Source organism: Pseudomonas jessenii (assembly GCF_002236115.1).
Taxonomy (GTDB): domain Bacteria; phylum Pseudomonadota; class Gammaproteobacteria; order Pseudomonadales; family Pseudomonadaceae; genus Aquipseudomonas; species Aquipseudomonas jessenii.
The window spans coordinates 56,302-286,987 of sequence record NZ_NIWT01000007.1 but is presented as its reverse complement, the minus strand read 5'-3'; the positions used below and the strand labels follow the sequence as shown (position 1 = coordinate 286,987).

At 60.8% G+C, this 230,686-nt stretch carries 187 protein-coding genes, 4 tRNA genes and 2 pseudogenes (2 of these 193 running past the window's edge); 94 read left to right on the top strand and 99 right to left on the bottom strand.

Features of this window, described 5'->3' with window-relative positions; translation table 11 throughout:
* Positions 1–331, bottom strand: the 5' end (the start) of a protein-coding gene (locus tag PSJE_RS24165; RefSeq protein ID WP_090456762.1) for an SDR family oxidoreductase. Its footprint begins 446 nt before the window's first position; the window shows 331 of its 777 coding nt (coding positions 1–331); its start codon is at positions 329–331; its stop codon lies off the left edge, out of view.
* 278 nt (positions 332–609) lie between these two features.
* Between PSJE_RS24165 and PSJE_RS24160 the strand changes: the two genes are divergently transcribed.
* The 4 genes from PSJE_RS24160 to dmpG are packed head-to-tail and all read left to right on the top strand — an operon-like array spanning position 610 to position 4,200.
* Positions 610–1,437, top strand: coding sequence for an alpha/beta fold hydrolase (locus PSJE_RS24160; RefSeq protein WP_090456761.1), 828 nt, complete (start codon positions 610–612; stop codon positions 1,435–1,437).
* Positions 1,434–2,225 carry a fumarylacetoacetate hydrolase family protein gene (locus tag PSJE_RS24155; RefSeq protein WP_057714049.1) on the top strand — a complete coding sequence of 264 codons (792 nt, stop codon included), beginning with the start codon at positions 1,434–1,436 and terminating at the stop codon, positions 2,223–2,225. The genes PSJE_RS24160 and PSJE_RS24155 overlap by 4 nt, the downstream gene beginning before the upstream one ends.
* Positions 2,226–2,243: 18 nt before the next feature.
* A complete protein-coding gene (locus PSJE_RS24150) occupies positions 2,244–3,152 on the top strand; it encodes an acetaldehyde dehydrogenase (acetylating) (protein ID WP_090456759.1) in 909 nt (302 codons plus the stop codon).
* 13 nt (positions 3,153–3,165) lie between these two features.
* Positions 3,166–4,200: a 4-hydroxy-2-oxovalerate aldolase gene (dmpG, locus tag PSJE_RS24145; protein WP_057714051.1), complete on the top strand. Its 1,035-nt coding sequence runs from the start codon at positions 3,166–3,168 to the stop codon at positions 4,198–4,200.
* Positions 4,201–4,263: 63 nt separating this feature from the next.
* Here the strand turns inward: dmpG and PSJE_RS31380 are convergent, their stop codons facing one another.
* From PSJE_RS31380 to PSJE_RS24125, 4 genes are all read right to left on the bottom strand, one after another.
* On the bottom strand, positions 4,264–4,431 hold the full coding sequence (locus PSJE_RS31380) for a hypothetical protein (RefSeq protein WP_167362873.1): 168 nt from the start codon (positions 4,429–4,431) through the stop codon (positions 4,264–4,266).
* Positions 4,432–4,892: 461 nt separating this feature from the next.
* The gene (gene nudE, locus PSJE_RS24135) at positions 4,893–5,441 is read right to left on the bottom strand and encodes an ADP compounds hydrolase NudE (protein ID WP_057714052.1); all 549 of its coding nucleotides are present in this window, start codon (positions 5,439–5,441) and stop codon (positions 4,893–4,895) included.
* An 87-nt stretch (positions 5,442–5,528) separates the two neighbouring features.
* Positions 5,529–6,659 carry a helix-turn-helix transcriptional regulator gene (locus PSJE_RS24130; protein ID WP_057714053.1) on the bottom strand — a complete coding sequence of 377 codons (1,131 nt, stop codon included), beginning with the start codon at positions 6,657–6,659 and terminating at the stop codon, positions 5,529–5,531.
* Positions 6,660–6,795: 136 nt separating this feature from the next.
* Complete coding sequence (locus tag PSJE_RS24125; RefSeq protein WP_057714054.1) at positions 6,796–7,839, bottom strand: 3-ketosteroid-9-alpha-monooxygenase, oxygenase component; 1,044 nt, start codon at positions 7,837–7,839, stop codon at positions 6,796–6,798.
* A gap of 146 nt (positions 7,840–7,985) precedes the next feature.
* On the opposite strand from PSJE_RS24125, the gene PSJE_RS24120 reads away from it, so the two are divergent.
* From PSJE_RS24120 to PSJE_RS24105, 4 genes are all read left to right on the top strand, one after another.
* Positions 7,986–8,825 carry an SDR family NAD(P)-dependent oxidoreductase gene (locus PSJE_RS24120; RefSeq protein WP_090456755.1) on the top strand — a complete coding sequence of 280 codons (840 nt, stop codon included), beginning with the start codon at positions 7,986–7,988 and terminating at the stop codon, positions 8,823–8,825.
* The gene (locus PSJE_RS24115; protein WP_090456753.1) at positions 8,812–9,738 is read left to right on the top strand and encodes an alpha/beta hydrolase; all 927 of its coding nucleotides are present in this window, start codon (positions 8,812–8,814) and stop codon (positions 9,736–9,738) included. The genes PSJE_RS24120 and PSJE_RS24115 overlap by 14 nt, the downstream gene beginning before the upstream one ends.
* Positions 9,735–10,850: a 3,4-dihydroxy-2-butanone-4-phosphate synthase gene (locus tag PSJE_RS24110; protein ID WP_090456751.1), complete on the top strand. Its 1,116-nt coding sequence runs from the start codon at positions 9,735–9,737 to the stop codon at positions 10,848–10,850. Before PSJE_RS24115 ends, PSJE_RS24110 begins: the two co-directional genes overlap by 4 nt.
* 208 nt (positions 10,851–11,058) lie before the next feature.
* Positions 11,059–11,517 carry an REP-associated tyrosine transposase gene (locus tag PSJE_RS24105; RefSeq protein WP_057714058.1) on the top strand — a complete coding sequence of 153 codons (459 nt, stop codon included), beginning with the start codon at positions 11,059–11,061 and terminating at the stop codon, positions 11,515–11,517.
* 867 nt (positions 11,518–12,384) lie between these two features.
* Here PSJE_RS24105 and surE read toward each other — a convergent pair.
* The 3 genes from surE to PSJE_RS24090 all read right to left on the bottom strand — a co-directional run bounded on the left by surE (position 12,385) and on the right by PSJE_RS24090 (position 16,362).
* Positions 12,385–13,362 (bottom strand): 5'/3'-nucleotidase SurE, encoded by a 978-nt coding sequence (surE, locus tag PSJE_RS24100; protein ID WP_090456749.1) that lies wholly within the window; start codon positions 13,360–13,362, stop codon positions 12,385–12,387.
* A 79-nt stretch (positions 13,363–13,441) separates the two neighbouring features.
* Positions 13,442–14,821 carry a DUF1329 domain-containing protein gene (locus tag PSJE_RS24095; RefSeq protein ID WP_090456747.1) on the bottom strand — a complete coding sequence of 460 codons (1,380 nt, stop codon included), beginning with the start codon at positions 14,819–14,821 and terminating at the stop codon, positions 13,442–13,444.
* A 23-nt stretch (positions 14,822–14,844) separates the two neighbouring features.
* Positions 14,845–16,362: a DUF1302 domain-containing protein gene (locus PSJE_RS24090; RefSeq protein ID WP_306345028.1), complete on the bottom strand. Its 1,518-nt coding sequence runs from the start codon at positions 16,360–16,362 to the stop codon at positions 14,845–14,847.
* A gap of 326 nt (positions 16,363–16,688) precedes the next feature.
* Between PSJE_RS24090 and PSJE_RS24085 the strand changes: the two genes are divergently transcribed.
* Complete coding sequence (locus PSJE_RS24085) at positions 16,689–18,431, top strand: FAD-binding protein (protein WP_090456745.1); 1,743 nt, start codon at positions 16,689–16,691, stop codon at positions 18,429–18,431.
* Complete coding sequence (locus PSJE_RS24080; protein ID WP_090456743.1) at positions 18,428–19,306, top strand: SDR family NAD(P)-dependent oxidoreductase; 879 nt, start codon at positions 18,428–18,430, stop codon at positions 19,304–19,306. The genes PSJE_RS24085 and PSJE_RS24080 overlap by 4 nt, the downstream gene beginning before the upstream one ends.
* Positions 19,307–19,673: 367 nt before the next feature.
* Here the strand turns inward: PSJE_RS24080 and PSJE_RS24075 are convergent, their stop codons facing one another.
* The 7 genes from PSJE_RS24075 to PSJE_RS31375 all read right to left on the bottom strand — a co-directional run bounded on the left by PSJE_RS24075 (position 19,674) and on the right by PSJE_RS31375 (position 27,103).
* Entirely contained in the window at positions 19,674–21,254 is a 1,581-nt protein-coding gene (locus PSJE_RS24075; protein WP_090456741.1) for a FadD3 family acyl-CoA ligase, read from the bottom strand.
* 72 nt (positions 21,255–21,326) lie between these two features.
* Positions 21,327–22,073 carry an SDR family NAD(P)-dependent oxidoreductase gene (locus PSJE_RS24070; protein ID WP_090456739.1) on the bottom strand — a complete coding sequence of 249 codons (747 nt, stop codon included), beginning with the start codon at positions 22,071–22,073 and terminating at the stop codon, positions 21,327–21,329.
* A gap of 228 nt (positions 22,074–22,301) precedes the next feature.
* Positions 22,302–23,384, bottom strand: a complete 1,083-nt coding sequence (locus PSJE_RS24065; RefSeq protein ID WP_090456737.1) for a ferredoxin--NADP reductase — start codon at positions 23,382–23,384, stop codon at positions 22,302–22,304.
* A gap of 13 nt (positions 23,385–23,397) precedes the next feature.
* Positions 23,398–24,153: a glucose 1-dehydrogenase gene (locus tag PSJE_RS24060; RefSeq protein ID WP_090456735.1), complete on the bottom strand. Its 756-nt coding sequence runs from the start codon at positions 24,151–24,153 to the stop codon at positions 23,398–23,400.
* Positions 24,141–25,820 carry an FAD-binding protein gene (locus PSJE_RS24055; RefSeq protein WP_090456733.1) on the bottom strand — a complete coding sequence of 560 codons (1,680 nt, stop codon included), beginning with the start codon at positions 25,818–25,820 and terminating at the stop codon, positions 24,141–24,143. The genes PSJE_RS24060 and PSJE_RS24055 overlap by 13 nt, the downstream gene beginning before the upstream one ends.
* 9 nt (positions 25,821–25,829) lie before the next feature.
* On the bottom strand, positions 25,830–26,345 hold the full coding sequence (locus PSJE_RS24050) for a flavin reductase family protein (RefSeq protein ID WP_057714069.1): 516 nt from the start codon (positions 26,343–26,345) through the stop codon (positions 25,830–25,832).
* Positions 26,346–26,770: 425 nt separating this feature from the next.
* Positions 26,771–27,103, bottom strand: coding sequence for a hypothetical protein (locus tag PSJE_RS31375; protein WP_159439190.1), 333 nt, complete (start codon positions 27,101–27,103; stop codon positions 26,771–26,773).
* Between the two features lie 624 nt (positions 27,104–27,727).
* Here PSJE_RS31375 and PSJE_RS24040 point away from each other — a divergent pair.
* From PSJE_RS24040 to PSJE_RS23965, 16 genes are all read left to right on the top strand, one after another.
* Positions 27,728–28,912: an acyl-CoA dehydrogenase family protein gene (locus PSJE_RS24040; RefSeq protein ID WP_057714070.1), complete on the top strand. Its 1,185-nt coding sequence runs from the start codon at positions 27,728–27,730 to the stop codon at positions 28,910–28,912.
* A gap of 138 nt (positions 28,913–29,050) precedes the next feature.
* A complete protein-coding gene (locus tag PSJE_RS24035; protein WP_090456732.1) occupies positions 29,051–30,172 on the top strand; it encodes an LLM class flavin-dependent oxidoreductase in 1,122 nt (373 codons plus the stop codon).
* 697 nt (positions 30,173–30,869) lie between these two features.
* Positions 30,870–31,229 (top strand): DUF6124 family protein, encoded by a 360-nt coding sequence (locus tag PSJE_RS24025; protein WP_090456730.1) that lies wholly within the window; start codon positions 30,870–30,872, stop codon positions 31,227–31,229.
* Between the two features lie 96 nt (positions 31,230–31,325).
* Positions 31,326–31,631 carry an IS3 family transposase gene (locus tag PSJE_RS31745; RefSeq protein ID WP_008047186.1) on the top strand — a complete coding sequence of 102 codons (306 nt, stop codon included), beginning with the start codon at positions 31,326–31,328 and terminating at the stop codon, positions 31,629–31,631.
* Entirely contained in the window at positions 31,628–32,464 is an 837-nt protein-coding gene (locus PSJE_RS24020; RefSeq protein ID WP_235863926.1) for an IS3 family transposase, read from the top strand. Before PSJE_RS31745 ends, PSJE_RS24020 begins: the two co-directional genes overlap by 4 nt.
* Positions 32,465–32,728: 264 nt before the next feature.
* Entirely contained in the window at positions 32,729–33,625 is an 897-nt protein-coding gene (locus PSJE_RS24015; RefSeq protein ID WP_090456728.1) for a VOC family protein, read from the top strand.
* An 11-nt stretch (positions 33,626–33,636) separates the two neighbouring features.
* On the top strand, positions 33,637–34,518 hold the full coding sequence (locus tag PSJE_RS24010; protein WP_057714073.1) for a CoA transferase subunit A: 882 nt from the start codon (positions 33,637–33,639) through the stop codon (positions 34,516–34,518).
* A gap of 12 nt (positions 34,519–34,530) precedes the next feature.
* Positions 34,531–35,319, top strand: a complete 789-nt coding sequence (locus PSJE_RS24005; protein WP_090456726.1) for a CoA-transferase subunit beta — start codon at positions 34,531–34,533, stop codon at positions 35,317–35,319.
* Between the two features lie 23 nt (positions 35,320–35,342).
* Complete coding sequence (locus PSJE_RS24000) at positions 35,343–36,215, top strand: enoyl-CoA hydratase (protein WP_090456725.1); 873 nt, start codon at positions 35,343–35,345, stop codon at positions 36,213–36,215.
* Positions 36,216–36,217: 2 nt separating this feature from the next.
* Positions 36,218–37,285: an NAD(P)H-dependent flavin oxidoreductase gene (locus PSJE_RS23995; protein WP_090456723.1), complete on the top strand. Its 1,068-nt coding sequence runs from the start codon at positions 36,218–36,220 to the stop codon at positions 37,283–37,285.
* Positions 37,286–37,294: 9 nt separating this feature from the next.
* Positions 37,295–38,050: an enoyl-CoA hydratase family protein gene (locus PSJE_RS23990; RefSeq protein WP_090456721.1), complete on the top strand. Its 756-nt coding sequence runs from the start codon at positions 37,295–37,297 to the stop codon at positions 38,048–38,050.
* Between the two features lie 10 nt (positions 38,051–38,060).
* Entirely contained in the window at positions 38,061–39,227 is a 1,167-nt protein-coding gene (locus PSJE_RS23985) for an acyl-CoA dehydrogenase family protein (protein ID WP_057714078.1), read from the top strand.
* 10 nt (positions 39,228–39,237) lie between these two features.
* Positions 39,238–40,293, top strand: coding sequence for an acyl-CoA dehydrogenase family protein (locus PSJE_RS23980; protein WP_090456719.1), 1,056 nt, complete (start codon positions 39,238–39,240; stop codon positions 40,291–40,293).
* A 167-nt stretch (positions 40,294–40,460) separates the two neighbouring features.
* Complete coding sequence (locus tag PSJE_RS23975; RefSeq protein ID WP_090456717.1) at positions 40,461–41,609, top strand: acetyl-CoA C-acetyltransferase; 1,149 nt, start codon at positions 40,461–40,463, stop codon at positions 41,607–41,609.
* 150 nt (positions 41,610–41,759) lie between these two features.
* The gene (locus PSJE_RS23970; protein ID WP_090456715.1) at positions 41,760–42,635 is read left to right on the top strand and encodes an SDR family oxidoreductase; all 876 of its coding nucleotides are present in this window, start codon (positions 41,760–41,762) and stop codon (positions 42,633–42,635) included.
* A gap of 204 nt (positions 42,636–42,839) precedes the next feature.
* A complete protein-coding gene (locus PSJE_RS23965) occupies positions 42,840–43,349 on the top strand; it encodes a DUF1993 domain-containing protein (RefSeq protein ID WP_057714082.1) in 510 nt (169 codons plus the stop codon).
* Positions 43,350–43,538: 189 nt separating this feature from the next.
* Here PSJE_RS23965 and sstT read toward each other — a convergent pair whose 3' ends face one another.
* A complete protein-coding gene (sstT, locus tag PSJE_RS23960; protein WP_090456713.1) occupies positions 43,539–44,771 on the bottom strand; it encodes a serine/threonine transporter SstT in 1,233 nt (410 codons plus the stop codon).
* Positions 44,772–45,224: 453 nt separating this feature from the next.
* On the opposite strand from sstT, the gene PSJE_RS23955 reads away from it, so the two are divergent.
* Positions 45,225–46,379, top strand: a complete 1,155-nt coding sequence (locus PSJE_RS23955) for an MFS transporter (RefSeq protein WP_090456711.1) — start codon at positions 45,225–45,227, stop codon at positions 46,377–46,379.
* A gap of 5 nt (positions 46,380–46,384) precedes the next feature.
* Here the strand turns inward: PSJE_RS23955 and nhaR are convergent, their stop codons facing one another.
* Positions 46,385–47,284 carry a transcriptional activator NhaR gene (nhaR, locus tag PSJE_RS23950; RefSeq protein WP_057714085.1) on the bottom strand — a complete coding sequence of 300 codons (900 nt, stop codon included), beginning with the start codon at positions 47,282–47,284 and terminating at the stop codon, positions 46,385–46,387.
* Positions 47,285–47,419: 135 nt separating this feature from the next.
* Here nhaR and PSJE_RS23945 point away from each other — a divergent pair, with 135 nt between their 5' ends.
* Positions 47,420–47,662 (top strand): hypothetical protein, encoded by a 243-nt coding sequence (locus PSJE_RS23945; RefSeq protein WP_090456709.1) that lies wholly within the window; start codon positions 47,420–47,422, stop codon positions 47,660–47,662.
* Positions 47,663–47,691: 29 nt separating this feature from the next.
* Positions 47,692–48,441 (top strand): TerC family protein, encoded by a 750-nt coding sequence (locus tag PSJE_RS23940; protein ID WP_090456707.1) that lies wholly within the window; start codon positions 47,692–47,694, stop codon positions 48,439–48,441.
* A 78-nt stretch (positions 48,442–48,519) separates the two neighbouring features.
* Here PSJE_RS23940 and PSJE_RS31370 read toward each other — a convergent pair whose 3' ends face one another.
* A complete protein-coding gene (locus PSJE_RS31370) occupies positions 48,520–48,687 on the bottom strand; it encodes a hypothetical protein (RefSeq protein ID WP_167362872.1) in 168 nt (55 codons plus the stop codon).
* Positions 48,688–48,866: 179 nt separating this feature from the next.
* Between PSJE_RS31370 and PSJE_RS23935 the strand changes: the two genes are divergently transcribed.
* From PSJE_RS23935 to PSJE_RS23925, 3 genes are all read left to right on the top strand, one after another.
* Positions 48,867–49,595, top strand: a complete 729-nt coding sequence (locus PSJE_RS23935) for a peptidase C39 family protein (RefSeq protein WP_090456705.1) — start codon at positions 48,867–48,869, stop codon at positions 49,593–49,595.
* Positions 49,596–49,688: 93 nt separating this feature from the next.
* Entirely contained in the window at positions 49,689–49,895 is a 207-nt protein-coding gene (locus tag PSJE_RS23930) for a DUF6021 family protein (protein ID WP_015094297.1), read from the top strand.
* Between the two features lie 17 nt (positions 49,896–49,912).
* Positions 49,913–50,128 carry a hypothetical protein gene (locus PSJE_RS23925; RefSeq protein WP_090456703.1) on the top strand — a complete coding sequence of 72 codons (216 nt, stop codon included), beginning with the start codon at positions 49,913–49,915 and terminating at the stop codon, positions 50,126–50,128.
* A 58-nt stretch (positions 50,129–50,186) separates the two neighbouring features.
* Here PSJE_RS23925 and pbpG read toward each other — a convergent pair whose 3' ends face one another.
* A complete protein-coding gene (pbpG, locus tag PSJE_RS23920) occupies positions 50,187–51,125 on the bottom strand; it encodes a D-alanyl-D-alanine endopeptidase (RefSeq protein WP_057714091.1) in 939 nt (312 codons plus the stop codon).
* Positions 51,126–51,360: 235 nt separating this feature from the next.
* On the bottom strand, positions 51,361–52,215 hold the full coding sequence (gene folD / locus PSJE_RS23915) for a bifunctional methylenetetrahydrofolate dehydrogenase/methenyltetrahydrofolate cyclohydrolase FolD (protein WP_046043051.1): 855 nt from the start codon (positions 52,213–52,215) through the stop codon (positions 51,361–51,363).
* 274 nt (positions 52,216–52,489) lie between these two features.
* Between folD and PSJE_RS23910 the strand changes: the two genes are divergently transcribed.
* From PSJE_RS23910 to PSJE_RS23860, 11 genes are all read left to right on the top strand, one after another.
* Positions 52,490–52,566: transfer RNA gene (locus PSJE_RS23910), tRNA-Arg, on the top strand.
* 32 nt (positions 52,567–52,598) lie between these two features.
* Positions 52,599–52,674, top strand: a tRNA-His gene (locus PSJE_RS23905).
* Positions 52,675–52,730: 56 nt separating this feature from the next.
* Positions 52,731–52,815: transfer RNA gene (locus PSJE_RS23900), tRNA-Leu, on the top strand.
* Between the two features lie 77 nt (positions 52,816–52,892).
* Positions 52,893–52,968, top strand: a tRNA-His gene (locus PSJE_RS23895).
* 385 nt (positions 52,969–53,353) lie between these two features.
* A complete protein-coding gene (tig, locus tag PSJE_RS23890) occupies positions 53,354–54,664 on the top strand; it encodes a trigger factor (RefSeq protein ID WP_057714092.1) in 1,311 nt (436 codons plus the stop codon).
* A 93-nt stretch (positions 54,665–54,757) separates the two neighbouring features.
* Positions 54,758–55,393: an ATP-dependent Clp endopeptidase proteolytic subunit ClpP gene (gene clpP, locus PSJE_RS23885; RefSeq protein ID WP_090456702.1), complete on the top strand. Its 636-nt coding sequence runs from the start codon at positions 54,758–54,760 to the stop codon at positions 55,391–55,393.
* Between the two features lie 112 nt (positions 55,394–55,505).
* Positions 55,506–56,789 (top strand): ATP-dependent Clp protease ATP-binding subunit ClpX, encoded by a 1,284-nt coding sequence (gene clpX, locus PSJE_RS23880; protein WP_008048848.1) that lies wholly within the window; start codon positions 55,506–55,508, stop codon positions 56,787–56,789.
* A 250-nt stretch (positions 56,790–57,039) separates the two neighbouring features.
* Positions 57,040–59,436, top strand: coding sequence for an endopeptidase La (gene lon, locus PSJE_RS23875; protein WP_056722330.1), 2,397 nt, complete (start codon positions 57,040–57,042; stop codon positions 59,434–59,436).
* 149 nt (positions 59,437–59,585) lie between these two features.
* Positions 59,586–59,858: an HU family DNA-binding protein gene (locus tag PSJE_RS23870; protein WP_002552737.1), complete on the top strand. Its 273-nt coding sequence runs from the start codon at positions 59,586–59,588 to the stop codon at positions 59,856–59,858.
* Positions 59,859–60,093: 235 nt separating this feature from the next.
* A complete protein-coding gene (locus PSJE_RS23865) occupies positions 60,094–61,965 on the top strand; it encodes a SurA N-terminal domain-containing protein (protein ID WP_090456701.1) in 1,872 nt (623 codons plus the stop codon).
* A gap of 203 nt (positions 61,966–62,168) precedes the next feature.
* Positions 62,169–63,020, top strand: coding sequence for a DUF2242 domain-containing protein (locus PSJE_RS23860; protein WP_090456700.1), 852 nt, complete (start codon positions 62,169–62,171; stop codon positions 63,018–63,020).
* 343 nt (positions 63,021–63,363) lie between these two features.
* Here PSJE_RS23860 and PSJE_RS23855 read toward each other — a convergent pair whose 3' ends face one another.
* The 5 genes from PSJE_RS23855 to PSJE_RS23835 all read right to left on the bottom strand — a co-directional run bounded on the left by PSJE_RS23855 (position 63,364) and on the right by PSJE_RS23835 (position 70,152).
* Positions 63,364–64,404 carry an AraC family transcriptional regulator gene (locus PSJE_RS23855; RefSeq protein WP_057714096.1) on the bottom strand — a complete coding sequence of 347 codons (1,041 nt, stop codon included), beginning with the start codon at positions 64,402–64,404 and terminating at the stop codon, positions 63,364–63,366.
* Positions 64,405–64,406: 2 nt separating this feature from the next.
* Positions 64,407–65,537, bottom strand: a complete 1,131-nt coding sequence (locus tag PSJE_RS23850; protein ID WP_090456699.1) for a carbon-nitrogen hydrolase family protein — start codon at positions 65,535–65,537, stop codon at positions 64,407–64,409.
* Between the two features lie 201 nt (positions 65,538–65,738).
* Complete coding sequence (locus PSJE_RS23845) at positions 65,739–67,067, bottom strand: TolC family outer membrane protein (protein ID WP_090456698.1); 1,329 nt, start codon at positions 67,065–67,067, stop codon at positions 65,739–65,741.
* Between the two features lies 1 nt (position 67,068).
* Positions 67,069–68,409, bottom strand: a complete 1,341-nt coding sequence (locus tag PSJE_RS23840; RefSeq protein WP_090456697.1) for an HlyD family type I secretion periplasmic adaptor subunit — start codon at positions 68,407–68,409, stop codon at positions 67,069–67,071.
* A 6-nt stretch (positions 68,410–68,415) separates the two neighbouring features.
* Positions 68,416–70,152 carry a type I secretion system permease/ATPase gene (locus tag PSJE_RS23835; protein WP_090456696.1) on the bottom strand — a complete coding sequence of 579 codons (1,737 nt, stop codon included), beginning with the start codon at positions 70,150–70,152 and terminating at the stop codon, positions 68,416–68,418.
* A 679-nt stretch (positions 70,153–70,831) separates the two neighbouring features.
* Between PSJE_RS23835 and PSJE_RS23830 the strand changes: the two genes are divergently transcribed.
* A complete protein-coding gene (locus PSJE_RS23830) occupies positions 70,832–81,529 on the top strand; it encodes a peroxidase family protein (protein ID WP_093999537.1) in 10,698 nt (3,565 codons plus the stop codon).
* Between the two features lie 370 nt (positions 81,530–81,899).
* Here PSJE_RS23830 and PSJE_RS30855 read toward each other — a convergent pair whose 3' ends face one another.
* The 4 genes and pseudogenes from PSJE_RS30855 to PSJE_RS31740 form a co-directional block, all read right to left on the bottom strand.
* Complete coding sequence (locus PSJE_RS30855) at positions 81,900–82,256, bottom strand: hypothetical protein (RefSeq protein ID WP_139212737.1); 357 nt, start codon at positions 82,254–82,256, stop codon at positions 81,900–81,902.
* A 67-nt stretch (positions 82,257–82,323) separates the two neighbouring features.
* A complete protein-coding gene (locus PSJE_RS31365) occupies positions 82,324–82,461 on the bottom strand; it encodes a hypothetical protein (protein WP_169721039.1) in 138 nt (45 codons plus the stop codon).
* Positions 82,462–82,484: 23 nt separating this feature from the next.
* Positions 82,485–82,751, bottom strand: a pseudogene (locus tag PSJE_RS31360) (TolC family outer membrane protein); the annotation flags it as partial.
* A pseudogene (locus PSJE_RS31740) lies at positions 82,752–83,489 on the bottom strand (type I secretion system permease/ATPase); the annotation flags it as partial.
* Between the two features lie 674 nt (positions 83,490–84,163).
* Here PSJE_RS31740 and PSJE_RS23810 point away from each other — a divergent pair.
* The 4 genes from PSJE_RS23810 to PSJE_RS23795 all read left to right on the top strand — a co-directional run bounded on the left by PSJE_RS23810 (position 84,164) and on the right by PSJE_RS23795 (position 99,463).
* On the top strand, positions 84,164–95,404 hold the full coding sequence (locus PSJE_RS23810; protein WP_090456694.1) for a peroxidase family protein: 11,241 nt from the start codon (positions 84,164–84,166) through the stop codon (positions 95,402–95,404).
* Positions 95,405–95,603: 199 nt separating this feature from the next.
* Positions 95,604–96,185 carry a hypothetical protein gene (locus PSJE_RS23805; protein ID WP_090456693.1) on the top strand — a complete coding sequence of 194 codons (582 nt, stop codon included), beginning with the start codon at positions 95,604–95,606 and terminating at the stop codon, positions 96,183–96,185.
* Positions 96,186–96,339: 154 nt separating this feature from the next.
* Positions 96,340–98,379, top strand: a complete 2,040-nt coding sequence (locus PSJE_RS23800) for an oxidoreductase (protein WP_090456692.1) — start codon at positions 96,340–96,342, stop codon at positions 98,377–98,379.
* A gap of 157 nt (positions 98,380–98,536) precedes the next feature.
* Positions 98,537–99,463, top strand: a complete 927-nt coding sequence (locus tag PSJE_RS23795) for a 1-aminocyclopropane-1-carboxylate deaminase/D-cysteine desulfhydrase (protein ID WP_090456691.1) — start codon at positions 98,537–98,539, stop codon at positions 99,461–99,463.
* A 113-nt stretch (positions 99,464–99,576) separates the two neighbouring features.
* Here PSJE_RS23795 and PSJE_RS23790 read toward each other — a convergent pair whose 3' ends face one another.
* The 3 genes from PSJE_RS23790 to PSJE_RS23780 form a co-directional block, all read right to left on the bottom strand.
* Positions 99,577–100,146, bottom strand: a complete 570-nt coding sequence (locus PSJE_RS23790; RefSeq protein ID WP_090456690.1) for a cytochrome b — start codon at positions 100,144–100,146, stop codon at positions 99,577–99,579.
* Between the two features lie 240 nt (positions 100,147–100,386).
* A complete protein-coding gene (phnX, locus tag PSJE_RS23785; protein WP_090456689.1) occupies positions 100,387–101,214 on the bottom strand; it encodes a phosphonoacetaldehyde hydrolase in 828 nt (275 codons plus the stop codon).
* A gap of 154 nt (positions 101,215–101,368) precedes the next feature.
* Positions 101,369–102,478 (bottom strand): 2-aminoethylphosphonate--pyruvate transaminase, encoded by a 1,110-nt coding sequence (locus tag PSJE_RS23780; RefSeq protein ID WP_090456688.1) that lies wholly within the window; start codon positions 102,476–102,478, stop codon positions 101,369–101,371.
* Between the two features lie 109 nt (positions 102,479–102,587).
* Here PSJE_RS23780 and PSJE_RS23775 point away from each other — a divergent pair, with 109 nt between their 5' ends.
* Complete coding sequence (locus PSJE_RS23775; RefSeq protein ID WP_090456686.1) at positions 102,588–103,451, top strand: LysR substrate-binding domain-containing protein; 864 nt, start codon at positions 102,588–102,590, stop codon at positions 103,449–103,451.
* A 111-nt stretch (positions 103,452–103,562) separates the two neighbouring features.
* Here PSJE_RS23775 and PSJE_RS23770 read toward each other — a convergent pair whose 3' ends face one another.
* A complete protein-coding gene (locus PSJE_RS23770; RefSeq protein ID WP_090456685.1) occupies positions 103,563–104,435 on the bottom strand; it encodes a LysR family transcriptional regulator in 873 nt (290 codons plus the stop codon).
* Between the two features lie 268 nt (positions 104,436–104,703).
* Between PSJE_RS23770 and PSJE_RS23765 the strand changes: the two genes are divergently transcribed.
* Positions 104,704–106,029, top strand: a complete 1,326-nt coding sequence (locus tag PSJE_RS23765) for an MFS transporter (RefSeq protein ID WP_090456684.1) — start codon at positions 104,704–104,706, stop codon at positions 106,027–106,029.
* 70 nt (positions 106,030–106,099) lie between these two features.
* Positions 106,100–107,491 carry an FAD-dependent oxidoreductase gene (locus PSJE_RS23760; protein ID WP_090456682.1) on the top strand — a complete coding sequence of 464 codons (1,392 nt, stop codon included), beginning with the start codon at positions 106,100–106,102 and terminating at the stop codon, positions 107,489–107,491.
* A 3-nt stretch (positions 107,492–107,494) separates the two neighbouring features.
* Here PSJE_RS23760 and PSJE_RS23755 read toward each other — a convergent pair whose 3' ends face one another.
* Complete coding sequence (locus PSJE_RS23755; protein ID WP_090456680.1) at positions 107,495–108,916, bottom strand: type VI secretion system Vgr family protein; 1,422 nt, start codon at positions 108,914–108,916, stop codon at positions 107,495–107,497.
* 225 nt (positions 108,917–109,141) lie between these two features.
* Here PSJE_RS23755 and PSJE_RS23750 point away from each other — a divergent pair, with 225 nt between their 5' ends.
* Positions 109,142–109,846: a YebC/PmpR family DNA-binding transcriptional regulator gene (locus PSJE_RS23750; protein ID WP_056854673.1), complete on the top strand. Its 705-nt coding sequence runs from the start codon at positions 109,142–109,144 to the stop codon at positions 109,844–109,846.
* Positions 109,847–109,978: 132 nt separating this feature from the next.
* Here the strand turns inward: PSJE_RS23750 and PSJE_RS23745 are convergent, their stop codons facing one another.
* From PSJE_RS23745 to PSJE_RS23730, 4 genes are all read right to left on the bottom strand, one after another.
* Entirely contained in the window at positions 109,979–111,292 is a 1,314-nt protein-coding gene (locus PSJE_RS23745) for a leucine-rich repeat-containing protein kinase family protein (protein ID WP_090456679.1), read from the bottom strand.
* 125 nt (positions 111,293–111,417) lie between these two features.
* Positions 111,418–112,542: a cell division protein ZapE gene (gene zapE, locus PSJE_RS23740; protein ID WP_090456677.1), complete on the bottom strand. Its 1,125-nt coding sequence runs from the start codon at positions 112,540–112,542 to the stop codon at positions 111,418–111,420.
* A gap of 164 nt (positions 112,543–112,706) precedes the next feature.
* Entirely contained in the window at positions 112,707–113,459 is a 753-nt protein-coding gene (locus PSJE_RS23735; RefSeq protein ID WP_090456675.1) for an anti-sigma factor family protein, read from the bottom strand.
* Positions 113,456–113,962, bottom strand: a complete 507-nt coding sequence (locus PSJE_RS23730; RefSeq protein ID WP_090456673.1) for a sigma-70 family RNA polymerase sigma factor — start codon at positions 113,960–113,962, stop codon at positions 113,456–113,458. The genes PSJE_RS23735 and PSJE_RS23730 overlap by 4 nt, the downstream gene beginning before the upstream one ends.
* Before the next feature lie 158 nt (positions 113,963–114,120).
* Here PSJE_RS23730 and PSJE_RS23725 point away from each other — a divergent pair, with 158 nt between their 5' ends.
* From PSJE_RS23725 to PSJE_RS23715, 3 genes are all read left to right on the top strand, one after another.
* The gene (locus tag PSJE_RS23725) at positions 114,121–115,206 is read left to right on the top strand and encodes a catalase family peroxidase (RefSeq protein ID WP_090456672.1); all 1,086 of its coding nucleotides are present in this window, start codon (positions 114,121–114,123) and stop codon (positions 115,204–115,206) included.
* The gene (locus PSJE_RS23720; protein ID WP_090456670.1) at positions 115,203–115,748 is read left to right on the top strand and encodes a cytochrome b; all 546 of its coding nucleotides are present in this window, start codon (positions 115,203–115,205) and stop codon (positions 115,746–115,748) included. The genes PSJE_RS23725 and PSJE_RS23720 overlap by 4 nt, the downstream gene beginning before the upstream one ends.
* Before the next feature lie 179 nt (positions 115,749–115,927).
* Entirely contained in the window at positions 115,928–117,241 is a 1,314-nt protein-coding gene (locus PSJE_RS23715) for a hypothetical protein (protein ID WP_090456668.1), read from the top strand.
* A gap of 45 nt (positions 117,242–117,286) precedes the next feature.
* Here the strand turns inward: PSJE_RS23715 and PSJE_RS23710 are convergent, their stop codons facing one another.
* Together PSJE_RS23710 and PSJE_RS23705 are read right to left on the bottom strand one after the other, a co-directional pair.
* Complete coding sequence (locus PSJE_RS23710) at positions 117,287–118,438, bottom strand: M14 family metallopeptidase (protein WP_090456666.1); 1,152 nt, start codon at positions 118,436–118,438, stop codon at positions 117,287–117,289.
* Positions 118,439–118,924: 486 nt separating this feature from the next.
* Positions 118,925–119,266: a DUF6124 family protein gene (locus PSJE_RS23705; protein WP_090456664.1), complete on the bottom strand. Its 342-nt coding sequence runs from the start codon at positions 119,264–119,266 to the stop codon at positions 118,925–118,927.
* 129 nt (positions 119,267–119,395) lie between these two features.
* Here PSJE_RS23705 and PSJE_RS23700 point away from each other — a divergent pair, with 129 nt between their 5' ends.
* Positions 119,396–120,043: a LexA family protein gene (locus tag PSJE_RS23700; protein ID WP_090456662.1), complete on the top strand. Its 648-nt coding sequence runs from the start codon at positions 119,396–119,398 to the stop codon at positions 120,041–120,043.
* Positions 120,044–120,081: 38 nt separating this feature from the next.
* Here PSJE_RS23700 and PSJE_RS23695 read toward each other — a convergent pair whose 3' ends face one another.
* From PSJE_RS23695 to PSJE_RS23680, 4 genes are all read right to left on the bottom strand, one after another.
* A complete protein-coding gene (locus PSJE_RS23695; RefSeq protein WP_090456660.1) occupies positions 120,082–122,037 on the bottom strand; it encodes an acetyl/propionyl/methylcrotonyl-CoA carboxylase subunit alpha in 1,956 nt (651 codons plus the stop codon).
* On the bottom strand, positions 122,037–122,849 hold the full coding sequence (locus PSJE_RS23690) for a gamma-carboxygeranoyl-CoA hydratase (protein WP_090456658.1): 813 nt from the start codon (positions 122,847–122,849) through the stop codon (positions 122,037–122,039). Before PSJE_RS23690 ends, PSJE_RS23695 begins: the two co-directional genes overlap by 1 nt.
* 130 nt (positions 122,850–122,979) lie before the next feature.
* Positions 122,980–124,587: a carboxyl transferase domain-containing protein gene (locus PSJE_RS23685; RefSeq protein ID WP_090456656.1), complete on the bottom strand. Its 1,608-nt coding sequence runs from the start codon at positions 124,585–124,587 to the stop codon at positions 122,980–122,982.
* A gap of 12 nt (positions 124,588–124,599) precedes the next feature.
* On the bottom strand, positions 124,600–125,763 hold the full coding sequence (locus PSJE_RS23680; protein WP_007946948.1) for an isovaleryl-CoA dehydrogenase: 1,164 nt from the start codon (positions 125,761–125,763) through the stop codon (positions 124,600–124,602).
* A 247-nt stretch (positions 125,764–126,010) separates the two neighbouring features.
* On the opposite strand from PSJE_RS23680, the gene PSJE_RS23675 reads away from it, so the two are divergent.
* Positions 126,011–127,708, top strand: coding sequence for an AMP-binding protein (locus PSJE_RS23675; protein WP_090456654.1), 1,698 nt, complete (start codon positions 126,011–126,013; stop codon positions 127,706–127,708).
* Positions 127,709–128,390: 682 nt separating this feature from the next.
* Here PSJE_RS23675 and PSJE_RS23670 read toward each other — a convergent pair.
* From PSJE_RS23670 to PSJE_RS23660, 3 genes are all read right to left on the bottom strand, one after another.
* A complete protein-coding gene (locus PSJE_RS23670; RefSeq protein WP_090456652.1) occupies positions 128,391–129,290 on the bottom strand; it encodes a hydroxymethylglutaryl-CoA lyase in 900 nt (299 codons plus the stop codon).
* A 146-nt stretch (positions 129,291–129,436) separates the two neighbouring features.
* Positions 129,437–129,838, bottom strand: a complete 402-nt coding sequence (locus PSJE_RS23665; protein ID WP_057714129.1) for a MerR family transcriptional regulator — start codon at positions 129,836–129,838, stop codon at positions 129,437–129,439.
* 205 nt (positions 129,839–130,043) lie between these two features.
* Entirely contained in the window at positions 130,044–130,973 is a 930-nt protein-coding gene (locus PSJE_RS23660; RefSeq protein WP_090456650.1) for a LysR family transcriptional regulator, read from the bottom strand.
* 165 nt (positions 130,974–131,138) lie between these two features.
* Between PSJE_RS23660 and PSJE_RS23655 the strand changes: the two genes are divergently transcribed.
* Positions 131,139–132,368, top strand: coding sequence for an acyl-CoA dehydrogenase (locus tag PSJE_RS23655; RefSeq protein WP_057714131.1), 1,230 nt, complete (start codon positions 131,139–131,141; stop codon positions 132,366–132,368).
* Between the two features lie 195 nt (positions 132,369–132,563).
* On the opposite strand, the gene PSJE_RS23650 is transcribed toward PSJE_RS23655, so the two are convergent.
* Together PSJE_RS23650 and xthA are read right to left on the bottom strand one after the other, a co-directional pair.
* Complete coding sequence (locus tag PSJE_RS23650) at positions 132,564–133,904, bottom strand: phosphate ABC transporter substrate-binding/OmpA family protein (protein WP_090456648.1); 1,341 nt, start codon at positions 133,902–133,904, stop codon at positions 132,564–132,566.
* Positions 133,905–134,040: 136 nt separating this feature from the next.
* On the bottom strand, positions 134,041–134,853 hold the full coding sequence (xthA, locus tag PSJE_RS23645; RefSeq protein ID WP_057714133.1) for an exodeoxyribonuclease III: 813 nt from the start codon (positions 134,851–134,853) through the stop codon (positions 134,041–134,043).
* A gap of 257 nt (positions 134,854–135,110) precedes the next feature.
* Here xthA and PSJE_RS23635 point away from each other — a divergent pair, with 257 nt between their 5' ends.
* The 7 genes from PSJE_RS23635 (at position 135,111) to PSJE_RS23605 (ending at position 146,352) form a co-directional block, all read left to right on the top strand.
* Positions 135,111–135,761 (top strand): GNAT family N-acetyltransferase, encoded by a 651-nt coding sequence (locus PSJE_RS23635; RefSeq protein WP_090456646.1) that lies wholly within the window; start codon positions 135,111–135,113, stop codon positions 135,759–135,761.
* 65 nt (positions 135,762–135,826) lie between these two features.
* A complete protein-coding gene (locus tag PSJE_RS23630) occupies positions 135,827–137,554 on the top strand; it encodes an autotransporter assembly complex protein TamA (protein WP_090456644.1) in 1,728 nt (575 codons plus the stop codon).
* Positions 137,551–141,222, top strand: coding sequence for a translocation/assembly module TamB domain-containing protein (locus PSJE_RS23625; protein ID WP_090456642.1), 3,672 nt, complete (start codon positions 137,551–137,553; stop codon positions 141,220–141,222). The genes PSJE_RS23630 and PSJE_RS23625 overlap by 4 nt, the downstream gene beginning before the upstream one ends.
* 237 nt (positions 141,223–141,459) lie before the next feature.
* Positions 141,460–141,933: a MarR family winged helix-turn-helix transcriptional regulator gene (locus PSJE_RS23620; RefSeq protein WP_090456640.1), complete on the top strand. Its 474-nt coding sequence runs from the start codon at positions 141,460–141,462 to the stop codon at positions 141,931–141,933.
* Positions 141,930–143,399 (top strand): efflux transporter outer membrane subunit, encoded by a 1,470-nt coding sequence (locus PSJE_RS23615; RefSeq protein ID WP_090456638.1) that lies wholly within the window; start codon positions 141,930–141,932, stop codon positions 143,397–143,399. Before PSJE_RS23620 ends, PSJE_RS23615 begins: the two co-directional genes overlap by 4 nt.
* 15 nt (positions 143,400–143,414) lie before the next feature.
* Positions 143,415–144,617 (top strand): HlyD/EmrA/EmrK family protein, encoded by a 1,203-nt coding sequence (locus tag PSJE_RS23610; protein ID WP_090456637.1) that lies wholly within the window; start codon positions 143,415–143,417, stop codon positions 144,615–144,617.
* Positions 144,618–144,819: 202 nt separating this feature from the next.
* Complete coding sequence (locus PSJE_RS23605) at positions 144,820–146,352, top strand: DHA2 family efflux MFS transporter permease subunit (protein WP_090456635.1); 1,533 nt, start codon at positions 144,820–144,822, stop codon at positions 146,350–146,352.
* A 125-nt stretch (positions 146,353–146,477) separates the two neighbouring features.
* Here the strand turns inward: PSJE_RS23605 and lpxH are convergent, their stop codons facing one another.
* Positions 146,478–147,230, bottom strand: a complete 753-nt coding sequence (gene lpxH, locus PSJE_RS23600; protein ID WP_090456633.1) for a UDP-2,3-diacylglucosamine diphosphatase — start codon at positions 147,228–147,230, stop codon at positions 146,478–146,480.
* Complete coding sequence (locus PSJE_RS23595; RefSeq protein WP_008053603.1) at positions 147,227–147,730, bottom strand: peptidylprolyl isomerase; 504 nt, start codon at positions 147,728–147,730, stop codon at positions 147,227–147,229. The genes lpxH and PSJE_RS23595 overlap by 4 nt, the downstream gene beginning before the upstream one ends.
* 250 nt (positions 147,731–147,980) lie before the next feature.
* Here PSJE_RS23595 and PSJE_RS23590 point away from each other — a divergent pair, with 250 nt between their 5' ends.
* On the top strand, positions 147,981–149,678 hold the full coding sequence (locus tag PSJE_RS23590; protein WP_090456631.1) for a glutamine--tRNA ligase/YqeY domain fusion protein: 1,698 nt from the start codon (positions 147,981–147,983) through the stop codon (positions 149,676–149,678).
* A gap of 20 nt (positions 149,679–149,698) precedes the next feature.
* Positions 149,699–151,081, top strand: coding sequence for a cysteine--tRNA ligase (cysS, locus tag PSJE_RS23585; protein ID WP_007970481.1), 1,383 nt, complete (start codon positions 149,699–149,701; stop codon positions 151,079–151,081).
* A gap of 214 nt (positions 151,082–151,295) precedes the next feature.
* Here cysS and PSJE_RS23580 read toward each other — a convergent pair whose 3' ends face one another.
* Positions 151,296–153,134: a sigma-54-dependent Fis family transcriptional regulator gene (locus PSJE_RS23580; RefSeq protein ID WP_090456629.1), complete on the bottom strand. Its 1,839-nt coding sequence runs from the start codon at positions 153,132–153,134 to the stop codon at positions 151,296–151,298.
* Positions 153,135–153,512: 378 nt separating this feature from the next.
* Here PSJE_RS23580 and PSJE_RS23575 point away from each other — a divergent pair, with 378 nt between their 5' ends.
* From PSJE_RS23575 to PSJE_RS23550, 6 genes are read left to right on the top strand one after another with little or no spacing between them, the layout of a single operon-like run.
* Entirely contained in the window at positions 153,513–154,607 is a 1,095-nt protein-coding gene (locus PSJE_RS23575) for an ABC transporter ATP-binding protein (RefSeq protein WP_057714145.1), read from the top strand.
* Positions 154,607–155,722 carry an ABC transporter ATP-binding protein gene (locus PSJE_RS23570; protein WP_090456627.1) on the top strand — a complete coding sequence of 372 codons (1,116 nt, stop codon included), beginning with the start codon at positions 154,607–154,609 and terminating at the stop codon, positions 155,720–155,722. Before PSJE_RS23575 ends, PSJE_RS23570 begins: the two co-directional genes overlap by 1 nt.
* Positions 155,719–156,585 (top strand): carbohydrate ABC transporter permease, encoded by an 867-nt coding sequence (locus PSJE_RS23565; protein ID WP_008046507.1) that lies wholly within the window; start codon positions 155,719–155,721, stop codon positions 156,583–156,585. Before PSJE_RS23570 ends, PSJE_RS23565 begins: the two co-directional genes overlap by 4 nt.
* Positions 156,586–156,592: 7 nt before the next feature.
* The gene (locus PSJE_RS23560) at positions 156,593–157,393 is read left to right on the top strand and encodes a carbohydrate ABC transporter permease (protein WP_008046506.1); all 801 of its coding nucleotides are present in this window, start codon (positions 156,593–156,595) and stop codon (positions 157,391–157,393) included.
* 10 nt (positions 157,394–157,403) lie between these two features.
* Complete coding sequence (locus PSJE_RS23555) at positions 157,404–157,676, top strand: DUF2160 domain-containing protein (protein ID WP_057716585.1); 273 nt, start codon at positions 157,404–157,406, stop codon at positions 157,674–157,676.
* Between the two features lie 47 nt (positions 157,677–157,723).
* On the top strand, positions 157,724–159,466 hold the full coding sequence (locus PSJE_RS23550) for an ABC transporter substrate-binding protein (protein WP_057714147.1): 1,743 nt from the start codon (positions 157,724–157,726) through the stop codon (positions 159,464–159,466).
* A 339-nt stretch (positions 159,467–159,805) separates the two neighbouring features.
* On the opposite strand, the gene nuoN is transcribed toward PSJE_RS23550, so the two are convergent.
* The 23 genes from nuoN to PSJE_RS31350 form a co-directional block, all read right to left on the bottom strand.
* Positions 159,806–161,269: an NADH-quinone oxidoreductase subunit NuoN gene (nuoN, locus tag PSJE_RS23545; protein WP_090456625.1), complete on the bottom strand. Its 1,464-nt coding sequence runs from the start codon at positions 161,267–161,269 to the stop codon at positions 159,806–159,808.
* A 7-nt stretch (positions 161,270–161,276) separates the two neighbouring features.
* The gene (gene nuoM, locus PSJE_RS23540) at positions 161,277–162,809 is read right to left on the bottom strand and encodes an NADH-quinone oxidoreductase subunit M (protein ID WP_090456623.1); all 1,533 of its coding nucleotides are present in this window, start codon (positions 162,807–162,809) and stop codon (positions 161,277–161,279) included.
* Between the two features lie 39 nt (positions 162,810–162,848).
* On the bottom strand, positions 162,849–164,702 hold the full coding sequence (gene nuoL, locus PSJE_RS23535; protein WP_090456622.1) for an NADH-quinone oxidoreductase subunit L: 1,854 nt from the start codon (positions 164,700–164,702) through the stop codon (positions 162,849–162,851).
* Positions 164,699–165,007: an NADH-quinone oxidoreductase subunit NuoK gene (gene nuoK / locus PSJE_RS23530; protein WP_007946416.1), complete on the bottom strand. Its 309-nt coding sequence runs from the start codon at positions 165,005–165,007 to the stop codon at positions 164,699–164,701. The genes nuoL and nuoK overlap by 4 nt, the downstream gene beginning before the upstream one ends.
* A 2-nt stretch (positions 165,008–165,009) precedes the next feature.
* Positions 165,010–165,513 carry an NADH-quinone oxidoreductase subunit J gene (gene nuoJ / locus PSJE_RS23525; protein WP_053161453.1) on the bottom strand — a complete coding sequence of 168 codons (504 nt, stop codon included), beginning with the start codon at positions 165,511–165,513 and terminating at the stop codon, positions 165,010–165,012.
* Positions 165,514–165,522: 9 nt separating this feature from the next.
* Entirely contained in the window at positions 165,523–166,068 is a 546-nt protein-coding gene (gene nuoI, locus PSJE_RS23520; RefSeq protein WP_191622226.1) for an NADH-quinone oxidoreductase subunit NuoI, read from the bottom strand.
* Positions 166,069–166,080: 12 nt separating this feature from the next.
* Complete coding sequence (gene nuoH / locus PSJE_RS23515; RefSeq protein ID WP_090456620.1) at positions 166,081–167,088, bottom strand: NADH-quinone oxidoreductase subunit NuoH; 1,008 nt, start codon at positions 167,086–167,088, stop codon at positions 166,081–166,083.
* Entirely contained in the window at positions 167,085–169,799 is a 2,715-nt protein-coding gene (nuoG, locus tag PSJE_RS23510; protein ID WP_090456619.1) for an NADH-quinone oxidoreductase subunit NuoG, read from the bottom strand. Before nuoG ends, nuoH begins: the two co-directional genes overlap by 4 nt.
* Before the next feature lie 135 nt (positions 169,800–169,934).
* Positions 169,935–171,290, bottom strand: a complete 1,356-nt coding sequence (gene nuoF, locus PSJE_RS23505) for an NADH-quinone oxidoreductase subunit NuoF (protein WP_057714158.1) — start codon at positions 171,288–171,290, stop codon at positions 169,935–169,937.
* The gene (gene nuoE / locus PSJE_RS23500) at positions 171,287–171,784 is read right to left on the bottom strand and encodes an NADH-quinone oxidoreductase subunit NuoE (RefSeq protein ID WP_008020715.1); all 498 of its coding nucleotides are present in this window, start codon (positions 171,782–171,784) and stop codon (positions 171,287–171,289) included. Before nuoE ends, nuoF begins: the two co-directional genes overlap by 4 nt.
* A gap of 2 nt (positions 171,785–171,786) precedes the next feature.
* Positions 171,787–173,571 carry an NADH-quinone oxidoreductase subunit C/D gene (nuoC, locus tag PSJE_RS23495; RefSeq protein ID WP_057714159.1) on the bottom strand — a complete coding sequence of 595 codons (1,785 nt, stop codon included), beginning with the start codon at positions 173,569–173,571 and terminating at the stop codon, positions 171,787–171,789.
* A 72-nt stretch (positions 173,572–173,643) separates the two neighbouring features.
* Positions 173,644–174,318 carry a NuoB/complex I 20 kDa subunit family protein gene (locus tag PSJE_RS23490; RefSeq protein WP_046037844.1) on the bottom strand — a complete coding sequence of 225 codons (675 nt, stop codon included), beginning with the start codon at positions 174,316–174,318 and terminating at the stop codon, positions 173,644–173,646.
* A gap of 10 nt (positions 174,319–174,328) precedes the next feature.
* Complete coding sequence (locus tag PSJE_RS23485) at positions 174,329–174,742, bottom strand: NADH-quinone oxidoreductase subunit A (RefSeq protein ID WP_003223812.1); 414 nt, start codon at positions 174,740–174,742, stop codon at positions 174,329–174,331.
* A 644-nt stretch (positions 174,743–175,386) separates the two neighbouring features.
* A complete protein-coding gene (gene aceA / locus PSJE_RS23480) occupies positions 175,387–176,712 on the bottom strand; it encodes an isocitrate lyase (protein ID WP_034146910.1) in 1,326 nt (441 codons plus the stop codon).
* 473 nt (positions 176,713–177,185) lie between these two features.
* The gene (locus PSJE_RS23475) at positions 177,186–177,947 is read right to left on the bottom strand and encodes a secretin N-terminal domain-containing protein (RefSeq protein ID WP_090456617.1); all 762 of its coding nucleotides are present in this window, start codon (positions 177,945–177,947) and stop codon (positions 177,186–177,188) included.
* 362 nt (positions 177,948–178,309) lie between these two features.
* A complete protein-coding gene (locus PSJE_RS23470) occupies positions 178,310–178,735 on the bottom strand; it encodes a GNAT family N-acetyltransferase (protein WP_057714161.1) in 426 nt (141 codons plus the stop codon).
* Complete coding sequence (locus PSJE_RS23465; RefSeq protein WP_057714162.1) at positions 178,728–179,897, bottom strand: ribosomal protein uL16 3-hydroxylase; 1,170 nt, start codon at positions 179,895–179,897, stop codon at positions 178,728–178,730. The genes PSJE_RS23470 and PSJE_RS23465 overlap by 8 nt, the downstream gene beginning before the upstream one ends.
* A gap of 87 nt (positions 179,898–179,984) precedes the next feature.
* Complete coding sequence (gene purB, locus PSJE_RS23460) at positions 179,985–181,355, bottom strand: adenylosuccinate lyase (protein WP_007972090.1); 1,371 nt, start codon at positions 181,353–181,355, stop codon at positions 179,985–179,987.
* A gap of 124 nt (positions 181,356–181,479) precedes the next feature.
* The gene (gene hflD, locus PSJE_RS23455; RefSeq protein ID WP_057714163.1) at positions 181,480–182,103 is read right to left on the bottom strand and encodes a high frequency lysogenization protein HflD; all 624 of its coding nucleotides are present in this window, start codon (positions 182,101–182,103) and stop codon (positions 181,480–181,482) included.
* On the bottom strand, positions 182,100–183,233 hold the full coding sequence (mnmA, locus tag PSJE_RS23450; RefSeq protein WP_090456615.1) for a tRNA 2-thiouridine(34) synthase MnmA: 1,134 nt from the start codon (positions 183,231–183,233) through the stop codon (positions 182,100–182,102). The genes hflD and mnmA overlap by 4 nt, the downstream gene beginning before the upstream one ends.
* A 59-nt stretch (positions 183,234–183,292) precedes the next feature.
* Complete coding sequence (locus PSJE_RS23445) at positions 183,293–183,739, bottom strand: NUDIX hydrolase (protein ID WP_090456613.1); 447 nt, start codon at positions 183,737–183,739, stop codon at positions 183,293–183,295.
* Between the two features lie 215 nt (positions 183,740–183,954).
* Positions 183,955–186,180 carry an NADP-dependent isocitrate dehydrogenase gene (locus tag PSJE_RS23440; protein WP_090456611.1) on the bottom strand — a complete coding sequence of 742 codons (2,226 nt, stop codon included), beginning with the start codon at positions 186,178–186,180 and terminating at the stop codon, positions 183,955–183,957.
* Between the two features lie 327 nt (positions 186,181–186,507).
* Positions 186,508–186,675: a hypothetical protein gene (locus PSJE_RS31350; protein ID WP_167362871.1), complete on the bottom strand. Its 168-nt coding sequence runs from the start codon at positions 186,673–186,675 to the stop codon at positions 186,508–186,510.
* Between PSJE_RS31350 and icd the strand changes: the two genes are divergently transcribed.
* Positions 186,674–187,930 (top strand): NADP-dependent isocitrate dehydrogenase, encoded by a 1,257-nt coding sequence (gene icd / locus PSJE_RS23430; protein ID WP_057399856.1) that lies wholly within the window; start codon positions 186,674–186,676, stop codon positions 187,928–187,930. The two genes, PSJE_RS31350 and icd, sit on opposite strands and share 2 nt — an antisense overlap.
* A gap of 80 nt (positions 187,931–188,010) precedes the next feature.
* On the opposite strand, the gene cspD is transcribed toward icd, so the two are convergent.
* Complete coding sequence (cspD, locus tag PSJE_RS23425) at positions 188,011–188,277, bottom strand: cold shock domain-containing protein CspD (RefSeq protein ID WP_057714167.1); 267 nt, start codon at positions 188,275–188,277, stop codon at positions 188,011–188,013.
* A 224-nt stretch (positions 188,278–188,501) separates the two neighbouring features.
* On the opposite strand from cspD, the gene clpS reads away from it, so the two are divergent.
* Entirely contained in the window at positions 188,502–188,885 is a 384-nt protein-coding gene (gene clpS, locus PSJE_RS23420) for an ATP-dependent Clp protease adapter ClpS (protein WP_020799529.1), read from the top strand.
* Positions 188,886–188,915: 30 nt separating this feature from the next.
* On the top strand, positions 188,916–191,186 hold the full coding sequence (gene clpA, locus PSJE_RS23415; RefSeq protein WP_057714168.1) for an ATP-dependent Clp protease ATP-binding subunit ClpA: 2,271 nt from the start codon (positions 188,916–188,918) through the stop codon (positions 191,184–191,186).
* A 362-nt stretch (positions 191,187–191,548) separates the two neighbouring features.
* Here clpA and infA read toward each other — a convergent pair whose 3' ends face one another.
* From infA to trxB, 4 genes are all read right to left on the bottom strand, one after another.
* The gene (infA, locus tag PSJE_RS23410; protein WP_002553999.1) at positions 191,549–191,767 is read right to left on the bottom strand and encodes a translation initiation factor IF-1; all 219 of its coding nucleotides are present in this window, start codon (positions 191,765–191,767) and stop codon (positions 191,549–191,551) included.
* Positions 191,768–191,878: 111 nt separating this feature from the next.
* The gene (locus PSJE_RS23405; RefSeq protein ID WP_057714169.1) at positions 191,879–192,586 is read right to left on the bottom strand and encodes an arginyltransferase; all 708 of its coding nucleotides are present in this window, start codon (positions 192,584–192,586) and stop codon (positions 191,879–191,881) included.
* Positions 192,587–192,643: 57 nt separating this feature from the next.
* Positions 192,644–193,324 carry a leucyl/phenylalanyl-tRNA--protein transferase gene (gene aat, locus PSJE_RS23400; RefSeq protein ID WP_057714170.1) on the bottom strand — a complete coding sequence of 227 codons (681 nt, stop codon included), beginning with the start codon at positions 193,322–193,324 and terminating at the stop codon, positions 192,644–192,646.
* A gap of 62 nt (positions 193,325–193,386) precedes the next feature.
* On the bottom strand, positions 193,387–194,346 hold the full coding sequence (gene trxB, locus PSJE_RS23395; RefSeq protein WP_057714171.1) for a thioredoxin-disulfide reductase: 960 nt from the start codon (positions 194,344–194,346) through the stop codon (positions 193,387–193,389).
* A 307-nt stretch (positions 194,347–194,653) separates the two neighbouring features.
* Here trxB and PSJE_RS23390 point away from each other — a divergent pair, with 307 nt between their 5' ends.
* The 6 genes from PSJE_RS23390 (at position 194,654) to cysG (ending at position 202,305) form a co-directional block, all read left to right on the top strand.
* A complete protein-coding gene (locus tag PSJE_RS23390) occupies positions 194,654–197,065 on the top strand; it encodes a DNA translocase FtsK (RefSeq protein ID WP_057714172.1) in 2,412 nt (803 codons plus the stop codon).
* Positions 197,066–197,130: 65 nt separating this feature from the next.
* The gene (gene lolA / locus PSJE_RS23385; RefSeq protein WP_008049385.1) at positions 197,131–197,754 is read left to right on the top strand and encodes an outer membrane lipoprotein periplasmic chaperone LolA; all 624 of its coding nucleotides are present in this window, start codon (positions 197,131–197,133) and stop codon (positions 197,752–197,754) included.
* A gap of 162 nt (positions 197,755–197,916) precedes the next feature.
* A complete protein-coding gene (locus PSJE_RS23380) occupies positions 197,917–199,239 on the top strand; it encodes a replication-associated recombination protein A (protein ID WP_090456609.1) in 1,323 nt (440 codons plus the stop codon).
* Positions 199,239–199,613 (top strand): fluoride efflux transporter CrcB, encoded by a 375-nt coding sequence (gene crcB / locus PSJE_RS23375; RefSeq protein ID WP_057714174.1) that lies wholly within the window; start codon positions 199,239–199,241, stop codon positions 199,611–199,613. Before PSJE_RS23380 ends, crcB begins: the two co-directional genes overlap by 1 nt.
* A gap of 16 nt (positions 199,614–199,629) precedes the next feature.
* Positions 199,630–200,910: a serine--tRNA ligase gene (serS, locus tag PSJE_RS23370; protein WP_090456607.1), complete on the top strand. Its 1,281-nt coding sequence runs from the start codon at positions 199,630–199,632 to the stop codon at positions 200,908–200,910.
* Positions 200,911–202,305: a siroheme synthase CysG gene (gene cysG, locus PSJE_RS23365; protein ID WP_090456605.1), complete on the top strand. Its 1,395-nt coding sequence runs from the start codon at positions 200,911–200,913 to the stop codon at positions 202,303–202,305.
* 114 nt (positions 202,306–202,419) lie between these two features.
* Here cysG and PSJE_RS23360 read toward each other — a convergent pair whose 3' ends face one another.
* The 9 genes from PSJE_RS23360 to PSJE_RS23320 form a co-directional block, all read right to left on the bottom strand.
* Entirely contained in the window at positions 202,420–203,421 is a 1,002-nt protein-coding gene (locus PSJE_RS23360) for a glutathione S-transferase family protein (protein WP_090456603.1), read from the bottom strand.
* A 91-nt stretch (positions 203,422–203,512) separates the two neighbouring features.
* Entirely contained in the window at positions 203,513–204,514 is a 1,002-nt protein-coding gene (locus PSJE_RS23355; protein WP_057714178.1) for a glycosyl transferase family protein, read from the bottom strand.
* Entirely contained in the window at positions 204,511–204,846 is a 336-nt protein-coding gene (locus tag PSJE_RS23350) for a TusE/DsrC/DsvC family sulfur relay protein (protein ID WP_057714179.1), read from the bottom strand. Before PSJE_RS23350 ends, PSJE_RS23355 begins: the two co-directional genes overlap by 4 nt.
* Positions 204,843–205,136, bottom strand: a complete 294-nt coding sequence (tusB, locus tag PSJE_RS23345; protein ID WP_090456601.1) for a sulfurtransferase complex subunit TusB — start codon at positions 205,134–205,136, stop codon at positions 204,843–204,845. Before tusB ends, PSJE_RS23350 begins: the two co-directional genes overlap by 4 nt.
* Positions 205,136–205,498, bottom strand: a complete 363-nt coding sequence (gene tusC / locus PSJE_RS23340) for a sulfurtransferase complex subunit TusC (protein WP_090456599.1) — start codon at positions 205,496–205,498, stop codon at positions 205,136–205,138. Before tusC ends, tusB begins: the two co-directional genes overlap by 1 nt.
* Before the next feature lies 1 nt (position 205,499).
* Positions 205,500–205,892: a sulfurtransferase complex subunit TusD gene (tusD, locus tag PSJE_RS23335; protein WP_090457959.1), complete on the bottom strand. Its 393-nt coding sequence runs from the start codon at positions 205,890–205,892 to the stop codon at positions 205,500–205,502.
* A gap of 200 nt (positions 205,893–206,092) precedes the next feature.
* The gene (locus tag PSJE_RS23330; protein WP_090456597.1) at positions 206,093–206,797 is read right to left on the bottom strand and encodes a YoaK family protein; all 705 of its coding nucleotides are present in this window, start codon (positions 206,795–206,797) and stop codon (positions 206,093–206,095) included.
* 25 nt (positions 206,798–206,822) lie between these two features.
* Complete coding sequence (locus tag PSJE_RS23325) at positions 206,823–207,152, bottom strand: DUF6388 family protein (protein ID WP_090456595.1); 330 nt, start codon at positions 207,150–207,152, stop codon at positions 206,823–206,825.
* A gap of 19 nt (positions 207,153–207,171) precedes the next feature.
* Positions 207,172–207,420: a hypothetical protein gene (locus tag PSJE_RS23320; RefSeq protein WP_008015571.1), complete on the bottom strand. Its 249-nt coding sequence runs from the start codon at positions 207,418–207,420 to the stop codon at positions 207,172–207,174.
* A 148-nt stretch (positions 207,421–207,568) separates the two neighbouring features.
* On the opposite strand from PSJE_RS23320, the gene PSJE_RS23310 reads away from it, so the two are divergent.
* A complete protein-coding gene (locus tag PSJE_RS23310) occupies positions 207,569–207,919 on the top strand; it encodes a hypothetical protein (protein WP_090456593.1) in 351 nt (116 codons plus the stop codon).
* A gap of 133 nt (positions 207,920–208,052) precedes the next feature.
* Here PSJE_RS23310 and PSJE_RS23305 read toward each other — a convergent pair whose 3' ends face one another.
* Positions 208,053–208,478 carry a GNAT family N-acetyltransferase gene (locus PSJE_RS23305; RefSeq protein ID WP_090456591.1) on the bottom strand — a complete coding sequence of 142 codons (426 nt, stop codon included), beginning with the start codon at positions 208,476–208,478 and terminating at the stop codon, positions 208,053–208,055.
* Positions 208,479–208,624: 146 nt separating this feature from the next.
* Here PSJE_RS23305 and PSJE_RS23300 point away from each other — a divergent pair, with 146 nt between their 5' ends.
* Both PSJE_RS23300 and PSJE_RS23295 read left to right on the top strand, forming a co-directional pair.
* Entirely contained in the window at positions 208,625–209,062 is a 438-nt protein-coding gene (locus PSJE_RS23300; RefSeq protein ID WP_090456589.1) for a hemerythrin domain-containing protein, read from the top strand.
* 66 nt (positions 209,063–209,128) lie between these two features.
* Positions 209,129–209,722 (top strand): NUDIX domain-containing protein, encoded by a 594-nt coding sequence (locus tag PSJE_RS23295; protein WP_090456587.1) that lies wholly within the window; start codon positions 209,129–209,131, stop codon positions 209,720–209,722.
* 170 nt (positions 209,723–209,892) lie between these two features.
* Here the strand turns inward: PSJE_RS23295 and PSJE_RS23290 are convergent, their stop codons facing one another.
* Positions 209,893–210,408 (bottom strand): methylated-DNA--[protein]-cysteine S-methyltransferase, encoded by a 516-nt coding sequence (locus PSJE_RS23290; protein WP_090456586.1) that lies wholly within the window; start codon positions 210,406–210,408, stop codon positions 209,893–209,895.
* Positions 210,409–210,544: 136 nt separating this feature from the next.
* Between PSJE_RS23290 and ggt the strand changes: the two genes are divergently transcribed.
* Together ggt and PSJE_RS23280 are read left to right on the top strand one after the other, a co-directional pair.
* The gene (gene ggt / locus PSJE_RS23285) at positions 210,545–212,272 is read left to right on the top strand and encodes a gamma-glutamyltransferase (RefSeq protein WP_090456584.1); all 1,728 of its coding nucleotides are present in this window, start codon (positions 210,545–210,547) and stop codon (positions 212,270–212,272) included.
* 69 nt (positions 212,273–212,341) lie between these two features.
* Entirely contained in the window at positions 212,342–212,875 is a 534-nt protein-coding gene (locus PSJE_RS23280) for a cysteine hydrolase family protein (protein WP_090456582.1), read from the top strand.
* Between the two features lie 116 nt (positions 212,876–212,991).
* Here the strand turns inward: PSJE_RS23280 and PSJE_RS23275 are convergent, their stop codons facing one another.
* A complete protein-coding gene (locus PSJE_RS23275; RefSeq protein ID WP_090456580.1) occupies positions 212,992–213,897 on the bottom strand; it encodes a LysR family transcriptional regulator in 906 nt (301 codons plus the stop codon).
* Positions 213,898–214,096: 199 nt separating this feature from the next.
* Here PSJE_RS23275 and PSJE_RS23270 point away from each other — a divergent pair, with 199 nt between their 5' ends.
* From PSJE_RS23270 to PSJE_RS23240, 7 genes are all read left to right on the top strand, one after another.
* Positions 214,097–215,596 carry a purine-cytosine permease family protein gene (locus PSJE_RS23270; RefSeq protein WP_090456578.1) on the top strand — a complete coding sequence of 500 codons (1,500 nt, stop codon included), beginning with the start codon at positions 214,097–214,099 and terminating at the stop codon, positions 215,594–215,596.
* Positions 215,593–216,420, top strand: coding sequence for a nitrilase family protein (locus PSJE_RS23265; protein WP_090456576.1), 828 nt, complete (start codon positions 215,593–215,595; stop codon positions 216,418–216,420). Before PSJE_RS23270 ends, PSJE_RS23265 begins: the two co-directional genes overlap by 4 nt.
* 100 nt (positions 216,421–216,520) lie before the next feature.
* Entirely contained in the window at positions 216,521–217,543 is a 1,023-nt protein-coding gene (locus tag PSJE_RS23260) for a helix-turn-helix transcriptional regulator (RefSeq protein WP_090456574.1), read from the top strand.
* 148 nt (positions 217,544–217,691) lie between these two features.
* On the top strand, positions 217,692–219,542 hold the full coding sequence (locus PSJE_RS23255; RefSeq protein WP_408003780.1) for an amidohydrolase: 1,851 nt from the start codon (positions 217,692–217,694) through the stop codon (positions 219,540–219,542).
* Positions 219,543–219,560: 18 nt separating this feature from the next.
* Entirely contained in the window at positions 219,561–221,300 is a 1,740-nt protein-coding gene (locus PSJE_RS23250) for an amidohydrolase (protein ID WP_090456572.1), read from the top strand.
* Between the two features lie 107 nt (positions 221,301–221,407).
* On the top strand, positions 221,408–222,148 hold the full coding sequence (locus PSJE_RS23245) for a TorF family putative porin (RefSeq protein ID WP_090456570.1): 741 nt from the start codon (positions 221,408–221,410) through the stop codon (positions 222,146–222,148).
* Positions 222,149–222,193: 45 nt separating this feature from the next.
* Complete coding sequence (locus PSJE_RS23240; protein ID WP_090456568.1) at positions 222,194–223,582, top strand: purine-cytosine permease family protein; 1,389 nt, start codon at positions 222,194–222,196, stop codon at positions 223,580–223,582.
* A 131-nt stretch (positions 223,583–223,713) separates the two neighbouring features.
* Here the strand turns inward: PSJE_RS23240 and PSJE_RS23235 are convergent, their stop codons facing one another.
* From PSJE_RS23235 to PSJE_RS23205, 7 genes are all read right to left on the bottom strand, one after another.
* The gene (locus PSJE_RS23235; protein WP_090456566.1) at positions 223,714–224,433 is read right to left on the bottom strand and encodes a L,D-transpeptidase family protein; all 720 of its coding nucleotides are present in this window, start codon (positions 224,431–224,433) and stop codon (positions 223,714–223,716) included.
* Positions 224,430–225,188, bottom strand: coding sequence for a M15 family metallopeptidase (locus PSJE_RS23230; RefSeq protein WP_090456564.1), 759 nt, complete (start codon positions 225,186–225,188; stop codon positions 224,430–224,432). Before PSJE_RS23230 ends, PSJE_RS23235 begins: the two co-directional genes overlap by 4 nt.
* A 33-nt stretch (positions 225,189–225,221) precedes the next feature.
* Positions 225,222–226,211 carry a lipoyl synthase gene (gene lipA, locus PSJE_RS23225; protein ID WP_090456562.1) on the bottom strand — a complete coding sequence of 330 codons (990 nt, stop codon included), beginning with the start codon at positions 226,209–226,211 and terminating at the stop codon, positions 225,222–225,224.
* Positions 226,212–226,378: 167 nt separating this feature from the next.
* Complete coding sequence (gene glyA, locus PSJE_RS23220; RefSeq protein ID WP_057714202.1) at positions 226,379–227,635, bottom strand: serine hydroxymethyltransferase; 1,257 nt, start codon at positions 227,633–227,635, stop codon at positions 226,379–226,381.
* 41 nt (positions 227,636–227,676) lie between these two features.
* Positions 227,677–228,060, bottom strand: a complete 384-nt coding sequence (gene gcvH / locus PSJE_RS23215) for a glycine cleavage system protein GcvH (RefSeq protein WP_057714203.1) — start codon at positions 228,058–228,060, stop codon at positions 227,677–227,679.
* Between the two features lie 404 nt (positions 228,061–228,464).
* Positions 228,465–229,973, bottom strand: coding sequence for a sigma-54-dependent transcriptional regulator (locus tag PSJE_RS23210; RefSeq protein WP_090456560.1), 1,509 nt, complete (start codon positions 229,971–229,973; stop codon positions 228,465–228,467).
* A 68-nt stretch (positions 229,974–230,041) separates the two neighbouring features.
* A protein-coding gene (locus PSJE_RS23205; protein WP_090456558.1) for a LysR family transcriptional regulator crosses the window boundary here: on the bottom strand, positions 230,042–230,686 show its 3' portion. It continues 270 nt past the right edge of the window; the window shows 645 of its 915 coding nt (coding positions 271–915); its start codon lies off the right edge, out of view — the gene reads right to left on this strand; the stop codon is at positions 230,042–230,044.

Below are 230,686 nucleotides of genomic sequence, written 5' to 3'. Positions count from 1 at the left end.
GGCGGATGATTGCCTCGCTGAAGCGCGGCGAAGCCGTGGCGGCGTCGGCATTCGGTGAACCGCCGGCGTTGTTGACCAGCACATCGAGGCGGCCGAAGCGCTCGACGATCTGCGTAATCAAGCGCCCGGACTGCTCGACATCCCGCAGGTCGCAGGCCACGAACACCGCCTCGCGCCCGGCGCTGGCCGGCAAGGTTTGTGGTGCTTCGCGACCGCAAATCACCACCTCGGCGCCACAGTCCAGAAAGCGCTGGCTGATGCCGCGACCCACACCTTTGCCACCTCCGGTGACCAGTACCACTTTGCCGCGAAAGTCCATTGGATCAAGCATGGGGGTGTCTCATTCAGTCGCTCGGGAATGTAACCGATGCTAGGTCTGCAACCCCGGCAGGCCAACGTCCAAAGGGACTAGAGATTGTCTGTAGGAGCGAGCCTGCTCGCGATGGACCTGAGAACACCGCGGGGTGTCAGGTATCCAGCGTCATCGTTGGCGATCATCGCGAGCGAGCTCGCTCCTACACAGTGCAGGTGCGTAGTCCTGTCGGACGATGTTGATTGTCCGGGCCCTCGGAATAATCCGGCGACAACAACAGGCCGGGAGGACACCTTATGGGCGCTTCAGCGCAAGGGCACTTCGTTACGCTGCCGGATGGTTTGCAGCTGCACTACAAAGACACCGGCAACGGCGAGCCGGTGATTTTCATCCATGGCAGCGGACCGGGTGCCAGCGGTCACAGCAACTTCAAGCAGAATTACCCGCTGTTCGCCGAAGCCGGTTACCGGGTGATCGTCCCGGATTTGCCCGGCTACGGCGCTTCGGACAAGCCCGACACCCTCTACACCCTGGACTTCTTTGTCGCCGCCCTCAGCGGTTTGCTCGATGCCCTCGACATCCAGCGTTGCGTGCTGGTCGGCAACTCCCTGGGCGGCGCGATCGCGATCAAACTGGCCCTCGACCAACCGCAGCGTATCAGCCGTCTGGTGCTGATGGCGCCCGGTGGCCTGATGGAAAAAGAACAGTATTACCTGCAGATGGAAGGCATCCAGAAAATGGGCGCGGCTTTCGCCAAGGGTGAGCTGAACGATGCGGCGGGCATGCGTCGCCTGCTGGCCCTGCAACTGTTCGACGAAACCCTGATCAGCGACGAAACGGTGAACGAGCGCGTCGCCGTGGTTAAGCAGCAACCGGTGTGCGTGCTGTCGACCATGCAGGTGCCGAACATGACGTCGCGCCTGGGTGAATTGCAGTGCCCGATCCTCGGTTTCTGGGGCATGAACGACAAGTTCTGCCCGTCCTCCGGTGCCCAGACCATGCTTGAACACTGCACCCAAATACGTTTCGTGATGCTCAGCGAGTGCGGGCATTGGGTCCAGGTCGAGCACCGTGACTTTTTCAACCGCCAGTGCCTGGCGTTTTTTCAGGAGGCCCGTGGATGAGCGTGCAATTGCGCCGTGAGTTCGGCGAAGAGCTTTATCAGGCGCTGCTCAGCGGCTCCACCCTGGCGCCGCTGACCGAGCGCTGGCCGTCGATCAGCATCGAAGACGCCTATCATATTTCCCTGTACGCCATTGAGCGTCGGGTGGCGGCCGGTGACCAGATCGTCGGCAAGAAAATCGGCGTGACCTCGGCGGCAGTGCAGCAGATGCTCAACGTGCATCAGCCGGATTTCGGCTTCATCACACGGCAGATGTCGTTCGATGACGATGCGCAAATTTCCCTGTCCGCCAACAAACTGATCCAGCCCCGTGCCGAGGGCGAGATCGCCTTCAAGCTCAAGCATGACCTGGTCGGCCCCGGCATCACCGAAGCCGACGTGCTGGCCGCCACCGAATACGTGATGCCGTGTTTCGAGATCGTCGACTCGCGGATTCACGACTGGCGCATCCGCATCCAGGACACGGTCGCTGACAACGCTTCTTGCGGAGTGTTTGTGTTGGGCGACAGCAAGGTGGATCCGCGCGAACTGGACCTGCCGAATTTGCGCATGCGTGTGTTCAAAAACGCAGAGCCCCTGAGTGAAGGCCTGGGTTCGGCGGTTCAGGGAAATCCATTGACTGCGGTGGCGTGGCTGGCCAATACCCTGGGCGCCTTCGGCATTCCGTTCAAGGCCGGGGAAATCATCCTGTCCGGCTCGCTGGTACCGCTGGAACCGGCCCGTGCCGGCGACCGTTTTGAACTGACCATTGATGGCCTGGGCAGTGCCCGGGTGTCTTTCTGCGCCTGACTTTTGGAGTTTGACCCCATGAGCAAAAAACTCAGAGCGGCCATTATCGGCCCGGGCAACATCGGCACCGATCTGCTGATGAAAATGTGCCGATCGCAATGGATCGAGCCGGTGTGGATGGTTGGCGTCGACCCTGAATCCGAAGGCCTGAAGCGTGCCCGGGAAATGGGCATCAAAACCACCGCCGGCGGTGTCGATGGCTTGCTGCCTCACGTCCTCGACGATGACATTCGCATTGCCTTCGATGCCACCTCGGCTTACGTACATGCGGAAAACAGCCGCAAGCTCAACGAGCTCGGGGTGATCATGATCGACCTCACGCCGGCGGCCATCGGTCCGTACTGCGTGCCGCCGGTCAACCTCAAAGAGCACGCGTCGAGCCTGGCGATGAACGTCAACATGGTCACCTGCGGTGGTCAGGCGACCATCCCGATGGTGGCGGCGGTGTCGCGGGTGCAGCCAGTGAGCTACGGCGAAATCGTCGCGACGGTGTCCTCCGGTTCGGTGGGCCCGGGCACGCGGCAGAACATCGACGAGTTCACCCGCACCACCGCCGGTGCGGTGGAGAAGATCGGCGGCGCCCGACGCGGCAAGGCGATCATCGTGATCAACCCGGCCGAGCCGCCGCTGATGATGCGCGACACCATCCATTGCCTGACCGATGACGAGCCGAACCAGGATGCAATCCGCACCTCGGTGCTGGAGATGGTCCGTGAAGTGCAACGCTATGTGCCCGGCTACAAGCTGATCAACGGGCCGGTGTTCGACGGGCGCAAGGTGTCGATCTTCATCGAGGTCGAAGGCCTCGGCGATTTTCTGCCCAAGTCCGCCGGCAACCTCGACATCATGACCGCCGCCGGTTTGCGCACGGCCGAGATGTTCGCCGAAGAAGCCCACAAGGGCACCCTGCAATTGCCTGCCCGTTGAGTGGAGAATCGCTATGAATTTGCAAGGTAAGAGCGTCCGTCTGCATGACATGAGCCTGCGCGACGGCATGCACGCCAAACAGCACCAGATCAGTATCGAACAAATGGTCTCGGTGGCCACCGGTCTCGATGCGGCCGGTGTGCCGCTGATCGAAATCACCCACGGCGATGGTCTGGGCGGTGCTTCGCTGAACTACGGTTTCCCGGCCCACAGCGACGAGGAATACTTCTCTGCGGTGATTCCGAAGATGAAACAGGCCAAGGTTTCGGCCCTGTTGTTGCCGGGGATCGGTACCCTCGACCACCTGAAGATGGCCCACGAACACGGCGTGTCGACCATTCGTGTGGCGACCCACTGCACCGAGGCGGACGTGTCCGGCCAGCACATCGGCATGTCGGCGAAGATGGGCCTGGACACCGTTGGCTTCCTGATGATGGCGCACATGGTCAGCCCGGAAAAACTGCTGGAGCAGGCGCGGTTGATGGAAAGCTACGGCGCCAATTGCATCTATTGCACTGACTCGGCCGGCTACATGCTGCCCGATGAAGTGACGCAAAAGATCGGGGCCCTGCGTGCGGGACTGAACGCCGGGACCGAAGTCGGTTTCCACGGCCACCACAACATGGGCATGGCCATCGCCAACTCCCTGGCTGCCATCGAGGCCGGTGCTGCACGGATCGACGGTTCGGTCGCGGGTCTTGGCGCGGGAGCGGGCAATACGCCGCTGGAAGTGTTCGTCGCGGTGCTGGAGCGCATGGGCGTCAACAGCGGCGTCGACCTGTACAAGATCATGGACGTGGCCGAAGACCTGGTGGTGCCGATGATGGACCAGCCGATCCGCCTCGACCGGGACGCACTGACACTCGGTTACGCCGGGGTCTACAGCTCGTTCCTGTTGTTCGCCAAGCGTGCCGAGCAGAAGTACGGCATCGCTGCTCGCGAACTGCTGGTGGAGCTGGGCCGACGCGGAACCGTGGGTGGCCAGGAAGACATGATCGAAGACCTGGCGCTGACCCTGTCGCGGGCCAGGGGTGTACTGCCGACCTGATTAATGCGACAACGAAAAAACCACCGATCCGGTGGTTTTTTTTTAGGCCGGTGGAAACCGTGCTCAAGGCAGCAGATTGCGCACCACGGGCGGGTAGCAGTTGATGGCCGAGCTCGAACAGCTGAAGTAAGCCGTGGTCGGTCGGTAGGCTTCGTTCTTGAACAGTTGGCACAGACTGGTGGAAGCACCCGCACAGAGGATGATGAACAGAGCACAAGTCGTTTTGCGCATGATGAGTCTCGACACGGTTTTATTGTTGTAGAGACAGGTTATGGCTGCAGCGCGCGAGTCGCCTCGTCCGAATGGACTAGCCGACCAATTTGAAACTGCCCCTTCCGTTGTGGGTGTTTGATCCCCTGTGGGAGCGAGCTTGCTCGCGATGGCGGCCTATCAGGCGACATGGGTGTTGGATGTGCCGGCCTCATCGCGAGCAAGCTCGCTCCCACAGGTTTATTGGGCGTCCCCGGGATCTGTGCCTGGCCGTGATCCCCTGTGGGAGCGAGCTTGCTCGCGATGGCGGCCTATCAGGCGACATGGGTGTTGGATGTGCCGGCCTCATCGCGAGCAAGCTCGCTCCCACAGGTTTATCGGGCGTTCCCGGGATTTGCGTCTGGCCGCGATCCGGTGGGAGCGAGCTTGCTCGCGATAGCGGCCTATCAGGCGACATGGATGTTGGATGTGCCGGTGTGGTGTCAGGTTCGTCGGGCGAGGGCGCCTATTGCCATGAACAGCGCCGCAATCGCCCTGGCCTCGTGGAGTTCACCGCGGGCCACAAGTTCAGGGATTTGCGCCAGTGGTACACGCAGGCACTCCAGGGGTTCGGGTTCGTCGCCTTCGAGTTGGCAGGGGCTCAGTTGTTCGGCCAGTACGACTCGGTAGCGGTGGCACAAGTGCCCCGGTGCCAGGGTCAGCTCGCCCAGTTCAGTGAGGCGTTCGGCGCGCATTCCGACTTCTTCGCTCAGCTCGCGCTGCGCCGCCTGCAAGTAGTCTTCATTGGGCTCGGCGCCGCCCTTGGGCAGGCCGAGAATGGTTTTTTCCACACCGACCGCGTATTCGCGCACCAACAGCACATGCTCTGGATCGGGCATCGCCACCAGCATCACCGAGCGATAACCGGTGCCGCGCAGGCGTTCGTAGACCCGCTGCTGGCCGTTGCTGAATTGCAGGTGCAGGGCTTCGATCTGAAAGTGGCCGCTTTGCGCCAGCAGTTCAGTCTTGAGGATGGTTGGGCAGTTGCGCATGGGGCAGTCCCCTGTTTGGGATAAAGACACTGTGCGCTGTGCAACGGGAGCCGCCATCGTCCGAGCGGACGAGGGCGGCAATGAGGGCTAGCCGAGGGTCGCCACGCTGCGCAGGATCAGGCGCACCAGCATGGTCTGGCGGGTCACGCCGGTCTTGGAGAAGGTCGAGCGCAGGTGTGCCCGCGAGGTGTTGCGGCTGATGCCCAGCTCCTCCGAGGCTTCGTCGAGGGTCAAGCCGTTGGCCAGCAACATCGCCAGCTGGGTTTCCGCCGGGGTGAAGTCGAACAGCGCGCGAACGATTTCCTGCGGTGCGGTGGATTGTTGCTCCGGGTCGCTGATGAAAATCACCACGGTCGGGCACTGCTTGCCTTCGCTCCAGTCGGTCAATGGCACCGAGCGCACGATGATCCCCAGGTCCGCTTTGCCGGACGGCCGCTGCACGCGCAGGGCTTCGACCACCGACGGGTTGCTGCTTTTTTGCGACAGCAGCGATTGCTTGACCAGGCGACGGAACTCCTGGGTGTCCCGGGCCGTACCGACCTGCAGCCCATCGTTGACCAGTTTGATGCCGTCCTTTTCCTGGATCAGCCGGTCGGCGACCTGGTTGGTCTGCAGTACCTTGCCGGCCTCATCGAGGATGATCGTGCCGACCGCCATCTGGTTCACCGCGCCGGCGTACAGATTGCGTTCGGCTTCGATGCGGTTGAGCTGCATGTGGATCTTGATCGAACGTTCCAGGTGCGCAATGAAATGCGTGAGCATGGCCTTTTCTTCATTGCCGAACGGCTTGTCGTCACGTCCGCGGCTGATGCGAATGCGGCACTGGGCGCCGTCGACGGTGTTGATGTCGGCACCGAGGATGTGGAACACGTCCACCGGTTCAAGGAAGTTCTTGTAGAACTCGGAATTCTGCCAGTCGTCGTTGGAGACGAACTCGGCGAGGGTCACCACCTGGCGGTTGGGCAGGTCGACAAACGGATCTAGGCTGAAAAAGTGTTTGTTGTACGACGCGGTCGCCTCGGTCGAGGTGCCGGTGGTGTTGACCATCAAGCCGTCCACGTGGGCGCTGGGCGGACGCAGGATGAAGGTCACGTACTTGCTGTTCAGATGCACATTGAGCTGATTGAGAAAAGTAGCCCAGGGAATGGTTTCCAGCGGACCCTGATAGAGGTTGCCGATCAAATCACTGAACGTATCGAGGCTGAGGCTCTGCTGCATAGGGAAAAACCGTTTTTATTATTAGCGTTGGCGGTGGCCGAGAATAAGCGCCGGTATCGACTCCTTGCAACGCTCGGGCTCAGGGCCTGACCGGCGGCTGCCGAACAGGCCCATGACGGGCGAAAAACCGCTGGCGTCAGACCCGTTCGCTGGCGCGCACGACAAACTTCTTGTGTTCGGCAACGTCCGCCGACAGCGCCTCGACGTCGGTGTAGAACTGCTCGTACCAACGGCGCAACTGATAGACCGGACCGTCGCCGTCACACAACAGCGGGTTATCGACGCGGGTCTTGCTGTGCCAGATGGCCACGTCTTCGTAGAAGGCTGCCTGCGCCTGCGCCACGTAGGCCTTGGCCATCGCCTGGTTCTGCTCTTCGCTCAAGCCCGGGATCTTCTTCACCAGCACGCCGTAGCGCAGGGTGAAACTGTCGAGGTCGACCGGCACATGGCAGTTGAGCAGGATCGAGTGGATCGGCTGGCCGTTCATGGCACCGTTCATCTCGGTGATCTGATAGGCCGGGCCGAAATAGGTGGCCTCGGTGGTCAGCACGCTGTCGCCGGACAGGCGCTCGCTGCGGGCGCGCATGATCTGGGTGGCCAGGTGGCCCTGGAAAATATTGATGAACTCGTCGACCGGCGCGCCATGGACGGTACCGAAGTGCGCCATATCGGCGATGTTGTCGATCAGTTCGCGGCAGTTGGTGTCAATCTGCAGCTCAGCGACTTCCCACGCCGCCCATTCGTCGCTGTAGCAGGCGTCGATGCGCGGAATGCGTTGTTCCGGCAGCGGGGGGTTGCCTTCGGGGTCATTCCAGACGAACAGCAACTGGTTCTCTTCCATGATCGGCCAGCTTTTGATTTTGGCCCGTGGCGGGATGCGCTTGGCGTAGGGGATGTCATCGCACACGCCATCGGCACCCCAACGCCAGGCGTGGAACGGGCAGCGGATCGAGTTGCCTTCAACGCAACCGGTGCTCAGGTCGGCGCCCATGTGCGGGCAGTAGCCATCAAGAATATGCAGCTCGCCGTCTTCACCCTGGAACGCCACCAGACGGGTGCCGAACACCTCCAGGCGATGGGCCTTGCCGTCGCGGTATTGCGCGGCCAGGCCCAGGCAATGCCAGCCGCGGGCGTAGCGGTCTTCCAGCAGTTTGGCTTCGATGCGGTGCAGGGTACTCATCTTATTATTCTCCCAAGGGATCACGGGGTTGGCGCATGTAACGGATTCTGCCGCCCCTGTAAAAGCGGGCATCGTCTGAATGGACGATGGCTGCTTTAAGTAGGCCCGCTCTACTGGCGCCATTGGACCCATGGCAGGAGTTGGCGATGAGTAATGAACAAGGGCCGGTAGCGGTGATTACCGGGGCCGCGAGTGGTATTGGCCGTGGCCTGGCCGAACACGCGGCGACACTGGGCATGCGCCTGGTGCTGGCGGATTGGGATGCAGCGGGCTTGCAAGCCCTGTGCGACGAAATGAAGGCCGGCGGTGTGCAAGCGATTGCCTGCGTCACCGATGTCAGTGATGTGAAACAGGTCGAGGGCTTGCGTGACCGGGCTGTCGAGCACTTCGGCGGGGTCGACCTGCTGTTTAACAATGCCGGGGTGATGCAAACCGGCTTCAGCTGGGAAATCACCGAGACGCAATGGCAGCGCATGCTGGACGTCAACCTCAACGGCGTTATCAACGGCATTCGCAGCTTTGTGCCGTTGCTGCTCAGTCAGGGCCGGGCAGCCCATGTGATCAACACCGCGTCCCTTGCCGGGCTGGTCAGCAGTCCGCTGATGGCGCCGTACAACGTGACCAAGCAGGCGGTGGTCGCGCTCTCGGAAACCCTGCATTACGAACTCGCCATGATCGGTGCACCGGTATCGGTTTCGGTGCTGTGCCCGGGGCCGGTGGCCAGTGAAATCATGGCGTCGAACCAGGTGGTGGACATCGCCGGATCCGACTTCAGCCAACTGCTCGACAGCACCATTCGCCAGGGCATGACCCCGGCGGAACTGGCCGCGCAAGTGTTCGCCGCCATCGCGCAAAAACGCTTCTGGATCCTGCCCCACAAGGGTTTCAAGCCGGCCCTTGAGCGCCGGGTACAAAGCATCCTGGGCGAGACCAATCCGCAGTTTCAAATGGCCGACGTAGAGGACGATGCCCATGCCGCTCGATAAGCAGATCGCTGGGGTGCTCCAGCAATTTCGCGACATCCCCGAGCCCGATTTCAGCCAGGTCGATGCCGCTCAGTACCGGCAGTTCTCCGACAACCTGCTGCCGGCCATCCCCGGCGATCCGATGAGCGAAGTGCGCGACTTGCGGGTGGCCGGCGCGGACGGTGAACTGGACGCACGGCTGTACCGGCCATCGGAAGAACCCGACCTGCCGTTGCTGGTGTTTTTCCATGGTGGCGGGTTTGTCATGGGCAATCTCGAGACCCACGACAATCTCTGTCGCTCGCTGGCCCGCCAGACCGAAGCGGTGGTGGTGTCGGTCGCCTACCGACTGGCGCCGGAAAGCAAGTTCCCCGCTGCGCCTCTCGATTGTTATGCGGCCACCTGCTGGCTGGTCGAGCACGCGGCTGAACTGCGCGTCGATGGCAGCCGGCTGGCTGTGGCCGGAGACAGCGCCGGGGGCAATCTGGCGCTGGCGGTCAGTCAGTTGGCGGCACGACGCCAAGGGCCGAAGATCAGCTATCAGTGCCTGTTTTACCCGGTCACTGACGCAGGCTGCGACAGTCAGTCCTTCGAAGACTTTGCCGAGAGCTATCTGCTTTCCGCCGCAATGATGCGCTGGTTCTGGCAGCAGTATCTGCAAGACGTCGGGCAGGCGGATGATCCATTGGCCTCGCCGTTGCGTGCCGAGAGCCTGGCGGGATTGCCGCCAACGACCCTGATGACTGCCGAATTCGACCCGTTGCGCGATGAGGGCGAGGCAATGGCCGAATGTCTGCGCGAGGCCGGCGTGCCTGTGCGCGTACAGCGTTGTGACGGCATGATCCACGGCTTTATCAGCATGGCGCCATTTGTCGAAGGGGCGGCACATGCCTTGTCTGATGCGGCAGCCGACCTGCGCGGGGCGCTCAAATGAACGGCCTGGCTTTCAATACGGTACCGCAACTGATCGAGGCCATCGGCGCCGGTCGGATGGTGGTGATCACCGACGACGAACACAACGGCGAAGGCTCGTTGCTGATGGCCGCCGAACAGGCCGGGGCCGAAGCCGTCACCTTCATGGCGGTGCAGGCACGCGGGCTGATTTGCCTGGCCCTGACCGAGCAGCGCTGTCGCGCGCTGGGCCTGGACCTGATGGTGCCCAACTCCCGGGCGCAACATGGCGTGGGTTTTACCCGCTCGATCGAAGCCGCCACCGGGGTGTCCACGGGTATCTCGGCGGCGGACCGTGCGCGGTCGATCCAGGTGGCGGTCGACCCGGCCAGCGTTCCAACGGACCTGGTGCAACCGGGGCATATCTTCCCGGTGCAAGCCTTGCCCGGTGGCGTGATGCAGCGGGCCGGACATGTCGAGGCCGCTTGCGACCTGACACGTCTGGCGGGGCTGCAACCGGCGGCAACCCTGGTGGGCATACTCAATGAGGACGGCGAACTGGCCCGTGGTGCCGAATTGCATGAGTTCGCCCAACGTCATGGCTTGCGGATCGGCACCATTGCCGACCTGATTCACTACCGCATCCTGCATGAAGGCACAATCGAGCGCGGCGGCGAATATCCGTTGCATACCCGCCACGGTGAGTTCCAGGTGACCACCTATCAGGACACCTACCAGGGCTCGCTGCACCTGGCGCTGGTCAAGGGCCGGATCGACAGCACGCAACCGGTGTTGGTGCGGGTGCAAAGCATCGAGACGTTGCGTGACGTGCTGGGGTGTGAAAGCGAAGGCGGGCCGCAACAGTGGACGCTGGAGCGTTCGCTGGCCAGTATCGCGGCGGCCGGTAGCGGTGTGCTGGTGCTGCTGGCGCAAAAGGAATCCGCCGAGGGCGTGCTTGAGCAACTGCGTCAGCGCAGCGGCGGCAAGCACCGGGCGCCACAGTTTCCGCAACGGACTTTGGGCATTGGCGCGCAGATCCTGCGCGACCAGAACGTGCGCAAAATGCGCCTGATGAGTTCGCCGGTGCCGTACACCGCCGTGTCCGGGTTTGATCTGGAAGTGACGGAGTTTGTGCCGTTTCAACCTGTAGTCTGAAGCAAACACAAAAACCATTGTGGGAGCAAGCTTGCTCCCACAATGGTTTTTGGATACCCGCAGATGTTGCGTACACCGACTAACCCTGTGGGAGCGAGCTTGCTCGCGATAGCTATCGATTGGTCACATCCGGTCAAACGTTGACCCAACGCCCAAGCATCCACCGGTCTAGCCTTGCTCCTGAATTCACCATGGAGAGGGCAAAGGAATGCCTGATTTACCTGCTTCATTTCGTCTGCGCATCGGCCGCTATGCCGAGCCCAACAGGGTTTACCTGTTGACGAGCAACACGCTGGATCGAGAACCGGTTTTCAAGGATTTCGGTTTGGGCAGGCTGGTCGTCAAGCAATTTCAATATGCACAGGAACAATACTGGGCGAACTCTTTAGCGTGGGTTGTCATGCCCGATCATTTTCATTGGTTGATCGAGTTGCAGCAGTGCTCACTCAGTCAGCTGATGCAAAAAACCAAATCATTGAGTACGCGGGCCGTGAACATGTCCGTCGGACGTAAAGGCAGTCTATGGCAGCAGGGCTATCACGATCGGGCGTTGAGGCGGGATGAGGACCTGGTCAAGCTTGCTCGATATGTTGTCGCGAACCCGTTGCGGGCTGGGTTGGTTGAGAAGCTTGGCGACTATCCGTTGTGGGATGCGATCTGGGTTTGATCCGTAACCGCGTAGCCACCATCGTGAGCAAGCTCGCTCCCACAATGATTTTTGGATAGCCGCAGATGTTGCGTACACCCGCTAACCCTGTGGGAGCGAGCTTGCTCGCGATGGCGGACTGTCAGGCGAGATTGATGTGGACTGGGCCGGCCTCATCGCGAGCAAGCTCGCTCCCACAATGATTTTTGGATAACCGCAGATGTTGTGCACACCCGCTAACCCTGTGGGAGCGAGCTTGCTCGCGATGGCGGACTGTCAGGCGAGATTGATGTGGACTGGGCCGGCCTCATCGCGAGCAAGCTCGCTCCCACACTGGTTTTTGGATAGCCGCAGATGTTGTGCACACCCGCTAACCCTGTGGGAGCGAGCTTGCTCGCGATGGCGGTCTGTCAGACGAGTTTGATGTGGACTGGGCCGGCCTCATCGCGAGCAAGCTCGCTCCCACACTGGTTTTTGGATAGCCGCAGATGTTGTGCACACCCGCTAACCCTGTGGGAGCGAGCTTGCTCGCGATGGCGGACAGTCAGGCGAGTTTGAAGTTGACTGGGCCGGCCTCATCGCGAGCAAGCTCGCTCCCACAATGATTTTTGGATAGCCGCAGATGTTGTGCACACCCGCTAACCCTGTGGGAGCGAGCTTGCTCGCGATGGCGGACAGTCAGGCGAGATTGATGTGGACTGGGCCGGCCTCATCGCGAGCAAGCTCGCTCCCACAATGATTTTTGGATAGCCGCAGATGTTGCGCACACCAGATAACCCTGTGGGAGCGAGCTTGCTCGCGATAGCGGTCTGTCAGTCGACATCGATGGTGAATGTGTCGGCCTCATCGCGAGCAATGGTTTTGTGATTAACACCGTTCCGTGCTTGCTTAAGGCCTGACCCCGCGCAGTATCTTCTTCGCCTGATCTTGCATCGCCTGCGGCGCGGTCATGTTGCCGTCGATCACGGTGATCACCGCGTGGCCTTGCCACAGTTGATAGGCATCGGCCTTTTGCTGGGTTTCGGTCGGTGTCGACGGGGCGGCCAGGTTGACGTGGACCACGCCGTCGGCGCCGCGCTGGGAGGTGAAGTTGACCCGATCCCAATTGCCGATCGGCGCAAAGCTCACGCCTTTGACTTCATCGGGTTTGAGGGGCGGGTAGTTGAGGTTCAGGCCGCTGACACCCGGCAGGCCGAGCACGTTCAAATCACACTGATGTTTGTTCCTGGCACAGGCCTGTTTGGCGTCTGTGCCGGCCAGGCCCGCCTGTTCGATGACCTTCACGGCAAAGCGCGCCGTGTCGTCCATGGCGTCGAGGGTCTTGCGGTAGCCGGCCTGCTGGTCGCGGATGATCAGGTCCATGTCGATACCCGTGGACACCGCCACCGCCGGAATTCCCTTGAACATCGCGCGAACGGCGGCGTTGAGGGTGCCGGACATCTGCGTAAGCGGGCCGACGTTTTCGCCGAAGTTGCTGCCTGACACCACCAGGTCTGGCGGCGAATCCTTGAGGATCACGTCGAGGCCGACGTTGACCGCATCCACCGGCGTGCCGATGGCGGAGGTCTTGCCGGCGGGCGGGGTGTAGTCCTGCGGCGGCCCGACGCAAAATTTGCCTGGCGCCAGTTCGGTCACCGCCAGGGCTTGGCCGGGTACGACCACGCTGGCGGCGCTGATGCCGCTGCTGTCGTTCAACGGGCCGACCAGGGTGACCTTGTGCCCGGCGGCGGTCAGCGCCCGGTACATCGCATCGATGCCGGGCGCGCGGCAGCCATCGTCGTTGGTCAGCAGGATGTTCAGGGCGTTGGCTTGCATCGACAGGCCAACGCTGGCCATGGCGATGATGCCGGTGAGGAGTTTGTTCATGGCGAAGTCTTCCGTGGGCGCAGCGGATTTTACAAAGCACAACGCCCCGACCGAATGATTCGGTCGGGGCGCGGTGAGTTTAGCGGGTGCCGAGTTTGCGCAGATTGCCAGGGGTGAATTCGTCTTCAGTGAAGGCGGTGGCGTTGAGCTTGGCCGGCTTTTGATCGATCAGCATGCGGTCAACCAGGTAAGAGCCGGCGATCAGGTCGTGGTAGATGCCAAGGCGAGCGTGGTAGCGCTGCATCTCATAGGCGTAGATCGAGGTCTGCATGTTGGTGCGCCACAACTGGCCACGGCTGTCGTAGTTGTCGGCCATGGTCGCGGACCAGGTGTCCTCGTCCAGGTACAGCACGCGCTTGGCGTATACGTGGCGGGCACCTTCCTTGAGGTTGGCCTGCAACACCCAGACGCGGTGTTTCTCGTAGCGCATGTACTGCGGATCGACGTGGCCGGTGGTGTTCAGGATCTGGTCGGCCGTTACGCTCGGGTCGTCGATCTTGTAGTTGTGGTACGGAATGTAGATTTCCTTCTTACCGACGATGGTCCAGTTGTAGCGGTCTGGCGCACCGTTGAACAAGCGGTCTTCGTCGTACACGCGAAAACCTCCCGCGCCGGTCGGCGAGTCATAACCCACGGTCGGCGCGCGACGTACCCGCCGTTGGCCGGGGCTGTACTGCCAGGCCTGGCGCGGGGAGGCGGTCGGATTGATGAACTCGTGACCGACCACGATCTCGCCTTTCTTGCGCACCGGTTCCAGGGTGGTGAGCAGGAAGTGGGTGGATACACCGTTCGCGGCCTCCAGGGTTTTGTCCGGGCTCGACCAGATCGAGAAGATCTTGTAGTTGACCTCTTCCAGCACCTTTTCCTTGTTGGAGTACACCACCGCCTGGCCGTAGTTGGCCTCTTCAGTGTTGGCGCGCCCCTGCAAGGTATGGTTGAACATCAACTCGCTGCCGTTCTTCGGGATCGGGAACGGCGAGGCACCCCAGGCGTTTTTGGTGTCGTTGTTGTCATTCTCGAGTTCGGCAGTGACGGCGTTTTTCTTGATCTGGTCTTCCAGGCGCTGATCAAGGCGGAAGTCGCGGTGGCTCGGGTAGACCGGGATCTTGAAAGTATCCGGGTATCGCTTGAACAGCGCCTTCTGGCCATCGGTCAGGTTGTCGGCGTACTTGTCCATGTTCTTCGAATCGATCACGAACAGCGGTTTTTCCGCGGCGTACGGATCCGGGTACGGCGTGCCGGGGCCGGCGTATTTGAGTCCTGGCGGCAGGCCGCGCCATTTGCCGGACCAGGCCGGGATGCTGCCGTCGGCGTTGCCGGCTTTTTCGGCGCCCATCGGGGTCAGGTCCTGGCCCAGGCGGGCGGCTTCTTCGGGGCTGACCTTGGCGTAGGCCAGGCCACTGCCGAGCAGGCCGACGGTCAGCGCAGTGCTCAATAATGTTTGGGTGAATCTGGACATGCTGTGCTCCTCCGACAGGGGAATCAGAACCGGTACTTGAAGTTGAGCGCGACGTTGTCGCGGTCGGCCAACGGGCTGTTGTTGGCGCTGCCGAGGTAGGCGTTGTAGCGGGCCTCGACGGTGAAGTTGCCCAGGTAGCGCCACGAACTGCCGATGCTGGCGCGGTTATCGTTCTGGCCGGCGTTGATCGAGCCGACCATCGAGCTGTCGCCGTGGGCGGCGGCGCTGAAGGTGACAGGCACCGACATGTCCCATCCGCTGAACACGTCGTTGTAGTCAAAGTTCGCCTGCACCGTGTAGCCCCAGGCATCGCGGTCATAGACCAGGCTGTCGGTGCCCGGCAGCGCGAAACCAGGGGCCAGGGTCACTGGCTGCGACTCGTCGTTGCTGACCACGGTGTTGTAGACCAGCTCGCCGGTCAGGCTGGTGTTGTCGGCGAAGGAGGTCGGGCCGAGCACGTAGATCATCGACGTTTGTGCTTGTATGGTCTTGCCGCGCACGGGGCTGGAGAAACCGTTGTCGACCATCACTGGCGTGCCGTCTCGGTAGCTGACTTCACCGGCCCAGCTGACATCGCCCAGCACCGTGGCGAAACTCGCACCGAACAGGTCGATATTGTCGAAGTAGCGCACCTGGTAGCGGCCCAGGTTCGTCGCAAAATCCAGCGACGGCGTCTTGTCGTGATAGCGCGAGTAGAAGAGGCCGAACTCGGTGTTGTTCAGCGACTCGGCGGCGTAGGTGAAGGCCACACCGTACTGGCCGCTGTCGCTCGGCTTGTCGTCCTTGAGGCGGGTGACGAAACCGGAGGCGTCGTTGAAGCCGCCCTCGTCGATGAAGTCGGTGGTGGAGAAGTAACTACCCACGCCGAACAGCTCGGTTTTCTCCCACTTGTATTGGTAGTAGGCCTGGATACCCAGGCTTTCGGTCAGGGCGAACTGGGTGAACAGTTGGCCGACCGGCAGCAGGATTTCCTTGACCTCGACGCCCGGGGTGGTCGCCTTGGTCGCGTCCACCGGGCTCTGGGCCGCGGAAATACCCGGATAGAACAGACTTTCACCCCAGCTCACCACCTGATTACCCAGGCGCGCGTTGAGGGCATGGCCGCTCACGTCCCAGGTGCCATAGGCGTAGTAGTCGAGCATGCGCAACTCATTGCGATGCTGGTCGATGGTGTCCTGGGAGAAACGGTCGGGTTTGCTGCAATGGCCGCCGGCGAAGCAGTTGGAAGTGCCGGTGGTGTTGTCGTTGTCCTGATCGTAGACGTTGTCGTAGAAGCCCGTCGCCCGGACGAACACGCCGTAGTCGTCTTGCCACTTGATGTTGGCTTCGGTGAGAAAGCCGCTGCGGTTGTTGATCAGGCTGCCTTTGTCGAACGCGTTGTCGCCGTCGTTGCCGTTGGCATTGGCGGTCAGCTTGTGATCGCGAGACTCGGTCCGCCAGGCGAGGCTGTAGGTCAGTGTGGTGTCCCAGTCGATGCTCAAGTCTTCGCTTGGCTGAAAGCTCATGGCGTTAACGTGAGCGCTAAGTCCACCAGCCAGCATCAATAGAACAAGCTGTGTGCGAGGGTGCTGTGTTGGTGGGGCGATTATTGTTTTTATCATGTCGTCCTCATGGCCCAGGTCAGACCTGCCCGACCTGCATTTCAGGGGAGTGATTGGTGCTGTGGGCGACTATGGAGTCACGACTTGCGCGCAACATCGTCCAAGCGGACTAAGCGATTTGTACGGGGCGGGCGCAGTCCTGGCCTTAGTCTTATCGGACGATGAACACCCGGCGCACGGGGCGAACAATCCCGAGACCGACTGCACCGGGCGAAGATCCGGCGGTGGCGGTTTCTGCCTGATGGGCGCTGAACAAGGGTGATCGCATGAACGCTGCCGGGATCAAATGGGACGAGTGCTGTGATGTGTTGGTGATTGGCTCGGGAGCCGGGGGCATGACCGCAGCGCTGCGCGCCCACGACCTGGGCCTGAATGCGTTGCTGATCGAAAAGAGCGGCGAGTACGGCGGCACCTCGGCGGTGTCCGGCGGCGGCATCTGGATCCCCAACAATCACCGGATCAACGCCATCGGCGGCAGTGATTCGGCGGCCGAAGCGATTGCCTACATCCGCGCCGTGACCCATGGCGAGATCGACGATGGGCGCATCGAAGCCTATGTTGAACACGGCCGGGAGATGGTCGAGTACCTGGAAAAACACACCCGCGTGCGCTTCGAGGCGCAACCGCGCTACGCCGATTACTACCCGGAAGTCGAGGGCGGAAAACCGGGCTATCGTTCGATGGATCCGCAACCGTTCGATGCCGCCGAACTCGGCGAAGAATTTTTGCGTATGCGCACACCGTCCCCCGGCACCCTGATGATGGGGCGCATGGCGATGACCATGAAAGAGGCGCAAGTGCTGCTGTGCCGTGGCCCCGGCTGGTTGCGCCTGACCCTGCGGGTGATGTGGCGCTACTGGCGTGATCGCGAGGGGCGGCGTTTATCCCGTCGCGACCGTTTCCTGACCCTGGGCAATGCCTTGATCGGTGCCTTGCGCTGTTCGTTGCAGGATCGCGGCAAGTCGCTGTGGCTCAATTGTGCACTCGAAGAGCTGCTGCTGGTCGGCGATCGGGTCGGCGGGGCACGGGTCAATCGCAACGGTCAGTTGCTCAACGTCAAGGCGCGCTACGGGGTGATCATCGCCGCCGGTGGTTTCGAGCGTAACCAGGAAATGCGCGAGCAGTACCTGCCGCAGCCATCCCGGGCCAACTGGAGTGCCACACCACCCAACAATACCGGCGACGGTATTCGTGCTGGCCAGGCCATCGGTGCTCGGACCGCGTTAATGGAGCACAGCTGGTGGGCGCCTACCACTTACGTCAAGGGTGAAGAAAAACAGCGGGCGCTGTTCGTTGAACGCACCTTGCCGGGGTGTGTGATGGTCAACGCGGCGGGGGAGCGTTTCGTCAACGAAGCCGCGCCCTATACCGATATCGTTTACGCGATGTACGCCAACAACCGCGAAGGTGCCGCGAGCGTGCCGTGCTGGATGGTGTTCGACGCCGAGTTCCGCCGCAAATACCCGTGCGGCGCCTTGCTGCCGGGCTATGCCCAGCGCGATTGGCAATTGCCCGAGCATTTGCGTGATTACTTCCACAAGGCGTCGAGCCTGGAAGAACTGGCGACGAAAATCGGCGTCGACGCTGGCGGGCTGGTGCGCACCGTGCAGCGTTTCAACGGCATGGCCGTGCAGGGCGTCGACGAGGATTTCCACAAGGGCGAATCACTGTTCGATCGCTACTACGGCGATCCGAACGTGCAACCCAATCCGTGCCTGGCGCCGTTGCTCAAGGGGCCGTTCTACGCCGTGCGCATCGACGCCGGCGACATCGGCACCAAGGGTGGCCTGCTGACCGACGTGCACGCCCGGGTGTTGCATGAAGACGGCGAACCGATCAACGGCCTGTACGCCATCGGCAACAGCGCCGCCTCGATGATGGGTCGCACCTATCCGGGTGCCGGTTCGACCATCGGCCCGGCCATGACCTTCGGTTACCTGGCCGCCAATCACATCAAGCGCCAGAGCGAAACCGCTTCGGCGAAAACCTTGTTCGGGAGTGTCGAATGAACAACCAGCGTCCACAGATCGCCGTAGTGACCGGTGCCAGTCGCGGAGTCGGGCAGGGTATTGCCCTGGCCCTTGGGGCGGCGGGCATGACGGTGTATGTCACCGGTCGCGCCCCGGCGCAGGGCGGGTCGAATTTGTACGGGCATGCCTTGCGCGGCTCGCTGGAGGACACCGCCGCCGCGATCACCGACGCCGGTGGGCGCGGTATCGCGGTGGTCTGTGATCACACCGATGACGCGCAGGTTCAGGCGCTGTTTACCCGTGTGGAAAATGAGTGCGGGCATCTGGATCTGCTGGTGAACAACGCCGCGTTCATCCATGACCAGTTGATCGAACCAGGGCCGTTCTGGGCTAAATCGCTGGACCTGGTGCGCATTCTCGACGTCGGCCTGCGCTCGGCCTACATCGCCAGCTTCTACGCCGCGCCGCTGTTGCTCAAAAGTGCACAAGGGCTGATTTGTTTCACTTCGTCGTTCGGTGCCGGGTGCTACATGCATGGCCCGGCGTACGGCGCGCAAAAGGCCGGCGTCGACAAGCTGGCGGCGGACATGGCGATCGATTTCGAAGGGCAGGGCGTGGCGGCATTGTCGCTGTGGCTCGGCCCGCAACTGACCGAACGTACGAAGATTGCCGGCGAACAGCATGGCGAGCAGTACCAGGCATTCCTGGCCCACGCCGAAACCCCGCAATTCAACGGGCGGGTGATCCATGCATTGCTCAATGATCCGCAGTTGATGGCGTTGTCCGGGCAGACCCTGATCACCGCCGAAATTGCCCCTGGCTACGGCATCAGTGAAGCCGAAGGCCGCCAGCCGCCGTCCCACCGCGCCATGCTCGGCGACCCGCGTAAGCAGCATCCGGCGCGGGTGGTTTAGATCACTAAAACACAAAGCCCTGTAGGAGCGAGCCTGCTCGCGATGGTCCATCAGTTGCATTGACGTCGACTGACACACCATCGCGAGCAAGCTCGCTCCCACAGTTGAGCTGTGTCGGACGCGAAATTTGTGTACACCCTCGAACATTGTAGGAGCGAGCCTGCTCGCGATGGTCTATCAGTTGCATTGACGTCGACTGACACACCATCGCGAGCAAGCTCGCTCCCACAGTTGAACTGTGTCGGGTGGGAAATTTGTGTACACCCTCGAACATTGTGGGAGCGAGCTTGCTCGCGATGGTCTATCAGTTGCATTGATGTCGACTGACACACCATCGCGAGCAGGTTCGCTCCTACAGGGATTGTGTTTAGTCGACTGGCTGCAATGACCACTCGCGCAACACATTCTTGGTCACTTTCCCCGCCGCATTGATCGGCATCTTCTGCAGGACCTGCACCCGACGCGGAACCTTGTAGTTGGCCATCTGCTCACGGCACCAGGCGAGGAATCGGGTCTGCTCGATTTCCATACCTGGAGCAGGCAGCAGAAACGCCATCGCCACTTCGCCCAAGCGTTCGTCGGGAATCCCGATCACCGCTGCCTGGGCCACGCCCGGATAGGTCAGCAAACACTGTTCGATCTCCGCCGGGTACACATTGAAGCCACCGGTGATGAACATGTCCTTGAGGCGGTCGGTGATGCGCAGGTAACCCTGTTCGTCGAGCATGCCGATGTCGCCGGTGTGCAGCCAGCCGTCGGCGTCGAGAATTTCCTGGCTGGCTTCGGGGTTGTTGAGATAGCCCTGCATCAGGTTGTAGCCGCGAATCTGTACTTCACCGGGAGTGTTGGCCGGCTGGCTGCGACCGCTGCTGCCGACACAGCGCACTTGCACCCCCGGCATCGCCCGGCCACTGGTGTTGGCGACCAGTTCCGCCGAGTCGCCGGACCGGCAGATCGTGGCGAACCCACAGACTTCCGTCAGGCCATACGCGGTGACGATGGTGGCAAAGCCCAGTTCGTCGCGCATGCGGTGAATCATCTCCACCGGAATCGCTGCCGCCCCGGTCACCGCAACGCGCAAGGAGCTCAGGTCGAATTCGTTGCGTTGCGGATGGGCAAGCAACGATTGATACAGCGTCGGTGGCCCGGGCAACACGGTGATGCGTTCGCGCTGCACGCATTCGAGCACGGCCTGCACGTCGAACACCTGCTGCGGCAGGAGGGTGCAGCCACGCATCAGCGCTGCCAGCCAGCCGGCCTTGTAGCCGAAGGAGTGGAAGAACGGATTGACGATCAGGTAGCGATCGCTTTCGCGCAAACCGACGATATCGCTCCAGTCCCGCACGATTCGCAGGTTCTGGCCGTGGCTGGTCATCACCCCTTTGGGTTTACCAGTGGTGCCCGAGGTGAACAACACGTCGGACAAGGCCTGCGGGCCAACGCTCTGTTCGCGGGTGCGCAAGGCCAGTTGCGGCACATCGGCCGCCAGATCCATAAACCGCTCCCAGGCCAGGGTGCCCGAATTGGCACCACGCACGCTGACGATGTGGCGCAGGGCTGGCAGGTCTTCCGACGTCAGCATGCCGGGGTAGTCCGCGCCGAGGAATTCGCCGATGGCAAACAGTACGCAGGCGCCGCTTTCGCGCAGGATGTAGCCGGCCTCGCTGCCCTTCATCCGGGTATTGAGCGGCACCAGGGCTGCACCGACACTCTGCAGGGCGCCAGCCGCAACGATCCATTCCCACACGTTCGGCGCCCAGATCGCCACGCGGTCCCCGATCTGTACGTCGAGGGCCAGCAGTGCGCGGGCAGCCTGGCGGCGCAGTTGGTCCAGTTGTCGGTAGCTGATGGTGTGGCCCGCGTCCTCGATGGCCGGGCGGTCGCCGTAGGCCTGGGCCGCGTTGGCGAACAGTTGAGCGATGGTCAGTGCGGTGGCGACAGGCGGCATGGGGCCTCCCCGGTTAGAAGACAAGTACGAAAAAGGGAGTAGGCCGGGCAGGGCGCCCGGCCGGATTGCGAATTACTGGGCGGGCGGGGCGAAACGGCGACCGGCGGAGAAACCACCGTCCACGGCGATCATCTGGCCGCTGACAAAGGATGCTTCGTCGGACGCCAGGAACAGCGCAACGTTGGCCACTTCTTCCGGTTGTCCGGAGCGGCTGAGCATGTGCTGCGAGGCGAAGAAGGCGTGGAAGGCGTCATTGTCACGGACCATGCTGGTCATCGGCGTTTCGATCAGGCCGGGGCACAGACCGTTGACGCGAATGTTGGCGTAGCCGTAGTCGATGGCCATCGAGCGGGTCAGCTGGTTGATGCCGCCCTTGGACACGTTATAGGCCACGTTGCCGTCGCAGCCTTGCAGGCCGAAGATCGAACCGACGTTGATGATCGAGCCATTGCGTTGTTCAACCATCGACGCCAGTGCGTATTTGCTGGTGAGCATGCTGCCGGTCAGGTTGATGTCCATCACCCGTTGCCAGTTGGCGGTGGTGGTCTGGGTCACGCTGCCCTGGTCGGCGACGCCGGCGGCGTTGACCAGTACGTCGATGCGCCCGAAGCGGCTGATGACTTCTTGCATGACCTGCTGCACCTGCGCTTCGTCGCGCACGTCCAGGGTCATGAACAGGCCGGGAAAGTCTGCCGGTGCGCTGCCGATGTCCAGCCCAATCACTTGCGCGCCTTCGGCCGAGAAACGGCGCACGCAGGCCAGACCGATACCCGAAGCGCCGCCGGTGACCACCGCGACCTTATTCTGCAAACGAGCCATAACTGCACCTCTTTATTGTTGTGGGCTAATGCTGTGGTCGAGTCTAACCGCAGACCCGGCCTGGGTGATCGTCCATTGGGACTAAGGCGACAGAGCGCCTTTGATCATGCCTTCCTGTAGGAGCGAGCATGCTCGCGAAAAATGCCCTGACAACGCGGGTATTCAGATACCCTGCTTTATCGTTGACGACCATCGCGAGCATGCTCGCTCCTACAGGGGGGGAGGGTCTCAGTCGGGGAATTTAAGGCGTACCCGGGCACCGGTCGGTCGGCTCTGGCAGGCCAGTGTCCAGCCGTCGGCGAGTTCCTTCGGGGTCAAGACGTCGTTGCGCGCCAACTGGACTTCACCTTCTCTGACCACGCACATGCAGGCCCCGCAAAAACCTTCTTCACAGGACGACGGCACGTCCAGACCGGCGGCCTTGCAACTTTGCAGCAGGGTGTCGCCGGGTTTGCAGGCAATTTCGTGTTGCTGACCATCGAGCTCGACGATCAGCGCTTCGCATTGTGAATCCATGGCCGCCGCTCGTGCCACGGCCTCTTCGGCCAGCAGTTCATCGGGGTCCGGCGGCGAGACGAAGCGTTCGACATGGATCCGCTCGGCCGCTTCGCCCACTGCCAGCAGCGTGCGCTCCACGGTGTCCATGAACGGTCCCGGCCCACAGATGAAGTAGTCGCCGCCGGCTGATCCGCGCAGCAGATGACGGACCTGATGGTCCGTCAAAAAACCCTGCACCGAATCGAGGACGTGCACCACGTGCAGTTGATCAGGATGCGCCTTGATCAACTGGCACAGCTCGTCCTTGAAAATCACCGACGCCTCATCGCGGTTGGCGTAGATCAACTTGATCGGTCGCCGACTGCTGTGCAGCACCGATTTGAGAATGGAGAACACCGGGGTGATGCCCGAGCCGCCCCCGAACAAGACCAGGGGCTTTTCGGTGTCCGCCTGCGGGTCCAGGCAGAAATGCCCGGCCGGTGGCAGCACTTCCAGCCAGTCGCCGACCTGCACTTCGTTCATCCAGTTCGACACCCGACCACCGTCGACCCGTTTCACCGTGACCTTGGGCAGCGCGTCCGCGAGGGGCGAGCTGGCCATGGAGTAGCAGCGGGTCAACAGTTTGCCGGCCAAGGGCACGCGAAAACTCAGGAACTGGCCCGGTTTGTAGCGAAAGCGCTCACGCAGGGCTGGCGGTACGTCCAGCACCAGCGAGCGCGCATCCAGGGTCTCGTCTATCACCGCGCACACTTGCAATGAGACGCTTGCCGTCGTGTGCTCGGCCGGGGTCAGGTTCTGTTGTCGCGTGCCCATGTTCACCTCGACCTCAGAGACTGCTGATCAGTTGGGCGTTGTCGACGCGAATCTCGGCACCGTTGACGAATCGCGACTCGTCGGTGGCCAGGAACAGCACCACGTTGGCAATGTCCCGTGGCGCGGCCATGCGGTTCATCGGGTCCTGGTCCAGCGCTTCCTGCGGGATCGGCTGACCACCGGCCAGGGCCTGGGTCATCGGCGTGTTCACGCCATCGGGGTGCACGCTGTTGCAGCGGATGCGGTAACCCTGCTGTTTGCAGTGCAGGGCAATCGAACGGGTCATCGCCGCCACCGCGCCTTTGGACGCCGAATAAGCGCAGAACATCGGCATCGCGCCCAACGCGGCCACCGACGACATGTTGATGATCGACCCGCCGCCGGTTTCCTTCATCGCCTGGATCGCGTACTTGCAGCCGAGGAAGTAGCCTTCGCCGTTGATCTTCTGCACCTTCTGCCACAGCTCCAGCGTGGTGTCTTCAATGCTGCCCAGGGCCAGGATCGCGGCGTTGTTGACCAGTACGTCGAGACGGCCGAAGTGTTCGACGGTGGTCTTGATCACCTGTTGCCAATCGCTTTCGCTGGCGATGTCGTGGCGGATGAACAGCGCGTTGGCGCCGATTTCTGCAGCCACCTGGCGACCGGCCTCTTCGTTGAGGTCGGTCAGTACTACTTTGGCGCCTTCGCGGGCCAGCAGCAGGGCGTCTTCGCGACCGATGCCGCTGGCGGCGCCGGTGATGATGCAGACTTTGCCTTCTACACGTTGCATTGTTGTTCTCCTGATCGTGCGGTTTGAAGTGCGAATTGGTCGGCCACGTGGGCGGCAGCCCGGCGACCGGAGTAAATGCAGTCGGCCAGGGACAGGCCGGAGACATACAGGTTGGAAGCGACCCCGACCGCATTGCGGCCGGCGCTGTAGAGACCGTTTATTGGCTGGCCGGCGTGGTCCAGAACCCGACCGCTGTCCTCGCAGACCTTCAGCCCGCCCAGGGTGATGACCGGGCAGGGGAAGAGTTTGCTGTCGAAGGACAGGTCGAGGGCGTACCAAGGGCCTTGGTCGAGGTTGGCAAGCATCGCGGCGGATTTGCCGAACTCGTCGGCGACCTCACCGCGTGCCGCGCGGGAATAGCGTTCGACACTCTGGCGCAGCAGTTCCGGCGGCAGATTGCAGCGTTTGGCCAACCCGGCCAGGCTGCTACTGCGTTTGGCGTTGAACAACAGATTGAGCAGCACCGGCAGGCGCTGGAAATTCCACACCTTGCCCGGGCCCACCTGACGCAACGCTTCGCGCATCAGCTCACGGTTGAGCACCAGGATGGCGCGACCGTCTTGTTCTTCGACCATGGCGTGGCCGAGGGTCGCACCGTAGATTTCTTCGTTGGCGTAACGCTGTCCGCGGGCATTGACGATCAGCCCGCGGGCCCAGGCCAGTGGCGGATTGATGAAACGCCACGCGCTGATCTTGTCCATCCGCGCCACGCTGCCACCGGCGCTCTGGCCCAGGGCGATGCCGCTGCCATTGCAGCCGGTGGCGCCCAGGGGCAACCCGGCCAGGTACTGCGGCGCGTGTTGGCGCACCAGGTCGCGATTGAAGATAAAACCGCCGCTGCTCAATAGCACCGCCTGTTCGGCGCGAATCAATTGCCGAATGGCGCTGGTCTGCTCGATGCGACGCTGACGGGCGCGCAAGCGGTCAGCCAATGCGGGAGCGTACATATGAATGGCGGCGGCCCAGCGCGACAGCCGCGCATGTTGTCGGGCTGCGCGACTGCCGGAAGGCAACTGCCAGGCTTCGACGCCGATGACCTTGTCGTCGAGGTCGAGCACCAATCGCCGCACTTCGCACTGGCTGCGCAGGCGTGCACCATGACGCAAGGCGCTGGCCTTGAGCGGGGCGAACAGGCTGGCGCCGGACATGCCCGGACCTTTGGTGCGGTGGCCACGGGGTGCCGGTTTGGCGCTGGCGGCATAGGCCGGCACGGCTTCGTTGCCGGAGTAATAGAGGTAGTACTGGTCACTCGGGTACGAGGTTTTATGCGGCGGCACGCTGGCCTCGAACGCCGCGCCCTGTCGCTCCAGCCAGGCCAGTTGTTCGCGGCTGCCGTCGCAGAAATTGCGCAATGTCTCGTGGCTGACGGCTTCGCCGACTTCCTGACGCAGGTAATTGAACATGGCTTCGCTGGTGTCTTCATAGCCGGCTTGACGCTGATACGGCGTGCCACCACCGGCGTACACCACGCCACCACTGAGCGCCGTGGCGCCGCCGCCTTCGAAGCGATCCAGTGCGAGCACTGACAGGCCGCGAGTGCTGGCTTCGATGGCGGCACAGGCGCCGGCACCGCCAAACCCGACGATCAGCAAGTCGCAACGGTCATCCCATGGCAACTGGTCGGCGCTGTTCACTCGCAACGCCGTCAACCCGTTCAGGCTGTCCATGTTCGGGCCTCAGCCAGCAGCAGCGAGAGAGGGTGCGGGTTTGGCGGTGGTGGTGTAGCTGCCGTCGAGGTAGACCAGCGGGGTGATTTCGGCGGTGGTGTGGATCTGCAGGATGCGCCCGATGAAAACGGTGTGGGTGCCGTAGCTGAAGTGGCCGTCCTGGCGGCAGAGGATCGCCGACTGTGCGTCACCCAGGTAAGGAATGCCGCCGGGGCTGGTCAGCCAGTTGCCGCGGTCGAAGCGCGCCTCGCCCTTGATCGCGCCGCTGCACAGGTTGGCCAGGTCTTGTTGTTCGACGCCGAGGATGTTGACGCAGAAGTCGGCGCCGGTCGCCAGTGCGGCGTGGGGCGAGGCGGTCTTGTTGACGCAGATCAGCAGCGATGGTGGCTCGGTGCTCAGCGAGTCGACGGCCGTGGCGGCCATGGCGAAGCGTTCGGTGCCGTTGCTGGTGCTGATAATGGTGACTGACTTGGCCAGGCGGCGCATGGCCTGGAGCATGTCGGCTTTGAGATTGACGTCGTTCATCGCACTGGGCCTTTTTGTTGGTTGGGGAGTGCGATGGATTCTTGCTCTGGCTCTTGTCTGGAGCATCGTCCGAGGGGACTAGGCCTTGGCGGCCTCTGGGCCGACCAGGCTCTTGGTTGATTGAGTACATATCCGTTTCTGCGGTAACGGCGGCTGGCGGTTTCGCCCTTACGGCGAGTCCCTTTTGTCAAACGACACAAAAGGAACCAAAAAGTCTCGCCCCGAACGTACGGCCCCTCGCCAAGGCTCGGGGTTCCTTCGCTCCGGCATTCATCCGGGGGCATCGCCCTCCGGTTGGCTTCGCTGGCACCTACATGCGATGTGTTCGACTGCGTCGAACGGCGCTGCGCGCCAATCCCCGGATGAACACCTCCACTCAGCCTGCCGAGGGGGCGGGTGGATCAAGATCAAAAGCTGCAGGCGAGCTAACGCTCGGCCTGATGAGTGGTGAGAAGCGACGCGGTGGTGCGGGATGCTCTGCTTTTGCTCTGCTCTTCTGTGGGAGCGAGCTTGCTCGCGATGGCGGCCTGCCAGCCGACCGAAATCTTGCAGATGTACTCGATACCTGTGGGAGCGAGCTTGCTCGCGATAGCGACCTGCCAGCCGACCGAAATTTTGCAGAAGTACTCAGTACCTGTGGGAGCCAGCTTGCTCGCGATGGCGGCCTGCCAGCCGACCGAAATTTTGCAGAAGTACTCAGTACCTGTGGGAGCGAGCTTGCTCGCGATAGCGGCCTGCCAGCCGACGAGGTACCCCACAGACGAACGCATCCAGCAAACAGGCCGGCCGGTAGGCCGCCTCGGGCGCTGCTGCGGTGTACGCCCCCTCGTGAGGCCGAGTGGAGGTTCTGCGCAGTGGGCAACCCGGCATGGATGCCGGGTTAGCCGCCCCCGGCCATGGATGGCCGATGGCGGCGGGCCCACGGAGCAGGACCGGAGCGAGGGCATGCCGAGCCTAAGCGAGGCACCGAACGAAAGGGGCAAGAGCCCTTGGTTACTTGGGGCTTTTCCAAGTGACCCGCCGTAAGGGCGGAACCCTGAGTGGCCGTTACCGCAGCAACGGATATGTACACCCACAAAACACTTATCGCCTGACACAAAGCCATCGCGAGCAAGCTCGCTCCCACAGGGATCTTCAGTGGCCATAGGTCCCGAGTTAAACCGGAGACCCAATGTGAGAGCGAGCCTGCTCGCGATGGCAGCCTGCCAAGCAACACATCCCGTCCAGATACACCGCCAAAGACCAGTTCCCCAATCCCACATGGTCCGTTTGAGGGATGTCCCCTGCGTTGCGCATTGTTTGAATGCCAGTGTAGGGGCGCTACATCCGCCCCGTTGCACGCGCGCCCCGGCGGATGGGGTGAACAAAGGAGAACAATAAAAATGCTCAACCAAGACCTGATTCGCCAGCGTCTGAGCCAACGTGCCCGCGAGTTGGTGCCGATCCTGCGTGAACGTGCCCTGAATGCCGCGCAAGCAGGCCAGTTGCCGGAAGAAACCCTGAAGGATTTCCAGGACGCCGGGTTCTTTCGCATCCTGCAACCGTCCCGTTGGGAAGGCTATGAGCTGGAGCCCAAGGATTTCTTCGACGTACAGATGACCCTTGCCGAAGGCTGCATGTCCTCGGCCTGGGTACTGGGGGTGGTGGCGATCCACAACTGGCAACTGGCGCTGTTCGACGACCGCGCCGCGCAGGATGTCTGGGGCAGGGATTCCAGCGTGCTGATCTCCTCTTCCTATATGCCGGTGGGCAAGGTCGAGCGGGTCGAGGGTGGTTTCAAATTGAGCGGTCGCTGGGGCTTTTCCTCCGGCAGCAAGCATTGCGAGTGGGCGTTCCTCGGTGCGCTGGTGCCGCCGGAAGAGGCGGGCGGGGCGCCGGATTACCGGACGTTCCTGGTGCCGCGCAGCGATTACCAGATTCTCGACAACTGGAACGTCATGGGCCTGGAAGCTACCGGCTCCCACGACATTCTGGTGGAGAACGCCTTCGTTCCCGAGTACCGCACCCATCGCGCCCTCGACGGTTTCATGCAGAACAGTCCGGGCAATGCGGTCAACACCGCGCCGTTGTTCCGCCTGCCATTCGGGCAGATTTTCGTGCGTGCGGTTTCGTCCTCGGCCATCGGTGCCCTGCAAGGCGCGGTGGATCAGTTTGTCGAGCACAACCGCGCCCGGGTCGGGGTCAATGACGGTCGCAAGATGGTCCAGGACCCGGCCGCGCAATCGGCGCTGGCCAACGCCATGGTCTGCGTCGATGAGTGCAAGACCGTGCTGCATCGCAACTTCGCCCTGATGCTGGAGCGCGCGCAGAAGGGTGAGCCGTTGAGCATGCCCGAGCGGGTGAAGATGCGTTACGACTCGGCGCTGGTGGCCGACAAGTGCGCCAAGGCCGCTGGTGACCTGATGTTCAACAGCGGTGCTTCGACGATCTTCCGCAGCCATCCGATCAACCGAGCGTTCCGTGATATTCACACCGGTCGCGCCCACGTCGCCAACAGCCCGGCCAAGTACGCCTGGAACCTCGGCGGGGTCAGCATGGGGCAGGACAGCAGCGACTTTTTCCTCTGACGCTGGCGTACAGCTCTTTTCTATGAATCGGGCTAGTCCGTTTGCGTGATTCGAGCGCCCCGCCGATGCCCGAGCATTGGCGGCAAGGCGAAGGTCTACGGCGCCGACTGCGCATCCAAATAAGCACAAGGATCAACCATGAAATTTTCCCTGATTTACGAAGCCCAGACGGTGGACTCCAGCCGCGAAGGCGACCGCAAGATTTTCGAAGACACCGTCGAGCAGGCCGTGCTGGCCGACAAGCTGGGTTTTGACACCTTCTGGTGCGTGGAACACACGGCGCTGAGCAACTACTCGCACATGTCCGCGCCGGAAACCATGCTGGCTTTCGTGGCCGGTAAAACCGAGCGCATCGGTATCGGCCACGGCGTGGTCTGCCTGCCTCCGGCGATGAACCACCCGGTAAAAGTCGCCGAGCGCATCGCCACCCTCGACCTGCTGTCCAAGGGTCGTGTGCACTTTGGCGTGGGCAAGGGCGGTACCCAGCAGGAAGCCGGCACCTTCGGCTACGATCTGGCGACCTTGCAGCCGCAGATCGACGAGATGATGTACCTGATCCCGAAAATGTTCGTGCAGGACGAGATCGAGCACAACGGCGACTTCGTGCAGATCCCCAAGCGTCCGATCCATCCAAAGCCGTATCAGGACCCGCACCCGCCGATGTACCTGGCGTGCACCAACACCGAGTCGCTGAAAAATGCCGGCGGTCGTGGCATGGGCGCGCTGGTGCTGGGCTTCGGTGGCCCGGAAGAGATCGCCAAGAAGGTTGAGGTGTATCACACGGCCTACGACAACCGCGATGAAAAGAAGCAAGTGGGCTTCCGCCCTAACCGTCACATTGCCGCGCTGTGCCCGGCCATCGTGCTGGACGACAACGCAGAAGCGCGCCGCATCGGTATCCGTGGCCAGCGTTACTTCATGGAGTCGTTGGGCTACTGGTACGGCGGTGGCGAGCGTCCGGATCCGGAGAAGTGGAAGGACGACACCTTCGTCGATGGCAATGGCCAGAGCGTGATCAAGTCGCGCTTCGCCTCTGAAGAAGTCAGTGTCGACTTCTCCGACCCGACCATGGCCATGATGAACCCGAACCATGCTTACGGCACCGTCGAGGATTGCATCGGCTACGTGCAGCGCCTGATCGATGCCGGCGCCGACGAAATCCTGTTCATCTGTCAGATGGGCACCGTGCCGCAGTGGGCGCAGCTGGAGACCTTGAAGAACATTGGCGAGAAGGTGATTCCGCATTTCCGCAAGGGCTGAGTCCTGCCACATAAGGCATGAACACCGCATACCCCTTGTAGGAGCGAGCCTGCTCGCGATAAACCGGAGAACGCCGCGGGGTGCCAGGCTTGCAGCGTTATCGTTGGCGACCATCGCGAGCAGGTTCGCTCCTACAGTTGAACGTATTTCAGGCCTGGCACGGACGTCAGGCCAACTTTCCAACGGGTCCCCAAGGCCCGTTTTTTTATGCCTGCACTAATCTTGATCATCACATGCCCCCCTGTGGGAGCGAGCTTGCTCGCGATGGCGGTCTTGCATTCAACATCGATGTTGAGTGGTATGGCCCCATCGCGAGCAAGCTCGCTCCCACAGGTTTTTGGGTTGTTAAACGAAGCCTGTTTAACGGCTGTCAGTGTTACTTGATGAAAGCTACACCGCCTTGCGTCATTGCCTACAGGTACGCCAGAATCCGCCGGCTTGTGCGCCTTGGACCCCCTCGGTAACTTGATTCGCGTCACTGCTCATCAGTGATCGGGTTTAGTCGCCCGTGGTCAATCGAAGCGCATCTGCATCCAGACAGTCAGGTCATTTCATACCTGCACTTTATGGTAGCTGTGCGCAGGGCGCCTTTGGGCGCGCCGGTTTCGATTCTCCCCGGTCGACTAACCTGCGTACAGCTGCCACCTCTCGTTTAGTCGCAAGTCGGTGACGGCTCCAAAATATTGGAGAGTCGTGAATGTTCAAGGTAACGCCAAACCCGCCGGACACCGATCCGGCATCCCCATACGAACCCGATTCAAAAAAACTCAACGAGGCCGCCGAACGTGCCCTCGCTTACCACTTCCCCTCGACCGCTGACATCAAAGCCACCCCTCGAACAATCAGCACGCTGTTTACCGTCGACCCTGACGCTACGACCGAAACCCTGGTGGTCTATCTCGTCGAGACGTTGGCCTCGGTGGATGTGATGGTGCATCAACTGGTGGATCATCTGGAGGGCGGTGACCGTAATGCACTGCTGGGTATTTCCAATAGCGTAATGCTCGCCGAAATCACCGCGAATCGCGTGCTCGATCAAATCGAACCAGCTGCATAAACCCGCAACCCCCCCCCTGTGGGAGCGAGCTTGAACTGGCCTAATAATTCCGGACACCTCTTAAGGGCGATATGATTTCGCCAACTTGGAGGTTCCATGAACGAAAGAAAGGTCTATACCCGCGAGTTCAAGCTGCATGCTGCCAGCATGGTGCTTGATGATAACTGCCCGGTTCCAGACGTTTGTGCATCGCTGGATATCGGGCCCACCGCTTTACGGCGTTGGGTCGATCAGGTTCGCAAGGAGCGCGAGGGGCAGCCAGTCAAAGGCACCAAGGCGATTACCGAAGATCAGCGCCAGATCCAGGAACTAAAGGCCAAGATCAAGCGCATGGAAATGGAAGCCGAGATCTTAAAAAAGGCTACCGCTCTCTTGATGTCGGATCCCGATCGTTTTCGATGATTGCGGAACTAAGAGAGTCGTTCCCGACAGCTGTCGTGTGTCGTGTTTTCGATGTGAAGCGCAGCAGCTTTTACGAGTGGCTTCAGCGGCGAGCCCAACCGCGGATCAGGCGCGAAGAGCTCAAGCTCAAAGTGGTTGAACTGCACAGCGAAAGCCGCGAAGCCATGGGCTCCAGAATGATCAGCAAGGGCCTGAAGTCCCAAAACATTGCAGTTGGAAGAGGCCTTGTCCGAGCGCTGATGAGGGAGGCCAACATTGTCAGTAAACAACGCCAGCCTCACCCATTCAGATCCAAAGGAGTGGAAGCGTTTGTCGCGCCCAATCGGCTCAAGCGCAACTTCAAACCGGCTGCAGTCGATCAGGTCTGGTGTGGCGACGTGACCAGCTTGATGGTGGGCGAGCGCTGGGTTCATCTGGCCATCGTCATCGATTTGTTTGCTCGCCGGGTCATCGGTTGGGCATTTTCGCTGGTCAATGACGCCAACTTGGTCAGCAAGGCGCTACGCATGGCGGCAGAGGTTCGAACGTGCCCTGCGGGGCTGATGTTTCACTCGGATCAGGGTTGTCAGTACACCAGCCGCAAGTTTCAAGAAGAACTGAAGCGTCGTGACATATTGCAAAGCATGAGCCATCGCGGGCAGTGCTGGGACAACGCTCCAACAGAGCGATTTTTCGGCACGCTGAAATCAGAATGGGTGCCTCGTAGTGGCTACAGCAAGATCGAGGAAGCCAAAACCGATATGGTGCGCTTCTTCATGTACTACAACCGCACCAGGCTCCACAGCTACAACAACTATCTGTCGCCAATAGCCATGGAGCAAAAAGCGGCATAAACACCGTAACCGGTGTCCGGGATTACTTGACCAGTTCAGCTTGCTCGCGATGAGGCCCTGTCATCCAGCATCTCTGTTGACTGACACACCGCCATCGCGAGCAAGCTCGCTCCCACAGGTTTTTCAGGTTCCGCGCCATCATTTCCGCTAGTCCCATTGGACGATGTTGCCCCTCCCCGAACCCGTTTGAATAGGCCCTACATAAAGTCTCCCCCGGCAGTCGCCGAAGGGCGGCACCGCCTGAGAAAAACGAGGAGTGCATCCATGGATATCCGTGGTCTGGGTTACGTCACCCTGTTATCCAGCGACCTGGCGCAATGGCGCCACTACGCAAGCCAGGTGCTGGGCATGATGGTCATCGGCTCTGATGACGACGCGCACCTGTACCTGAAGATGGACGAGCGCCACTACCGCATCCTGGTGCAGAAGAACGTCGAGAACGGCTTCGGTGCCTGCGGCTGGGAGGTGGCCGGCAAGGCGGCGCTGGAACAGGCGGTCAGCGAGTTGCAACAGGCCGATGTGCAAGTGACCCGTGGTACCGCGGCCGAGGCCAAGCTGCGCAAGGTCCAGGAGCTGGTGCACTTCAGCGACCCGGATGGCAACCGTCACGAAATCTTCTGGGGCCCGTTGCAGGACTTCGCCCGTTTCGTCTCGCCGGTGGGCGTCAAAGGGTTCGTTACCAACGAACTGGGCATGGGCCACGTAGTGCTGCCGGCACCTGCCTTCGAGCGCTGCCGCGACTTCTACGAGCAGGTGATGGGTTTCGGCCTGTCGGACCTGATGAAAGTCCGCTTCACCCCGGACCCGGCCGAGCCGCAAAAGCGTATTCACTTCCTGCACTGCAACAACGGCCGCCACCACTCGCTGGCGATTTTCGAGTGCCCGATGCCCCACGGCTGCGTGCACATGATGGTCGAGGTCAACGCGTTGGACGAAGTCGGCCGCGCCCTGGACCGCGTCCACGCCAATGGCGTGAAGCTGTCGGCCACCCTCGGCCAGCACACCAACGACCAGATGATTTCTTTCTATATCAAGACCCCGTCCGGGTTTGACCTGGAATACGGCTGCGATGGCCTGGTGGTCGACTGGGACCGCCACACGCCGTTCGAAAGCACCGTGGTCAGCCACTGGGGCCACGACTTCAGTGTCGGTCGCCAATGAGGAACATGACGATGGACAAGCAAATGACCACCGCCGAGATTGTCGGCCAACTGCGTGACGGCATGACCATCGGTATCGGTGGCTGGGGCCCGCGGCGCAAGCCGATGGCGCTGGTGCGAGAGATCCTGCGCTCGGACCTCAAGGACCTGACCGTGGTTGCCTACGGCGGTGCCGATGTCGGCATGCTCTGCGCGGCCGGCAAGATCAAGAAACTGGTGTTCGCCTTCGTTTCCCTGGACTTTATTCCGCTGGAACCGTACTTCCGCAAGGCGCGCCAGGAAGCGGCGCTGGAAGTGATGGAGATCGACGAAGGCATGCTGCTGCTCGGTCTGCGCGCGGCGGCGATGAATGTGCCGTTCATTCCGACGGCGGTGGGCCTGGGCACCGATGTGTTGCGCCACAACCGCCAGATCAAGTTGATCGCCTCGCCCTATGCCGATGGCAAGGACTGGGTGGCGATGCCGGCGCTCAAGCTCGACGCGGCGCTGGTGCACGTCGACCGTGCCGATGCACGCGGCGTGTGCCAGATCAGCGGTCCGGATCACTACATGGACGACCTGTTCGTGCGGGCCGCGACCCACAGCTACGTGACCTGCGATGAGCTGGTCGACAGCGAGTATTTCCATCAGGACAGCGCCCACGCGCATCAGGTGTTCTGGGAACGCAACCTGACCACCGCCGTGGCCCATGTGCCGGGCGGGGCGCATCCGTCTTCGTGCGCGCCGCTGTACGGTTTCGACGTCGCGCACTTCAAGGCCTACAACGCCACGGTCCAGGCGGCCGATGGCTGGCAGGGCTATGTCCGCGACTACGTCGACTGCACCCACGAACAGTATCTGGAAAAGGTCGGCGGCCTGGCTGCGATCCGTGAACTGCCGTTGCCGATTTTCTAAGGGAACCTTCCGATGAGCACTACTGATTACAGCCTCGCCGAACTGATGATCTGCGCGGCCTCCGAAGCCTGGCGCGAAGACGGCGAAGTATTGGCCTCCGGCATCGGCGTGATTCCGCGCCTGGCTGCTTCGCTGGCCATGCTGACCAGCAACCCGCAACTGCTGATGACCGACTCCGAAGCCTACATGGTTGCCGAGCCGGTGCCGTTGGGCGCGCGCAAAGGCTATGAACCCAAGCGCGACAGCTGGATGGGTTTCTCGCGGATTTTCGACAACGTCTGGGGCGGCAAGCGTCATGCGCTGGTCGGCCCAACCCAGATCGACCGTTACGGTCAGGCCAACATTTCCTGCATCGGCGACTACGCCAAACCCAAGGCGCAGATGCTCGGTGTACGCGGTTTCCCCGGCAACTCGATCAGCCACGCCAACTCGTTTTGCGTGCCGAGCCACAACCGCCGGGTATTCGTCGAAGGCGAGGTCGATATGGTCGCCTCGGTCGGCTACAACCCGGCCCGACTGGCACGGGGCTGGTCGATGAACGACATCGACATCCGCCTGATCATCACCGACCTCTGCGTGCTGGATTTCCAGGGCCCGCAACGGCAGATGCGCATCCGTTCGCTGCACCCCGGCGTGACGGCGGCGCAAGTCCAGGACAACACCGGCTTCGAGTTGCATGTGCCGGACGATTGCCTGACCACTGCCGCGCCGACGGCCGAGCAGTTGCAGCTGATCCAGCGTCTGGACCCGCACAACCTGCGCGCCCTGCAACTCAAAGACAACCCGCCAGGCCAACGCTGAGCAACGCGTTGCGGAGAAAAGTGATGGTTGAACATAACGATAACAATCAGGCCGAGGTGGTGCTGTACGAGGTGCGTGGCGCGGTGGCCCTGGTCACCATGAACCGCCCCGAGTTCCACAACGCGCAGAACTCGCAGATGACCTATGCGCTGGACGCGGCGTTTCGCCGGGCCTGCGATGATGATGAAGTGAAGGTCATTGTGTTGCGTGGCGCCGGCAAGCATTTCTCCGCCGGGCATGACATCGGCACCCCGGGCCGCGACGTCGACAAGACCTTCGATCGCGCCAGCCTGTGGTACGACCATGTGAACAAACCGGGCGGCGAGTTTTTGTATGCCCGTGAGCAGGAAGTCTATCTGGGCATGTGCCGCCGTTGGCGCGAGATGCCCAAGCCGACCATCGCCATGGTCCAGGGCGCGTGCATTGCCGGTGGGTTGATGCTGGCCTGGGTCTGCGACCTGATCGTGGCCAGCGAGGATGCTTACTTCGCAGATCCGGTGGTGCGCATGGGCATTCCCGGGGTCGAGTATTTCGCCCACGTGCATGAACTCAATCCGCGCATCGCCAAGGAATTTTTGTTCCTCGGCGAGCGCATGCCGGCACCGCGTGCCTATCAGATGGGCATGCTCAATCGGGTGGTTGCTCGCGACGAGCTGGAACAACAGACCCTCGACATCGCCGGGCGCATCGCACAGATGCCGCGCCTGGGCCTGCAGCTGAGCAAGCAGGCGGTGAACAACGCCGAAGACCTGATGGGCAAGCGCGCGACCATGGACATGGTGTTCGGTCTGCATCACTTTGCTCATGCCCACAACGAACTGGTGTCCGGCGACCGCCTCGGCGGCTACGACGCCAAGGCCATGGCCAGTTCCCAGCGTAAAACGGGCGAGGCGTGAGCATGGCGATCTCGTTGAATACCCGTTTGACACAACTGCTCGGGTGCCGTTATCCGATCATCCAGACCGCCATGGGCTGGGTCGCCGACCCGAAACTGGTGGCGGCCACGGGCAATGCTGGTGGTTTCGGTTTCCTGGCCGGGGCGACCATCGAACCGCAGCAGATGGAAGCGGCGATTATCGAAACCCGGCGCCTGACCGATCAGCCGTTCGGGGTGAATTTCCACATGTACCAGGCCAATGCCGGCGAGATCGTCGAGTTGGTGTTGCGCCACAAAGTCCGGGCGGTCAGCTACAGCCGTTCGCCGGGCAAGCAAATGATCAGTCGCCTGAAGGACGCCGGCGTGGTGTGCATTCCCACGGTGGGCGCGCTCAAGCATGCGCAGAAAGCCGTGGAAATGGGCGCCGATGCGGTGACCGTACAGGGCGGCGAGGGCGGTGGGCATACCGGCTCCGTGCCGACCTCGATGCTGCTGGATCAAGTGGTCAATGCGGTGTCGGTGCCCGTGGTGGCGGCCGGCGGTTTCAAGGACGGCAGGGGCCTGGTTTCTGCCCTGGCCTACGGCGCCGAAGGCATCGCCATGGGTACGCGCTTCCTGATGTGCGCCGACAGCCCGGTGCCCCAGGCGACGCTTGCCCGTTACCTGGCGGTCAAGGACCCGGCGGCGATCATCATCAGCCGCGCCATCGACGGCATGCCGCAACGGATGATCCGCAACGAATTGCTCAACCAGCTGGAAAACAGCGGCGGCCTCAAGCGCCTGTTGCTGGCATTGCAGAGTGGCCTGGCCTACCGCCGCCACACCGGCATGAGCCTGACTCAGTTGCTCGGCAGTGCCTTGAAGATGCGCGGCGCCGGGGAGCTGACCGCCGCGCAAAGCATCATGGCCGCCAACGCGCCGATGGTGATCCAGAAAGCCATGGTCGACGGGCAACCGGCCGCGGGCGTCTTGCCCGCCGGGCAAATCGCCGCCTCCATCGACAGCTTGCCCAGCTGCGCCCAATTGATTGAACAGATCGTCCGCGACGCCGAAGTGCGCCTGGGCGAGCTGTGCCGCCGTGTGTCGTAAGGGGAAAGCATGAAACCATTTAGCGTGAGTATCGATAACGGCATCGCGGAACTGGTGTTCGACCGGCCACCGGTCAACGCCTTCAACTGCCAGGGCTGGGCCGATATCGCCAGCGAAATCGAAAGCCTGGGGCGCAATGCCGAGGTGCGGGTGATCCTGATCCGGGCCGAAGGTCGCGGCTTCTGCGCCGGGGTCGATATCAAGGAACTGGCCGCCGACGGCAACCTGATCGTCGCAGTGAACAAGGGCAACTACGACAGCTTCAAGGCGATCCACCGCAATCCGAAACCGGTGATCGTCGCCGTGCACGGTTTCGTGCTCGGTGGCGGCATCGGTATCTGCGGCGCCGCCGACATCATCGTCGCGTCCGAGTGCGCCACCTTCGGCGTGCCGGAAGTGGATCGCGGGGCCATGGGCGGCGGTGCGCATTTGCAGCGGTTGTTCCCGGTGCAGAAAGTCCGCCACATGTACTTCACCGGCGAGGCCATCGACGCCGCCGAAGCTTACCGCCTGGGCGCGGTGGAGCGGGTGGTCAAGCGCGAAGACTTGCGCGAAGCCGCGTTGCAGATCGCCCGCACCATCGCCGCCAAGAGCCCGGGCATGATCAGCCTGGCCAAGGAAGCGCTGAGCGGCATCGAAGACGGCAATCTGGAAGACAAATACCGCTGGGAGCAGGGCTTCACCCTCGAAGCCTACCGCTCACTGGACTCTCAGGAAGCACGCGACTCGTTCGTCGAGAAACGCGATGCCCGATTCAACGGCTGAAGGCATATCCATGGACCTGACCTATACCCCGGCCCAGCAGGCCTTTCGCTTTGATGCGCGGACCTGGCTGGCGGCCAATGTACCGAGTGAACCGCTGCAATCGTTCGACACCGAGCAAGGTTTTGCCGAGCACCGCGCTTGGGAAGCCAAGCTCAATGAAGGCCGTTGGGGCATGGTCACCTGGCCGACCGAACTCGGCGGCCGTGGTTGCGACCTGATCGAGTGGCTGATTTTCGAAGAGGAATATTACCGTTCCGGGGCGCCGGCACGGGTCAACCAGAACGGCATCTTCCTGCTCGGCCCGACCCTGATGGAGTACGGCAGCGAAGAGCAGAAAGCGCGATTCCTGCCGCGCATGGCCACCGGTGAAGACATCTGGGCCCAGGCCTGGTCCGAGCCGGGTGCCGGCTCCGATATGGCGGCGATTCGGTCCAAAGCTGAACGAGTGGGCGACCATTACGTGATCAACGGCCAGAAAACCTGGTCGACCCGCGCGGTGTGGGCTGACTGGGCGTTCGGTATTTTTCGCACCGACCCGCAGTCTCAGCGCCATCACGGCCTGACGTTCATCCTGCTGCCGCTGAACACGCCGGGGATCACCGTGCGACCGATTCCGCAGCTCAATGGCTTGCCGGGTTTCGCCGAGATTTTCTTCGACGACGTCAAGGTGCCGGTGGAGAACGCCCTCGGTGGTGAAGGCATGGGCTGGCACGTGGCGATGTCCACCGCCGGTTTCGAGCGCGGTTTGTTGCTGCGCTCGCCTGCGCGTTTCCAGGAAACCGCCAAGCGCCTGGTGCAGTTGTACCTGGCCAACCGCGAGCAGGCCGACCGCGACCCGGCCATTGGCGAAGCAGTGATGCGCGCCTGGCTCGATGCCGAGGCCTACACCCTGGGCACCTACATGACCGCCTCGCAGCTGGTGCAGGGCGGCAAGATCGGGCCGGAATCGTCGACCAACAAGATCTTCTGGTCCGAACTCGACCAGCGCATGCACGACACCGCCATGAGCATTCTCGGTTTGCGTGGCGAACTGCTGCCCCAAGCTCCGGCCGCCGGTGACGTCGGCCATTGGCTGGAAGGTTTCCTGTTTGCCCAGGCCGGGCCGATCTACGCCGGCACCAACGAGATCCAGCGCAACATCATTGCCGAACGCATGCTCGGCATGCCGCGTGCCTGAGGAGTAGACCATGGACTTTAGTTTCAGCCGCGACCAACTGCTGTTTCAGGACAACGTCCGCAGCTTCCTGATCAACGAAGTCACCCCGGAACGCATTCGCGAACTGTGGCAGAGCGACAGCGGGCGCAGTGAGCAACTCTGGGCGCAATTGGTGGAACTGGGCCTGACCGCCCTGACCGTGCCCGAGGCACAGGACGGCATGGGCATGAATGAGCTGGACTTCGTGCTGATTGCCCAGGAATGCGGTTACGCCGGTCTGCCTGAGCCGCTGGTGGACACCATGCTGGTCGGCGTGCCGTTGCTCGCCGCCCTGGATGAGCAACATGCCCCGCTCAAACAAAAATGGCTGTCGCGAGTGGCCGAGGGCCGCGCGCGTCTCGCGGTTTCCGAGCCGGGCAACCCGCTGGTCAGCGATGCCCATGTCGCCGATCTGCTGTTGCTGGCCCATGGCGATGAAGTGCATGCGCTGGAGCGTGATGCCGTGCGCCTGACCCGCAACGAGTCGGTCGACCCGAGCCGTCAGTTGTTCCAGATCGAGTGGACGCCAACACCTGGCACCTGTGTTGCCAGCGGTGAACAGGGCCGACGTTTGTGGGCCGCTGCCTTCAACCGTGGCGCCCTCGCCAGTGCCGCGCAATTGCTCGGGCTGGCCAAGCGCATGGTCGACCTGGCAGTGGACTACACCTTCGAGCGCAAGCAGTTCGGCAAACCGGTGGGGTCGTTCCAGGCGGTCAAGCATCTGATGGCTAACGTCGCGGTGCAGATCGAGTTCGCTAAAGGTCCGCTGTATCGCGCCGCCTATGCGGTCGCAGAGCAGCAGGCAGATCAGGACGTATTCGTCTCCCACGCCAAACTGGCAACCGCGGAAGCGGCCATGCTTGCGGCGAAGAACACCATCCAGGCCCACGGCGCCATGGGGTACACCTGGGAAGTCGACTTGCATCTGTTCATGAAGCGCGCCTGGGCGCTGGACAAGGTCTGGGGCGATCGCGGTGTGCACAAGGGGAGGATTCGCGCTGTGTTGCTGGACGGTAAGCCTGCGCTGGGTGCGGGCAGTACGTTCTAACCCGTCAGTAAGGGTGACTACATCCCTGTGGGAGCGAGCTTGCTCGCGATGGCGGCAGCACATTCAACATTTTTGTCGACTGAACTGACGCAATCGCGAGCAAGCTCGCTCCCACAGGTTTTTCGGCGCTCTTAATACCAGATTTCAATTTTTCACAGAGGTAGACCATGCCTGAAGCCTACATAGTCGACGCCCTGCGTACGCCCACCGGGCGGCGCAAAGGTGGTCTGAGCCAGATCCACGCCGCCGACCTGGGCGCCCACGTATTGCGCGCGCTGGTCGAGCGCAATGCCATTCCCGACGAGGATTACGACGACGTGATCTTCGGCTGTGTCGACACCATCGGCCCGCTGGCCGGTGACATCGCCCGCACCAGTTGGCTGGCGGCCGGCCTGTCGCAATCGGTGCCGGGCACCACCATCGATCGCCAGTGCGGCTCGTCCCAGCAAGCGGTGCACTTCGCCGCCCAGGCGGTGATGAGCGGGACTCAGGACGTGGTCATCGCCGGTGGCGTGCAGACCATGACCCAGATCCCGATTTCCTCGGCGATGATCGCCGCCGAGCCCTTGGGTTTCACTGATCCGTTCAGCGGTTCCGAAGGCTGGGTGAGGCGCTATGGCGCGCAACCCCCAACGCAGTTCCGTTCGGCGCAGATGATCGCCGAAAAGTGGGACCTGTCCCGGGCGCAACTTGAAGCCTATTCGCTTGAGTCCCATCGACGTGCCTTGCAGGCCATCGAGCAAGGCCGCTTCAACCGCGAGATCGTGCCGCTGGCCGGTGTGCTGCATGACGAAACCCCGCGCCAGACCAGCCTGGAAAAAATGTCCGAGCTGGAATTCCTGTTTGGCTGTGACCGGGTCACCGCCGCGGTGTCGAGCCAGACCTGCGACGCGGCCAGCGCGATGCTGATCGTCTCGGAGGCGGCGCTCAAACGTTACGGCCTGACGCCACGGGCACGCATCCATCACCTGAGCGTGCGCGCCGAAGACCCGATCTGGATGCTCACCGCACCGATCCCGGCCACCGCTTACGCACTCAAGCGCGCCGGCATGAAGCTCGAAGACATCGACCGGGTGGAGATCAACGAAGCCTTCGCCTCGGTGGCCATGGCCTGGTTGAAAGAGACCGGCTACCCCCACGAACAGACCAACGTCAATGGCGGCGCGATTGCCCTCGGACATCCATTGGGCGCCACCGGCACCCGCTTGATGTGCACCTTGCTGCATGAACTGGAGCGCAGCGGCGGACGCTTCGGCATGCAGACCATGTGCGAAGGCGGCGGTCAGGCCAACGTGACGATCATCGAACGCTTGTAAACCAGGATGCCGCCAATCCTTGTGGGAGCGTGGCTTGCCCGCGATGGGATCGCTGCGGTGGATTTGACACACCGCGGCGCCTGCATCGCAGGCAAGCCAGCTCCCACAGGGGATTGTGGCGACTAGTGATGAATGTAAAGGATGTAGAACATGAAGATCTGTGAAAACCGCGTCGTGATCATCACCGGTGCCGGCGGTGGTCTGGGCCGTGCCTACGCGTTGGCCTTCGCCGCCGAAGGCGCAAAAGTAGTGGTTAACGACATCAATCGTGAAGCGGCGTTGGCCGTGGTCGGCGAAATCCTCGGCCAGGGCGGCAGCGCCGTGGCCAACAGCGACGACATCACCCGCTATGACTCGGCGGGCTTGATCGTGCGCCAGGCCATCGAAACGTTCGGCGACCTGAACGTGGTGGTCAACAACGCCGGCATCTGCCGCGATCGCATGTTCGCCAGCCTCAGCGAAGCCGACTGGGACGCCGTGGTAGCGGTGCACCTGAAGGGTCACTTCTGCATTTCCAGCCACGCCGTGAAGTACTGGCGTGAGCAGGTCAAGGGCGGCGCAAAGGTCGATGCGCGGATCATCAACACCAGCTCCGGTGCCGGTTTGCAGGGCTCCATCGGTCAGTCCAACTACGCGGCGGCCAAGGGCGGTATTGCTTCGCTGACGCTGGTGCAGGCGGCTGAACTGCGCCGCTACGGGATCACCGCCAACGCCCTGGCGCCGGCCGCGCGCACCGGGATGACCGAGCAAGTGTTCGCCGACACCATGAAAAAGCCTGAAGAGGGCTTCGATTACTTCGCCCCGGAAAACGTCGCGCCGCTGGTGGTGTGGCTCGGCTCCGAGGCTTCCGTCGAGGTGACCGGGCAGATGTTCGAAGTCGAGGGCGGCAAGTTGTCGATTGCCGACGGCTGGCGCCGTGGTCCGCAACTGGATCGCCAGGGCCGCTGGGCGGTCGGCGAGATGGGCGATGCCGTCGCTCAACTGATGACGCAGGCGGTTCCTGCGGCCAAAGTTTACGGCAGCTGAAAAAGACCGGTTTCGGGAGGCGTGTGCATGGCTATAATCGGCCCACGTTCCAACGCTGATCACCTGTAGGAGCGAGCTCGCTCGCGATGGACTCCAGCGCTACGCGTTTATTCAGACAGAACGCGTTATCGTTCGCGTCCATCGCGAGCAAGCTCGCTCCCACAGGTTACCTGCGATCCCTCCAGTCACCATACGAGACCTGCCATGACCATTTCCCTGTACGACGCTTCCGTGCCTGTTTTCCAGCAAATGCTCAACGCCCTGAGCGATGTACTGAAAAAGGCCGAGGCTCACGCCACCGAAAAAAACATCGACCCTAACGCGTTCCTGCAAGCGCGCCTGTTCCCGGACATGTTCCCTCTGGTGCGTCAGGTGCAGATCGCCGTTGATTTCAGCAAGGGTGTTACCGGTCGTCTGGCTGAAGTCGAGCTGCCGAAGTACGACGACAGCGAAACCACCTTCGCTGAACTGCAAGCGTTGATTGCCAAGGCACTGGCCTTCATCGGCTCGATCAAGCCGGAGCAGATCAACGGCAAGGAAGGCATCGAGATCGTCACCCGTCCGGGCACGCCTAAAGAGAAGCGCTTCAGCGGCCAGTCCTACCTGCTGACCTACGGCCTGCCGCAGTTCTTCTTCCACATCACCACCACTTACGCACTGCTGCGCCATAACGGCGTGGAAGTGGGCAAGCGCGACTACATGGGCGCGTTCTAAACCGTCCGGGTACAAAAAAGCCCCCGGAGCCTGAGGCTGCGGGGGCTTTTTCATGGGGCCGCATTTTTCATTTACACCGCAGACCCCTGTGGGAGCGAGCTTGCTCGCGATAGCGGTGGGTCATTCAACTTTGATGTCGACTGACACTCCCTCATCGCGAGCAAGCTCGCTCCCACAGGGGCGGCGGGGTCAGGCCAGGCGTTCGGCTTTTTGCTCTTCACCCAGGCAAGCCGCCGCGGTGAACAGCACATCGGTGGACGAGTTGAGCGCGGTTTCCGCCGAGTCCTGCAACACGCCGATGATGAAACCGACCGCCACCACCTGCATGGCGATTTCGCTCGGGATGCCGAACAGGCTGCACGCCAGTGGAATCAGCAACAGCGAACCACCGGCTACACCGGAAGCACCGCAGGCGCAGATCGCCGCGACGACGCTCAGCAGGATCGCCGTCGGAACGTCCACGGTGATGCCGAGGGTGTGCACGGCCGCCAGGGTCAGTACGGTGATGGTGATCGCAGCACCCGCCATGTTGATGGTCGCGCCCAGCGGGATCGATACCGAGTAGGTGTCTTCGTGCAGGCCCAGACGCTTGCTCAACTCCAGGTTGACCGGAATGTTCGCCGCCGAGCTGCGGGTGAAGAACGCCGTGATACCGCTCTCGCGCAGGCAGGTCAGCACCAGCGGGTACGGGTTGCGGCGCAGTTTCCAGAACACGATGAGCGGGTTCATCACCAGCGCCACGAACAGCATGCAGCCCAGCAGCACGGCCAGCAGGTGCGCGTAGCCGATCAAGGCACCGAAGCCGGAAGTGGCGAGGGTCGAGGCCACCAGGCCGAAGATGCCCAGCGGGGCGAAGCTGATCACCAGGCGCACGATCACCGTCACGCCGTTGGACAGGTCGCCCAGCACTTCACGGGTGGTGTCGCCGGCGTGGCGGATGGCAATACCCATACCGATGGCCCACGCCAGGATGCCGATGAAATTGGCATTCATCAGGGCGCTGACCGGATTATCGACCACGCTCAGCAACAGGCTTTGCAACACTTCGCCAATCCCGCCAGGCGCTGTGACCGCGACGTCCTGGGTCGACAGCACCAGGCTCGACGGGAACGTCATGCTGGCAACCACCGCCACAACGGCCGCGGCGAAAGTGCCCAGCAGATACAGGAACAGAATCGGCCGGATGTGGGTTTCCTGGCCGTGCTTGTGGTTGGCAATCGACGCCATGACCAGCACGAACACCAGGATCGGCGCGACGGCTTTGAGCGCCGAGACAAACACTTTGCCGATGAACGCCGTGGACTTCGCCATGTCGGGGGCGATCAGCGCCAGGGCAATGCCGGCGATCAGGCCGATCACGATCTGTGTGACCAGGCTCAGGCGTTTAAGGCGTTGCAATAGAGAAGGGGATGAAGCTGTCATAAAACGGCATCTCTGAATTTTTATAAGTGCATGGTTTCGTCGCAGTTGCAGCAACAAGCAGGGCAGGCCGCAGACCGGAAACCGGGAGGGGAATACAGGGTGTAGAACACCGCATTCCTTGTGGGAGCGAGCTTGCTCGCGATGACGACTGGCACAGTCGACACTTGCGTTGTCTGACGGTCCGCCATCGCGAGCAAGCTCGCTCCCACAGGTTTTGCCCCTTAAATGATCGGCATTGATCACAGGGTGTACGTTTTTCAGGGCGCGGACTTTATCACAGCGCAGGAACGATCTTTCAGACCTGTGACGAACTGCCACCCTGGTCTTCAACGCGAATTGCAGGTTCGTGCAACCGCATCCGAAAACACTCTGTTAAGATTCGCCATCCTCATTTTCATGTCTGCCAGTGGGCCTTCGGGCTATCGCTGGTGTTTTCGTTTTCTGGAGTTTTGCATGCTGCTGCCCATTCTTCTGTTGTCCGCCGCCGGCTTCACGGTGCTGACCACGGAATTCATCATTGTTGGCCTGTTGCCGGCTATCGCCAGGGACCTGGAGGTCAGCATCCCGCAGGCCGGTTTGCTGGTGACCCTGTTCGCCTTCACCGTGGCCGCGTTCGGGCCGTTCCTGACGGCGTATTTCGCCCGCTTCGAGCGTCGCAAGTTGTTCATCTCGGTGCTGATCATGTTTGGCCTGGCCAACACGGTCGCGGCGCTGGCGCCGAACATCTGGGTGATGGCGTTTGCCCGCTTGATCCCGGCGCTGGGGTTGCCAGTGTTCTGGGCCTTGGCCAGCGAAACGGCGGTGGACATCGTCGGGCCGGATTACGCCGGTCGCGCCATCGCCAAGATCGGCTTCGGCATCGTTTGCGCCACGGTGTTCGGTATTCCCGTGGGCACGCTGATTTCCGATGCGTTCGGCTGGCGCAGTGCTTTCGCGATTCTGGCGGTCATCGCCTTTGCCAAGGCGTTGCTGCTGTTTATCTATCTGCCCAGGACCAACCTGCACCAGCATCAGGTGAGCTTTCGCTCGCAGTTCAAGATCCTGCGCAGCCCGCTGATGCTCGGTCACGTGCTGCTGTCTGTGATTGTGTTCAGCGGCATGTTCACCGCGTACACCTATCTGGCGGACATCCTTGAGCGACTGGCCGGCTTCAACGGCACCGTGGTTGGCTGGTGCCTGATGGGCTTTGGTGCGGTCGGGCTGATCGGCAACTCACTGGGTGGCCGTGCGGTGGATCGTCATCCGCTGATGGCGTCGATGATGTTCTGTGCGTTCATGATTGCCGGCCTGGTGGCGCTGGTGCCGAACATCCACTCGCCGCTGGGTCTGGCAGCAGCGATGGGCATCTGGGGCGTGACCCAGGCAGCGTTGTTCCTGGTCAGCCATGTGCGCCTGATGAAAGCTGCGCCCGAGGCGCCAGCGTTCGCCGCGTCGCTGAACATCGCCGGGGCCAACCTCGGTATCGGTCTGGGCGCGATGATCGGTGGCCGGGTAATCGACAGCGTCGGCCTGCAAGGCCTTGGCTTCGCCGCGGCGGCGTTCATTCTCGCCTCGATCCTGCTGGCCATTGCGCTGATGACCTTCAAACCCCGGGAAGTCTGCGCCTGAGTGTCCTAAAACTCGGTAAACAGCTCGCGTCGGGCACCTTCGGTAATGGCGACAATGCCGGGGTGCTTGACCTTGCGTTCCACTGAGATGGCATAGAACGACTCGCTCACCGCGTCGGTCTGGCCGATCACCTGCACGCCATATTGGCGTCGCACCTCATCGGCAATCACGCTCGGGCCGATGAAGATCCCGCTGCCGGATTGGCCGAAGGCCTGCATCAGGGCGCTGTCGTCGAACTCGCCGACAATTTGCGGCTGGATCTGCTGCTCGGCAAACCACCGTTGCAAACGGCTGCGCACCACGGTTTCCGGCCCGGGAATCAGTAGCGGCGCACCGTGCAGGTTGCGCGGAAAGTCGTGACCGTAACGGGCCGCCAGCTCTGGGGTGGCGAAGAAGCTGATCCCGCACTCACCAAGTTTCTGGCTGTAGCCCTTGATGTCCAGGTGCGATGGCATCGGGCTGTCGGATATCACCAGGTCCAGGCGCTGGATCGCCAGGTCGGCCAACAAACGTTCAAGCTTGTCTTCGCGACAAGTGATGCGCAGCGGTTCGCTCAGCTCCATGGTCGGTGCAATCAGGCGATAGACGATGGACTTGGGCACCACGTCGGCCACGCCGACGCGAAACAGGATCTGCTGCTCATTGGGTTGTGCCCGCAGCATCAGTTCCAGTTCGCCACCCAGCTGGAACATTTGTTCGGCGTAGGGCAGTGCCTGCCGGCCGGCCTCGGTGAGTTCGAGTTGCCGTCCGACACGCCGAAACAACTCGATACCAAAGGTCTGTTCCAGTAATGAAATCTGCCCACTGATGGTTTGTGGCGTGAGATTGAGCTGCTCACAGGCGCGCACGATGCTGCCGGTCTTGGCCACCACCCAGAAGTAATGCAATTGCCGATAGTTGAGCATGGCGATCTACAGTTCGTAAAAACCGAAGTATAGCCGCTGAAAATACGAATTTTCCTGAAGTATTCACTTCCCTAGAATGCATCGCTATCAACGGGCCATCGTTTAGGTCCCGTTCGTTCTATCGAGGAAAGCATCATGAAGCTTAAAGCCACGGCATTGCTGATCACGTCTTTACTGGTACTGGCCGGTTGCGACCAGGCCGAGAAAAGCGCGCAACAATTGATGGGCAAGGCTGCCGAAAGCGCCAAACAGGCGATTGACGATACCCATAAGGCCGCCGAGCAAGCACTCAGTGACGCCACCGGCGGGTTGATCAGCAAAAAAGAATCATCGGAAAAAGACTCGGAAAAAACCGAATCTTCCTCCCAGGAAATCTAAACCGTATTACAACGAGTCAGGACTGACCCATGGACTACCTTTTACAACTTGCCGCCAGCCCCACCGCCTGGGTCGCCCTTGCCACCCTGATCGTGATGGAGATCGTGCTCGGCATCGACAACCTGATCTTCATCTCGATCCTGACCAACAAGCTGCCCTTGCACAATCGACAGCGGGCACGGCGCATCGGTATCGGCATGGCGTTGATCCTGCGTCTGGGCTTGCTGAGCACCATCGCGTTCATCGTCCAGTTGACCAATCCGGTGATCGAGATTCTCGGCCACGCGTTTTCCTGGAAAGACATGATCCTGATTGCCGGTGGCCTGTTCCTGTTGTGGAAGGCGACCACCGAGATCCATCACAGCATGGACCCGGCACCGGAAGATCCGAAGTCGGCGACCTCGACCGTGACCCTGGGCTTCGCGGCCGCGATCGGTCAGATCCTGATGCTGGATATGGTGTTCTCCATCGACAGCATCATTACCGCTGTCGGCATGACCGAGCATTTGCCGATCATGGTCATCGCGGTGGTGGTGTCGGTACTGGTGATGTTGCTGGCGGCTGATCCGCTGGCCAAGTTCATCAACGACAACCCGACAGTGGTGATGCTGGCCCTGGGCTTCCTGATCATGATCGGCATGACGCTGATTGCCGAAGGCTTTGGCGCCCATGTACCGAAAGGCTACGTCTATGCGGCCATGGCATTCTCGGCTGCGATCGAGGTGTTGAACATGATGTCCCGTCGGTCCAGGCAGAAGCGGGTTGCCACTGAAGTCTGACCGCCGCTAAAAGAAACGGCCGCCTGAACTCGAAGGAGTGCAGGCGGCCGTTTTTGTTGGTCTCGGATAAAGGTGGTGTCAGTGAGCGTTGGCGTGCTGGCTCGGTGCCTTGTCCGCTTCTTGCGCAGGCGCCGGCTGGACAGGGTGATGGTGGCGGCGAGTAATGCGCAGCACGCCCCACAGCATGGCGGCGGCTACCGCCAGCCAGCCGCAAACCAACATTACAATGATCATGGTCAGGCTCATCGGTGCCTCCTCTTTGCCCTTCAATGGGCACGCACGCTTCGCTGTCGTCTCTTCAAGGAACAGTCTAGCCGTTGCTGTATTTCAGGCTATTGACCGAAAGTCGGCAGTCACCAACCAGTTCGCTCTATCGAATGCAAACAACTGCCGGTTAAGGCTATACCGCTGTCGCGCGGCGTCCTATGATCAACGGCCTTGCCGGGAATATTGTTGCCTGGCGCCTGAACAAGAGAGTGATGATGGTGCGGGTATTTTCTCGAATGCTGTCGGCGGCGCTGATGGCGGGATGTGTGGTGGCGCTGGCGGGTTGCGCCGGGAGTGTTGCACCTGAGATCAAGCGTCTGCCGGAGCGGGTCGAACTCAGTGGCCGCTTCTACAAGGGCGTGGCCAATCAAAGCGGACCGCAGGTGCTGGCCAGCATGCTGTCCCAGCAGAACATCGTGATTACGCCGGGCTTGCTCGACAAACCGCTGCATTTGCCGGGCGCCGAAGCCCAGCTGCAACAGAACATGGTGAACCTCGCGCGTGAGTACGGGATGGTGGTCTATCCCCTTGACGCGACCTTGCCGGCCTTGTTGACCCAGGTCGCGGCCGGTTATCCGGTGATGGTGCGCTTCACCGAAGGCTCGGCGATGTGGGCCGAACCGCGTTATGCGATTCTCACCGGGTACAACCGTCAGAAGCAGACCGTGCTGCTGCGCGCAGGCATGAGTCAGCGGACGTTGATGAGCTTCGGTTCTTTCGAATCGGCGTTCAAGGATGCCGGCGGTTGGGCAGTGTTGATCCAGAATCCGACGCAGATTCCCGCCCAGGTCGATCAGCAACGCTGGCTCAAGGCAGCCAATGATCTGGCGCAGGCAGGCCAGGAGCCGGCGGCTGCAAAAGCTAAAAAAGCCCTGGCCGCACAGTAAGTCCGTTCGTCACCCTCCGGGCACCAGCGCCCGATGCCAGCCTCTAATCTGCAAAGGCCCGGATCTTTCCGGGCCTTGATACAGGAGGCGCCCATGGCTCATTCAACTACGCCCGTCGGTCCACACTCATCCGAGCATTCGTCTGGCGATGAGCTGGGTTTCGATCCCGATTCCCCGGACCTTGCCGATCCTCAGGTCGACCCGATCGGGCCCGCCAAGGCACCGAGGGACGTGAAACCGGGTGACAACCCCAAGGCTCCGGCCAAGCCCTACGATCCACTGGGTGATCTGAAGCCTTAGGTCCAATGGAGGTGCGTATGTCTACCGATTCCAGTTTCGACGACAAACGTCCGGAAACTGTCCCCACAACCCCCGAGCAAAGCACCGATCCGGTGATGGATTCCGACAGCCCGTTGAGGGATCCCCTGGTACGGCCAACGGTGGCGCCCACTGAAAAGCCGAAGGGTTGGAGAGATCCAAGTACCGGCGACGGTATCCCGGATGACGACCAGATGCCGCTGCCTAACGACTAACTTTGCGACGAAAAAAAGCCCCGGATGTCCGGGGCTTTTTCATGCGTTTGCAGCAAGGTTACTTCGACGCTTCTACCACGCCGCTCTGCCGCTGCTTGAGGTTCTTGTCTGCCTTGTACTGCAAGGCTACGGAAGGCACGTCCGCGCTCTTTCCGCTCTCTACCCAATTACGCATGCGCGTGGCATCGGCAAAATGGGTGTACTTGCCATAGGCGTCAAGGATCACCAAGGCCACCGGGCGGTTAGCCATTCGGGTCACCAGCACCAGGCAGTGACCGGCTTCGTTGGTAAAGCCGGTTTTTGTCAGCTGGATGTCCCAATCCGGCTTGCGGACCAAATGGTCGGTGTTGCGGAAACCCAGGCTGTAGTTCGGTTTGCGAAACGAAACGGTCTTTTCCTTGGTTGTACTCAGCTCGGTCAGCAGCGGGTACTTGTGCGCGGCGATCAACAGTTTGCTTAAATCGCGAGCGGTCGAAACGTTGCGCGGCGAGAGACCGGTCGGCTCGACGAAATGGGTATTGGTCATGCCCAAGGCCCGGGCCTTGGCGTTCATTGCAGCAATGAACGCGGCATAGCCACCCGGATAGTGGTGGGCCAGGCTTGCAGCGGCTCGGTTTTCAGATGACATCAGGGCGATCAGCAGCATTTCCCGGCGCGGCAGTTCGCTCTTGAGCTTGACCCGGGAGTACACACCTTTCATTTCCGGTGTGTCGCTGATGTTGATGTTGATGTATTCGTCCATGTTCTGCCGAGACTCGACCACGACCAGGCCAGTCATCAACTTGCTGACGGAAGCGATCGGTACCACCACGTCAGGATTGCTGGCGTAGATGACTTTGTTGGTCTGCATGTCCAGCAGCAAGGAGCTTCCGGAAGCGAGCTTGAGTGTTTTCGTATCTCGCGGTGCTGCGGTGGTTTCGCCAGCGCTGGCGAAGGGCGTGATGAGAGTCCCTGCAACTGCAAAAAATAGGCTCAGGATGGAAAGACGGATATTCACGCTGGCAGACTCATAAAGTGTTGATAAGCCGTTCTGTAACGGACTGTTTCCTGAAAAGCGCGTCATTCTGGAGTATGGCTGAATAACTGTCGATGGTTGTTCAAGTAACAGGTGAAAGTCCTGAGAAACATGAAAAAAAAGTCATTTTCCGGCGGGCGGTCGGTGTTTCTCGCAGGCAAAAAAAACCCCGCCAGGGCGGGGTTCCTTGTCACGCTGACAGCGTGTGCGTTGAAACTCAGCTGTGCAGGGTTTCGGCGGCGTACAGGGTGTTTTCCAGCAGGCAGGCACGGGTCATCGGGCCTACGCCGCCCGGTACCGGGGTGATCCAGCCGGCGCGGGGCAGGGCGGTTTCGTAGATCACGTCACCGACCAGCTTGCCGTCGTCCTGACGGTTGATGCCGACATCGATCACGATCGCGCCTTCCTTGATCCATTCGCCCTTGACCAGGCCCGGCTTGCCGGCGGCGACGACGACCAGATCCGCACGGCCGACATGGCCGGCCAGGTCCTTGGTAAAGCGGTGGGTGACCGTCACGGTGCAGCCGGCCAGCAGCAATTCCATCGCCATCGGGCGGCCAACGATATTGGACGCGCCGACGACCACGGCATCCATCCCGTAAAGGTCGACACCGGTGCTTTCCAGCAGGGTCATGATGCCTTTGGGGGTGCATGGGCGCAGCAGTGGAATGCGCTGGGCCAGGCGACCGACGTTATAAGGATGGAAACCGTCGACGTCTTTATCCGGACGAATGCGCTCCAGCAGCCTGGAGGCGTCCAGGTGTTCGGGAAGCGGAAGTTGAAGCAGGACGCCGTCGATTGCAGGGTCGTCGTTGAGGCGATCGATCAGCTCGGTCAGCGCTTCTTGAGTGGTTTCGGAAGGCAGGTCATAGGCTTGGGATAGAAAGCCGACCTCTTCACAGTCTTTACGCTTGTGCGAGACATAAACCTGAGAGGCAGGATCGCTGCCGACCAGGATCACCGCAAGGCCGGGCGTGCGCAGGCCTTGCTGGCGACGCTCGGTGACACGTTGGGCGATCTGCTGGCGCAGGCTGGCGGCGATCGATTTGCCGTCGATAAGTTGTGCAGTCATTGCGCGTGATTAACCATCGAGAGGGGAAAAAAAGAGAACGCATTCTCGCATGTCATGCGGTGAGGGCAAAGGCGCTTGGTCTGCAAATTCCCCTAACTCCTTTAATTAAATGAATTTTTTTTAAAAAGGATTTGACGACCTTCGGGGGGCTCTATACTATTCGTCGCACTTGTCGGGCACAGCCTAGCACTGGTTAGGAAGGTTGAGCAGGATTACGATTCTGCAAGACTGGAAAGCACTTAGTTTGTAGTCCTCCAAGGTTACAGCTAACAAGGCGCCCGTAGCTCAGCTGGATAGAGCATCCGCCTTCTAAGCGGATGGTCGCAGGTTCGAGTCCTGCCGGGTGCGCCATTAGGCAGCTTTGGCACAAGTAGCGCGATATGGTGGGCGTAGCTCAGTTGGTAGAGCACGGGATTGTGACTCCCGTTGTCGTGGGTTCGATCCCCATCGTCCACCCCATATTTCGAAAGGCGCCAGATTAACAGTCTGGCGCCTTTGCTTTAAAGGCTTCATCCGCGGATGTGGTGGAATTGGTAGACACACTGGATTTAGGTTCCAGCGCCGCGAGGCGTAAGAGTTCGAGTCTCTTCATCCGCACCAAATAAAGCTTCATTCAGGCACTTGGCCTGGCTGGAGCTTGATAAAGAAGTTGTTTGGCTTCTTTAACAGGCAATATGGTGGGCGTAGCTCAGTTGGTAGAGCACGGGATTGTGACTCCCGTTGTCGTGGGTTCGATCCCCATCGTCCACCCCATATTTCGAAAGGCGCCAGATTGAAAAGTCTGGCGCCTTTTTTGTTTCGGCGGCCGCAGGTTCCGGGTCGCAGGGGCGGGCGTTTCGTCGTATTTATGTTTCTCGATGATGCTGTCCTGCCCGCCGGCCTTGCTTGCGAGATCGGCTGTCAGGGAGATGATTGGCGACCTTCTCTATATAGGGAAAGGTTGGCGCAGAGCCCTGGCGTGATTGGTTGTATTTGCCATCGGGGCGAGGTGCATTCGTGCATTCGCACCTATAAATTGCCTGCTGCGTTTTTACCCGTTTTCAGTAGGGTGACTTCTTGAGTTTGACCCACTAGAATGCATGCCCTTGATTCTGGGGTCGGAAACGGCCGGCTAACGTCTGTGCAACGAGGAATATCCATGCAAGTTTCTGTTGAAAATACTACTGCTCTTGAGCGCCGCATGAGCGTCACCGTGCCGGCTGAGCGCATCGAGAGCCAGGTCAACAAGCGTCTGCAGCAGACCGCCCAAAAGGCCAAGATTGCTGGCTTCCGTCCAGGCAAAGTGCCAATGAGCGAAATCAAGCGCCGTTTCGGTGCTGACGCTCGCCAGGAAGCTGTAGGCGACGTGATCCAGTCTTCTTTCTATGAAGCTGTGGTTGAGCAGAAGCTGAACCCGGCTGGTCAGCCTTCGATCGAGCCAAAATCCCTGGAAGCGGGCAAGGACCTGGAATACGTAGCCGTATTCGAAGTGTTCCCTGAGTTCACCGTTGCCGGTTTCGAAGGTATCACCGTAGAGCGCCTGAGCGCTGACGTGTCTGATGCCGATCTGGACAAGATGCTGGACATCCTGCGCAAGCAGAACACCCGTTTCGAAGTGGCCGATCGCGCTGCTCAAAACGAAGACCAGCTGAACATCGATTTCGTCGGCAAGGTCGACGGTGAAGTGTTCGCTGGCGGTTCCGCCAAGGGTACCCAGCTGGTTCTGGGTTCCGGCCGCATGATCCCTGGTTTCGAAGATGGCCTGGTTGGCGCCAAAGCCGGTGAAGAACGCGTTCTGAACCTGACGTTCCCAGAGGACTATCAGAACCTGGACCTGGCTGGCAAAACCGCCGAGTTCACCGTGACCGTCAACACCGTTTCCGAGCCAAAGCTGCCAGAACTGACCGAAGAATTCTTCGCTCAATTCGGCATCAAGGAAACCGGTCTGGAAGGCTTCCGCGCCGAAGTTCGCAAGAACATGGAGCGTGAACTGCGTCAGGCGATCAAATCCAAGGTCAAGAATCAGGTAATGGACGGTCTGCTGGCCACCAACCCGATCGAAGTGCCAAAGGCTCTGCTGTCCAACGAAGTTGACCGTCTGCGCGTGCAGGCTGTTCAGCAGTTCGGCGGCAACATCAAGCCTGACCAACTGCCGGCCGAGCTGTTCGAAGAGCAAGCCAAGCGCCGCGTAGTACTGGGTCTGATCGTGGCTGAAGTGGTCAAGCAATTCGACCTCAAGCCTGACGAAACTCGCGTTCGCGAGATGATTCAGGAAATGGCTTCGGCCTACCAGGAACCTGAGCAAGTTGTGTCCTGGTACTACAAGAACGACCAGCAACTGAACGAAGTTCGCTCGGTTGTGCTGGAAGAGCAAGTTGTGGATACTGTTCTGCAGAAAGCTAGCGTGACCGACAAATCGGTCTCTTACGAAGAAGCAGTCAAGCCGGTAGAAGCACCACAAGCCGACTGATCACTTTTGCGGTAAGAAGCAAACACCATAAGCCAGCCTTCGAGCTGGCTTATGCGTATTCAAGACATAACTATTTGGGAGTGACTGCAGAGCATGTTCCGTAATTCGTATATTCAGCAGAACTCTGATATCCAGGCCGCCGGCGGCCTGGTCCCGATGGTTGTCGAGCAGTCCGCTCGTGGCGAGCGCGCCTACGACATCTACTCGCGTCTCCTCAAGGAGCGGGTGATCTTTCTGGTGGGCCCCGTAGAGGACTACATGGCCAACCTGATCTGTGCGCAACTGCTGTTCCTTGAGGCGGAAAACCCGGACAAGGACATCCATCTCTATATCAACTCCCCGGGCGGTTCGGTGACGGCGGGCATGTCGATCTACGACACCATGCAGTTCATCAAACCCAATGTGTCGACCACTTGTATCGGTCAGGCGTGCAGCATGGGCGCGTTCCTGCTGACGGCCGGTGCACCTGGCAAGCGTTATTGCCTGCCGAACTCGCGTGTGATGATTCACCAGCCACTGGGCGGTTTCCAGGGCCAGGCGTCGGATATCGAAATCCATGCCAAGGAAATCCTCTTCATTCGTGAGCGTCTCAACACGCTGATGGCCAAGCACAGCGGGCGCACTCTCGAAGAAATCGAGCGCGATACCAATCGCGACAACTTCATGAGTGCAGACGCCGCGCGTGAGTACGGCTTGATCGATGAAGTGATCACCCAGCGCCCCGCTTAAAATAAGCAGCTCAAAATAAGGTTGGTCGGCGGGTCCGATCACCGGCGGGCTTGAAAAAGCCCGCAATAGCCTTCATCTTGTGTTGCAAGCCTATCGGATTTGGATCGAACGAATGACTGACACCCGCAACGGCGAGGACAACGGCAAGCTGCTCTATTGCTCCTTCTGTGGCAAAAGCCAGCATGAAGTACGCAAATTGATTGCCGGCCCCTCGGTCTTTATCTGCGACGAGTGCGTCGACCTGTGCAACGACATCATCCGCGAGGAGGTGCAGGAAGCACAGGCCGAAAGCAGCGCGCATAAATTGCCTTCGCCTAAAGAAATCAGCGGCATCCTTGATCAGTATGTGATTGGTCAGGAGCGTGCGAAAAAGGTTCTGGCCGTAGCGGTTTACAACCACTACAAGCGCCTGAATCAGCGTGACAAAAAGAATGACGACGTCGAACTCGGCAAGAGCAACATCCTGCTGATCGGCCCGACAGGCTCGGGTAAGACCCTGCTTGCCGAAACACTGGCCCGCTTGCTGAACGTTCCGTTCACCATCGCTGATGCAACCACCCTCACCGAGGCGGGTTACGTGGGTGAAGATGTCGAGAACATCATTCAGAAGCTGCTGCAGAAATGCGATTACGACGTGGAAAAGGCCCAGATGGGCATTGTCTACATCGATGAAATCGACAAGATTTCGCGCAAGTCTGACAACCCGTCGATCACCCGGGACGTTTCCGGTGAAGGCGTGCAGCAGGCCCTGCTCAAGTTGATCGAAGGCACGGTCGCTTCCGTTCCGCCTCAAGGTGGTCGCAAGCATCCGCAGCAGGAATTCCTGCAGGTCGACACCCGTAACATCCTGTTCATCTGCGGTGGCGCGTTCTCTGGTCTTGAGAAAGTCATTCAAAACCGTTCCACCAAGGGTGGCATCGGTTTCAATGCAGAAGTGCGCAGCAAGGAAGAAGGCAAGAAAGTCGGTGAGTCCCTGCGTGAAGTCGAGCCTGACGATCTGGTCAAGTTCGGTCTGATCCCGGAATTCGTCGGTCGTCTACCGGTACTTGCCACGCTGGACGAGCTCGACGAGGCTGCATTGATGCAGATCCTCACCGAGCCGAAAAATGCTCTGACCAAGCAGTATGCCAAGCTGTTCGAGATGGAAGGCGTGGATCTGGAATTCCGGACCGACGCTCTGAAATCGGTCGCCAAGCGTGCCCTGGAGCGTAAAACCGGTGCCCGTGGCCTGCGTTCGATTCTCGAAGGTGTATTGCTCGACACTATGTATGAAATCCCCTCGCAATCGGAGGTGAGCAAAGTAGTGATCGATGAAAGCGTGATAGAAGGCAAGTCCAAGCCACTGTATATCTATGAAAACAGTGAGCCGACCGCCAAGGCTGCGCCAGACGCATAAGCGTCACGCAGCTTGAATAAAGAAGGGGCCTTCGGGCCCCTTTGCTATTTCGGGATCTGGCCTGCAGGAGCCGGCTTGCCAGCGAAGGCGGTCTTTGAAGGCGTATCCGGCCCGTCACAGCAGCATCCGTATGCTGCAATCTTTCAAGTGGTTCTTTTATCCGCTTGTTTTTTTCCTGGGCAGCCCCCATCTTGGTTTCAAGCTTACTTCCATCTGTTTACGGCCTTATGGCCGCCGTAGAGGCGAAATCATGAAGACAACCATCGAATTGCCTCTCCTGCCATTGCGTGATGTCGTGGTTTATCCGCACATGGTTATCCCGCTGTTCGTGGGGCGCGAGAAATCCATCGAAGCCCTCGAGGCTGCGATGACGGGTGACAAGCAGATCCTTCTGCTGGCCCAGAGAAACCCGGCTGACGACGATCCCGGTGAAGATGCCCTGTATCGCGTTGGTACGATTGCCACCGTTCTGCAGCTGCTCAAGCTGCCTGACGGAACGGTCAAGGTTCTGGTCGAAGGCGAGCAGCGGGGCGCTGTCGAGCGCTTCAGCGAAGTGGACGGCCACTGCCGTGCCGAAGTCTCCCTGATCGACGAAGTTGAAGCGCCAGAGCGCGAGTCGGAAGTGTTCGTTCGCAGCTTGCTGTCCCAGTTCGAGCAATACGTGCAGTTGGGCAAGAAAGTCCCGGCTGAAGTCCTGTCGTCGCTCAACAGCATCGATGAGCCAGGCCGCCTGGTGGACACCATGGCCGCGCACATGGCGCTGAAGATCGAACAGAAGCAGGAAATCCTCGAAATCATCGATTTGTCGGCCCGGGTCGAGCACGTTCTGGCGTTGCTGGATGCCGAGATCGATCTGTTGCAAGTCGAAAAACGCATTCGCGGCCGCGTCAAGAAACAAATGGAGCGCAGTCAGCGCGAGTACTACCTGAATGAGCAGATGAAGGCCATTCAGAAAGAGCTCGGCGACAGTGACGAAGGCCACAACGAAGTCGAAGAGCTGAAAAAGCGTATCGATGCCGCCGGCCTGCCGAAAGACGCGCTGGCCAAGGCGACGGCCGAGCTGAACAAGCTCAAGCAGATGTCGCCGATGTCCGCGGAAGCGACCGTGGTGCGTTCGTACATCGACTGGCTGGTTCAAGTGCCGTGGAAGGCCCAGAGCAAGGTGCGCCTGGACCTGGCGCGTGCAGAAGACATTCTGGATGCCGACCACTATGGCCTCGAAGAGGTCAAGGAACGCATCCTCGAATACCTCGCCGTGCAAAAGCGCGTGAAGAAAATTCGTGGTCCGGTGCTGTGCCTGGTCGGTCCTCCCGGGGTGGGTAAAACGTCCCTGGCGGAGTCGATTGCTCACGCCACCAACCGCAAATTCGTGCGCATGGCCCTCGGTGGCGTGCGTGACGAGGCGGAAATTCGTGGCCATCGCCGTACTTACATCGGTTCGATGCCAGGAAGATTGATTCAAAAGATGACAAAAGTGGGTGTCCGCAACCCGCTGTTCCTGCTCGATGAAATCGACAAGATGGGCAGCGACATGCGTGGCGATCCGGCATCGGCGTTGCTGGAGGTGCTCGATCCCGAGCAGAACCACAACTTCAACGATCACTATCTGGAAGTCGATTACGACCTGTCCGATGTGATGTTCCTGTGCACTTCGAACTCGATGAACATCCCGCCGGCGTTGCTGGACCGGATGGAAGTGATCCGTCTGCCGGGCTACACCGAAGACGAGAAGATCAACATCGCCGTCAAATACCTTTCGCCAAAGCAGATTACGGCCAACGGCCTGAAGAAAGGCGAGCTGGAGTTCGACGCAGAAGCGATCCGCGACATCATCCGCTACTACACCCGTGAAGCCGGTGTGCGTGGGCTGGAGCGCCAGATTGCCAAGGTTTGCCGCAAGGCCGTCAAGGAACATGCGCTGGAGAAACGCTTCTCGGTGAAGGTCACCGCAGACATGCTGGAGCACTTCCTGGGCGTGCGTAAATTCCGCTACGGCCTGGCCGAGCAGCAGGATCAGATTGGCCAGGTGACCGGGTTGGCGTGGACTCAGGTGGGTGGCGAGCTGCTGACCATCGAAGCGGCCGTCGTACCGGGCAAGGGCCAGTTGATCAAGACCGGTTCCTTGGGTGACGTGATGGTCGAATCGATCACCGCGGCCTTGACCGTTGTCCGCAGCAGGGCGAAGAGCCTGGGGATCCCTCTGGACTTCCATGAGAAGCGCGACACACACATCCATATGCCGGAAGGGGCGACGCCAAAGGATGGCCCTAGCGCCGGTGTAGGCATGTGCACGGCCCTGGTATCGGCATTGACCGGCATTCCGGTACGCGCGGATGTCGCCATGACCGGCGAGATCACGTTGCGTGGCCAGGTCTTGGCCATTGGTGGCTTGAAAGAAAAACTGTTGGCTGCCCACCGTGGCGGAATCAAGACAGTGATCATTCCTGAAGAGAATGTGCGCGATCTCAAAGAGATTCCGGACAATATCAAGCAGGATCTACAGATTAAACCGGTTAAATGGATTGACGAGGTCCTGCAAATTGCGTTGCAATACGCGCCGGAGCCCTTGCCGGACGTGGCTCCGGAGATAGTCGCGAAGGATGAGAAACGCGACGCAGATTCTAAGGAAAGAATTAGCACGCATTAGTACGTATTTGCCTGGGGGGCTTTCTTGACAGCTTTTTAGAGCCCTTGTTATAAAGCGGCTCTTAAGTGTCTGTAGGCCATTCAGCACTCGTTTTTGCTTTCACCAAAAAAACTTAGAATCATACTCAAATAGATATAAGGGGACTTAGAGTGAACAAGTCGGAACTGATTGATGCTATCGCTGCATCCGCTGATATCCCGAAAGCTGCTGCTGGCCGTGCGCTGGACGCTGTAATCGAATCCGTCACTGGCGCTCTCAAGGCTGGCGACTCTGTTGTTCTGGTTGGTTTCGGTACCTTCTCCGTAACTGATCGTCCGGCTCGCATTGGTCGTAACCCACAGACCGGTAAGACGCTGGAAATCGCAGCAGCCAAAAAACCAGGTTTCAAAGCCGGTAAAGCACTGAAAGAAGCTGTCAACTAAGTTCGATTCAGGTTTTTACCCATCCGGGTCGGGGTCATGCCTGACTTGGCAGCGGAGCGGCAGTCCTGACTGCAGGTCGCCGGTTCAAGACACCGAGGGTCGCCAGTTCGAGCCCCTCGATCCGCTCCGCCAGTTACGAGAAGGCGCATCCTCGGATGCGCCTTTCTTCTATCCGGATTCTACCCACGCTCCACGGTTGCCTAATTTTTGAAGTTCAACCGTTTCTGGGGGACGCATGCTGCAGAATATCAGGGACAATTCACAAGGCTGGATTGCCAAGACTATTATCGGGGTCATCGTTGCACTGATGGCTTTGACCGGTTTCGACGCCATTTTTCAGGCCACGACGAACACGAATGAAGCGGCGAAGGTCAATGGCGAAGAAATCAGCCAGAACGAACTGAGCCAGGCGGTCGATATGCAACGCCGTCAGCTCATGCAACAGCTGGGCAAGGATTTCGATGCTTCCTTGCTCGATGAAAAAATGCTGCGCGAGTCGGCTCTCAAGGGCCTGATCGATCGCAAACTGCTGCTGCAAGGCGCAGAAGACTCGAAATTCGCCTTTTCCGAAGCGGCTCTGGATCAGGTCATCCTGCAAACGCCTGAGTTTCAGGTGGATGGCAAGTTCAGCTCCGAGCGTTTCGACCAGGTGATTCGCCAACTCGGCTATACCCGCATGCAATTCCGCCAGATGCTGGCTCAGGAAATGCTGATTGGTCAGCTGCGTGCCGGTCTCGCCGGTAGCGGTTTCGTGACCGATGCACAGGTACTGGCGTTTGCCCGTCTGGAAAAACAGACCCGCGATTTCGCCTCGCTGAACATCAAGGCCGACCCGGCAGCGGTGAAGCTGACCGACGATGAGGTCAAGGCCTACTACGACGAGCATGCCAAGGAATTCATGACGCCGGATCAGGTGGTCATCGATTACCTCGAGCTGAAGAAGGCTTCCTTCTTCGATCAGGTCAGCGTCAATGACGAAGACCTGCAGGCGGCCTATCAGAAAGAAATCGCGAACCTGTCCGAGCAACGCCAGGCGGCGCACATTCTGATTGAAGTGAATGACAAGACCACCGAGGCGCAAGCCAAGGCGAAGGTCGAAGAGATTCAGGCTCGTCTGGCCAAGGGCGAGAAATTCGAGGCGCTGGCCAAGGAATTCTCCCAGGATCCGGGTTCGGCGAACAACGGCGGTGACCTGGGTTATGCCGGTCCTGGCGTCTACGACCCGGCGTTCGAGAAAGCCCTGTATTCGTTGGCCAAGGACCAGGTTTCCGCGCCGGTTCGCACCGATTTCGGGTTCCACCTGATCAAGCTGTTGGGCGTGGAAGCGCCTGAAGTTCCGACATTCGCCAGCCTGAAAGACAAGCTGACCCGCGAGTTGAAGGCCCAGCAGGTCGAACAGCGTTTTGTCGAGGCGACCAAGCAACTGGAAGACGCTTCATTCGAAGCGTCGGACCTGGCGCAACCGGCACAAGACCTGAAACTGAACGTCCACACGTCCAAGCCGTTCGGCCGTGAAGGCGGTGAGGGTATTGCAGCCAACCGTGCCGTGATCACTGCCGCGTTCAGCCCGGAGGTCCTGGATGAGGGTGCGAACAGCACTGCCATCGAGCTCGATCCGGAAACCGTGGTCGTGTTGCGTGCCAAGGAGCACCTGAAGCCTTCGCAATTGCCGCTGGAAAGCGTCTCTGCTGCGATCCGTGTGCAATTGGCCAAGGAACACGCCAGCGCCGATGCCAAGACCAAGGCTGACGCCCTGATTGCCAGCCTGCGCGATGGCAAGACCCCGCTGGATCAGGCGGTCGACGGCCAGGCCTGGAAAGTCACCGAGGCGGCGACTCGCGCTCAGGAAGGGGTCGACCCTGCGGTGCTGCAAGCGCTGTTCCGCATGGCGAAGCCTGCGTCCAAGGACAAGCCGACCTTCACCAGCGTGACGCTGGCGGATGGCAGCCTGATGATCGTGCGCCTCAATGGCGTGAACGAAGCAGCGGCGCCGACCGAAGAAGAGAAAGCACAGTATCGTCGCTACCTCGCTTCCCGCATCGGCCAGCAAGACTTCGCGGCTTACCGCAAGCAGCTGGAAAGCCAGGCGGAAATCAAGCGTTACTGATGCCTGATCAGGTTTAGCGCTGCACAAAAGACCCCGGCCGGAAGGCTGGGGTCTTTTTGTTTGGCCGTACGTCACTTGCCGCGGTGACTTTTGCGTAAAACCGGGGTCAATCAGCCTGTAACCGTTTTAAGACATGATCGATGCTCCGCTAAGCATCGATCTGTTGCACAATATGCCCCGAACCGTTTTCTTCAGGATGTTCAATGTTTAAATCACTTCCCATGCGGGTTGTCGGACTGGCAGCCGTGCTTGCTACTGCGGCCGGTTGTTCATCGAACAAGACCGCCATCTATGAGCATGAGAATTTCGACGACTCCGGTACCTTTTCCCGAAACTATCCGGTCACCGATACCCAGAGCTGTGAAGCCGCTCGTCGTGCCTTGCTCAGCCAGGGTTACATCATCACCAGCAACGATTCGAAGCTGGTCAGCGGTCACAAGAGCTTCCAGCAGACCGGCGAGAACCACATGGAGATCAGCTTCAGCGTGGTCTGTACCGATGACGGCAGCGAAGGGCACCACGCGACCGTATTCGCCAACGCCCTGCAGGATCGTTATGCGCTGAAGAAGACCAACAACTCCGCCAGTCTCGGTGTGGGTGTGTTGGGCTCGGTGTCGATGCCGATCGGCTCCTCCGATGACTCGATGGTCAAGGTCGCCAGCGAAACCGTATCGTCTGCCAAGTTCTACGAGCGTTTCTTCGCACTGGTCGAACTGTTCCTGCCGCCGGAAGCGAAAAAGGCTGCGCACATCCCCGAAAAGCCGAAAACGGACTTGGGCATGCCTGAAGCCCAGGCAGCGCCGGCACCACTGGCACCTGCCCCGGCAGCGGCTCCCGCTGTAGAGCCTGCTGCACCAGCGCCTGCACCTGCATCCATTGAAGCGGCTCCAGCGGCCTCCGAGCCGGTTGCCCCGCCTCCTGAAGCGGCGCCGATCACGCCGACCGAGCGTGTAGAGCCTGCATCGTTCCAGGAAATCGTCACGCCACCGTCGAACCCGAGTGACTTGCCTGCGCCGAGCGAACCCATCCCGGCGATGCCTGCCTCAGGCCAGTGATGGATATGGCACGGAATCGGGTCGGATGACCCGATCCCGTGGCCAGCCAAAAGATTGACCCTCGTCAACCAAGACCACTGTTCTGTGGCCTCCCGCGAAAAAATCCGATGATAAATTCCTGACCAGCTGCTACGTTTTATTCAGTAGCGACAGAGTGTCGTGTCCGCGTCATTTTTCTTTCATGCGGGCACTTTATGCTCTGGGAATTGGTCATTTATTCAGACGTTTTTAATATGGGTTGGGGGATTCAAAAATGGACGATTATCAAGAAGAGTTGCTCGAGTACCAGGCTTTCGAACTGGACCCACTGGAGCCGGCGGAAGACGCTACCGAGTTGTAGGTATCAGGCGGATTGGCGATGACTGCGGCGAAATTCGCCGGGGGTCTGTCCGTTCCAGCGTTTGTATGCGCGTTGAAACGCTTCGGCTGAGGCAAAACCCAGCAGGTAGGCGATCTCTCCGAACGCCAGTTCGGTGTCGCGTATGTAGGTCATGGCCAGGTCGCGACGGGTGTCGTTGAGAATTGCACGAAACTGCGTGCCTTCTTCGGCGAGCTTGCGGCGCAGGGTCCAGGTGGGCAGCTTCAGGCGTGCCGCCACCTCTTGCAGGTCGGGTTCCCGGCCACCATTGAGCAGGGGGCCCAGCAGCGCGATGATGCGTTCGCGCAGGCTGCGGGTGCGTGTCAGTTGTTCCAGTTCTCGCTCACACAGTTGCAGCAAATGCCGCCAGGTACTCGGGCAATGCTCGGGGTTGCGCTGGGCGAGACTTTCCAGGCTCAAGCGCAGTTGATTGCGCTCGCCGCCAAACTGAATCGGACAGTCACCCAACACGTCATAGGCCGCGCGGTAGCCGGGCTCCTCGAATTCGATCTCGATGCGTTCGGCGCGCAGCGGGGCAGGGCTGACACTGGACAATTGCTGCAACCAGCCGGCGATGATCGAATCCACCACAAAGCGGTTGTAGGCGTTATAGGGGCTGATCGAATAGAAGCGCAGCCAGGCGCCCTGGGCGTCTTCGTGAAAGCTTGATTGACCCCGATAATTGGAGCCATACAAGGCTTCGAATCGAATCAGGCAGCGGGCGGCTTCACGTACCGTCGGCGCCTGGGCCGCAGTGACGCCAGCAAGGCCAGCCTGGCTCAGGCGACTGAGCTGGCCCATGCGCAAGCCAAGGGCCGGGTTGCCGGTCAGTTGAATGGCGCTGTGGCCCAGGCGCATGTAGCGCGGTATCGACAGTCGGGCACCGGCTTCGCTCAGGCGCCCGGCGTCGAGGCCGTATTGATCGAGCAGTGGCTGAGGATCGACGCCATGACTGCGCACGGCATCGGCCAGGCTATGAACAAAGCCCACCGACAGATCGCCCAGGCGCATCGGCTGCGGCTTCATGGCTACAACCAGAGGTTCAGCAAACGCGCACCATGGGCATTGCCGTCGGCAAAATGCTGGCCGTTGCTGCTGAGGAAACTGTGTCCGGCGCTGCCCTGATCCCAGAACTGACCCCGCAGGAACACACTCATGCCAGCGACGGCTTGACTGGCAGGTGTCCGGGTCGTGAGATTCAGGCGCTGCCAGGCCTGGCCTTCACTGACTTCTCCAGGCTTCAAGATGACCGATGTCGGCGCTGACGAGCCCCTGTAGCCACGCCACGGTTGATCCCAGGTGCCACGGCCGGCAACAAAGGCCGGTACCGCGACCAGTTGTACGCTTTGGTCGTTGAGCTTGAGGTAGTTTTCCGGGTACCAGCTGTCGTGACCGATCAATACGCCCAGCCTTCCGGCGGGGGTATCAACGACATTGAGCGAGTGCTCGCCGTTCGCCTTGATCCCGTTCTGCTCTGCGAAGAACGGGTGTATCTGGCGCTGGGGCTGGCCGATCGGCATGCCCTCGCTGTTGAACACCACGCTGCTGTTGTACAGCGCGCCGCGGCCGATTCTCAAGGTGCCGTCGATGATGCTCGGCTCGGGCAGTACGATGGAACCCGCCACCAGCGTCACGTGGAATTCCCTGGCCAGCCCTCCGAACAATGCCTGGTAGTCTCTGGCCATCGCCTTGGCTTTCATGCGCAGGTGGGCATCGTCCAGACGGTTGCCGCCTTCGGCGCTGATCAACGCCTTGGCGAACTTCAGGGGGTTGCTCACCGCCAGCCAGTTCATGGCCTCCTTGAGGGTGCTGGCCTGATACAGCTCATCCTTCTCGCCGCTGACCATCAGCCAGGTACCGATGTGCTCCGGCAACACGACGACGGTCTTGCCGTTCAACAGACCCTGGTCCCGGGCTGCTTGCAGATAGGCCGCGAGCTTGCGGTGCAAACGCTCGGGGCTTTGATAATCGGTGGGAAACAGTTCGGGCTGAATGCCCAACAGATTGCCACGGTCCGCAGGCGTGCCCTGGTCGACAGCCAGGTTGATCCGCAGATCCGAAAGGTAATGACCCACCGGCCGGTTTGCGGCCCACATCGCGTAGGTCGTGAGGGCGGCGAGCAACGCCATGGAAAATGTCAGGTACAAAAGTTTGCGCATGGGGAAACAGTTTACAGCCTGGAACCGGTTCGAGCATAAAGGGAATCAAGGCCTTAGTGGGCAAATTTCAAGCGTTGGCTGTTTTTTTCGCCGGCGGCTGCCTTTCTGCGCCGCGACGCGGCCATGAATACCAGGATGGCGATCTTGGGAGGAGGGGCGCCGGTCTGCCATCATGTGGCTTGACCGACCGGCAGGTGAGCGTCAGTTGGTGACCAGCAGTTCCGGGCCGAGGTAGTTGTTGATCTGGTCGATATCGTCGTCGCCCAGGCTGCCCACCGAGGAGGCCAGGCGCAGGCGCGACATCAAATAGCGCAACTTGGCCTCGAACAGATCGTGGCGCGCAACGAAAAGCAGCTCTTCGGCATTGAGGACGTCCGAGTTGGTGCTGGTGCCGCCTTCCTTGAAACCCTTGCGTGAAGATGCCAGTGAGCGTTCGTTGGACGCTACGGCCTTCTCCAGCGCGCGAATGCGTCTTGCACCGCTCAGAATGCCTTGAAACTCACGGGTGGTTCCGGTGATGACTTCCTGTCGCGCAGCGTCGAGTTCATCCAGGGCCTTGTCGCTGTTGGCGCTGGCCTGGCGTGTCAGAGCGCTGACGCCGCCACCGCTGAACAGCGGGAAATTGACTTCCAGTCCGATCGAACCGTAGCGGTTGCGTTGATTCAGCTCGGAGAGTGATTGGCTCTCACCCGCGGTGTAGCCGGCGATGAAATCCAGTGTCGGCCAGTGGCCGGCCCTGGCGCGCTTCACTTCTTCTTCGGCGAGGTCACGGCTATAGCGGCGAGCATGGATCAGCGGGCTATCGGTCTGGGCTTTGACCAACCAGTCCTGCAGGTTGCTTGGCAGCAGTGGTGGCGTATCGAAGCTCGGACGCAAGGTGGTCAGCGATTCGGGGGTTTCACCGATGTATTCCTCGAGCTTGCGGCGCGCGTTGACCAGGTTGTCCTGCGCTTCGATCAGTTCGGCTTCGGCGAGGTCACGGCGGGCGGTCGACTCGTCGACGTCGGTGACGGTGCCGGCCCCCAGTTCCAGGCGCCGTTTCGCCGAGGCGAGTTGTTCGTCGAAGGCGTTCAGCTTGGACTTGGCCAGGGTGATGGTTTCGCTGGCCAGGAGCACATCGAAATAGCTTTCGGCCAAGCGCACCGCGGCGTCCTGGCTCTTGGCATCGAATACCGCATTGCTGTAGTCGGCACGTTGCTGACCCTGGCGGTACTCGGCCATCTTCTGTTTGTTGAACAGCGGCTGGCGCAGGCGCACGTTGGCGCCCTTGGAGTCGTAATGGAGATCTCTGTCGATGTTGTTCTGGCTTTGAGTACCATTGACCTTGTTGTTGTAGGCCGAGGCGTTGACCTGCGGTAACAGGCCGGCCTTGCCGATGGCGCGATTTTCCCCGCCGGCCTTTTTTTCATTCACGGCGGCCTGGTAGATAGGGCCCTGGAACTGCAACAGGTCCCAGGCTTGCTTGAGGTCCATGGCGCTGGCCGGCAAGGCCAGCCCCAGCAGGCAGAAGAGCAGGCAATGACGGTCCATTTCATTGTTCCTTGAATGAGCTGTCCACACGTTCGAGCATTGGTTTAAGAAGATAGCTCATCATGTTGCGTTCGCCGGTCTTGATGGTGACGCTGGCGGGCATGCCGGGGCGAATGTGATTGCTGCCAAGCAGGCTCATGCCATCGGGGGTGACTTCCACCTGGGCCAGATAGAACGGCTGCTTGCTTTCCTCGTCCATCAGGCGGTCGGCGGAGATAGTCATCACGCGTCCGGGGATGTTAGGCGTCTGGGCATGGTTGAAGGCCGGGAAGGAAATGTCCACGGGCAGGCCGGGGGCCATCTTGTCGATGGCCTGCACGGGAATCATCGCGTCGACCTGCAACGGTTCGTTGAGCGGAACGATTTCCATGATCTTGAAGCCGGGCTGAATGATCCCGCCGACGGTGGCGATGCTCAGGGCCTGGACCATGCCGTCGATCGGCGAACGAATCACCGTGTGCGTCACTTCATAGTCGAGGGCGCGCAAGCGGTCGGCCAGGGTGGTGTTTTCCTTGGCGGTTTCCGTCAACTGCGATTCGACTTCCTTCAGGTAATCGTGCTGGCGCTGCAGGATGCGCAGCTTGATTTCGGTGGTCTGGCTACGCACCCGGGCAATGTTGTTGAGGTTCTCGGCCTGGCCGGCGGAGAGGTCGGCATTGCTGCGCTCCAGCTCAAGCAGGCGGTTGCGCGGCACATAGCCTTCGGCCGACAGCACGCGGGTGCCTTGCAGTTCCTGGTTGAGGAAACTGATCTGCGAGGCACGGGCGCTATAGACCTGCTGCAGGCCCTTGAGCTGCACTGCCGACGCCGCCAGGTTTTCCTTCAGGATGCTGATCTCGCCAGCGAGACCGGCGCGCCGTGTATCGAGCAGGCGCTGTTGCAGGTCCATGGCGGCTTCCAGGCGTTGGTCACCCTTGAAGCGCTTGAGCAGTTCGGGATCGAAGTTCACCACGTCGCGGTTGTCACGTTCCGCTTCCAGACGGTTTTCCACCGTCTTGCTGACGATGTACTGGGCGCTGACCGCCCCCTGTTCGGCAAGGGCACGCAACGAATCGAGGCGGACCACCTCCTGACCCTTTGTTACCAGATCGCCTTCGCGAACGAGGATGGCCTCCACGGTACCGCCGCTCAGATGCTGCACGGCTTTGCGATTACTGGTGACTTTGACCGTGCCTGTCGCTACCACGCCGGCATCCAGCGGTGCCAGCCAGGACCACAGGAGGAAGCCGCCAAAACCGGCGAGCACCAGCCACACGCCCCAGCGCGCGGGTTTACCGACGTCCAGATCTACCACGCTCCTGGGATCGGCTTGAATCATCTCGGTGTGTTGGCTCAGTTGCATGATCGGTCACTCCCGTGCTTTGACGGAGGCCAGTGGAGTCGACGCGCTTGCAGGGATCACACTGGCCTTGCGCAGCGCTGCGAATACTTCATCGCGCGTGCCGAGCATCTGCACGCCGCCGTCGCGCAGCATCAGCACCTTATCGACGGCACAGAGTACGTTGGGACGGTGAGAAATCAGAATGACGGTGGCGCCACGGCCCTTGAGTTCGGCCAGGGCATCGACCAAGGCCTTTTCGCCGACGTCGTCGAGGTTGGCGTTCGGTTCGTCCAGCACGATCAGATTGGGCTCGCCATACAGCGCGCGGGCCAAGGCGATGCGCTGCTTCTGGCCACCGGATAGCGGGCTGCCATCGGTGCCCAGGCGGGTGTCATAACCCTGCGGAAAACGCAGGATCATCTCGTGCACACCAGTGATCTTGGCGGCGCGGATGACCGCTTCGCTGTCCACTTCGCCAAAGCGCGCAATGTTGTCGGCGATATTGCCCTCGAACAGTTCCACGTCCTGTGGCAGGTAGCCGAGCCAGGGGCCAAGCTCGCCCTTGTTCCAGGTGAATATGTCCGCACCGTCCAGGCGCACCTTGCCGGCCTGCGTCGGCCAGACGCCAACCAGCAGGCGGGCGAGGGTGGATTTGCCCGAGGCGGATGGGCCGATAACGCCGAGGCTTTCACCGGGGACAAGGCTGAAACTCACTCCGCGCAGAATCGTGTTGGGGGTACCCGGAGCACCTGCATACACATTCTCCACCGCCAGCATGCCCATTGGTCGTTGCAGCGACATGCTCGGTGGCCGGCGCGGAAAGTCTTGCAGCATCTCGTTGAGCCGGCCCCAGGCCGAGCGGCAGCCGAGCAGTTGCTTCCACGACGCGATGACCTGTTCCACCGGACCCAGCGCGCGACCGGTGAGGATCGAGCAGGCAATCATCATCCCCGGGGTGATCTTGCCTTCGATCGCCAGCAGCGCGCCGGCGCCGAGGATCAGTGACTGCAACGTGATCCGCACGAAGCGCCCGGTGCTGCTGATCAAGGCGGCGCGGTCTGAGGCCAGGGTCTGCATTTCCAGAATGCGCAAATGGCTTTGGAACCAGCGCTTGCTGATCGACGGCAGCATGCCCATGGCCTCGATGACCTCGGCGTTGCGCAGGTTGTTGTTGGCGTACTGGCTGGAGGAGAGGGCGGCCTGATTGGCTTCGGCCAGCGGCTTCTGCGTCGCCTTTTCAGTGAGCCAGGCCAGGGCCACCAGAATCAGCGAGCCGATCAGCGTGATCAGTCCGAGTATCGGGTGAATCAAATAGGCGACCAGCAGGTAGATCGGCGTCCACGGTGCATCGAAGAAAGCGAACAGGGAGTTACCGGTGACGAACTGACGAACCTGGGAGAGATCTTGCAGGGCCTGGGCCGGGTTACCTCCGGCGCGGTTCAGGTTGCGCTCGAATGCAGCGGTGAAAATGCGTCGGTTGAGGTCCATGTCGAGGCAGTTTCCGACCCGGATCAGTACACGGGTGCGGACCATTTCCAGCGTGGACATCAGCAAGAACAAACCTACTACCAGAACAGTCAGCATTGTCAGTGTCGTGACGTTGCGACTGACCAGGGCTCGATCGTAAACCTGCAGCATATAAATAGCTGGCGTCAACATCATGACGTTTATGACGCCGCTGAACCCTGCCAGCAAATAAAAGCTGCGGCGCAGACGAAAGAGCGCGTCGGCCAGTTCTGAACGGATGCTCGACTGCTTGGGCATTTTGATCCTCCCACTGCGAAAAGCCGATTGCCCTTGGCGCGCAACAGCTAACAGTAAATGTAGTCCAGTAAACAGCTTATGGACACGCAGGCTGGTCGCTCTATGGATGGCGAGTCTTCCGAAATCGCTGCGTTGCTCCCTTATGCAGCAGCGTAGGTGGCGGAGAAACAAATCGAAATAACATTTCGCTCTATACCTGCACTCAACCGCCTATATGTCTTTTAAAAACAGATAGTTGTGAGGAAAAAACACCGGTCGTCTGTTTTAGCGACGTAATATTGACAAAGATTTGCTATGGAACTTTAGTCTTAGTTATCGGGGGGGCGTCCGCCTCGCCTGAAGCTTGCCATCGTTTTGGCAACGCAAGGCGCGGTGGTTCTCCCGAGAGGAGCAGAATCATGTCGCTCATTTCGTGCTTTTTCAGAGGGACGGGGCTGTCCAGGACGTTCGCCTTCACTTCCAGATTCCATGGCCCGCCCAGGGCTCGTATCTGCTCTGCCTGATCGACCGGCGAGCAATTCTCTACGCGAATTTCATGCGCGTATCCCGGGTCCCGGGTAACGCCAGATCTCTCGCCAAAAAAACATGACTTACAAACTGCGTAAGCCAGTACTTGACTGGGCGCGGGAGGATTTTCTCGTCCCGTGCCTTTGTGCAGACAGATCGAGGGCAATCCAAAATGGCCAATTTCAACAAGTCGGACCTGGAGTTCATTCTCCAGCAGATTTTCATCGCGGAAGCGGATACTGCTGGCCAGTCGCTCGCCAGCCTGATACCGAACCCGGAATTTGCTTTCGGTCTGCGTACAGTCGACGGGACGTTTAACAACCTGAGATTCGGTCAGAGCGAGTTCGGCGCAGCCGACAACATTTTCCCGCGCATGACCACTCCAGTCTTCCGCCCGGCTGAGGCGGGCACCTCTTACACCCAGACCAGCGGCCTGGTGATCGACTCGCAGCCACGCACCATCAGCAACCTGATCGTCGACAATACTGCCAATAACCCGGCGGCGGTCGCGGCCACGTTCGATCCCGGTCTGGATGGCATCCTCGGCACGGTTGACGATGTCTTGAAGGCCGGTGCGCAGGTCGTTACTGGAACCCGTACTGACGGCACGATCTTCCAGACCTTTTTCATTCCTAACCAGTCGCCAGACGTGGGTCTGTCTGCGCCGTTCAATCCCTGGATGACCTTCTTCGGTCAGTTCTTCGACCATGGCCTCGATCTGGTGACCAAGGGCGGCAGCGGCACGGTGTTCATCCCGCTGCAGCCGGACGATCCGCTGTTCGTCCCGGGCAGCCCGACCAACTTCATGGTGTTGACGCGGGCCACCAACCTGCCCGGGCCCGATGGCATCCTCGGCACCGCCGACGACATCCACGAGGCTTCAAACACCACCACGCCATTCGTCGATCAGAATCAGACCTACAGCTCGCATCCCTCGCACCAGGTGTTCCTGCGCGCCTATGAACTCGATGCCGCCGGCAAGCCGGTGGCGACCGGCAAGCTGATCACCAATCGTGACCTGGGCGCCGATGGCCTGTTCGGCACTGCCGACGACGTCGAAATCGGCGGCATGGCCACCTGGAAAGTGGTGAAGGCGCAGGCGCGCGACATGCTTGGCATCGATCTCGACGATCTCGACGTCCTCGACCTGCCGCTGTTGGCGACCGACGCGTACGGCAACTTCATTCGGGGTGCGAACGGCTTTGCGCAGATCGTGACCACGACCGGCTTGGTCGAGGGCAATCCACTGGCGCCGATCGACGCATCGCTGGCGATCCGCACCGGTCACCAGTTCCTCATCGACATCGCACACAATGCCAGCCCGGTGGACAGCCAGACCGGTGCGCCACTGACGGCCGATGCCGACCTCGTTGCCGGCGGCCCGGTGGCCGCAGGCTCCTACGACAATGAGCTGCTCGACGCGCACTACATCGCCGGCGACGGCCGGGTCAACGAGAACATCGGCCTGACCACCGTCCACTCCATCTTCCACTCGGAGCACAACCGGCTGGTCCAGCAGACCAAGGACACGGTCCTCGCCTCAGCGGCCGCCGGCGACCTGACGTTCCTGAACCAGTGGTTGCTGACGCCCGTCACGGCTGTTCCTGCTGATCTGTCGACCTTGAACTGGAACGGTGAACGCCTGTTCCAGGCGGCGAAATTCGGCACCGAGATGCAGTATCAGCACCTGGTGTTCGAAGAGTTCGCGCGCACCATTCAACCGCAGGTCGATGCCTTCCTTGACTTCGATGACACAATCAATCCGTCGATCGTCGCCGAGTTCGCACACACGGTCTTTCGCTTCGGCCACTCGATGCTGACCGAGACCATTGACCGGCTGGACCCTAACTTCGTCTCCAGCGAGATCGGCCTGATTCAGGCCTTCCTCAACCCGCTGGCGTTTGCGACCAGCGGCCCGACCCCGGAACAGGCGGCCGGCGCCATCGTCCGCGGCTTGACGCGCCAGGTCGGCAACGAGATCGATGAGTTCGTCACCGAAGCGGTGCGCAACAACTTGCTGGGCCTGCCGCTCGACCTGCCCGCCCTCAACATCGCGCGCGGCCGCGATACCGGCATCCCGTCCTTGAACGCGGCGCGCCGTGAATTCTATGCCGGCACCGGCGACAGCCAACTGAAGCCCTACACCAGCTGGGCCGATTTGGTGCAACACCTGAAGCACCCGGAATCGCTGATCAACTTCATCGCCGCCTACGGCACGCACGTCTCCATTACCAGCGCCACCACGCTCGACGCGAAACGCGCAGCGGCCACGCTCCTGGTGTTGGGCGGCGTCGGTGAGCCGGCGGATCGCCTGGACTTCCTCAACAGCACCGGCGTCTATGCCAACCTGGCAAATGGGGTAACCATTACCGGCGTTGATGCCATCGACTTCTGGATCGGCGGCCTGGCCGAGGAAAAAATGCCGTTCGGCGGCATGCTCGGCTCGACCTTCAACTTCGTCTTCGAGGACCAGCTCGAGAAGCTGCAAAACGGCGACCGGCTCTACTACCTGCACCGCACCCAGGGACTCAACTTCCTGAGCGAGCTCGAGAACAACTCGTTCGCCAAGATGGTGATGCTCAACACCGACGCGACCCATCTCCCGGCGCTCATCTTCTCGTCCCCGACCTTTACTCTCGAGGTCGACCCCACCAGGCAGTTCAACCGGAGCGTGATTGCCGGTCCGGACGGCATTGTGGGCACCGTCGACGACCTGCCTGGCAACACCGATCCCACTGGCGGCATGATGATCAACGGCGTCGAGATCACGCCGCTGGTCATCCGCGACAACCCCAACACGGTCGGTCCCGATACCAACTACCTGCAGTACACCGGCGAAGACCATGTCGTGCTCGGCGGCACCGCCGGCAATGACATTCTCGTCTCTGGCGACGGCGACGACACGCTCTGGGGCGACGCCGGTAATGATCGCCTCGAAGGCGGCTACGGCAATGACGAGCTCGAGGGGGGCGATGGCGACGACATCATCACCGACATGGGCGGCGACGACGTCATTCACGGCGAGGCCGGCAACGACGTCATCCACAGCGGCAACGGCATCAACATCATCCTCGGCGGTGACGGCAACGATTTCATCGTCACCGGCGACGACTTTACGGAGGTCTTCGGCGGCGCCGGCGATGACTTCATGCTCGGCAGCCGGCTGAACGCACAAATGATGGGCGGCGATGGTGACGACTGGATCGAGGTCGGGACCCAGGACGGCGCCCCCGGCGACAATTTCGCCGGTAACCTGCCACTGGCTTTGCTGGCAGAGTTGACCGGCGGCAACGACGTCTTCAGCGGTGACGGCGGCTTCGATGAAATGATCGGTGAAGGCGGCGATGACATCTTCATCGGCAGTGAGGGCCCGGACAAGATGTTGGGCATGTCCGGTTTCGACTGGGCCACCTACAAGGATGATCATTTCGGCGTGACTGTGGACATGAGCCGCATCGCCTTCGAACAATCGGCCCTGTCGCCTTCGGTTGCAGGCGTGCATACCAAGTTCGCCCAGGTGGAAGGTCTGTCGGGGTCGGCGTTCAGCGACATGCTGACCGGCGATGATGCCGACGCGGCCACGATCGCCACTGCCGGTGTCCCAGGTAGCGTGCTCACCAACATTGACCTCGTCAACGGTCTGCGGGCGTTTCTTGGCGCGGCTGCAGCCGGCCCGGACGGTATCGTGGGCACGGCAGACGATCAGTTCGGCGCGGGCAACATCCTCCTCGGCGGCGGTGGTAGCGACATCATCGAAGGCCGCGGCGGTGACGACCTGATCGATGGCGACATGTGGCTGAATGTGCGCATCAGCGTGCGCCAGAACCTTGACGGAACCGGGCCGGAGATTGCCACCTTCGACAGCATGGAGCCCATGATCCCGTTCATGCTCGATGGCACCTTCAACCCCGGTCAGTTGGTCATCGTCCGCGAGATCCTGACGGATGCCCCCGCCTTCGATACGGCCTTGTTCACTGGCAACCAGCTCGACTATACCGTCACCACTGTGGGTGGCGTGACCACCGTGGTCGACAGCGTCGTCGGTCGCGACGGCACCGACCGCCTGACCAATATCGAGCGGCTGCAGTTCAATGATCAGTCGCTCACCCTGCCAGACGGGGTCGGGCTCAACAACGACCCGCTGGGCTTGCTGACCATACTCGATGCTGCCAGCAACACCCCGGACGCTACGCCGACCACGGGTCAACTGCTGAGGGTATCGGCTGCCGACGTGACCGATGCCGACAACGCCGGCGGTGCCATCACCGGACCGATCGCCTTCTACTGGCAGTTCGAAGCAGTCCCGGGTACGGGCGTCTTTCAGGACATCACCCGTCTTGCGGACGGGGGCGCAGCATTGGCGCACGTAACCGGGCCGACCTTCAGGGTGACCCCGGATCTCGCCGGGCTGGAATTGCGCGTCAGGGCTGTCTACAAAGATCAAAATGGTGTGCTTGAGACTGCGTTCTCTGCTCCAACCGCAGCGGTCGTAGCCGGCGTTGCTCCGCCACCGGCAGCCCCGCTGCCGGCCGAGACTCCGGTCGCCAGCACGGGTGTGCACTATATCCGGGCCGATCTGCAGTTCATTCTCGACCAGATTCTGATCTCGGAAAGGAATGCAGCCGGTGAGGATCTCCTCGGCTTGCTGCCGAATGCACGGTTGCCTTTGGGCCTGCGCACGGTCGACGGGTCGTTCAACAACCTGGTGGCGGGTCAGACCGAGTTCGGTGCAGCCGACACGCTCTTCCCGCGACTGGTTCCGGCGCAGTTCGATACGGCGGAAGCGGGAACCTCTTACGCTCAGACCAGCGGCCTGGTGACTGACTCGCAGCCACGGACCATCAGCAATCTGATCGCCGACAACACCGCCAGCAACCCGGCGGCGGTCGCGGCCACGTTCGATCCCGGTCTGGATGGCATCCTCGGCACGGTTGACGATGTCTTGAAGGACGGTGCGCAGGTCATTACTGGAACCCGTACCGACGGCACGACCTTCCAGACCTTTTTCATGCCTAACCAGTCGCCGGACGTGGGTCTGTCCGCGCCGTTCAACCCGTGGATGACCTTCTTCGGTCAGTTCTTCGACCACGGCCTCGACCTGGTGACCAAGGGCGGCAGCGGCACGGTGTTCATCCCGTTGCAGCCGGACGATCCGCTGTTCGTTCCGGGCAGCCCGACCAACTTCATGGTGCTGACGCGGGCCACCAACCTGCCAGGGCCTGATGGCATCCTCGGCACCGCCGACGACATCCACGAGGCTTCAAACACCACCACGCCGTTCGTCGACCAGAACCAGACCTATACCTCGCACCCTTCGCACCAGGTGTTCCTGCGCGCCTACGAGTTCAATGCCGCCGGCGATCCGGTGGCGACCGGCAGGCTGATCACCAATCGTGACCTGGGCGCCGATGGCCTGTTCGGCACTGCGGACGACGTCGAAATCGGTGGGATGGCCACCTGGAAAGTGGTGAAGGCGCAGGCGCGCGATCTGCTTGGCATTAATCTTACCGATGCCGACTTCGACAACGTGCCGCTGCTCGCCACCGACGCCTACGGCAATTTCATCAAGGGCCCGAACGGCTTCCCGATGGTCATGATGAGGGGCCCGGATGGTATTGCTGATACCGCCGATGATGTTCTCGTCGAGGGTAATCCTGCTGCGCCGATCAGCCTGGTCAATGCCGTGCGCACCGGCCACCAGTTCCTCATCGATATCGCCCACAGCGCCGTTCCGGTGGACAGCCAGACCGGTGCGCCACTGACGGCCGATGCCGATCTCGTTGCCGGCGGACCGGTAGCCGCAGGCTTCTACGACAACGAACTGCTCGACGCGCACTACATCGCCGGTGACGGCCGGGTCAACGAGAACATCGGCCTGACCACCGTCCACGCGATTTTCCACTCGGAGCACAACCGTCTGGTCCAGCACACCAAGGATGTGGCCATCGCCTCCAACGATGTCAACTTCCTGAACCAGTGGCTGATGCCTGATGCCCAATTGTTGGTGTTGCCAACAACCGCGGCTGAGATCGCTGCCCTGCACTGGAACGGAGAGCGCCTGTTCCAGGCGGCGAGATTCGGTACCGAGATGCAGTACCAGCACCTGGTGTTCGAAGAGTTCGCGCGTACCATTCAGCCGAACATCGATCCCTTCCTTGGCGAACACCAGAATTATCAAACCGAGATCGACCCGGCGATCGTCGCCGAGTTCGCGCACGCGGTCTACCGCCTCGGCCACTCGATGCTGACCGAGACCATTGACCGGCTGGACCCCAACTTCGCCTCGAGCGAGATCGGCCTGATTCAGGCCTTCCTCAACCCGCTGGCGTTTGCGGCCAGCGGCCCGACCCCGGAACAGGCGGCCGGTGCCATCGTCCGCGGCTTGACGCGCCAGGTCGGCAACGAGATCGATGAGTTCGTCACCGAAGCGGTGCGCAACAACTTGCTGGGCCTGCCGCTCGACCTGCCCGCCATCAACATCGCGCGCGGCCGTGATACCGGGCTTCCGACCTTGAACGAGGCGCGTCGTGAGTTCTACACCGCGACCGGCGACAGCAACCTGAAGCCCTACATCAGCTGGGCCGATTTGGTGCAACACCTGAAGCACCCGGAATCGCTGATCAACTTCATCGCCGCCTATGGCACGCACGCCTCCATTACCAGCGCCACGACGCTCGACGGGAAGCGCGCCGCGGCCTCGCTCCTGGTGTTGGGCGGCGTCGGCGAGCCGGCGGACCGGCTGGACTTCCTCAATAGCACCGGCGCCTGGGCGAGTGGCCCGACCGGCGTCACCATTACCGGTCTGGACAACATCGACCTCTGGATCGGCGGCCTTGCCGAGGAAAAAATGCCGTTTGGCGGCATGCTCGGCTCGACCTTCAACTTCGTGTTCGAGAACCAGATGGAGAAGCTGCAGAACGCTGACCGCTTCTACTACCTGGAACGCAACGCGGGGCTGAACTTCGTCACCGAGTTGGAGAACAACTCGTTCGCGAGATTGGTGATGGCCAACACCGATGCGACCCACCTCCCAGCCGTCATGTTCTTGACTCCGGCCTTTACCCTGGAGGTCGACCCGACCAGGCAGTTCAACGCGAGTGTGATTGCCGGTCCGGACGGCATCGTGGGCACCGTCGACGACCTGCCCGGTAATGCCGACCCTGTCGGCGGCATCCTCCTTACGCCGCTGGTCATTCGGGACAACCCTGCGACGGTCGGCCCTGATACCAGCTACCTGCAGTACACCGGCGAAGACCATGTGGTGCTCGGTGGCTCGGCCGCCAATGACATTCTCGTTTCTGGCGACGGCGACGACACGCTCTATGGCGACGGTGGCAATGACCGCCTCGAAGGTGGCTTCGGCAACGACTTCATGGTCGGGGGCGACGGCGACGACATCATCACCGACATGGGTGGCGACGACACCATTCATGGCGGCGACGGCAACGACGTCATCCACAGTGGCAACGGCGTGAATCTGAACCTCGGCGGCTCCGGCAAGGACTTCGTCGTCACCGGCGAGGACTCCTCGGAGGTCTTCGGCGGCGCGGGCGACGACTTCATCATGGGCAGTCTCGCCGACGAACAACTGATGGGTAACGAAGGTGACGACTGGATCGAGAGGGGAACCGCCGATGGTGCTCCCGGCGATAATTTCGACCCGAACGGGCTCGACCTGATACGCGGTAACGACATCTTCATCGGCACCGGCGCGCCCGATAGATTCATGGCCGAAGGTGGCGACGACATCATGTTCGGCAACGGCGGTGCGGGGGATCGTTACCTGGGTGGCTCCGGTTACGACTGGGCCGGCTTCAAGGACGACCCGTTCGGCGTGTCCATCGACCTGGGCCTCGCCGAGATCGCTATCGCGCCGCCACTGCCGGAGTTGGCCGCAACCGTGGCTCGGTTCCAACTGGTGGAAGGTCTGACGGGATCGCACTTCAGCGACATCCTGCGTGGCGATGATGCCGATGCCACCGTGATCGCGGCTGCCGGTGCTCAGGGCAGCGTGCTCACCAACTTCGACCTGGTCAGCGGCCTGCGCTCGTTCGTCGGCACCGCAGCAGCCGGCCCGGATGGCATTGTGGGCACGGCAGACGATCAGTTCGGCGCCGGCAACATCGTCCTCGGCGGCGGCGGCAGCGACATCATCGAAGGTGGTGGTGGCGATGACCTGGTCGACGGTGACAAGTGGCTCAACGTACGTATCAGCGTGCGGCAGAACATTGATGGCACAGGTCCGGAGATCGCAACGTTCGACAGCATGGTCCAGTTGGAGCCGCTCATGCTCAACGGCACTTACAACCCCGGCCAACTCGTTGCCGTCCGTGAGATCCTGACGGATGCGCCTGACCCCCTTAACCCTGGCCATTCCTTCGACACGGCCCTGTACACCGGCCTTCTGGCCGACTACACCGTCATCGAGAACGTCGACGGCACGGTCACCGTGGCCGACAGCGTCGTTGGTCGGGACGGTACTGACAGGCTCAGCAGTATCGAGCGGCTGCAGTTCGCCGATCAGTCGCGGGTCCTGGTGGCGGGCTTGAACGCCGAGCCGGTGGGATTGCTGAGGATCAGCGATGGCACGCCGGCCGTTGGCCAAGTGTTGACGGTGTTGGCCGACACCGTCAGCGATGCGGACAATGTCACTGTAGGCGGTGCGATCCCCGGTCCCATCGCCTTCGTATGGCAGGTTGAAACGGACCCAGGCACCGGTATCTTCGACGACATTGGTATTGCGCTCGGAGGGGGGCTAGGAACCGCCACCGGCTCGACCTTCACGGTGACCGCGGCTGAACTGGGGCTGGCGCTGCGCGTCAGGGCCATCTATCAGGACGGCCACGGCGTGCTGGAAAGCATATTCTCGGCGCAGACCGCGCCAACTGCACCGCTCGGCGGCAGCCCCGTCAACGTCCTGCCGGTTGGCACGGTGCTGATCAGCGATACGACCCCGACGGAAGGCTCGGCCTTGACCGCTACGGATGCGTTCACCGACGCCAACGGGACCACGACTTCGGTGATTACCCATCAGTGGCAGGCGGGGGGGATCGGTGCGATCTTCACCGATATTGCCGGCGCAACGGGCACGACCTTCACGCCCGGCCAGGCGCAGGTCGGTCAGCAACTGCGTGTCGTCGCGAGTTACACCGATGACCTGGGCACACTTGAGCAAGTCACCTCTGCCGCAACGACAGTGGTCGGTGATCTGTTTGTCGGTACCGCCGGTGTCGATGTATGGACCGGTACGGCAGGCGACGACGTGGCCAGCGGAGGTGCTGGCAACGACATCCTGAACGCCTTGGGCGGCAACGACATTCTCAATGGTGACGCGGGCAACGACTTCCTCAATGGCGGTGCGGGTAATGACCAGATGGTGGGCGGAACCGGCAACGATACCTACCGCGTCGATTCAGTCGGGGACCTGGTGGTCGAGTTGACGGGTGAGGGTCAGGATTCCGTACAGACCACGCTTGCCAGCTTCACACTGAGCGCCAATCTCGAGCATCTGCTCTACCTCGGAGCCGCCAACTTCGTCGGCACCGGCAACGCGTCGAATAACGTCATGACCGGTGGAGGGGGTAATGACACCCTCAACGGCGGCGCCGGCAACGACACATTGATAGGTGGCGCCGGCAACGACGTCCTCAATGGCGATGCGGGTAATGACGCAATGGTCGGCGGAGCCGGCAACGATACCTTCCGCGTCGATTCCGCCGGGGACCTGGTGGTCGAGGTGGCGGGTAACGGTGAGGACTCCGTACAAACCTCGCTGGTCAGCTACACACTGGGCGCTAATGTCGAGCATCTGCTCTACACCGGAACCGGCAACTTCGTCGGCAATGGCAACGCGTCGAACAACGTCATGACCGGTGGGGTGGGTAATGACAGCCTCGACGGCGCTGGCGGCAACGACACATTGATGGGTGGCGCCGGTAACGACGTCCTCACGGGTGGTGCGGGTAATGACGCGATGGTCGGCGGCGCCGGCAACGATACCTTCCGCGTCGATTCCGCCGGGGACCTGGTGGTCGAGGTGGTGGGTAACGGTGCGGACTCCGTACAGACAACGCTGACCAGCTACACACTGGGTGCCAATGTCGAGCATATGCTCTTCACCGGAGCCGGCAACTTCGTCGGCAACGGCAACGCGTTGAACAACATCATCACCGCCGGGGCCGGTAATGACAGCCTCAACGGTGGTGCTGGCAACGACACGCTGTTGGGTGGCAGCGGCAACGACGTCATTGATGGCGCTGTAGGGGCTGACCGGATGGAAGGTGGAGTCGGCAACGATACCTTCCGCGTCGATTCCGCCGCGGACGCGGTGGTCGAGGTGGCGGGTAGCGGTGAGGACTCCGTACAGACGTCGCTGAACAGTTACACACTGGGCGCCGATGCCGAGCATCTGCTCTTCACCGGAGTCGGCAACTTCGTCGGCACCGGCAACGCGTCGAACAACGTCATGACCGCTGGGGTGGGTAATGACACCCTCAACGGTGCTGGCGGCAACGACACCTTGTTGGGCGGCCTGGGCGACGACAACCTTGATGGTGGTGCGGGCAACGATAGTGTTGCGGGCGGTGCCGGCAACGACACGATGAATGCCGCCAGTGGCAACGATATCTTCGTGTTCGGCGCGGGCTTCGGCAATGACCGGATCCTCGGCTTCGATACCGACGCTGCGGGAGGGCAGGATCTGCTCAATATCGCCGCGCTCAACATCACGGCGGCGACCTTTGGCAGTAGTTTCAACGTCGTCGATCTCGGTGCGGATACGATGCTCAGCTTCGGAGCTGGCAACATCACCCTGGTAGGTGTGGGAGATCCAAACACCCTCTCGGCCACAGACTTCATTCTGGCCTCTTGAGGTCCTGATAAGGACTGTCGCAGGGAGCGTGAACCACGGAGGGGAGGGCAATGGATGCCCTCCCTTTCTCCTTTCACTCAATTGCCTCATGAATGCATTCGGTGTGGGAATTCAGGGAGGGCTGAATCGACCAGGGTTTTGCAGCGATAGCGATGATCATGACGTTGCGAGCTGCTCTCGCATAATCGGAGACGTTCTTCTATTTTTCCGGCGTGAAATAGCTCTTTTCAATAGCTTTGCGGGTCGGGGCAATGATGTCCTTGCGAGTTCGTTCTTTCTCGACTGCTCGGGACAGGACTAGCGCTCCCACACATTGAGCGATGACGGCCCATGCCGCATCAGGGCTACCGAGACGATCGGCCCAGGCTTTCTATATTTGCTTCAGGCCTTTTTCGACGGCCACCCGTACCTCCGGTTCGGCGCGCGTAATCTCTCCACCCAAGGCTGGAAGGACACAACCTTCTTCTGGATGAAGGACATGAAAGGTACTTAGGTAGTTGCGTAAACATTGCTCCAGCTGGTCGCCTGATGCGTTTTGTCCACCAGCCAGCATTTCGCTGCTGTTTCTAATCTCATCCTCAATCACTGCCTGAAACAGCGCCTGCTTTGAGGGATTGTCACGGAAAACCCTGAGCAAACTCTGGAGTCTTGGCTCGTCGCTTATCACGATGAGGGTAAGCGCGGCCTGGGTCGAATCGAGAAGAATGTTCAAAACTTCTGGCTGCATGGGACTCGAAAAGAGTATCTCGCGCGGGGGGCGCGCCTTGTTCCAAGTAGGCGACAACGCATTCTCCCTACTGAACCGTGCCGCAGGCATCAAGCAATTGACCGACATTGATTCGATCTTCCGCGAACTGGTGCTGGATGATCGTTCTGCCTTCAATCGGGCGGCGGAGGTGGTCAAGAGCTTTGACGATCTCGGTGAAATCCATCAAGAGCTGGAGACAGCACGCGCGCGGTATTCGGCCATCTTTTGTTTGTTGAACAGCGGCTGGCGCAGGCGCACGTTAGCGCCCTTTGAGTCGTAGTGGAGATCTCTGTCGATGCCGTTCTGGCTTTGAGAGCCATTGACCTTGTTGTCGTAGGCTGAGGCATTGATCTGCGGTAGCGGGCCGGCTGTGCCAATGGCACGGTTTTCCTCGCCGGCCTGCTTTTCATGCACGGAGGCCTGGTAGATAGGGCCCTGGAACTGCAATAGATCCCAGGCTTGTTTGAGGTCCATGGCACCGGCATACACATTCTCCACCGCCAGCATGCCCTGTGGACGCTGCAGCGACATGCTCGGTGGCCGGCGCGGATAGTCGTGCAGCATCTCGTTGAGCCGGCCCGCCCATGGCCTCGATGACCTCGGCATTGCGCAGGTTGTTGTTGGCGTACTGGGCGGAGGAGAGGGCGGCCTGATTGGCTTCGGCCAGCGGCTTCTGCGTCGCCGTCTCGGTGAGCCAAGCCAGGGCCACCAGAATCGCGAGCCGATCAGGGTGAGCAGTCCGAGCAGTGGGTGGATCATATAGGCGACCAGCAGGTAGATCGGCGTCCACGGTGCATCGAAGAAAGCGAACAGGGAGTTGCCGGTGACGAACTGACGAACCTGGGCGAGATCTTGCAGGGCCTAGGCCAGATTACCTCCGGAGCAGCTCAGGTTGCGCTCGAATGCCTCGGTGAAAATGCGTCGGTTGAGGTCCATGTCGAGGCAGTTGCCGACCCGGATCAGTACGCGGGTGCGGATCATTTTCAGTGTGGACATCAGCAGGAACAGACCCACCACCAGGACCGTCAACATCGCCCGCGTCGTGATGTTGCGACTGACCAAGGCTCGATCATAGACCCGCAACATATAAATAGCTGGCGTCAACATCATGACGTTTATGACGCCGCTGAACGCTGCCAGCAAATAAAAGCTGCGGCGCAGACGAAAGAGCGCGTCGGCCAGTTCTGAACGAATGCTCGACTGCTTGGGCATTTTGATCCTCCCACTGCGAAAAGCCGATTGCCCTTGGGGCGCAACAGCTAACAGTAAATGTAGTCCCGTCAACAACTTATGGACACGCAGGCTGGTCGCTCTATATGGGGGGGGCGAGTCTTCCGAAATCGCTGCGTTGCTCCCTTATGCAGCAGCGTAGGTGGCGATGAATCACTCCGAAATAACATTTCGCTCTATACCAGAACACAACTTTCTATATGTCCTTAAAAAACAGTTAGTTGGGTGGCTTGTCACCGGTCGTCTGTTTTAATGACGTAATATTGACAAAGTTTTGCTATGGAACTTTAGTCTTAGTTATCGGGGGGCCCGCCCGCCTGAAGCCTGTCATCGTTTTGGCAACGCAGGGCGCAGTGATTTCCCGGGAGGAGCAGAACCATGTCGATCATTTCGTTGTTTTGCAGAGGGAAGGGGCTGTCCAGGACGTTCGCCTTCACTTCCAGATTCCATGGCCCGCCCAGGGCTCGAATCCGCTCTGCCTGATCGCCCGGCGAGCAATTCATATCGCGAATTCCAGGCGCGAATCCCGGGTCCCGGGTAACGCCAGCTCTCGCAAAAAAACATAACCAACAAACTGCGCAAGCCATCACTTGACTTGGCGCGGGAGGATTTTCTCGTCCCGCGCCTTTAACCAGACAGATCGAGGGCAATCCAAAATGGCCAATTTCAACAAGTCGGACCTGGAATTCATCCTCAAGCAAATCTTTATCGCCGAGGCGAATGCCGCCGGCACCAGCCTCATTGATTTGCTTCCCAATACCCAGGTGCCGTTCGGCCTGCGTACCGTCGATGGCAGCTTCAACAACCTGGTCACCGGCCAGAGTGATTTTGGCGCCGCGGACGCTGACTTCCCACGCCTGCTCGATCCTTCCTTTCTATCGGCGCAGTACGCCGGAACAGGGACGGTGATCGACCCGCAACCACGGATTATCAGTAACCTGGTCGTCGACCAGACCGCCAACAACCCGGCGGCCTATGCCTCAGCGTTCGACCCGGGCCTGGACGGTGTACTCAACTTCGGCACGGTGGGTAATGACGACGTACTCAAGGATGGCGTACAGATAGTCACCAGCCCCGGACTGGATGGCGTGTTCGGAACGGCCGATGACAAGGACGTGTTCTTCATGCCCAACGTGTCGCCGGACGTCGGCCTGACCGCCAGCTTCAACTCGTGGATGACCTTCTTCGGCCAGTTCTTCGATCACGGTCTCGACCTGGTCACCAAGAGCACTACCGACGTCGTGTTCATTCCGCTGCAGGCGGACGATCCGTTGTTCGTCCCGGGCAGCCTGACCAACTTCATGGTGCTGTCACGCGCAGTGCATACCGCCGGCGCGGACGGAGTAGTCGGCACGGCCGATGATGGCCAGACCAACACCACCTCGCCGTTCGTCGACCAAAGCCAGACCTACGCCTCGCACCCTTCGCACCAGGTGTTCCTGCGCGAGTACGTCATCAACGCGGCGGGCGATCCTGTTGCAACGGGGCGCTTGATTACCAACCGCGACCTCGGCCCGGATGGCCGGTTCGGCACGGCCGATGATGGCGACGGCGAAAATGGCGGCATGGCGACCTGGGCAGTGGTCAAGGCCCAGGCCCGTGACATTCTGGGCATCAACCTGACCGACGCCGATGTGCACAACGTGCCATTGCTGGCAACCGATGCGTACGGCAACTTCATCCGCGGGCCGAACGGCATGCCGCAGGTGGTGATTCGTGTCAGTAACGGTGCTGACGGCATCGCCGGGACGGCTGATGACGTCACTCAACTGGTCGAAGGCAACCTGGCAGCTCCCATCAGTCTGGCCAATGCCGTGAGCACCGGGCATGGTTTCCTCGACGACATCGCCCACAATGCCGCGCCGGTCGTCGTCGGCGGGGTTCTGCAGGCGGATGCCGACATCGCTATCGGCAATGCGCAGCCCGTTGGCCCTGGCGGCAACAACCTGACCTATGACAACGAACTGCTCGACGCCCACTATATTGCCGGCGACGGCCGGGTCAACGAGAACATTGGCCTGACCACCGTGCACCATGTGTTCCACTCCGAGCACAACCGTCTGGTTCAGCAATCGAAGGACACCATCATTGCCGCAGGCGATCTGGCCTTCCTCAATGAGTGGCTGGTGGACGACGTGGCCGCGATACCGACTACACCCGCCGAGATTGCGGCGTTGGTGTGGGACGGCGAACGCCTGTTCCAGGCCGCCAAGTTCGGCACCGAGATGCAGTACCAACACCTGGTGTTCGAAGAGTTCGGGCGGACCATTCAGCCACAGATCGACGAGTTTCTCGCGCCCACCGGCTATGACACTTCGATCAACCCGGCAATCCTCGCCGAGTTCGCCCACGTGGTGTATCGCTTCGGTCACTCGATGTTGACCGAGACCGTCGATCGCTTCGACCCCGCGTTCAATCCGCTGCTCACTGACCCCACCAACCCGGACTCGCAACTGGGTCTGATCGCGGCCTTCCTCAACCCGCTGGCGTTCGCCAGCAGCGGGGTGACTGCGGACCAGGCGGCAGGGGCAATCATTCGCGGTGTTACCCGCCAGGTCGGCAACGAGATCGATGAGTTCGTCACCGAAGCGTTGCGCAACAACCTGCTCGGTCTGCCGCTCGATTTGCCGGCCCTGAACCTGGCACGTGGTCGCGACACGGGCATCCCCACCTTGAATGAGGCGCGTCGCGAGTTTTACGCATCCACCGGCGACAGCCAACTCAAGCCGTACATCAGTTGGGCTGACCTGGCAGACAGCCTCAAGCACCCCGAGTCGCTGGTCAACTTCATCGCGGCCTATGGCACGCATAGCACGATCACGGCGGCGACCACGCTGGCAGACAAACGCGCTGCAGCCTTTGCGCTGGTATTCAACGGTGCGGGTTCGCCGGCTGACCGCCTGGACTTCCTCAACAGCACCGGTGCCTACGCCAACGTAACCCAGGCCGGCGCGGATGGGGTACTGGGTACTGCCGATGACCTGACCGGTGTGACGGTCACGGGCGTCGACGACATCGACTTCTGGGTCGGTGGCCTCGCCGAACAGAAAATGCCGTTCGGCGGCATGCTCGGCTCGACGTTCAACTTTGTGTTTGAAACCCAGATGGAGGCGTTGCAGAACGGCGACCGCTTCTACTACCTGGCGCGTACCGCGGGCCTGAACTTCGGCTCCGAGTTGGAAAACAACTCCTTTGCCAAGCTGATCATGCTCAACACCGATGTCACCCACCTGTCGAACACCGTGTTCCTGACGCCAACCTTCACCCTTGAGGTGGATCAGACCGCCCAGTTCACCGGCCTTGGCGTGGATGGCCGTGCCGATCCGACCGGCGGTATCATGATCAATGGCGTGGAAGTCGTGTCGCTGGTGATTCGCGACAACCCCGACACCGTGGGTCCGGACACCAATTATCTGCAGTACACCGGTGAAGACCATATCGTCATGGGCGGCACTGCCGGCAATGACATCATCATTTCCGGTGAGGGCGATGACACCCTTTACGGCGACGGCGGCAACGACCGCCTTGAAGGCGGTGCCGGGAACGATGCGGTACTGGGCGGCGCGGGTGATGACATCATCAGCGATTCGTTCGGCGACAACCGTCTGGAAGGCAATGACGGTAACGATGTGATCATCGCTGGCAGCATGCTTGCCGGAGGCAACCTGATCCTGGGTGGCGATGGCCAGGACTTCATCATCACCACGGAAGACATCTCCCTGACCTTTGGCGGGCAGGGTGACGACTTCATACTCGGTGCCAAGACCAACCTGCCACCTATGGGTGGCGAAGGTGATGACTGGATCGAGAAGGGCACCCAGGACGGTGCGCCTGGCGATAACGCCTCGCCGTTGCTCAATGACGATGTGATCGGCAACGACATCTTTATCGGTGGCGGTGGCTTCGACGAAATGATCGGCGAGGGTGGCGATGACATCTTTGTGGGCAGCGATGCCCAGGACAAGATGGAAGGCATGTCCGGTTTCGACTGGGTGACCTACAAAAATGACAGGATCGGCGTGACCGCTGACCTGACCATGGCCGCGCTGGCGCAACCGCATGGCAATACACCCAACCAGAATGCCGGCATATTCAATCCGGTGGGCGCCTCGCCGGCCTCGATTCTCGACCGTTTTGCCGAGGTCGAGGGCTTGTCCGGTTCAAGTTTCGGCGATGTGCTCAAAGGCGATAATGTCGATGCGGACACCATCATCAACCACGGTGGTACCACGGGCAGTGCGCTGACCAATGTGGCGTTGATCCGCGGTCTGGACCAGTTCCTGGCCGATGCCGGACTGCCGACCACCGGCTTTGCCACTGGCAACATCATCCTCGGCGGTGATGGCAGCGACCTGATCGAGGGCCGCGGTGGCGATGACCTGATCGACGGCGACAAATGGATCAACGTCAGGATTGCCGTTTATGACCCGGCAGACGTCAACCATACCGGCCCTGAAATCGCCAGCTTCGACAGCATGGTCGATATGATCCCGTTGATGCTGGATGGCACCATCAACCCAGGTCAGCTCAAGGCCGTGCGGGAAATCATGCCCGGCACCTCGACGGGCGGGGCGGCCTTCGATACCGCCATTTTCTCCGGGCTTGAAGCCGAGTATGCGGTGACTGTCGACGACCGTGGCACGGACGATGTGACGGACGATGTCTGGACAGTGGCCGATAGCGTAGCGGGTCGCGACGGCACCGATACCCTGTTGAATATCGAACGCCTGCAGTTCGCCGATAACCAGCAAGTGCTGGTGGCGGGGGAGAATGCCCAACCGGATGGCAGTCCGACTGTCTCGGATGGCAACGGCGGCGCGATCACCGTGGGCGATTTACTGACTGTCAGTGTGGCCGGGGTGAGCGATGACGACAACGTCGCGGCGGGTAATCCGCAGGGGTTGATCACCAACTCCTCGGTGTCCTACATCTGGCAATTCGAGGCCGAACCAGGCACTGGCATATTCGAGGATATCATCCTGTTGCCGGCTGGCGACCTGGCGTTCCAAAGCGCCGACGGCACCGCGTTCAAGGTCTCTCCTGACCTCGCCGGGTTGTCGTTGCGGGTCAAGGCGATCTATCAGGACGGTCACGGCACCACGGAGATCCTGTTCTCCACGCCGACGGCTGCCATCGTTGCCGGTGCACCGGTTACGCCAACGGCGCAGGTACCTGTAGTCGATGCCACCGCGGGTGGCGCCGGTCTTAACATGGTCCGCTCCGACCTCAACTTCATTCTTGACCAGATCAAGATTGCCGAGGCTGATGCGGCCGGTCAGGACATCCTCTCGCTGCTCCCGAACATCCGCGCGCCGCTGGGCCTGCGTACGGTCGACGGGTCAAGCAACAACCTGATGAACCTCAACGGCATTGACAACACCGAGTTTGGCGCCGCCGATAACCTCTTCCCGCGCGTGGGCGATCCGGTCTTCAATCCGGCGGAAGGGGGAACGTCGTATGCGCAGAACAACGGCCTTGTGATCGACTCGCAGCCGCGCACCATCAGTAACCTGATCGTCGATCAGACAGCGAACAACCCGGCGGCCTATGCCACGGCATTCGACCCGGGCCTGGACGGTGTGCTCAACTTCGGCGCGGTGGGTAACGACGATGTGCTCAAGGAAGGTGTACAGATTGTTGCCAGCCCCGGGCTGGATGGACAGTTCGGTACTGGCGACGACCGCGATGTGTACCTGTTCGAGAACACCACGTCGGATGCGGGATTGTCCGCGCCGTTCAACGCCTGGATGACCTTCTTCGGGCAGTTCTTCGATCATGGTCTGGACCTGGTGACCAAAGGTGGTTCGGGCACCGTCTTCATTCCGCTTCAGCCGGATGATCCACTCTTTGTCCCAGGTAGCCTGACGAACTTCATGGTTCTGACCCGCGCGACCAACCAGCCAGGGGCGGATGGCGTTCTTGGCACGGCCGACGACATCCATGAGCACACCAACACCACCTCGCCGTTCGTGGACCAGAACCAGACCTATAGCTCGCACCCGTCGCATCAGGTGTTCCTGCGCGGTTATGAACTTACCGCCAGCGGCCCCGTAGCGACAGGCCGGTTGATCACTAACCGTGACCTGGGGGCGGATGGCACGTTTGGCACCGCTGACGACGTTGAAATCGGTGGTATGGCAACCTGGAAGGTGGTCAAGGCCCAGGCACGCGACGTGCTGGGTATCAATCTGACCGACGCCGATATCGACAGCGGCCCGCTGCTGGCGACTGACGCCTATGGCAACTTCATCAAGGGGCCGAACGGCTTCCCGCAGGTTGTCATTCGGGTCAACAACGGGGCGGATGGCATTGCCGGCACCGCCGATGATGTCACTACGCTTGTCGAAGGCGATCCGGCCAATCCGGTAAGCCTCGTGAACGCGGTGCGCACCAGCCATGCCTTCCTCAACGACATCGCCCACAACGCCGTGCCGGTCGTTACCGGCGGGGTTCTGCAGGCGGATGCCGACACCCTTGTCGGCAATGCGCAGCCCGTTGGCCCGGGCGGCAACAACCTGACCTATGACAACGAACTGCTCGACGCTCACTACATCGCCGGCGACGGCCGGGTCAACGAAAACATCGGCCTGACCGCGGTGCATGCGATCTTCCACTCCGAGCACAACCGGCTGGTTGCGCAGACCAAGGACACCGTGCTCGATTCGGGTGACGTGGCCTTCCTCAACGAGTGGCTGTTGACTCCGGTGGCCGCGTTGCCAACTACCCAGGCTGAGTTCGATGCGCTGCAGTGGAATGGCGAGCGCTTGTTCCAGGCTGCCAAGTTCGGCACCGAGATGCAGTATCAGCACCTGGTGTTCGAGGAGTTTGCACGGACCATCCAGCCCAACATCGACCTGTTCTTCGCACCGACCCAGGTCTATGACGTCGACCTCGATCCTTCGATCGTCGCCGAGTTCGCCCACACCGTGTACCGGTTTGGCCACTCGATGCTGACCGAGACTGTCGATCGCTACGATATCGACTTCAACGTGATAGGCGATCCGAGCAGCGCCAACCCCGATCAGCAACTGGGCTTGATCGCGGCGTTCCTCAACCCGTTGGCGTTCGCCGCCAGTGGCGTGTCGCCAGAGGATGCGACCAGTGCGATCATCCGTGGGGTGACCCGGCAAGCCGGTAACGAAATCGACGAGTTCGTCACCGAGGCGCTACGCAATAACCTGCTCGGCCTTCCGCTCGACCTGCCGGCGATCAACATCGCCCGTGGCCGCGACGTGGGGATTCCTTCACTCAACGCGTTCCGCCGCGACATCTACAGCCAAACCGGTGACACCCAACTCAAGCCTTACAACAGCTGGGTCGACCTGGTGCAGCACCTCAAGCATCCGGAGTCGTTGATCAACTTCATCGCGGCCTATGGCACGCATGACACCATCACGGCGGCGACCACACTGGAAGGCAAACGCGCTGCAGCTATGGCGCTGGTATTCGGTGGTGTGGGGGCGCCGGCTGACCGCCTGGACTTCCTCAACAGCACCGGTGCCTTTGCCAACGTAACGCTGGCCGGTAGCGATGGGGTACTGGGTACTGCCGACGACCTGAGGAACGTGACGATCACTGGTGTCGATGCCATCGATATGTGGATTGGCGGCCTTGCCGAACAGAAAACTCCGTTCGGCGGCATGCTCGGCTCGACGTTCAACTTCGTGTTCGAGAACCAGCTGGAAAAACTGCAGGACGGCGACCGCTTCTACTATCTGGAGCGTACCTCTGGCCTGTCGATGAATGCGGAACTTGAAAGCAACTCGTTCGCCAAGCTGATCATGGCCAACACCTCGGCCACGCACTTGCCGGGCGTGGTGTTCACGGATCCGGGGTTCTATCTGGAAGTGGACCAGGGCAGGCAGTTCAACGAAGGTCTGCTCGCCGTCGATCCGCTCGGCCCGAATGGCGCGCAGGTGGTGTTCCGCGACAACCCGCTGACCGTGGGGGCGGACACCAACTACATCAAGTACACAGGTGACGAGCACATCGTGCTGGGTGGCACCGAAAACGCAGACATCCTCATCGCCAGTGAAGGCGATGACACGGTCTGGGGTGATGGCGGCAACGATCGCATCGAAGGCGGTGACGGCAACGACCAGTTGCGCGGTGGCGCCGGCGACGACATCATCACCGACACCGGCGGCGACGATAACGTCCAGGGTGGCGACGGCAACGACGTGCTGCACGGTGGCAACGGCGTCAACCTGCTCATTGGCGGGTTCGGCAACGACTTCATCATTACCGGTGAGGACGCCTCCGAGGCCATTGGTGGCCAGGGCAACGACTTTATCCTGGGCAGCAAAGCCAACGAACAGGACATGGGTAACGAAGGCGACGACTGGATCGAGAAGGGCACTTCGGACGGTGCACCTGGCGACAACTTCGACCCGCTCGGCAACGACCCGGTAATCGGTCACGATGTCTACATCGGCGGTAGCGAGAACGATAAGTTCAACGGCGAAGGCGGTGACGACATCATGGTCGGCAGTCTCGGCCTCGGTGACCGCTATATCGGCGGCTCGGGCTATGACTGGGCGACCTTCAAGGGGCTCGCCCAGGGCGTGAGCGTCGATTTCAGCGACCGCTTCTTCGATGTGCCTCCGCAGCCGGGTTCGGGAGCATCGGCGCTGGTGCGCTTCGACATCATGGAAGGTCTGTCGGGTTCGTCCCACGGTGACTTCCTGCGCGGCGATAGTGAAGATGCGACTTCGCTACCCACCTCGGGAGCAACCGGCAGTGTGCTGACCAACATCAGCCTGATCAACGGCCTGGCGGGTCTGCTGCCAGCGGGAGCTACGTTCTTCGACGGTGGCAACATCATCCTCGGTGGCAGCGGCAGCGACCTCATCGAAGGTCGCGGCGGTGACGACATCATCGATGGTGACAAGTGGCTGAACGTACGCATCAGCGTACGGGCAAACGCTGATGGCACCGGAGCGGAAATCGCCACGTTCGACACCATGGAACCGTTGGTGCCGTTCATGCTCAACGGTACCTACAACCCGGGCCAGTTGGTCATCGTGCGGGAGATTCTGACCGGCACTGACAACTTCGACACCGCGATGTTCTCCGGTAATGCATCGGAGTACAGCGTCACTGTCGAGGGCAACGCGGTCATCGTGACCGACCTGGTGGCCGGGCGTGATGGCGTCGATCGCCTGACGGGCATCGAGCGTCTGCAGTTCGCTGACCAGATGCAGGCCTCCGGTGTTGGCGCCGCCTTGAACAGCGCTCCTGTGGGGCGTCTGGCGATCCTCGATGCCACCACCGGTGCGCGTGAAGACACTCCTGTCGCCGGCCAACTGCTGCGCGTCAGCAGTCAGTCGATACGCGACGCGGACAGCGTCAGTGCAGCCAATCCGACCGGCGCGATTACCGGTCCCGTGTCTTACTACTGGCAGGTCGAAACCATTGCCGGTTCGGGCATCTATGAAGACATCACAATTATCGCCGCCGGCGAGGCATCGCGGGTGACGGGCACCACCTATCGGGTGGCGGATGATGTCGCCGGTCTGAACCTGCGCGTTCGCGCGGTGTATCAGGATGGCAATAGTACGCTGGAGTTCGTCGACTCGTCAGCGAACAACACACCGACTGCCGGGCCTGGCATCCTCGGGCTTGCGGTGCAGAACCAGGTGTTGACCGCCGACCCGTCGACCATCGTCGACGTCGATGGCCTCAGCAATCCGCAGTTCACCTTCCAGTGGCAGGAGACCAACGGGGTTACCTTCGTCGACATCGTCGGAGCCACCACCAGCACGCTCACACTTGGTCAGGCCCAGGTCGGCGATCAGGTGCGCGTGGTGGTCAGTTACGTGGATGACTTCGGTGTGGCCGAAAGCGTTGCGTCCGACGCCACGGCTCCGGTGGTCAATGTCAACGATGCACCGACAGGCGCGTTGCTGGTCAGCGATACGACACCGACTCAAGGTCAGGTGCTGACCGCGCTGACAGCCGGGATTGCCGATCCGGACGGGTTGGGCACATTCAGCTACCAATGGCAGCAAGGTGTCGGGACTACCTTCACCAATATCGCCGGCGCGACCGCTGCGACCTTCACCCCGGGTGCGGCGCAAGTCAACCAGCAAATCCGGGTGATTGCACGCTACACCGATGGCTTCGGTACGCTGGAGTCGGTGACCTCTGCGGCGACGGCGCTGGTCGTGCTGCTGGGGGCGGTGCAAACGGGCGACGCCCTGGCGAACAGCCTCGTCGGTACCGCGGGTAGCGATGTGCTGTTTGGCCTGGGCGGGAACGATACGCTCATTGGCCAGGGCGGTGTCGACCAGTTGTTTGGTGGCATCGGCGACGACAATCTCAGTGGCGGAGACGGCAACGACTTCATCAATGGTGAGGACGGTAACGACTTCCTCAACGGCGGTGCGGGTAATGACCAGATGCTGGGCGGAGTCGGCAACGACACCTACCGCGTCGACTCAGCCGGGGACGTGCTGATCGAGCTGACGGGTGAGGGTGCGGATTCCGTACAGACCTCGCTGGCCAGCTTCACACTGGGCGCCAATGTCGAGCATCTGCTCTACCTCGGTGCCGCCAACTTCACCGGCAACGGCAACGCGCTGGGTAACGTCATCACCGGCGGGACGGGTAATGACAGCCTCAACGGCGGTGACGGCAACGACACATTGATGGGTGGTCTGGGCAATGACGTCCTTACTGGCGGTGCGGGTAATGACGCAATGGTCGGCGGAGTCGGCAACGATACCTTCCGCGTCGATTCCGCCGGGGACCTGGTGGTCGAGGCAGCGGGTGAAGGTGCCGATTCGGTACAAACGACGCTGAACAGCTACACACTGGGTGCCAATGTCGAGCATCTGCTCTTCACCGGAACCGGCAACTTCACCGGTAACGGCAACGCGTTGAACAACGTCATGACCGGTGGAACGGGCAATGACAGCCTCGACGGCGCCGGCGGCAACGACACATTGATGGGTGGAGCCGGTAACGACGTCCTCACGGGTGGTGCGGGTAATGACGCAATGGTCGGCGGAGTCGGCAACGATACCTTCCGCGTCGATTCCGCCGGGGACCTGGTGGTCGAGGTGACGGGTGAGGGTGCCGATTCGGTACAAACGACGCTGAACAGCTACACACTGGGTGCCAATGTCGAGCATATGCTCTTCACCGGAGCCGGCAACTTCGTCGGCAACGGCAACGCGTTGAACAACATCATCACCGCCGGGGCCGGTAATGACAGCCTCAACGGTGGTGCTGGCAACGACACGCTGTTGGGTGGCAGCGGCAACGACGTCGTTGATGGCGCTGCAGGGGCTGACCGGATGGAAGGTGGAGTCGGCAACGATACCTTCCGCGTCGACTCAGCCGCGGACGCGGTGGTCGAGCTGGCGGGTAGCGGTGAGGACTCCGTACAGACGTCGCTGAACAGTTACACACTGGGCGCCGATGCCGAGCATCTGCTCTTCACCGGAGTCGGCAACTTCGTCGGCACCGGCAACGCGTCGAACAACGTCATGACCGCTGGGGTGGGTAATGACACCCTCAACGGTGCTGGCGGCAACGACACATTGTTGGGCGGCCTGGGCGACGACAACCTTGATGGTGGTGCGGGCAACGATAGTGTTGCGGGCGGTGCCGGCAACGACACGATGAATGCCGCCAGTGGCAACGATATCTTCGTGTTCGGCGCGGGCTTCGGCAATGACCGGATCCTCGGCTTCGATACCGACGCTGCGGGAGGGCAGGATCTGCTCAATATCGCCGCGCTCAACATCACGGCGGCGACCTTTGGCAGTAGTTTCAACGTCGTCGATCTCGGTGCGGATACGATGCTCAGCTTCGGAGCTGGCAACATCACCCTGGTAGGTGTGGGAGATCCAAACACCCTCTCGGCCACAGACTTCATTCTGGCCTCTTGAGGTCCTGATAAGGACTGTCGCAGGGAGCGTGAACCACGGAGGGGAGGGCAATGGATGCCCTCCCTTTCTCTTTTCACTCTCCGGGGTTTTGTCCGCAATACCATCCGTTATCGGGGGGCCAGCAGCGTACTGGAACTCATCAAACAGGTTGGAACCGAGCGGCGAAATCAAAAAACAATGGAAAAAAGGAAACCCTGCCTTGAACATTTCAGCCATCTGCGTCTTGAGCAGCCTATTGGTTTCGATCGCGGCTTTTGCTACTGGGGTGACTCCACTCTTCGACCTGGACTTCACCAGGTCCGCCACGGAAACGCTGAAAAAACTGAATATCGACGACGCTGGTATTATCGCCGTCTCAAGTCCTGCCGCGTTTACCTTCTGCCGAAAAGGATCGCCAACGCTATGGAAGTATCAGGTGTTGGATCTGGAGCAACTGGCGGCGAACCAGACTGGCCAAAAGCGCACTTCGACGGATGATCAGCGTATTACCGTTGAGGAAATCGACAGCGCCGCCTGCGAGCAGGATCACCTTGCGCTATTGGTCAAACCGGCTATTACGCGTGGACTGGTCCTTGGCCTGATCACCCTGTTTCTGTTGCTAGGCATCCGACACACCTACCGGGCAATCCAGTATTGCCGTTATGACCAGTCCGGGTTTTCGAAATCCGGATTGCAGCGGTTGAGCGAATCCCGGTTACCGCATCATTCAACGGTAATGGCGTTGACCGCGTGGGGTGTAGCTGCGGCCATGGCATTTGTTTACTTCGGGTTTTGGGCATGATCACTGATAGCCCAATGTTGCTGCTCATTTCGATCAATAAGTTGTCATTTACGGTCATTGAGGGATGGCGGCACGACTCTTAGTCTGTCGAACATGACTGATGGGGGCCGCAGAGCTCCCGCACTTTCCGTGATCGCTCGATGTGGAGTTACCGATGACCGCCGCTCAATACCCGCACCTGTTGGCTCCGCTGGACCTGGGGTTCACCACGCTGCGCAATCGCACCCTGATGGGGTCGATGCACACTGGCCTTGAAGAGAAACCGGGTGGCTTCGAGCGCATGGCGGCGTACTTTGCCGAGCGTGCCCGTGGCGGTGTCGGCCTGATGGTCACCGGCGGTATCGGCCCGAATGACGAGGGTGGCGTGTATTCCGGCGCGGCCAAGCTGACGACCGAAGAAGAGGCGCTCAAGCACCGTATCGTCACCCGTGCCGTGCATGACGCGGGCGGCAAGATCTGCATGCAGATCCTCCATGCCGGTCGTTATGCCTACAGCCCGAAACAGGTTGCGCCAAGTGCGATCCAGGCACCGATCAACCCGTTCAAGCCCAGGGAACTGGACGAGGAAGGCATCGAGAAGCAGATCAGCGATTTCGTCACCTGCTCGGTACTGGCGCAAACCGCCGAGTACGACGGCGTGGAAATCATGGGTTCCGAAGGTTATTTCATTAACCAGTTTCTCGCCGCCCACACCAACCACCGTACCGACCGCTGGGGTGGCAGCTATGAAAACCGCATGCGCCTGCCGGTGGAGATCGTTCGTCGCGTGCGTGAAGCGGTAGGCCCGAACTTCATCATCATTTTCCGTCTGTCGATGCTCGACCTGGTTGAAGGCGGCAGCACCTGGGAAGAGATCGTTCAACTGGCCAAGGCCATCGAGCAGGCCGGCGCGACCATCATCAACACCGGTATCGGCTGGCACGAAGCGCGGATTCCGACCATCGCCACCAAAGTGCCGCGCGCGGCGTTCAGCAAGGTTACGGCCAAGTTGCGGGGTTCGGTCAATATTCCGCTGATCACCACCAACCGTATCAACACCCCGGAAGTCGCCGAGCAGATCCTGGCCGAGGGCGATGCCGACATGGTGTCCATGGCACGGCCGTTCCTCGCCGACCCGGATTTCGTCAACAAAGCCGCTGAAGGTCGTGCCGATGAAATCAACACCTGCATCGGTTGCAACCAGGCCTGCCTCGACCACACGTTCGGCGGCAAGCTGACCAGTTGCCTGGTGAACCCGCGTGCCTGCCACGAAACCGAGCTCAACTATCTGCCCGTGCAGCAACTGAAGAAAATCGCCGTGGTCGGTGCCGGCCCTGCCGGTCTGTCCGCCGCGACTGTGGCCGCCGAGCGTGGCCATCAGGTGACGTTGTTCGATTCGGCCAGCGAAATCGGCGGTCAGTTCAACATTGCCAAGCGCGTTCCGGGCAAGGAAGAGTTCTACGAAACCATTCGCTACTTCAACCGCAAGTTGCAGACCACCAACGTCGAGGTGTGCCTGAACACCCGCGTTGACGTGGCCGGGCTGGTTGAGGGCGGCTACGACGAGATCATTCTGGCCACCGGCATTGCGCCGCGTGTGCCGGCCATTCCAGGGGTGGAAAACGCCAAGGTGCTGAGCTACCTGGACGTGATCCTGGAGCGCAAACCGGTCGGCAAGCGCGTCGCGGTGATTGGTGCCGGTGGTATCGGTTTCGACGTTTCCGAGTTCCTTGTGCATGAAGGCGTCGCCACCAGTCAGGATCGCGCCGCGTTCTGGAAGGAATGGGGCATCGATACACACCTTGAAGCGCGCGGCGGTGTCGCCGGTATCAAGGCCGCGCCCCATGCGCCGGCCCGCGAGGTGTTCCTGCTGCAACGCAAGACGTCCAAGGTCGGCGACGGCCTGGGCAAGACCACCGGCTGGATTCATCGCACGGGCCTTAAGAACAAACAGGTGCAGATGCTCAACAGCGTTGAATACCTGAAGATCGACGACGAAGGCCTGCACATCCGCATCGGCGAAACCGGCGAAGCTCAGGTGCTGCCAGTGGACAACATCGTGATTTGCGCCGGGCAGGATCCGCTGCGCGAGTTGCATGAAGGCCTGGCGGCGGCGGGGCAGAGCGTGCACCTGATCGGCGGCGCGGATGTCGCGGCAGAGCTGGATGCCAAGCGGGCGATCAATCAGGGATCGCGGTTGGCGGCGCAGTTGTAACAGACCGGTCAAGCGTGCCAACGGCCATCGCGAGCAAGCTCGCTCCCACACTGAATCTGTGTCGTTCAGCAGATCGAAGGTGGGAGCGAGCTTGCTCGCGATGGCTGCCTTTGAGCGACTAGAATGTAATTTCTTTTTTTAGCTCAATCAGGCGCCAATGCTTCTCCCGCCCTCCACCTGGTTACCCCAGGCCCCCCTCGACCCCCTTCACCTCGACTGGCTCACTCAAGCCGGCATCGAAGTAGCGGTGCTGCGTCTGGACCGGATCGATCCGCTGATCAGCGGCAACAAATGGTTCAAGCTCATCGAACACCTGAAAGCCGCCGACCGTCTGGGTGCCGAAGGCATCATCAGTCTCGGTGGCGCGCACTCCAATCATCTCCACGCGTTGGCGGCGGCGGGCAAGCGATTGGGCTTTTCCACTGTCGGCCTGTTGCGCGGGCATCCTCAGCAAACCCCGACGGTCAAGGACTTGCAGGCGTTCGGCATGGAGTTGCACTGGCTGGGCTACGCAGGCTATCGAGCGAGGCATGAAGCGGGTTTCTGGCAACCCTGGCAAACCCGTTATCCGACATTGCATCCGGTGCCTGAAGGCGGAGGTGGATTACCCGGTGCTGAAGGTTGCATGCAATTGCGGGCCAGGGTTTGTACCCAATTGGCGGGCTTGGGCTGGAGTGACTATGACGGCTGGTGGCTGGCCTGCGGAACCGGCACGACCCTGGCCGGCCTGGTGCTGGCCGAAGCGGGGGATCATCCGGTATATGGTGCCCTGGCGGTGCCTGATGACCACGGGGTGGCGCAGCAGGTCGAGAGGATCGTGCAGGAAGCGGGTGTGGTCGATGTGGTGTATGAACTGTTCGAGGCCAGTCGCGGCGGGTTTGCCAAGGTTGATCCGTTGCTGCTCGACTTCATCGAAAAGACCGGGCAGGCCAGCGGCATTCCCCTGGAGCCGCTGTACACCGGTAAGGCACTCATGGCCCTCAAGCAACAAGTGGAGGCGGGCAAGTTCGCCCGTGGTACGCGGCTGATCTTTGTCCACACCGGCGGCTTGCAGGGGTGGCGGGGATTGAGTTCAAAAAACTGAGCGGTGCTGCGATCCAGTGTGGAAGCGGGCTTGCTCGCGAAGGCGGAGTATCAGTCGATTTTGTATAGCCTGACTCACTGCCTTCGCGAGCAAGCCCGCTCCCACATTGGAGTTCATTGGTCTGAGAGATCGCGGTTCACGCGCTTGGGCATCATCCGCAGCAATGTGTTATCGCCCACCACATAATGGTGATACAGCCCGGCCACGGCATGCAGGCCGATCAGCCAATAGCCGATAGTGCCGCCGAGCTCATGCCAGCCCTGGAGCTGTTTGGCCAGGTCCTTGTTTTCCGCTACCAGCATCGGCAGGTCTACACCGTAGAACATCACCTGATTGCCTTTGGCGCTGGTGACCAGCCACCCGAGAATCGGCGTGACGATCATGAAAATGTACAGCGCCCAGTGCATCAGCCTGGCCAGTGTCGTTTGCCAGTGCGGCGAGGCCGGGAAGATCTGCGGCGCCGGGCCGAGACTGCGTGCGAACAATCGCAGCCAGACCAGAACGAATACGGTCAGGCCGAGCATGAAGTGTGATTCGACGATCAGCGTGCGCGCGCCACTGCCCTTGGGAAAGAATCCGCGAAACTCGATACAGGCGTAAACCAGCACCAGCAGGACCAGCATCAGCCAATGCAGCGCGATCGATACGGTGCTGTAGCGCGACTCAGAGTTTTTCCACGGCATGGGGTGTTCCTCAGAGGTCCGGTTTAAAGCCACCGTTCTTGTCCGACGGTGTGCGTTAACTGTAATCCTGTTTCACCGGATTTGCCTGAGGCGATTGGTCGCTGGGTGTTCTGGTTCGGGTAACAGACGGAAAAAACTGTAGGAGCGAGCCTGCTCGCGATGGAGTGTCAGATACATTGATGTCGACTGACACACCATCGCGAGCAAGCTCGCTCCTACAGGAGGGGGGCGTTGCGTTTTTTAGCTCGACTGTGGCATTTCGCCGTTGGCCAGGCGCTTGTTGATGTCGGCGATCACTTCCGGCAGATCGGTGATGGTGTCGATCATGTAATGCGGGCGTGAACCTTCGAACATCCCGTGGATGCGCTTGCGCTCGCTGTCCAGTCGGTCGCAGCCCAAGGCGCGATAGCCTTCGTAGTCCAGGCCCAGTGCGTTGCCCGAGCAGATCAGCGCAACGGTCCACATGCCGGCGCGGCGACCCTCGAGAATGCCCGGCACGGTGTCATCGATCTTCACGCACGCGGCGACATCGTCGATGCCCAGGGCGATGACGTTGGCCAGCGCCTGGGCGGGCCATGGGCGACCATTCGGGACTTCGTCGGTGGCGACCACGTGGTCGGCCACGTAACCGTTGGTGGCGGCCAGTTCGACCACCTTGTCCATGACCTGTTTCGGGTAACCGGAGCAGGAACCGATCTTGATCCCTTGCTGACGCAGGTTGGCGATGGTCTCCAGCGCGCCCGGGATCAGTGCCGAGTGTTCGGCGATTTTTTCGATCTGCAGTGGCATGAAGCGTTGGTAAATCGCGGTGACGTCATCGTCGGTCGGCGTGCGGCCGAACACTTTGCGATAACGCTCGGCAACTTCCGGCAGGTCGCACAGGGTGCGGATATGGTCCCACTTGCCCATGCCCATCGGGCCACGGGCTTCTTCGATGGACACCTGGACATCGAACTCGGCGAAAGCCTCGACGAAAATCTGCGTCGGGGCGAAGGAGCCGAAGTCGACCACGGTGCCGGCCCAGTCGAGGATGGCGGCTTGCAGTTTGGTTGGGTTGGCGTAGTTCATGGCGTTTGGATTCCTGTGATATCGATCTATTCGGACATTCAGCTTTTCTGTGGGAGCGAGCTTGCTCGCGATAGCGGTCTTACATTCAATATGTGTGTCGACTGATCGGGCCTCATCGCGAGCAAGCTCGCTCCCACAGGGAATGTGGTGTGGTTTAGATGTCGAGCACTTCCATCTCGCGCAACACTTCGGCAATCGCCGCCACGGCTTCACGCATTTGCGCCGGGTTGACATGGCCGATGCAGCCGACGCGGAAGGTTTCGACCTGGGTCAGTTTGCCGGGGTAGAGGATGTAGCCCTTGGCCTTGACCCGCTCGTAGAATTCTTTGAACGCGTAGCGCGGATCTTTCGGGGCGTGGAAGGTGGCGATGATCGGCGCCTGGATAGCCGCCGGCAGGAAGCTGCGCAGCCCCAGTTTGCCCATCTCTTCCATCAATGCCTGGCAGTTGGCGGCGTAGCGTTCGTGCCGCGCCGGCAAGCCGCCTTCTTCGTTGTATTGCAGCAGGGCTTCGTGCAGCGCCGCGACCACATGGGTCGGCGGGGTGAAGCGCCACTGGCCGGTCTTGGCCATGTAGGCGTGCTGGTCCTGCAGGTCCATCGCCAGCGAATGCGAGTTGCCGGCGGCGCTGGCCAGGGATTCTTTGCGAGCGAAGACAAAACCCATGCCCGGCACGCCCTCCAGGCATTTGCCCGAGGCGGCGATCAGTGCGTCGAACGGCACTTGCTGCGCATCCACTGGCAGGGCGCCGAAGGAGCTCATGGCGTCGATGATCAGGCGCTTGCCGTGTTGCGCCACTACTTGGGCGATCTCTGGCAGCGGATTGAGGATGCCGGTACTGGTTTCGCAGTGAATCAGGGCGACATGGGTAATGTCATGATCGGCACGTAGCAGGCGGTCGACGTCGGCGGCGGTGGTCGGCTCATCTTCTGCGGTTTCGAAGGTACTGAAGGAACGGCCCAGTACTTCGCAGATTTTCGCCAGGCGTTTGCCGTAGGCGCCGTTGATCAGGACCAGAATCTTGCCGTCCCGAGGCACCAGCGTGCCGATCGCTGCCTCGACCGCGAAGGTGCCGCTGCCTTGCAAAGGCACGCAGTGGTGGGTGGCAGTGCCGTTGATGATGGCCAGCAGTTGCTCGCAGAGGCTGGCGGTCAGTTGATTGAAGCGGTTATCCCATGAACCCCAGTCGATCATCATCGCCTGACGGGTGCGGGGCGACGTGGTCAACGGGCCGGGGGTGAGCAGGATGGGTTCGGCAGTACTCATTCTCGTGTCCTCGCAATCGATGGGATGAAGCTACGGGGCTTAAATTGCAATTTGCCGTGTTATCAATCAAATTGTTTATTGTTATGCCAGCCATCAGTGAGGGTTATTCATGAACCTGTTTCAGCTCCGCGCCTTCGATGCCGTGGCCCGGGAAGGCAGTTTTACCCGGGCGGCGGCGCGGCTGTTCATCAGCCAGCCGGCGGTCACCGGGCACATCAAGGCCCTGGAGGAGCACTACCAGATCACCCTGCTGCGCCGCACCGCCCGACGGGTGGAGCTGACGGAGGAGGGCACCAAACTGGCGGCAATCACCCGGGCGATGTTCGGCCTGGCCGAAGAGGCGCAGGTGATGCTCGAAGCCAACCGGCAATTGCTGACCGGGCGTCTGGAGGTGGCGGCGGACGGCCCGCACATGGTCATGCCCATGCTCGCCAGCCTGCGGGCGCGCTATCCGGGGATCACGGTGAACCTGCGCCTGGGCAACGCCCAGGAAACCCTGGCGGCGCTGCTGTCCGAACATGCCGACGTGGCGGTGCTGACCGAGGTCGAGCCGCGCAAGGGCCTGCATCTGCAGGCACTGAACGAGTCGCGGATTTGCGCACTGGTGCCCGACGGGCATCCTTGGGCGCAGAAGACTAAAGGCGTGCAGCTCAAGGAACTGGATCAGGTGATCATGGTGCTGCGCGAACCGAGTTCGATTACCCGGCGCACCTTCGATGAGGCTTGCGCCCAGGCCAAGGTCAATCCACGGGTGTTGCTGGAACTGGACAGCCGCGAAGCGGTGACCGAGGCGGTGGCCGCCGAACTGGGGGTGGGGGTGGTGTCGTCGGTGGAGGTCAGCCACGATCCACGGGTGGCGGCGGTGCCGATCATTGGCGAGGGGTTGGTGAATCGGCACATGATTGGTTGTATGGAGCGGCGGCGGGATTTGCGCTTGATTCAGGCGTTTTTCGGGTTGGCGCCCGTCAGGTAGACCGAGGCGCGGCCTTCGCGAGCAAGCCCGCTCCCACATTTAACCGAGTTCCTCCTGGAGAAATGCGATCAAATGTGGGAGCGGGCTTGCTCGCGAAGGGGCCGGACCTGCTTACATAAGACTCTCGCGCACCATCTCAAGAAAAGTCGCCACCACCCGCCGCGAACTCTGCTCGCGCAAGCACACCAGGGTTTCCGTCAGCCTGCGTTTGCAATCGATAATCGGCAGCGCACACACCCGCGAATCCGCGCCAAACTCGGCAGCCGATACAACGCCCACGCCAATCCCCACCACCACCGCCTCCCGAGCTGCCTCGCGACCTTCAACCTGAATCGCCGGCCGAATGCGAAACCCGGCCCCCGCCATTTCCTCCTCCAGCGTCTGCCGGGTCACCGAACCGATTTCCCGCAATACCAGTGGCGTGTCGTCGAGGTCGGCGAGGGTGATGGATTCGCGGTCGGCCCACGGATGATTGCGCGACACGAACGCCACCATCGGGTCGTTGCGCAGGGGCAGTGAAATCAGGCGTTCATCGCTGACGTCACGGCCCAGCAATGCAAGGTCGGCCTGATAGTTGAACAATCGAAACAGCGACTCATCGGTGTTGCCGGTTTCGATCTTCACGCTGATCCCGGGGTAGCGTTCGCAGAACCGGGCAATCTGCGGCAGCACGTGCACCGGTGCATCCACCGCCAGAATCAGGCTGCCGGTCTGCAGGGCCTGGGATTCCTGAAGCAGTTCCTGGGCTTCCGCCTCGATCACAAAAAGCCGCTGGGTAACGCTCAACAGACGCTCGCCCAGATCGGTCAGGCGCACCGAGCGTTTGTTGCGGTGAAACAGCAAAACACCGTAGCGCTCTTCGAGCTTGCGCACCTGGTCGGAAATCGCCGGTTGCGTCAGAAACAGGCGTTCGGCGGCCTTGGTAAAGCTTCCATGGACCGCCACGGCGTGGAAAGCTTTGAGCTGGGCGTGGGACACCGACATGGGAATCTCCAGTAACAAGCTGAACTTATATTTGAAATACGATAAATCGATTTCACTTATTAATCAGTAATTGTTTTTATCCACCTCAGCCCCGTTGACTGGTCAGTCGAACAGCAGCGGGTGCCATGAGCCTGTGCGTGCAACTACAGGACTCATCTGACCGGTATCCGCCGTAGGGACAGGGCGATATCGCAGTGCTCAACAATAAAAACACAGGCGTTTTCTTCCAATTCTGCCGGCACACTCACACCCTGAGGTCAGAACCACAATGAACAAGCACATCGGCACCATCAAGCGTTGGCGCGTGCAGATCTTCGCGATCACCTGGCTCGCCTACGCCGCGTTCTATTTCACCCGCAAAGCATTCTCGGTCGCCAAGCTCGGTATTGGCGAAGACCCGACCTTCATGCTCGACAAAATGGCCATGGCCAACCTCGACGCCATCTACCTGACGGCTTACGCCGTCGGTCAGTTCACCTGGGGCATCCTCGCAGACCGTTTTGGCCCGCGAGTTGTGGTGCTCGGCGGGTTGCTGATTTCCGCCGCCGCGGCGCTGGTGATGGGCAACTTCGCAACGTTACCGATTTTCGCTACCTGCATGCTGATACAAGGCCTGGCGCAGTCCACCGGTTGGTCGGGGCTGTGCAAGAACCTCGGCAGCTTCTTTCCCTCCGAGCAACGCGGACGGGTATTGGGCCTGTGGAGTTCCTGCTACGCCTTTGGCGGTCTGGTAGCCTCGCCGTTTGCCGGTTGGTGGGCGTACACGCTCATCGGCAGCTGGCATGCGGCGTTCATTTCCAGTGCGGCGGTGGTTGGGCTGGTCGCCGTGCTGTTTTTTATTTTCCAACGCAACAAACCGGAAGACGTCGGCTTGCCGGCGGTGGAGCCGGAGCCTGAGCTGACCGCCGAACAAGCCGAGGCGCAAAGCAAAATCAGCATGTGGGAGCCTTTGAAGGAAATCCTGCGCAACCGCACGGTGCTGGTGCTGGGGTTGGCGTACTTCATGCTCAAGCCGGCGCGCTACGCGATTCTGCTGTGGGGGCCGGTGATCGTCTTCGAACAGATGCCTTCGGTGGGCAAGGTCGGCGCGGCGATCATTCCGACTGCGTTCGAGCTGGCCGGGTTGCTCGGGCCGATCCTGATTGGCCTGGCCTCGGACAAACTGTTCGGCGCCCGGCGCATGCCGGCCTGCGTGATCAGCCTGTTGGCGCTGACGGTGTCCCTGGCGTTTTTCATGGGCGCCCTGCATACCGGCAGCGTGCTGCTGGTGGTGGCGCTGCTGTTCGTCATGGGCCTGACCCTCTACGGACCGGACTCGATGATCAGCGGCGCGGCCGCCATCGACTTCGGCACCGCCAAGGCCGGCGCCACGGCAGCCGGCTTCGTCAACGGCTGCGGTTCGGTCGGGGCGATTCTCGGCGGGCTGCTGCCGGGCTACTTCGACACCGTTACCGTGTTCATCGTCTTCGCCGGCTGCGCCATGTTCTCGGCGCTGGTATTGATCCCGCACTGGAACAGCCGCCCCGGTGGCCTGGGCACTCACTTCGCCTACGTGCCCAATCAAGTGATGACCATCAAACCCCTGCGTACCTGAATCCTGTCCCTCGTCGCCTGCTGCACCTGCGGCAGGCCGGCGTGCGGGCCACTGACCGGAGATTGACCCCATGAGACCCTTTTGGCTGGACCAGGCCTTGAAGGCTGATGCATCCGAAACCTGTCCGCCACTGGAAGGCGACGCCCGCGCCGATGTCTGTATCGTCGGCGGTGGTTACACCGGGTTGTGGACCGCGATCATGCTCAAGGAGCAGAACCCCGAACTGGATGTGCTGCTGATCGAAGCGGACATCTGCGGTGCCGGGGCCAGTGGACGCAATGGCGGTTGTGCGTTGTCGTGGTCGGCCAAGTATTTCACCCTCGAACGTTTGTTCGGCGTCGAAGAAGCCGTGCGTCTGGTCCAAGAGTCCGAGCGCAGCATCCATGCCATCGGCGCCTTCTGCGAACAGTATGGGGTGGACGCCGATTACCGCCTCGATGGCACCCTCTACACCGCGACCAATCGCGCGCAGGTCGGCTCGACCGACGCTGTGATCGCGGCGCTGGAGCGCAACGGCATCAACTCGTTCACCCAGCGGCCGGTGGCCGATGTGCAGCGCATGGCCGGTTCCAGCAAACACCTGGAAGGCTGGTTTTCCCCGGCCGCGGCCAGTGTGCAGCCAGGCAAACTGGTGCGTGGCTTGCGCCGGGTAGCCCTGCAGCTGGGGGTGAGGATTCATGAAAACACCGCGATGACCGGGCTGGAGGAGGGCCGGCCGGCGGGCATTCAAACCCCCAAGGGCAGCATTCGCGCCGACCGCGTGGTGCTGGCGATGAACGCCTGGATGGCCCGGGCGTTCCCGCAGTTCGAACGCAGCGTGGCGATCGTTTCCAGCGACATGCTGATCACCGAACCTCGGCCGGATTTACTCGACGAAATCGGCCTGACCAGCGGCGTCACGGTGCTCGATTCGCGGATTTTCGTGCACTACTACCACAACACGCCGGACGGCCGGATCATGCTCGGCAAGGGCGGCAACACCTTCGCCTATGGCGGGCGCATGCTGCCGGTGTTCGATCAGCCATCGCCTTATGCCGGCCTGTTGCAGAGCAGTCTCGCGGATTTCTTCCCGGCGTTTGCCGACGTCAAGGTCGAGGCGACCTGGAACGGTCCATCGGATCGATCGGTGACCGGGCTGCCGTTCTTCGGGCAGATGAGCGCCAGTGGCAATGTGTTTTACGGTTTCGGCTATTCCGGCAGCGGCGTCGGCCCCTGCCACATGGGCGGGCAGATTCTGGCGTCGATGGTTCAAGGCCTGGACAACCCCTGGACCCGTTCGCCGCTGGTCAATGGCCCTCTGGGCTTTTTCCCGCCGGAGCCGATTCGCTATATCGGCTCGCTGATGGTGCGCAACGCCATCCGCCGCAAGGAGCGCGCGGAGGATCACGGGCATCGGCCACGGCATCTGGACGTGCGTCTGGCGAAGTTCGCTGCTGCAGCCGGCAAGGCTGACAAGGGTTGAGCGTCAGGGTGCAGGGTCCGAGCGGGTGAGCAGCCAGTCGAACAGCAGGCGGGTATCGCCACGGGGCTCATGCGGGCGAGGGCGGTGAGGTTGTGGCCGAGGGCCCATGGCCGTACAAAGCACCGGGCGATCCGGGTCACTGTCGAGGAAAATCACCAGTACCTCGCTGCCAGCCACGGGCAAGCGGGCCGGATCGATCCAGTCCTCGGCGGTGGTCAGTGCCAGCGGTAGCCACAGGCCGTTGGACTCTTCTGCGGCTGGTTGCGCGGCGGGCCAGAGGTTCACCTGAACCCGGCCATCCTCGTCCACTGCCGCCGGTTGCCCGACCGGGCCGCACACGCGACCGGGCTGATACCCGGGGATACTCGGCCTGGGTTGTTTGAGCGCTGGCCTGAATACCGTCGACCAGGGGATGGCGCTGAATTGATTGCGGTAACCCGAGGCCGTGCCCGGTGTGTCGTCGAGCAGAATGGATGACTGACACCCCTGATGGCGGATTTCGGTAACCAGCCACTGATCATTGAAATTCGCCAGCGGGTGCTCGGCCACTTGCAGGATCCGGCCACTGCGTAATGCCCCCTGGCTACTTTGACCGTGGATCTGCTGGTGACGGCAGCGCAGGCGTTCCAGTTGTCGACGGCTGAGCTGGTCGCGATGTTGTTGCTCGCCAGCGGGACAGTGCCTCGCCGTGGCGAACGAGTGATTGGCTGCGCCTTCGCTGATGTCCGCTGCACCCGGATTCCTGGCGCCTGGACGCACAGGGGAGAGCGTGGCGTCATGGCGCTGGAACAGTTCGCTGATCACCGGTTCCTGGTGTTCGCCGGGGGCGCCGCCGCTCATCGACATGAGCAGTGGCTCCTGGGGAAAACTCAGGCTGTCGTCGGCCAGCACCAGCACATGGCCGTCGCGTTGATGCTCGAAGTGATAGTGGATGCCTTCTTCCTCGCACAGCCGTTGCAGCAACGCCAGGTCGGATTCTTCGTACTGAATGCAAAAAGGTCGCAGGGGATAGTGCCTGGTTGCCAGTTCAAAGCGATAACTGCTGGCGGGCAACCCATGTTGCTCCAGCAATTGGCGCAGGATCATGGGCACGCTGGCGTGCTGGAAAATACGTCGGCATCGTTGCTGTTCCAGCACCTGGACACAAGGCACCAGCACCAGCTTGTAAGCGACCCGGTGCCCGCTTCGATGTTCACAACTGGCGCTGTCCAGCACGCCATGAATGCCTTGATCGTGGCCGAATTCGAGGAACGCCGGTTGGTGCAGCAATCGCTCAAGGTTCAGGGCTGGTGCCAGCCCGATCACCTCGATGTCGAATCGATAGGGCTGGTTGAGAGCTTCATGACCACTGAACCGGACCACCTGGAAGCTCAGGTCGTCTTCGAGAAGCGTCAGGGTGGTGGGACTATCCTTGTCGTTGTGCATCGAACGCGCTTCCGCTGTGGAGTAGGGTGCAAAGCGTACGAAACCCCGGCGCATTGCGGGTACGGTAAAGCGACATTTCCGAATTGCCCTACAACCGCTGGTGAAGATGTCGATGCAAGTCGGGATTTTTTGGTCGATTGCCAACTTTAGGCCGTATAAACTTGTGCAAAGCGTCGGCCAATAGATGTCTCGGCGCCACAGATGCCACAGATAAGAGAGTGAGAAATGGGCGCACAGTGGAAGGTTAAACACAAAGAAGCGGCAGCCAATGCCAAGGGCAAGATCTTCGGCAAACTGGTGAAAGAAATCACCATTGCTGCGCGCAACGGCGCTGATACTGCTACCAACGCGCACTTGCGCCTGGTGGTTGAACAGGCCAAGAAAGCTTCGATGCCCAAGGAAACACTGGATCGTGCCATCAAGAAGGGCGCGGGCCTGCTGGGCGAAACCGTGCAATACCATCGCGTGACCTATGAAGGGTTCGCCCCGCATCAGGTGCCGTTGATCGTTGAGTGCGTGACCGACAACATCAATCGCACCGTCGCCGAGATCCGCGTGGCGTTCCGCAAGGGGCAGCTGGGGGCTTCCGGTTCGGTGGCCTGGGACTTCAACCACGTCGGCATGATCGAAGCGTCGCCGGACACCCCGGACGCCGATCCGGAAATGGCCGCCATCGAAGCCGGTGCACAGGATTTCGAGCCGGGTGAAGAGGGTGCAACCCTGTTCCTGACCGAACCGACCGACCTCGACGCGGTGCAGAAAGCCCTGCCGGAACAAGGCTTCACCGTGCTGTCGGCCAAACTGGGCTACCAGCCGAAAAACCCGGTCAGCGGCCTGAGCGATGAGCAGATGGCGGAAGTCGAAGCGTTCCTCGAAGGCCTCGATAACCACGACGACGTGCAGGACATGTTTGTCGGGTTGGCGGGTTAAGTCTTTGTGTCAATGACGGTCATGTTGTTTGACAGACCGTCATCGTCGGATCGCCGCCCGGAGCAAGCTCGCTCCCACAGGTTTAGCGCTACCCTGTGGGAGCGAGCTTGCTCGCGATTGACCGCGCAGCGGTCACAGACTTTCCAATTGCCGCACGATTTCGCTGAACCCCGGCCGTACCAGCACTTGCGGCTGGCAGCAACGCTGTTGCAGATCTTCCAGTACCCCACGCTGTTCGGCGCTCAACCCCGAACTAACCCGCTCCAGCAGTTCGCCCAGCAACACCCCGAACGCCCGCACCTCGATCCGCTGCAAGGCGCGGCTTTCCAGGCTGTCGGAAATCCCGTGGAACGACGCCGCGCCAAAATCCCCCAGCAAGCAATCGCCCTGTTCATTCCACAGAATATTGTGCCCGTAGAGATCGCCATGGGTGATACCGTGGTTGTGCAAGTGTTCGGCCACCGAGGCAATGCCCGAGGCAATGCGCAGCGCCACCGCCGCACTGAAACGCAAGCCTTCGGCATAAATGTCGCGGCTGCACGACGCCAGGCTCGGCAGGCTGGCGAGGTTGCGAAAACTCGGCGGGACCAACTGCATGACCAGCCCGGCGGTTTGTTGCGGGTGATCGACAATCCGCCCTTCGACGCGAATCAGATTCGGGTGCAGACCCGCGGTGATGCAGGCGTTCATCTCGTGCAGCGGCGAGCCATCGCTGGTCATTTCACCCTTGTAGAGCTTCACCGCAACTGGCATGGCCGGTTGGTCGGTCGGTTGCCAGACAGCTTGATGAATCACTCCGGACGCCCCTTCGCCGAGTTTTTTCTCCAGGTGCAATGCCGACCAGTCAATGCGCGGTGTGGCATCGAGGGCGGCGGCATCGGCTTCGGTTTCCAGCGGATTACCGGCGTAGGCCAGCCAGGTCAGGCTTGGCAGCGTCAGCAGCCATTGCGGCAAGTCGGTGAACTGGTTGGCGGCGATGCGGATCAGCTCCAGCCGATGACAATTGTGCATCGACTCCGGCAACGCCTGCAGGCGGTTACCGGCAAGCATCAGCTTTTGCAGGTATGGCCGCTCTCCCAACGCGCTCGGCAGCGTCTCGATGCAATTGTCGGTCAGGATCAGCCAGCGCAGCAGTGGTGGCAGTGCCGCTGCGGGCACGTGGGCTATACGGTTGGCCTTGAAGCCGATCATCGTCAGTGCAGCGCATTGGCCAACACAGGCCGGCAACTCGGTGAAACGGTTATCGGAGCAGAACAGTACGCGCAAACGGGTCAGGCGATGCAAGTCCTCTGGCAGCGCGCTCAGAGCATTGCCGCTGAGGTTGAGCACTTCCAGCGAATCCGCCAGATCGAAGATCTCCCGGGGAAACTCGGTCAGGCCCTCGGCCAGATCCAGCCGCGTGATGCCCGACAACTCGCCGGCGCGCAATTGAGCAAGGGTATGCATGAACAGATTCGCCATTAACCTAGAGGAGGGCGCGGGGCCCTGGAAATGGGCGACATGATAGCGGGAAAGATGTGGGGCCGGGCTTGCTCGCGAAGAGGCCCCTCAATACAACAAAAAGATATCGATTAGACCGGTTCGCTGATTTCGACCAGTTGTCCCAATCGGCTGCGCGTGCGCGCCAGATCAATGGCATCGCCACCCAGGCTTTCGCGCAATGAGTGCTGCCCGAGCAACGTCAGGTGCTTGTCCTGGTCGTACAGCACGTCGATGAGATTGATAAAACGCTGCTGGGCGGCAATCGTGCAATCGCCCAGCAGTGGCAGTTCATCGATGATCCAGCGGTCGAACTGGCGGCACAGCTCCAGATAATCCATCACCGCCGTGGGCTGATCGCACAAATCGGTGAAGGTAAACCCGATGCCGCGTCCTTCGCAGAAACGTGCTCGCAAATGCCGGGTACCTACCGGCAACGAAACAGGCGGGGCATTGTGCCTGGGTAGGTTCAGCGATTGTCGTTGCGCCACGCTCGCCGGCCAGACGTAGTGACCTTGAGTGAACAACTGATGCGCATGGGTTCGGGCCTGGCTGCGGTAGTCGTGGGGCCCGCCGACCTCCATCACCTGCATGCGCGCATTGATCAAGTCGATCACCGGTTTGAAGCGGGCGTGGTACAGCGGATTGGGCAACAGGCCTTCGGGCGGATAATTGGAGGTGACCAGCAACAGGATGCCGCGCTGGAACAGTGCCTTGAACAACCGGGTGATGAGCATCGCATCGCCGATGTCGTGCACATGGAACTCATCGAAACACAGCACCCGGCAATCGCTGAGCAGTTCATCGAGGGTGATCGCCAGGGCGTCGGCCTGATCGCGGTGCTCGAACATGCCCTGGTGCAGTTGGGCGAAAAACTGATGGAAGTGCAGGCGTTGTTTTTGCGCGAGGGGAATGGCCCGGAAAAACCCGTCGAGCAGCCAGCTTTTGCCGCGCCCCACGGCACCATGCAGGTAAAGGCCGGGAAGGGGTTTCGCCGCAGTGCCCATCAGCATGCAGGCATGCCGGGCCATGCAGTCGATCACCCGCTGTTGGCTGTGACTGAGGGTGTAGCCCCGGGCATGGGCCTGATGGCGAAAGTAGTCGTGGATGACTTGGCCTGTCGCGGCGCTACCGGGCGCCGGTGCCTTGCCGAGAAGGCGACGCAACGTTTGCCAGCGCGATTTGATTCGCGAACGGCTGGGCGGTCGAACGGCCACTGGGATATCACCTCTGGTGTACGGGCAGGCTCTTTGTGCTGCGCCGCCATAGTGTAACCAGAGCAGGGAATCTGCTTCCAGCAGTGTCGGCATATTCCGGGCCACCGTCACTGGGCTCTAAAGGAACACCGCAAACTCCCACAAAAAAAGCAGCTGGATGGCGATCAGAATTGAGTGGTCTGTTTGAGCATCCGCGCCGCCGGTGTATCCGCCGGGCTGACCATCGCATAGTTGTAGCCACTTCCCGACCAGTACTCGGCCTGCAACTCGCCATCACTGCGACTGCCCCTGGGCAGCAGGAAGTTTTTCGGCCCTGGCGGGCGCACGTAGAAACTGATTTTCTGCCCGCTCTGGTTCTCGTAGACCACCATCGCCGCCGGGCCTTGCTCGGTGCTCAGCAGGCGCCCGCTGACCGGTTTGAAACCGGCATCCGAAAGGTCGGGCAGGCGATTGGCCTGTGTGAAGTAGCGGTCGAGCCAGCCTTGCATGTCACCGTCGTCGCCGACTTTGAAATCCGCCGGCAGGAGGCCTTGCTGGGCAATCAGGCGATACGCCTGCAGCGCATCGGTCATTGGAAGCTGGGGACTCGCCAGTGTCATCTCCCGCGCTTGCCAGCCGCTGAAACCGCCGACGCTGACGGCGATGAACAACATCGCGGCACTGGCCAGGTGTCTACGGGATTGGCGTTTAAGGCGCTGGCGTATAACCGCCGGATCCAGGTCCGGGTTCGCGGGTTGTTGCAAGGCACCACTCAGCGCTGCGCGCAGTGCCTGGGCATCCTGTTGCCAGGCGCGCACTTGCGCGGCCATCTGCGGGTTACCGGCCAGAAAAGTCTCCACCTGGCGTCGGTCGGCGTCGCTCAGTTGGTGGTCGACGTAGGCGTGCAGGTCACGCTCGCTGGGGGGCATGCTGATCATTTGAGTCTCCGCAGGGAAGGGCGGTTGATTTCGCCATCGCTGAGTTGGCGCAGGGCCTGGCGAGCTCGGGACAGGCGGGACATCACGGTGCCGGTGGGTACGTCGAGAATCTCGGCGACCTCTTTGTAACTCAAACCTTCCACCGACACCCAGAGCAGCAGCGCGCGCTGCTCGGTGGGCAGCCGGTCGAAGGCGTTGAGGGTCGATTGGGCAATCACGGTGCGCTCCACCGAGGGCTGGGCATCGTCACGCCCGGTGAAGAATTCGAGCATGCGCGCGTAGCGCCGGGAGCGACGGTGAGCATCGAGAAACTGCCGATAGAGAATCGAGAACAGCCAGGCGCGCAAGTCGCCCTCGGCGCGTTTGCCAGCCCAACTCGAGAGTGCCCGCTCCAGGCTCGCCTGCACCAGGTCGTCAGCGCTGCTGGTGTTGCGCGTCAACGACACGGCGAACCGTCGCAATCCTGGAATGATTTCCCTCAGTTGTTCGTCGATATCGTTCATGAAGTTCTGACTAGTCACTACGCTTGGGACTAGGAAGACGTCCGGTACCGGAGGTTATTCCACGTCAGAAAAAATAAACACCGCGCGTGGGAATAAACCTGCATGCGGTGCGTCTGCTTGATTCTTCTCACTTGTGGCCGATGGCCCTGGAGTCTTTCATGGTAGATCGATCATCACCGCCAACCCGGCCACCCTTGAGTGCGGCAAGCCTGACGTTGCGTCTGGCTGGCATTGCCGTGGTCGTTGCCGTCGTGGCTGGGGCGTTTGCCTACGTCAACGGCACCTTTGACCCACAGCGCCTGACCCCGAAGAAACTGATCAACGTGCTGGAAACCAACAACGGCGTGCATCCGGGTTTCCGTCGCAACCATTCCAAAGGCGTGTGCGTGATCGGGCATTTCGAGAGCAGCGGTGAGGCGCGCAGCTATTCCACCGCCCAGGTGTTCAACGAAGCTCGGACGCCGGTGGTCGGGCGTTTCGCCTTGCCGGCCGGCAACCCTTATGCTGCGGACAGTGCCGTGCCGATCCGCAGCATGGCCTTGCGCTTCACCCAGGCCAACGGCCAGCAGTGGCGCACGGGGATGAACAGCATGCCGGTGTTCCCGGTGGGCACGCCCGAGGCGTTCTATCAATTGCAGCAGGCGCAGTCGCCGGACCCGGCTACGGGCAAGCCGAACCCGACCGCGGTTCCGGCGTTTTTCGGTGCGCATCCGGAAGCTGCACCCTTTCTGGCCTGGATCAAGACCGCCAAACCGTCAGCCAGTTACGTCACCGAGACCTATAACAGCGTCAACGCGTTTTATCTGGTGAACGCTGCCGGACAACGCCAGGCTGTGCGCTGGAGCATGGTGCCGGTAGCACAGGATGCGTCGGGTGCCATGGCGCCCGAGGGCAGCGACTTTCTGGAGAAAGACCTGGTTCAGCGTATAGCCGCAGGACCGTTGCGTTGGCAGTTGAATATCATCCTGGCCAATGCCGGCGATCCCGTGAACGACGCCAGCAAAGCCTGGCCTGAAGGGCGCAAAGTATTGAACGCAGGCACGCTGGTGCTGGAAAAAACCCAGCCGCAACTCAATGGCGAATGCCGTGACATCAATTACGACCCGCTGGTCTTACCCGCCGGTATCGAAGGGTCCGACGACCCGTTGCTCGCCGCTCGTTCAGCCGGTTACGCCAATTCCTACCTGCGTCGCACCAGCGAAGTCAGCCAGTTGCCCGCCGCCAAACAGGAGGCCCAGCAATGAGCACTCAATCCAACCACTTCGCTCCATTGGCGCGACTGCTGCACTGGCTGATGGCACTGATGATCATCGCCATGTTGTTTATCGGTGCCGGGATGGTCGCCTCGGTGTCCGAACGGCATGAATGGCTGATCAATCTGCACAAACCTTTGGGTGTCGCGATTTTGCTGCTGGTGATCGTGCGGCTGGTGGTGCGGTTCTCCACCACGCAACCACCGCTGCCGGTGGATTTGCCGGGTTGGCAAGCGGTGGCGGCCAAGGCCTCGCATGTATTGCTGTATGCCTTGATGCTGGTCTTGCCGCTGCTGGGCTGGACGATGATTTCGGCGTCGGGCGAACCGGTGATGCTCAGCAGTTCGTTGCAGTTGCCATCGATCGTGCCGGCGGACGCGCAGCTGTTTGCGTTTTTGCGCAAGGCCCATGGGTATCTGGCGTACCTGTTGTTTCTGACCGTGTTGCTGCATTTGGCGGCCGCGTTGTTTCACGGTTGGGTGCGTCGTGATGAGGTGTTGAACAGTATGTTGCGCGGTAAAGACATGCCCTGAACTGCGCTAAGCCAATGTAGGAGTGGCCTGCGGCAGCTCCTACAGGTAGGGGATCACACATACCTGTCAACTTTGACAGTTTCGCCTTCTCGAAAAGACGCGTTCAATGCTCAAAGACTGCAGTGGCCCGGATGAGGTCAGTCGAACAGCACTGATCTTGTTATTCAGGGAGATGAATCATGTTCAAGACTACAGGTGTGCGTTTGATGCGGAGTGCTTTTACTTCGCTGTCGGCAGTATCGATGGCTGTGTTGCTAGGGGCCTGTGCGTATTCAACACCACCGGAACCTCGTGGGCCGAAAAGCTGGGTTGTGGAAAATGTTGCTAGCAAGACTACGGAAGAGCTGTATCGGGACTGGATTAAGCCAGGGGCGTTTGAGCGGTCGAGTTCGAAGGTGATTGACGGGTATACCGTTGAGAGCGGTAATTTGATTATGCCAGACAAGTCGGTTGGGTCGCTGGTTTCGGTTAGGTCGAATAAGGATGGCAGCCTGACCGCAGTAGTGGAACAATCGGGGAACAATGGATTGCTTGTGGTCAACAACAAAGGAGAAGGCCGCTTCACTCCTTTTCCCACTGTGGATTACTCTCGACCTGATACGGTAGTTGACGAGGTAAAAGCTACATCTGCTACGCCGAAATCAACAGCGTCAGCAGACGCCTATGTCATAGAGATACTTATTGGTTATTCGCGCTCAGCCGTTATAGCTGCCGGTGGTGATGCTCATGCCAATGCATTGGCGCAGGTGGAAAGCGTTAATTTGGCTTTGCGAAATTCACGTGTGACGAATGTTTCGATGAGGTTGGTAGGTGTACAAGTCGTTGAAGAAGACTATCCGCCAACCCGTGAGACATTAAATCAACTTCCGAGGATATTTTCGGTGGGGATAGAGAAAAATAATCCAGATTTGGTTTATGGGGTTTTTTCTGGTCCGGTAGTTGGGTATGGAAAAATGCCGGGAAACTTTGCAGTTGGTCATGTTTATGGTGAATTTTTTCGCCACGAAGTAGGGCATAACGCCGGAGGCTTGCACTGCCAGCGTGATGGCGGAGGAGTAGTTCCCTATGGTTATGGGTATGAAAACGGAAAAACCTTCACCGCTCAATGCGGGAACGGTCATCCATATTACTCAACACCCAATGTACGCGATGCTCATGGTTTACCTATAGGAAATGCTGCCACCGCAGATATGGCCCGCGTATGGCGAGAAAATGCGGCGCGTCTGTCTTCTTATACAGTTAGTATCCCCCAGAACCTTAGAAAAACTGGATCAACAATAACCACAGTTACATTTAGCTGGGATCCGTCCAGCGATGCTGCTCGGTACGATGTGTATCGCAATGTGCTTAATGGTTCAGAGGTAGTCAAAGTAGCGGAGGTGACAGGCTTGACATATGTTGCTTCGACTACGTCCAATAGAACAATCTACTATGTCAAGGCAGTTAATGCTCAAGGGGCAGAGTCCAGAATGAGCAATGGTGCTTCTCGGTAAAGTTTTGATGACCTGATCTCATGAGAGATCAGGTCATGCTTTGAGTCAACGCAGCGTATCAACCATCTCCGCCACCGTCGTCAAAACATCCTTCCCCAACTGCTTCGAGCGCTTGCCCGACCAGCCCGTCAACGGGTTCGGATGATCATCGTGATCTTTGAACGGCATTTCCAGGGTCAGCGACAGGCAGTCGTACTTCTGGCCCACGCTGTTGCAGGCCAGCGTCATGTTGGCTTGACCCGGCTCGTCGCGGGTGTAGCCGTGTTTGGTCTGGAAATCCTTTGTAGTGTGTTTCAGGTGGTTGCGGAAGTGTTCTTCGAGTTTTTCGATCCGCGGTGTGTAACCCGGATTGCCTTCGCAAGCAGCTGTGAACACGTGAGGGATTTCCTCGTCACCATGGACGTCGAGGAACATATCGACGCCGTATTTTTCCATCTGCTGCTGAACGAACAGGACTTCCGGGCTGATTTCCTGGCTGGCGTTCTGCCAGGCGCGGTTCAGGTCCTGGCCCATGGCGTTGGTGCGCAGGTGTCCGTGGAAGGCGCCGTCCGGGTTCATGTTCGGCACCAGGTACAGGTCGGCGCCGGCCAGCAGTTTGTTCAGCACTGGGTCGTCGTTTCTTTCCAGGCGTTCGATCACGCCTTCCATGAACCACTCGGCCATGTGCTCGCCCGGATGTTGCTGGGCGATGATCCACACTTTGCGCTGGCCTTCGGCGCCGGTGCCTTTGCGCAATAGCTGGATGTCGCGACCTTCGACACTCTTGCCGGTGGCCAGCAGTTCGGTGCCGGCCTTGGTCAGCGCCTGCTCGATCAGCCAGTCGTGGCGACCTCGGCTGTAGGGTTCGAAGTAGGCGAACCAGGCATGGGTCTGCTCGGCTTCGAGGCTGAAGCGCAGGCAGTCGCCTTCGAAAATGGTCGGTACGCGGAACCAGTTGACGTGGTCGTAGGACGCCACCGCCTGATAGCCGGCCCAGGCCTTGTTGTAGGAGGATTGGCTGGCATTGTTCAGGCGAAACCAGTGCTCCTGGCCGACATGCAGGCCGCTTGCCTTGAAGTGGAACCATTGGAAATGGTTGCTTTTGGTATCGGGGCGGATCGCCAGCAGGGGCTTGAGCGGGTCGCTGACATCGATTACCTGGATATTGCCGCTGTCGAAGTTGGCACTGATGTCGAAAGAAGATTTAGCCACGGCCATAATCGGGTCCTTGAATATGATTTTTATGGTGGCTACTTTACACGCAAGAGTGGGGTGAAACCGAGGGGAATTGCGGGGTGCGAGGGTGGGGGCGTCCTCCTTGACGCCGCCGCAGCTTAGAGACTATGCGATTGATTCTCAAGTGCTATCTGTCGCTGGTTTTAGCCAATGATGCCGGGCTTCTCTTGCCAACTGGAATTCTTTTGATATCATCCGCGCCATCGAATTTGCGGCACCCAAAGACTTCATTAGCCTGAAGCCAAAGCCAGAAAAACTGGCAAAAAAAAGACCCGGCAAAAAGCCGGGTCAAAAACCGTGATTAGCCTGATGAGGAGATAGTCCAGGAGACCGACCTAAGGTCACCTGGTCCATCGACTGATCTCGCGATCAGTTGATGCAATAATAATCATTCTCGTTTGCAAGTCAAACGTTTTTACCTGCGCGACAGGAAAATTCTTTCCTGCCCTCTCGATTTGCCTTCTCACCTCAACCGTTTTCATACTTCTCCAGCGATCGATCGACCATCGCCTTGGCCATGTCGATCATGTGCACCGTCGAAAATGCCAGGTCGCGGCTTGCGCCTTGCAGATGATTGGCGGACTCGTACGCGGTGGCGGCAGCACAGCGCAACAGGTCCAGGGCATGGACCAGCGCCTCTTCGCCGCTGATATTGCGGTTTACATCAAAAAAACGCGGCTCGGCCACTCCCTCCGAAACAGCTGGTTTCAAGTAATAGTCCAGCGCGCGTTGTGCCGCCGCTGAGTCCAGGGGCGAGGCAAAGGTGGTGTCGATGTGCATGTCCGGCAGGTCATTGGTGGGTTGGTTCATGGCGATGGCAAGCTCCGTGTTAGATTCAGATCCGTGAACCGATCCTAATACGAACTGTATTTGTGACGACAATTTAAATACTACATTTTGTGTTTTGATGGCTGGAGTCGCCCACGTATCGTGCCGCACATGGATAAATGGATTGAATTGGTCAAGGCCAAGATGAGTGAACTCAAAATCACTCAAGAGATACTCGCCGAGCGCCTCGGGATGTCCCAGGGCGGCATTGGCCACTGGCTCAACAAACGTCGTGAACCCGGCATCGAAGACATGAACCGTGTGCTGCGGGCGCTGGGCCTTGAGTTTCTCGAAGTGGCGCTGGTGATCCGGGAGCCGCAGGCGTCAACGGACGACGAAATCCCCCTGACACAGAAGTACAACCCGTACTTTCGCTACCCCGTCAGTGACTGGCGCGAACCTGCCGAAGTGCGTGACGGCGAGGTTCCGGTGTACGGAAAAGGGCACTTTGAACTGTCCGATTACCACGCCCGGGGGCCGGCATTCTGGTTGAGAGTGGCAGGCGATGCGATGACCGCACCCAATGGCATCAGCATCCCGGAAGGCATGCTGATCCTGGTGGACCCTGCGGTGGACGTCGAGCCTGGCAAACTGGTCATTGCCCAGTGGCCGGGTAGCACCGAAGCCACGTTCCGCAAACTCATCGAAGAGGGCGGGCAGCGTTATCTGGTCCCGCTCAATCCGACGTATCCGAAAGCCTTGTACACCGAAGAGTGTCGAATCATCGGTGTAGTGGTTCAGGCAACAGCCAGGTTCTGATCAGATCGGTCCTCGCGATGCGTAGGACCGATCTCATTTCACGCTTCTTCCAGTTCGACCAGCGCACTGCCTTCGCTGACCATTTCGCCTTCCTGACAATACAGCGCCTTGATCACCCCGGCGTGGGGCGCGCGGATGCTGTGCTCCATCTTCATCGCTTCCAGTACCACCAATTGCGCCCCGGCCTCGACCGATTGCCCGGCCTCTACCAGCACCCGGACGATGCTGCCGTTCATGGGGGCGGTCAGCCCGCCCTGATGGCTGTGGCTGGCCTCGACGGCGCTGATCGGGTCGTAAGACTCGATGCGGCGCAACTCGCCATCCCACTGCAAATACACATAGTCGCCACGGCGTATTGCGCGGTGCTGACGGCGCACGCCTTCGTACTCGGTCAGCAGTTGCTCGCCCTTGAGACGTGCGCTGTGGGCATTGATGTCGCCCAGCGTCAGCGCACGGTCCTGACCTTCACAACTCAAGTGAAGAGTGATTTCTCTCGGCAAGCCGGCACGCAGCCCGTTAGGTGCAGCCCACGGCGAACTCGGGTCATCGGCGCGGGTTGCATGGGGCTGGCTCTGGGCGAACGCCTGGGCGGCGGCTTGCCAGAAATCATCGCTGAGTTCCGCTGGGGTCGGCAGCAACTGTTCCTGATAACGGGGAATGAAGCCGGTATCCAGTTCGGCAGCGGCAAATGCCGGGTGGCCTATGATGCGCCGCAGGAAATTGATGTTGGTCTTCAGCCCGCCGATGGCGAATTCGTCGAGCATGCTCAGCAGGCGCAAGCGCGCCTGTTCACGGTCTTCACCCCAGGCAATCAACTTGCCGAGCATCGGGTCGTAGAAAGGCGAAATTTCATCGCCTTCTTCAACGCCGCTGTCCACTCGACGCCCCGGCCCTTGGGCGGATTCGCGATACAGCTCCAGGCGACCGGTCGCCGGCAGGAAATCATTGCCCGGGTCTTCGGCATACAGCCGCACTTCGATCGCGTGCCCCACCAGCGGCACCTGGTCTTGAGTCATCGGCAACGCTTCGCCGCGTGCCACGCGAATCTGCCAAGCCACCAGGTCGAGGCCCGTGATGGCTTCGGTGACCGGGTGTTCGACCTGCAGGCGGGTGTTCATCTCCATGAAGAAGAACTCGCCGCGCGCATCCAGCAAAAACTCCACGGTGCCGGCACCGACGTAGCCGATGGCCTGCGCCGAGCGTACGGCGGCTTCACCCATGGCGCGCCGCAGCTCCGGACTCAGGCCTGGCGCCGGGGCTTCTTCGACGACTTTCTGATGACGACGTTGAATCGAGCAGTCGCGTTCGTTGAGGTACAGGCAGTTGCCGTGCTGGTCGGCGAAGACCTGGATTTCCACGTGACGTGGCTTGAGCAGGTATTTCTCCACCAGCATCCGCGAGTCGCCGAACGACGATTGCGCCTCACGCTGGGCCGAGGCCAGGGCTTCGGCCAATTGGCTGACGTCCTCGACCACTTTCATGCCTTTGCCGCCGCCCCCGGCCGTGGCCTTGAGCAACACCGGGTAGCCGATGCGTTCGCAGGCGGCGCGGAAGGTTTCTAGGTCCTGGGCTTCGCCGTGATAACCGGGCACCAGTGGCACGCCAGCGGTTTCCATCAGGGCTTTGGCGGCGGACTTGCTGCCCATGGCATCGATGGCCGAGGCGGGCGGGCCAAGGAAAATCAGGCCGGCCGCTTCGATGGCGCGGGCGAACCCGGCGTTCTCCGACAGAAAGCCATAGCCGGGGTGAATCGCCTGGGCGCCGCTGGCCTTGGCGGCGGCGATCAGTTTGTCGATCTGCAGATAGCTGTCGACGGCCTTGCTGCCACCGAGGTCAACCCGAATGTCGGCTTCGCGGCTGTGCCGGGCGTCACGGTCGGTGGCGCTGTGCACAGCCACGGTGGTCAGGCCCAGGGCCTTTGCGGTACGCATTACCCGGCAAGCGATTTCGCCACGGTTGGCCACCAACAGGGTGGTGAGGACAGGTGCGCTCATCAACGGGGCTCCTTGGTGGTTTCGGCTTGCCAGCTCGGCGGACGTTTTTGCAGGAAGGCGCGCAGGCCTTCCTGGCCTTCGGGGCTGACGCGGATGCGGGCGATGGCGTTTTCGGTGTAGCGGCGCAATGCCGGGGTCAGTGAGCCGTCGCCGACTTCGCGCAACAGGTCCTTGCTGGCGCGCATCGCGGCCGGACTGTTGAGCAGCAGATTGTCGATCCATTGCTCGACTTTCTGTTCCAGCTCGGCACTTGCATAGCTCTCCGACAACAATCCGATTTCCCGTGCCCGTTGCCCGCCGAAGCGCTCAGCGGTCAAGGCATAGCGACGTGTAGCGCGCTCGCCAATGGCTTGCACCACGAACGGGCTGATTACCGCGGGTGCCAGGCCGATGCGCACTTCCGACAGGCAGAATTGCGCATCATCGGCACCGATGGCCATGTCGCAGCAACTGATCAAGCCCAATGCGCCGCCAAAGGCCGCGCCTTGCACGACGGCCAGGGTCGGAATCTTCAGTTTCGCCAGGTTGTACATCAATTCCGCCAGTTCCCGGGCGTCATCGAGGTTGGTGGCGTAATCGAGCTCGGCCGATTGCTGCATCCAGGCCAGGTCGGCGCCGGCGCTGAAATGCCTGCCGCGACCGCGCACGATCAGAAAACGCAGGCTGGCATCGCTGGCGACTTTGTCGAGGGCGAGTATCAGTTCGCGGATCATTTCGGCATTGAAGGCGTTGTTCTTTTCTTCTCGGCTGAGCCACAGCGTGGCAAATCCACGGGGGTCGGTCAGCAGTTCGAGGGTGTTGAAGTCGCTCATATTGTCCGTCTCCACAACTCTATTCTGTAGGAGCGAGCTTGCTCGCGATGGTCTTGAGGGCGTCGCTGGGTGTCAGGCTTTCAGCGTTATCGTTGACGATCATCGCGAGCAAGCTCGCTCCTACAAAAAATCACATCCGGAACACGCCGAAGCGGCTCGGTTCGATTGGCGCGTTCAACGACGCGGACAAGGCCAGGGCCAGTACGTCGCGGGTCTGGGCCGGGTCGATGACACCGTCGTCCCACAGACGCGCGCTGGAATAGTAGGGGTGACCCTGTTCTTCGTACTGGTCGAGGATCGGTTGCTTGATCTCGGCCTCCTGTTCGGCGCTGAAACCATGGCCACTGCGCTCGGCCTGTTCGCGCTTGACCTGCACCAGCACGCCGGCCGCCTGTTCGGCGCCCATCACGCCGATGCGCGCATTCGGCCACATCCACAAGAAGCGCGGATCGTAGGCGCGACCGCACATGCCGTAGTTACCAGCACCGAAACTGCCGCCGATGATCACGGTGAACTTCGGCACCTTGGCGCAGGCCACGGCGGTCACCAGTTTCGCGCCGTGCTTGGCGATGCCGCCAGCTTCGTACTTCTGCCCGACCATGAAACCGGTGATGTTCTGCAGGAACAGCAGCGGGATGCCGCGCTGGCACGCCAGTTCGATGAAGTGCGCGCCTTTCTGCGCCGCTTCAGCGAAGAGGATGCCGTTGTTGGCGAGGATCGCGATCGGGTAACCGTGCAGGTAAGCAAAACCGCAGACCAGCGTCGTCCCGAACAGCGCCTTGAACTCGTCGAACACCGATCCGTCCACCAGCCGCGCAATCACTTCGCGCACGTCAAACGGTTGCTTGGCGTCGGCCGGGACCACGCCGTACAACTCGTCACTGCTGTAGAGCGGGGCGATCGGCGTGCGTTGCTGAACCTCGCCTTGCTTGCGCCAGTTGAGGTTGGCGATGCTGCGGCGTGCCAGTGCCAGGGCGTGTTCATCGCTCTCGGCATAATGGTCGGCCACACCGGAAATCTTGCAGTGCACATCGGCCCCGCCGAGGTCCTCGGCACTGACCACTTCACCCGTCGCGGCTTTCACCAGTGGCGGACCGGCGAGGAAGATGGTCGCTTGTTCGCGGACCATGATCGCTTCGTCGGCCATCGCCGGTACATAGGCGCCGCCAGCGGTGCAGGAACCCATGACCACGGCAATCTGCGGGATGCCCATGGCGCTCATGTTGGCCTGATTGAAGAAGATTCGTCCGAAGTGCTCGCGGTCCGGGAACACTTCATCCTGACGTGGCAGGTTGGCGCCGCCGGAGTCCACCAGATAGATGCACGGCAGACGGTTCTGTTGGGCGATGGTCTGGGCGCGCAGGTGCTTTTTCACCGTCAGCGGGTAATACGAACCACCTTTGACCGTGGCGTCGTTGGCGACGATCATGCACTCGACGCCTTCCACACGGCCGATCCCGGCAATTACGCCAGCAGCGGGGACGTCTTCGCCATACACCTCGTACGCCGCCAGTTGGCTGATTTCCAGAAACGGCGAACCCGGATCCAGCAAGCGGTTGATGCGCTCGCGGGGCAACAATTTACCCCGCGAGGTATGGCGTTCCTGAGCCTTCGGGCCGCCACCTTGCGCCACTTGGGCGAGCAGGGTGTGCAACGCGTCGACCTGCTTGAGCATCGCTGCGCTGTTGGCGGCGAACTCCGCTGAACGGGGGTTGAGCTGGGTATGCAGGGTAGCCATGTGCAGCTCCGTTTAGCGGGTTTCGTTGAACAGTTCGCGACCGATCAGCATGCGACGGATCTCACTGGTGCCCGCGCCGATTTCGTACAGCTTGGCGTCACGCAACAGACGGCCGGCCGGGAATTCATTGATGTAGCCGTTGCCACCGAGAATCTGGATCGCGTCGAGGGCCATTTGCGTGGCGCGTTCGGCGCTGTAGAGGATCACGCCGGCGGCGTCCTTGCGCGTGGTCTCGCCGCGCTCGCAAGCCTGGGCCACGGCATACAGGTAGGCGCGGCTGGCGTTGAGTTGGGTGTACATGTCGGCGACCTTGCCCTGGATCAGCTGGAATTCGCCGATGCTTTGGCCGAACTGCTTGCGGTCGTGGATGTACGGCACGATCAGGTCCATGCACGCCTGCATGATCCCGGTCGGGCCGCCGGAGAGCACGACACGCTCGTAGTCGAGGCCGCTCATCAGTACTTTCACGCCGCCATTGAGCACGCCGAGGATATTTTCTTCCGGCACCTCGACGTCATCGAAAAACAGTTCGCAGGTGTTCGAACCGCGCATGCCGAGCTTGTCGAACTTGTTGCTGCGGCTGAAGCCTTTCCAGTCGCGCTCGACGATGAAGGCGGTGATGCCGTGAGGGCCTTTTTCCAGGTCGGTCTTGGCGTAGATCACGTAGGTGTTGGCGTCCGGACCGTTGGTGATCCAGGTCTTGCTGCCGTTGAGCACGTACTTGTCGCCGCGTTTATCGGCACGCAGTTTCATCGACACCACGTCGGAACCGGCATTCGGTTCGCTCATGGCCAAAGCGCCGATGTGCTCGCCGCTGATCAGCTTCGGCAGGTATTTGGATTTCTGCTCGTGGTTGCCGTTACGGTTGATCTGGTTGACGCACAGGTTGGAGTGCGCGCCGTAGGACAACGCCACCGAAGCCGAGCCACGGCTGATTTCTTCCATGGCCACCACGTGGGCCAGGTAACCCAGGCCGGCACCGCCGTACTCTTCCGGCACGGTAATGCCCAGCAGGCCCATGTCACCGAATTTGCGCCACAGGTCGGCGGGGAACAGGTTGTCGATGTCGATCTGAGCGGCGCGCGGGGCGATCTCCTTGGCGACGAAGGACTGAACCTGATCGCGCAGCATGTCGATGGTTTCACCGAGGGCAAAGTTCAGGGATGGATAGCTCATGGGTCACCTTTTGGCTTTTTGTAGGGTGGGGAGGCCGTGATTGGGTTCTCACCTTTACGTTAACGTAAGCCTGTGACGAATGGCTGTCAATCACCCTTTACGTAAACGTCAACTTGGGTGATTCTGTAGGAGCGAGCTTGCTCGCGAAGGACGTCAACGATAACCCGTGTTGTCTGGATAAACGCGGTGCCTTGACGTTCTTCGCGAGCGAGCTCGCTCCTACAAAATAAAGACAATAGGGGTCGTCATGGATCAACCCAGTGCAAGCCCGCAACGCAGTTACACCCGTGGTTCCCAGGACAAAGCCTTGCTGGCGATGACCATCGGCCAGGCGTTCGACAACACGGTTGCGCAGTACCCGGACGGGGAGGCGCTGGTGGTGCGCCATCAACAGCTGCGTTATACCTGGCGGCAATTGGCCGAGGCCGCGGACCTGCACGCCAGGGCACTGCTGGCGCTGGGGCTGCAAGCCGGGGACCGCCTCGGTATCTGGGCGCCGAACTGTGCGCAGTGGTGCATCAGCCAAATTGCCACCGCGAAAATCGGCGTGATCCTGGTCAACATCAATCCGGCGTATCGCAGTTCCGAACTCGAATACGTGTTGAAGCAATCCGGCTGCCAATGGCTGGTGTGTGCCGGGGCCTTCAAGACCTCGAACTATCACGCCATGGTGCAGGGCCTGGTGCCGGAACTGGCAGAGCAGTCCATCGGCAAATTGCTCAGCGAGCGGTTGCCGGAGTTGCGCGGCGTGATCAGCCTGGATGTGCAGCCGCCCAGCGGTTTCCTGCCATGGTCGCAACTGACGGATCTGGCTGGCAGCGTGTCTCCTGAACAATTGCGCGAGCGTCAGGAAAGCCTGCATTTCGACCAGGCGGTGAACATCCAGTACACCTCTGGCACCACCGGTTTTCCCAAGGGCGCGACCCTCAGTCACTACAACATTCTCAACAACGGTTACATGGTTGGCGAAAGCCTGGGCTTGACGGCGGCCGATCGCCTGGTGATCCCGGTGCCGCTGTATCACTGCTTCGGCATGGTCATGGGCAATCTTGGCTGCATCACCCATGGCAGTACGATGATTTATCCGAACGACGCGTTCGATCCGTTGCTGACCCTGGGCACCGTGGCCGAAGAAAAGGCCACCGCGCTGTACGGCGTACCGACCATGTTCATCGCCATGCTCGATCAACCTCAGCGTGCCGGGTTCGACCTGTCGAGCCTGCGCACCGGGATCATGGCGGGCGCAACCTGCCCTATCGAGGTGATGCGCCGGGTCATCAGCGAAATGCACATGAGCGAAGTGCAGATTGCCTACGGCATGACGGAAACCAGTCCGGTGTCGTTGCAGACCGGTCCTTCGGACGACCTGGAACTGCGCGTGACCACCGTCGGCCGCACCCAGCCGCAACTGGAAAGCAAGATCATCGACGAAGCGGGCAACCTGGTGCCGCGTGGCACCATCGGTGAGCTATGCACCCGCGGTTACAGCGTGATGCTCGGCTATTGGAACAACCCTGAAGGCACGGCGGACGCCATCGATCAGGCTGGGTGGATGCATACCGGTGACCTGGCGAGCATGAACGACGAGGGTTACGTGTGCATCGCCGGGCGCAACAAGGACATGATCATCCGTGGTGGTGAGAATATTTACCCGCGAGAGCTGGAAGAATTTTTCTTCACTCATCCGGCCGTTGCGGACGTGCAGGTGATCGGCATTCCCTGCTCGCGCTACGGCGAAGAAATCGTCGCCTGGATCAAGTTCCACCCCGGCCACAGCGCCACCGAGCAAGAGCTGCAAGCCTGGTGCAAGGAGCGCATCGCGCACTTCAAGACTCCGCGTTACTTCAAGTTCGTCGAGGAGTTTCCGATGACGGTGACTGGCAAGATCCAGAAATTCCGGATGCGCGAGATCAGTATCGAGGAGTTGCGCGAAAAGCAGGAATGAAGAGGAAACCTGTGGGTGCGAGCTTACTCGCGATGAGGGTGTGACATTCAACATTTGTGCTGACTGATCCACCGCCATCGCGAGCAAGCTCGCTCCCACAGTGTCTTGAAGAGTTTTCAGAATCGCAGACAGCACAAAGGGGAGCCGAAGCTCCCCTTTAATTTTCGTTGCGCGTGCTCTTTTTTTATTATTGAGGGTCGGTCTGTTTTTGTTTTTGGCAACCGTTGCCCTTTACCGCTGTTTTTGGCGATCCCCATTCGGGATCAAGAGCAAACGTATTTTTTTGAGCGCTGATCTACTTTCTCGCTAAGCGATCCAACCAGTTCGGGAGCTACCTGAAGGTAGTTTTATTATTCTCTGCCCGGTTGCGGGTAACTCCGAAAAGCACCCTGAAAAGCACATCTTCTCCAAAAAAATCTGTTAGCTGCGTCTCTGCCGTGTTGTTTTTGTTATGTCAGAGTCGTTACGTCTTGTTTTTATTAGGTTTGCTGCAATTTTTTTATTCTTGTTGTGCGATAGATATAGCAGGAGGCGTGCCAACTTTATAAAAGCCTTTAAAATCAATGGTTTGAAAATTTGTAGGGTTTTGCGCCTCAGGCAAAACCCTACATTTTGTTTCCGTGTTACTCGCTTGCGCCCACGTTTGAGTCCGTGCGGTAACACCCGGACACACTCAGCGCACTCACTGTGCGCTGCGGGCCTTGGCCACGCGGGAGCCGGTAGGGCGACCCAACACCGTGCAAATCTGCTGGCCGGCGAGCATCAAGGCGTCGAGGTCGATTCCGGTGTCGATGCCCAGGCCGTTGAGCAGGTAAACCACGTCTTCGGTGGCGACGTTACCGCTGGCACCCTTGGCGTAGGGGCAGCCGCCGAGACCTGCGATGGAGCTGTCGAACACCGAGATGCCTTCCAGCAAGCTGGCGTAGATGTTGGCCACAGCCTGACCGTAGGTGTCGTGGAAGTGCCCGGCGAGTTTCTCCCGGGGCACCTCCTTCGATACCACTTCAAACATCTTGCGGGTTGCGCCAGCGGTGCCGGTGCCGATGGTGTCCCCCAGCGAGACCTCATAGCAGCCCATGGCATACAGCTCGCGGGCGACCAGGGCGACCTGCTCCGGGGCGACATGACCTTCATAGGGGCAGCCCAGTACGCAGGACACATACCCGCGCACAGTCACCCCATGTTGTCTGGCGGCGTCCATGATCGGTCCGAAACGCTCCAGGCTTTCGCTGATCGAGCAATTGATGTTGCGCCGGGAAAACGCTTCGGACGCCGCCGCGAACACGGCCACTTCCTTGACCCCGGCGGCGAGGGCATCTTCGAAACCGCGCAGGTTGGGGGCGAGCGCGCCGTAGACCACGCCCGGTTTGCGCTGGATCTGCGCGAAGACCTCGGCGGAGCCGGCCATCTGCGGCACCCATTTGGGCGAAACGAAACTGCCGACTTCGATATAGCCGAGCCCGGCTGCGGTCAGTGCGTCGACCAGTTGCACCTTATCGGTAACACTGATGGGTTGGGCTTCATTTTGCAGGCCGTCGCGTGGGCCGACTTCGACAATGCGTACGTGGGTGGGGAGGGGCATGGGGTTCGACCTGTGCTGATTGTTCGGAGAACCCTGTAGGAGCGAGCCTGCTCGCGATGGGCTCCCAGGCACCGTGTTTATCCAGCAAACACGCGTTATCGTTAACGACCATCGCGAGCAGGCTCGCTCCTACAAGGGGTCGGGTTTTACTGAATGACTTCCTGGCTTTTGAGCGTCTGCTCCAGCGCCTGCACGCAGCGCTCTTCGGCGGTATCGAGTTCCAGTTTCATCTGTTCGATGTCCAGCATTTGCTGTTCAAGCTGCTCCCGGCGCTCACTGATTTTCGCCAGCATGCTGTGCAACTGTTTGGTGTTACCGCTGGACGGATCGTAGAGCTCGATCAGCTCGCGGCATTCAGCCAGGGAGAAACCGATGCGCTTGCCCCGCAGGATCAGCTTCAGGCTGACCTTGTCGCGGGGCGAGTAAATGCGTTCCTGGCCACGGCGCTCGGGGCTGAGCAGGCCTTGCTCTTCATAAAAGCGAATGGCACGGGTGGTGATGTCGAGCTCGCGGGCGAGATCGGAAATGCTGTAGGTCTGGCTGCTCATGGACGCGCTCGCAAAAGGTCATGGCGCTAAGCTAATGGTAGGTTGACGTTTACGTCAAGGGGCAGGTCTTTCCGGTGTGGAGAAGGGCCTCATCGCGAGCAAGCTCGCTCCCACAGGGATCTGTGTCGGACACAAGTATTGTGTTCACTGGATACCTACTGTGGGAGCGAGCTTGCTCGCGATGGGGGCACCTCGGTATCAAGCCCTACACCTTCTCGAGCTTTTTCTCCTGCGCCGTCACCTGCTGGCACAACTCGATCATCTGCTCGCGCATCCAACGGTTCGCCGGGTCCTGGTCAGTGCTTTCGTGCCAGTAGAGGTGGGTTTCCACCGGCGGTACATCGTTGACCGGCAGATAAAAGGCGTGCAAATCGTTACGACGGGCGAAGCGTTCCGGTACGGTCATGACCATGTCGGTCTGCTGCAACACTTGCGAGGCCATCAGGTAATGCTGGGAGCGCAGGGCGATCTTGCGCTGGATGCCCATCTTGCCCAGCGCCAGGTCGACATAGCCGAGGCCGCTGCGACGACTGGAAATATGGATGTGGGTCAGGCTCAGGTAATCGTCCAGTGTGAGTTTTTCCTTGCCCGCCAGCGGATGCCCCTTGCGCATGGCGCACACGTAGCGGTCCTCCATCAACTTGACGTGACGCACCTGCGGGTCGGTGTTGAGCGGCGCATCCACCGCGAAGTCGAGGCGACCGGCGGCCAGTTCCTTGGTGGTTTCGCGACGTTTGGACAGGAAGCTTTCGATGATCACCGCCGGTGCCAGGCGGCGCAGGCGCTGGAACAGCGGCGGCAGGATCACCGCTTCGGTCAGGTCGGTCATGCTGATGCGATAGGTCTTGACCGCTTGCTGCGGGTTGAAAATGCGGCTTTCCTGCACCGACACGCGCAGCAGCGAGAGCGCGTTGCGCACCGGGCCGATGATGTTCTGCGCCATGGGCGTGGGCACCATGCCCTGGGCGGTGCGCACGAACAACGGGTCGTTGAAGGTCTCGCGCAACCGGGCCAGAGCGTTCGACACCGCTGGCTGGGTAATGCCCACAATCTGCCCGGCGCGGGTCAGGTTGGCTTCGGTGTAGATCGCGTCGAAGACGATGAAAAGGTTGAGATCGACCTTGCTCAGATTCATTACGCGGCTCTCTTATTGTGTGGGCGGGCTGACCGTGACGATCAGCCGATCATATATCGGTGATGAATGTTTATACACGCCGAGAATAGGCTAGGTAAATTATCAACGCTGTTCTAGCATCGATACATGACCTAAAACAACCTCCCCCAAGAAGGTATCTCGCTCATGGATTTCGCTTATTCGCCCAAGGTTCAGGAACTGCGTGAGCGCGTAACAGCGTTCATGGACACCTACGTCTATCCCGCCGAAGCCGTGTTCGAGCGCCAGGTCGCCGAGGGCGATCGCTGGCAGCCGACGGCGATCATGGAAGAACTGAAACTCAAGGCCAAGGCCGAAGGCCTGTGGAATTTGTTTCTGCCTGAGTCCGAACTGGGTGCCGGCCTGACCAACCTCGAATACGCGCCACTGGCGGAAATCATGGGCCGCTCGCTGCTGGGGCCAGAGCCGTTCAACTGCTCGGCACCGGACACCGGCAACATGGAAGTGCTGGTGCGTTACGCCAACGAAGAGCAGAAACAACGCTGGCTCGAACCGCTGCTGCGGGGCGAGATCCGCTCGGCGTTCGCCATGACCGAACCGGATGTCGCGTCCTCCGACGCCACCAACATGGCCGCCCGTGCCGTGCGCGATGGCGACGAGTGGGTGATCAACGGCAAGAAATGGTGGACCTCGGGTGCTTGCGACCCGCGCTGCAAAATCCTGATTTTCATGGGGCTGAGCAATCCGGACGCGCCACGTCACGCCCAGCACTCGATGATTCTGGTGCCGGTGGATGCGCCCGGTGTGAAGATCGTGCGTCCACTGCCGGTGTTCGGTTACGACGATGCACCTCATGGGCACGCCGAAGTGCATTTCGAAAACGTGCGGGTGCCCTACGAAAACGTCCTGCTGGGCGAAGGGCGCGGCTTCGAAATTGCTCAAGGTCGCCTTGGCCCTGGCCGGATTCACCATTGCATGCGTTCGATCGGCATGGCCGAGCGCGCCCTGGAACTGATGTGCAAGCGCTCGGTGAACCGCACGGCGTTCGGCAAGCCTCTGGCACGCCTGGGCGGCAACATCGACAAGATCGCCGACTCGCGGATGGAAATCGACATGGCACGCCTGCTGACGTTGAAAGCGGCGTACATGATGGACACCGTCGGCAACAAAGTGGCGAAAAGCGAGATCGCGCAGATCAAGGTCGTCGCGCCAAACGTGGCATTGCGGGTGATCGACCGGGCGATCCAGATCCATGGCGGGGCAGGGGTTTCCAACGATTTCCCGCTGGCCTACATGTATGCAATGCAACGCACCCTGCGCCTGGCCGACGGCCCGGACGAAGTGCACCGTGCGGCGATCGGCAAGTTCGAAATCGGCAAATATGTGCCGAAAGAGATGATGCGTAGCGGGCAATGAGACCGCAAAGAATTTGTGGGCCGTGAGTATTTGTGGCGAGGGGGCTTGCCCCCGTTGGACCGCGAAGCGGGCCTGAATCCATTCACCGTGTTGGCTCTGATGCAACGCGGTGGATGATTCGCGACTGCTTCGCAGCCGAACGGGGCGGTGCGGCGTTCCGACAAGCCCCCTCGCCACATTTGTTCGCATTTCAGTTCAATACACCCAAACCTCAACCCGCCGATTCTTGATCCTTCCCTCATCGGCGCTATTGGCCGCCACCGGCATTTCGGCACCGAATCCGCGAATATCGCGAAACACCACGCCGCTCTTCACCAACTCCCGCCGTACCGCCATGGCCCGCAGCTTCGACAACAGATCGGCGCGCGCCGGGTCGCTCTTGGCATCGCCAAACCCCACCAGCGTCACTTGCCCAGCCGTTTTGTCGTGCTGCTTTATATAGTCGAGCACCCGCCACAGGTCTTGTCGGGCCTTGTTGTCCAGGGTGGCGCTGCCTTCCTCGAAACGGAAGTTCACCGACAACCGTTGAGCATGTCTGCTTAGCGCCTGATAACCCTCTGGCATCAGCGCATTGGGGGTAACGGCCATGGCCTGGACGGTTTGGGCAATAAAACCGTTGGCGGCCACAATGGCCTGACCCTTAGTGCTTTGGGCAAACGCCACCAGGGCATTGGCCCAGGGATTTTTTCCGTTGGGTGGCAGATAGAAGAACAGCCGACGGGACAGCGGATAATCTTCCGTGGCAATCAGGCTGTTGAGCGGCGGCATGGCTTGCGATTGACCGTCGACAATGGCCACGGCTTTAGCCTGGCGCACGTAGGGCAAACCGATGAAACCGATGCCTTGCGGGTCCGCGCTGACCGCATCGGACAGTTGTTCGCTGGACTCGAAGCGCTTCGCCGCACTGCCGAGGGTTTTCGCGTGGCCGCTGAGGACCAGTTCCTTGAAGGTGTCGTAGGTCCCGGACTGATTATCCCGTGCATACAGATGAATCGGCCCGCCGCGACCGCCAATGTCTTCCCAGCTCTTCACCTCGCCACTGAAAATGCGCGCCAGTTGCACGGTGTCGAGTTGGTTCAGCGGATTGTCCGGATGAAGGATGATCGCCAGGCCATCGATGGCAATGACCTGTTCGGCGCTCGGGCTTTTCAGGTCACCGAGCGATTGCAGGCTGGCCAGTTCGCTGTCCTTGATCGGGCGCGACGAGGCGGCCAGATCGGCGCTGGCTGCTTTGAGTGCAGTGAAACCGGTGCTGGAACCATGGGCCGCTACCTCCACCACGACCCGACGGCCCTGAACGGTTTCGCCGACGATGCGCAGTTCGTTGGCGGTGTCCGGGGTTTCACGGCGGATCTTGCGCAGGCCCTGTTCACTCAACAGACCCTCGACCAGCGCCGGCCCCAATGCCGCACCGATGGTGTTGGAACCCTGAATCCGCAGCGCCGGGCCGTGTTCGGGTGTCGGCAAGTCGCCGGCCGAGGCCGCCTGCGGCAAGCCCGTGCACAGCATCAACAGGAACAACACGCGCAGCATCATGCCGGCACCTTATAAAGCCAAAGGAGGTGTCGGGAGATTAAGTCAGTAAGGTTTCCGAAAAATGACAAATTGCAGTGGTGGTCCCCTGTGGGAGCGAGCAAGCTCGCTCCCACAGGGGATTGTGGTTGGTCCTGAATCAGCTCAACTCAAGCCAGATCGGCGCATGGTCCGAAGGTTTTTCCATGCCTCGCAGTTCATAGTCCACACCGGCGGCCTTCACCCGTGGCAACAGGCCGTGGGAGGCGAGGATCAGGTCGATGCGCAGGCCACGTTTGGGCTCGTCTTCGAAGCCACGGCTGCGATAGTCGAACCAGCTGAAGGTGTCGGTCACGTCCGGGTTCAAGTGACGGAAACTGTCGACCAGGCCCCAGTTTTTCAGACGGGCCATCCACTCGCGCTCTTCCGGCAGGAAGCTGCACTTGCCGGTTTTCAGCCAGCGCTTCATGTTGTCCGGGCCGATGCCGATGTCGCAGTCTTCCGGGGAAATGTTCACATCGCCCATCACCACCAGCGGCTGGTCGTTCTTGAACTGGCTTTCCAGCAATTGCTGCAAATCGCCGTAGAAACGCTGCTTGGCCGGGAACTTGGTCGGGTGGTCGCGGCTTTCGCCCTGTGGGAAATAACCGTTCATGATGGTCACCGGTACGCCGTTGGCGTCGGCGAAGGTGCCCCAGATGAAGCGTCGTTGGGCGTCTTCTTCGTCGGTGGCGAAACCTTTATGCAGGGCCAGCGGCTCCTGGCGCGAGAGCAGGGCAACGCCGTAATGGCCTTTTTGCCCGTGGAAGTACACGTGATAACCCAGGGCCTGCACCTCGGCCAGCGGGAACTGTTCGTCGTGGACCTTGGTTTCCTGCAAGCCGATCACATCGGGCTGGTGCTTTTCGATCAGCGCCGCCAGCTGATGGGGGCGGGCGCGCAGCCCGTTGATGTTGAAGGAGACGATCTTCATGGTCGGCAGTCCTGGCAAAAGGGCGATGCTAGCTGACATGTGGGAATCGGGCCAGTGTGGGGTGAGGGGATTCGGTTTTGCCTGTCAGCTTTGCGTCGATAGTGATGGCCTCATCGCGAGCAAGCTCGCTCCCACAAAAGCAAAGGCGGTTTCATTGCCTACACTGATTGCGGATCTGTAAGGAACTGTGTCAGCGCCAACAGGCTCGTAACAACAAGAGTGCAGCCACCCGAGCTGTGCCGGGGAGATCAACCGTCATGCCCGAAACCTCGACCGCCATCGCCGATATTCACATGCTCGACAGCGGCTACGGCCGCGAAGCGCGTTCGTTGCTGTACCAGGCTTATCGACACGAGCCGACTTTCGGCTATCTGTTCGAAGCCGAGCGCCCCGGCTACGAACAGCGGGTTCGCGCCACAGTGCGCGAGTTGGTGACCCAGCACTTTTTTCAGGACCTGCCGGCCATCGGCCTGCTGGTCAACGACCGCCTGATCGGCATCGCCCTGATCGCACCGCCACAACGTCGCCTCGGCGTCACCGAAAGTTGGGCCTGGCGCCTGCGCATGGTGCTCAGTACGGGATTTCGCTGCACCCGTCGCTACCTCGAGTATCACGCTGCCGTGGAAGCCTGTGTGCCAAACGACTCGGTGCACGTCCTGCCGTTGCTGGGGGTTCATCCGCAGTTCCAGGGAAAACATTTCGGTGAACAACTATTGCAAGCCGTGCACAACTGGTGCGCAGTGGATGAAAATTCACAGGGCGTGATCCTCGATACAGGGAACCCTCGCTACCTGGAGTTCTATAAGCGCCAGGGCTATCAGGAAATCGGTGAAGTTGCCGTAGGACCGATTCGCGAGCACGTGTTTTTTCACCCCAATCCCCAGGTGTTACACACGGCAACGGCCTGAACCTCGAACTTTCCGGGCATGTCAGGCTCTATCACGTTCTCAAGCTCGTGATAGCATCCGCGCCTATGAAGTTTCCAGGAAGAATTACCAGCGGTGTGCTGATGCTGATGACCAGCTGCGCAGCGCTGGCACAAAGCGATTTGGATGTACGGATCAAACCGTCCAATGACGAGCTGAAAGCCAATATCGAAGGCTATATCGGCAGCCTCGGCGATCGCGATGAAGAAGCGTTGCTGCGCTTCAGCCGTGGCGCCGAAGAACAGGCGCGCAAGGCCGCCCAGGCCTTGGGCTATTATCAGCCGCACATCGACAGTGAAGTGAAGGGCGGCGAAAAGCCGCGCCTGGTGTTGACGGTCGACCCCGGCGAGCCGGTGCACTTGCGCAACGTCACGGTACGTGTCGACGGTCCGGCAGCCTCCCTCAAGTCCTTTCGAATTCCCAAAAGCGACGCGCTCAAGCCCGGCGCCGTGCTCAACCATGGGCATTACGAGGACGCCAAGCGCCTGATCCAGAATCAGGCTTCGCGTTATGGCTTTTTCAGCGGCCGTTTCACCCGTTCAAAACTGTCGGTCGACCCCCGTGCCGGCGTCGCCGATATCGAACTGATCTATGAAAGCGGTCCGCGCTATACCTTGGGCAAGGTCAGTTTCGAGGGCGATACGCCGTTCGATGACGAGTTGCTGCAACGCATGGTGCCGTTCAAGACCGGCACGCCGTATGACTCGGAACTGATCGCCGAACTCAACCAGAACCTGCAATCGAGCGGCTACTTCGAAGGCGTGCGCGTGGACGCGGCACCCACGGCGTCCAGGGACGAGGCGATCCCGGTGGACGTCAAGCTCGAAACCCGCAAGCCGCGGACCATGGGCCTGGGCCTGGGTTTCTCCACCGACGTCGGCCCGCGGGCCAAGGCCAACTGGACCCGGCACTGGGTCAACGCGCAAGGGCACAGTTATGGCTGGGAAACCGAAGTCTCGGCACCTCGGCAAAACGTCGGGCTGTTCTACGACATTCCGCTGGACCCGCCACTGACCGACAAACTGCGTTTTGCCGGTGGCTACCAGAATGAAGAAATCGCCGATAAGGACAGCCACAGCAAGCTCCTGACCCTCGGCCCCGAGTGGCACAGCAAACTGCCCAGCGGCTGGCAACGGGTGGTGTCGCTGAAGTGGCAGCGCGAGGATTACCAACTGGGCGATGACTCGGGACTCAGTACCTTGCTGATGCCCGGTGTGAGCTATTCGTACCTCAAAAGCGACAACCGCATCGACCCGCACAACGGCTATCGCCTGCAATTCGAATCCAAAGTGGCCAAGGAAGGTCTGGGTTCCGACAGCAACGTGCTCTACGGCACGGCATTGGTCAAAGGCCTGACGACGGTGTTCGATAAACACCGCCTCCTCGGGCGGGTGCAGGTCGGCGGCAGTGCCACCAACGGCTTCAAATCGGTGCCGCCATCGCTGCGCTTCTTCGCCGGTGGCGATCAGAGCGTGCGTGGCTACGACTATCAGAGCCTGTCCCCGGAAAACTCCGACGGCGACCGCATTGGTGGCCGCTACATGGTCGCCGCCAGCGCGGAGTATCAGTATTCCATCGCCGAAAAATGGCGGATCGCGACTTTTGTCGATCAGGGCAACTCCTTCAACACGCTCGAACTGCCGAACCTCAAGACCGGGGTCGGTATCGGCGTGCGCTGGGTATCGCCGGTGGGGCCGATCCGCCTCGACCTGGCCCACGCGCTGGACGACGATGGCGGTATTCGACTGCACTTTTCCATGGGGCCTGAGCTGTGAAGCGTGGTTTGAAAGCAACACTGCTGACGATGGTGGCGCTGGTGGCAGTGGTTGTCCTGACGCTGGCCACGGTGCTGGGTACGGCGACAGGCAGCCGCTGGGCATTGGGTTTCGTGCCGGGCTTGACCCTGGAAAACTTCCAGGGCCGGCTGGGCGGGCAGTGGAGTGCCGACCGGGTGCTGTGGCAGCAGGACAGCAACCGGGTTGAACTGAGCAAGGTGATTTTCGCCTGGTCGCCGTTGTGCCTGACCCGCATGACCCTGTGCATCGAGCAATTGCAGGCCGATCAGGTCAGCCTGACGTTCCCGCCGGGTGCCGAAGAGCCAGGCAGCGGCCCGATCACGCTCCCGGAGCTGAAGTTACCGTTGGCCCTCGAACTGGGAGAGATCAAGGTCGGCAGCCTGTTGTTCAACGGCAGCGAAGAGCTCAAGGGCATGCAATTGGCGGCGCACTGGACGACGGCCGGTTTGAAGATCGACGCGCTATCGATACAGCGCGATGATCTGAGCCTGAACCTCTCCGGCCTGTTGCAACCTTCCGGCAACTGGCCCCTCAGCGCCTCCGGCAAGTTGACCCTGTTGTCGACGCCTGAGCCGCTGGCGCTGGCGCTGAAAGTCGACGGCGACCTGCTCAAGACCCTGAACCTGAACGCCGACAGCAGCGGTTACCTCAACGGGCAACTGACCGGCGAACTGCAACCGCTGGTGGAAAACCTGCCGGCCAAGGTGCGGATCACCGCCGATGGCTTCAAGCCCAGTGCCGATCTGCCGGACACCCTGCAACTCAATCAGCTTGAACTCACGGGGGCAGGCGACTTGAAGAACGGCTACGCGCTGCTCGGCAAAGCCACGCTGCCCGCCGAGCAAGGGCCCGTCACCCTGGCGCTGCAAGGCAAGGTCGACGCCAAGGGCGCGCAGATCGCCGCGCTGGACCTGACCGCCAACGACAAGCAAAGCCTCAAGCTCACCGGACAGCTAGATTGGAGCAAGGGCTTGAGCGCCGAGGCGAAGATCGACTGGCTGGATTTCCCGTGGCACAGGCTCTATCCGCTCATCGACGAACCGCAGGTAGCGCTTCGCACGTTCACCGGCGAAGTCTCTTACACCGACGGCAAGTACCTCGGGCATTTCGCCGCGGCGGCGGATGGTCCGGCCGGCGCCTTCACCCTGGCCAGCCCTTTCGCGGGCGACCTGACGAAAATCTATCTGCAACAGATTCAACTCCAGGCCGGGCAGGGTAAGGCTGAAGGGCACCTGAACCTGCAATTTGCCGACGGCATTGCCTGGGACACCGCGCTGGACCTGTCGGCGATCAACCCGGCGTACTGGGTCGCGGAGCTGCCGGGCACACTGGCCGGGCCGTTGCGCAGCACGGGCGAGATGAAGAACGAGGTGCTCAGCCTCAATGCCGACCTGGACCTCAAGGGCAAACTGCGCGGTCAGCCTGCGGTGATCCAGGCCAAGGCCGATGGCCGTGGCGAGCAATGGAACCTCAATACCCTGCAAGTTCGCCTCGGCGACAACAGCATCAGCGGCAAAGGCAGCCTGCAGCAGAAACTCGCCGGCCAGATCGATCTCAAGTTGCCGCGCCTGGCCCAGCTCTGGCCGCAACTGCGGGGCCAGCTCAATGGCCGCGTGGATGTCGCCGGCACACTCAAGGCGCCCCAAGGCAAGCTTGACCTGCAAGGCTCGCAGCTGGCTTTCCAGGACCATCGCCTGCAAAGCCTGAACCTGGACGCCACGCTGGACAGTGCGCAACGGGCGAAAGTCGACCTCAAGGGCAGCGGCATCCGGGCCGGTGACACTTCACTGGGAACCCTGACCGCCAGCGGCCAGGGCGATATCAAGAACCAGAAGCTGAACCTCGATCTGCAAGGGCCGAAGCTGAAACTGGCGCTGGGTCTGGACGGTGCGCTGGACAAAGGCAATTGGCGCGGACGCCTGGCCAGCGGTGATGTACAGGCCGGTGGCCAGGACTGGAAGCTGCAAGGGCCGGCGAAACTCGAACGCCTGGCGGACGGCAAAATCACCTTTGGCGCCCATTGCTGGGCCTCCGGCCAGGCCAGCCTCTGCGGTGAAGACGCGCGCCTGATGCCCGAGCCGAAGCTGCGTTATCACCTCAAGCAATTCCCGATCGACAGCCTCGCGCAGTGGTTGCCGAAGGATTTCGCCTGGCAGGGCCGGCTCAACGCCGAGCTGCAACTGGACCTGCCGGCCAGTGGCCCGAACGGCCAGGTCAGCGTCGATGCCGGCGGTGGCACGTTGCGCATCAAGGACAAGGATCAGTGGCTGGACTTCCCGTACCAGACCCTGAAACTCACCAGCAAACTCACGCCCAAGCGCATCGACACCGAGCTCAACTTCGTCGGTGGCAAACTCGGCGAACTGATGGTGCAGGCGCAGCTCAATCCGTTGCCGAAGAACAAACCGTTGAGCGGCTCGTTCCGCTTGAGCGGGCTGGACCTGTCGGTGGCGCGACCGTTCGTGCCGATGGTCGAGAAACTGACCGGGCGTTTGAATGGCAGCGGCACGATTTCCGGTGGGCTGCTGGCACCGCAGGTCAATGGCAGCCTGCAACTTAGCGACGGTCAGATCTCCGGTCCTGAGTTGCCGATGGAGCTGAAAAATCTGCACCTCCAGGCGCTCATCGCCGGTGAAAGCGTGCAACTGAACGGTGGCTGGGACAGCGGTAAGGCCGGGCATGGCAGCCTGAACGGCAACGTCGCGTGGGGCCAGGCGCTGGTGGTGGATCTGGCGCTCAAGGGTTCGCAGTTGCCAGTCACCGTCGAGCCTTACGCCAAGCTGGAAGTCGCACCTGACCTGAAAATCTCGATGAAGGGCGATGAGTTGGCCATCGCCGGCAAAGTGCTGGTGCCCAGGGGCGACATCACCATTCGCGAGTTGCCGCCATCGACGGTCAAGGTCTCCGATGACACGGTGATCGTCGGTCAGCAGACCGAGGAGGGCAAGCCGCCGCTGGCAATGAAAATGGACATCGAAGTGCTGGTCGGTGAGGACAAGCTGAGCTTTGCAGGATTTGGCCTGACCGCGAATGTGCAGGGGCATGTGCACATCGGCGACAACATGGACACCCGTGGCGAGCTGTGGCTCAACGATGGGCGATATCGCGCCTACGGCCAGCGGCTATCGGTGCGCCGGGCACGCTTGCTGTTTGCAGGTCCTATCGATCAGCCGTACCTGGACATCGAGGCCATTCGCAAGACCGACGACATCATCGCCGGCATTCGTTTGAGTGGCAGCGCCGAGCAGCCGACCACGCAGATCTTCTCCGAACCGGCCATGAGCCAGGAGCAGGCCCTGTCCTATCTGGTGCTCGGGCGTCCGCTGAGCAGCAATGGCGAAGACAACAACATGCTCGCCCAGGCGGCCCTCGGGTTGGGCTTGATGGGTAGCTCCGGGGTGACCAGCGGCATCGCCAAGAACCTGGGCATCCAGGACTTCCAGCTGGACACCCAGGGCAGTGGCGATGCCACCAGTGTGGTGGCCAGCGGCAATATTTCCGAGAAGCTCAGCCTGCGCTATGGCGTCGGCGTGTTCGAACCGGCCAATACCATTGCCCTGCGCTACAAACTGAGCAAGAGGGTCTACCTCGAAGCCGCCGGCGGCGTGGCCAGTTCGCTGGACATCTTCTACAAGCGGGATTTCTAGGCCTGCGTTTTCGTTAAAACCGAGTCGTCCCCATCGCGAGCAAGCTCGCTCCCACAAGGTCCAGTGCGATCCCTGTGGGAGCGAGCTTGCTCGCGATGGCGTCAGTGTGGCCGCAACAAATCCCGACGCCATTGATCAGCTATTTACCAAGCATGCTAACTATTACGTTGACATTCGCTGCCTAGGCAGTAACATCTTGACATACATTCACTGCCTAGGCAGCTAATTGGTGGTCAGATGAAACATTTCTCCCCGGAAGATTTCCAGAATTGCCATCTCGGCCTGTTGCTCGGGCGTGCCGCGCTGCTCAAGGACCGGATCATCGACACCCACATGGAACCCCACGGCATCACCGCCGCGCAGTTCAAGGTGTTGATCATCATCGCCCAGTACGGCGTCGATTCGCCGGGCGAGTTGTGCCGTCACCTGTCCCTGGACAGCGGCTCGATGACGCGCATGCTCGATCGTCTGGAACAGAAAGGTTTCCTTGCCCGCCAACGCTCCGAGGCAGATCGCCGCCAGGTGCAGCTTGTGCTCACGGAAGAAGGGCAGAAGCTCGCCGGGCGGTTGCCGCACATCGGCGCCGAAGCCATGAATGAACTGGCCGGTGCCATCACTCCAGAAGAACTGAAAACCCTGGAGTTGATCCTGAAGAAAATTTTGGTGGCAGCCGGTGACGCGATCACCCTGCTGCGGGTAGGTGACAAATGAGCAGCAACCCCTTGCGTACCGGCTTGAGCCTGGTGCTGTTGGCCATGAGCGTCGCCGGTTGCGCCAGTTACAGCGGCCTGAAAACCGAAGGCGTCAGCCTCGACGCGAAGACCCTCAAGGCCGGGCAATCCCTCAGCGGTGTGACGTTGTCCCCCGCGGCCTGGCCAAAAAGCGACTGGTGGAAAAGCCTCGGCGACCCACAGCTCGATGGCCTGATCCGCGAGGCCCTGCGCGACAGCCCGGACATGCAGATCGCCGATGCCCGTGCCCATCAGGCCAGCGCTGCCGCTTCCGCAGCCGACGCTGCGCGGATGCCGACCCTGGATGCCAGCGCTGGTGTCAGCCGTTCGCGCTTGGCCCGGGACCAGGACCCGCTCGGGCAGGGTGACGCTTACGCCACCGTTCGCAACATCAGCACCGGTTTCAACTACGACTTCGACCTGTGGGGCGGTCAACGCGATGCCTGGGAAGCGGCCCTCGGCCAGGCTCGCGCCGCCGAAGTCGACCAGCAGGCTGCGCAACTGACGCTGGCCGCCGATGTCGCCCGGGCCTATAGCGATCTCGGTCAGGCGCACATCGTCTACGACCTGTCCAACGAAGACCTCAAGCGCACCCGGCAAATGCTCGACCTCAGCCAGCGGCGTCTGACTGCCGGGATCGACAGCCAGTACCAGTTCCAGCAGACCGAAAGCCTGGAGGCCACTTCCCGGGCCAACCTGATCGACGCCGAAAAACGCTTGAACAGCGCGAAAATTGCCCTGGCCGTTCTGCTCGGCAAAGGCCCGGACCGCGGCAATGAAATTGCCCGCCCGAACATTCTTCAGTCGAGTGCGGTAGCGCTACCTTCGGTGCTGCCGGCCGAGTTGCTGGGGCGTCGCCCGGACTTGGTGGCCGCGCGCTGGCGGGTCGAAGCGGCGAGCAAAAGCATCGACGCCGGCAAGACCCGGTTCTATCCCAACCTGAACCTCAGCGCCGCCGCCGGTGCCGAATCCTTGCTGGGCGATGCGATGTTTGGTTCGGCCAGCCGCTTCTTCAACATTGCACCGACGATCTCTGTGCCGATCTTCGACGGTGGCCGCTTGCGCGCCGACCTCGATTCCCGCGACGCCGATTACGACCTCGCCGTGGCGCAGTACAACAAAAGCCTGGTCAAGGCGCTGGGGGATGTCAGCGACAGCGTCAACCAGCTGCGTGACATCGGCCGGCAGATCGCCGCCCAGCAGCACGCCACCGACATCGCCCAGGATTCCTACAACACCGTGGTCCAGCGTTACGGTTCCGGCATCGGCAACTACCTGGACGTGCTCAGCATCGAGCAGCAATTGCTCCAGGCCCAGCGGCAGCTGGCCAACCTGAATGCCGAGCAGATTGACCTGTCGATCCAACTGATGCAGGCGCTGGGCGGCGGTTTCCAGCCTGAGGCCATCGCCTCGGCCAACGCCACGCCAGCCACGCTGACCCACTAATTCAAGGTACTTGTCATGGCCACTGCCGATACAACTCAACCTCCTGAAAACACCCAGGGCAACCCCAATTCGGGCAAGCGCAAGTTCATGCTGCTGGTCCTGGCTGCCGTCGTCGTGCTCGGTTGCGCCGGTGTCTGGGCCTACCACGAATTCTACGGGCGCTGGAGCGAAAGCACCGACGACGCCTATGTGAACGGCAACGTGGTGGAAATCACGCCGCTGGTCACCGGCACCGTGGTCAGCATCGGCGCCGATGATGGCGATCTGGTGCACGAAGGCCAGGTGCTGGTGAACTTCGACCCGAACGACGCCGAAATCGGTCTGCAAAATGCCCAGGCCAATCTGGCGCGTACCGTGCGTCAGGTGCGTGGCTTGTATAGCGATGTGGACGGCATGAAGGCTCAGGTCAACGCCCAGAAAGCCGAAGTGCAAAAGGCCCAGGACAACTTCAGCCGCCGCAAGAACCTAGCTGCCGGCGGGGCGATTTCCCAGGAAGAGCTGTCCCACGCCCGCGACGACCTGACCTCGGCGCAAAACGCCCTGGCCAATGCCGAACAAAAGCTCAAGACCACCAGCGCGCTGGTCGATGACACCGTGGTTTCATCGCACCCGGACGTGATGGCCGCCGCCGCGCAACTGCGTCAGGCCTACCTGAACAACGCCCGCAGCACCTTGATTGCGCCGGTGACCGGTTACGTGGCCAAGCGTTCTGTACAACTTGGCCAGCGCGTGCAACCGGGTACCGCGTTGATGGCGGTGATTCCCCTGGATCAGCTGTGGATCGACGCCAACTTCAAGGAAACCCAGTTGCGTGACATGCGCATCGGCCAACCGGTGGAGATCGAGACAGACCTGTACGGCAGCAGCGTCAAATACAGCGGCACCATCGACAGCCTCGGCGCCGGGACCGGCAGTGCGTTTGCCTTGCTGCCAGCGCAAAACGCCACCGGCAACTGGATCAAGATCGTGCAGCGCGTGCCGGTGCGAGTCCACGTCAACGCCGAGGAGCTGGCCAAACATCCGCTGCGGGTCGGCCTGTCGACCATGGTCGATGTGGACCTGCACGACCAGAGCGGGCCGGTGCTGGCACAACAGCCGCCGCAGAAGGCTTCGTTTAGCACCAACGTCTACGACCGTCAGCTGATCGAGGCCGACGCGATGATCACCCAGTTGATCCACGACAACAGCGCCGCGGTCAGCAAGACCGCGCAACGCTGATTCGCCAGTCCGTCATCAACCGGATCTTGTGGGAGCGAGCTGTGGCGAGGGGGCTTGCCCCCGTTGGGCTGCGAAGCAGCCCCAAAATTTCCGATGTATCGAAGATCTTGTGAGTGCTGCGCACTCAAACGGGGGCAAGCCCCCTCGCCACAGCTCGCTCCCACAGGGTTAGCGGCGCTAGCCGAGTTTCAAAGGATTTACGATGAGCAATAACGCGTCTTTCACACCGCCCAGCCTGTTGCTCAGCACCATCGGCCTGTCGCTGGCGACCTTCATGCAAGTGCTCGACACCACCATCGCCAACGTGGCGTTGCCGACGATCTCCGGCAACCTGGGCGTGAGTTCGGAGCAGGGCACCTGGGTCATCACCTCGTTCGCCGTGAGCAACGCCATCGCCTTGCCGCTGACCGGTTGGCTCAGTCGGCGTTTCGGCGAGGTGAAGCTGTTTGTCTGGGCGACGCTGCTGTTCGTGCTGGCTTCGTTCCTGTGCGGGATTTCCACCTCGATGCCGGAGCTGGTGGGCTTCCGGGTGCTGCAAGGGGTAGTGGCCGGGCCACTGTACCCGATGACCCAGACCCTGCTGATTGCGGTTTACCCCCCGGCGAAACGGGGGCTGGCGCTAGCGCTGCTGGCGATGGTCACGGTGGTCGCGCCGATTGCCGGGCCGATCCTCGGCGGCTGGATCACCGACAGCTACAGCTGGCCGTGGATTTTCTTCATCAACGTGCCGATCGGCCTGTTCGCGGCATGGGTGGTCACCCAGCAGATGAAAAAGCGCCCGGTGGTCACCAGCCGCCAACCGATGGATTACGTCGGTCTGATCGCGCTGATCATTGGCGTCGGGGCGCTGCAGATTGTGCTCGACAAGGGCAACGATGCCGATTGGTTCGAATCCAGCTTCATCGTGATCGGCTCGGTGATTTCGGTGGTGGCCCTGGCGTTCTTCGTGATCTGGGAAATGACCGACGAACACCCGGTGGTCAACCTGCGCCTGTTCGCCCATCGTAACTTCCGCTACGGCACCATCGTGCTGATCCTGGGCTATGCCGGGTTCTTCGGGATCAACCTGATTTTGCCGCAGTGGCTGCAAACGCGACTGGGCTACACCGCGACCTGGGCCGGTTTTGCCGTGGCCCCGCTGGGGATCCTGCCGGTGCTGCTGGCGCCGTTTGTCGGTAAGTACGCACCGAAATTCGATATGCGCCTGCTGGCGGGCGGGGCGTTCCTGGCCATCGGCCTGAGCTGTTTCATGCGCGCAGGCTTCACCAATGAAGTGGACTTCCAGCACATCGCCATGGTGCAGTTGTTCATGGGGATCGGCGTAGCGCTGTTCTTCATGCCGACCCTGACCATCCTGCTCTCGGACCTGCCACCGAACCAGATTGCCGACGGTTCGGGGCTGGCGACATTCTTGCGGACCTTGGGCGGCAGTTTCGCGGCGTCGTTGACCACCTGGATTTGGATTCGTCGGGCGGACCAGCACCACGCCTACCTGACCGAAAGCATCACCCCCTTCGATCCGGCGACCCGCGAAGCGCTGACCCACCTGGGCGGGGCAGGGGCCAAGGCCTATACGCAGCTGGACCAGATGGTGATCAGCCAGGCGTACATCATGTCCACGGTGGACTACTTCACCTTGCTGGGCTGGATGTTCGTGGGGTTGATACTGATTGTCTGGCTGGCCAAGCCGCCGTTTACGGCGAAGGCCGGGCCAGAGGCTTCCGCGGGGCACTGACAAACGCAGTGGAACCCATGTGGGAGCGAGCTTGCTCGCGATAGCGGTGGATCAGTCAACAAAGATGTTGGATGTTAATCCGCTATCGCGAGCAAGCTCGCTCCCACAGGGATCTCCTACAGCCTTCAGTTCGCGGGTGCTGCCAGTTGCGGTGGCGGAGTGAAGTCAAACGGCGCCAGCGCAAACCCTTGCTCATCCACCTGCAATGCCCACCCTTGACGATCCCAATCCCCCAGCACAATGCGCCGGGCCGCTTGCTCGCCAAGCTGCAACTTGTGAATCGCGGGGCGGTGGGTGTGCCCGTGGATCAAGGTCTTCACGCCGAATTCCTGCATGATCCGCGGAATCTCTTCGGGCGTGACATCGACGATGTCATTGGCCTTCATCCGCGTTTGCGCACGGCTTTCACTGCGCAGTTTGCGCGCCAGCTTGTGCCGGGTGCGCAGCGGCAGATGCCGCAGGATGAACAGGGTGATCGGGTTGCGCAGGTAGCGACGCAGCTTCATATAGGCTTCGTCGCGGGTACAGAGGCTGTCGCCGTGCATCAGCAGCACCGGCTCGCCGTTGAACTGCACGACACTCGGATCCTTCAACAAGGTGCAGCCGGCTGCTTTGCAGAAGGCCTTGCCCAACATGAAGTCGCGATTGCCGTGCATCAGGAAAATGGCCGTGCCGCTGTCGCTCAATTCGCGCAGGGCCTGGCAGATGGAACGCTGGAAGGGTGTCATGGCGTCGTCGCCAATCCACACCTCGAAGAAGTCGCCCAGAATGTACAACGCACTCGCCGAGCGGGCGCGTCCGGCGAGCAAATCCAGAAACGCCCGGGTAATGTCCGGGCGCTCCTCTTCCAGATGTAAATCTGAAATCAGCAATATCACTCAATGATCTCGGCTTTCTCGATGATCACGTCGTCTGCCGGTACGTCCTGGTGGCCGGACTTGGAAGTGGTGGCCACGCCTTTGATCTTGTCGACAACGTCGGTGCCGGCGGTCACTTTACCGAATACCGCGTAGCCCCAGCCCTGAACGTTCTTGCCGCTGTGGTTCAGGAAGCTGTTGTCCGCCACGTTGATGAAGAACTGTGCGGAAGCCGAATGCGGCTCCATGGTGCGGGCCATGGCGACGGTGTATTTGTCGTTGGAAAGACCGTTGTCGGCTTCGTTCTGGATGCTTGGACGCTTGTCTTTCTTTTCTTTCATGCCTGGCTCGAAACCGCCGCCCTGGATCATGAAGTTACCGATGACACGGTGGAAAACGGTGTTTTCGTAGTGACCGGCTTTAACGTACTCAACGAAGTTGGCCACGGTGATCGGGGCTTTGTCGGCGTTCAGTTCGAGGACGATGTCACCGAAGTTGGTAGTCAGTTTGACTTGGGTCATGATCGTTACTCACTAGAGGAATTCGTGGTGTTGGAACATCTCGTCCCGCCACCGGTTCAGCCTTTTTGGCCAAGGTGCGCAGTTTAGCGTGCCAGACGCGAATTTCGAGGCTGTTTTTTCATTTACGGCCTATTAAATGCGACGGTTTACAGAGTGCGCTCTGTCAGGTACTTGACGGCATCGGCTATGATAGCGGCTTTGTTTTGTCCGGCCTTCATTACGGCCACGCACTTGTACGTTCAAGGATCCTATGAGCAAGCCCACTGTCGACCCTACCTCGAATGCCAAGACCGGCCCTGCCGTGCCGGTCAACTTCCTGCGGCCGATCATCCAGGCAGACCTGGACTCGGGCAAGCACACGCAGATCGTCACCCGTTTTCCGCCTGAACCCAACGGCTACCTGCACATCGGCCACGCCAAGTCGATCTGTGTGAACTTCGGCCTGGCCCAGGAGTTCGGCGGCGTCACGCACCTGCGTTTCGACGACACCAACCCGGCCAAGGAAGACCAGGAATACATCGACGCGATCGAAAGCGACGTCAAATGGCTGGGCTTCGAATGGTCCGGTGAAGTGCGCTACGCCTCGCAGTATTTCGACCAGTTGCATGACTGGGCGGTGGAGTTGATCAAGTCCGGCAATGCCTACGTCGACGACCTGACCCCGGAACAAGCCAAGGAATACCGTGGCAGCCTGACCGAGCCGGGCAAGAACAGCCCGTTCCGCGACCGCAGCGTCGAAGAGAACCTGGACCTGTTCGCCCGCATGAAAGCCGGCGAGTTCAAGGACGGCGCACGGGTGCTGCGGGCCAAGATCGACATGGCCTCGCCGAACATGAACCTGCGTGACCCGATCATGTATCGCATCCGTCACGCTCACCACCACCAGACCGGTGACAAGTGGTGCATCTACCCCAACTACGACTTCACCCACGGTCAGTCGGACGCCATCGAAGGCATCACCCATTCGATCTGCACCCTGGAGTTCGAAAGCCACCGTCCGCTGTACGAGTGGTTCCTCGAGCACTTGCCGGTACCGGCCAACCCGCGCCAGTACGAGTTCAGCCGCCTGAACCTGAACTACACCATCACCAGCAAGCGCAAGCTCAAGCAGCTGGTCGATGAAAAGCACGTCAACGGCTGGGACGATCCGCGCATGTCCACGCTGTCGGGCTTCCGCCGCCGTGGCTACACGCCTAAATCGATCCGCAACTTCTGCGAAATGATCGGCACCAACCGTTCCGACGGCGTGGTCGACTTCGGCATGCTCGAATTCAGCATCCGCGACGACCTCGACCACAGCGCCCCGCGCGCGATGTGCGTGTTGCGTCCGCTGAAAGTCGTGATCACCAACTACCCGGAAGGCCAGGTCGAGAACCTCGAACTGCCGTGCCACCCGAAAGAAGACATGGGCGTGCGCGCGTTGCCGTTCGCCCGTGAAATCTACATCGACCGTGACGACTTCATGGAAGAGCCGCCGAAGGGCTACAAGCGCCTGGAACCGGCCGGTGAAGTGCGTCTGCGTGGCAGCTACGTGATCCGCGCCGACGAAGCGATCAAGGACGCCGATGGCAACATCGTCGAACTGCGTTGCTCCTACGATCCGGACACCCTGGGCAAGAACCCGGAAGGTCGCAAGGTCAAAGGCGTGATCCACTGGGTGCCGTCCGCTGCCAGCGTCGAGTGCGAAGTGCGTCTGTACGATCGTCTGTTCCGTTCTCCGAACCCGGAGAAGGCCGAAGACAGTGCCAGTTTCCTGGACAACATCAACCCTGATTCGCTGCAGGTACTCACCGGTTGTCGTGCTGAGCCTTCGCTGGGCAATGCACAGCCGGAAGACCGTTTCCAGTTCGAGCGTGAAGGTTACTTCGTCGCCGATCTCAAGGACTCGAAACCAGGTCAGCCGGTATTCAACCGTACCGTGACCCTGCGTGATTCGTGGGGCCAGTGATTTAGCGTCAAGGAATAAACGTGCTTACGATCTACAACACGCTCACCAAGAGCAAAGAAGTCTTCAAGCCGCTCGATGGCAACAAGGTGCGCATGTACGTGTGCGGCATGACCGTGTACGACTATTGCCACCTGGGCCACGGCCGCAGCATGGTCGCGTTCGACCTGGTGACGCGCTGGTTGCGCTTCAGCGGCTATGACCTGACCTACGTGCGCAACATCACCGACATCGACGACAAGATCATCAATCGGGCCAACGAGAACGGCGAGTCGTTCGAAGCGCTGACCGAGCGCATGATCGCGGCGATGCACGAAGATGAAGCGCGCCTGAACATCAAGAAGCCGGACATGGAGCCGCGTGCCACGGATCACATCCCTGGCATGCACGCGATGATCCAGACCCTGATCGACAAGGGCTACGCCTACGCCCCGGGCAATGGCGACGTGTACTACCGCGTCGGCAAGTTCATGGGCTACGGCAAGCTGTCGCGCAAGAAGATCGAAGACTTGCGCATCGGCGCACGCATCGAAGTCGACGAGTCCAAGCAGGACCCGCTGGACTTCGTTTTGTGGAAAGCCGCCAAACCGGGCGAACCGAGCTGGGAATCGCCGTGGGGCGCCGGGCGTCCGGGCTGGCACATCGAGTGCTCGGTGATGTCCACCTGCTGCCTGGGCGAGACCTTCGACATTCATGGCGGCGGCAGCGACCTTGAGTTCCCGCACCACGAAAACGAAATTGCCCAGAGCGAAGCGGCCACCGGCAAGACCTACGCCAACGCCTGGATGCATTGCGGCATGATCCGTATCAATGGCGAGAAGATGTCCAAGTCCTTGAACAACTTCTTCACCATTCGCGACGTGCTCGACAAGTACCACCCGGAAGTCGTGCGTTACCTGCTGGTGTCGAGCCACTACCGCAGCGCCATCAACTACTCGGAAGACAACCTCAAGGACGCCAAAGGCGCTCTGGAGCGTTTCTACCACGCGTTGAAAGGCCTGCCGAACGTGGCGCCAGCGGGCGGCGAAGCCTTCGTCGAGCGCTTCACCCAGGTGATGAACGACGACTTCGGCACACCGGAAGCCTGCGCGGTGCTGTTTGAGATGGTCCGCGAGATCAACCGCCTGCGTGAGAGTGATCTGAACGCTGCGGCCGGTCTGGCCGCCCGTTTGAAAGAACTGGCCAGCGTGTTGGGTGTGTTGCAACTCGAAGCCGATGACTTCCTGCAGGCTGGCGCCGAAGGGCGCGTGGACGCAGCCGAAGTCGAGGCGCTGATTGCCGCGCGTCTGGCGGCACGCGCCGGCAAGGACTGGGCCGAATCCGACCGCATCCGCGACCAGCTCACCGCAATGGGCGTGGTGCTGGAAGACGGCAAGGGTGGGACGACCTGGCGTCTGGCTGACTGACAGCTGTAGTGCTTGAAAACAAAACCCGCCTTGTGCGGGTTTTTGTTTATGGGGTTGGACTCCAGGCTTGTGTTGACAGGGCTGACGCCACCGCGAGCAAGCTCGCTCCCACAGGTTCTGTGATATGCGCAGATTTTGTGTTCGACACGGACACTGTGGGAGCGAGCTTGCTCGCGATGGACTCAAGCCGAATATTACCGCTGCGATTCACTCGTCATTCAGTCTGGCGCAACCGCTTGTAAAGGGTATTACGGCTTACTCCGAGCCTGCGCGCCAGATGGGAAATATTCCCCCCAACCGCCTGCAGCTGCCGATTCAACTCCTCGGCATCATCAAGATCAACCGCCAACGGCTCCGGCGTCTCCACCGGCTCCATCTCCAGATCAACAAAAAAATCATCCGGCAAATGCTCCGGCCTTATCGGTTGTTCCTCGGCCATGGCCAACGCCACCTGCATCACGCTGCTGACCTGACGCAGGTTTCCCGGCCACGGATGGCGCTCGAACAGCGCCAATACCTCGCGGCTCAGTCCGGCCCATTGGCTTGGTTCGCGATGCTGTTCCCACAGGCGTTTGAACAACGCCTCTTTATCGCTGCGCTCTCTTAACGGTGGCAGTTCCAGGGTCAGGCCGCCGATGCGGTAATACAGGTCTTCACGAAACCGCCCCAGTTGTACCTGTTCGCGCAACGAGCGATTGGTCGCTGAAATGATGCGCAAGTCCACAGAAAACAACTCGCTGCTGCCCACGGGCTGCACGCAACGCTCCTGCAACACCCGCAACAGTCGTGCCTGGGTTGGCAGTGGCATATCGCCGATTTCATCGAGGAACAGCGTGCCTTTGTCAGCCTTGCGGATCAGGCCGATGCTGCCTTTCTGGTTGGCGCCGGTGAACGCGCCTTTCTCGTAGCCGAACAGCTCTGACTCGACCAGTTCGGCGGGGATCGCTGCACAGTTCACCGCAATAAACGCCTGTTTGCTGCGAGAGCTGGCCTGATGCAGGGCTTTGACGAAAACTTCCTTACCGACGCCAGTCTCGCCGTGGATTAACAGCGGAATGTCTTTTTCCAGCAACCGCTCGGCCTGGCGCACAGCTTTTTCCACGCGGCTGTCGCCGAAGTGCAGGGTGTTGAGGCTGATCGCGGCCGGTGTTGGCGCAGTCACGGCAGGTTCGGCGAACACTCGCGGCTGAATCGGAATCTGCTTGGGTCTTTTCAGCAGACACTGGAAGCGGTTGCGCCCGGAAGCCTGCAGCGAGAAGGGCAAGCCTTCGGGTTGGTTCAGCAACTCCAGCAGCGAGACCTTGAACAGGCTTTCGACACTGACCCGCGACAGGCTGATGCCCAGCAGGTTGTCGGCCCGGCGGTTGGCCGACAGCACCTGGCCGGTTTCATCGAATATCAGCAATCCGGCCCACTGACTGTCGAGGTTGTTCAGCCCGGTGTTGAACGTCAGCTGAAAATGCTGGCCATGGAACAGGTTGAGGATCAACCGGTTTTCCACGGTCTGGCTCATCATCTTGACCATGCCCAGCGTGTGGGAGGGCGGCAGGTAGCTGTCGCTGGACACGTCCAGCACCGCGATCACCTTGCGCTCGGTATCGAATATCGGCGCGGCGGAACCGGTCATGAAGCGGTTGGCCTTGAGGAAATGTTCGTCGTGCTCGATGTGCACCGCTTGCTCGCAGGCCAGGGCGGTGCCAATGGCGTTGGTACCGGTGCAGCGTTCCATCCAGCTGGCGCCGGCGCTGAAACCCCGGGCCAGTTTCGGTTCGATAAAGCGCTGGGTACCCCACGACGTGAGCACCTGGCCCTGATGGTCGGCGAGCATGATCAGGCAATTGGAGTTGCTCAGGATGTTCTCGTAGTAGGGCAGCACTTCCTGATGGGTGGTTTGCACCAGTGAATGCTGGCTCTCCAGCAGTTGCGCGATGCCCGCGGCCGGCAATGGGTCGAATGCCGGCGTGCTCTGATGACTGAGGCCGAACGCGCGGCAACGGGACCAGGAGTCCTGGATGATGGCGTCGTGGGACAACGGCGATGCGGGTGCGGCCATGGCAGTCGATCTCTGAGCAAGCTTTTATTGTTGTTATTCAATTACACATGGCGCCCTGTGTAGGAGCGAGCATGCTCGCGATGGACGTGAGGTCGCCTCGTTCCTTCAGGCAGCCCTCGTCACGTTGACCTCCATCGCGAGCAAGCTCACTCCTACAAGGGCCGGAATACGGTCTGTAGAGTGTTGTTCACTAATGTTCATTGTCAACCGTTGAAGTGTTCAGTTGTTCAGTCGCGGTTGTTCATTTGTGTTCAGCAATGAACGTGACTCTGTAGTCATTTTCAGGAATTTCAAACTGAATCAATCGTTTGCAATTTCTGGCACAAATGTCGCTATACAGCTCCGGTCGCTTGACTCCAATAAGAAAAAGGCCGAGCCATGTCACTCACCCTGGAACACGTCAGCCGCACCGTCGAGGGCCAGACCTGGATCGACGATGCCAACCTGAGTTTTGAACCCGGTTCCTTCAACGTTTTGCTGGGTCGCACCTTGTCCGGCAAGACCAGCCTGATGCGCCTGATGGCCGGTCTGGACAAGCCCGACAGCGGCCGCATCCTGATGAATGGCGTCGATGTCACCCAGCGCCCCGTGCGCTTGCGCAATGTGTCGATGGTCTATCAGCAGTTCATCAACTACCCGACCATGACGGTGTTCGACAACATCGCCTCGCCGCTGCGTCAGGCTGGTGTTTCCAGCGAGCAAATTCAGAGCAAGGTGCTGGAAACCGCGAAGATGCTGCGCATCGAGAAGTTTCTCAAACGCTATCCGCTGGAGCTTTCCGGTGGTCAGCAACAACGCACGGCCATGGCCCGGGCGCTGGTCAAGGATGCCGAGCTGATCCTGTTCGACGAGCCGCTGGTCAACCTCGACTACAAGTTGCGCGAAGAACTGCGCCAGGAAATGCGCGAGCTGTTCAAGGCGCGCCACACCATCGCGATCTACGCCACCACCGAGCCCAACGAGGCCCTGGCCCTGGGCGGCACCACCACCATTCTTCACGAAGGCCGGGTGATCCAGAGCGGCCAGTCTTCGTCGGTCTATCATCAGCCGCAAACGGTGCTGGCGGCGGAGCTGTTTTCCGAGCCGCCGATCAACCTGATGCCGGGGCGCATTGCCGGCAACGAAGTGAGTTTCGCCAATTTCGTGCACTTCCCGCTGAATGTCGATCTGCGCCCGGTAGGCGAGGGCGAGTTCCGTTTCGGCGTGCGACCCAGCCATATCTCGCTGGTGCCGAGCAACGACGATGACCTCGAATTGGCGGTGACTGTCGAAGTCGCGGAAATCAGTGGCTCGGAAACCTTCCTGCACGTGCGCAACGAGCACTTCCTGCTGGTGCTGCACTTGCCCGGCGTTCACGAATACGACGTCGATGCGCCGATCCGCATCTACATCCCGACCCATAAACTGTTTGTGTTCGATACGCAGGGGCGGCTGGTCCAGGCGCCGGGCCGGCGTGTCACGAGGGTTGCCTGATGGCCGAAATCCGTTTGCAGAACCTCGCCCACAGCTATACCAAGACTCCGACGGGGCCGGAGGACTACGCGATCCGCGAGATGGACCACATCTGGGAGCAGGGTGGCGCCTACGCGTTGCTTGGCCCATCGGGCTGTGGCAAATCGACCTTGCTCAACATCATTTCCGGGCTGCTCAGCCCGTCCCAGGGCCATGTGCTGTTCGACGGCAAAGCGGTCAACAACCTGACCCCGGAGAAGCGCAACATCGCCCAGGTTTTCCAGTTCCCGGTGGTCTACGACACCATGACGGTGTTCGACAACCTGGCCTTTCCGCTGCGCAATCAGGGCATGGCCGAGGCCCGGGTGCATAGCAAGGTGCAGGAAATCGCCGAAGTTCTCGACCTGCAGAACCTGTTGAGCAAAAAGGCCCGCAACCTCACCGCCGACGAAAAACAGAAAGTCTCCATGGGGCGTGGGCTGGTGCGCGACGACGTGTCGGCGATCCTGTTCGATGAGCCGCTGACGGTGATCGACCCGCACCTCAAGTGGAAACTGCGGCGCAAGCTCAAGCAGATCCACGAACAGTTCAACATCACCATGGTCTACGTCACCCACGATCAGCTGGAGGCCTCGACCTTCGCCGACAAGATTGCGGTGATGTACGGCGGGCAGATCGTGCAATTCGGCACGCCAAGGGAGTTGTTCGAGCGCCCCAGCCACACCTTTGTCGGCTACTTCATTGGCAGCCCCGGGATGAACCTGATCGAGGTGCAGCCGCAACCGGGTGGCGTCGGTTTCGCCTCGACTCACCTGCCGCTGTCCGAGGCGATGCAGCAGCGTATTGCTGAATCGGAGTGGAAAACCCTGAAGGTCGGCATTCGTCCGGAGTTCGTCCATGTGTGGGACGAAGCCTTTGATGACGCGCTGCGGGCACAGGTCGTACACGTCGAAGACCTGGGCACCTACAAGATCATGACCCTCAACCTCGATGGCGTCCCCCTGAAAGTGCGCCTGGCCGAAGACAAGCCGGTGCCGCAAGGCACGGCGTACATCAGTTTTCCGGCGCAGTGGCTGATGGTCTACGCCGATGAATTCCTGCTCGAAGCCAATGCCAACCAAGAGGCGCAGCCATGAACAAGGTGCAGAACAACAAGGCCTGGTGGCTGGTGCTGCCGGTGTTCCTGCTGGTGGCGTTCAGTGCGGTGATCCCGATGATGACCGTGGTCAACTATTCGGTGCAGGACATCTTCGACCAGTCCAGCCGCTACTTTGTCGGCGCCGATTGGTACAAGCAGGTGCTGCTCGATCCGCGCCTGCACGACTCGTTGCTGCGCCAGTTCATCTACTCGGCTTGCGTGCTGTTGATCGAGATCCCGCTGGGGATTGCGATTGCCCTGACCATGCCGACCAAAGGGCGCTGGTCGTCGGTGGTGCTGATCATCCTGGCGATTCCGTTGCTGATCCCGTGGAACGTGGTCGGCACCATCTGGCAAATCTTCGGCCGGGCCGACATCGGTCTGCTGGGGGCGAGCCTCAAGGCCATGGGCATCAGCTACAACTATGCGGCGAACACCATGGACGCCTGGGTCACCGTACTGGTGATGGACGTCTGGCACTGGACCTCGCTGGTGGCGCTGTTGTGCTTCTCCGGCCTGCGGGCGATTCCGGATGTGTATTACCAGGCGGCGCGGATCGACCGTGCCTCGGCCTGGGCGGTGTTCCGGCATATCCAGTTGCCCAAGCTCAAGAGTGTGCTGCTGATCGCGGTGATGCTGCGCTTCATGGACAGTTTCATGATCTACACCGAGCCCTTCGTGCTTACGGGTGGCGGTCCGGGCAATTCCACGACCTTCTTGAGCCAGACCCTGACGCAAATGGCGATCGGGCAGTTCGACCTGGGGCCGGCCGCCGCATTCTCGCTGGTGTACTTCCTGATCATCCTGTTGGTGTCCTGGCTGTTCTACACCGCCATGACTCACTCCGACGCCAACCGCTGAGGCCATCATGAGCAAGAGAAAGCTGATTCCACTGCTGATCTACATCCTGTTCCTGCTGGTGCCGATCTACTGGCTGCTGAACATGTCCTTCAAGAGCAACAGCGAAATCCTCGGTGGCCTGACGTTGTTTCCGCAGGATTTCACCCTGGCGAACTACAAGGTGATCTTCACCGATCCGAGCTGGTACACCGGCTACATCAACTCGGCGTACTACGTGAGCCTGAACACGATCATTTCCCTGACCGTGGCCTTGCCGGCGGCCTATGCGTTCTCGCGCTACCGTTTCCTCGGTGACAAGCACCTGTTCTTCTGGCTGCTGACCAACCGCATGGCGCCACCGGCGGTGTTCCTGTTGCCGTTCTTCCAGCTGTATTCCTCGATCGGGCTGTTCGATACCCACATCGCCGTGGCCCTGGCCCACTGCCTGTTCAACGTGCCGCTGGCAGTGTGGATTCTCGAAGGCTTCATGTCCGGCGTGCCCAAGGAGATCGACGAAACCGCCTACATCGATGGCTACAGCTTTCCCAAGTTCTTCGTGAAGATTTTCATCCCGCTGATCGGCTCCGGCATCGGCGTCACGGCGTTCTTCTGCTTCATGTTTTCCTGGGTCGAACTGCTGCTGGCGCGAACCCTCACTTCGGTGAACGCCAAACCGATCGCAGCGGTGATGACCCGCACGGTCTCGGCATCCGGTATCGACTGGGGCGTGCTGGCGGCGGCGGGGGTGTTGACCATCCTGCCGGGCATGTTGGTGATCTGGTTTGTTCGCAACCACGTGGCCAAGGGCTTTGCCCTGGGCCGGGTATGAGGAACTGATGATGGAATGGATGAGTTGGACCGTCCCCACGGCGGCGTTCTTCGGTGTCATTGCCTTGATCCTGGTGGGCATGACCACCTGGGAATTGCGTTCGCCGAGCGTGCTCAGGCGAGGTTTTCTGCCGATTGCCACCACCCGTGGCGATCGGTTGTTCATCGGTCTTCTCGGCAGCGCCTACCTGCATCTGCTGGTAATCGGCGTCACCGACTGGAGCATCTGGGTCGCCTTCGCGATGTCCCTGGTGTGGCTGTTGGCTGTGATGCGTTGGGGCTAGTCGAATCGCTCGGCAATGTTGCTCCGAAACTCAATAAGGAGGTCTCTATGTTCGACAAAAACAATAAGCTGCGACATAGCATTTCATTGGCAGCCATGCTGGCACTCAGCGGTTTGAGCGCATCTGCCTGGGCCGATGCCTATGAAGACGCGGCGAAGAAATGGATCGGCAGTGAATTCAAGCCGTCCACCCTGACGGCCGATCAACAACTCGAAGAGCTGAAGTGGTTCATCAAGGCAGCGGAGCCGTTTCGCGGGATGAGCATCAAAGTGGTGTCGGAAACCATCGCCACCCACGAGTATGAGTCCAAGGTGCTGGCCAAGGCCTTCACCGAGATCACCGGGATCAAGCTGACCCACGACCTGCTGCAGGAAGGCGACGTGGTGGAAAAGCTGCAGACCCAGATGCAGTCGGACAAGAACATCTATGACGGCTGGGTCAACGACTCGGACCTGATCGGTACACACTTCCGTTACGGCAAGACCGAATCGATCACCGACCTGATGGCCAACGAGGGCAAGAACTTCACCTCGCCGACCCTGGACATCAAGGACTTCATCGGCATCTCCTTCACCACCGCGCCGGACGGCAAGATCTATCAATTGCCCGACCAGCAGTTCGCCAACCTGTACTGGTTCCGCGCCGACTGGTTCGAGCGTGCGGACCTGAAGGCCAAGTTCAAGGAAAAGTACGGCTACGAGTTGGGCGTACCGGTGAACTGGTCGGCCTATGAAGACATCGCCAAATTCTTCAGCGAAGACGTCAAGGAAATCGACGGCAAGCGCGTTTACGGGCACATGGATTACGGCAAGAAAGACCCGTCGCTGGGTTGGCGTTTCACCGATGCCTGGTTCTCCATGGCAGGCGCTGGCGATAAAGGCATACCTAACGGCTTGCCGGTGGACGAGTGGGGGATCCGCGTCGAGGATTGTCATCCGGTCGGCTCCAGCGTTACCCGCGGTGGCGACACCAACGGCCCGGCAGCAGTGTATGCGACCACCAAGTACGTTGACTGGATGAAGAAGTACGCGCCACCGGAAGCGGCGGGCATGACTTTCTCCGAATCAGGTCCCGTGCCATCCCAGGGCAACATTGCCCAGCAGATCTTCTGGTACACCGCATTTACCGCCGACATGACCAAGCCTGGCCTTCCGGTGATGAACGCCGACGGCACGCCGAAATGGCGCATGGCGCCTTCACCGAAAGGTCCGTATTGGGAAGAGGGCATGAAGCTCGGTTATCAGGACGCCGGTTCCTGGACATTCATGAAGTCCACGCCTGAGAAACAAAAACTGGCGGCCTGGCTGTACGCGCAGTTCGTGACCTCGAAAACCGTATCGCTGAAGAAAACCATCGTCGGCCTGACCCCGATCCGCGAATCGGACATCAACTCCCAGGCCATGACCGACCTGGCGCCGAAACTCGGTGGCCTGGTGGAGTTCTACCGCAGCCCGGCCCGCGTGCAATGGACCCCGACCGGGACCAACGTGCCCGATTATCCTCGCCTGGCGCAGTTGTGGTGGAGCCACATCGCCGAAGCCGCCAGCGGCGAGAAAACCCCGCAAGAGGCGCTGGATGGCCTGGCCAAGGATCAGGACGCAATCATGACCCGTCTGGAACGCTCGAAGGCACAAGCCACCTGCGCCCCGAAAATGAATCCAGAGCGCGATGCGCAATACTGGTTCGACCAACCGGGCGCACCGAAGCCGAAACTGGCGAACGAAAAGCCTAAGGGTGAAACCGTGAGCTACACCGAACTGCTGAAATCGTGGGAGGCGGCGCGCAAGTAAAGCACTGGAGTTGTGAAAGGCGAACGGCACCGGGAGGTGCCGTTTCTGTTGGTGTCTGTTCCACCGTCATCGCGAGCAAGCTCGCTCCCACAGGTTTTGTGTCGTACACAACATCTGCGGGCACCCTCCATCACTGTGGGAGCGAGCTTGCTCGCGATGAGGCCATTGAGGACGGTAGGGCTCTCTGAACAGCATTACTTCTCAAAATCAATGAGCCGTGGCGAGGGAGCTTGCTCCCGCTGGACTGTACAGCAGACCACTTTCGCAAGTTTCGGTCTACCCACAAAAAACGGCACCCGAAGGTGCCGTTTCTGTTTACTACTGAATGGCTCTAAGCGATCAACCCGCCAGGCCCGACTGTTGAACCAGGTTCAGCAGCGGTTGTGGGTACAGGCCGAGGAAGAAAGCCAGTACCGCGATGGCCAGCAGCATCACGCCGCCTGCCTTCTGTTCCCAGTGCAATTGAGCGTCGACGCGGCGCAGGTTTGGCTCGATCAGGTACAGGGTGACCATCACACGCAGGTAGTAGAACACGCCGATGGCACTGCCCAATACCAGCGAACCGACCAGCCACCACTGATGGGACTCGACGCCGGTGGCGATGATGTAGAACTTGCCGATGAAGCCCGCGGTCAGCGGGATACCGGCCAGGGACAGCATCATCACGGTCAGCACGGCGGTCAGGTACGGACGGCGCCAGAACAGGCCGCGGTATTCGTACAGGGCGTCTGCGTCACGGCCTTTGTACGGCGAGGACATCAGGGTGATCACACCGAAAGCACCGAGGCTGGTGATCACGTAGGTGACCAGGTACACGCCGATGGCTTCCACGGCCAGGCCTTTGCTCGCCACCAGGGCGATCAGCAGGTAGCCGAAGTGGGCGATGGACGAGTAACCCAGCAGACGCTTGAGGTTGCTCTGGGTCAGGGCCAGCAGGTTACCGAACAGGATCGACGCGATGGCGATGATGGTCAGCACGTTGCTCAGGACGCCGCTGCTTGCAGCAGGGGAGATCTGGAACAGGCGCACCATGACCGCGAACACCGCCACTTTGGCAGCGGTCGCCAGGAACGCGGCAACCGGCGCCGGGGCCCCTTCGTAAACGTCCGGAGTCCAGAGGTGGAAGGGTACCAGCGACAGCTTGAACGCCAGGCCGATCAGCATCATGCCCAGGCCCAGTTGTGCCAACGAGCTTGGCAGACCGGTAGCCGCCAGCGCCTGACCGATGCCGACGAAGCTCAGGGAACCCGAGTCTGCGTACAGCAGGGCCATACCGAACAACAGGAACGCGGAACCGGCCGCCGACAGCACCATGTACTTGATACCGGCTTCCAGCGAGCGCTTGTTGAAGAAGGCATAGGCCACCAGACCGTAGACCGGCACCGACAGCAGTTCCAGACCGACGAACAACCCGGCCAGGTGCTGTGCGCTGACCAGCACCAGGCCACCGGCGGCGGACATCAGGATCAGCAGGTACAGTTCTTCACGGTTGCCCGGGTAACCCGTGCCACCATCGCCGAGGTAGGCGTGGGCGAGGGTGACACAAGCGAGGGTGGCGACCAGGATCAGCGCCATGTACAAGCAAGCGAAGCTATCGATTTGCAGCAGTGGGGTCACAGCCAGTGGCGCGACCTTCAAGGCTGGCAGGATCGACAGCAAAGCCAGGTTCAGACCCGCCACCGACAGCAGGAAGGTCTGGGAGTGGTTGCGGCGCCAGGCGATCGCCAGCATCACCACGATGATCGTGGCGCTGGTGATCAACAACGGCGCAAGCGCGATAAAGTGTTGAGTCGTGAATTCCATAGCGCTCTTACCGGGCCGAAGCGAGTTGAGTGAAGGCGGTGCCGAGCCATTGCTGCACGCCATGCATCGTAGCGGCAGAGGTATCGAGGAACGGTTGTGGATAGACGCCGATGTAAATCAGCAGCGCTGCCAGACCGGCCACCATGATCAGTTCGCGACCATCCATGCCATGCAGTACCGCGTCCGATTTGGCCGGGCCGAAGTAGGCACGATGGATCATGATCAGCGAGTAGACCGAACCGAACACCAGGCCGGACGTCGCGATGATGGTGACCCATGGAGCGATCGGGAAGGTGCCGATCAGGATCAGGAACTCACCGACGAAGTTGCCGGTACCCGGCAAGCCCAGCGACGCAGCGGCGAAGAACAGGCTGAGAGCCGGCAGGTAGGCGATCTTCGACCACAGGCCACCCATTTCACGCATGTCGCGGGTGTGAGTGCGTTCGTACAACTGGCCACTCAGGATAAAGAGTGCCGCCGCCGACAGACCGTGGGCGAGCATCTGCATCACCGCGCCCTGCAGCGCCAGTTGGCTGCCGGAGTAGATGCCGATCAGAACGAAGCCCATGTGGGAAACGGACGAGAAGGCAATCAGACGCTTGATGTCGGTTTGCGCGAACGCCAGGAACGCACCGTAGAAAATCCCGATCAGACCCAGGGCCATTGCAAACGGCGCGAACTCGGCCGAAGCATTCGGGAACAGCGGCAGGGCGAAACGCAGCAGACCGTAGGCCGCGGTTTTCAGCAAGATACCGGCGAGGTCGACGGAACCTGCAGTCGGCGCCTGGGCGTGAGCGTCAGGCAACCAGGAGTGGAACGGCACGACTGGCAGCTTCACCGCGAAGGCGATGAAGAAGCCGAGCATCAGGATGTACTCGGTGGTCGTCGACATCTTGGTTTTCAACAGGTCGGCGTAGTTGAAGGTAATCACGCCGGTGTCGTTGAAGTTGACCAGTACCAGACCCAGGATCGCCACCAGCATGATCAGGCCGGAAGCCTGAGTGAAGATGAAGAACTTGGTCGCCGCGTAGATCCGGGTTTTCTTGCCGTCCGAAGAACTGTGACCCCAGAGCGCGATGAGGAAGTACATCGGCACCAGCATCATTTCCCAGAAGAAGAAGAACATGAACAGGTCGAGGGCGAGGAACACACCGACGACACCGCCCAGGATCCACATCAGGTTCAGGTGGAAGAAGCCCACGTGACGCTGGATCTCTTTCCACGAGCAGAGTACCGAGAGGACACCCAGCAGACCGGTCAGCATGATCATCAACAGCGACAGGCCGTCGAGGGCCAGGTGCACGTTGATGCCGAAGCGCTGGATCCAGACGTGCTTGAACTCAAGCGCCCAGGTCGGGTCGGCGCCAGGCGCCGGGGCAAATGAATAATCACCGTTGGCCCACAGCCAGAGGCCGAGGGAGAGCAACAGGGACATGGTGATCAGCGCAATCCAGCGGGGGAGGGTGGCGCCGAAGCGCTCACCCATCCAGCACAGCAGGCCGCCGATGAAGGGGATCAGGATTAGCCAAGGCAGAATCATGACGGGCTCAATTCCTTTCGCAAGTTCGCAAGGTTCATATCAGACCGCTACCAGCACGACGGCGCCGATAACCAGCACGGCACCAGCAGCCATCGAGGCGGCATACCAACGCAGTTGACCGGTCTCGGTACGGCTCAGGGCGGTGTGACCGCCTTTGGCCATGCGCGGGATCAGACCGATGGTCTGGTCCAGCGGGTCTTTGCGCAGGATGTGGATGATCGCCAGGTACGGCTTGACGAACAGTTTGTCGTAGATCCAGTCGAAGCCCCAGGCAGCGAACCACCAGGCCGAGAGGAAACGGCCGATGCCGCTGTTGGCGATGGCGGTGACGAAGCGACGCTTGCCGAGGAACAGCAATGCGGCCAGCAGGATACCGGCCAGGGCGATGGCGCCCGAGGCGATTTCCAGGCTGTGCTTGGCTTCGCCGCCGGCATGGCCGACGCTTTGCGGCAGTACGCCGTGCAGCGGTGGAACGATCATCGCGCCGACGAAGGTCGACAGTACGATCAGCACCGACAGTGGCAACCAGTGAGCGATGCCGTGACCGGCGTGGGCTTCGGTCTTCGCTTCACCGTGGAACGCGATGAAGATCAGGCGGAAGGTGTACAACGAAGTCATGAATGCGCCGACCAGACCTGCGTAGAGCAGACCGTTGTTGCCGCTGGCGAACGCTTCCCAGAGGATTTCGTCCTTGGAGTAGAAGCCTGCGGTTACCAGTGGCAGGGCCGCCAGGGCCGCGCCACCGACGATGAAACTGGCGTAGGCCAGTGGCAGCTTTTTCCACAGACCGCCCATCTTGAAGATGTCCTGCTCGTGGTGGCAGGCAACGATCACCGCACCGGAGGCAAGGAACAACAGGGCCTTGAAGAAGGCGTGGGTCATCAGGTGGAAGATCGCGCCATCCCAGGCACCGACGCCCAGGGCCAGGAACATGTAGCCGATCTGGCTCATGGTCGAGTAGGCGAGGATACGCTTGATATCGGTCTGAACCAGGGCTGCGAAGCCGGCCAGAACCAGGGTCACGCCACCGACGATGCCGACCAGGTGCAGGATTTCCGGCGCCAGGGTGAACAGGCCATGGGTACGGGCGATCAGGTAGACACCGGCGGTCACCATGGTTGCGGCGTGGATCAGTGCCGAAACCGGGGTAGGACCGGCCATCGCATCCGCCAGCCAGGTTTGCAGCGGCAGTTGCGCGGATTTACCGACAGCACCACCGAGCAGCATCAGGGTGGCCATGACCATCCAGAAGTCGCCGGACTGGAATTTCTGCGGAGCCAGCACCAGCAGTTCCTGAACGTTCAGCGTACCCAGTTGGGCAAACAGAATGAACAGGCCGATGGCCATGAACACGTCACCGATACGGGTCACGATAAAGGCTTTGAGTGCGGCGTTACCGTTGTTGCGGTTGCTGTAGTAGAAACCGATCAACAGGTAGGAGCACAGGCCCACGCCTTCCCAGCCGAAGTACAGGAACAACAGGTTATCGCCCAGCACCAGGAACAGCATGCTGGCGATAAACAGGTTGGTGTAGGCGAAGAAGCGCGAGTAACCGGCTTCACCGCGCATGTACCAGGACGCGAACAGGTGGATCAGGAAGCCGACGCCAACCACCACACCGAGCATGGTCAGCGACAGGCCGTCCAGGTACAGGGCGAAGTTCGGCGTGAAGCCTTCCACCGCCATCCACTGCCACAACACCTGGGTGTAGTGACCGCCTTCAGGTGGTGCGACATTGAATTGCCAGATCACGTAAGCCGCGACGATGGCGGACAAGCCGACGGAACCGACGCCGATCAGCGCCGAAAGGTTTTCCGAGAGACGGCCGCGAGAAAACGCCAGCAGCAGGAAACCGATGAGAGGGAACAGGAAAGTCAGATAGAGAAGATTCATCCGCGCATCTCACTGGCAGCGTCGATATCGAGCGTGTGGAAGCGGCGATACAGTTGCAGCAGGATCGCCAGGCCGATACTGGCCTCGGCGGCTGCCAGGCTGATCACCAGGATGAACATGATCTGTCCATCCGGCTGTGCCCAGCGGCTACCGGCAACGATGAACGCCAACGCGGAGGCATTCATCATGACCTCCAGGCTCATCAGCACGAAAAGGATGTTGCGGCGGACCATCAGGCCGACCAGACCGAGGCAGAACAGGATGCCGGCGACCGCCAGACCATGCTCCATGGGGATAGCAGGCATCGTCATTGCTCCTTGGCTTCGTTGCGGCCCAAGTGGAACGCCGTGACGGCTGCGGCGAGCAGCAGCATCGAGGCGAGTTCGACCACCAGCAGGTACGGACCGAACAGGCTGATGCCCACGGCCTTGGCGTCTACGGTGGTATGGCCGATGGCTTCACCGGTCTGGTGGGAGAACAGCACGTACAGCAGTTCCACCAGCAGCAGCGCGGCGAGAAGGACCGGGCCGCCCCAGATACCGGGCTTGAGCCAGACGCGCTCTTGCTGAACCGAGGCCGGGCCAAGGTTCAGCATCATCACCACGAACACGAACAGCACCATGATGGCGCCAGCGTAGGCGATCACTTCCAGGACGCCGGCGAACGGCGCGCCGAGGGCGAAGAAGGTCATCGCCACGGCAATCAGCGAAATGATCAGGTAGAGCAGGGCGTGCACAGGGTTGGTGTTGGTGATCACGCGAAGCGTGGACACCACAGCGATACCCGATGCGAAATAGAAAGCGAATTCCATCTTTCTTCCTTAAGGCAGCAAGCTCTTCACGTTGATCGGCTGGGCTTCGTTCTGCGCGGAGCCTTTCGGCTTCCCGGCAATCGCCATACCTGCAACACGATAGAAGTTGTAATCAGGGTTTTTGCCGGGGCCGGAGATCAGCAGATCTTCTTTCTCGTAAACCAGGTCCTGACGTTTGAACTCGGCCATTTCGAAATCCGGTGTCAGCTGGATCGCGGTGGTCGGGCAGGCTTCCTCGCAGAGGCCGCAAAAAATGCAGCGCGAGAAGTTGATGCGGAAGAAGTCCGGGTACCAGCGACCGTCTTCGGTTTCAGCTTTCTGCAGCGAGATGCAACCGACCGGGCACGCCACGGCGCACAGGTTACAGGCTACACAACGCTCTTCGCCGTCGGGGTCGCGGGTCAGGACGATACGACCACGGTAGCGCGGCGGCAGGTAGACCGGTTCTTCCGGGTACTGCAGCGTGTCGCGCTTGCGGAAGGCGTGGCCGAAAATCATCACCAGGCTGCGAAGCTGGGTGAAGAAGCCATGCACGATGTCAAATATGTACTTCATGATTCTCTATCCTCACTGAGCCGCGACGGCGGGCGTGTTGAGCAACACGATCGCAGCGGTCACCAGCATGTTGACGAGGGTCAGCGGCAGGCAGAACTTCCAGCTGAAATCCATCACCTGGTCATACCGTGGGCGCGGAATCGAAGCGCGCAACAGGATGAACATCATGATGAAGAACGCGGTTTTCAGTGCGAACCAGATGAACGGGATCTGCGGCAGGATGCCGAACGGACCGTGCCAGCCACCGAAGAACAAGGTCACCAGCAGCGCCGAGATCAGCACGATGCCGATGTACTCGCCGACGAAGAACATGCCCCATTTCATGCCGGCGTATTCAATGTGGTAACCGTCTGCCAGTTCCTGTTCCGCTTCCGGCTGGTCGAACGGGTGACGGTGAGTCACGGCCACGCCAGCGATGAAGAAGGTCAGGAAGCCGAAGATCTGCGGAATGATGAACCACAGGTTCTGCGCTTGATATTCAACGATGTCGCGCATGTTGAACGAGCCGACCTGGATCACGATGCCCATCAGCGACAGGCCCATGAACACTTCGTACGACACGGTCTGCGCCGAGGCGCGCAAGCTGCCCAGCAGGGCGAACTTGTTGTTGCTCGACCAGCCGGCGAACAGCACCGCGTAGACCGACAGGCCAGCCATGGCGAAGAAGAACAGGATACCGATGTTGATGTCCGCCACGCCCCAGGTCGGGGTGATCGGGATGATCGCGAAGGCAATCAGCAGGGCGCTCATGGCGACTACCGGTGCCAGGGTGAAGATCATCTTATCGGCGAATGGAGGCGTCCAGTCTTCCTTGAAGAACATCTTGATCATGTCGGCGGCGATCTGGAACGCGCCGAACGGACCGACGCGGTTCGGACCGTAACGGTCCTGCCAGAGGGCGAGCAGACGACGCTCGACCCAACTCAGCAGGGCACCGCAAACCACCACGGCGAGCAGAATCACCACGGCCTTGAGGACCGTGATGATGATGTCGATCACTTCAGGAGTGAACCAGGTCATTGAGCTGCCTCCTGCAGACCGTCAACGGATTTGCCAAAGATTGCTGGCGGAATGCCGGCGATGCCCGCAGGCAGTGCCACCAGACCGGCGCCCAGATCTTCGTTGATGCGCAGCGGCAGACGCAAGGTCTGGCCAGCGACATTCAAGCTCAGCATCGCGCCGTCATTGACACCCAGGCGGTCGGCTTCGGACTTGGCCAGCGACACGTAGGCGGCCGGGATGCGTTCCTGAACCGGAGCGGCTTTCGAAGAGTTCTCTTCGCTGCCGAACAGGTGGAAGAACGGCACGACCTGCCAGGTGCCCTGGGCCGGGTTGAACGCGCGCGGAACACTGGCGAACCAGTTCAGCGAGTCACCGCTGCTTTCGATCAGGCGGGTGCCCGGGTCGCCAGCGCGGATGTGACCACCGACTTCGTCCTGGAACTTGTTCCAGGCTTGCGGCGAGTTCCAGCCCGGAGACCAGGCGAATGGCACTTGCTGACGCGGTTCGACCGAGCCCGAGTAACCTTCCATCGAGAAGTTGAACGCGGTGTCGTTGTCTTGCGGGGCACGCGGTTCGTGCACGTTGATGTCGGCGCGCATGGCGGTACGACCGGAGTAACGCAGCGGTTCGCGGGCCAGTTTCATGCCCTTGATGCGGAACGCGGCGGACGGTGCGGCATCGACGATGCGATTCAGGATCGAAGTGCTGGAAGCGACGGCGGCGGTGGCGTGGTCCAGTTGGGTCCAGTCGATCGGCTGGTTCAGCAGGGTCGCGCGCAGGGCATGCAGCCAGCGCCAGCCTTCGTGAACCAGGATGCTCGCGTCCATGTACTTCGGATCGAAGACCTGGAAGAAGCGCTGGGCGCGGCCTTCCTGGCTGACCAGGGTGCCGTCGCCTTCAGCGAAGCTGGCGGCTGGCAGAACCAGGTGCGCGCGATCGCTGGTGGCAGTCTTCTGATGGTCGGCGACGATCAGTACTTTGGCGGCGGTCAGGGCGGCATCGACCTTGGCCTTGTCGGTACGGGTATACAGATCGTTTTCCAGCACGACGATGGCGTCGGCACGGCCATCGATCACGGCTTGCAGCGCGGCGTCGACCGATTCGCCACCGAGCATGGCCAGGCCGAGGCTGTTGGCCTCTGGCACGATCAGGCTGATGGAACCGTTCTTCTCGCGCAGTTTCAACGCTTTGGCGATGTTCGCAGCAGCTTCGATCAACGCCTTGGAACCCAACGAGGTACCGGCAATGATCAGTGGACGCTTGGCAGCGAGCAGGGCGTCGGCAATGCGCTTGGCCAGTTCGAGTGCTTCAGCATCCAGGCCTTCAACGGCTGGAGCGCTGGCGTCGAGGGCGTGAGCCACGGCGAAACCGATGCGGGCCAGGTCGTCTGGAGCGGCGTGAACGCATTCTTCCGCGATGTCGTCGAGCTTGGTTTCAGCCAGGCTGGCGATGAACAGCGGGTTCAGCGCGTGCTGGCCGATGTTTTTCACCGCGGCGTCGAGCCAAGGCTGGACGCGCATGGCGTCGGCCATGTCTTCGGCCTTGCCCTTGACCGATTGACGCAGGGACAGCGCCATGCGCGCAGCAGTCTGGGTCAGGTCTTCACCGAGGACGAACACGGCGTCGTGGTCTTCGATGTCGCGCATGTTCGGTACTGGCAGCGGGCTGTCTTTGAGCACTTGCAGGACCAGGCGGATGCGCTCCAGCTCGGCAGCTTCGATACCGGAGTAGAAGTGCTCGGCACCGACCAGTTCACGCAACGCGTAGTTGCTTTCGAGGCTGGCGCGGGGCGAACCGATACCGACGATGTTGCGACCGCGCAGCAGGTCGGCGGCTTTATCCAGCGCTTCGTCGAGGCTCAGCTTGGTGCCGCCCGCCAGCTGCGGCTGGCGTGGGCGGTCTTCGCGGTTGACGTAGCCATAGCCGAAACGGCCACGGTCGCACAGGAAGTACTGGTTCACCGAACCGTTGAAACGGTTTTCGATACGACGCAGCTCGCCGTAACGCTCGCCCGGGGAGATGTTGCAACCGCTGGAGCAGCCATGGCAGATGCTCGGCGAGAACTGCATGTCCCATTTACGGTTGTAGCGCTCGGAGTGAGTCTTGTCGGTGAACACACCGGTCGGGCAGACCTCGGTGAGGTTGCCGGAGAACTCGCTTTCCAGGGTGCCGTCTTCAACGCGACCGAAGTACACGTTGTCGTGGGCGCCAAACACACCAAGATCGGTGCCGCCGGCGTAGTCCTTATAGAAGCGCACGCAGCGGTAGCAAGCGATGCAGCGGTTCATTTCGTGGGAAATGAACGGGCCCAGTTGCTGGTTCTGGTGGGTACGCTTGGTGAAGCGGTAACGGCGCTCGTTGTGGCCGGTCATTACCGTCATGTCTTGCAGGTGGCAGTGACCGCCTTCTTCACAGACTGGGCAGTCGTGAGGGTGGTTGGTCATCAGCCATTCGACAACACTGGCGCGGAAGGCCTTGGATTCTTCATCTTCGATGGAGATCCAGGTGTTGTCGGTGGCAGGGGTCATGCAGGACATCACGATACGACCACGGGTGTCGTTCTCGTCGGTGTACTGCTTCACCGCGCACTGGCGGCAAGCGCCAACGCTGCCAAGGGCAGGGTGCCAGCAGAAATAAGGGATATCGAGGCCTAGCGACAGACATGCCTGTAACAGGTTGTCTGCCCCATCGACTTCGAGCTCTTTGCCGTCTACGTGGATAGTGGCCATGGTTCAAAGTTCTTCGTTGGCCCGGTGTCAGCGGGCGTGGCTAATGGAATCTTGTTATCCGCGTGAATCAACACAGCCGTTAAAGGCGTCATCACACGAAAAGCGAAGGGCACGGACCCTTCGCTTTTTAAGCGTTTATGCGCCGACTACGATCGGCCTTGCCAGAGGCGGGACGGCGGCGCTGACTGGCGCGATACCGGCTTCGAACTCATGGCGGAAGTATTTGATTGCGCTGCCCAACGGCTCCACGGCGCCCGGTGCGTGAGCACAGAAGGTCTTGCCTGGGCCGAGGAAACCGACCAGACCCAGCAGGGTCTCGATGTCGCCTGGCTGGCCTTCACCGTTCTCGATGGCCATCAGGAGCTTGACGCTCCATGGCAAGCCATCGCGGCAAGGGGTGCAGAAGCCGCAGGATTCGCGGGCGAAGAACTGCTCCATGTTGCGCAGCAGGGACACCATGTTGACGCTGTCGTCCACCGCCATGGCCAGGCCGGTACCCATGCGGGTGCCCACTTTGGCGATGCCGCCGGCGTACATTTGTGCGTCCAGGTGTTCCGGCAACAGGAAACCGGTACCGGCGCCGCCAGGCTGCCAGGCCTTGAGCTTGTAACCGTCGCGCATGCCGCCAGCGTAGTCTTCGAACAGCTCGCGACCGGTGACGCCGAACGGCAGTTCCCACAGGCCCGGGTTCTTGACCTTGCCGGAGAAGCCCATGAGCTTGGTGCCCATGTCTTCGCTGCCTTCGCGAGCCAACGATTTGTACCAGTCCACGCCGTCGGCAATGATCGCCGGCACGTTGCACAGGGTTTCGACGTTATTCACGCAAGTCGGCTTGCCCCACACGCCAACGGCGGCAGGGAAGGGCGGCTTGGAGCGCGGGTTGGCGCGACGGCCTTCGAGGGAGTTGATCAGTGCGGTTTCTTCACCGCAGATATAACGCCCGGCGCCGGTGTGAACGAACAGCTCGAAATCAAAACCCGATCCCAGGATGTTCTTGCCCAGCAGGCCGGCTGCCTTGGCTTCTTCCACAGCACGGTTCAAGTGCTTGGCGGCGGTGGTGTATTCGCCACGCAGGAAGATGTAGCCACGGTAGGTTTTCAGTGCGCGGGCACTGATCAGCATGCCTTCGATCAGCAGATGGGGCAGTTGCTCCATCAGCATGCGGTCTTTCCAGGTGTTGGGCTCCATTTCATCCGCGTTGCACAGCAGGTAGCGGATGTTGATGGATTCGTCCTTGGGCATCAGGCCCCACTTCACGCCAGTGGGGAAGCCTGCACCGCCGCGGCCTTTGAGGCCGGAGTCTTTCACGGTCTGGACGATGTCGTCCTGGGCCATGTCGGCGAAGGCCTTGCGCGCAGCGGCGTAACCGTTCTTGGCCTGGTACTCGTCGAGCCATACGGCTTCGCCGTCGTCACGCAGACGCCAGGTGAGCGGGTGAGTCTCGGCCGAACGCTTGATGCGGTTGGCCGGACCGAAGGAAGTCAGGGTCATACGTAGCCCTCGAGCAATTTGGCAACGCCTGCAGGCTGCACATCACCGAAAGTGTCGTCGTCGATCATCAACGCCGGCGCCTTGTCGCAGTTGCCGAGGCAGCAGACCGGCAGCAGGGTGAAACGACCGTCGGCGGTGGTCTGACCCAGGCCGATGCCGAGCTTGCTCTGGATTTCGCTGACCACGGACTCGTGGCCGCCGATGTAGCAGACCATGCTGTCGCAGACGCGGATGATGTGACGGCCCACTGGCTGACGGAAGATCTGGCTGTAGAACGTCGCCACGCCTTCAACGTCGCTGGCCGGGATGCCGAGGATCTCGCCGATGGCGTACAAGGCGCCGTCCGGCACCCAGCCGCGTTCCTTCTGGACGATCTTCAGGGCTTCGATCGACGCCGCGCGCGGGTCTTCGTAGTGATGCAGCTCGTGCTCGATGGCCGAGCGCTCGGTTTCACTCAAGGTGAAACGGTCTGTCTGGATAAGCGTGCTGTTCATGCTTAGCGGTCCACGTCGGCCATAACGAAATCGATACTACCCAGGTACGCAATCAAGTCCGCGACCATGCTGCCTTTGATCACCGAAGGGATCTGCTGCAAGTGCGGGAAGCTTGGGGTACGAATCCGGGTGCGGTAGCTCATGGTGCCGCCATCGCTCGTCAGGTAATAACTGTTGATGCCCTTGGTCGCTTCGATCATCTGGAAGGATTCGTTGGCCGGCATGACCGGGCCCCACGAAACCTGCAGGAAGTGCGTGATCAAGGTTTCGATGTGCTGCAGGGTGCGCTCTTTCGGCGGCGGCGTGGTCAGCGGGTGATCCGCCTTGTACGGGCCTTCCGGCATGTTGCGCAGGCACTGGTCGATGATCCTGATGCTCTGGCGCATCTCCTCGACACGCACGATGCAGCGGTCGTAGGCATCGCCATTGGCGGCCAGCGGCACTTCGAATTCGAAGTTCTCGTAGCCCGAGTACGGACGCGCTTTACGCAAGTCGAAATCGCAACCGGTCGAACGCAGGCCAGCACCGGTGACGCCCCATTCCAGAGCCTCTTTGGTGTTGTAGTCGGCGACGCCGATGGTCCGGCCACGCAGGATGCTGTTGTCCAGGGCGGCTTTCTGGTATTCGTCCAGACGCTTTGGCATCCACTCGACGAAATCCTTGACCAGTTTTTCCCAGCCCCGCGGCAGGTCGTGGGCGACGCCACCGATGCGGTACCAGGCCGGGTGCAGACGGAAACCGGTAATGGCTTCGATCACCGTGTACGCGCGCTGGCGGTCGGTGAACGTGAAGAACACCGGGGTCATGGCGCCGACGTCCTGGATGTAGGTACCCAGGAACAGCAGGTGGCTGGTGATCCGGAAGAACTCGGCCATCATGATGCGGATGACGTCGACCTTCTCCGGCACCTTGATGCCGGCCAGCTTCTCGACCGAAAGCACGTACGGCAGGTTGTTCATCACGCCGCCGAGGTAGTCGATACGGTCGGTGTACGGGATGAAGCTGTGCCAGGACTGACGCTCGGCCATCTTCTCGGCACCACGGTGGTGGTAACCGACGTCCGGTACGCAGTCTACGATCTCTTCACCGTCCAGCTGCAGGATGATGCGGAACGCACCGTGCGCGGACGGGTGGTTCGGGCCGAGGTTGAGGAACATGTAGTCCTCGTTCGGACCGGAACGCTTCATGCCCCAGTCTTCCGGCTTGAAGCGCGCGGACTCTTCCTCAAGCTGTTGCTTGGCCAGGTTCAGGGTGAACGGGTCGAACTCGGTGGCACGGGCCGGAAAGTCCTTGCGCAGCGGGTGACCTTCCCAGGTCGGCGGCATCATGATGCGCGACAGGTGAGGGTGACCTTTGAAGTCGATGCCGAACATGTCCCAGACTTCACGCTCGTACCAGTTGGCGTTCGGCCAGATGCTGGTGACGGTCGGCAAGCTGAGGTCGCCCTCGGACAAGGCAACCTTGATCATTACGTCACTATTACGTTCGATCGACATCAAGTGATAGAACACGGAGAAGTCGACGCCGTTCGGCAGCCCTTGACGCTTGGTGCGCAGACGTTCGTCCACGCCGTGCAGGTCATAGAGCATGACGTACGGCTTGGGCAGGTTACGCAGGAAGGTCAGGACTTCGACGAGTTTGGCGCGGGCAACCCAAAGCACCGGCATGCCGGTGCGGGTCGGCTGGGCGGTGAACGCCTCCGGGCCAAAACGGTTGTTCAGTTCGACGACCACATCCTGGTCGTCTGCCTTGTAAGGCGGGATGTACAGAGCACTGCCTGTAGTCATGGTTATTTATCGCTTTCGGTCAACGTAAAGAATGAAGCCAGGTTCTCGTTCTATTTAAGAAGCAGATCTGGATCAGACTTCGTCGGGGCTGCGCAGGTTGGTGACTGCGATTCGCTGTTCGCGGCGCTTTTCCTTCTCGGAAGGCATCTCGGCGCGATAGACGCCTTGATCACCAACGACCCAGGAAAGCGGGCGACGCTCCTGTCCAATCGACTCCTGCAACAGCATCAAGCCTTGCAGGAAAGCCTCAGGGCGGGGCGGGCAGCCAGGCACGTAGACGTCCACGGGCAGGAACTTGTCCACCCCTTGAACGACGGAGTAGATGTCGTACATGCCACCGGAGTTGGCGCACGAACCCATGGAGATGACCCATTTAGGCTCGAGCATTTGCTCGTAGAGACGCTGAATGATCGGCGCCATCTTGATGAAGCAGGTACCGGCGATAACCATGAAATCCGCCTGACGCGGCGATGCCCGGATAACCTCGGCGCCAAAGCGCGCGATGTCGTGGGGCGCCGTGAAGGCGGTGGTCATTTCCACGTAGCAGCACGAAAGACCGAAGTTATACGGCCACAGGGAGTTCTTGCGCCCCCAGTTGATCGTGCCGTTAAGCACGTCTTCGAGCTTGCCCATGAAAATGTTTTTGTGGACTTGATCTTCTAACGGATCGGAAACGGTTTCCCGCTGGCCAATCGGATACTGCTCGTTAGGAGCATCGGGGTCGATCCTGGTGAGATTGTATTGCATTGCCAAAGCCTCATTGTTTCAGCTTCGCTTGCCGCTTGCGCCGAGCTTCCGGAGCCCAGTCAAGGGCGCCCACTCGGAATAGGTAGACAAGGCCTGCCAACAGAATTGCTATGAAAACGAGAGCTTCGACGAATCCGGTCCAGCCGCTTTCGCGGACGGACACAGACCATGCAAAGAGAAAGAGGGCTTCGATATCGAAGATCACGAACAACATCGCGACCAGATAGAATTTGGCTGAGAGCCGCAAGCGGGCGCCACCTGTAGGTAGCATGCCGGACTCGAACGGTTCGTTTTTGCTGCGGCCCCAGGCTTTTGACCCAAGGAGGCTGGAGACGCCCAGCATGAAGGCACAGAGGCCGACGACGCCTAGAAGGAAAATGGCAAAGCCCCAGTTGTGGGCCATGAGTCCTGTCGCTTCGGGCATGCTGGTAATCCTTAACAGAGAGCAAAGGTCTCTGAGCTTGAAAAGAAACAAAAGCAGTGACGATATGTCGCAGCAATCAATCCCGCTGATTTTATGGCTAAACACCCGGCAAGTAAAATTCCTATAGCGAAATTATTTATAGGAATAAGGACATAGCGCGCTTCAAAAGCCCCGCAGGCCTTGCGCCTTGGGCATTAGCCGGCATTTCGTCAATTATGTTTTGTAGGGAATGTAACGAACATAGTTGGCGCTAAATGATAATCAATATTGTTTGGCTTGGTTTTTAAACTGCTTATCCTTCGGATACTCCGGAAGTTGTCTTATATGGGCGTTACAGCAAGTAGCGGCGGAGAGCGTTTTAGCGGATTTTTCTGACGGTCGTAGCGCTCTGGATCAATGTTTTTCCAGGTCACCACCATCCCCTGTAGGAGCGAGCCTGCTCGTGATGGTGGTCAACGATGACGCTGGGGGCCTGAAACCCAGCGGCGTCCTCAGGTTCATCGCGAGCAGGCTCGCTCCTACAGAGGGGCGCTCATTGAATCGCAGGCAAAAAAACGCCCCGAACCAGTCGGGGCGTCAGAGGTGCAGCGCTGCGGTTAGCTTTCTATTCGGTCCGCAGCGGCTGATGTCTCAGGCGAAGCAGATCAGTGGAACTGTTCTTCTTCAGTCGAACCGGTCAGTGCGGTTACCGAGGACGAGCCACCCTGGATCACGGTGGTCATGTCGTCGAAGTAGCCGGTGCCCACTTCCTGCTGGTGCGCCACGAAGGTGTAACCCTTGGAGGCGTCAGCGAATTCCTGCTCTTGCAGCTTCACGTACGCAGTCATGTCGTTGCGGGCGTAGTCGTGCGCCAGGTTGAACATGCTGTGCCACATGTTGTGAATGCCGGCCAGGGTGATGAACTGGTGCTTGTAACCCATGGCGGACAGTTCGCGCTGGAACTTGGCGATGGTCGCGTCGTCCAGGTTTTTCTTCCAGTTGAAGGAAGGCGAGCAGTTGTACGACAGCAGTTGGTCCGGGTATTCCTTCTTGATCGCTTCAGCGAAGCGACGAGCCTCGTCCAGATCCGGCTTGGCGGTTTCGCACCAGATCAGGTCGGCGTACGGAGCGTAGGCCAGGCCACGAGCGATGGCTTGATCCAGGCCGGCGCGCACTTTGTAGAAGCCTTCCTGGGTACGTTCGCCAGTCACGAATGGCTGGTCGTACGGGTCGCAGTCGGACGTCAGCAGGTCAGCGGCGTTAGCGTCGGTACGGGCCAGGATGATGGTCGGAGTACCGGCAACGTCAGCAGCCAGGCGAGCAGCGGTCAGCTTCTGTACGGCTTCCTGGGTAGGAACCAGTACCTTGCCGCCCATGTGGCCGCATTTTTTTACGGAAGCCAGTTGGTCTTCGAAGTGAACGCCGGCGGCGCCTGCTTCGATCATGCTCTTCATCAGCTCGTAAGCGTTCAGTACGCCACCGAAACCGGCTTCGGCGTCAGCCACGATTGGCGCGAAGTAGTCGATGTAGCCGTCGTCGCCCGGGTTCTTGCCGGCTTTCCACTGGATCTGGTCGGCACGACGGAACGAGTTGTTGATGCGCTTGACCACGGTTGGAACCGAGTCCACCGGGTACAGCGACTGGTCCGGGTACATCGATTCGGCGGAGTTGTTGTCCGCAGCCACTTGCCAGCCAGACAGGTAGATCGCCTGGATGCCGGCCTTGACTTGTTGTACAGCCTGGCCGCCGGTCAGGGCGCCCATGCAGTTGACGAAATCTTTCTCAGGACGGAAGGCTGGCTTGGCACCCTGGGTCACCAGGTTCCACAGCTTCTCGGCGCCCATTTTTGCAAAGGTGTGCTCAGGTTGAACCGAGCCACGCAGGCGGACGACGTCAGCAGCGGAGTAAGTGCGTGTCACGCCTTTCCAGCGCGGGTTTTCAGCCCAGTCTTTTTCGAGGGCTGCAATTTGCTGTTCGCGTGTCAGTGCCATGGGAGATAAACCTCGTCGCGTCTTTATGAAAAGTTGTTCTGCGGTGGAAAATTCCTGCGCTCGCTGACCAGAAGCTTAAGCGGTCAAGTCGGATTCGGCGGGGAGGGCGACGGGATGAACGATCGGCTCGAGGGGAAGTGAGCAGGTAAAGGCGAACTGCGGGCGCATTCGGGCGTCGTGGGCCTTGGTGCGAACATCAGTGTGGTGCCGGGTTACCTATTACGCTTCCGTCCCTCGGGACAACTTCGTTCCAGTCGACAACCTCGTCAAACACACCTTGTGGGCGGTACAGACACGAAGCGGTTCGCGGGGTAGGTGCGAACATCGCCTCGAAGGCCCTTGCCAGGGCCTCTGATTAGCGGGAGCGAGGCCATCATGCCTTCGCTTTTTTGGCTCGTCAAACGTTTTGTAGTGCTTTTTTTCAGGCACTACATCTTTGGTCTAATACGACTCGTCAGTCAGTTTTTGGTGCTTTAGTCCAAGGTGTCGACTTTCACCCGCAAAGTCATGTCGTTGCGGCTCTGGGTCGAGTAGCTGCGGGTCAGGCCCTGTTTGTCGGCCTGAGTCTGGCCGTTGACCCCGGCCAGCAGGATCCACTCACCGAGGTGGCCGGTGACGGTTGTGTCGGTGCTTTGTACGTTCACTACATCGGGACGTTCCTGGCTCATGCGGTCACGGTTGGTACTGATCGACAGATGAACGATGTCGCCGGTGACGTTTGCGGTGACGTAGAAGCCCTGAGTGACGTTGCGGTATTCGGTCTGGCTGCGCAGGTCGCCGTAGGAATCGGTCTGCGAGCTGGTCAGTGGCACGCTCTGGCCGACCTGGATCAGCGCCGGCGTGCCTTCGCTGGCCTGCACCTGCTGAATGCCGCCGTCACGACTGTCGGTGGTGTAGTTGATGATGCGGGTCTGGCTTGGCTTGGCGCCGTTCAGCGAATAACCCTGGTCACCCTGGAAGTTGTTGTCGCTGGTGTCGACGGTGATCAGCAAGCGCTTGGGTGCGGTGTCGAGTTGGGAAAGAAGGGCTTTAAGTTCGTCGATCTTGCGTTGATCGGCGTTGGCGATCAATTGATTACCGTAGGCGCTGACCTGTCCGTCCTTGCCGACGAAATCCTGCGCCACCGGCAGCAGGTCGGCACTGGTGTGGTATTTGAGGGGGATGATTTCTGTGGCAGCCAGCACCGAAAAACTGCAGCCGAGCAGTAGGGTGGTGAGCAGGGTGCGTAGGGACATGTCCGTTATCTCCGCGTTCTAAAAGCTTGATATTGCCACTTTGTCGGCCCGGGGTTTGTAGGAGCGAGCTTGCTCGCGATGGGCGTGAACGATAATGCTGGAAGTCTGACACCCCCGCGGCGTTCTCAAGACCATCGCGAGCAGGCTCGCTCCTACAGTTTGTCGGCCCGGGGTGGGGTAAGTTGAATCGTAGACAGCAAAACGCCCCGGCATCTGGAGATGGCGGGGCGTTTTGTGGTGTTTCGTCGGGCCTCATCGCGAGCAAGCTCGCTCCCGCAGGGATCGATGGTGTTGCTGAAATCTTCAGCAACTCACAAATCCAATGTGGGAGCGAGCTTGCTCGCGATGGCGGCACCTGGGCCTTATGCCGAATGGCGAACCATGTCCACGTGCGGAATCCCGGCTTCCAGGAACTCCTCACTGACCATGTGAAAGCCCAGCCGCTCATAGAACGCCGTGGCTTGTACCTGGGCGCTGAGCATCTGCTGCTTCAGCCCGCGCTCTTCGGCTTCACCAATCACTGCGTGCATCAGCGCATCGCCGACTTTCAGGCCGCGCCAGTCCTTGAGTACCGATACCCGGCCGACGTGACCGTCAGGCAGCAGGCGGGCGGTGCCAATCGGGAAGTCGCCTTCGAGGGCGAGGAAATGCACGGCCGTTACATCATCGGCATCCCATTCCAGCTCGGGCGGAACGGATTGCTCGGCGACGAACACCGTCTCACGAATGCGCCGGATCTCGGCGTTGTCCTTCTGCCAGTCTGCGACACGTACGTGAATCTTATTCATCGGCAAACCCCAGGCTTCCTTGCTTGACCAGTTCGCACAGCAGCCCGCGACCGTCTTCGTCGCTCAGCCAGTCGCCAAGGTTGTCGGCGTGCAGCGCGTCGGCGGCGCAGATCATCTTCAACAATTCGCGCAGTTTGCCCGGCAGGTAACGGCTCTGGCCGCTGGCGAACAGCAGCAGGTCGTCATCGACTTCAGACCACGCCAGGCGTGCGCTCGGGTTGCGAATCAGGATCGCGCCTTGTTCCAGGGCGGACATGAAGTCCTCTTCTTCGACGTCTTCCGGGCCCACCACCAGTTCCGGGTAGCGTGGCTCGGTCATGAACTGGCCGAACCAGGTCAGCAGCAGGCGCTCGTCGCTCATGTGCTCGGCCAGCAGGCCTTTGAGGCGGTCGAGTGCGTCGCGCTGGATCTGGTGAGGGTCGGCGGCCGGCAAGGCGTCGGCGTCGGTGTAGCGTTCTTCGTCCGACAGGAACTGGCTGAGGAAGTCGGTGAAGTGGGTCAGCACTTCAGCGGCGCTCGGTGCGCGGAAACCGACCGAGTAGGTCATGCATTCATCAACGGCAACGCCGCAATGGGCCAGGCGCGGTGGCAGGTAGAGCATGTCGCCCGGCTCCAGCACCCATTCATCGGTGGCTTCGAATTCGGAGAGGATGCGCAGGTCGGCGTGGGCCAGCATCGGGCTCTCGGTGTTGCACATCTGGCCGATCTTCCAGTTGCGCTTGCCGTGGCCTTGCAGCAGGAACACGTCGTAGTTGTCGAAGTGCGGACCAACGCTGCCACCCGGTGCGGCGTAGCTGATCATCACGTCGTCGATGCGCCAGCTCGGCAGAAAGCGGAAGTTTTCCAGCAGTTCGCTGACTTCCGGGACGAACTGATCCACGGCTTGAACCAGCAGGGTCCAGTCAGTTTCAGGCAGCTTGCTGAATTCATCTTCGGCGAACGGGCCGCGACGCAGTTCCCACGGGCGCTCGCCATTCTCGATGATCAGTCGCGATTCGACTTCTTCTTCCAGCGCCAGGCCGGCCAGTTCGTCGGCGTCGATCGGGCTTTCGAAATCAGGAATGGCCTGACGGATCAGCAGCGGCTTTTTCTGCCAGTAGTCGCGCAGGAATTCCCGTGCCGTGATGCCGCCCAGAAGTTGAAGAGGAATATCAGGATTCATGTGTAACCTATTGAAAAAATGCACTTTTCAGACGGGAATAAAAACGCCCGGCGCGGCCGGGCGTCTTATAAAGGGTCTAGCGGTCGATCAGATGCGTTTGGCTTGTTCTACAGCGTTGCCGATGTAGTTCGCCGGGGTGAGCAATTTCAGCTCGGCCTTGGCGGCGGCTGGCATGTCCAGGCCGTCGATGAAAGTCTGCAGCGCTTCCGGGCTGATGCCCTTGCCGCGGGTCAGTTCTTTCAGCTTTTCGTACGGGTTTTCGATGTTGTAGCGACGCATCACGGTCTGGATCGGCTCGGCCAATACTTCCCAGCAGGCGTCCAGGTCGGCGGCAATCTTCTGCTCGTTGAGCTCAAGCTTGCTGATGCCCTTGAGGCTGGCTTCGTACGCGATCACGCTGTGGGCGAAGCCGACACCGAGGTTGCGCAGTACGGTGGAGTCGGTCAGGTCGCGCTGCCAGCGGGAGATCGGCAGTTTGCTCGCCAGGTGCTGGAACAGTGCGTTGGCGATACCCAGGTTGCCTTCGGAGTTTTCGAAGTCGATCGGGTTGACCTTGTGCGGCATGGTCGACGAACCGATTTCGCCAGCGATGGTGCGCTGTTTGAAATAACCCAGGGAGATGTAGCCCCAGATGTCGCGGTCGAAGTCGATCAGGATGGTGTTGAAGCGGGCGATCGCGTCGAACAGCTCGGCAATGTAGTCGTGCGGTTCGATCTGCGTGGTGTACGGGTTGAAGCCCAGGCCCAGCTCGTCTTCGATGAAGGCGCGGGCGTTGGCTTCCCAGTCGATCTCAGGGTAGGCCGACAGGTGGGCGTTGTAGTTGCCGACAGCGCCGTTGATCTTGCCCAGCAGCGGAACGGCAGCGACTTGAGCGATCTGGCGCTCCAGGCGGTAAACCACGTTCGCCAGCTCTTTGCCCAGGGTGGTCGGCGAGGCCGGCTGACCGTGGGTGCGCGACAGCATCGGCACGTCGGCGAAGCGGATGGCCAGTTCGCGGATGGCGTTGGCAGTCTGGCGCATCAGCGGCAGCATCACGTCATCACGGCCTTCGCGCAGCATCAGGGCGTGGGACAGGTTGTTGATGTCCTCGCTGGTGCAGGCAAAGTGGATGAATTCGCTGACCTTGGCCAGCTCCGGCAGCTTGGCCGCTTGCTCTTTGAGCAGGTACTCGATGGCCTTGACGTCGTGGTTGGTGGTGCGCTCGATCTCTTTGACGCGCTCTGCGTGCTCCAGAGAGAAGTTTTCCGCCAGGGTGTTGAGCACAGCGTTGGCTTCGGCGGAGAACGCCGGCACTTCACTGATGGCAGGGTGAGCGGCCAGGCGCTGGAGCCAGCGCACTTCAACCAGAACGCGGGCACGGATCAGGCCGTACTCGCTGAAAATTGGGCGCAGGGCCTGGGTTTTGCCGGCGTAGCGGCCGTCAACAGGGGAAACCGCAGTGAGCGAAGAAAGCTGCATGGGGTGTTCTCGGACAGTCGGGCAACGAAATGGGGCGCGTATCATACATGAAAAAATCCGCCGGTCCGTCGCCAACTGACCGGCGTATTACGCGTATTGCTGAGTTCGGTTCTGTCGATGCGGGTTATTCGTTACGCATCAAGGGGTAAAGCTCTTTGAGCAATTTGCGGCGGCTGATCACCAGTTGCCAGCGATGACCGCCCAATTGCCGCCACAGGCGTGCTGAGCGAATGCCGGCCAGCAGCAGGGCGCGAATTTTCGAGGCGTTGCTCGGTTGTTGCAGGTTGCGCATGTCGCCGTGCACCTGAATGCGCTGGCGCAGTGTGCTCAGGGTGTCCTGATACAGCGCGCCGCAGGCGGCGATCACGTTTTCGTGGGCCGGGCCGAAGTGTTCGACCTGGGACTGAATCTGCGGCAGGCGTTTGCCGATCACGTCGAGCATGTCCCCACGTTTGGCCAACTGACGCTCAAGGCCGAGCATGGCCAGGGCATAACGCAGTGGCTCGCGCTGCAGGGCACTTGGGTCGCGTTCGAGGGCGCCGATCAGCGCGCGGTAGCCTTCGCGCAGGTTGATGTCGTCGCCACCATAGACTTCCAGCGTGTCCTTGGGGTCGCGGATCAGCAGGCTGCCGAGCATGCAGCTCAGGCCGGCTTCGTTGGTCTGGCCGGTCTTGGCGATCCTGTCCACCAGCACCGCGGCGAGAAACACCCCGCCCAGTGCCGTCAGTTGCTCCTGAATCGGGTTCATAGGGCCTGGCCCTTGCTCGTCCACGGCTCGGCTACTTCAATCACGCCGCCGCCGAGGCAGATTTCACCGTCATAGAACACCACGGACTGGCCCGGAGTGACCGCGCGTTGCGGATCATCGAAGGTCGCGCGATAACCGGTGGCGGTTTTTTCCAGGGTGCACGGCTGGTCGCTCTGGCGATAACGCACCTTGGCGGTCAGTTTGCGCGGCTCGGTCAAATCGATCGGGTTGACCCAATAGATGTCCGAGGCGAGCAGGGCGCGGGAGAACAGGTAAGGGTGATCATTGCCCTGGCCAACGATCAGTTCGTTGTGTTCCAGGTCTTTGATCAGCACATACCACGGCTCGTCGCCGGCGTCTTTCAGGCCGCCGATGCCCAAACCCTGACGCTGGCCGATGGTGTGGTACATCAAGCCGTGGTGACGACCGATGACTTCGCCTTCGGTGGTCTTGATCTCGCCTGGCTGGGCCGGCAGGTATTGCTTGAGGAAGTCGCTGAAGCGGCGTTCGCCGATAAAGCAGATCCCGGTGGAATCCTTTTTCTTCGCGGTCGCCAGTTCGTACTTCTCGGCAATGGCGCGCACTTGCGGTTTTTCCAGCTCGCCGACCGGGAACAGGGTCTTGGCTATCTGTTCGCCACCGACGGCGTGCAGGAAGTAGCTCTGGTCCTTGTTCGGGTCCAGGCCCTTGAGCAGTTCGGTGCGACCATCGATGTCGCGACGACGCACGTAGTGGCCGGTGGCGATCAGGTCGGCGTCAAGCATCATGGCGTAGTCGAGGAACGCCTTGAACTTGATTTCGCGGTTGCACAGGATGTCCGGGTTCGGCGTGCGTCCGGCCTTGTATTCGGCCAGGAAATGCTCGAACACGTTGTCCCAGTACTCGGCGGCGAAGTTGGCGGTGTGCAGCTTGATGCCAATCTTGTCGCACACGGCCTGGGCGTCCGCCAGGTCATCCATGGCGGTGCAGTATTCCGTTCCATCGTCTTCTTCCCAGTTCTTCATGAACAGGCCTTCCACCTCATAACCCTGCTCGATCAGCAGGAGGGCGGAAACGGAAGAGTCCACGCCGCCGGACATGCCGACAATGACGCGCTTCTTTTGTGTGTCAGAAGGGGCTGGATCACGCATAGGGATTCAATGAGTGTCTTGAAAAAGGACGCGATTCTAGCAGGCTCAGGCTCGCAAGGCTAAAGAGAAGGACGGATCAATTCGAGGCCGAAGTGTTGGCCTGCCAGATAGTCGTCGATGCAGCGGATGATCAGCTCGCTGCGCCAGTTGTCGCGCTGCTCGATTAATTCCTCACGGGTCAACCACTTGGCGCCGACGATGCCGTCATCCAGTTGATAATCCGCGTGGTGTTTCAGTGGTTTGGCGATGAAGCAGACCCGCTGGTAGGTCACGCCATTGCTCGGGGCGGTGTAGAGGTAAATGCCCAGTACGCCGGTCGGTTCGACGTCCCAACCGGTTTCCTCGAGGGTTTCGCGCGCGGCGGCTTCGGTCAGGGTTTCGTTCGGGTCCAGATGGCCGGCGGGCTGATTGAGCACCACGCGTCCGTGCTTGAGTTCCTCGACCATCAGGAAGCGGCCGTTGTCTTCGACGATGGTGGCGACGGTGATGTGGGGTTTCCAGTCCATAAAACTTCCTCAGTTTTGAATGTTGAAACACTATCCCTGTGGGAGCGAGCTTGCTCGCGATGGCGGCGAGTCAGTCACCAGAGGTGTTGGATGATATACCGCTATCGCGAGCAAGCTCGCTCCCACAGGGGTTGTATGTTTATTCGGTATTGTGTGAGGTCCGGAAAACACAAACCCCGGCACAGGGCCGGGGTTTGTGATGTTCCCTTACAACCTTAAACCAGTGCAGCGACAGCCGCGTTGAAGGTTGCGCTTGGGCGCATGGCTTTGCTGATCAGCTCGGCGTCGGCGTGGTAGTAACCGCCGATGTCCACCGGCTTGCCCTGAACGGCGTTGAGTTCGGCAACGATGGTCGCCTCGTTCTCGGTCAGGGTCTTGGCCAGGGTCGCGAACTGCGCTTGCAGTGCAGCGTCTTCGGTCTGGGCAGCCAGGGCCTGAGCCCAGTACAGCGCCAGATAGAAGTGGCTGCCGCGGTTGTCGATATTGCCGACTTTGCGCGATGGCGACTTGTTGTTGTCCAGGAACTGGCCGGTGGCCTGGTCCAGGGTCTTGGCCAGAACCAGCGCCTTGGGGTTGTTGTAGGTCACGCCCAGGTGTTCCAGGGACGCGGCCAGGGCCAGGAATTCACCCAGCGAATCCCAGCGCAGGAAGTTTTCTTCCAGCAGTTGCTGAACGTGCTTCGGAGCCGAACCGCCGGCGCCGGTTTCAAACAGGCCACCGCCGTTCATCAGCGGCACGATCGACAGCATCTTGGCGCTGGTGCCCAGTTCCATGATCGGGAACAGGTCGGTCAGGTAGTCGCGCAGTACGTTGCCGGTTACCGAGATGGTGTCCTTGCCGGCGCGGGTGCGCTGCAGGGTGGACTTCATCGCGTCGACCGGTGCCATGATCTGGATGTCCAGGCCGGCAGTGTCGTGATCCTTCAGGTAAGCCTGAACTTTCTCGATCACTACGCCGTCGTGGGCGCGCATCGGGTCCAGCCAGAAGATCGCCGGGGTGCTGCTGGCGCGAGCACGGTTGACGGCCAGTTTGACCCAGTCCTGGATCGGCGCGTCTTTGGTCTGGCACATGCGGAAGATATCGCCGGCTTCAACAGCCTGTTCCATCAGCAGGTTGCCCTTGCTGTCGGTGACGCGAACAACACCGTCAGCCTTGATCTGGAAAGTCTTGTCGTGAGAACCGTACTCTTCGGCTTTCTTCGCCATCAGGCCAACGTTCGGCACGCTGCCCATGGTGGTCGGATCGAACGCACCGTTGGCTTTGCAATCTTCGATCACGGCCTGGTAGATGGTGGCGTAGCAGCGATCCGGGATCACGGCTTTGGTGTCGTGCAACTGGCCGTCGGTGCCCCACATCTTGCCGGAGTCACGGATCATTGCCGGCATCGAGGCGTCGACGATCACGTCGCTCGGCACGTGCAGGTTGGTGATGCCTTTGTCGGAGTTGACCATCGCCAGGGAAGGGCGAACGGCGTAGACCGCCTGGATGTCAGCTTCGATCTGCGCTTGCTGCTCGGCAGGCAAAGCCTTGATGCGAGCGTACAGGTCGCCGATGCCGTTGTTCAGGTTGAAGCCGATCTGTGCCAGCACGTCAGCGTGCTTGGCCAGTGCGTCTTTATAGAACTCGGCAACGATCTGGCCGAACATGATCGGGTCGGAGACCTTCATCATGGTGGCTTTCAAGTGAACCGACAGCAGCACGCCTTGTGCCTTGGCGTCTTCGATTTCAGCCGCGATGAAGCTGCGCAGGGCGTTTTTGCTCAGTACCGCGCAATCGAGGATCTCACCGGCTTGTACGCTGGTCTTTTCTTTCAGGACGGTCGCGGTGCCGTCTTGGGCGATCAGTTCGATCTTCACGGCGTCAGCGGCGTCGATCAGGGCGGCTTTTTCGCTGCCGTAGAAATCGCCGGTGCTCATGTGCGCGATGTGGGACTTGGAGTCCTTGGCCCACGCGCCCATTTTGTGCGGGTGCTTGCGTGCGTAGTTCTTGACCGACAACGGCGCGCGGCGGTCGGAGTTGCCTTCGCGCAGGACCGGGTTCACGGCGCTGCCCTTGATCTTGTCGTAACGCGCCTTGGCTTCCTTGTCGGCGTCGCAGGTCACGGTTTCCGGGTAGTCCGGCAGTGCGTAGCCCTGGGCTTGCAGCTCTTTGATCGCGGCTTGCAGTTGCGGAACCGAGGCGCTGATGTTCGGCAATTTGATGATGTTGGCTTCAGGCGTAACGGCCAGGGCGCCCAGTTCGGCGAGGTGGTCGGCTACGGCTTTGTCACCCAGTTGCTCGGGGAAGCTGGCCAGGATGCGCCCTGCAAGAGAGATATCGCGGGTTTCAACGGCGATATCAGCCGAGGCGGTGAACGCCTCTACGATAGGCAACAGTGAATAGGTGGCGAGGGCAGGAGCTTCGTCGGTGAAGGTATAGATGATCTTCGAGCGGGTGGGCATATTCGGATTAACTCTCTCTTCTTTGCTAAAGCGTGCGCAGAAACTCGAGGGCGCCGGGTAAGCGCGTTCGTTCAAAGTCATCCATGAGCCGAATATCGAGGTTTCGTTGCTGTGATGTTGGGTGCATCAGTAGGGCGTCAAGTAGCCGGACTGCGATAACAGGCCGGCTTGCCGGGCGGAAAGTCTCATCGTAGAGCACTTCAGCCGTCGTGACCCTGTGGTCAGCGGGCGGCATTATACATAGGTAGCTGGCAATCTGCCGATGGTTCATATGCAACGAATGTCGTCCATTGGTCTAAAGGTCGCAGGGGCGAGCAGGGCGTAAGGTCACTCGTCGTGCTTGGTTTTGGCGCTTTTCCCTTTGCTTTCAGGCTTGTAGCGCGCGAGTTGCAAGGCTTTGCGCCAGATCGATGGAACATAGGGTTTGCGCGCCGATTCAACTGGGTTACGCTCGAACCAAGCCAGATGTTCAATCCAATCAATGGAGTTCAGCATGGGTTACAAGAAGATTCAGGTTCCAGCCGTCGGCGACAAAATCACCGTCAATGCAGACCATTCTCTCAATGTTCCTAATAACCCGATCATCCCCTTCATCGAAGGTGACGGCATTGGTGTCGACATCAGCCCGGTCATGATCAAGGTTGTCGATGCTGCTGTTAAGAAGGCCTACGGTGGCGAACGCAAGATTTCCTGGATGGAGGTGTACGCCGGGGAGAAAGCGACTCAGGTTTACGATCAGGACACCTGGCTGCCTCAGGAAACCCTGGACGCGGTCAAGGATTACGTGGTTTCCATCAAGGGCCCGCTGACCACCCCGGTCGGTGGCGGCATCCGTTCCCTGAACGTAGCCCTGCGTCAGCAGCTCGACCTGTACGTCTGCCTGCGCCCGGTGCGCTGGTTCGAAGGCGTGCCTAGCCCGGTCAAGAAGCCAGGCGATGTCGACATGACCATCTTCCGCGAGAACTCCGAAGACATCTACGCGGGCATTGAGTGGAAGGCCGGTACGCCGGAAGCCACCAAGGTCATCAAGTTCCTGAAAGAAGAAATGGGCGTTACCAAGATCCGTTTTGACGAGAACTGCGGTATCGGCGTCAAGCCGGTGTCCCTGCAGGGCACCAAGCGTCTGGCGCGCAAGGCCCTGCAATATGTGGTCGACAACGATCGCGATTCGCTGACCATTGTGCACAAAGGCAACATCATGAAGTTCACCGAGGGTGCCTTCAAGGAGTGGGCCTACGAAGTGGCGGCTGAAGAGTTCGGCGCAACCCTGCTCGACGGCGGTCCGTGGATGCAGTTCAAGAACCCGAAAACCGGCAAGAACGTCGTCGTCAAGGATGCCATCGCCGACGCTATGCTCCAGCAGATCCTGCTGCGCCCGGCCGAGTACGATGTGATCGCGACCCTGAACCTGAACGGCGACTACCTCTCCGACGCCCTGGCGGCGGAAGTGGGCGGTATCGGTATTGCGCCGGGTGCCAACCTGTCCGACACCGTCGCCATGTTCGAAGCCACCCACGGTACGGCGCCGAAGTACGCCGGCAAGGACCAGGTCAACCCGGGGTCGTTGATCCTGTCGGCTGAAATGATGCTGCGCCACATGGGCTGGACCGAAGCGGCCGACCTGATCATCAAGGGCACCAACGGCGCGATTTCCGCCAAGACCGTGACCTATGACTTCGAGCGTCTGATGGAAGGCGCCAAACTGGTGTCGTCTTCCGGCTTCGGTGATGCGCTGATCTCGCACATGTAAGAAAACGCAGGCACACAAAAACCGCCTGATTCAAGTAGATGAGTCAGGCGGTTTTTTTATGGCGCTATGACGGTGTGGACTTACACTGTAACGGTCTGTTGCGGGGCGGATGCCGTCGCTTTCGAAGCGCCCACCGGGCTGCCGATGTTGACCGCGTGCAGGCCTTTGGGGCCCTGGATGATGTCGAATACGACAGCTTGCCCGGCTTTCAGGGTTTTATAACCTTCCATCTGGATGGCGGAGTAGTGGGCAAACAGGTCTTCTGTCTTGCCGTCCTCATTGATGAAACCGTAACCCTTGGCATTGTTGAACCATTTGACCTTGCCGCTGACCTTGCCGCCTGACATACCCAACTCCCTCTGCAACACACTCCATCACTGGAGTATCATCCAGTACATCCGCAGTCGAATCTGTAAATAAGATTGACTCCGCGGACCTTTTTTACCCACTGTGGGCTCTATTGGTTGTAACACCGTTTTGCCGATAGTCAAGCTGACCCGGCAGTCGGAGTTGAAATCGCTGATAGCCGCCCCCACCACTGTATTTGAACAACTGACGAACCTTTCTTTCCATGCATGCAATCAGCCAGATTCGACTAACATTCAATCAGGATCGCCCGACTCTCCAGAAGGATCGCCCGGAGGAACACGACGACGATTCCGCAGGCATTGCTGTTCAGGAGGCCAAGCCTGCTTTACAGGCGCCGCCGATGTACAAGGTGGTTTTGTTCAATGATGACTACACACCGATGGATTTCGTCGTCGAAGTGCTCGAGGTGTTTTTTAACCTGAATCGCGAGCTGGCGACCAAGGTCATGCTGGCCGTCCACACAGAAGGACGGGCAGTATGTGGAGTGTTTACCCGCGACATCGCCGAGACCAAGGCCATGCAGGTCAACCAGTACGCCAGGGAAAGCCAGCATCCGCTACTCTGTGAAATCGAGAAGGACGGTTAATCGCCGGACACTTGGGTATGAGGTGAAGCTATGTTAAACCGCGAGCTCGAAGTCACCCTCAATCTTGCCTTCAAGGAAGCTCGTTCGAAGCGTCATGAGTTCATGACCGTCGAGCACCTCTTGCTGGCCCTATTGGACAATGAGGCTGCCGCCACCGTTCTGCGTGCGTGCGGCGCAAACCTCGACAAACTCAAGCATGACCTGCAGGAGTTCATTGACTCCACCACGCCATTGATCCCCGTGCATGACGAGGATCGCGAAACCCAGCCAACCCTGGGCTTCCAGCGTGTACTGCAACGTGCTGTGTTTCACGTACAGAGCTCGGGCAAACGCGAAGTGACTGGCGCCAACGTGCTGGTCGCGATCTTCAGTGAGCAAGAGAGTCAGGCGGTGTTCCTGCTGAAACAGCAGAGCGTTGCCCGTATAGATGTCGTCAACTACATCGCCCATGGCATTTCCAAAGTGCCGGGGCATGGCGATCACTCTGAAGGTGAGCAAGATATGCAGGACGACGAGGGCGGTGAGTCTTCTTCCTCAGGCAATCCTCTGGATGCTTATGCCAGCAACCTCAACGAGCTCGCGCGCCAGGGGCGCATCGATCCGCTGGTGGGGCGTGAGCTGGAAGTCGAGCGCGTTGCGCAGATCCTGGCGCGTCGGCGCAAAAACAATCCGCTGCTGGTGGGCGAGGCGGGCGTGGGTAAAACCGCGATTGCCGAAGGCTTGGCCAAGCGCATTGTCGACGACCAGGTGCCGGATCTGCTGGCAAACAGTGTTGTTTATTCCCTCGATCTTGGCGCTCTGCTCGCGGGCACCAAGTATCGTGGCGATTTCGAGAAGCGCTTCAAGGCGTTGCTCAATGAACTGAAAAAACGTCCGCAGGCGATCCTGTTCATCGACGAGATCCACACCATCATTGGTGCGGGTGCCGCGTCCGGTGGCGTTATGGATGCCTCGAACCTGCTCAAGCCGCTGCTGTCCTCGGGTGATATCCGTTGCATCGGTTCAACCACCTTCCAGGAATTCCGCGGCATCTTCGAGAAGGACCGTGCCTTGGCCCGGCGCTTCCAGAAGGTCGATGTGTCGGAGCCTTCGGTGGAAGACACCATTGGCATTCTGCGCGGCCTGAAAGGGCGTTTCGAAAGCCATCACAATATCGAATACAGTGATGAGGCCCTGCGCGCGGCTGCCGAACTGGCCTCGCGTTACATCAATGACCGTCATATGCCGGACAAGGCTATCGATGTCATCGACGAGGCGGGTGCCTATCAGCGCCTGCAACCGGTCGAGAAGCGTGTGAAGCGCATCGAAGTGCCGCAAGTCGAGGACATCGTCGCGAAAATCGCGCGGATTCCGCCAAAACACGTCACCAGTTCCGACAAGGAGCTGCTGCGTAACCTGGAGCGTGACCTGAAATTGACCGTGTTCGGTCAGGATGCCGCGATCGATTCGCTGGCAACCGCGATCAAGCTGTCCCGTGCCGGCCTCAAATCCCCTGACAAGCCTGTCGGTTCGTTCCTGTTCGCAGGGCCTACCGGTGTCGGTAAAACCGAAGCGGCGCGTCAGTTGGCCAAGGCCTTGGGTGTCGAGCTGATTCGTTTCGACATGTCCGAGTACATGGAGCGCCACACCGTATCGCGTCTGATCGGTGCGCCTCCTGGTTATGTCGGATTCGATCAGGGCGGTCTGCTCACCGAAGCCATTACCAAGCAGCCACACTGCGTGTTGTTGCTCGATGAAATCGAGAAGGCGCATCCGGAAGTCTTCAACCTGCTGTTGCAGGTCATGGACCACGGTACGTTGACCGATAACAACGGGCGCAAGGCGGATTTCCGTAACGTGATCGTCATCATGACGACCAACGCCGGTGCCGAGACTGCAGCCCGCGCTTCGATCGGTTTCACCTATCAGGATCACTCGTCCGATGCGATGGAAGTGATCAAGAAGAGCTTCACGCCGGAATTCCGCAACCGTCTGGACACCATCATCCAGTTTGGTCGCCTCAGTCATGAGGTTATCAAGAGCGTGGTGGACAAGTTCCTTACCGAGCTTCAGGCGCAACTGGAAGACAAGCGTGTGTTGCTGGAGGTCACCGATGCAGCCCGCAACTGGCTGGCCGAAGGTGGCTATGACGCGGCGATGGGTGCTCGCCCAATGGCTCGCCTGATCCAGGACAAGATCAAGCGTCCGCTGGCGGAGGAGATTCTCTTTGGCGAGCTGGCCGAGCATGGCGGTGTGGTACACATCGACATCAAGGACGGGGAGCTGACCTTCGAGTTCGAGACCACGGCCGAGATGGCCTGACGTTCAAAAGCAAAACAAAAAGGCGCCGAGAGGCGCCTTTTTGCTGTCTGTTGATCGGCATGTCTGCTGTCTGTGGGAGCGAGCTTGCTCGCGATGGTCGTCAACGATGATGCGGGGAGTCTGACTTGACGTGGTGCTCTCAGGTTTTTCGCGAGCAAGCTCGCTCCTACAGGAGGTGGGGGGGTAAATTACAGGCAAACAAAAACGCCCGGCATAAGCCGGGCGTTTTGTATTGACTTGCTTAGCGAGTGAGCCCTATCTCTGTAGGAGCGAGCTTGCTCGCGATGTTCGTCAATGATGATGCGGGGACTCTGACTTGACGCGGTACCGTCAGGTTTTTCGCGAGCAAGCTCGCTTCAACCTTATCGAGCGCGGTAAGTGATGCGCCCTTTGCTCAAGTCATAAGGAGTCAGCTCTACGCGCACTTTGTCGCCGGTAAGAATACGGATGTAGTTCTTGCGCATCTTGCCGGAGATGTGCGCGGTTACGACGTGCCCATTTTCCAACTCCACACGAAACATGGTGTTGGGCAGGGTGTCGACGACAGTGCCTTCCATTTCGAAGCTGTCTTCTTTCGACATGCAGTAAAGCCCTCGGTGTCCAATGAATGGCCCGGTGCAACTGCGCCAGGCAAAAGCGGCGTGCATTGTGCCCGAAAAATGGGGTTTAAGCCAAGGGGTTTAGGGGCGGCTCTAGTTTAGAACCACCCAGCGCTGATTAATTAGCAACTCAATAGGGCGATATTGAGTCTTGTAGTTCATTTTTTTGCAGTTTTTGATCCAGTAGCCGAGGTAGACCGCATCCAGCCCCAGCCGCCTGGCCTCGGCGATTTGCCACAGGATCGCATAGCGCCCAAGGCTGCGACGCTCTTCGGAGGGTTCGTAGAAGGTGTAGACCGCCGAAAGACCGTTCGGCAGTAAATCGGTGACGGCGACGGCCAGCAGCCGGCCATTCAGGCGAAATTCATAAAATCTTGAAAACGGCAGGTCCCGCACCAGGAATGTCGAAAACTGGTCGCGACTCGGCGGGTACATGTCGCCATCGGCGTGACGCTGTTCGATATAGCGCTGGTAGAGGTCGAAGTATTCTTCGTTGAAGCCGGGCTTGGCTGGACGTACCTGCAAATCCACGTTGCGCTTGAAGATGCGTTTCTGTTGCCGGTTGGGCGTGAACTGTCCCACGGGAATGCGCGCCGGAACGCAGGCATTGCAATTCTGGCAATGCGGCCGATAGAGATGATCGCCACTGCGACGAAACCCCATCTCCGACAGGTCTGCATAGACATGCACATCCATGGGCTGGCTAGGGTCGAGGAACAGGGTTGTGGCCTGCTCCTCCGGCAGATAACTGCAAGAGTGCGGCTGAGTGGCATAGAACTTCAATCGCGCCAACTCGGTCATGATCAACCCTCGGGATAATGCTTTTGAATAAGTGTAAGCCACCTGCGCAAAAGTCGCTCAGCAAACCCAGCTAGCGCGATTGGGCTGGTCCAGATGCCTGGCCAGATAGTTGGCAAATTCATGGCGGGGTATCGCCCGGGCTCCGAGACTGTGCAGGTGATCGGTGGGCATCTGGCAATCGATCAGTACAAAACCCGAGTCTTTCAGATGCCGCACCAGTGTGGCAAAGCCGAATTTCGAGGCGTTGTCAGCGAGGCTGAACATGGACTCGCCGAAAAACAGCTGGCCCATTGCCAGGCCGTAGAGTCCGCCCACCAGTTCGTCCCCGTCCCACACTTCCACCGAGTGCGCGTGGCCACGCCTGTGCAGTTCGATGTAGGCGTCCTGCATGGCCTCGGTGATCCAGGTGCCGTCGGCGTAATCCCGGGGCGCGGCACAGGCGCGGATGACGGCGGCGAAGTCCTGGTCAAAGGTCACTTGATAGCGTTGCTGGCGTAGCAGTTTGTTCAGGCTGCGCGAGACGTGCAATTCGTCGGGAAACAGCACCGTACGCGGGTCCGGAGACCACCAGAGGATTGGCTGGCCCTCGGAAAACCAAGGGAAGCAGCCGTGGCGATAAGCCGAGATCAGCCGATCGGCGGACAGATCACCACCGGCAGCCAGCAGCCCGTTGGGGTCGCGCATGGCCTTTTCCAGTGGAGGGAAATGCAAGGTATTGCGTTGTAACCAAGTCAGCATGGCATCCGGGCTTGCAGAAGGGGAGGGCAGTGGCGGGTGTTGGCCCGCCATAAAGTTTGCCTTCAAACGGTTGGAATGTCGTCCAGGTATTTTTCAGCGTCCAGCGCCGCCATGCAACCGGCACCGGCAGATGTAACGGCCTGGCGATAAACGTGGTCGGCCACGTCACCGGCGGCAAACACACCTGCAATCGCCGTAGCGGTGGCATCGCCTTCGCTGCCGCCCTTGACCAGCAGATACCCGTCGCGCATTTCCAGTTGGCCCGTGAACAGGTCGGTGTTGGGTTTGTGGCCGATGGCGATAAACACCCCGGCCAGCGGCAGCTCCCGGGTTTCACCTGTGTGACTGTCCCGCAGGCGGGCACCGGTCACGCCGCTGGCATCGCCGAGCACTTCGTCCAGGTTTTGGTTCCAGTGCAGGCGAACATTGCCGTTGGCGGCCTTTTCAAAGAGTTTGTCCTGGAGGATTTTCTCCGAGCGCAGTTTGTCGCGCCGATGGATCAGGTGCACTTCTTTGGCGATGTTCGACAGGTACAAGGCTTCCTCGACCGCCGTGTTGCCGCCGCCGACCACAGCAACCACTTGATTGCGATAGAAAAATCCATCACAGGTCGCGCACGCCGAAACTCCTTTGCCGGCGAACGCTTCTTCCGACGGCAGGCCCAGGTATTGCGCGGAGGCACCGGTGGCAATGATCAAGGCGTCGCAGGTGTAGGTGCCGCCATCGCCGATCAGCTCGAACGGCCGTTGTTGCAACTTGGCGGTATGGATGTGGTCGTAAACGATCTCGGTGGCAAAGCGTTCGGCGTGTTTTTGCATGCGATCCATCAGCACCGGTCCGGTCAGGCCTTCAACGTCGCCTGGCCAGTTATCCACTTCGACGGTGGTGGTGAGTTGGCCACCTGCCTGGATGCCGGTAATGACAACCGGCTTGAGGTTGGCGCGGGCGGCATAAACTGCCGCGCTGTAACCGGCAGGGCCGGAGCCCAGGATAATCAGGCGGGAATGCTTCGCTTCGCTCATAAAAAACACCTCATAAGCCTTTGTCACCAAAGAGAATGCATGCTCAAATTGAATGGCATGTCATGTGCTGTTGACTATGCTGCATCCAAGGGTCTCAAGCATGGCGTCGTGCGTACAAACCCGTACAATGCCCTGCGTGTTACATATATTCAGTGTGCGCCGTGTTTATAGAAACAGGGGTGCAGTGTTAAAAGTAGTCCCGGTTACACGTGTTAACTTTATTACCTGCCTGGATTGGGCAGTTTTTTCGCGGTTTTTATAGACATTCACCAGATGGACGCGCCATTGGCGCAGGAAAAGAAGCGTTTTGAAGAAATCCACCGCAGCACCCAAACCAGCCGTCGTGCCGCTCTGGCGCCAGCACTTGCACTACCGACTCAAGGAAGGTGCGCTGATCGCCATCGGTGCCTTGTGCCTGTTCCTGATGATGGCCTTGTTGACCTATGGCAAGGATGATCCGGGCTGGAGCCATAACAGCAAGATCGACGACGTGCAGAACTTCGGCGGACCAGCGGGCTCCTACAGCGCCGATATCCTGTTCATGGTGCTGGGTTACTTCGCCTACATCTTTCCGTTGCTGCTGGCCATCAAGGCGTACCAGATCTTCCGCCAGCGTCACGAACCGTGGCAGTGGAGCGGGTGGCTGTTCTCCTGGCGCCTGATCGGCCTGGTGTTCCTGGTGCTGTCGGGCGCCGCTCTGGCCCATATCCATTTTCATGCCGCGACCGGTCTGCCGGCCGGTGCGGGCGGTGCGCTGGGGGAAAGCCTCGGCGAACTGGCCAGGAACGCCCTGAATATCCAGGGCAGCACGCTGTTGTTCATTGCGTTGTTCCTGTTCGGCCTGACTGTGTTTACCGACCTGTCGTGGTTCAAGGTGATGGACATCACCGGCAAGATCACCCTCGATCTGTTCGAACTGTTCCAGGGCGCCGCCAATCGCTGGTGGGCGGCCCGTACCGAGCGCAAACAGCTGGTTGCCCAGTTGCGTGAAGTCGACGACCGTATGGATGAAGTGGTTGCGCCGACCGTCACCGACAAACGCGAGCAGGCCAAGGTCAAGGAACGCCTGATCGAACGTGAGCAAGCCCTGAGCAAGCACATGTCCGAGCGCGAGAAGCAGGTGCCGCCGGTGATTGCGCCCGCGCCGCCAAAGCCCGCCGCACCGAGCAAACGCGTCGAGAAAGAGAAGCAGGCGCCGCTGTTCGTCGACAGCGCCGTGGAAGGCACCTTGCCGCCGATCTCGATTCTCGACCCGGCGGAAAAGAAACAGCTCAATTACTCGCCTGAATCCCTGGCTGCGGTTGGCCACTTGCTGGAAATCAAGCTCAAGGAATTCGGCGTTGAAGTCGCAGTGGATTCGATCCACCCGGGCCCGGTGATCACCCGTTACGAAATCCAGCCGGCGGCCGGGGTAAAAGTCAGCCGAATCTCCAACCTGGCCAAAGACCTGGCCCGTTCCCTGGCCGTGACCAGCGTGCGCGTGGTGGAGGTGATTCCGGGCAAGACCACGGTCGGTATCGAGATTCCCAACGAAGATCGGCAGATCGTGCGTTTCTCCGAGGTGTTGTCGACTCCGGAATACGACAACTTCAAATCCCCGGTCACCCTGGCCCTGGGCCATGACATCGGCGGCAAGCCGGTCATCACCGACCTTGCGAAAATGCCGCACTTGCTGGTGGCCGGTACCACCGGTTCCGGTAAGTCGGTGGGTGTGAACGCGATGATCCTGTCGATCCTGTTCAAGTCTGGCCCGGAAGACGCCAAGCTGATCATGATCGACCCGAAAATGCTGGAACTGTCGATCTACGAAGGCATTCCGCACCTGCTGTGCCCGGTGGTCACCGACATGAAGGACGCCGCCAACGCCCTGCGCTGGAGCGTTGCCGAGATGGAGCGACGCTACAAGTTGATGGCCAAGATGGGGGTGCGAAACCTGTCGGGCTTCAACGCCAAGGTCAAGGAAGCCCAGGACGCCGGCGAGCCTTTGAGCGATCCGCTGTACAAGCGTGAAAGCATCCACGACGAAGCGCCACTGCTGCAGAAGCTGCCGACCATCGTCGTGGTAGTCGACGAATTCGCCGACATGATGATGATCGTCGGCAAGAAGGTTGAAGAACTGATCGCCCGTATCGCGCAAAAGGCTCGTGCGGCCGGTATCCACTTGATCCTTGCGACCCAGCGTCCGTCGGTGGATGTGATCACCGGTCTGATCAAGGCCAACATCCCGACCCGCATGGCGTTCCAGGTATCGAGCAAGATCGACTCGCGGACCATCATCGACCAGGGCGGCGCCGAACAACTGCTGGGCCACGGTGACATGCTCTACATGCCGCCGGGTACCAGCCTGCCGATTCGTGTTCACGGTGCTTTCGTGTCCGACGATGAGGTTCACCGCGTGGTGGAAGCCTGGAAGCTGCGGGGTGCGCCGGAATACAACGACGACATCCTCAATGGCGTCGAAGAGGCGGGCAGCGGCTTTGAAGGCAGCAGCGGTGGCGGCGACGGTGACGATCCCGAGGCCGACGCGCTGTACGACGAAGCGGTCCAGTTCGTGCTGGAAAGCCGTCGTGCCTCCATTTCTGCGGTTCAGCGCAAGCTGAAGATCGGCTACAACCGCGCTGCGCGCATGATCGAAGCCATGGAAATGGCCGGGGTCGTGACGTCCATGAACACCAACGGTTCGCGTGAAGTCCTGGCCCCGGGGCCGGTGCGCGACTGACCCGAGTATGAAAGGGGGGGCGCCTTTGCGCCGCCCGCACTCCCACGAATGTTATGAGGACTCCCATGCGTCTGATCCGCATGCTGTTGCTGCCGGTACTGGCCTTGACCACGCTCCAGGCTAACGCCGACGACAAGGACGTGGCACGCCTGACCCAACTGCTGGAAAAATCCCAGACCCTGACCGCACGTTTCTCGCAACTGACCCTCGATGGCACAGGCACCCAATTGCAGGAAACCGCCGGCGAGATGTCCCTGCAGCGTCCAGGCCTGTTCTACTGGCACACCGATGCGCCGGCCGAACAGACCATGATCTCCGATGGCAAGAAAGTCACCTTGTGGGACCCGGACCTGGAACAGGCCACCATCAAGAACCTCGACCAGCGCCTGACCCAGACCCCGGCCTTGCTGTTGTCCGGTGACGTGTCCAAGATCAGCCAGAGCTTCGACATCAGTGCCAAGGAAGCCGGCGGCGTGATTGACTTCACCCTGAAGCCGAAAACCAAGGACACCCTGTTCGACAGCCTGCGCCTGTCGTTCCGCAATGGCCTGGTCAATGATATGCAACTGATCGACAGCGTCGGCCAGCGCACCAATATCCTGTTCACCGGGGTGAAGGCGAACGAGCCGATCCCTGCGTCCAAGTTCAAGTTCGACATCCCCAAGGGTGCCGATGTAATCCAGGAATAAACGGCTGACGCAAAACCTGTGGGAGCGAGCTTGCTCGCGATAGCGTTGGGTCAGTCGACATAAATGTTGAATGTGATGCCGTAATCGCGAGCAAGCTCGCTCCCACAGGGTCAGCGTTTTGGCCCGCAGGCATTAAGTAACCCGAGGTTTTAAACGTACGCCATGGATCTGTTTCGCAGCACCCCCATCGCCCAGCCCTTGGCCGCCCGCCTGCGTGCGGCCAATCTGGACGAGTACGTCGGTCAGGAACACGTGCTCGCTCGCGGCAAGCCCCTGCGCGAGGCGCTGGAGCAGGGTGCCCTGCATTCGATGATTTTCTGGGGGCCGCCGGGCGTGGGCAAAACCACCCTGGCGCGATTGCTCGCGGAAGTCTCGGACGCGCACTTCGAAACGGTCTCGGCGGTGCTGGCCGGGGTCAAGGAGATCCGTCAGGCGGTGGAAATCGCCAAACAGCAGGCCGCGCAGTACGGCCGCCGCACCATTCTGTTCGTCGACGAAGTGCATCGATTCAACAAGTCCCAGCAGGATGCGTTCCTGCCCTATGTCGAAGACGGTACGCTGATTTTCATCGGCGCAACCACGGAAAATCCCTCGTTCGAACTCAACAACGCCTTGTTGTCGCGGGCGCGGGTCTATGTGCTGAAAAGCCTCGACGAAGCGGCCCTGCGCAAACTGGTGCACCGCGCGCTGACCGAAGAGCGTGGCCTGGGCAAGCGTAACCTGACCCTCAGCGACGAAGGCTTCCAGATGCTGCTGTCGGCTGCCGATGGCGATGGTCGGCGCCTGCTCAACCTGCTGGAAAACGCCTCGGACCTGGCGGAAGACAACGGCGAAATCGGCACCGACCTGCTGCAAAGCCTGCTCGGCGATACCCGCCGGCGGTTCGACAAGGGCGGCGAAGCGTTCTACGACCAGATTTCCGCCCTGCATAAATCGGTGCGCGGCTCCAACCCCGACGGCGCCTTGTACTGGTTCGCACGGATGATCGACGGCGGTTGCGATCCCTTGTACCTGGCCCGGCGCGTGGTGCGCATGGCCAGCGAAGACATCGGCAATGCCGACCCCCGCGCCCTCAGCCTGTGCCTGGCGGCCTGGGAAGTGCAGGAGCGCCTCGGCAGCCCCGAAGGCGAGCTGGCGGTGGCCCAGGCCATCACCTATCTGGCCTGCGCGCCAAAGAGCAACGCGGTGTACATGGGCTTCAAGACGGCATTGCGCGCCGCCGCCGAGCACGGTTCGCTGGAAGTGCCGCTGCACCTGCGCAACGCGCCGACCAAGCTTATGAAACAATTGGGCTACGGCGATGAATACCGTTATGCCCACGATGAGCCGGACGCCTATGCCGCTGGCGAAGACTATTTCCCGGAAGAACTCGACCCGATCCCGTTCTATCAGCCCGTGCCCCGTGGCCTGGAGTTGAAGATTGGCGAAAAACTCAATCACCTGGCGAAACTCGACCGTTTAAGCCCAAGGCAGCGGAGAAAATAGTGCTTCCCTTGATCGTTGCGGTTTCCGTCGGCGGGATGGCCGGCACGTTGTTGCGCTTCGTCACGGGCAACTGGATCAACGCGAATTGGCCTCGGCACTTCTATACCGCGACGCTGGCCGTTAATATCGTGGGCTGTTTGCTGATCGGCGTTCTATACGGTCTGTTTTTGATACGCCCGGAGGTGCCCATCGAGGTGCGTGCCGGGTTGATCGTTGGCTTCCTCGGGGGGCTGACGACTTTTTCATCCTTTTCACTGGATACGGTGCGCCTGCTGGAAAGCGGGCAAGTGCCGCTAGCCCTGGGCTATGCGGCGCTCAGCGTATTCGGCGGGCTGCTTGCCACCTGGGCCGGCCTGTCCTTGACCAAACTTTGATAAACGAGAAACCGACATGCTCGATTCCAAACTGTTACGTAGCAACCTTCAGGACGTAGCGGACCGCCTGGCATCCCGTGGCTATACCCTGGATGTTGCGCGCATCGAAGCGCTGGAAGAACAGCGCAAGACCGTCCAGACCCGCACCGAAGCACTGCAGGCTGAACGTAATGCGCGCTCCAAATCCATCGGTCAGGCCAAGCAGCGCGGCGAAGACATCGCGCCGCTGATGGCGGACGTCGAGCGCATGGCGGGCGAATTGAGCGCGGGTAAAGTCGAACTGGACGCGATCCAGACCGATCTGGACTCGATCCTGCTGGGTATCCCCAACCTGCCGCACGAATCGGTACCGGTCGGCGAAGACGAAGACGGCAACGTCGAAGTGCGCCGCTGGGGCACCCCGACTGCCTTCGATTTCCCGGTTCAGGACCACGTCGCCCTGGGCGAGAAGTTCGGCTGGCTGGACTTCGAAACCGCCGCCAAGCTGTCCGGCGCCCGTTTCGCCCTGCTGCGTGGCCCGATTGCCCGTCTGCACCGCGCCCTGACGCAGTTCATGATCAACCTGCACGTCACCGAGCACGGCTACGAAGAGGCCTACACGCCTTATCTGGTCCAGGCCCCGGCGCTGCAAGGCACCGGCCAGCTGCCGAAGTTCGAAGAAGACCTGTTCAAGATCGCGCGCGAAGGCGAAGCCGACCTGTACCTGATCCCGACCGCTGAAGTGTCGCTGACCAACATCGTCGCCGGCGAAATCGTCGATTCGAAACTGCTGCCGATCAAGTTCGTCGCCCACACGCCATGCTTCCGCAGCGAAGCCGGTGCATCGGGTCGTGACACCCGCGGCATGATCCGCCAGCACCAGTTCGACAAAGTTGAAATGGTGCAGATCGTCGAGCCATCGAAATCCATGGAAGCGCTGGAAGGCCTGACCGCCAACGCCGAGAAAGTCTTGCAATTGCTGGAACTGCCTTACCGCACTCTGGCGCTGTGCACCGGCGACATGGGCTTCAGCGCGGTCAAGACCTACGACCTGGAAGTGTGGATCCCGAGCCAGGACAAGTACCGCGAAATCTCGTCGTGCTCCAACTGCGGCGACTTCCAGGCCCGCCGCATGCAAGCGCGTTTCCGTAACCCGGAAACCGGCAAGCCGGAACTGGTACACACCCTGAACGGCTCCGGCCTGGCGGTGGGCCGTACCCTGGTCGCGGTGCTCGAGAACTATCAGCAGGCCGACGGTTCCATCCGTGTGCCTGAAGTCCTCAAGCCCTACATGGGTGGCCTTGAGGTCATCGGCTAAATGAACTATCTGCCGCTGTTTCACAACCTTCGCGGCAGTCGTGTGTTGGTCGTCGGCGGGGGGGAGATTGCCTTGCGCAAATCCCGCCTGCTGGCCGATGCCGGTGCGCTGCTGCGGGTGGTTGCACCTGAAATCGAAGCGCAATTGCGCGAGCTGGTTGCCGGCAGCGGTGGCGAGTGTCTGTTGCGTGGCTACGCCGAGGCGGATCTGGACGGTTGCGGGCTGATCATTGCCGCCACCGACGACGAAACGCTGAACGCACAAGTCTCCGCCGATGCCCATCGACGTTGCGTGCCGGTCAATGTGGTGGACGCGCCGGCCCTGTGCAGCGTGATCTTCCCGGCCATCGTCGACCGTTCTCCCTTGATCATTGCTGTGTCCAGCGGCGGCGATGCGCCGGTGCTGGCACGTTTGATTCGCGCCAAGATCGAAACCTGGATTCCTTCCACCTACGGTCAATTGGCCGGGCTGGCTGCGCGATTCCGTCATCAGGTCAAAGGCCTGTTTCCGGATGTGCAGCAGCGTCGGGCGTTCTGGGAAGATGTTTTCCAGGGCCCGGTTGCCGATCGGCAACTGGCTGGGCAGGGCGGTGAAGCCGAGCGGTTGCTCCAGGCGAAAATCGATGGTGAGGCGCCAGTGGCGACCGGTGAAGTCTATCTGGTGGGCGCAGGGCCAGGTGATCCCGACCTGCTGACGTTCAAGGCATTGCGTCTGATGCAGCAAGCCGACGTGGTGCTGTACGACCGTTTGGTGGCACCGGCGATTCTCGAACTGTGCCGTCGCGACGCCGAGCGGGTTTACGTCGGCAAGCGCCGATCCGATCACGCGGTGCCGCAGGATCAGATCAACCAGCAATTGGTGGATCTGGCCAAGCAAGGCAAGCGTGTGGTGCGATTGAAGGGCGGCGATCCGTTCATCTTCGGTCGTGGTGGCGAGGAGATCGAAGAACTGGCGGCCCATGGCATCCCGTTCCAGGTCGTGCCGGGGATCACGGCAGCCAGCGGTTGCGCGGCCTATGCCGGGATTCCGCTGACCCACCGCGATTATGCGCAGTCGGTGCGTTTCATCACCGGCCACCTCAAGGACGGCTCCAGCGATTTGCCATGGGCCGATCTGGTCGCCCCGGCGCAAACCCTGGTGTTCTACATGGGGCTGGTGGGCTTGCCGATCATCTGCGAACAGTTGATCAAGCATGGTCGCGCTGCCGATACCCCGGCGGCACTGATCCAGCAGGGCACCACGGTCAACCAGCGGGTGTTTACCGGTACCCTGGCGGACCTGCCACGACTGGTGGCAGAGCATGAAGTGCATGCGCCGACCTTGGTGATCGTGGGTGAAGTGGTGCAACTGCGCGAGAAACTGGCGTGGTTCGAAGGGGCTCAGGGGCAGGTCTGAGACCGAGTTGCCCCATCGCGAGCAAGCTCGCTCCCACAGGGGATTTGTGAACGACACAAATCAATTGTGGGAGCGAGCTTGCTCGCGATGGGGCCTTCAAAACCTGCACAAATCTCAAGCTCTGCGCCAAACCCCTTTCCCACTCAACCGCTCCCGATCATGGGCCGCGGTGAAGTCCTGGGCTGGGCCTTTCGGCACCACACCCGTCGGGTTGATGGTGCGGTGGCTGGCGTAGTAGTGATTCTTGATGTGTTCAAAATCCACCGTCTCGGCAATCCCCGGCCACTGGTAAATCTCCCGCAGCCAGTTCGACAGGTTCGGATAATCCGCAATCCGCCGCAGGTTGCACTTGAAGTGCCCGTAGTACACCGCGTCGAAGCGAATCAGCGTGGTGAACAGGCGGATGTCCGCTTCGGTCAGGTACTCGCCCGCCAGATAGCGGTTGGCGCCCAGCAGCAGCTCCAGTCGGTCCAGCTCGGCAAACACCTCATCGAAGGCTTGTTCATAAGCCTGTTGCGAGGTAGCAAACCCGGCGCGGTACACGCCATTGTTCACCGCCGGGTAAATCCGCTCGTTCAACGCATCGATTTCTCCCCGCAGCGGCGCCGGGTAAAAGTCCAGGTCGTTACCGGTCAGATCGTCGAAGGCGCCATTGAACATGCGGATGATTTCCGATGATTCATTGTTGACGATGCACTTTTGCTGTTTGTCCCACAGCACCGGCACGGTGACGCGACCGGTGTAGTCGGCGGTGTCGGCGGTGTAGCGCTGGTGCATGAATTCGAAATGGTCGAGCTTGTCGCCGGTCGACCCCAGGTGCTGGTCGAAGGTCCAGCCGTTTTCCAGCATCAACCAGCTGACCACCGAAACGTCGATCAGGTTTTCGAGGCCTTTGAGTTTGCGCAGGATCAGTGTGCGATGAGCCCACGGACAGGCCAGGGACACGTACAGGTGATAGCGCCCGGGCTCAGCCGCGAAACCGCCGACGCCGGTCGGCCCCGGCTTGCCGTCAGCGGTCAACCAGTTGCGACGCTGTGCCTGTTCGCGCTGGAACGCGCCGTCCTTGCTGCTCTCGTACCACTTGTCCTGCCAGCGGCCATCCACTAACAAACCCATGTTCAAGACTCCCGAAACCCATAATCGATGGAGTCGAGTCTATTCCGATGAGTTCGAACAAAAAGCGCAAAGATCGGGCGCGAATGATCGATTAAATCGATTTGTCCCGCGCAGCCCAGTATTTTTCAGCGGTTTCGAAGGCCTGTTCGCGGGTCTGGCCAAGGCCACGCAGGGCCAAGGCCATGGTCGAGATCAGGGCCATTTGCGGGTAGCTGTCGACCACATCGCCACGCCAGACCGCTTTCAAATGCTCAGGATCAAGCGAGGCAGGTTTGACGTGACGCTGCGCCGACAACTGCGGCCATTCCTCGTCCCAGCTCTCGCCCCCGGTGGTGCCGTACAGGTGACTGTCGGCGTCCGGGTTGATCTCGATCTCGCCGCCATCGCCCTTGATCACAATGGCGGTATCACCGAGCAATCCACTGGCGTCGCGATGCACGGCCTGATAACCCGGGTGGAAAATGCTCTGCAGGCCACAACGGGCGCCCAGTGGGTTGAGGATCCGCGCCAGCGAGTGGATCGGCGAGCGCAGGCCCAGGGTGTTGCGCAGATCGATCATGCGTTGCAGCTGTGGCGCCCAGTCCATCAATGGCATGAAGGCCAGGCCGCCGTTATCCAGCGCCGAACCCACCTGTTGCCAGTTACGGCACAACGGGATGTTCAATTCGCCCAGCAGTTGCTCGCTGTACAAGCGTCCGGCCGTGTGGGCGCCGCCGCCGTGCATGAAAATCCGCACGCCGTTTTGCGCCAGGCACTTGGCCGCCAGCAGATACCACGGCAAGTGCCGCTTCTTGCCGGCATAGGTCGGCCAGTCCAGATCCACTGCCATTGCCGGAGGATTCAGGCGTTCGCGCAATGCCTCGGTGAAACCCGCCATCTCCTCGAAGCTTTCTTCCTTGTGCCGCAACAGCATCAGGAATGCGCCGAGCTGGGTTTCCTCGACCTTTTCATCGAGCACCATGCCCATGGCTTCGCGGGCCTCGACCCGGGTCAGGTCACGAGCGCCGCGCTTGCCTTTGCCAAGGATCCGTACGAACTGGGCGAACGGATGCTCGGCGGGCGTTTCGAGTGTCAGTGCTGGGTAATCGGTCATAAGCAATTCGTCGGTTTGGGCAGGCCCGCCAGTTTCGCGGCGAGTTTGGCGGGAGTGCCTTTGAACAGTCGGTTCAGGTGCAGGCTGTTGCCTTTTTCCGGGCCGAGTTTCAGGGCGGTGTACTTGATCAACGGGCGGGTGGCCGGTGACAGCTGGAATTCGGCGTAGAAACTGCGCAGCAGTTCGAGGACTTCCCAGTGTTCGGGCGTCAACTCGATGTCTTCGGCCGCCGCCAGGGCACTGGCCACATCGGCGGACCAGTCACTCAGTTCGACCAGGAAACCGTCCTTGTCCAGTTCGATGGCGCGGGGGCCGACCGTCAATGCCTTCATAGCCAACTGTTGACCTTGTCGTAGTGAATCGACAGCTCGACGAAGGCCGGGTAATCGATGGCACTGGCCCAGTCTGGAACCGCAAGCGCACGGGCCTGGGCATCTTCGACCAGCACGAACAGCTTCAGGCCACGTGCGCTGAGCGCAGTGAACGGCGCGGTGCCTGGTTGCAACGCATAGGCGGCATCACCGGACAACAGCAACCCGTCGTTGGCGCCGATCACACGCAGGCAACTGGTCAGGCGTTCGTCGCCGAACGGGGAATGAGACAACACATGCAAAGTCGACATCAGAGGGTGATCACCTGGTCGTAACGGTCAATGAGGGCGGTGATTTCGTGAGCGGCCAATACCTGGGCTTCTTCCAGCGACAGGCCGCTGGGGGCCAGGCCACGCTGGGTGATGCTGTCGCCACAGGCAAACAGTTCCTCGACACCGAACATCGGCAGGGCTTGCAGGTTGGCGCTCAGGTCTTTCTGTTGCAGGGCCTTGGCGTTCTGACCGGCGGCCAGCTGGAACACGCCGTCATCGAGAAACAACAGGCCGATCGGCAGATCGAAAGCGCCCCCGGCCAGCACGATATCCAGCGCTTCCCGCGCGCCTGGGCCGGACCATGGCGACTGGCGGCTGATGATCAATATGGATTTGGCCATGTCATGCGCCTCCGAAACAGATCAGACGGTCGGCATCTTGCGCCGCGTCATGCAATTGGCCGAGGCCGGACAATTCCCACGGTGCGCCGACGGCTACAGCCTCACGCTGATAGCGCCTGGCTTCTTCCTCGTTCAACACGCCACGACGCAGCGCGGCGGCGATGCACACCACGCCATCGAGTTGATGGTCGCTGACAAAGGCGTGCCATTGCTTGGGCAAGTCCGGTTCATCCTGGGGCGTGACCACGCTGGCGGACGCGTTGTAGACGCCATCCTGATAGAAAAACAGCCGGACAATCTCGTGCCCGCTGGCCAGCGCGGCCTGGGCGAACAGCAGGGCGCGGCGCGAGGAGGGCGCATGGGCGGCGGAAAATACGGCGATGGCGAACTTCATGACGGACTCGATCAGCGAAACTGCCGCCATGATAATGCTTTATCGGCGGGGCGGCTAAAGTGATGTTGTCTGGGCGGGCCTCATCGCGAGCAAGCTCGCTCCCACAGTGGACGTGTGGTGGTTGCTGATTTTGTGTCCGACGCAAATCCCTTGTGGGAGCGAGCTTGCTCGCGATGAGGCCCGCATGGGTGCCGCCAAACTCAGCGCGGCATATACCCCAACTGCCAACGCCGCGGGATCTTCAACGACAGCACCCCGAGCCCGGCAGCCAGCAGGCCACTTGCAAACAACGCCTTGAGCCCAAGGTGATGTTCCAGCACGGCACCGAGTACCGCGCCGGCGAACATGCCGGTCCAGGGGATCAACTGCACCCGCCAGCCGCTGCGCCGTTCGCCGAGCATCCAGCGGCCCAGCCCTCGGCCGAAACGCGACAGGGCACCGGTAACGTAGGTCAGGCCCACCGGCAGGCCATTCACTTCTTCCACCGCGGCGTTGAGCATGCCCATGGCGATGATCGCCGCCAGCAGGGCTGGCAGTTGCTCGTCATACGACCAGGCCGCGGCGGCGCACAGCAGGGCGGCAATGCACAGTAACAAGGGCAGGGTCCGGCGCCTGCCCAGGCGGCTGACGATAATGCCCAGCGCGTTGCCGACGATGAAGGTGGCGATGAGAATCACCAGGCGCAGGGTCAACCCAAGGTCGCCAGTACTGATGGCGACCGCCATCCGGGTGGTATTGCCGCTCATGAACGAAACGAAGTCGCCGCTGGCCATGAAACCGATGGCGTCGGTCATGCCGGCGAGTACCGAGAGCATGGCCACCAGGCTCAAGCCTATGCGCCCGCGCCATTTCTGTGTGTGCAAATGACCTGGGCTGGCGTGGGTCCTGGCGGTGTTGGGCAGCATCGGCGATGGCCTCCATGAACAGTGTTTACGGTTTTATCCCATTCAACTCGCAATATTCCGGCCAGTCCATGCCGGCCATTTCCGCCACTTCCCGGTGCACCTCCAGGCGCTGCGCTTCGTAGTCCAGGGGCGTGGCGGCGGTTAACTGCAACGTCAGTTCCCAAGCGAACAACTGCTGGCGTTCCGCTTCAGCTTCAAAGGCTTCGTGCAGCCGTTCCTCGCGATACTGTGCCGCTGTTTCACCCTTGGCCTGAGCCAACAGCGGGTTGAGGTGGTCGAGCTCTTCGCGCAATTCGGGGCGCGCATCGAGAAACCGCTTCAGTGCCTGCTCATGTTGCTGCTCGGTTGCCGCCATGGTCGCTCCTTGGATGGGATTACGAAGACTGCTTCTTACTGGCCTTGGCCGCTGCCGCCAGGCATTCGAGGGCAAACTGTTCGGTGTAGGTCATCTGGATCGGCGTGGTTTCGCCTTTGACGGTTCTTTCGCCGTCGAGGATGTAACGAATACGCTTGTCGGTGACGCCGATTCGCTTGGCAATCCAGGAAGGCGTCTGACCGATCTGGCTGATCAGCTTGTCGGCATATTCAGTGCTCGGTTTGTAGAACTCGGCATTAGGTGTCATCAGGTTTCCAGTCATGGGTGCGATGGGGCGTTATTGGCGCGACAGGGTGCGTGAATCGTTGCGCGCTGTCGCGGTATAAATGCAGTAAAGCAGAACGATACGGGCTGCCGGGGTGATAAAGTCCGCTTTTTCCTGATGAGTGAATGCAATGCGAATTCTGATGGTGGCGCTGGCCGTGACGTTGCTGGCCGGATGCGCCGGTTCGGCGATGAACGACGCCCGCACCAAGGCCCCGTACAAGACCCTGAACTCGGAAAAACCGGGCAAAGACGTCGCCCAGTGCGTGCAGTTTTCCTGGCAGGACGAGGCCGTGTTCGGCGTCGATGCCGCTGCCTATCTGCAACCAGGGGAGAAGGGCGGAACGACCGTTTACACCCGTTCGGCGGAGTCTTTCGTCGACGTGACCACCGACGCCTCGGGCACGGTGTTGAGCTACTACGCACAGAAGGACGATTTCGTGGCCAAGCGCCGCTTGGCGGCGTTGGCGACTTGTCTGTGATCTGACGCTGTACCCCCTGTAGGAGCGAGCTTGCTCGCGATGGTCGTCAACGAAACCGCTGGATGCCTGACACCCCGCGGCGTTCCGGTTTTTTTCGCGAGCAAGCTCGCTCCTACAGGGGGGGCGGTATGGATCAGTAGCTCAAGCGTTTCTGGAAGAAGAAGTGCTTGTGGCCCGGCGGGTAATCGGCAATGTGCCCGATCTCGCTGTAGCCGCATTTCTTGTAGAACCCAGGTGCCTGGAATTCGAAGGTGTCGAGCCACAGCCCGACGCAGCGCCGTTCCCGCGCCAGGTCTTCGGCCATCTGCATCAGTTTCGAACCCAGGCCCTGTCCCCGGGCCTGTTCCGGCACCACCAGCAAGTCGATGTACAGCCACTGGTAAAACAATCGGCCATGCAGGCCGCCGAGGATCTCGTCGTTGTCGTCGCGCACCAGCAAGGCGATGTGCTCGGGCACGTTGCCTTCGGCTTTCGAGCTGTTGTACGCGCGCAATGGCTTGAGGATGGCCTGGCGTTGTTCATCCGTGGGGTTTTGCGATAGTTCGATACGCAGGTTCATGGCTATATCCTTATGGCAGTGAAACCGCAGCCTAGCGTGGTCGCTGCGAATGTTCCATCAGCACAAAGCAGGTGGAACCGTCGCCTGCACGCAGATGTCACTCATTAGTACGCGTCATTCCAGAGTGCGACCGATGAGGACACGCCGTGAATATTTTCGAAGCCCTGCGCGAAAGCCATGAACGCCAACGTACTTACGCCAAAGCCCTGATCCACACCAGCGGCGACAGCCCCGAACGCGTCGAGGCCTACAAACAACTCAAGTCAGAACTGCAAGCTCACGCCACGGCCGAAGAGCGGCATTTCTACATCCCGTTGATGGAGTTCGACAACGGTATCGACCTCAGCCGTCATGGCATTGCCGAACATCACGAAATGGACGAAATGATGGAGGAACTGGACGACACCGAGATGTCCAGCCCGGCCTGGCTGGTGACCGCGAAGAAACTCTCGGAGAAAGTGCATCACCACCTCGAGGAAGAAGAGCAGAAGTTCTTCCAGATGGCTGGCAAGCTGCTCAACGACAAACAGAAAGAGTCATTGGCCGGACAATACGAGAAGGAGTACAAGGCGCAGCTTGCCTGAGGGGGCAAAGGCTGTGCGTTTTCACTTAACATGTGGACCCTCAGACAAATAACAGGACGCGTTGTCATGTCGAACACAGCCGAGCGGGTCAACATCCTTGAGTCTCAGGTGTTGTCCCACGACTGGTACCTGCTCAAGAAAATCACCTTCGATTACCAACGCAACAACGGCGAGTGGCAACGCCAGGTCCGGGAGGTCTACGACCGTGGCAATGGCGCGGCGATTCTCCTGTACAACCGCGAAAAGAAAACCGTGGTACTGACCCGGCAATTTCGCCTGCCGGTGTTCGTCAACGGTCACGATGGGCTGTTGATCGAAGTGGCGGCGGGGCTGCTGGAAGGCGCGGCACCTGAAGACCGCATCCGCGATGAAGCGGAGGAGGAGACGGGTTACCGCGTGCACCATGTGCAGAAGGTGTTCGAGGCGTACATGAGCCCCGGTTCGGTGACGGAAAAACTGCACTTCTTCATTGCCGAATACGACGCGAAGTCGAAAGTCAGCGACGGTGGCGGGCTGGAGGCGGAAACCGAAGAGCTGGAAGTGCTGGAGTGGACGTTCGAGGACGCGCTCGAAGCGTTTTACCGTGGCGAAATCTGCGACGCCAAGACCATCATGCTGTTGCAGTATGCGGTGATGAAAAACCTCTTCGCTCCAACCTGACCCTGTGGTGAAAGGGCTTTTGTGGCGAGGGGGCTTGCCCCCGTCCGGCTGCGAAGCAGTCGTAAAAAACGGAGAACGCGACCTTCCTGGAATTCAGGGGTGTATGGATTTGGGACCGCTGCGCAGTCCAACGGGGGCAAGCCCCCTCGCCACAAAGATGCAGTGCGTCCCTAAAACAAATCATCCATGCGACTGGCGCCTGACCACTCGCAGCCCTCCAGGGTCAGCAACAACGCCTTCGCCTCAAGCCCACCGGCAAACCCGGTGAGCTTGCCCGACGCGCCAATCACCCGATGACAGGGCGCCACGATCGAAATCGGGTTCTTGCCATTCGCCGCACCCACCGCCCTGACCGCTGCCGGGTTACCGATCTGTTCGGCGATCTGGCTGTAGCTGCGCGTCTCGCCGAACGGGATGGTCAGCAGCGCCGCCCAGACCTTCTTCTGAAATTCCGTGCCGGCAAAATCCAGATCCAGTTCGAAGCGATCGCGGGTGCCGGAAAAATATTCGCGTAGCTGCGCAGCCGTGCGCACCAGGATCGGGTTGTCCGGCGCTTCGCTCATCGGTCCCAGGCGCACCCGCCCGGGTTTGTCGTTTTCCCAGAGGATGGCCGCCAGTCGTGAACCGTTCGCGACCAGCTTCAACTGGCCCACGGGGGAGGCCACGGTGGTGCAGGTATAGGTCATGCAAGGGCTCGCGCAAAATTGCTGAACAGGCGTTAAGGATACTGCCTCGGCGGGGAGGCGCAATACGTAATCCCGACCATACTTGCCTACTGCTTTCGAAACGTTCCCCTGTTTAATAACAAGAAGAGACCGACTCATGAAGTACGAACCTTTTGCCAAATCGCTGATTGCGACCTCATTGGCGCTCAGCTGCCTGACTGCTCACGCCGCCTCCCTGGCCCCGGCTACCGGGGAAAACGGCATGGTGGTCACAGCCCAGCACCTGGCCAGCCATGTGGGCGTGGATGTGCTCAAGAACGGCGGCAATGCCGTGGATGCGGCGGTCGCGGTCGGCTATGCGCTGGCAGTGGTGTACCCCGCGGCAGGCAACCTCGGCGGCGGTGGTTTCATGACCATTCAACTGGCGGACGGGCGCAAGACCTTCCTCGACTTCCGTGAAAAAGCGCCGCTGGCCGCAACCGCCAACATGTACCTGGACAAGGAGGGCAACGTCGTCCCCGATCTGAGTACCCGTGGTCATCTGGCCGTGGGCGTGCCGGGCACCGTTTCAGGCATGGAACTGGCGCTGTCCAAGTACGGCACCAAGCCGCGCAAGGAAATCATCGCCCCGGCCATCAAACTGGCCGAAGACGGTTTCGTGCTGGAGCAGGGGGATGTCGATCTGCTGGACTACGCCACCGACATGTTCAAGAAGGACATCAAGGATTCCGGCTCGATCTTCTTGAGCAACGGCGAGCCGATGCAGGTCGGCCAGAAACTGGTGCAAAAGGACCTGAGCAAGACCTTGCGGGAGATCTCCGACAAAGGCGCCGACGGTTTCTATAAAGGCTGGGTGGCCGACGCCATCGTCACCTCCAGCCAGGCCAACAAGGGCATCATCACCCAGGCCGACCTCGACAAATACAAGACCCGTGAACTGGCGCCCATCGAGTGCGACTACCGTGGCTACCACGTGGTTTCCGCACCGCCACCGAGCTCCGGCGGCGTGGTGATCTGCGAGATCATGAACATCCTCGAAGGCTACCCGATGAAGGAACTGGGCTACCACTCGGCCCAGGGCATGCACTATCAGATCGAGGCGATGCGCCACGCCTATGTGGACCGCAACAGTTACCTGGGCGACCCGGATTTCGTGAAGAACCCGATTGCCCATCTGCTGGATAAAAACTACGCGACCAAGCTGCGCGAAGCGATCAAACCACAAAAAGCCGCGGTATCCAGTGAACTCAAGCCCGGCGTAGCGCCCCATGAAGGCAGCAACACCACCCATTACTCCATCGTCGACAAGTGGGGCAACGCAGTGTCGGTGACCTACACCCTCAACGACTGGTTCGGAGCCGGCGTGATGGCGAGCAAGACCGGGGTCATCCTCAACGATGAAATGGACGACTTCACCTCGAAGATCGGCGTACCGAACATGTACGGCCTGGTGCAGGGCGAGGCCAACGCCATCGCGCCCGGCAAGGCGCCGCTGTCGTCCATGAGCCCGACCATCGTCACCAAGGACGGCAAAGTGGTGATGGTGGTCGGCACTCCGGGCGGCAGCCGCATCATCACCGCGACATTGCTGACCATGCTCAACGTGATCGACTACGGCATGAACATCCAGGAGGCGGTGGATGCACCGCGTTTCCACCAGCAGTGGCTGCCGGAAGAAACCAACCTGGAAGCCTTCACCACCAGCCCGGACACGGTGAAAATCCTCGAGAGCTGGGGCCACAAGTTCGCCGGTCCCCAGGACGCCAACCACCTGGCGGCGATCCTGGTCGGCGCGCCATCCCTGGGTGGCAAACCGGTAGGCAATAACCGTTTCTACGGGGCGAACGACCCACGGCGTAACACCGGGTTGTCGCTGGGTTATTGAGGGTTGTGTCCGGAGGGGGACGGGCTTATGTTCGTCCCCTGATCCCTCGACATATCAAGGAAGGAAATCATGACCACTGCGTTGTTAATCATCGACGTCCAACAGGCTTTGTGTTCCGGGGAGTACGAGTGCTTCGAGATTGGACGGGTCATCAACACCATCAATGACCTGTCTGCCCGGGCGCGCAAGGCCGGCGTTCCGGTGGTGCTCATCCAGCATGAAGAAGAGGATGGTCTGTTGAAACACGGTGTCCCAGGCTGGCAACTGGCCGAAGGGCTGCAAACATCGCCCGAAGATCATCGCGTACGCAAAACCACTGGCGATTCGTTCTATCAGACCAACCTGCAACGGTTGTTGCCGGTAGAAGACTTCGAAAGGCTGGTCATCTGCGGCCTGCAAACCGATTACTGCGTGAATGCAACCCTGCGTCAGGCGCATCAATTGGGCTATGACGTGGTGCTGGCCGCCGACGCGCACTCCACCGTCGACAATGGCAATGTCACTGCCGAGGACATCATTACCCAACACAACAAGGATTGGGCAGATCTGAGCGGCTCGGTGGCCCGGATCGATGTGGTCCCGGCTGCTGAAATCCGCTTCTGATAACACCATTGCGCCCCCCTTGTAGGAGCGAGCCGGCTCGCGATGGACGTTAACGATAACGCGGGGGGGCCAGATACCCAACGGTGCCCGGAAGTCCATCGCGAGCAGGCTCGCTCCTACAAGGGTGAACCGAAAATCTCGATCAGCTCGTTCAGGAACGCACTCACCAAATCCCGCTGCCGCGCCGAATGCCGCACCGCCGCATGAAAGCTCACCTCATAGCGCAGCAGATCCGGGTTCAGCGGGTGCAACTGCCCCAGCTGTTCATGCCGGGTCGCGTAGTGCTGCGGCAGAAACCCCAGGTGCTGGCCGGACAGAATCAGCAGGGCCGCGCCGTCCATGCTGTCGGTGAGCACGGTCAGGCGTTCGATGGAGGTGGGGGCCGGCATTTCCGGCAACGGATGGCTCGGCCAGACCCAGTCAAACCCGCTGACATCTTCCCGGGTCAGCGCGCCAACCTGCTCGAACAGTGGATGCGAGGGCGCGCAGTAGGCAATCTGGGTTTCCGGGAACAGCGGGAAATAATCGATGCTGGGCAAGCGGTGCCAGAAGTAACCGATGGCCAGGTCGATATGGCCATTGATGATTTTTTCTTCCAGCAGCGACGACGACAGCTCGGTGAAGTGGAAGTACAGCCCCTCGTGCCGCGCCCGCAAACGGGCAACGGCCTGGCCGATTTTCCTGTTCGCCACCGGGTCGATTTGCCCTAGCAAACCGATGTTGATACTGCCCGAGACTTTGCGGTTGATGTGTTGCACTTCCACCCGGAAACCCTCGGCCGCCGCCAGCAAGCGCCGGGCTGCCTCGATGAATTGAGTACCTTTGGGCGTTACCGAAAACCCGCCACGTCCGCGTTCGCACAGGCGGAAACCGACCCGCGCTTCCAGCGTTGCCAGTTGCGCGCTGATCGTGGGTTGCGTGGTGTTGAGAGCGGTTTGTGCCGCCGAGATGCCGCCCGCTTCGACGACGGTCAGAAATACCCGGATCAGACGCAGATCCAGCTCCGTTACAGTTCCCAGCATGGGGGCTCCCGATTCTCGCTTACATAGATACTGATCTATGTGAACAGTGTGCCTGCGATATTTTACTGCCAGAACTCACGCCCTACATTGCCGTGAAACCAGCGTCATCGTCAGCTTTTTCTGGAGTTTCACCTGATCTGGACGTCGTAGCGAGCGCTGTACCCACAAAAACAACAAACAACAGCATAGGAACAATCGTATGTCAGGTTCCCCAGTGTCTGCGCACGCCACCGAGGCGAGCGGCGGGTTGGTCATCGAAGGCCACTCCATCGATTACATTCCGGAAAACGAACGTCACGCCAAACTCAGCAGCCAGGGCCCATTCTGGTTCCTCGGCAATTTCCACTTCTTCACCATCTCCATCGGCTTTGTCGGCCCGAGCCTCGGCTTGTCGGCGCTGTGGACCATGCTCGCCGGTGCCCTGGGCATCATGTTCGGCACCATTTTCATGGCGTTCCACGGCTCCCAGGGCCCGGAAATGGGCCTGCCGCAGATGATCCAGTCCCGTGCGCAGTTCGGTTATCGCGGGGTGATCCTGGCGTTGATGGCGACGATGTTTGTGTTCGTGGGTTTCAACGTGGTGAACATCTCGCTGATCATGAACGGCCTTGAACATGTGTTCGGCATCGACCCGACCATCGTCGCCGTGGCCGTGGTGCTGATCGGCGCACTGTTGTCGATCTACGGCCACGACCTGATGCACAAGGCCTTCAAGTGGGCCTTGCTGGCGACCTTGCCGCTGTACGCACTGGTGACCATCGCCCTGATGTTCGGCGCAGGTTCCGAAGGCGTCACCCCGGCAACCGACCTGGGCTTCAACTGGGTGGCCTTCGCCACGTTGTTCGCCATCGGTGCCAGCTACAACATTTCCTATGCACCCTACGTGTCCGACTATTCCCGTTACCTGCCGAAAAACACCAGCCGGACGAAACTGATTGCGGCGGTGTTCATCGGCGCCTCGTTGTCGGGCAGCTGGATGATCGGCCTCGGTGCCTGGCTGGCGCAGCAATTGAACGCGGCGGATGCGCTGGTGGCGTTGAATCAGGTCGGCTCGTCGATGATTCCAGGGCTGGGCAATCTGCTGGTGATCGTTTCGGTGGCGGGCTTCCTGCCGATCATCGCGCTCAACACCTACAGCGCCATGCTGACGCTGCTGACCGGCGTCGACTCGATCAAAAAAATCACCCCGACACCCCGCGCCCGTGTGCTGTCGATCAGTGTGATCAGCGTCATCCTGTTGACCTGCGTGCTGTCGATCAAAGGTGACGGCATCGCTCTGCTGAACACCTTCCTGGTGTTGCTGCTGTACTTCCTCGTGCCGTGGACCGCCGTCAACCTGGTGGACTACTTCTTCGTGCGCAAGGGCCGTTATGCGATCCCGCATTTCTTCACGCCAAAAGGCATCTACGGCGCCTGGCAATTTCGCGGCATCGTTTCGTACCTGATCGGCTTCGCCGCGATGGTGCCGTTCTTCTACATCTTCAACGCAGCGGCCAACAAGGAAGTGTTCGTTGGTCCGCTGGCGCGGATGCTTGAAGGCGTGGACATCGCCTGGCTGGTGGGTCTTGTGGTGTCGGGGCTGACCTACTACCTGCTCAGTCGCTCGATTGATCTGGCCGCCGAACGCCGGGTGATCGACGCGCTGAGCGAAAGCGACATCGTCGCCATGACCCATTCATCTGCGGAGACAGTGCGTTGAACAACGCTAAAAACACAGTGGTCGCCTGCTGCCAACTGGCACCGAAAATAGGCGACCTGGCCTACAACCGCACGCTCACCGAACGCGCGATTCGCCAGGCAGCCTTTCAGGGCGCGCAAGTCGTCGTGCTGCCCGAACTGGTGCAGAGCGGCTATCTGTTTGCCGACCGCTTTGAGGCGCTGAGCCTGGCGGAAACCGTTGATGGTCCCACCTTGCAACTGTGGCAGGCCATGGCCCGTGAGCTGAACCTGGTGATCGTCGGCGGCTTCTGCGAGCGCCTGCCCGCTGATGAATTGGCCAACAGCGCGGCGATGATCGACGCCAACGGCCTGCGCGCGGTGTACCGCAAGGCGCATCTGTGGGATGCCGAGAAGGACATCTTCACGGCCGGCGATGCGCCACCGCCGGTGGTCGAAACGGTGCATGGACGGCTCGGCATGCTGATTTGCTACGACCTGGAGTTCCCCGAGTGGGTGCGTCTTCCGGCGTTGGCCGGGGCCGATCTGTTGTGCGCGCCGGTCAATTGGCCCGACGGTCCGCGGCCGCAGACCGAGCGCCCGGCCGAAGTGCTGCGGGTGCAGGCCAATGCCTCGGTGAACCGCATGTTCATTGCGGCATGCGATCGCTATGGCCATGAACGTGGGGTTGGCTGGGTGCAAGGATCGGTGATCGTCGATGCCGACGGTTACCCCTTGGCGGGGCCGGCGGAGCAGGGCGGCGAGCAGTTGTTGCTGGCTACCCTGAACCTCGCCGAGGCGCGCAACAAGCGCATCAGTGCGCGCAATGACCTGCATCGGGACCGGCGGCCGCAGTTGTACGGCTGAGCGGTTGTTGTAACTGCTGATGTCACGGCGAACTGGACGCCATTCCCGGCGCTATGGCATCGTCCCGGCAACAGACCATGCAGTGAACGGGATCGCCATGATGGAGGAGGGGAACAAGGTCGGCGACGACGGGGCGTTGGCCACGCTGAAGGCGTTCAATCATTGCGTATTGCACCTGGGGCGGCTGGCGCGGGAGAGCGGGGCGTCGCGGTTCATCGCCGATGGCCTGCAGGCATTCGGTCAGCTGGTGCCCTTCGCATCTGCCTGGTGGGGCGAAATGTCTGCACCAGGTCCTGAGGTGCCCATGCAAAGCTGGATGCATGGCAGCATCAATCTTCCTGAATCCTTTGCCGCCGAATGGCATCCGGTGGCGGCCAACGATCAGTTCTCCTACGCCACGCTCAATCGTCCTGGTGAGGTGGTGTGCGACACGGGTTTCAACGACCCTTGCGAGGCGGTCAATGATTTCGCCCGGCGCTTCGACCTCTATCACTTGATGAGCATCACCTACGAATTGCCCGAAAGCGGCCTGATGTTCTTCGTCTGTCTCTACCGTGGTCAGGATGAACAGGCGTTCGAGGAGAACGAAGCCGAGCTGTTTTTGGCGTTCTGCGATCACCTGTTCCAGCTGTGGCGGTTTCAGGTGCAGGACATGATTCGCTTCGACAGCGAAAACGGCGCGAGTGATTTTGGCGTCGCGCGCATGGACGGCAGTCTGCTCTATGTGGGGGCCAGGTTGTGCGTCGCCATCCAGCGCGAACTGCCCGGCTGGAGCGGTTCCACGCTGCCACCGGAGGTAATCGCGCAATTGTCCAAAGCCCCCTGCGTGATCCGACTGGGCCGCTGCGCCCTGACCCTGAGCCCCAACGCCGAACACGTCATCCTGTCCCTGGAAGCACCCTCGGGCGGGGACGGCCTGGCACCTCGGGAGCGCACGGCGGCGATGCTGTTCGCCGCGGGCCACTCCTACAAGGAAATCGCCAGGATGCTCGCCCTGAGCCCCGCGACCGTGCGCACCTATTTGCGTAACTGCTACTTGCAGCTCGGTGTGAAAAGCAAGGTGGAACTGGGCTCCGTCCTGCGTTCACCGGGTGCGCTGACGGAGTCCGTGCGCCGGGACTGATCCCCGCCGTTTCAATTATTTGCCTGACCCCTCCTCATTTGCAGAGGTCCATTCGCGCGCCGCGCCCTATAGGGTAGGCCCTGTCTATACAAGGGCTTGCGCAGTCGCTTCGGGCCGCTTCAAAACAATAAGAACAGGGGTGAGGCATTTGAGACTTTCCAGGTTGTTCATCGCCGTTGCATCGACAACGGCGTTTTCCTGCGTGGCGTTGGGTGCGACGCCCGCCGACACGGTCATGCGCAATGGCTATGTCTACACCGTCGACGGCCAGGATTCCGTGCAGCAGGCCATTGCCATTTCAGGTGGCAAGATCGTCTACGTCGGCAGCGATGCCGGGGTCGACGGCTACATCGGCAAGCAGACACAACTGATCGACCTGGCCGGACGCATGCTGATGCCGGGCTTCGTCGATGCACACATGCACCCCGGGGATGGCGGTCGAGCCATGACCTTGTGCGACCTGAAATACCAGACCATGACCCGCGCGCAGTTTCAGGCAAGCATCCAGGCCTGCCTCGATGCCGAAAAGGACAAGGGCCCGGACGTGTGGCTCGAAGTGGGCAGCTGGGACCGCATGGGCATGACCGGGCTCGACGGCGATGCCGACAAATCGACCCTGGACGCGCTCAAGACCCAGCGTCCGATCCAGGTGCGCTCCACCGATTTCCACACCGTGCTGACCAACTCCCGCGGCCTGGAACTGGCCGGGATCAACAAGAACACCGCCGACCCCGAGGACGGCAAATACCGACGCGACAGCGCCGGCAACCCGAACGGCATCTGCGAAGACGGCGCCGCCGAATCGTTGGCCGCCGTGGTGCCGCCGGCGACCGACGCGGAAAAACTCAATCAGATGCGAGCGGCCCTCGACGCCATGCGCCAGCAAGGCATCACCAGTTTCTTCGATGCGCTGGCGGGGCCGGAAAACGGCAAGGCCTTCACCCGCCTGCAACAGTCCGGCGAGCTGACCGCCCGGGCCTTGCTGGCGATCAAGCTGGACCCGGCCGCCGCGGCCGCCGACCCGGTGAAAACCATCGCCGAGGCCAAGGCCCTGGCCAGCACCTACGACCAGGGCGACGTGAAGGTCGCGCCGGGCGTGAGCATGCGCCACGTCAAACTGTTCTTGGACGGCATCATCAATGCCCCGGCGGACACTGGCGCCATGTTGACCCCGTACCTGCACAACAGCGGCACCGACAAGGCGCCGCAGTGGACGCCGGGCAAGAACCTGGGCGAGCTGTACTTCCCGCCGCAGGTGCTCAATCCACTGGTGCTGCAAGCGGTCAAGGCCGGTCTCGATCCGCACCTGCACGCCACCGGCGAGCGTGCGGTGCGCGATGCACTGGACAGCGTCGCCTACGTGCGCAAGGAACTGCCCGGTCAAGACTTCCGCCCGGCCATCGCTCACGCCGAGTCAGTCGACCCTGCCGATTACGCACGTTTCAAGGCACTGGACGTCACCGCCACCATGTCGTTCCAGTGGGCGCAGCAGGCCCCGTCCACGGTCGACGGTACCAGCGATCACCTCGGTGCCGAGCGATTCGAACGCATGGAGCCTTCCGGCAGCATCGCCCATGCCGGCGGCCGAGTGGCCTTTGGCAGCGATTGGCCGGTCGATCCCCTCGATGAGTTCCTGGCGCTGAAAGTCGGTGTCACCCGTTCGGGCGATCCGACCAATCCGCACAGCTATGGGCCCAAGTATGCCGGGCGACTCAACGCCGATCCGGCACTGTCGCGAGCCGAGGTGCTGCGCAGCATCACCCTCAGTTCCGCCGAACAACTGAAGCTGGACGCGGTGCTGGGCTCGGTCGAAGTCGGCAAGTTCGCTGACCTGATCGTGCTCGACAAGAACTTCATGCAGGTGCCCGAGGAGGAGCTGGGCCGCAATGACGTGCTGCTGACGTTGGTTGGCGGCAAGGTCGTGTGGGCCAAGGCGCCGTTCCTGGGACTGGCGCCACAGGTTGTTTCCCAAGTTGTCACTTCTCGATCCGTCCAATAAAAACTAGAGAGCGTTCCGATGCGATTTATTCCAAACCTGTTGGCCGCCGCGCTGGCCTTGTCGTCGGTGCAGGCGATGGCCGCCGCTGACCTGGTGTTGTTCAACGGCAAGGTCTTTACTGCCGAACCCGGCCAGGCGCTGGTGCAGGCTGTTGCGGTGCAAGACGGCAAGATTCTGAAAGCGGGCAGCGATGCCGAAATCAATGCCCTGGCCGATGCCAAGACCCAGCGCATCGACCTGGCGGGCAAGGTGCTGATGCCAGGCATGATCGACACCCACAGCCACCCGGTGGTGGGCGCTTTCGACAGCATGAAAGCCAACCTGCTGGACGAGGTCAAACCCTTGCCGGAACTGGAGCAATGGTTGATCGAGGAAGACAAGGCCGGACGCGCACGCGCCGGTGATGTGATCAGCGTGGCCGGGGTCAGTTCGGCTTACTGGGAGAAAAGCCGTGAACTGGGCAAGGTGTTCAACCAGGGACTCTGGGCGGACCAACCGATTGTCTTCAGTGGCATCGACGGGCACACCGGTTGGGCCAACAACGCGATGCTCAAGCGCCTGGACATCGACACGGCGCTGGTCAAGAGCCTGCCGGAAAAGGAACGCGGTTACATCGGCCATGAAGCGGACTTCACTCCTAACGGCTACTTTGCCGAATCCCGCTGGGACGTGGTGCGTAACGGGATTCCGGCGCCCAGCCCGGAGGCCATGCTCAAGGCCGCTCGCGAGGCGGTGAAGATCAACAATCAATTCGGCGTAACCGCCTGGATGGACGCGGCGGCGAACGGCGGCAGTGAGGATTCGCTGTTCGATTTCCATGCCACCGCCGAAAGTGTCGGCGTGCTGCCGCTGTACAAGGAACTGGCGCAGAACGGCGAACTCAGTGCCCACGTCGCCGCGCTGATGGTTACCAATCCGAAGAGCAAACCTGCCGACCTGGAGGTGATCGCCACGGTGATGAAACAGTTCGAGGGCGTGCCTAACCTGACGTTCCCCGGCGTCAAGGTGTTTGTCGACGGCATTCTCGAATTCCCGGGGCAAACAGCGGCGGTCGTCGTGCCGTACAAGAACAGCCACAAGGACGGTCAGCTGCTGACCGACCCGGCGCACTTTGGCGAACTGGTGGTGGCAGCGGAAAAACGCGGCTGGATCGTGCACATGCATGCCGTCGGCGACCGCGCGGTGCGTGAAGCGCTCAATGGCGTGGCGTATGCGCGCAAACTCAGCCCGATACCCGTGCCCCACAGCATCGCGCACCTGCAACTGGTCAACCCCAAGGAGTTTGCGCGCTTCAAGCAACTGGGCGTGATTGCCTCGATGCAACTGCTGTGGGCCACCGGCGAGTCCTACACCGTCGAACTGGTCAAACCTTACATCAGTGCCTTTGCCTACGGTTACCAGTATCCCGCGCGGTCCTTGCATAACGCCGGCGCGACGATTGCCGGTGGCAGCGACTGGCCGGTGTCGAGCGCCAATCCGTTCAATGCCATTGCCCAGGCCAGCACGCGCAAGGGTCCGTTGGGTGTACTCAATGCCAAGGAAAGCATCGACCGCCAGACCATGTTCTACGCCTACACCATCAACGCGGCGAAAACCCTGCGCCTGGATCAGCAGATCGGTTCGCTGGCTCCGGGCAAGCAGGCCGACCTGATCATCCTCGACCGTGACGTGTTCAAGGTCAGCGATGACGAACTGTTCGAAACCAAAGTCCTGAACACCTTCTTCGCCGGCAAGCAGGTCTACGCCCCCGCGTCCTGACCTGCGTACACCCAGCACACGCAAAAAACCGCCAGCCCCTCGTAGCGCGAGGGGCCTGGCATCGCCATGCCTGAAATTCCCGTACGCCATAACAACAAGAGAATTGTATGAACGCACTTTCAGCATTGACCCTCGCGACACTGGCATTGATCCCCCTGAGCAGCCAGGCCCTGACCCTCAACGATGATTTCAGCCTGGACATGACCCTGGGCGTCGTCAGCGACTACCGTACCCGGGGCATCTCGCAAACCCTGGGCGATCCGGCAGTGCAGGGCGGCGCAACGCTGTTGCACAGCAGCGGCCTGTACATCGGAGCCTGGACCTCCAACGTCGATTTCGGCGGCGGCTTCGACACCCGCCAGGAACTTGAGTACTACGCGGGTTATTACTGGCAGGCGACCGACGCAATCAGCCTGGATCTGGGCTACATCAAGTACGACTACCCGAAAAATTCCGAATTCAACCTCAGCGAGGTCTACGCCATCCTCGACTTGTACGGCGTGAAGCTGGGTGTCTATTACTCCAAGGACACGCCGAACTTCTTCGGCGAGGACCAGGACACCCTTTACACCTACCTGGGCTACAAAATCGATTTGCCGGCCGAAGTCGGCCTGGACCTGCGCTTTGGGCGCAACGATGTGAATGACCCCGCGTTCTGGTCCGCCAGTGGCGATAGCCGTGAGTCTTACTACGAGTGGGAAGCCAAGCTGACCCGCGATTTTGTCGGCGTCACCTGGGGCCTGAGCTATATCGACACGGACTTGTCGAAAAGCGAGTGCGCCAGTTGGTACGGCTATGACGACCTGTGCTCGGCCACGGTCGTTGCCAGTGCCACCAAGACCTTCTAAGTTCAACCCCGACAACAAAAACAGTTCCACAAAGGAAACACCACCATGAGTGCGCAACGCAGTCCCCTGATCGAGACCCGCTCGATCGATTTCATTCCCGAGGCTGAGCGACATGGCAGTCTCTATAGCCAGTTCACCCTGTGGCTCGGCGCCAACCTGCAGATCACCGCCATCGTCACCGGCGCCCTGGCCGTGGTGCTGGGCGGCGATGTGTTCTGGTCGCTGATCGGCTTGCTGATCGGGCAAGTGCTCGGCGGTGCCGTGGTGGCGCTGCACGCGGCGCAAGGGCCGAAACTCGGGCTGCCGCAGATGATCTCCAGCCGAGTACAGTTCGGGGTGTATGGCGCGGCGATCCCGATTGTCCTGGTGTGCCTGATGTACCTGGGTTTCAGCGCCACCGGCGCGGTGCTGTCGGGGCAGGCGATCGCGCAGTTGATCAGTGTCAGCGACAGCACCGGCATCCTGATTTTCGCGGCCTGCATCGCGTTCCTGACGATCTTCGGTTATCGGGTGATTCACCTGGTCGGGCGGGTGGCCAGCGTGCTGGGCATCATCGCCTTCGCCTACCTGTTCACCCGGTTGATGACCCTCAACGACATCAGCCTGCTGCTCGATAATCGTCATTTTGGCTGGAGCACCTTCCTGCTGGCGGTTTCGCTCTCGGCGTCCTGGCAGATCGCCTTCGGCCCCTACGTGGCGGACTACTCACGTTACCTGCCGAGCAAGACCTCATCGTGGAAAACCTTCGCCGCCGTGGGCCTGGGCACCGTGCTGGGGGCTCAGACTTCGATGGTGCTGGGGGTGTTCGCCGCCGCACTGGCCGGGGCGAATTTCCGTGGGCACGAAGTGGCGACCATTGTCGGCTTGGGCAGTAGCGGTGTGATCGCGTCCTTGCTGTACCTGAGCATTGTGTTCGGCAAGGTCACGGTGTCCACCCTCAACGCCTATGGCAGTTTCATGTGCATCGCCACCATCATCAGCGGCTTTCGTCGTCGCCTGGAAATCACCGCCCGCCAGCGCATGCTGTTTGTGCTGCTGATCGTCGCGGCGTCCACCGCGCTGGCATTGCTGGGGCAGTACTCGTTCCTCAACTCGTTCAAGTACTTCATCCTGTTTTTGCTGACGTTCTTCACCCCGTGGAGCGCGATCAACCTGGTGGATTACTACTTCATCAACAAGGAACGTTACGACATTCCTGCGTTGTCCGATCCGAACGGGCGCTACGGTCGCTGGAACGTACTGGGGATCAGCGTGTACGTGATCGGCGTATTGATCCAGTTGCCCTTTGTCGACACCCATTTCTACTCCGGGCCGATGGTTGCGCAACTGGGCGGCGTGGACATTTCCTGGATCGTCGGGCTGCTGGTGCCGGGTGTGATCTATTACGCGCTGGCCAAGCCGTCGATGAGTGGCGTGGTGGTTGAGCGGGGTTAATTCCCGCATTTGTGGCGAGGGGGCTTTTGTGGCGAGGGGGCTTGCCCCCGTTGGACTGCGCAGCAGTCCCTTTTTTGGGGTGCACTTCGTGCCCCAACGGGGGCAAGCCCCCTCGCCACAGGGTTCAGCGTTTACTCGCGTTCGGGAAGTTCCCAGCGCTGGCGCAACTGTTCGTACTGCGCTTCGGGCAGTTGCACCAGCATCGGGGATTTTCCCGGGTCCAGCCAGTTGAACAACCGCGCGATATCCGCCGGGGCCATGGCGGTGCAGCCGCGAGTCGGTGCGGTGGGTCCCCGCCAGATGTGGAAGAAAATGCATGATCCGGCAGCGGGAGTGGCCAGGGTGTTGTGCCGGATGAAAATGCCCTGGCGATACAAGTCATCGCTGCGGCGCATGCGTTCGGAACTGTTCCAGTCTCTTGCAATGACCGAGCTGTCGACCAGCTCGTTGTAGCGAGCCGACTGGCTGTCGTCCACGCATTCGATGGTCGCTGTCAGCGCCAGATAGGGCAGGCGGGTATTGGCCGAAGGCTCGTAGCCAAACGCCGTGCCCAGGCTGAACATCCCGGCCGGCACCTTGCCGTCGCCTTCCTTTTTGATCGGCCCTTCAGGTCGCCCGGAGTTGAGTTGGCCCTTGCCCCAGCCCATGCCATTCTTGCCGAGCACCACTGCAAAGGGCGCTTCGAATTTCTGGAAGGTCTGCCCGTGCCGTTCATAGCGCTGGGCAGTACCCTGGATGTCATCCCAGCCTTTACTGGTGACCACGATCAGTTGGTCACTGCCGTCGAGTCCCTGGGCCATTGCGGCCAGCGGAAACAACGCTACCAACAGGGTCTTGAGCAGAATGTTCATGGTGCGAGCGGCGTGATGGGGAAGTTCATGACATCCGGCTTCGGCGGATTCCCGCTGTACGTGAAGTGCCACCACTCGGCCGAATAACCCACAAAGCCTTCCTTGGCCATGGCACTGGTCAGCCGCTGGCGATTGGCCTTGGCGGTGGCGTTGATCAGCGCCGAGTCGGTGTGCGCGCGCTCATCGAAGCAATCGAAACCGGTGCCCATGTCGAGCGCGCCGTCGTGCCAGCGCTCGCCGTAGGGGGCGGTGCAATCCGCCGGTATCGCCGAAGGTGTCCAGGTGTCGGCGGGCAGGGCGTCGGGGCCGGTCAGGGTCAGGTCGACGGTGTTGCCTCGGGAGTGATTGGACACCCGGGCCACATAACCCAGGCGCCAGAAGTCCTGCTTGTCGACCCGTGGATAGAACTCGGTCTTGAGCGGGTCGCCGGGTTCGCTGGCGAAGCGTCCCATGTCCGCCACCGCGCGGGTCGGGCGATAGCAGTCGAATACCTTCAAGCCGTAGCCTTCGGCTTTCAGTGAGTTTTGCACTCGGGCTAACGCCTTCGCCGCATCCTCCGACAGCAGGCACTCCGCCGCCTGGTAGCCGTCGAGCGGGTGCCCGGTGAAGTTGTGCGCGCTGGCGTAGCGGATGTCCTGCGCGATGCCCGGGTCTACGCTGCGCACATACACCATGTGCCCGGGTTTCGACTCGTCGGCCATGCACGGCGTGGCAAGGCTCAGGCACAGCAACAACAGACAGGGTGAACGCGACATCGGAAACGGCTCCATGCATGACCAGTCATTCCATCATGGCTTGAAACCGTCCGTACCTCCATGAAGTTGTTGATCGGCGTGATAGGACGAACGCACCAGCGGCCCGGACGCCACGTTCTTGAAGCCCATGCGCGTGCCTTCTTCGGCGAACCAGGCAAAGGTGTCCGGGTGCACGAAGCGCTGCACCGGCAAGTGACTGCGCGAGGGTTGCAGGTATTGGCCGAGGGTCAGCATGTCGATATCGTGCTCGCGCATGCGCTGCATGACCTCGATGACTTCCTCGTCGGTTTCGCCAAGGCCCAGCATCAGGCCGGATTTGGTCGGAATGTGCGGCATCATCTGCTTGAATTTCTGCAGCAGGTCCAGCGACCACTCGAAGTCCGAACCCGGCCGCGCGGCCTTGTACAGGCGCGGTACGGTTTCCAGGTTGTGGTTGAACACATCCGGCGGTTCATTGGCGGTGATCGCCAGGGCCACGTCCATGCGTCCGCGATAATCCGGCACCAGGGTTTCCAGTTGAATGCCGGGCGACAGCTTGCGGATCTCGCGCAGGCAATCGACAAAGTGCTGGGCGCCACCGTCGCGCAAATCGTCGCGGTCAACCGAGGTGATCACCACGTACTTCAGCCGCAGCTCGGCGATGGCCACGGCCAGGTTCATCGGCTCGTTGGCGTCCAGCGGCTTGGGCCGGCCATGGCCGACATCGCAGAACGGACAGCGACGGGTGCAGATGTCGCCCATGATCATGAAGGTCGCCGTGCCACCGGAGAAGCACTCGCCCAGGTTCGGGCAGGACGCCTCTTCGCAGACGCTGTGCAGCTTGTGTTTGCGCAACAGTTGCTTGATGCGGTCGACCTCGGGAGAGATCGGCATGCGCACGCGAATCCAGTCGGGTTTGCGCGGGAATTCATCCGTGGGAATGATCTTCACCGGAATCCGCGCAACCTTTTGCGCACCGCGCAGTTTGGTGCCGACCTCTACTTTGGCTGGACCTTTTTGCGCCGCTTCAGCAATGACAGTCATGGTTTTTCCTTGTGCAGACAGCTAATCAGGCAGGGCACGGAACCTGTGGGAGCGAGCTTGCTCGCGATGGCGGACTTTCATTCAACATCAATGCTGAATGTATTGGCCTCATCGCGAGCAAGCTCGCTCCCACAGGGTTTTTCCCACAGGGTTTTTGTGTGGTGTGATCAGTCGCGATAGACCGGGAAGTCGGCACACAGGGCGGCAGCCTGCCGTGCGACATTGGCCTCGATATCGGCATCGCCAAGGTGATCGAGGATGTCGCAGATCCAGCCAGCCAGGGCAATGCTCTGCGCTTCCTTGAAGCCACGGCTGGTGATCGCCGGGGTACCGATGCGCAGGCCGGAGGTCACGAACGGCGATTGCGGATCGTTGGGCACGGCGTTCTTGTTCACGGTGATGCCGGCGCGACCGAGGGCGGCATCGGCGTCCTTGCCGGTCAGGCCCTGACGGATCAGGCTGACCAGGAACAGATGGTTGTCGGTGCCGCCGGACACCACGTCATAACCACGCTCGATAAACACCTGCGCCATGGCTTGGGCGTTGCGGATCACCTGCGACTGATAGGTCTTGAATGCCGGCTCCAGCGCTTCCTTGAAGCACACGGCCTTGGCGGCGATCACGTGCATCAGCGGGCCACCCTGACCACCTGGGAACACCGCGGCGTTGAGCTTTTTCTCCAGTTCCGGATTGGCTTTGGCCAGAATCAGACCGCCACGGGGGCCGCGCAGGGTCTTGTGGGTGGTGGTGGTGACCACGTCGGCGTAGGGCAGGGGATTGGGGTACAGACCGGTCGCCACCAGCCCGGCGACGTGGGCCATGTCGACGAAAAAGTACGCGCCGACCTTGTCCGCGATCTGGCGAAAGCGCGGGAAGTCCAGGGTCTTCGAATAGGCCGAGAACCCGGCGATGATCATCTTCGGCTTGTGCTCGACCGCCAGGCGCTCGACTTCGTCGTAATCGATCAGGCCCGTGGTGGTGTCGATGCCGTACTGCACGGCGTTGTAGAGCTTGCCGGAAAAACTCACCTTGGCGCCGTGGGTCAGGTGACCGCCATGGGCCAGGCTCATGCCGAGCACGGTGTCGCCGGCTTGCAGCAGGGCCAGATAAACCGCCGCGTTGGCCTGACTGCCGGAGTGCGGCTGGACGTTGGCATAATCGGCGCCGAACAGCTGCCTGGCGCGGTCGATGGCCAGTTGCTCGACCACATCGACGTGCTCGCAACCGCCGTAATAGCGCTTGCCCGGATAGCCTTCGGCGTACTTGTTGGTCAGGCCGCTGCCCTGGGCTTGCATCACCCGCTGGCTGGTGTAGTTCTCCGAGGCGATCAGTTCGATATGGTGTTCCTGCCGTGCATCCTCGGCGTTCATCGCCGCCAGCAGTTCGTCGTCGTAGCCTTTGATCTGGTCGTGCTTGCTGAACATGGTGTGGTCCTTTTTCGGATTCGGGAAATGCGTAGGGGGCTTCAAGCGTCGGCGTGTTCTGCGGTCAGGCGTTCATAGGCGTCTTGATCCAGTAGATCGCTCAACGCCTGGACATCGACCGGTTTGAAGCGAAAGAACCAGCCTTCGCCCAATGGGTCTTCGTTGACCAGTTCCGGGGTGTTCTCCAGTGTCGCGTTGATCTCGACCACTTCACCGTCCAGCGGCATGCCGATACTGCTGGCGGCTTTCACCGATTCCAGCACCGACACTTCAGCGCCTGCATCGAAGGCACCCAGCTCAGGCACCTGAACGAATACCACATCCCCCAGCGCCTGCTGGGCAAACGCCGTGATGCCGACGGTGACCAGGCCATTGCTCTCAAGGCGCAGCCATTCGTGATCGACGGTAAAACGCAATTCGCTCATCTCAACTCCTTATTGTTTTAAGGCTCGTGGCGGGGCGACGAGCGGGGTTGGAGGAGTGATAGCAAGGGTGGTGCCAATGTTTTTTATTTGTTTTAAATCAATAGGTTGAGTCGTTTGTGCGAAGTTTGTGACATCTCGCTCGTATTGAATTCAATACAAGCAGGTATGGCCTTGGGGGCAAGCGCCGTGATTGCAGGCGTGGAAGGGATTGTCTTGATTTCGCTACGCTGTATCGATTTACAGACGAAGAATTCAGCAACACCACTGATCCCCTGTGGGAGCGAGCTTGCTCGCGATGAGGTCGTGTCAGTCGATATCAATTTTGCCTGTCACACCGCAATCGCGAGCAAGCTCGCTCCCACAGGGGAATGTGTTGTCGGTGACAATGTGTTCCGACAGATAACTCAGGGCTTGGCGGGAATCCCGTATTTGCGCAGGCGAATCGCGATGGCGCTATGGGATGTCTGCAATCGTGCAGCGAGCAACCTACTGGACGGGTAGCTGCGATAAAGCTGTTCCAGCAGGTTCTTTTCAAAACCACCCACAGCCTCTTCCAGGCTGCCGACTTCGCCGTCATTTTGCCGTTCAACGGCGGTGCGGGCGATGTCGAGGTCGTCGATGTCCACCAGCGGATTTTCGCAAATCGCCGCTGCACGGAAGATCACGTTCTGCAATTGCCGCACATTGCCCGGCCAGCGGTTGCCGAGCAGGGCGCTGAAGGTGCTCGGTGCCAGACGACACGCCGGTCGCTGGATCTGCGCACAGGCCTGTTGCATGAAGTGATTGGCCATCAACAGGATGTCGTGACCGCGCTCGCGCAGCGGTGGCACTTGCAGGTTCAGCACGTTGAGGCGGTAGAACAGGTCTTCGCGAAAACGCCCTTCGGCGACCATTTTTTCCAGGTCACGGTGGGTCGCGCTGAGCACCCGCACATTGACCCGGACTTCCTTGTCGCCACCCACCCGACGGAAGCAGCCATCGCTCAAAAAACGCAGCAACTTGGCTTGCAAGTACGGCGACATTTCCCCGACTTCATCGAGGAACACCGTGCCCTGGTCGGCCAGTTCCAGCAGGCCGAGCTTGCCGCCCCTTTGCGCACCGGTGAAGGCGCCGGGGGCGTAGCCGAACAGCTCGCTCTCGGCCAGGCTCTCCGGCAGTGCCGCGCAGTTCAGGGCCAGAAACGGCGCATCGTGCCGTGGGCTGATGGCGTGGCAGGCGCGGGCCACCAGCTCCTTGCCGGTGCCGGTTTCACCCTGGATCAACAGCGGCGCATCGAGGGCCGCCACCCGTTGGGCACGAGCCTTGAGCGCGCGAATCGGCGGTGATTCGCCCAGCAGTGCATCGAAGCCTTCGGCATGGTCATGGTGCAGCGCCGACAGGCGTTCGCCGATGCGATTGGGTTGATACAAGGTGAGCAGGGCGCCGGCGTCGGTGATCGGCATCGCGTCGAGGAGCAAGGTCTGGCCACCGAGGCTGACCTCGTGCATCGGCAGGCGGAAATGGTGAGCGATCAAGGTGCGTTGCAAATCGGCATCATCGAACAGCGCGGTCAGCGATTCACCGGCCGGTTCGCGCCCGCACAGGGCGATCAGTGCCGGGTTGGCCAGCAGCACATGACCTCGGTCATCCACCGCCAGCACCGGGTCGGAACTGGCTGCCAGCAACGCGTCCAGTTGCAGACGCCGGCGTTGCCCCGGAAGGATGTCGACCATGGTCACCGCTTGCACGCCGCGCACACCGAAAAGCGCCTCGCGCAACTCCTCCAGCACCTCGGCGCCGAGGGTTGGCGCATCGATGTAGACGTTCGGCGGCACCATCTCCACGGCGTCCAGATTGAAACTGCGTCCACCGAGCAGGGCCAGCACTTCCTGGGTGATTCCGACGCGGTCGATGAAGGTGACGTGGATGCGCATGACGGGCCTGCAAGGTTGGCGAACCGAATCAGTATGCCCGGCAAAATTTGAATTTGGCGAGTGTCACCTCACGGCTTGCCGGTTTTACGGGTGCTGGCGGCCAGGTCCTCGAGGAACGCCTGGAGGATCGGTGGCGGTGCCGTGCCGCGACGGGTGATCACGTCGAACGGTGATTTCAGGCGCAGGCTCGCGGGCGCCAGTTGGTGCATCTCGCCGCTCTTGACCCACTGGGCGGCGAAGTGCTCAGGCAGAAAACCCAGGTAGGCGCCGGAAATGATCAGGATCGCCGTGGCTTCGATGTTGTCCACGGTGGCGGCCGCCTTGCTGACGCCCAAATGTTCGAGGTCGTATTGCTGCATGTAGCCGCGCACGACGATGCGCCCCGCAGCGACTTCTTCGAGCAGCTCCTCACCTTCGGCGAGGCTGCCGTACAACGGGTGACGCCGCCCGCAATACAAGCCCAGGGCTTCCTGGTACAGCGGTGATTGCAGCAGGCCCGGCACATGGATCGGGAAGTGCCCGATGGCCAGGTGCAGGCGACCGTCGAGCACCCGTTCTTCGAGTTCCGCCGGGGTGCCGACGTACACGTTCAGGTGCACGTCATGCCCGCGGGAGACGAAGCGCTGGGTGGTGCGCGGAATCGGCGAGTCGGGGTCGGTAATCGTGGTGTCGATGATCCCCAGGTTGAGCTTGCCGCTGATGTGCTGCTTGAG

Coding starts and splice junctions, on each gene's coding strand:
- PSJE_RS23405 (WP_057714169.1), bottom strand. CDS start 192,586: ATGACCGAGTTGGCGCGATTGAAGTTCTATGCCACTCAGCCGCACTCT.
- PSJE_RS24060 (WP_090456735.1), bottom strand. CDS start 24,153: ATGCAACGTGTAGAAGGCAAAGTCTGCATCATCACCGGCGCCGCCAGC.
- PSJE_RS23795 (WP_090456691.1), top strand. CDS start 98,537: ATGCTTCTCCCGCCCTCCACCTGGTTACCCCAGGCCCCCCTCGACCCC.
- PSJE_RS23470 (WP_057714161.1), bottom strand. CDS start 178,735: ATGAATAAGATTCACGTACGTGTCGCAGACTGGCAGAAGGACAACGCC.
- PSJE_RS24155 (WP_057714049.1), top strand. CDS start 1,434: ATGAGCGTGCAATTGCGCCGTGAGTTCGGCGAAGAGCTTTATCAGGCG.
- PSJE_RS23350 (WP_057714179.1), bottom strand. CDS start 204,846: ATGAAGGCATTGACGGTCGGCCCCCGCGCCATCGAACTGGACAAGGAC.
- PSJE_RS24065 (WP_090456737.1), bottom strand. CDS start 23,384: ATGGGCACGCGACAACAGAACCTGACCCCGGCCGAGCACACGACGGCA.
- serS (WP_090456607.1), top strand. CDS start 199,630: ATGCTCGATTCCAAACTGTTACGTAGCAACCTTCAGGACGTAGCGGAC.
- nuoI (WP_191622226.1), bottom strand. CDS start 166,068: ATGAAGTACATATTTGACATCGTGCATGGCTTCTTCACCCAGCTTCGC.
- PSJE_RS23615 (WP_090456638.1), top strand. CDS start 141,930: ATGAGCAGCAACCCCTTGCGTACCGGCTTGAGCCTGGTGCTGTTGGCC.
- PSJE_RS23325 (WP_090456595.1), bottom strand. CDS start 207,152: ATGGCGGCAACCGAGCAGCAACATGAGCAGGCACTGAAGCGGTTTCTC.
- PSJE_RS23685 (WP_090456656.1), bottom strand. CDS start 124,587: ATGGCTACCCTGCATACCCAGCTCAACCCCCGTTCAGCGGAGTTCGCC.
- PSJE_RS23945 (WP_090456709.1), top strand. CDS start 47,420: ATGAAGCTTAAAGCCACGGCATTGCTGATCACGTCTTTACTGGTACTG.
- PSJE_RS24070 (WP_090456739.1), bottom strand. CDS start 22,073: ATGGCTCGTTTGCAGAATAAGGTCGCGGTGGTCACCGGCGGCGCTTCG.
- PSJE_RS23695 (WP_090456660.1), bottom strand. CDS start 122,037: ATGAGCGCACCTGTCCTCACCACCCTGTTGGTGGCCAACCGTGGCGAA.
- nuoL (WP_090456622.1), bottom strand. CDS start 164,702: ATGAATCTTCTCTATCTGACTTTCCTGTTCCCTCTCATCGGTTTCCTG.
- PSJE_RS31380 (WP_167362873.1), bottom strand. CDS start 4,431: ATGCGCAAAACGACTTGTGCTCTGTTCATCATCCTCTGTGCGGGTGCT.
- PSJE_RS23360 (WP_090456603.1), bottom strand. CDS start 203,421: ATGGGTTTGTTAGTGGATGGCCGCTGGCAGGACAAGTGGTACGAGAGC.
- PSJE_RS23570 (WP_090456627.1), top strand. CDS start 154,607: ATGGCCGAAATCCGTTTGCAGAACCTCGCCCACAGCTATACCAAGACT.
- PSJE_RS23860 (WP_090456700.1), top strand. CDS start 62,169: ATGTTTAAATCACTTCCCATGCGGGTTGTCGGACTGGCAGCCGTGCTT.
- PSJE_RS23250 (WP_090456572.1), top strand. CDS start 219,561: ATGCGATTTATTCCAAACCTGTTGGCCGCCGCGCTGGCCTTGTCGTCG.
- nuoM (WP_090456623.1), bottom strand. CDS start 162,809: ATGATTCTGCCTTGGCTAATCCTGATCCCCTTCATCGGCGGCCTGCTG.
- PSJE_RS23725 (WP_090456672.1), top strand. CDS start 114,121: ATGGTAGATCGATCATCACCGCCAACCCGGCCACCCTTGAGTGCGGCA.
- clpA (WP_057714168.1), top strand. CDS start 188,916: ATGTTAAACCGCGAGCTCGAAGTCACCCTCAATCTTGCCTTCAAGGAA.
- PSJE_RS23995 (WP_090456723.1), top strand. CDS start 36,218: ATGGCGATCTCGTTGAATACCCGTTTGACACAACTGCTCGGGTGCCGT.
- PSJE_RS31365 (WP_169721039.1), bottom strand. CDS start 82,461: ATGGATTTCACCGAGATCGTCAAAGCTCTTGACCACCTCCGCCGCCCG.
- PSJE_RS23290 (WP_090456586.1), bottom strand. CDS start 210,408: ATGACCTATACCTGCACCACCGTGGCCTCCCCCGTGGGCCAGTTGAAG.
- PSJE_RS23560 (WP_008046506.1), top strand. CDS start 156,593: ATGAGCAAGAGAAAGCTGATTCCACTGCTGATCTACATCCTGTTCCTG.
- PSJE_RS24080 (WP_090456743.1), top strand. CDS start 18,428: ATGAACAACCAGCGTCCACAGATCGCCGTAGTGACCGGTGCCAGTCGC.
- PSJE_RS23550 (WP_057714147.1), top strand. CDS start 157,724: ATGTTCGACAAAAACAATAAGCTGCGACATAGCATTTCATTGGCAGCC.
- mnmA (WP_090456615.1), bottom strand. CDS start 183,233: ATGCGTGATCCAGCCCCTTCTGACACACAAAAGAAGCGCGTCATTGTC.
- PSJE_RS24010 (WP_057714073.1), top strand. CDS start 33,637: ATGGACAAGCAAATGACCACCGCCGAGATTGTCGGCCAACTGCGTGAC.
- nuoJ (WP_053161453.1), bottom strand. CDS start 165,513: ATGGAATTCGCTTTCTATTTCGCATCGGGTATCGCTGTGGTGTCCACG.
- PSJE_RS24005 (WP_090456726.1), top strand. CDS start 34,531: ATGAGCACTACTGATTACAGCCTCGCCGAACTGATGATCTGCGCGGCC.
- nudE (WP_057714052.1), bottom strand. CDS start 5,441: ATGCGCAACTGCCCAACCATCCTCAAGACTGAACTGCTGGCGCAAAGC.
- trxB (WP_057714171.1), bottom strand. CDS start 194,346: ATGAGCGAAGCGAAGCATTCCCGCCTGATTATCCTGGGCTCCGGCCCT.
- PSJE_RS23750 (WP_056854673.1), top strand. CDS start 109,142: ATGGGCGCACAGTGGAAGGTTAAACACAAAGAAGCGGCAGCCAATGCC.
- PSJE_RS23935 (WP_090456705.1), top strand. CDS start 48,867: ATGATCAACGGCCTTGCCGGGAATATTGTTGCCTGGCGCCTGAACAAG.
- PSJE_RS23240 (WP_090456568.1), top strand. CDS start 222,194: ATGAGTGCGCAACGCAGTCCCCTGATCGAGACCCGCTCGATCGATTTC.
- surE (WP_090456749.1), bottom strand. CDS start 13,362: ATGAACAAACTCCTCACCGGCATCATCGCCATGGCCAGCGTTGGCCTG.
- PSJE_RS23590 (WP_090456631.1), top strand. CDS start 147,981: ATGAGCAAGCCCACTGTCGACCCTACCTCGAATGCCAAGACCGGCCCT.
- PSJE_RS31350 (WP_167362871.1), bottom strand. CDS start 186,675: ATGCTGAACTCCATTGATTGGATTGAACATCTGGCTTGGTTCGAGCGT.
- PSJE_RS24040 (WP_057714070.1), top strand. CDS start 27,728: ATGCTCAACCAAGACCTGATTCGCCAGCGTCTGAGCCAACGTGCCCGC.
- PSJE_RS23475 (WP_090456617.1), bottom strand. CDS start 177,947: ATGTCCCTACGCACCCTGCTCACCACCCTACTGCTCGGCTGCAGTTTT.
- PSJE_RS23730 (WP_090456673.1), bottom strand. CDS start 113,962: ATGAACGATATCGACGAACAACTGAGGGAAATCATTCCAGGATTGCGA.
- infA (WP_002553999.1), bottom strand. CDS start 191,767: ATGTCGAAAGAAGACAGCTTCGAAATGGAAGGCACTGTCGTCGACACC.
- PSJE_RS23965 (WP_057714082.1), top strand. CDS start 42,840: ATGACCATTTCCCTGTACGACGCTTCCGTGCCTGTTTTCCAGCAAATG.
- PSJE_RS23270 (WP_090456578.1), top strand. CDS start 214,097: ATGTCAGGTTCCCCAGTGTCTGCGCACGCCACCGAGGCGAGCGGCGGG.
- PSJE_RS23680 (WP_007946948.1), bottom strand. CDS start 125,763: ATGAGCTATCCATCCCTGAACTTTGCCCTCGGTGAAACCATCGACATG.
- PSJE_RS23745 (WP_090456679.1), bottom strand. CDS start 111,292: ATGCATACCCTTGCTCAATTGCGCGCCGGCGAGTTGTCGGGCATCACG.
- aat (WP_057714170.1), bottom strand. CDS start 193,324: ATGCTGACTTGGTTACAACGCAATACCTTGCATTTCCCTCCACTGGAA.
- PSJE_RS24110 (WP_090456751.1), top strand. CDS start 9,735: ATGAACGGCCTGGCTTTCAATACGGTACCGCAACTGATCGAGGCCATC.
- PSJE_RS23565 (WP_008046507.1), top strand. CDS start 155,719: ATGAACAAGGTGCAGAACAACAAGGCCTGGTGGCTGGTGCTGCCGGTG.
- nuoF (WP_057714158.1), bottom strand. CDS start 171,290: ATGACCCTGACTTCCTTCGGTCCGGCCAACCGCATCAAGCGTTCGGCC.
- PSJE_RS30855 (WP_139212737.1), bottom strand. CDS start 82,256: ATGCAGCCAGAAGTTTTGAACATTCTTCTCGATTCGACCCAGGCCGCG.
- PSJE_RS24160 (WP_090456761.1), top strand. CDS start 610: ATGGGCGCTTCAGCGCAAGGGCACTTCGTTACGCTGCCGGATGGTTTG.
- PSJE_RS24150 (WP_090456759.1), top strand. CDS start 2,244: ATGAGCAAAAAACTCAGAGCGGCCATTATCGGCCCGGGCAACATCGGC.
- tusB (WP_090456601.1), bottom strand. CDS start 205,136: ATGTCGACTTTGCATGTGTTGTCTCATTCCCCGTTCGGCGACGAACGC.
- gcvH (WP_057714203.1), bottom strand. CDS start 228,060: ATGAGCGAATTGCGTTTTACCGTCGATCACGAATGGCTGCGCCTTGAG.
- PSJE_RS23485 (WP_003223812.1), bottom strand. CDS start 174,742: ATGCCCGAAGCGACAGGACTCATGGCCCACAACTGGGGCTTTGCCATT.
- glyA (WP_057714202.1), bottom strand. CDS start 227,635: ATGTTCAGCAAGCACGACCAGATCAAAGGCTACGACGACGAACTGCTG.
- PSJE_RS23610 (WP_090456637.1), top strand. CDS start 143,415: ATGGCCACTGCCGATACAACTCAACCTCCTGAAAACACCCAGGGCAAC.
- PSJE_RS23355 (WP_057714178.1), bottom strand. CDS start 204,514: ATGACCGATTACCCAGCACTGACACTCGAAACGCCCGCCGAGCATCCG.
- tusC (WP_090456599.1), bottom strand. CDS start 205,498: ATGGCCAAATCCATATTGATCATCAGCCGCCAGTCGCCATGGTCCGGC.
- PSJE_RS23980 (WP_090456719.1), top strand. CDS start 39,238: ATGGACTTTAGTTTCAGCCGCGACCAACTGCTGTTTCAGGACAACGTC.
- PSJE_RS23305 (WP_090456591.1), bottom strand. CDS start 208,478: ATGAACCTGCGTATCGAACTATCGCAAAACCCCACGGATGAACAACGC.
- PSJE_RS23975 (WP_090456717.1), top strand. CDS start 40,461: ATGCCTGAAGCCTACATAGTCGACGCCCTGCGTACGCCCACCGGGCGG.
- PSJE_RS23620 (WP_090456640.1), top strand. CDS start 141,460: ATGAAACATTTCTCCCCGGAAGATTTCCAGAATTGCCATCTCGGCCTG.
- PSJE_RS24090 (WP_306345028.1), bottom strand. CDS start 16,362: ATGCTGGCTGGTGGACTTAGCGCTCACGTTAACGCCATGAGCTTTCAG.
- PSJE_RS23575 (WP_057714145.1), top strand. CDS start 153,513: ATGTCACTCACCCTGGAACACGTCAGCCGCACCGTCGAGGGCCAGACC.
- PSJE_RS23310 (WP_090456593.1), top strand. CDS start 207,569: ATGCGAATTCTGATGGTGGCGCTGGCCGTGACGTTGCTGGCCGGATGC.
- PSJE_RS23840 (WP_090456697.1), bottom strand. CDS start 68,409: ATGCAACTGAGCCAACACACCGAGATGATTCAAGCCGATCCCAGGAGC.
- PSJE_RS23765 (WP_090456684.1), top strand. CDS start 104,704: ATGAACAAGCACATCGGCACCATCAAGCGTTGGCGCGTGCAGATCTTC.
- hflD (WP_057714163.1), bottom strand. CDS start 182,103: ATGAACCCGATTCAGGAGCAACTGACGGCACTGGGCGGGGTGTTTCTC.
- PSJE_RS23595 (WP_008053603.1), bottom strand. CDS start 147,730: ATGACCCAAGTCAAACTGACTACCAACTTCGGTGACATCGTCCTCGAA.
- PSJE_RS23705 (WP_090456664.1), bottom strand. CDS start 119,266: ATGAACCAACCCACCAATGACCTGCCGGACATGCACATCGACACCACC.
- icd (WP_057399856.1), top strand. CDS start 186,674: ATGGGTTACAAGAAGATTCAGGTTCCAGCCGTCGGCGACAAAATCACC.
- ggt (WP_090456584.1), top strand. CDS start 210,545: ATGAAGTACGAACCTTTTGCCAAATCGCTGATTGCGACCTCATTGGCG.
- PSJE_RS23295 (WP_090456587.1), top strand. CDS start 209,129: ATGTCGAACACAGCCGAGCGGGTCAACATCCTTGAGTCTCAGGTGTTG.
- PSJE_RS23555 (WP_057716585.1), top strand. CDS start 157,404: ATGGAATGGATGAGTTGGACCGTCCCCACGGCGGCGTTCTTCGGTGTC.
- PSJE_RS23780 (WP_090456688.1), bottom strand. CDS start 102,478: ATGAGTACTGCCGAACCCATCCTGCTCACCCCCGGCCCGTTGACCACG.
- PSJE_RS23800 (WP_090456692.1), top strand. CDS start 96,340: ATGACCGCCGCTCAATACCCGCACCTGTTGGCTCCGCTGGACCTGGGG.
- nuoK (WP_007946416.1), bottom strand. CDS start 165,007: ATGCCTGCTATCCCCATGGAGCATGGTCTGGCGGTCGCCGGCATCCTG.
- PSJE_RS24020 (WP_235863926.1), top strand. CDS start 31,628: ATGATTGCGGAACTAAGAGAGTCGTTCCCGACAGCTGTCGTGTGTCGT.
- PSJE_RS24000 (WP_090456725.1), top strand. CDS start 35,343: ATGGTTGAACATAACGATAACAATCAGGCCGAGGTGGTGCTGTACGAG.
- nuoN (WP_090456625.1), bottom strand. CDS start 161,269: ATGGAATTCACGACTCAACACTTTATCGCGCTTGCGCCGTTGTTGATC.
- PSJE_RS23380 (WP_090456609.1), top strand. CDS start 197,917: ATGGATCTGTTTCGCAGCACCCCCATCGCCCAGCCCTTGGCCGCCCGC.
- PSJE_RS23925 (WP_090456703.1), top strand. CDS start 49,913: ATGTCTACCGATTCCAGTTTCGACGACAAACGTCCGGAAACTGTCCCC.
- clpP (WP_090456702.1), top strand. CDS start 54,758: ATGTTCCGTAATTCGTATATTCAGCAGAACTCTGATATCCAGGCCGCC.
- lon (WP_056722330.1), top strand. CDS start 57,040: ATGAAGACAACCATCGAATTGCCTCTCCTGCCATTGCGTGATGTCGTG.
- PSJE_RS23320 (WP_008015571.1), bottom strand. CDS start 207,420: ATGACACCTAATGCCGAGTTCTACAAACCGAGCACTGAATATGCCGAC.
- nuoH (WP_090456620.1), bottom strand. CDS start 167,088: ATGACCTGGTTCACTCCTGAAGTGATCGACATCATCATCACGGTCCTC.
- lipA (WP_090456562.1), bottom strand. CDS start 226,211: ATGACTGTCATTGCTGAAGCGGCGCAAAAAGGTCCAGCCAAAGTAGAG.
- PSJE_RS23445 (WP_090456613.1), bottom strand. CDS start 183,739: ATGGACTGGAAACCCCACATCACCGTCGCCACCATCGTCGAAGACAAC.
- clpS (WP_020799529.1), top strand. CDS start 188,502: ATGCATGCAATCAGCCAGATTCGACTAACATTCAATCAGGATCGCCCG.
- nuoC (WP_057714159.1), bottom strand. CDS start 173,571: ATGACTACAGGCAGTGCTCTGTACATCCCGCCTTACAAGGCAGACGAC.
- PSJE_RS24095 (WP_090456747.1), bottom strand. CDS start 14,821: ATGTCCAGATTCACCCAAACATTATTGAGCACTGCGCTGACCGTCGGC.
- PSJE_RS23735 (WP_090456675.1), bottom strand. CDS start 113,459: ATGATCAGCATGCCCCCCAGCGAGCGTGACCTGCACGCCTACGTCGAC.
- nhaR (WP_057714085.1), bottom strand. CDS start 47,284: ATGCTCAACTATCGGCAATTGCATTACTTCTGGGTGGTGGCCAAGACC.
- PSJE_RS23985 (WP_057714078.1), top strand. CDS start 38,061: ATGGACCTGACCTATACCCCGGCCCAGCAGGCCTTTCGCTTTGATGCG.
- PSJE_RS23770 (WP_090456685.1), bottom strand. CDS start 104,435: ATGTCGGTGTCCCACGCCCAGCTCAAAGCTTTCCACGCCGTGGCGGTC.
- PSJE_RS23720 (WP_090456670.1), top strand. CDS start 115,203: ATGAGCACTCAATCCAACCACTTCGCTCCATTGGCGCGACTGCTGCAC.
- tusD (WP_090457959.1), bottom strand. CDS start 205,892: ATGAAGTTCGCCATCGCCGTATTTTCCGCCGCCCATGCGCCCTCCTCG.
- PSJE_RS23855 (WP_057714096.1), bottom strand. CDS start 64,404: ATGAAGCCGCAGCCGATGCGCCTGGGCGATCTGTCGGTGGGCTTTGTT.
- PSJE_RS23970 (WP_090456715.1), top strand. CDS start 41,760: ATGAAGATCTGTGAAAACCGCGTCGTGATCATCACCGGTGCCGGCGGT.
- PSJE_RS23850 (WP_090456699.1), bottom strand. CDS start 65,537: ATGCGCAAACTTTTGTACCTGACATTTTCCATGGCGTTGCTCGCCGCC.
- PSJE_RS23210 (WP_090456560.1), bottom strand. CDS start 229,973: ATGCGCATCCACGTCACCTTCATCGACCGCGTCGGAATCACCCAGGAA.
- PSJE_RS23930 (WP_015094297.1), top strand. CDS start 49,689: ATGGCTCATTCAACTACGCCCGTCGGTCCACACTCATCCGAGCATTCG.
- PSJE_RS23275 (WP_090456580.1), bottom strand. CDS start 213,897: ATGCTGGGAACTGTAACGGAGCTGGATCTGCGTCTGATCCGGGTATTT.
- PSJE_RS23700 (WP_090456662.1), top strand. CDS start 119,396: ATGGATAAATGGATTGAATTGGTCAAGGCCAAGATGAGTGAACTCAAA.
- cspD (WP_057714167.1), bottom strand. CDS start 188,277: ATGTCAGGCGGCAAGGTCAGCGGCAAGGTCAAATGGTTCAACAATGCC.
- clpX (WP_008048848.1), top strand. CDS start 55,506: ATGACTGACACCCGCAACGGCGAGGACAACGGCAAGCTGCTCTATTGC.
- PSJE_RS24120 (WP_090456755.1), top strand. CDS start 7,986: ATGAGTAATGAACAAGGGCCGGTAGCGGTGATTACCGGGGCCGCGAGT.
- phnX (WP_090456689.1), bottom strand. CDS start 101,214: ATGAACTACGCCAACCCAACCAAACTGCAAGCCGCCATCCTCGACTGG.
- PSJE_RS23715 (WP_090456668.1), top strand. CDS start 115,928: ATGTTCAAGACTACAGGTGTGCGTTTGATGCGGAGTGCTTTTACTTCG.
- PSJE_RS23690 (WP_090456658.1), bottom strand. CDS start 122,849: ATGAGCGACTTCAACACCCTCGAACTGCTGACCGACCCCCGTGGATTT.
- PSJE_RS23835 (WP_090456696.1), bottom strand. CDS start 70,152: ATGCCCAAGCAGTCGAGCATCCGTTCAGAACTGGCCGACGCGCTCTTT.
- PSJE_RS24055 (WP_090456733.1), bottom strand. CDS start 25,820: ATGGACAGCCTGAACGGGTTGACGGCGTTGCGAGTGAACAGCGCCGAC.
- PSJE_RS23280 (WP_090456582.1), top strand. CDS start 212,342: ATGACCACTGCGTTGTTAATCATCGACGTCCAACAGGCTTTGTGTTCC.
- PSJE_RS23845 (WP_090456698.1), bottom strand. CDS start 67,067: ATGGACCGTCATTGCCTGCTCTTCTGCCTGCTGGGGCTGGCCTTGCCG.
- PSJE_RS23440 (WP_090456611.1), bottom strand. CDS start 186,180: ATGCCCACCCGCTCGAAGATCATCTATACCTTCACCGACGAAGCTCCT.
- PSJE_RS23670 (WP_090456652.1), bottom strand. CDS start 129,290: ATGCCCCTCCCCACCCACGTACGCATTGTCGAAGTCGGCCCACGCGAC.
- tig (WP_057714092.1), top strand. CDS start 53,354: ATGCAAGTTTCTGTTGAAAATACTACTGCTCTTGAGCGCCGCATGAGC.
- PSJE_RS23940 (WP_090456707.1), top strand. CDS start 47,692: ATGGACTACCTTTTACAACTTGCCGCCAGCCCCACCGCCTGGGTCGCC.
- dmpG (WP_057714051.1), top strand. CDS start 3,166: ATGAATTTGCAAGGTAAGAGCGTCCGTCTGCATGACATGAGCCTGCGC.
- PSJE_RS24125 (WP_057714054.1), bottom strand. CDS start 7,839: ATGAGTACCCTGCACCGCATCGAAGCCAAACTGCTGGAAGACCGCTAC.
- PSJE_RS23635 (WP_090456646.1), top strand. CDS start 135,111: ATGCCCGAAACCTCGACCGCCATCGCCGATATTCACATGCTCGACAGC.
- PSJE_RS23755 (WP_090456680.1), bottom strand. CDS start 108,916: ATGCACAACGACAAGGATAGTCCCACCACCCTGACGCTTCTCGAAGAC.
- nuoG (WP_090456619.1), bottom strand. CDS start 169,799: ATGGCCACTATCCACGTAGACGGCAAAGAGCTCGAAGTCGATGGGGCA.
- PSJE_RS24085 (WP_090456745.1), top strand. CDS start 16,689: ATGAACGCTGCCGGGATCAAATGGGACGAGTGCTGTGATGTGTTGGTG.
- PSJE_RS24025 (WP_090456730.1), top strand. CDS start 30,870: ATGTTCAAGGTAACGCCAAACCCGCCGGACACCGATCCGGCATCCCCA.
- PSJE_RS23330 (WP_090456597.1), bottom strand. CDS start 206,797: ATGCTGCCCAACACCGCCAGGACCCACGCCAGCCCAGGTCATTTGCAC.
- PSJE_RS31370 (WP_167362872.1), bottom strand. CDS start 48,687: ATGAGCCTGACCATGATCATTGTAATGTTGGTTTGCGGCTGGCTGGCG.
- PSJE_RS24050 (WP_057714069.1), bottom strand. CDS start 26,345: ATGAACGACGTCAATCTCAAAGCCGACATGCTCCAGGCCATGCGCCGC.
- PSJE_RS23655 (WP_057714131.1), top strand. CDS start 131,139: ATGGATTTCGCTTATTCGCCCAAGGTTCAGGAACTGCGTGAGCGCGTA.
- PSJE_RS23580 (WP_090456629.1), bottom strand. CDS start 153,134: ATGGCCGCACCCGCATCGCCGTTGTCCCACGACGCCATCATCCAGGAC.
- PSJE_RS23955 (WP_090456711.1), top strand. CDS start 45,225: ATGCTGCTGCCCATTCTTCTGTTGTCCGCCGCCGGCTTCACGGTGCTG.
- PSJE_RS23605 (WP_090456635.1), top strand. CDS start 144,820: ATGAGCAATAACGCGTCTTTCACACCGCCCAGCCTGTTGCTCAGCACC.
- PSJE_RS24075 (WP_090456741.1), bottom strand. CDS start 21,254: ATGCCGCCTGTCGCCACCGCACTGACCATCGCTCAACTGTTCGCCAAC.
- cysG (WP_090456605.1), top strand. CDS start 200,911: ATGAACTATCTGCCGCTGTTTCACAACCTTCGCGGCAGTCGTGTGTTG.
- PSJE_RS23760 (WP_090456682.1), top strand. CDS start 106,100: ATGAGACCCTTTTGGCTGGACCAGGCCTTGAAGGCTGATGCATCCGAA.
- PSJE_RS23810 (WP_090456694.1), top strand. CDS start 84,164: ATGGCCAATTTCAACAAGTCGGACCTGGAATTCATCCTCAAGCAAATC.
- PSJE_RS23650 (WP_090456648.1), bottom strand. CDS start 133,904: ATGATGCTGCGCGTGTTGTTCCTGTTGATGCTGTGCACGGGCTTGCCG.
- PSJE_RS23865 (WP_090456701.1), top strand. CDS start 60,094: ATGCTGCAGAATATCAGGGACAATTCACAAGGCTGGATTGCCAAGACT.
- PSJE_RS23235 (WP_090456566.1), bottom strand. CDS start 224,433: ATGAACATTCTGCTCAAGACCCTGTTGGTAGCGTTGTTTCCGCTGGCC.
- PSJE_RS23660 (WP_090456650.1), bottom strand. CDS start 130,973: ATGAATCTGAGCAAGGTCGATCTCAACCTTTTCATCGTCTTCGACGCG.
- PSJE_RS23245 (WP_090456570.1), top strand. CDS start 221,408: ATGAACGCACTTTCAGCATTGACCCTCGCGACACTGGCATTGATCCCC.
- PSJE_RS24115 (WP_090456753.1), top strand. CDS start 8,812: ATGCCGCTCGATAAGCAGATCGCTGGGGTGCTCCAGCAATTTCGCGAC.
- PSJE_RS23710 (WP_090456666.1), bottom strand. CDS start 118,438: ATGGCCGTGGCTAAATCTTCTTTCGACATCAGTGCCAACTTCGACAGC.
- purB (WP_007972090.1), bottom strand. CDS start 181,355: ATGCAGCTTTCTTCGCTCACTGCGGTTTCCCCTGTTGACGGCCGCTAC.
- PSJE_RS24130 (WP_057714053.1), bottom strand. CDS start 6,659: ATGCAGCAGAGCCTCAGCCTCGATACGTTCAGTGATTTGATCGGCAAC.
- PSJE_RS23790 (WP_090456690.1), bottom strand. CDS start 100,146: ATGCCGTGGAAAAACTCTGAGTCGCGCTACAGCACCGTATCGATCGCG.
- PSJE_RS23775 (WP_090456686.1), top strand. CDS start 102,588: ATGAACCTGTTTCAGCTCCGCGCCTTCGATGCCGTGGCCCGGGAAGGC.
- PSJE_RS24035 (WP_090456732.1), top strand. CDS start 29,051: ATGAAATTTTCCCTGATTTACGAAGCCCAGACGGTGGACTCCAGCCGC.
- folD (WP_046043051.1), bottom strand. CDS start 52,215: ATGACTGCACAACTTATCGACGGCAAATCGATCGCCGCCAGCCTGCGC.
- PSJE_RS23630 (WP_090456644.1), top strand. CDS start 135,827: ATGAAGTTTCCAGGAAGAATTACCAGCGGTGTGCTGATGCTGATGACC.
- PSJE_RS23465 (WP_057714162.1), bottom strand. CDS start 179,897: ATGAATCCTGATATTCCTCTTCAACTTCTGGGCGGCATCACGGCACGG.
- PSJE_RS24015 (WP_090456728.1), top strand. CDS start 32,729: ATGGATATCCGTGGTCTGGGTTACGTCACCCTGTTATCCAGCGACCTG.
- PSJE_RS23990 (WP_090456721.1), top strand. CDS start 37,295: ATGAAACCATTTAGCGTGAGTATCGATAACGGCATCGCGGAACTGGTG.
- xthA (WP_057714133.1), bottom strand. CDS start 134,853: ATGAAGATCGTCTCCTTCAACATCAACGGGCTGCGCGCCCGCCCCCAT.
- nuoE (WP_008020715.1), bottom strand. CDS start 171,784: ATGAACAGCACGCTTATCCAGACAGACCGTTTCACCTTGAGTGAAACC.
- PSJE_RS23490 (WP_046037844.1), bottom strand. CDS start 174,318: ATGCAATACAATCTCACCAGGATCGACCCCGATGCTCCTAACGAGCAG.
- PSJE_RS23665 (WP_057714129.1), bottom strand. CDS start 129,838: ATGAGCAGCCAGACCTACAGCATTTCCGATCTCGCCCGCGAGCTCGAC.
- PSJE_RS24105 (WP_057714058.1), top strand. CDS start 11,059: ATGCCTGATTTACCTGCTTCATTTCGTCTGCGCATCGGCCGCTATGCC.
- sstT (WP_090456713.1), bottom strand. CDS start 44,771: ATGACAGCTTCATCCCCTTCTCTATTGCAACGCCTTAAACGCCTGAGC.
- PSJE_RS23260 (WP_090456574.1), top strand. CDS start 216,521: ATGGAGGAGGGGAACAAGGTCGGCGACGACGGGGCGTTGGCCACGCTG.
- PSJE_RS23675 (WP_090456654.1), top strand. CDS start 126,011: ATGGATCAACCCAGTGCAAGCCCGCAACGCAGTTACACCCGTGGTTCC.
- aceA (WP_034146910.1), bottom strand. CDS start 176,712: ATGGCACTGACACGCGAACAGCAAATTGCAGCCCTCGAAAAAGACTGG.
- PSJE_RS23830 (WP_093999537.1), top strand. CDS start 70,832: ATGGCCAATTTCAACAAGTCGGACCTGGAGTTCATTCTCCAGCAGATT.
- lolA (WP_008049385.1), top strand. CDS start 197,131: ATGCGTCTGATCCGCATGCTGTTGCTGCCGGTACTGGCCTTGACCACG.
- PSJE_RS23230 (WP_090456564.1), bottom strand. CDS start 225,188: ATGTCGCGTTCACCCTGTCTGTTGTTGCTGTGCCTGAGCCTTGCCACG.
- PSJE_RS31745 (WP_008047186.1), top strand. CDS start 31,326: ATGAACGAAAGAAAGGTCTATACCCGCGAGTTCAAGCTGCATGCTGCC.